This window comes from uncultured Luteimonas sp. (genome assembly GCF_947492465.1).
Classification (GTDB): Bacteria; Pseudomonadota; Gammaproteobacteria; order Xanthomonadales; family Xanthomonadaceae; genus Luteimonas.
Genome location: NZ_CANLNF010000003.1, coordinates 169,217 through 396,746, shown reverse-complemented (window position 1 = coordinate 396,746; position 227,530 = coordinate 169,217). Strand labels below are relative to the sequence as shown.

At 71.3% G+C, this 227,530-nt stretch carries 195 protein-coding genes and 3 pseudogenes (2 of these 198 cut by a window edge); 93 read left to right on the top strand and 105 right to left on the bottom strand.

The annotated features are described in order from the left end of the window. From argS to Q0863_RS09755, 6 genes are all read left to right on the top strand, one after another. On the top strand, window positions 1-1,122 hold the 3' portion of the coding sequence (gene argS / locus Q0863_RS09780; RefSeq protein WP_298577659.1) for an arginine--tRNA ligase. The gene continues 579 nt to the left of window position 1, outside the view; 1,122 of the gene's 1,701 nt are visible here — the last part of the coding sequence; its start codon lies off the left edge, out of view; it ends in the stop codon at window positions 1,120-1,122. Between the two features lie 12 nt (window positions 1,123-1,134). Beyond that, entirely contained in the window at window positions 1,135-1,875 is a 741-nt protein-coding gene (locus Q0863_RS09775) for an SPOR domain-containing protein (protein ID WP_298577657.1), read from the top strand. A 75-nt stretch (window positions 1,876-1,950) separates the two neighbouring features. After that, on the top strand, window positions 1,951-2,328 hold the full coding sequence (locus Q0863_RS09770; RefSeq protein ID WP_298577656.1) for a hypothetical protein: 378 nt from the start codon (window positions 1,951-1,953) through the stop codon (window positions 2,326-2,328). Window positions 2,329-2,579: 251 nt separating this feature from the next. Then, window positions 2,580-3,329 carry an SDR family NAD(P)-dependent oxidoreductase gene (locus Q0863_RS09765; RefSeq protein ID WP_298577655.1) on the top strand — a complete coding sequence of 250 codons (750 nt, stop codon included), beginning with the start codon at window positions 2,580-2,582 and terminating at the stop codon, window positions 3,327-3,329. Window positions 3,330-3,399: 70 nt separating this feature from the next. Further along, window positions 3,400-3,954: a sigma-70 family RNA polymerase sigma factor gene (locus Q0863_RS09760; RefSeq protein WP_298577653.1), complete on the top strand. Its 555-nt coding sequence runs from the start codon at window positions 3,400-3,402 to the stop codon at window positions 3,952-3,954. Next, window positions 3,951-4,343 (top strand): DUF6768 family protein, encoded by a 393-nt coding sequence (locus Q0863_RS09755; RefSeq protein WP_298577651.1) that lies wholly within the window; start codon window positions 3,951-3,953, stop codon window positions 4,341-4,343. Before Q0863_RS09760 ends, Q0863_RS09755 begins: the two co-directional genes overlap by 4 nt. A gap of 10 nt (window positions 4,344-4,353) precedes the next feature. Here Q0863_RS09755 and speA read toward each other — a convergent pair whose 3' ends face one another. Beyond that, on the bottom strand, window positions 4,354-6,243 hold the full coding sequence (speA, locus tag Q0863_RS09750; RefSeq protein WP_298577649.1) for an arginine decarboxylase: 1,890 nt from the start codon (window positions 6,241-6,243) through the stop codon (window positions 4,354-4,356). 215 nt (window positions 6,244-6,458) lie between these two features. On the opposite strand from speA, the gene speE reads away from it, so the two are divergent. Then, the gene (speE, locus tag Q0863_RS09745; protein ID WP_298577647.1) at window positions 6,459-7,310 is read left to right on the top strand and encodes a polyamine aminopropyltransferase; all 852 of its coding nucleotides are present in this window, start codon (window positions 6,459-6,461) and stop codon (window positions 7,308-7,310) included. 68 nt (window positions 7,311-7,378) lie between these two features. On the opposite strand, the gene Q0863_RS09740 is transcribed toward speE, so the two are convergent. Continuing rightward, on the bottom strand, window positions 7,379-7,873 hold the full coding sequence (locus Q0863_RS09740) for a hypothetical protein (RefSeq protein WP_298577645.1): 495 nt from the start codon (window positions 7,871-7,873) through the stop codon (window positions 7,379-7,381). A gap of 83 nt (window positions 7,874-7,956) precedes the next feature. Then, complete coding sequence (locus tag Q0863_RS09735; protein ID WP_298577643.1) at window positions 7,957-8,295, bottom strand: P-II family nitrogen regulator; 339 nt, start codon at window positions 8,293-8,295, stop codon at window positions 7,957-7,959. Between the two features lie 165 nt (window positions 8,296-8,460). On the opposite strand from Q0863_RS09735, the gene Q0863_RS09730 reads away from it, so the two are divergent. The 3 genes from Q0863_RS09730 (at window position 8,461) to Q0863_RS09720 (ending at window position 12,424) form a co-directional block, all read left to right on the top strand. Continuing rightward, a complete protein-coding gene (locus tag Q0863_RS09730) occupies window positions 8,461-8,742 on the top strand; it encodes an accessory factor UbiK family protein (RefSeq protein WP_298577641.1) in 282 nt (93 codons plus the stop codon). A gap of 10 nt (window positions 8,743-8,752) precedes the next feature. Further along, window positions 8,753-10,267 carry a YifB family Mg chelatase-like AAA ATPase gene (locus tag Q0863_RS09725; RefSeq protein WP_298577639.1) on the top strand — a complete coding sequence of 505 codons (1,515 nt, stop codon included), beginning with the start codon at window positions 8,753-8,755 and terminating at the stop codon, window positions 10,265-10,267. A gap of 72 nt (window positions 10,268-10,339) precedes the next feature. After that, a complete protein-coding gene (locus Q0863_RS09720; RefSeq protein ID WP_298577637.1) occupies window positions 10,340-12,424 on the top strand; it encodes a S9 family peptidase in 2,085 nt (694 codons plus the stop codon). A gap of 247 nt (window positions 12,425-12,671) precedes the next feature. On the opposite strand, the gene Q0863_RS09715 is transcribed toward Q0863_RS09720, so the two are convergent. Continuing rightward, window positions 12,672-14,510, bottom strand: a complete 1,839-nt coding sequence (locus Q0863_RS09715; protein WP_298577636.1) for a sensor domain-containing phosphodiesterase — start codon at window positions 14,508-14,510, stop codon at window positions 12,672-12,674. 188 nt (window positions 14,511-14,698) lie between these two features. On the opposite strand from Q0863_RS09715, the gene Q0863_RS09710 reads away from it, so the two are divergent. Continuing rightward, complete coding sequence (locus tag Q0863_RS09710; RefSeq protein ID WP_298577635.1) at window positions 14,699-18,406, top strand: indolepyruvate ferredoxin oxidoreductase family protein; 3,708 nt, start codon at window positions 14,699-14,701, stop codon at window positions 18,404-18,406. Window positions 18,407-18,425: 19 nt separating this feature from the next. Continuing rightward, window positions 18,426-19,061 (top strand): hypothetical protein, encoded by a 636-nt coding sequence (locus Q0863_RS09705; RefSeq protein ID WP_298577634.1) that lies wholly within the window; start codon window positions 18,426-18,428, stop codon window positions 19,059-19,061. Window positions 19,062-19,073: 12 nt separating this feature from the next. Here the strand turns inward: Q0863_RS09705 and Q0863_RS09700 are convergent, their stop codons facing one another. Both Q0863_RS09700 and Q0863_RS09695 read right to left on the bottom strand, forming a co-directional pair. Next, entirely contained in the window at window positions 19,074-20,747 is a 1,674-nt protein-coding gene (locus Q0863_RS09700; RefSeq protein ID WP_298577632.1) for a serine hydrolase, read from the bottom strand. An 80-nt stretch (window positions 20,748-20,827) separates the two neighbouring features. After that, window positions 20,828-24,697, bottom strand: coding sequence for a hypothetical protein (locus Q0863_RS09695; protein ID WP_298577631.1), 3,870 nt, complete (start codon window positions 24,695-24,697; stop codon window positions 20,828-20,830). Between the two features lie 199 nt (window positions 24,698-24,896). Between Q0863_RS09695 and Q0863_RS09690 the strand changes: the two genes are divergently transcribed. Both Q0863_RS09690 and Q0863_RS09685 read left to right on the top strand, forming a co-directional pair. Continuing rightward, on the top strand, window positions 24,897-25,778 hold the full coding sequence (locus Q0863_RS09690; RefSeq protein WP_298577630.1) for a hypothetical protein: 882 nt from the start codon (window positions 24,897-24,899) through the stop codon (window positions 25,776-25,778). 76 nt (window positions 25,779-25,854) lie between these two features. Next, window positions 25,855-26,262 carry an I78 family peptidase inhibitor gene (locus Q0863_RS09685; protein ID WP_298577629.1) on the top strand — a complete coding sequence of 136 codons (408 nt, stop codon included), beginning with the start codon at window positions 25,855-25,857 and terminating at the stop codon, window positions 26,260-26,262. Window positions 26,263-26,306: 44 nt separating this feature from the next. On the opposite strand, the gene Q0863_RS09680 is transcribed toward Q0863_RS09685, so the two are convergent. From Q0863_RS09680 to Q0863_RS09620, 13 genes and pseudogenes are all read right to left on the bottom strand, one after another. Continuing rightward, on the bottom strand, window positions 26,307-26,540 hold the full coding sequence (locus tag Q0863_RS09680) for a hypothetical protein (protein ID WP_298577627.1): 234 nt from the start codon (window positions 26,538-26,540) through the stop codon (window positions 26,307-26,309). Window positions 26,541-26,626: 86 nt separating this feature from the next. Then, window positions 26,627-27,868, bottom strand: coding sequence for a TCR/Tet family MFS transporter (locus Q0863_RS09675; RefSeq protein ID WP_298577625.1), 1,242 nt, complete (start codon window positions 27,866-27,868; stop codon window positions 26,627-26,629). 87 nt (window positions 27,869-27,955) lie between these two features. Next, window positions 27,956-29,242 carry a lytic murein transglycosylase gene (locus tag Q0863_RS09670; RefSeq protein ID WP_298577624.1) on the bottom strand — a complete coding sequence of 429 codons (1,287 nt, stop codon included), beginning with the start codon at window positions 29,240-29,242 and terminating at the stop codon, window positions 27,956-27,958. Between the two features lie 243 nt (window positions 29,243-29,485). Then, window positions 29,486-29,848 (bottom strand): annotated as a pseudogene (locus tag Q0863_RS09665) (YchJ family metal-binding protein); the annotation flags it as partial. Then, window positions 29,848-30,453: a GTP cyclohydrolase I FolE gene (gene folE, locus Q0863_RS09660; RefSeq protein ID WP_298577623.1), complete on the bottom strand. Its 606-nt coding sequence runs from the start codon at window positions 30,451-30,453 to the stop codon at window positions 29,848-29,850. The pseudogene Q0863_RS09665 and the gene folE, both read right to left, overlap by 1 nt. Before the next feature lie 63 nt (window positions 30,454-30,516). Continuing rightward, window positions 30,517-30,987, bottom strand: a complete 471-nt coding sequence (locus Q0863_RS09655; RefSeq protein ID WP_298577621.1) for a hypothetical protein — start codon at window positions 30,985-30,987, stop codon at window positions 30,517-30,519. A gap of 25 nt (window positions 30,988-31,012) precedes the next feature. Further along, window positions 31,013-32,677 carry a LysM peptidoglycan-binding domain-containing protein gene (locus Q0863_RS09650; protein WP_298577619.1) on the bottom strand — a complete coding sequence of 555 codons (1,665 nt, stop codon included), beginning with the start codon at window positions 32,675-32,677 and terminating at the stop codon, window positions 31,013-31,015. 157 nt (window positions 32,678-32,834) lie between these two features. After that, window positions 32,835-34,307 (bottom strand): TolC family protein, encoded by a 1,473-nt coding sequence (locus Q0863_RS09645; protein ID WP_298577617.1) that lies wholly within the window; start codon window positions 34,305-34,307, stop codon window positions 32,835-32,837. Further along, a complete protein-coding gene (locus Q0863_RS09640) occupies window positions 34,301-35,047 on the bottom strand; it encodes an SDR family oxidoreductase (RefSeq protein WP_298577615.1) in 747 nt (248 codons plus the stop codon). The genes Q0863_RS09645 and Q0863_RS09640 overlap by 7 nt, the downstream gene beginning before the upstream one ends. 108 nt (window positions 35,048-35,155) lie before the next feature. Then, a complete protein-coding gene (locus Q0863_RS09635) occupies window positions 35,156-38,332 on the bottom strand; it encodes a multidrug efflux RND transporter permease subunit (RefSeq protein WP_298577614.1) in 3,177 nt (1,058 codons plus the stop codon). A gap of 234 nt (window positions 38,333-38,566) precedes the next feature. Beyond that, entirely contained in the window at window positions 38,567-39,754 is a 1,188-nt protein-coding gene (locus Q0863_RS09630) for an efflux RND transporter periplasmic adaptor subunit (protein ID WP_298577806.1), read from the bottom strand. 7 nt (window positions 39,755-39,761) lie between these two features. Then, window positions 39,762-40,598: an SDR family oxidoreductase gene (locus Q0863_RS09625; protein WP_298577612.1), complete on the bottom strand. Its 837-nt coding sequence runs from the start codon at window positions 40,596-40,598 to the stop codon at window positions 39,762-39,764. A 23-nt stretch (window positions 40,599-40,621) separates the two neighbouring features. Further along, complete coding sequence (locus tag Q0863_RS09620) at window positions 40,622-40,867, bottom strand: hypothetical protein (RefSeq protein WP_298577611.1); 246 nt, start codon at window positions 40,865-40,867, stop codon at window positions 40,622-40,624. Between the two features lie 124 nt (window positions 40,868-40,991). On the opposite strand from Q0863_RS09620, the gene Q0863_RS09615 reads away from it, so the two are divergent. Beyond that, a complete protein-coding gene (locus Q0863_RS09615; protein WP_298577609.1) occupies window positions 40,992-42,026 on the top strand; it encodes a LysR family transcriptional regulator in 1,035 nt (344 codons plus the stop codon). A 44-nt stretch (window positions 42,027-42,070) separates the two neighbouring features. On the opposite strand, the gene Q0863_RS09610 is transcribed toward Q0863_RS09615, so the two are convergent. Then, window positions 42,071-43,048, bottom strand: a complete 978-nt coding sequence (locus tag Q0863_RS09610; RefSeq protein ID WP_298577607.1) for a zinc-binding dehydrogenase — start codon at window positions 43,046-43,048, stop codon at window positions 42,071-42,073. Window positions 43,049-43,181: 133 nt separating this feature from the next. Here Q0863_RS09610 and Q0863_RS09605 point away from each other — a divergent pair, with 133 nt between their 5' ends. The 4 genes from Q0863_RS09605 to Q0863_RS09590 all read left to right on the top strand — a co-directional run bounded on the left by Q0863_RS09605 (window position 43,182) and on the right by Q0863_RS09590 (window position 48,493). Beyond that, on the top strand, window positions 43,182-44,564 hold the full coding sequence (locus Q0863_RS09605) for a hypothetical protein (protein WP_298577605.1): 1,383 nt from the start codon (window positions 43,182-43,184) through the stop codon (window positions 44,562-44,564). Between the two features lie 139 nt (window positions 44,565-44,703). Next, a complete protein-coding gene (locus Q0863_RS09600; RefSeq protein WP_298577603.1) occupies window positions 44,704-45,870 on the top strand; it encodes a mechanosensitive ion channel domain-containing protein in 1,167 nt (388 codons plus the stop codon). A gap of 73 nt (window positions 45,871-45,943) precedes the next feature. Further along, a complete protein-coding gene (locus Q0863_RS09595) occupies window positions 45,944-47,914 on the top strand; it encodes an SLC13 family permease (RefSeq protein WP_298577601.1) in 1,971 nt (656 codons plus the stop codon). Window positions 47,915-47,998: 84 nt separating this feature from the next. Continuing rightward, entirely contained in the window at window positions 47,999-48,493 is a 495-nt protein-coding gene (locus Q0863_RS09590) for a lipocalin family protein (RefSeq protein WP_298577599.1), read from the top strand. 122 nt (window positions 48,494-48,615) lie between these two features. Here the strand turns inward: Q0863_RS09590 and Q0863_RS09585 are convergent, their stop codons facing one another. Together Q0863_RS09585 and Q0863_RS09580 are read right to left on the bottom strand one after the other, a co-directional pair. Beyond that, complete coding sequence (locus tag Q0863_RS09585) at window positions 48,616-49,197, bottom strand: TlpA disulfide reductase family protein (RefSeq protein WP_298577597.1); 582 nt, start codon at window positions 49,195-49,197, stop codon at window positions 48,616-48,618. A gap of 91 nt (window positions 49,198-49,288) precedes the next feature. Continuing rightward, window positions 49,289-49,843 carry a YdeI/OmpD-associated family protein gene (locus Q0863_RS09580; protein WP_298577595.1) on the bottom strand — a complete coding sequence of 185 codons (555 nt, stop codon included), beginning with the start codon at window positions 49,841-49,843 and terminating at the stop codon, window positions 49,289-49,291. Between the two features lie 112 nt (window positions 49,844-49,955). Here Q0863_RS09580 and htpG point away from each other — a divergent pair, with 112 nt between their 5' ends. After that, window positions 49,956-51,851, top strand: a complete 1,896-nt coding sequence (gene htpG / locus Q0863_RS09575) for a molecular chaperone HtpG (protein ID WP_298577593.1) — start codon at window positions 49,956-49,958, stop codon at window positions 51,849-51,851. A gap of 531 nt (window positions 51,852-52,382) precedes the next feature. Next, complete coding sequence (locus Q0863_RS09570) at window positions 52,383-53,474, top strand: alpha/beta hydrolase (RefSeq protein ID WP_298577591.1); 1,092 nt, start codon at window positions 52,383-52,385, stop codon at window positions 53,472-53,474. A gap of 57 nt (window positions 53,475-53,531) precedes the next feature. Here the strand turns inward: Q0863_RS09570 and Q0863_RS09565 are convergent, their stop codons facing one another. From Q0863_RS09565 to Q0863_RS09555, 3 genes are all read right to left on the bottom strand, one after another. Continuing rightward, window positions 53,532-53,741 (bottom strand): hypothetical protein, encoded by a 210-nt coding sequence (locus Q0863_RS09565; protein ID WP_298577590.1) that lies wholly within the window; start codon window positions 53,739-53,741, stop codon window positions 53,532-53,534. Between the two features lie 59 nt (window positions 53,742-53,800). Then, window positions 53,801-54,901, bottom strand: a complete 1,101-nt coding sequence (locus Q0863_RS09560; protein WP_298577589.1) for an anhydro-N-acetylmuramic acid kinase — start codon at window positions 54,899-54,901, stop codon at window positions 53,801-53,803. A gap of 172 nt (window positions 54,902-55,073) precedes the next feature. Then, the gene (locus Q0863_RS09555; RefSeq protein ID WP_298577588.1) at window positions 55,074-56,558 is read right to left on the bottom strand and encodes a peptidoglycan DD-metalloendopeptidase family protein; all 1,485 of its coding nucleotides are present in this window, start codon (window positions 56,556-56,558) and stop codon (window positions 55,074-55,076) included. 176 nt (window positions 56,559-56,734) lie between these two features. On the opposite strand from Q0863_RS09555, the gene tyrS reads away from it, so the two are divergent. Continuing rightward, window positions 56,735-57,952, top strand: coding sequence for a tyrosine--tRNA ligase (tyrS, locus tag Q0863_RS09550; protein WP_298577587.1), 1,218 nt, complete (start codon window positions 56,735-56,737; stop codon window positions 57,950-57,952). 20 nt (window positions 57,953-57,972) lie between these two features. Here tyrS and Q0863_RS09545 read toward each other — a convergent pair whose 3' ends face one another. The 3 genes from Q0863_RS09545 to Q0863_RS09535 all read right to left on the bottom strand — a co-directional run bounded on the left by Q0863_RS09545 (window position 57,973) and on the right by Q0863_RS09535 (window position 61,152). Beyond that, on the bottom strand, window positions 57,973-58,371 hold the full coding sequence (locus tag Q0863_RS09545) for an MAPEG family protein (protein WP_298577585.1): 399 nt from the start codon (window positions 58,369-58,371) through the stop codon (window positions 57,973-57,975). A gap of 254 nt (window positions 58,372-58,625) precedes the next feature. Beyond that, window positions 58,626-60,323 carry a M28 family metallopeptidase gene (locus Q0863_RS09540; protein ID WP_298577584.1) on the bottom strand — a complete coding sequence of 566 codons (1,698 nt, stop codon included), beginning with the start codon at window positions 60,321-60,323 and terminating at the stop codon, window positions 58,626-58,628. A gap of 154 nt (window positions 60,324-60,477) precedes the next feature. Then, on the bottom strand, window positions 60,478-61,152 hold the full coding sequence (locus Q0863_RS09535; protein WP_298577582.1) for a hypothetical protein: 675 nt from the start codon (window positions 61,150-61,152) through the stop codon (window positions 60,478-60,480). A gap of 122 nt (window positions 61,153-61,274) precedes the next feature. Here Q0863_RS09535 and gpmI point away from each other — a divergent pair, with 122 nt between their 5' ends. The 3 genes from gpmI (at window position 61,275) to Q0863_RS09520 (ending at window position 66,151) form a co-directional block, all read left to right on the top strand. Beyond that, on the top strand, window positions 61,275-62,831 hold the full coding sequence (gene gpmI, locus Q0863_RS09530) for a 2,3-bisphosphoglycerate-independent phosphoglycerate mutase (protein WP_298577580.1): 1,557 nt from the start codon (window positions 61,275-61,277) through the stop codon (window positions 62,829-62,831). Beyond that, on the top strand, window positions 62,828-64,069 hold the full coding sequence (locus tag Q0863_RS09525) for a peptidoglycan DD-metalloendopeptidase family protein (protein WP_298577578.1): 1,242 nt from the start codon (window positions 62,828-62,830) through the stop codon (window positions 64,067-64,069). Before gpmI ends, Q0863_RS09525 begins: the two co-directional genes overlap by 4 nt. A gap of 297 nt (window positions 64,070-64,366) precedes the next feature. Then, the gene (locus tag Q0863_RS09520; RefSeq protein ID WP_345780523.1) at window positions 64,367-66,151 is read left to right on the top strand and encodes a S41 family peptidase; all 1,785 of its coding nucleotides are present in this window, start codon (window positions 64,367-64,369) and stop codon (window positions 66,149-66,151) included. 129 nt (window positions 66,152-66,280) lie between these two features. On the opposite strand, the gene crcB is transcribed toward Q0863_RS09520, so the two are convergent. The 3 genes from crcB to Q0863_RS09505 form a co-directional block, all read right to left on the bottom strand. Then, entirely contained in the window at window positions 66,281-66,676 is a 396-nt protein-coding gene (gene crcB / locus Q0863_RS09515) for a fluoride efflux transporter CrcB (RefSeq protein WP_298577576.1), read from the bottom strand. Between the two features lie 145 nt (window positions 66,677-66,821). Beyond that, on the bottom strand, window positions 66,822-67,142 hold the full coding sequence (locus Q0863_RS09510) for a DUF1820 family protein (RefSeq protein WP_298577574.1): 321 nt from the start codon (window positions 67,140-67,142) through the stop codon (window positions 66,822-66,824). Window positions 67,143-67,231: 89 nt separating this feature from the next. Then, window positions 67,232-67,924: a rhomboid family intramembrane serine protease gene (locus Q0863_RS09505; RefSeq protein WP_298577572.1), complete on the bottom strand. Its 693-nt coding sequence runs from the start codon at window positions 67,922-67,924 to the stop codon at window positions 67,232-67,234. Window positions 67,925-68,129: 205 nt separating this feature from the next. On the opposite strand from Q0863_RS09505, the gene Q0863_RS09500 reads away from it, so the two are divergent. After that, complete coding sequence (locus Q0863_RS09500) at window positions 68,130-69,467, top strand: outer membrane protein transport protein (RefSeq protein ID WP_298577570.1); 1,338 nt, start codon at window positions 68,130-68,132, stop codon at window positions 69,465-69,467. 547 nt (window positions 69,468-70,014) lie between these two features. Here Q0863_RS09500 and putA read toward each other — a convergent pair. Further along, a complete protein-coding gene (putA, locus tag Q0863_RS09495; RefSeq protein WP_298577805.1) occupies window positions 70,015-73,308 on the bottom strand; it encodes a bifunctional proline dehydrogenase/L-glutamate gamma-semialdehyde dehydrogenase PutA in 3,294 nt (1,097 codons plus the stop codon). Between the two features lie 445 nt (window positions 73,309-73,753). Here putA and coxB point away from each other — a divergent pair, with 445 nt between their 5' ends. From coxB to Q0863_RS09470, 5 genes are read left to right on the top strand one after another with little or no spacing between them, the layout of a single operon-like run. Next, window positions 73,754-74,725 (top strand): cytochrome c oxidase subunit II, encoded by a 972-nt coding sequence (gene coxB, locus Q0863_RS09490; protein WP_298577568.1) that lies wholly within the window; start codon window positions 73,754-73,756, stop codon window positions 74,723-74,725. A gap of 26 nt (window positions 74,726-74,751) precedes the next feature. After that, on the top strand, window positions 74,752-76,386 hold the full coding sequence (gene ctaD / locus Q0863_RS09485; protein ID WP_298577566.1) for a cytochrome c oxidase subunit I: 1,635 nt from the start codon (window positions 74,752-74,754) through the stop codon (window positions 76,384-76,386). A gap of 11 nt (window positions 76,387-76,397) precedes the next feature. After that, window positions 76,398-76,532, top strand: a complete 135-nt coding sequence (locus Q0863_RS09480; RefSeq protein WP_298577564.1) for a hypothetical protein — start codon at window positions 76,398-76,400, stop codon at window positions 76,530-76,532. Continuing rightward, window positions 76,529-77,110 carry a cytochrome c oxidase assembly protein gene (locus tag Q0863_RS09475; RefSeq protein ID WP_298577562.1) on the top strand — a complete coding sequence of 194 codons (582 nt, stop codon included), beginning with the start codon at window positions 76,529-76,531 and terminating at the stop codon, window positions 77,108-77,110. Before Q0863_RS09480 ends, Q0863_RS09475 begins: the two co-directional genes overlap by 4 nt. A 27-nt stretch (window positions 77,111-77,137) precedes the next feature. Then, entirely contained in the window at window positions 77,138-78,037 is a 900-nt protein-coding gene (locus Q0863_RS09470) for a cytochrome c oxidase subunit 3 (RefSeq protein ID WP_298577559.1), read from the top strand. Window positions 78,038-78,216: 179 nt separating this feature from the next. Here Q0863_RS09470 and Q0863_RS09465 read toward each other — a convergent pair whose 3' ends face one another. Beyond that, window positions 78,217-78,447, bottom strand: coding sequence for a twin transmembrane helix small protein (locus Q0863_RS09465; RefSeq protein WP_298577558.1), 231 nt, complete (start codon window positions 78,445-78,447; stop codon window positions 78,217-78,219). Between the two features lie 65 nt (window positions 78,448-78,512). Here Q0863_RS09465 and Q0863_RS09460 point away from each other — a divergent pair, with 65 nt between their 5' ends. The 4 genes and pseudogenes from Q0863_RS09460 to cyoE all read left to right on the top strand — a co-directional run. Beyond that, window positions 78,513-79,226 (top strand): SURF1 family protein, encoded by a 714-nt coding sequence (locus Q0863_RS09460; protein ID WP_298577804.1) that lies wholly within the window; start codon window positions 78,513-78,515, stop codon window positions 79,224-79,226. After that, a complete protein-coding gene (locus Q0863_RS09455; RefSeq protein ID WP_298577557.1) occupies window positions 79,223-79,792 on the top strand; it encodes a hypothetical protein in 570 nt (189 codons plus the stop codon). Before Q0863_RS09460 ends, Q0863_RS09455 begins: the two co-directional genes overlap by 4 nt. Further along, window positions 79,789-80,979, top strand: a complete 1,191-nt coding sequence (locus tag Q0863_RS09450) for a COX15/CtaA family protein (protein ID WP_298577555.1) — start codon at window positions 79,789-79,791, stop codon at window positions 80,977-80,979. Before Q0863_RS09455 ends, Q0863_RS09450 begins: the two co-directional genes overlap by 4 nt. A 60-nt stretch (window positions 80,980-81,039) precedes the next feature. Continuing rightward, window positions 81,040-81,978 (top strand): annotated as a pseudogene (cyoE, locus tag Q0863_RS09445) (heme o synthase); the annotation flags it as partial. A 402-nt stretch (window positions 81,979-82,380) separates the two neighbouring features. On the opposite strand, the gene Q0863_RS09440 reads toward cyoE, so the two are convergent. The 14 genes from Q0863_RS09440 to Q0863_RS09375 all read right to left on the bottom strand — a co-directional run bounded on the left by Q0863_RS09440 (window position 82,381) and on the right by Q0863_RS09375 (window position 89,536). Next, entirely contained in the window at window positions 82,381-82,770 is a 390-nt protein-coding gene (locus Q0863_RS09440; protein WP_298577553.1) for a hypothetical protein, read from the bottom strand. Then, window positions 82,767-84,008 carry a DNA/RNA non-specific endonuclease gene (locus tag Q0863_RS09435; RefSeq protein ID WP_298577551.1) on the bottom strand — a complete coding sequence of 414 codons (1,242 nt, stop codon included), beginning with the start codon at window positions 84,006-84,008 and terminating at the stop codon, window positions 82,767-82,769. Before Q0863_RS09435 ends, Q0863_RS09440 begins: the two co-directional genes overlap by 4 nt. Before the next feature lie 133 nt (window positions 84,009-84,141). Further along, complete coding sequence (locus Q0863_RS09430; protein WP_298577548.1) at window positions 84,142-84,357, bottom strand: DUF4287 domain-containing protein; 216 nt, start codon at window positions 84,355-84,357, stop codon at window positions 84,142-84,144. A 191-nt stretch (window positions 84,358-84,548) separates the two neighbouring features. Next, on the bottom strand, window positions 84,549-84,893 hold the full coding sequence (locus tag Q0863_RS09425; protein WP_298577547.1) for a hypothetical protein: 345 nt from the start codon (window positions 84,891-84,893) through the stop codon (window positions 84,549-84,551). Between the two features lie 102 nt (window positions 84,894-84,995). Continuing rightward, window positions 84,996-85,346: a DUF2200 domain-containing protein gene (locus Q0863_RS09420; protein WP_298577545.1), complete on the bottom strand. Its 351-nt coding sequence runs from the start codon at window positions 85,344-85,346 to the stop codon at window positions 84,996-84,998. Between the two features lie 43 nt (window positions 85,347-85,389). Next, window positions 85,390-85,785: a GFA family protein gene (locus tag Q0863_RS09415; protein ID WP_298577543.1), complete on the bottom strand. Its 396-nt coding sequence runs from the start codon at window positions 85,783-85,785 to the stop codon at window positions 85,390-85,392. A gap of 103 nt (window positions 85,786-85,888) precedes the next feature. Beyond that, window positions 85,889-86,311, bottom strand: a complete 423-nt coding sequence (locus Q0863_RS09410) for an NIPSNAP family protein (protein WP_298577541.1) — start codon at window positions 86,309-86,311, stop codon at window positions 85,889-85,891. A 138-nt stretch (window positions 86,312-86,449) separates the two neighbouring features. Next, window positions 86,450-86,794 carry a low molecular weight protein tyrosine phosphatase family protein gene (locus Q0863_RS09405; protein WP_298577539.1) on the bottom strand — a complete coding sequence of 115 codons (345 nt, stop codon included), beginning with the start codon at window positions 86,792-86,794 and terminating at the stop codon, window positions 86,450-86,452. A 33-nt stretch (window positions 86,795-86,827) separates the two neighbouring features. Continuing rightward, window positions 86,828-87,277, bottom strand: coding sequence for an NAD(+)--rifampin ADP-ribosyltransferase (gene arr, locus Q0863_RS09400; protein WP_298577537.1), 450 nt, complete (start codon window positions 87,275-87,277; stop codon window positions 86,828-86,830). Beyond that, the gene (locus tag Q0863_RS09395; RefSeq protein ID WP_298577536.1) at window positions 87,274-87,750 is read right to left on the bottom strand and encodes a DUF1330 domain-containing protein; all 477 of its coding nucleotides are present in this window, start codon (window positions 87,748-87,750) and stop codon (window positions 87,274-87,276) included. The genes arr and Q0863_RS09395 overlap by 4 nt, the downstream gene beginning before the upstream one ends. 97 nt (window positions 87,751-87,847) lie before the next feature. Beyond that, window positions 87,848-88,228 (bottom strand): hypothetical protein, encoded by a 381-nt coding sequence (locus tag Q0863_RS09390; protein ID WP_298577534.1) that lies wholly within the window; start codon window positions 88,226-88,228, stop codon window positions 87,848-87,850. A 107-nt stretch (window positions 88,229-88,335) separates the two neighbouring features. Continuing rightward, a complete protein-coding gene (locus Q0863_RS09385) occupies window positions 88,336-88,734 on the bottom strand; it encodes a GFA family protein (protein ID WP_298577532.1) in 399 nt (132 codons plus the stop codon). A gap of 87 nt (window positions 88,735-88,821) precedes the next feature. After that, a complete protein-coding gene (locus tag Q0863_RS09380; RefSeq protein ID WP_298577530.1) occupies window positions 88,822-89,064 on the bottom strand; it encodes a hypothetical protein in 243 nt (80 codons plus the stop codon). Between the two features lie 73 nt (window positions 89,065-89,137). Then, entirely contained in the window at window positions 89,138-89,536 is a 399-nt protein-coding gene (locus Q0863_RS09375; RefSeq protein ID WP_298577528.1) for a VOC family protein, read from the bottom strand. Between the two features lie 1,741 nt (window positions 89,537-91,277). On the opposite strand from Q0863_RS09375, the pseudogene Q0863_RS09370 reads away from it, so the two are divergent. Then, window positions 91,278-91,409, top strand: a pseudogene (locus tag Q0863_RS09370) (helix-turn-helix domain-containing protein); the annotation flags it as partial. Window positions 91,410-91,539: 130 nt separating this feature from the next. On the opposite strand, the gene Q0863_RS09365 reads toward Q0863_RS09370, so the two are convergent. The 8 genes from Q0863_RS09365 to rpsU form a co-directional block, all read right to left on the bottom strand. Beyond that, window positions 91,540-93,573, bottom strand: coding sequence for a prolyl oligopeptidase family serine peptidase (locus Q0863_RS09365; protein WP_298577526.1), 2,034 nt, complete (start codon window positions 93,571-93,573; stop codon window positions 91,540-91,542). Window positions 93,574-93,849: 276 nt separating this feature from the next. Further along, the gene (locus Q0863_RS09360; RefSeq protein ID WP_298577524.1) at window positions 93,850-94,302 is read right to left on the bottom strand and encodes a hypothetical protein; all 453 of its coding nucleotides are present in this window, start codon (window positions 94,300-94,302) and stop codon (window positions 93,850-93,852) included. A gap of 76 nt (window positions 94,303-94,378) precedes the next feature. Next, the gene (locus tag Q0863_RS09355) at window positions 94,379-95,749 is read right to left on the bottom strand and encodes a hypothetical protein (protein ID WP_298577521.1); all 1,371 of its coding nucleotides are present in this window, start codon (window positions 95,747-95,749) and stop codon (window positions 94,379-94,381) included. Window positions 95,750-96,488: 739 nt separating this feature from the next. Further along, entirely contained in the window at window positions 96,489-98,225 is a 1,737-nt protein-coding gene (dnaG, locus tag Q0863_RS09350) for a DNA primase (protein WP_298577519.1), read from the bottom strand. A gap of 143 nt (window positions 98,226-98,368) precedes the next feature. Then, window positions 98,369-99,256 (bottom strand): YihY/virulence factor BrkB family protein, encoded by an 888-nt coding sequence (locus Q0863_RS09345; protein WP_298577517.1) that lies wholly within the window; start codon window positions 99,254-99,256, stop codon window positions 98,369-98,371. A 70-nt stretch (window positions 99,257-99,326) separates the two neighbouring features. Further along, entirely contained in the window at window positions 99,327-99,836 is a 510-nt protein-coding gene (locus Q0863_RS09340; protein WP_345780522.1) for a GNAT family N-acetyltransferase, read from the bottom strand. A gap of 177 nt (window positions 99,837-100,013) precedes the next feature. After that, the gene (locus tag Q0863_RS09335) at window positions 100,014-100,460 is read right to left on the bottom strand and encodes a GatB/YqeY domain-containing protein (RefSeq protein WP_298577513.1); all 447 of its coding nucleotides are present in this window, start codon (window positions 100,458-100,460) and stop codon (window positions 100,014-100,016) included. Window positions 100,461-100,614: 154 nt separating this feature from the next. Further along, window positions 100,615-100,830 (bottom strand): 30S ribosomal protein S21, encoded by a 216-nt coding sequence (rpsU, locus tag Q0863_RS09330; protein ID WP_047138278.1) that lies wholly within the window; start codon window positions 100,828-100,830, stop codon window positions 100,615-100,617. Between the two features lie 145 nt (window positions 100,831-100,975). Between rpsU and tsaD the strand changes: the two genes are divergently transcribed. The 5 genes from tsaD to Q0863_RS09305 all read left to right on the top strand — a co-directional run bounded on the left by tsaD (window position 100,976) and on the right by Q0863_RS09305 (window position 105,350). Continuing rightward, window positions 100,976-102,010: a tRNA (adenosine(37)-N6)-threonylcarbamoyltransferase complex transferase subunit TsaD gene (gene tsaD / locus Q0863_RS09325; protein WP_298577506.1), complete on the top strand. Its 1,035-nt coding sequence runs from the start codon at window positions 100,976-100,978 to the stop codon at window positions 102,008-102,010. An 86-nt stretch (window positions 102,011-102,096) separates the two neighbouring features. Continuing rightward, window positions 102,097-102,453: a dihydroneopterin aldolase gene (gene folB / locus Q0863_RS09320; RefSeq protein ID WP_298577504.1), complete on the top strand. Its 357-nt coding sequence runs from the start codon at window positions 102,097-102,099 to the stop codon at window positions 102,451-102,453. A gap of 14 nt (window positions 102,454-102,467) precedes the next feature. Further along, window positions 102,468-103,736, top strand: a complete 1,269-nt coding sequence (locus Q0863_RS09315; RefSeq protein ID WP_298577502.1) for a mechanosensitive ion channel family protein — start codon at window positions 102,468-102,470, stop codon at window positions 103,734-103,736. Window positions 103,737-103,810: 74 nt separating this feature from the next. Continuing rightward, window positions 103,811-104,323, top strand: a complete 513-nt coding sequence (gene folK / locus Q0863_RS09310) for a 2-amino-4-hydroxy-6-hydroxymethyldihydropteridine diphosphokinase (RefSeq protein WP_298577803.1) — start codon at window positions 103,811-103,813, stop codon at window positions 104,321-104,323. Between the two features lie 190 nt (window positions 104,324-104,513). Next, a complete protein-coding gene (locus tag Q0863_RS09305) occupies window positions 104,514-105,350 on the top strand; it encodes a DUF6159 family protein (RefSeq protein ID WP_298577500.1) in 837 nt (278 codons plus the stop codon). Between the two features lie 41 nt (window positions 105,351-105,391). On the opposite strand, the gene Q0863_RS09300 is transcribed toward Q0863_RS09305, so the two are convergent. After that, window positions 105,392-106,129 (bottom strand): pteridine reductase, encoded by a 738-nt coding sequence (locus tag Q0863_RS09300; protein ID WP_298577498.1) that lies wholly within the window; start codon window positions 106,127-106,129, stop codon window positions 105,392-105,394. Window positions 106,130-106,182: 53 nt separating this feature from the next. Between Q0863_RS09300 and Q0863_RS09295 the strand changes: the two genes are divergently transcribed. Together Q0863_RS09295 and Q0863_RS09290 are read left to right on the top strand one after the other, a co-directional pair. Beyond that, window positions 106,183-107,361, top strand: a complete 1,179-nt coding sequence (locus Q0863_RS09295; RefSeq protein ID WP_298577496.1) for an SAM-dependent methyltransferase — start codon at window positions 106,183-106,185, stop codon at window positions 107,359-107,361. Continuing rightward, a complete protein-coding gene (locus Q0863_RS09290; RefSeq protein ID WP_298577494.1) occupies window positions 107,358-107,792 on the top strand; it encodes a VanZ family protein in 435 nt (144 codons plus the stop codon). Before Q0863_RS09295 ends, Q0863_RS09290 begins: the two co-directional genes overlap by 4 nt. Before the next feature lie 145 nt (window positions 107,793-107,937). Here the strand turns inward: Q0863_RS09290 and Q0863_RS09285 are convergent, their stop codons facing one another. The 3 genes from Q0863_RS09285 to Q0863_RS09275 all read right to left on the bottom strand — a co-directional run bounded on the left by Q0863_RS09285 (window position 107,938) and on the right by Q0863_RS09275 (window position 114,387). Further along, on the bottom strand, window positions 107,938-110,259 hold the full coding sequence (locus tag Q0863_RS09285) for a family 20 glycosylhydrolase (protein WP_298577492.1): 2,322 nt from the start codon (window positions 110,257-110,259) through the stop codon (window positions 107,938-107,940). Between the two features lie 161 nt (window positions 110,260-110,420). Continuing rightward, complete coding sequence (locus tag Q0863_RS09280) at window positions 110,421-113,231, bottom strand: TonB-dependent receptor (protein WP_298577489.1); 2,811 nt, start codon at window positions 113,229-113,231, stop codon at window positions 110,421-110,423. A gap of 109 nt (window positions 113,232-113,340) precedes the next feature. Then, a complete protein-coding gene (locus Q0863_RS09275) occupies window positions 113,341-114,387 on the bottom strand; it encodes a glucokinase (RefSeq protein WP_298577487.1) in 1,047 nt (348 codons plus the stop codon). Between the two features lie 362 nt (window positions 114,388-114,749). On the opposite strand from Q0863_RS09275, the gene Q0863_RS09270 reads away from it, so the two are divergent. The 5 genes from Q0863_RS09270 (at window position 114,750) to Q0863_RS09250 (ending at window position 120,452) form a co-directional block, all read left to right on the top strand. Continuing rightward, on the top strand, window positions 114,750-115,835 hold the full coding sequence (locus Q0863_RS09270) for a LacI family DNA-binding transcriptional regulator (protein ID WP_298577485.1): 1,086 nt from the start codon (window positions 114,750-114,752) through the stop codon (window positions 115,833-115,835). Between the two features lie 5 nt (window positions 115,836-115,840). Further along, window positions 115,841-116,881, top strand: a complete 1,041-nt coding sequence (locus Q0863_RS09265; protein WP_298577483.1) for an SIS domain-containing protein — start codon at window positions 115,841-115,843, stop codon at window positions 116,879-116,881. 94 nt (window positions 116,882-116,975) lie between these two features. Continuing rightward, the gene (nagA, locus tag Q0863_RS09260; protein WP_298577481.1) at window positions 116,976-118,130 is read left to right on the top strand and encodes an N-acetylglucosamine-6-phosphate deacetylase; all 1,155 of its coding nucleotides are present in this window, start codon (window positions 116,976-116,978) and stop codon (window positions 118,128-118,130) included. Further along, window positions 118,127-119,197 (top strand): heparan-alpha-glucosaminide N-acetyltransferase domain-containing protein, encoded by a 1,071-nt coding sequence (locus tag Q0863_RS09255; RefSeq protein WP_298577479.1) that lies wholly within the window; start codon window positions 118,127-118,129, stop codon window positions 119,195-119,197. Before nagA ends, Q0863_RS09255 begins: the two co-directional genes overlap by 4 nt. 154 nt (window positions 119,198-119,351) lie before the next feature. Next, a complete protein-coding gene (locus tag Q0863_RS09250) occupies window positions 119,352-120,452 on the top strand; it encodes a DNA topoisomerase IB (protein ID WP_298577477.1) in 1,101 nt (366 codons plus the stop codon). Between the two features lie 133 nt (window positions 120,453-120,585). On the opposite strand, the gene Q0863_RS09245 is transcribed toward Q0863_RS09250, so the two are convergent. Continuing rightward, entirely contained in the window at window positions 120,586-121,833 is a 1,248-nt protein-coding gene (locus tag Q0863_RS09245; protein WP_298577475.1) for a multifunctional CCA addition/repair protein, read from the bottom strand. Window positions 121,834-122,003: 170 nt separating this feature from the next. Further along, complete coding sequence (locus Q0863_RS09240) at window positions 122,004-123,941, bottom strand: lytic transglycosylase domain-containing protein (RefSeq protein ID WP_298577473.1); 1,938 nt, start codon at window positions 123,939-123,941, stop codon at window positions 122,004-122,006. 61 nt (window positions 123,942-124,002) lie between these two features. Between Q0863_RS09240 and Q0863_RS09235 the strand changes: the two genes are divergently transcribed. Further along, a complete protein-coding gene (locus Q0863_RS09235; protein ID WP_298577470.1) occupies window positions 124,003-124,797 on the top strand; it encodes a sulfite exporter TauE/SafE family protein in 795 nt (264 codons plus the stop codon). A gap of 9 nt (window positions 124,798-124,806) precedes the next feature. Here the strand turns inward: Q0863_RS09235 and Q0863_RS09230 are convergent, their stop codons facing one another. The 3 genes from Q0863_RS09230 to Q0863_RS09220 form a co-directional block, all read right to left on the bottom strand. Then, window positions 124,807-125,664, bottom strand: coding sequence for a hypothetical protein (locus Q0863_RS09230; RefSeq protein WP_298577468.1), 858 nt, complete (start codon window positions 125,662-125,664; stop codon window positions 124,807-124,809). A 123-nt stretch (window positions 125,665-125,787) separates the two neighbouring features. Continuing rightward, window positions 125,788-126,468: a hypothetical protein gene (locus Q0863_RS09225; protein ID WP_298577466.1), complete on the bottom strand. Its 681-nt coding sequence runs from the start codon at window positions 126,466-126,468 to the stop codon at window positions 125,788-125,790. Window positions 126,469-126,510: 42 nt separating this feature from the next. Beyond that, complete coding sequence (locus Q0863_RS09220; RefSeq protein WP_298577464.1) at window positions 126,511-126,813, bottom strand: hypothetical protein; 303 nt, start codon at window positions 126,811-126,813, stop codon at window positions 126,511-126,513. A gap of 208 nt (window positions 126,814-127,021) precedes the next feature. Between Q0863_RS09220 and sctU the strand changes: the two genes are divergently transcribed. Next, window positions 127,022-128,125 (top strand): type III secretion system export apparatus subunit SctU, encoded by a 1,104-nt coding sequence (gene sctU, locus Q0863_RS09215; RefSeq protein ID WP_298577462.1) that lies wholly within the window; start codon window positions 127,022-127,024, stop codon window positions 128,123-128,125. Between the two features lie 21 nt (window positions 128,126-128,146). On the opposite strand, the gene Q0863_RS09210 is transcribed toward sctU, so the two are convergent. From Q0863_RS09210 to Q0863_RS09200, 3 genes are all read right to left on the bottom strand, one after another. Further along, window positions 128,147-128,686: a response regulator transcription factor gene (locus tag Q0863_RS09210; RefSeq protein WP_298577460.1), complete on the bottom strand. Its 540-nt coding sequence runs from the start codon at window positions 128,684-128,686 to the stop codon at window positions 128,147-128,149. After that, window positions 128,676-130,001 (bottom strand): ATP-binding protein, encoded by a 1,326-nt coding sequence (locus Q0863_RS09205; protein WP_298577458.1) that lies wholly within the window; start codon window positions 129,999-130,001, stop codon window positions 128,676-128,678. Before Q0863_RS09205 ends, Q0863_RS09210 begins: the two co-directional genes overlap by 11 nt. Before the next feature lie 439 nt (window positions 130,002-130,440). Then, window positions 130,441-132,117, bottom strand: a complete 1,677-nt coding sequence (locus tag Q0863_RS09200; protein WP_298577456.1) for an MFS transporter — start codon at window positions 132,115-132,117, stop codon at window positions 130,441-130,443. Between the two features lie 587 nt (window positions 132,118-132,704). Between Q0863_RS09200 and Q0863_RS09195 the strand changes: the two genes are divergently transcribed. Further along, complete coding sequence (locus tag Q0863_RS09195) at window positions 132,705-133,961, top strand: putative Na+/H+ antiporter (RefSeq protein WP_298577454.1); 1,257 nt, start codon at window positions 132,705-132,707, stop codon at window positions 133,959-133,961. Between the two features lie 15 nt (window positions 133,962-133,976). Here the strand turns inward: Q0863_RS09195 and Q0863_RS09190 are convergent, their stop codons facing one another. The 6 genes from Q0863_RS09190 to Q0863_RS09165 all read right to left on the bottom strand — a co-directional run bounded on the left by Q0863_RS09190 (window position 133,977) and on the right by Q0863_RS09165 (window position 140,678). Beyond that, the gene (locus Q0863_RS09190) at window positions 133,977-134,495 is read right to left on the bottom strand and encodes a hypothetical protein (RefSeq protein ID WP_298577452.1); all 519 of its coding nucleotides are present in this window, start codon (window positions 134,493-134,495) and stop codon (window positions 133,977-133,979) included. 137 nt (window positions 134,496-134,632) lie between these two features. Next, window positions 134,633-136,408 carry a sodium:solute symporter family protein gene (locus Q0863_RS09185; RefSeq protein WP_298577450.1) on the bottom strand — a complete coding sequence of 592 codons (1,776 nt, stop codon included), beginning with the start codon at window positions 136,406-136,408 and terminating at the stop codon, window positions 134,633-134,635. 10 nt (window positions 136,409-136,418) lie between these two features. Continuing rightward, window positions 136,419-136,676, bottom strand: a complete 258-nt coding sequence (locus tag Q0863_RS09180) for a DUF4212 domain-containing protein (RefSeq protein WP_298577448.1) — start codon at window positions 136,674-136,676, stop codon at window positions 136,419-136,421. A 69-nt stretch (window positions 136,677-136,745) separates the two neighbouring features. After that, the gene (locus Q0863_RS09175; protein WP_298577446.1) at window positions 136,746-138,116 is read right to left on the bottom strand and encodes a DcaP family trimeric outer membrane transporter; all 1,371 of its coding nucleotides are present in this window, start codon (window positions 138,114-138,116) and stop codon (window positions 136,746-136,748) included. Between the two features lie 68 nt (window positions 138,117-138,184). Beyond that, the gene (locus Q0863_RS09170) at window positions 138,185-138,859 is read right to left on the bottom strand and encodes a 3'-5' exonuclease (RefSeq protein ID WP_298577443.1); all 675 of its coding nucleotides are present in this window, start codon (window positions 138,857-138,859) and stop codon (window positions 138,185-138,187) included. Window position 138,860: 1 nt separating this feature from the next. Beyond that, window positions 138,861-140,678 (bottom strand): putative nucleotidyltransferase substrate binding domain-containing protein, encoded by a 1,818-nt coding sequence (locus Q0863_RS09165; RefSeq protein WP_298577441.1) that lies wholly within the window; start codon window positions 140,676-140,678, stop codon window positions 138,861-138,863. A gap of 110 nt (window positions 140,679-140,788) precedes the next feature. Here Q0863_RS09165 and acs point away from each other — a divergent pair, with 110 nt between their 5' ends. Continuing rightward, a complete protein-coding gene (acs, locus tag Q0863_RS09160; RefSeq protein WP_298577439.1) occupies window positions 140,789-142,732 on the top strand; it encodes an acetate--CoA ligase in 1,944 nt (647 codons plus the stop codon). An 86-nt stretch (window positions 142,733-142,818) separates the two neighbouring features. Next, complete coding sequence (locus Q0863_RS09155) at window positions 142,819-143,487, top strand: response regulator transcription factor (protein ID WP_298577437.1); 669 nt, start codon at window positions 142,819-142,821, stop codon at window positions 143,485-143,487. Between the two features lie 32 nt (window positions 143,488-143,519). Here Q0863_RS09155 and Q0863_RS09150 read toward each other — a convergent pair whose 3' ends face one another. The 9 genes from Q0863_RS09150 to Q0863_RS09110 all read right to left on the bottom strand — a co-directional run bounded on the left by Q0863_RS09150 (window position 143,520) and on the right by Q0863_RS09110 (window position 154,497). Continuing rightward, window positions 143,520-144,008: a hypothetical protein gene (locus tag Q0863_RS09150; RefSeq protein WP_298577435.1), complete on the bottom strand. Its 489-nt coding sequence runs from the start codon at window positions 144,006-144,008 to the stop codon at window positions 143,520-143,522. Between the two features lie 18 nt (window positions 144,009-144,026). Beyond that, on the bottom strand, window positions 144,027-147,476 hold the full coding sequence (locus Q0863_RS09145) for a PAS-domain containing protein (protein ID WP_298577433.1): 3,450 nt from the start codon (window positions 147,474-147,476) through the stop codon (window positions 144,027-144,029). Between the two features lie 211 nt (window positions 147,477-147,687). Then, the gene (gene rpmG, locus Q0863_RS09140) at window positions 147,688-147,852 is read right to left on the bottom strand and encodes a 50S ribosomal protein L33 (protein ID WP_133000225.1); all 165 of its coding nucleotides are present in this window, start codon (window positions 147,850-147,852) and stop codon (window positions 147,688-147,690) included. Window positions 147,853-147,865: 13 nt separating this feature from the next. Next, on the bottom strand, window positions 147,866-148,102 hold the full coding sequence (gene rpmB / locus Q0863_RS09135) for a 50S ribosomal protein L28 (RefSeq protein ID WP_146385816.1): 237 nt from the start codon (window positions 148,100-148,102) through the stop codon (window positions 147,866-147,868). Window positions 148,103-148,358: 256 nt separating this feature from the next. Next, on the bottom strand, window positions 148,359-151,076 hold the full coding sequence (locus tag Q0863_RS09130) for a bifunctional acetate--CoA ligase family protein/GNAT family N-acetyltransferase (protein ID WP_298577427.1): 2,718 nt from the start codon (window positions 151,074-151,076) through the stop codon (window positions 148,359-148,361). Between the two features lie 109 nt (window positions 151,077-151,185). Continuing rightward, window positions 151,186-152,106 (bottom strand): ParB/RepB/Spo0J family partition protein, encoded by a 921-nt coding sequence (locus Q0863_RS09125; RefSeq protein WP_298577425.1) that lies wholly within the window; start codon window positions 152,104-152,106, stop codon window positions 151,186-151,188. Further along, entirely contained in the window at window positions 152,103-152,927 is an 825-nt protein-coding gene (locus Q0863_RS09120) for an AAA family ATPase (protein ID WP_298577423.1), read from the bottom strand. Before Q0863_RS09120 ends, Q0863_RS09125 begins: the two co-directional genes overlap by 4 nt. A 183-nt stretch (window positions 152,928-153,110) precedes the next feature. After that, entirely contained in the window at window positions 153,111-153,752 is a 642-nt protein-coding gene (gene rsmG, locus Q0863_RS09115; RefSeq protein ID WP_298577422.1) for a 16S rRNA (guanine(527)-N(7))-methyltransferase RsmG, read from the bottom strand. A 130-nt stretch (window positions 153,753-153,882) separates the two neighbouring features. After that, entirely contained in the window at window positions 153,883-154,497 is a 615-nt protein-coding gene (locus Q0863_RS09110) for a 4'-phosphopantetheinyl transferase superfamily protein (RefSeq protein WP_298577419.1), read from the bottom strand. A gap of 86 nt (window positions 154,498-154,583) precedes the next feature. On the opposite strand from Q0863_RS09110, the gene Q0863_RS09105 reads away from it, so the two are divergent. The 5 genes from Q0863_RS09105 (at window position 154,584) to Q0863_RS09085 (ending at window position 158,383) form a co-directional block, all read left to right on the top strand. Then, on the top strand, window positions 154,584-155,972 hold the full coding sequence (locus tag Q0863_RS09105; RefSeq protein ID WP_298577417.1) for an AMP-binding protein: 1,389 nt from the start codon (window positions 154,584-154,586) through the stop codon (window positions 155,970-155,972). Window positions 155,973-156,172: 200 nt separating this feature from the next. Beyond that, a complete protein-coding gene (locus Q0863_RS09100) occupies window positions 156,173-156,439 on the top strand; it encodes a GlsB/YeaQ/YmgE family stress response membrane protein (protein ID WP_298577416.1) in 267 nt (88 codons plus the stop codon). A gap of 198 nt (window positions 156,440-156,637) precedes the next feature. Beyond that, window positions 156,638-157,087, top strand: a complete 450-nt coding sequence (locus Q0863_RS09095) for a PepSY domain-containing protein (protein WP_298577415.1) — start codon at window positions 156,638-156,640, stop codon at window positions 157,085-157,087. A 220-nt stretch (window positions 157,088-157,307) separates the two neighbouring features. Then, window positions 157,308-157,952: a DUF5671 domain-containing protein gene (locus Q0863_RS09090; RefSeq protein ID WP_298577414.1), complete on the top strand. Its 645-nt coding sequence runs from the start codon at window positions 157,308-157,310 to the stop codon at window positions 157,950-157,952. Next, window positions 157,949-158,383, top strand: coding sequence for a hypothetical protein (locus Q0863_RS09085; RefSeq protein ID WP_298577412.1), 435 nt, complete (start codon window positions 157,949-157,951; stop codon window positions 158,381-158,383). The genes Q0863_RS09090 and Q0863_RS09085 overlap by 4 nt, the downstream gene beginning before the upstream one ends. A 144-nt stretch (window positions 158,384-158,527) precedes the next feature. Here the strand turns inward: Q0863_RS09085 and xth are convergent, their stop codons facing one another. The 3 genes from xth to Q0863_RS09070 all read right to left on the bottom strand — a co-directional run bounded on the left by xth (window position 158,528) and on the right by Q0863_RS09070 (window position 163,211). Next, entirely contained in the window at window positions 158,528-159,301 is a 774-nt protein-coding gene (gene xth / locus Q0863_RS09080; RefSeq protein ID WP_298577410.1) for an exodeoxyribonuclease III, read from the bottom strand. A 49-nt stretch (window positions 159,302-159,350) separates the two neighbouring features. Next, window positions 159,351-161,519 (bottom strand): EAL domain-containing protein, encoded by a 2,169-nt coding sequence (locus Q0863_RS09075; RefSeq protein WP_298577408.1) that lies wholly within the window; start codon window positions 161,517-161,519, stop codon window positions 159,351-159,353. Window positions 161,520-161,792: 273 nt separating this feature from the next. Then, window positions 161,793-163,211, bottom strand: a complete 1,419-nt coding sequence (locus tag Q0863_RS09070) for a coniferyl aldehyde dehydrogenase (RefSeq protein WP_298577406.1) — start codon at window positions 163,209-163,211, stop codon at window positions 161,793-161,795. A 50-nt stretch (window positions 163,212-163,261) separates the two neighbouring features. Here Q0863_RS09070 and Q0863_RS09065 point away from each other — a divergent pair, with 50 nt between their 5' ends. The 7 genes from Q0863_RS09065 to Q0863_RS09035 all read left to right on the top strand — a co-directional run bounded on the left by Q0863_RS09065 (window position 163,262) and on the right by Q0863_RS09035 (window position 170,648). After that, the gene (locus Q0863_RS09065; RefSeq protein WP_298577404.1) at window positions 163,262-163,810 is read left to right on the top strand and encodes a gamma carbonic anhydrase family protein; all 549 of its coding nucleotides are present in this window, start codon (window positions 163,262-163,264) and stop codon (window positions 163,808-163,810) included. Window positions 163,811-163,931: 121 nt separating this feature from the next. Further along, window positions 163,932-164,615: an RDD family protein gene (locus Q0863_RS09060; protein WP_298577802.1), complete on the top strand. Its 684-nt coding sequence runs from the start codon at window positions 163,932-163,934 to the stop codon at window positions 164,613-164,615. Next, window positions 164,612-165,646, top strand: coding sequence for a stage II sporulation protein M (locus Q0863_RS09055; RefSeq protein ID WP_298577403.1), 1,035 nt, complete (start codon window positions 164,612-164,614; stop codon window positions 165,644-165,646). Before Q0863_RS09060 ends, Q0863_RS09055 begins: the two co-directional genes overlap by 4 nt. Continuing rightward, window positions 165,636-167,201, top strand: a complete 1,566-nt coding sequence (locus Q0863_RS09050) for a DUF4129 domain-containing protein (protein WP_298577401.1) — start codon at window positions 165,636-165,638, stop codon at window positions 167,199-167,201. Before Q0863_RS09055 ends, Q0863_RS09050 begins: the two co-directional genes overlap by 11 nt. Next, window positions 167,198-168,316: a DUF4350 domain-containing protein gene (locus Q0863_RS09045; protein ID WP_298577399.1), complete on the top strand. Its 1,119-nt coding sequence runs from the start codon at window positions 167,198-167,200 to the stop codon at window positions 168,314-168,316. The genes Q0863_RS09050 and Q0863_RS09045 overlap by 4 nt, the downstream gene beginning before the upstream one ends. Further along, a complete protein-coding gene (locus Q0863_RS09040) occupies window positions 168,313-169,302 on the top strand; it encodes a MoxR family ATPase (RefSeq protein ID WP_298577397.1) in 990 nt (329 codons plus the stop codon). Before Q0863_RS09045 ends, Q0863_RS09040 begins: the two co-directional genes overlap by 4 nt. Further along, on the top strand, window positions 169,299-170,648 hold the full coding sequence (locus Q0863_RS09035; RefSeq protein WP_298577396.1) for a DUF58 domain-containing protein: 1,350 nt from the start codon (window positions 169,299-169,301) through the stop codon (window positions 170,646-170,648). Before Q0863_RS09040 ends, Q0863_RS09035 begins: the two co-directional genes overlap by 4 nt. Before the next feature lie 130 nt (window positions 170,649-170,778). Here the strand turns inward: Q0863_RS09035 and aroE are convergent, their stop codons facing one another. The 5 genes from aroE to Q0863_RS09010 form a co-directional block, all read right to left on the bottom strand. Continuing rightward, window positions 170,779-171,618 (bottom strand): shikimate dehydrogenase, encoded by an 840-nt coding sequence (aroE, locus tag Q0863_RS09030; protein WP_298577394.1) that lies wholly within the window; start codon window positions 171,616-171,618, stop codon window positions 170,779-170,781. Window positions 171,619-171,763: 145 nt separating this feature from the next. Then, window positions 171,764-172,753, bottom strand: coding sequence for a porphobilinogen synthase (hemB, locus tag Q0863_RS09025; protein ID WP_298577392.1), 990 nt, complete (start codon window positions 172,751-172,753; stop codon window positions 171,764-171,766). 60 nt (window positions 172,754-172,813) lie between these two features. Beyond that, window positions 172,814-173,056 carry a hypothetical protein gene (locus Q0863_RS09020; protein WP_298577801.1) on the bottom strand — a complete coding sequence of 81 codons (243 nt, stop codon included), beginning with the start codon at window positions 173,054-173,056 and terminating at the stop codon, window positions 172,814-172,816. A 356-nt stretch (window positions 173,057-173,412) separates the two neighbouring features. Further along, window positions 173,413-174,444, bottom strand: a complete 1,032-nt coding sequence (locus tag Q0863_RS09015; protein WP_298577390.1) for a pteridine-dependent deoxygenase — start codon at window positions 174,442-174,444, stop codon at window positions 173,413-173,415. Then, window positions 174,441-175,814 carry an NAD(P)/FAD-dependent oxidoreductase gene (locus tag Q0863_RS09010; RefSeq protein WP_298577389.1) on the bottom strand — a complete coding sequence of 458 codons (1,374 nt, stop codon included), beginning with the start codon at window positions 175,812-175,814 and terminating at the stop codon, window positions 174,441-174,443. The genes Q0863_RS09015 and Q0863_RS09010 overlap by 4 nt, the downstream gene beginning before the upstream one ends. 170 nt (window positions 175,815-175,984) lie before the next feature. On the opposite strand from Q0863_RS09010, the gene Q0863_RS09005 reads away from it, so the two are divergent. Genes Q0863_RS09005 through Q0863_RS08970 form a run of 8 tightly spaced genes read left to right on the top strand, consistent with a single transcriptional unit; the run spans window position 175,985 to window position 182,480 of the window. After that, the gene (locus Q0863_RS09005; RefSeq protein WP_298577387.1) at window positions 175,985-176,254 is read left to right on the top strand and encodes a phosphopantetheine-binding protein; all 270 of its coding nucleotides are present in this window, start codon (window positions 175,985-175,987) and stop codon (window positions 176,252-176,254) included. Next, window positions 176,251-176,934 (top strand): ketosynthase, encoded by a 684-nt coding sequence (locus tag Q0863_RS09000; RefSeq protein ID WP_298577385.1) that lies wholly within the window; start codon window positions 176,251-176,253, stop codon window positions 176,932-176,934. The genes Q0863_RS09005 and Q0863_RS09000 overlap by 4 nt, the downstream gene beginning before the upstream one ends. A gap of 10 nt (window positions 176,935-176,944) precedes the next feature. Then, window positions 176,945-177,781, top strand: coding sequence for a lysophospholipid acyltransferase family protein (locus Q0863_RS08995; RefSeq protein WP_298577384.1), 837 nt, complete (start codon window positions 176,945-176,947; stop codon window positions 177,779-177,781). Window positions 177,782-177,787: 6 nt separating this feature from the next. Then, complete coding sequence (locus Q0863_RS08990; protein WP_298577800.1) at window positions 177,788-178,096, top strand: hypothetical protein; 309 nt, start codon at window positions 177,788-177,790, stop codon at window positions 178,094-178,096. Then, window positions 178,093-179,112: an acyltransferase gene (locus tag Q0863_RS08985; RefSeq protein WP_298577382.1), complete on the top strand. Its 1,020-nt coding sequence runs from the start codon at window positions 178,093-178,095 to the stop codon at window positions 179,110-179,112. The genes Q0863_RS08990 and Q0863_RS08985 overlap by 4 nt, the downstream gene beginning before the upstream one ends. A gap of 31 nt (window positions 179,113-179,143) precedes the next feature. After that, complete coding sequence (locus Q0863_RS08980; protein ID WP_345780521.1) at window positions 179,144-179,677, top strand: LolA-related protein; 534 nt, start codon at window positions 179,144-179,146, stop codon at window positions 179,675-179,677. Continuing rightward, on the top strand, window positions 179,674-182,037 hold the full coding sequence (locus Q0863_RS08975) for an MMPL family transporter (protein WP_298577380.1): 2,364 nt from the start codon (window positions 179,674-179,676) through the stop codon (window positions 182,035-182,037). Before Q0863_RS08980 ends, Q0863_RS08975 begins: the two co-directional genes overlap by 4 nt. Beyond that, a complete protein-coding gene (locus Q0863_RS08970; protein ID WP_298577378.1) occupies window positions 182,034-182,480 on the top strand; it encodes a phosphotransferase in 447 nt (148 codons plus the stop codon). Before Q0863_RS08975 ends, Q0863_RS08970 begins: the two co-directional genes overlap by 4 nt. Before the next feature lie 76 nt (window positions 182,481-182,556). Here Q0863_RS08970 and Q0863_RS08965 read toward each other — a convergent pair whose 3' ends face one another. Next, entirely contained in the window at window positions 182,557-182,850 is a 294-nt protein-coding gene (locus Q0863_RS08965) for a contact-dependent growth inhibition system immunity protein (RefSeq protein WP_298577377.1), read from the bottom strand. A 14-nt stretch (window positions 182,851-182,864) separates the two neighbouring features. Next, on the bottom strand, window positions 182,865-183,605 hold the full coding sequence (locus Q0863_RS08960; RefSeq protein ID WP_298577375.1) for an RNase A-like domain-containing protein: 741 nt from the start codon (window positions 183,603-183,605) through the stop codon (window positions 182,865-182,867). Between the two features lie 149 nt (window positions 183,606-183,754). On the opposite strand from Q0863_RS08960, the gene fabG reads away from it, so the two are divergent. The 3 genes from fabG (at window position 183,755) to Q0863_RS08945 (ending at window position 185,547) form a co-directional block, all read left to right on the top strand. Beyond that, window positions 183,755-184,474, top strand: a complete 720-nt coding sequence (gene fabG / locus Q0863_RS08955; protein ID WP_298577373.1) for a 3-oxoacyl-ACP reductase FabG — start codon at window positions 183,755-183,757, stop codon at window positions 184,472-184,474. A gap of 65 nt (window positions 184,475-184,539) precedes the next feature. After that, a complete protein-coding gene (locus tag Q0863_RS08950; protein ID WP_298577372.1) occupies window positions 184,540-185,022 on the top strand; it encodes a hypothetical protein in 483 nt (160 codons plus the stop codon). Between the two features lie 72 nt (window positions 185,023-185,094). Beyond that, window positions 185,095-185,547: a hypothetical protein gene (locus Q0863_RS08945; RefSeq protein WP_298577371.1), complete on the top strand. Its 453-nt coding sequence runs from the start codon at window positions 185,095-185,097 to the stop codon at window positions 185,545-185,547. Between the two features lie 16 nt (window positions 185,548-185,563). On the opposite strand, the gene Q0863_RS08940 is transcribed toward Q0863_RS08945, so the two are convergent. Genes Q0863_RS08940 through Q0863_RS08925 form a run of 4 tightly spaced genes read right to left on the bottom strand, consistent with a single transcriptional unit; the run spans window position 185,564 to window position 190,042 of the window. After that, a complete protein-coding gene (locus Q0863_RS08940; protein ID WP_298577370.1) occupies window positions 185,564-187,198 on the bottom strand; it encodes a tryptophan 7-halogenase in 1,635 nt (544 codons plus the stop codon). Window positions 187,199-187,258: 60 nt separating this feature from the next. After that, a complete protein-coding gene (locus Q0863_RS08935) occupies window positions 187,259-188,077 on the bottom strand; it encodes a glycosyltransferase family 2 protein (RefSeq protein ID WP_298577368.1) in 819 nt (272 codons plus the stop codon). Beyond that, on the bottom strand, window positions 188,070-188,849 hold the full coding sequence (locus Q0863_RS08930) for a beta-ketoacyl synthase chain length factor (RefSeq protein ID WP_298577366.1): 780 nt from the start codon (window positions 188,847-188,849) through the stop codon (window positions 188,070-188,072). The genes Q0863_RS08935 and Q0863_RS08930 overlap by 8 nt, the downstream gene beginning before the upstream one ends. Continuing rightward, window positions 188,846-190,042, bottom strand: coding sequence for a beta-ketoacyl-[acyl-carrier-protein] synthase family protein (locus tag Q0863_RS08925; RefSeq protein ID WP_298577365.1), 1,197 nt, complete (start codon window positions 190,040-190,042; stop codon window positions 188,846-188,848). The genes Q0863_RS08930 and Q0863_RS08925 overlap by 4 nt, the downstream gene beginning before the upstream one ends. A gap of 113 nt (window positions 190,043-190,155) precedes the next feature. Here Q0863_RS08925 and Q0863_RS08920 point away from each other — a divergent pair, with 113 nt between their 5' ends. After that, window positions 190,156-190,845, top strand: coding sequence for a YdcF family protein (locus tag Q0863_RS08920; protein ID WP_298577364.1), 690 nt, complete (start codon window positions 190,156-190,158; stop codon window positions 190,843-190,845). A gap of 7 nt (window positions 190,846-190,852) precedes the next feature. Here the strand turns inward: Q0863_RS08920 and Q0863_RS08915 are convergent, their stop codons facing one another. The 3 genes from Q0863_RS08915 to Q0863_RS08905 all read right to left on the bottom strand — a co-directional run bounded on the left by Q0863_RS08915 (window position 190,853) and on the right by Q0863_RS08905 (window position 196,808). Beyond that, window positions 190,853-193,129, bottom strand: a complete 2,277-nt coding sequence (locus Q0863_RS08915) for a S9 family peptidase (RefSeq protein ID WP_298577798.1) — start codon at window positions 193,127-193,129, stop codon at window positions 190,853-190,855. Window positions 193,130-193,324: 195 nt separating this feature from the next. Then, window positions 193,325-194,041 (bottom strand): glutathione binding-like protein, encoded by a 717-nt coding sequence (locus tag Q0863_RS08910; protein ID WP_298577362.1) that lies wholly within the window; start codon window positions 194,039-194,041, stop codon window positions 193,325-193,327. A gap of 169 nt (window positions 194,042-194,210) precedes the next feature. Then, window positions 194,211-196,808 (bottom strand): glycoside hydrolase family 3 protein, encoded by a 2,598-nt coding sequence (locus tag Q0863_RS08905; RefSeq protein ID WP_298577361.1) that lies wholly within the window; start codon window positions 196,806-196,808, stop codon window positions 194,211-194,213. Between the two features lie 273 nt (window positions 196,809-197,081). Here Q0863_RS08905 and Q0863_RS08900 point away from each other — a divergent pair, with 273 nt between their 5' ends. The 3 genes from Q0863_RS08900 to Q0863_RS08890 all read left to right on the top strand — a co-directional run bounded on the left by Q0863_RS08900 (window position 197,082) and on the right by Q0863_RS08890 (window position 202,589). Beyond that, window positions 197,082-198,092, top strand: a complete 1,011-nt coding sequence (locus Q0863_RS08900; RefSeq protein WP_298577359.1) for a LacI family DNA-binding transcriptional regulator — start codon at window positions 197,082-197,084, stop codon at window positions 198,090-198,092. Between the two features lie 323 nt (window positions 198,093-198,415). Continuing rightward, window positions 198,416-201,469, top strand: a complete 3,054-nt coding sequence (locus Q0863_RS08895; protein ID WP_298577358.1) for a TonB-dependent receptor — start codon at window positions 198,416-198,418, stop codon at window positions 201,467-201,469. Between the two features lie 103 nt (window positions 201,470-201,572). Next, entirely contained in the window at window positions 201,573-202,589 is a 1,017-nt protein-coding gene (locus Q0863_RS08890) for a cupin-like domain-containing protein (RefSeq protein WP_298577356.1), read from the top strand. A 21-nt stretch (window positions 202,590-202,610) separates the two neighbouring features. Here the strand turns inward: Q0863_RS08890 and Q0863_RS08885 are convergent, their stop codons facing one another. Then, a complete protein-coding gene (locus Q0863_RS08885) occupies window positions 202,611-203,849 on the bottom strand; it encodes a cation:proton antiporter (RefSeq protein WP_298577354.1) in 1,239 nt (412 codons plus the stop codon). Window positions 203,850-203,874: 25 nt separating this feature from the next. Then, window positions 203,875-205,323: an MFS transporter gene (locus Q0863_RS08880; RefSeq protein WP_298577352.1), complete on the bottom strand. Its 1,449-nt coding sequence runs from the start codon at window positions 205,321-205,323 to the stop codon at window positions 203,875-203,877. 350 nt (window positions 205,324-205,673) lie between these two features. On the opposite strand from Q0863_RS08880, the gene Q0863_RS08875 reads away from it, so the two are divergent. From Q0863_RS08875 to uvrD, 7 genes are all read left to right on the top strand, one after another. Further along, window positions 205,674-206,327 (top strand): TIGR00645 family protein, encoded by a 654-nt coding sequence (locus Q0863_RS08875; RefSeq protein WP_298577350.1) that lies wholly within the window; start codon window positions 205,674-205,676, stop codon window positions 206,325-206,327. Window positions 206,328-206,955: 628 nt separating this feature from the next. After that, entirely contained in the window at window positions 206,956-210,141 is a 3,186-nt protein-coding gene (locus Q0863_RS08870; protein WP_298577349.1) for a TonB-dependent receptor, read from the top strand. A gap of 192 nt (window positions 210,142-210,333) precedes the next feature. Then, window positions 210,334-211,086, top strand: coding sequence for a SapC family protein (locus tag Q0863_RS08865; RefSeq protein ID WP_298577347.1), 753 nt, complete (start codon window positions 210,334-210,336; stop codon window positions 211,084-211,086). A gap of 2 nt (window positions 211,087-211,088) precedes the next feature. Next, a complete protein-coding gene (locus Q0863_RS08860; protein ID WP_298577344.1) occupies window positions 211,089-212,111 on the top strand; it encodes a cupin-like domain-containing protein in 1,023 nt (340 codons plus the stop codon). 116 nt (window positions 212,112-212,227) lie between these two features. After that, a complete protein-coding gene (locus tag Q0863_RS08855; protein WP_298577342.1) occupies window positions 212,228-213,862 on the top strand; it encodes a tryptophan halogenase family protein in 1,635 nt (544 codons plus the stop codon). 7 nt (window positions 213,863-213,869) lie between these two features. Further along, complete coding sequence (locus tag Q0863_RS08850; RefSeq protein ID WP_298577339.1) at window positions 213,870-214,580, top strand: DUF6445 family protein; 711 nt, start codon at window positions 213,870-213,872, stop codon at window positions 214,578-214,580. 127 nt (window positions 214,581-214,707) lie between these two features. Further along, window positions 214,708-216,888 (top strand): DNA helicase II, encoded by a 2,181-nt coding sequence (uvrD, locus tag Q0863_RS08845; protein ID WP_298577338.1) that lies wholly within the window; start codon window positions 214,708-214,710, stop codon window positions 216,886-216,888. A gap of 25 nt (window positions 216,889-216,913) precedes the next feature. On the opposite strand, the gene Q0863_RS08840 is transcribed toward uvrD, so the two are convergent. Beyond that, window positions 216,914-217,159 (bottom strand): hypothetical protein, encoded by a 246-nt coding sequence (locus Q0863_RS08840; RefSeq protein ID WP_298577337.1) that lies wholly within the window; start codon window positions 217,157-217,159, stop codon window positions 216,914-216,916. A 137-nt stretch (window positions 217,160-217,296) separates the two neighbouring features. On the opposite strand from Q0863_RS08840, the gene gnd reads away from it, so the two are divergent. After that, window positions 217,297-218,202 (top strand): phosphogluconate dehydrogenase (NAD(+)-dependent, decarboxylating), encoded by a 906-nt coding sequence (gnd, locus tag Q0863_RS08835; protein WP_298577336.1) that lies wholly within the window; start codon window positions 217,297-217,299, stop codon window positions 218,200-218,202. A gap of 93 nt (window positions 218,203-218,295) precedes the next feature. Further along, entirely contained in the window at window positions 218,296-218,745 is a 450-nt protein-coding gene (locus Q0863_RS08830) for a universal stress protein (protein ID WP_298577334.1), read from the top strand. Here Q0863_RS08830 and Q0863_RS08825 read toward each other — a convergent pair. After that, complete coding sequence (locus tag Q0863_RS08825) at window positions 218,708-219,796, bottom strand: oxidoreductase (RefSeq protein ID WP_298577332.1); 1,089 nt, start codon at window positions 219,794-219,796, stop codon at window positions 218,708-218,710. The genes Q0863_RS08830 and Q0863_RS08825 overlap by 38 nt on opposite strands. Window positions 219,797-219,824: 28 nt before the next feature. Then, window positions 219,825-220,124 carry a DUF2782 domain-containing protein gene (locus Q0863_RS08820; protein ID WP_298577330.1) on the bottom strand — a complete coding sequence of 100 codons (300 nt, stop codon included), beginning with the start codon at window positions 220,122-220,124 and terminating at the stop codon, window positions 219,825-219,827. Between the two features lie 132 nt (window positions 220,125-220,256). On the opposite strand from Q0863_RS08820, the gene polA reads away from it, so the two are divergent. From polA to gph, 4 genes are all read left to right on the top strand, one after another. Further along, a complete protein-coding gene (gene polA / locus Q0863_RS08815; RefSeq protein ID WP_298577328.1) occupies window positions 220,257-223,034 on the top strand; it encodes a DNA polymerase I in 2,778 nt (925 codons plus the stop codon). Window positions 223,035-223,489: 455 nt separating this feature from the next. After that, entirely contained in the window at window positions 223,490-224,029 is a 540-nt protein-coding gene (locus Q0863_RS08810) for a YetF domain-containing protein (RefSeq protein WP_298577326.1), read from the top strand. A gap of 12 nt (window positions 224,030-224,041) precedes the next feature. Continuing rightward, a complete protein-coding gene (gene dinB / locus Q0863_RS08805; protein WP_298577324.1) occupies window positions 224,042-225,118 on the top strand; it encodes a DNA polymerase IV in 1,077 nt (358 codons plus the stop codon). A gap of 52 nt (window positions 225,119-225,170) precedes the next feature. Further along, window positions 225,171-225,872 (top strand): phosphoglycolate phosphatase, encoded by a 702-nt coding sequence (gene gph / locus Q0863_RS08800; RefSeq protein ID WP_298577322.1) that lies wholly within the window; start codon window positions 225,171-225,173, stop codon window positions 225,870-225,872. Window positions 225,873-226,004: 132 nt separating this feature from the next. Here gph and btuB read toward each other — a convergent pair whose 3' ends face one another. Next, window positions 226,005-227,530, bottom strand: partial view of a TonB-dependent vitamin B12 receptor gene (btuB, locus tag Q0863_RS08795; protein WP_298577319.1) — the 3' portion only. It continues 352 nt past the right edge of the window; the window shows 1,526 of its 1,878 coding nt (coding positions 353-1,878); its start codon lies off the right edge, out of view — the gene reads right to left on this strand; the stop codon is at window positions 226,005-226,007.

Sequence of the window (227,530 nt, the reverse complement as noted above, 5' to 3'; positions counted from 1 at the left end):
GGCGACGCCAACTGGCCGGCCGACGCATACAACGGCGACTACATCGCCGACGTCGCCGCCAGCTACCTGCGCGGCGACCGCATCGAGGTCGAGGACCACGTGGTGGCCGGCAAGGACGATGCCGACGACCTCGACGCGCTCCGACAGTTCGCCGTGGCCTACCTGCGCCGCGAGCAGAACGCCGACCTGGCCGCCTTCGGCGTGTCCTTCGACGTGTACTTCCTCGAGTCCTCGCTGTACACCGAAGGCAAGGTCGAGGAGACCGTGCGCGAACTCGTCGCCAACGGCCATACCTACGAGGACGGCGGCGCGCTGTGGCTGCGCACCACGGCGTTCGGTGACGACAAGGACCGCGTGATGCGCAAGTCCGACGGCACCTACACCTATTTCGTGCCGGACGTGGCCTACCACCTGTCCAAGTGGCAGCGCGGCTACGAGCGCGCGATCACCGAGCTGGGCGCCGACCACCACGGCTCGCTGGCGCGGGTGAAGGCCGGCCTGCAGGCGCTCGACAAGGGCATCCCGGCCGGCTATCCCGAATACGTGCTGCACCAGATGGTCACGGTGATGCGCGGTGGCGAGGAAGTGAAGCTGTCCAAGCGCGCCGGCAGCTACCTCACCCTGCGCGACCTGATCGACGAGGCCGGCGCCGATGCGGTGCGCTGGTTCCTGGTGGCGCGCAAGCCCGATTCGCAGCTGGTGTTCGACATCGACCTGGCGCGCAGCCAGTCGCTCGACAACCCGGTCTACTACGTGCAGCTCTCGCATGCGCGCATCTGCGGCCTGCTGCGCCAGCTCGACGAGCGCGGCCTGTCCTTCGACCTGCAGCATGGCCTGGCGCAGCCGCTGGACCTGGACGACGGTCCGCTGCGCGACCTGCTGATCGACCTGTCGCGCTGGCCGGAGATCGTGGCCGCGGCGGGCGAACAGCTTGAACCGCACCTGATCGCGGTCTACCTGCTCGAACTGGCGCAGGGGTTCCAGACGTATTACAACGACCACCAGTTCCTGGTCGACGAGGCCACGGTGCGCGACGCGCGCCTGGCATTGGCGCTGGCGGTGCGGCAGGTGCTGGCCAATGGCCTGGAACTGCTGGGCGTCAGCGCGCCCGAACGGATGTGAGGCAGTAGGCAGATGGCGGCAAGACGCGGCAAATCGCAGGCACGGCGCAACGACGGCAACGGGTTGCCGGGCTGGGCGTGGATGATCCTGGGCATCGTGATCGCGCTGGTCGCGGTGCTGGTGGTGCCCCGCTACCTCAAGCCCGACGGCAACGACGGCTTCTTCCGCCCGCAGCCCAATCCGGCCGCGCAGCCGCCGGTGAGCGCGATCGACGAGGGCGAGGCGCCGGTGGAGGACGTCCCGGCACCCCGGCCCCCGGCCACCGCGGCCACGCCGGCCCAGGAAGCGCCCGAATACGATTTCTATACCGTGCTGCCCGAGCAGGAAGTGGCGCTGACCGACGCCGAGCTGGCCGCCAGCGCGCGCGAGGAAGCCGAACGCCAGCGCCGCACCCTGGCTGCGCAGCGCCTGCGCGAGCAGGACGCGGCGGCGGCCGAACAGCCCGCTGCCGCGCCCGCGGCGCCGGTGGCGACCGCCACTCCGGCGGCCACCGCGGCCATGACGGCCCCGGCCTCAGACGGCGCCCGCTACATCCTCCAGGCCGGCTCGTTCAGCGCCTCGGGCGACGCCGAAGCGCTCAAGGCCCGGATCGCCCTGCTCGGGCTGAGCGCCCGGGTCGAGTCGGGTACCGCCAACGGCAAGACCGTGTACCGCGTGCGCATGGGCCCGTACGGCAGCGCCACCGCGCTCGCCGAGGCCAAGCAGAAGCTGGGCAACGGCGGCCTGCCGGCGCTGGCGATCAAGGCGAACTGAGCCGCCCGTCGCAGGGCGGTCGCAGCCCGCGCGATGCCGCGGGCGGACACTGGCGGTGTTCGAGGAGACACCGCCATGGCCATCGAAGCCGCCCTGATCAAACCCGTCGTCGATGCGCTGCTGGCGCTGTTCCGGGAAAGCAACGACCTGCAGCTCAAGCGCAGCGCGGACCGCGCGCTGCGTGAGGCGATCCGCGAGCTGCTGCAGGCCAATCCGGACGAGAACCGGGCGCAGGCGCGCATCGCCATCGCCAAGGCCGCGGGCATCCTGTCCGAGGACGTGGTGCTGGCCGAAGGCATGCTGGAAAAGCACCGGGCGACCAAGGCGAAGACCCGGGGGAAGACGGCGACTGGTCGAAAACGTGCGGCAAGGACGGCCGGGCAGGAGCAGGGGGAGCCGGGAAGGGTGGGGACGCCTGCATCCGGGACTTCGGACGGCCGCGCCGGGGCTTGAGGGTCGACGCTGCGCCAACCCCTCACCCCAACCCTCCCCCGCAGGCGGGGGAGGGAGCCTGTCGTCGCCGGCGGGAAACATGTTCGCTCCGGAAGAGGTCTGAGCACTGACCCGCGCCATGCCTGGCGAGGGCGAACATGACGGGCGAATGGCGTCTTGCGCGGCCCTGCTCCCTCCCCCGCTCGCGGGGGAGGGCTGGGGTGGGGGCCACCGGTCGCCATGCCCCCGGCCCCGCGGCATAGAATCCCCCCATGCCCAGGACCATCCTCATCACCGGCGCCACCGCCGGCTTCGGCGCCGCCGCGGTGCGGCGCTTCCTCGACGGCGGCTGGCGCGTGATCGCCACCGGGCGGCGCGCGGAGCGGCTGCAGGCGCTCGCCGAAGCCCATGCCAGCGACCGGCTGCACACTGCCGCCTTCGACATCCGCGACCCGGCCGCGATGGAGGCCGCGCTCGGCGCGCTGCCCGACGCGTTCCGCGGCATCGACGTGCTGGTCAACAACGCCGGCCTGGCGCTGGGCACCGCGGCGGCGCAGCAGGCCGACCTGGCGCAGTGGCGGCAGATGATCGACACCAACGTCACCGCCCTGGCCACGCTCACCCACCGCCTGCTGCCGACGCTGATCGAACGGCGCGGCGCGATCATCAACATCAGTTCGATCGCCGGCAGCTATCCCTATCCCGGCGGCAACGTCTATGGCGGCACCAAGGCCTTCGTCACCCAGTTCTCGCTGGGCCTGCGCTCGGACCTGCATGGCACCGGCGTGCGCGTGACCTCGATCGAGCCGGGCATGGCCGAGACCGAGTTCACCCTGGTGCGCACCGGCGGCGACCAGTCCGCCTCCGACCGGCTCTACGCCGGCGCGCAGCCGATGACGGCCGAGGACATCGCCGCGCAGATCCACTACGTCGCGACCCTGCCGCCGCACCTCAACATCAACCGGCTGGAAATCATGCCGGTGACGCAGTCCTTCGCCGGTTTCCAGGTCCATCGCGGATAGAGCGCCGGGGAGTGAACCGCGCGGCCGCTTTGCCCCACCTTCCTGCATCGGAACGTGAGGGGAGCGACCCGTGTCGCGCGATGCCGCCAGGATCTATGACGAGTACCTCGCCGCGTCGGCGCGGGCGGGCGACCGCGCCGCCTGGGAACGACTGGTCGCGCGCTGGCAGCCGCGGCTGGAACGCCACGCCTGGCGCCTGACCGGCGATCCCGAACATGCGCGGGACGCGGTCCAGGAGGCCTGGATCGAGATCATGCGCGGCATCCGCGGGCTGGCCGACGCCCGCGCCTTTCCCGCCTGGGCGCTGCGGATCGTGACGCGCCGCTGCCAGCGCGGTTTCGGCCACGCGCGGCGCGAGCGCGAAGGCCTGGCGACGCTGGCGGTCGAGCAGGCCGAAGCGGTGGCGGCCGACGGCGGCGAGCAGTCCGTGGCGGTGGCCGAGGTGCTGGCCGCCATGCGCGAGTTGCCGCCGGCGCAGCGCGCGGCGCTGGCGTTGTTCCACCTCGAACACCTGGGCGTGGCGGAGATCGCCGTCGCGCTCGACATCCCGCCGGGAACGGTCAAGACCCGGCTCATGCATGCGCGGCAACGCATCCGCGCCCGACTGGAAGGAGTGCCGACATGAACGACACCGATGAACTGATTTCCCGTGCCCTGACCGCCGAGGACCGCGAGCTGCTCGCGCGTCACGGCGAGCCGGGCTACGTCCACCAGGCGCTGGGACTGTTCCGCGGTCCGGAGGGCTGGGTAGGCGTGCTGGCCTACGTCACCGCGCTCGCCGCGTTCGCCGGTTTCGCATTCGCGTTCTGGCGGCTCTGGGCGGCGATCGACACCCTGTCCGCCGTGCGCTGGGGCGTGGTGGCGCTGCTCGCCTTCCAGTACTCGGCGATGATGAAGTCGGTGATGGGCACCCGGGTCGAGGCGAACCGCGTGCTGCGCGAACTCAAGCGGGTGGAACTGCGGGTGGCGCTGGTCCAGGAAGCCCGGACCCAGGGTGCGGGTCCGGCCGCCTGAGCGCCGCGCTTCAGCCCGGCGAGGCGTCGTCCAGGTAGGTGTAGCCGGTCAGTCCGGCCTCCAGCGCTTCGTTCAGGCGCGCCGCCTCGGCCTTGCCCAAGTCGACCGCGCCCACCCGGGCGCGGTAGATCCGGCGCAGGTCGTCGAGCTTGTAGCCGACGTAGTCGAGCATCACGTCGGTGGTGTCGCCGCGCCGCTGCTGGGTGATGGCGTAGCCGTCGCCGGAGAGCCGGACCTCGACCGCGTCGGTGTCGCCGAACAGGTTGTGGATATCGCCCAGGATCTCCTGGTAGGCGCCGACCAGGAAGAAGGCCAGGCGATAGCGCTCGCCCGGCGCCAGCGGGTGCAGCGGCAGCGAGCTGTCCAGGCCCTCGTTCTCGACATAGGTGTCGATCTTGCCGTCCGAGTCGCAGGTCATGTCGGCGATCACGCCGCGCCGCGACGGCATCTCGTCGAGGCGCTCGATCGGCACGATCGGGAAGACCTGGTCGATCGCCCACACGTCGGGCATCGACTCGAACACGCTGAAGTTCACGAAGTACTTGTCGACCAGGCGCTCGGCGAGTTCGTCGAGCACCGCGCGGTGGTTCTTCTCGTCGTAGCTCAGGCGCGCGCGCACGCCGTGCGCGATCGCGTAGAACAGGTCGTCGATGCGGGCGCGGTGGACCAGGTCGACCTGCCCGAGCGCGTAGGCCGACAGGCCTTCGGCGTGGAAGTGCTGCGCCTCGTGGTAAAGCTCCACCGGCGGGCGCTGGTCGAGTTCGGCGTGGATCCCGCGCAGGTGGCGGATCACCCCCGGCTCGTCATCGTGCGCTTCGGGCACGCGGCCTTCCGGCGCCTGTTCCACCTCGACCACGTTGGCCACCAGCATGGCGTGGTGCGCGGTCATGGCGCGGCCGCACTCGGTGACGATGCGCGGCGGCGGCAGGTCGTGCTCGGCGCAGGCATCGGCCAGCGGTTGCACGATGTTGCCCGCGTAGGTGTCGAGGCCATAGTTGATCGAGCAGAAGCTGCGCGAGCGCGTGCCCTCGTAGTCGATGCCCAGGCCACCGCCGACGTCGACGTGGCTGATCTTCGCGCCCAGCTTCGACAACTCGACGAAATAGCGCGTGGCCTCGCGCATGCCGTTGGCGATGTCGCGCACGTTGGAGATCTGCGAGCCCATGTGGAAGTGCAGCAGGCCCAGCCAGTCGCTCTTGCCGGCATCGCGCAGCGACTTCCACAGGTCCAGCACCTGGCGCGGCGACAGCCCGAACTTGGCCTTGTCGCCGCCGCTGTTCTGCCACTTGCCCGCGCCCAGCGAGGCCAGGCGCATGCGCACGCCGATGCCCGGCTCCACGCCCAGCGCCTGCGCTTCCTCCATGATCAGGCGAAGTTCCGACGGTTTTTCCACCACGATGAAGGTGGCCAGGCCCAGCTTGCGGCCGATCAGCGCCAGGCGGATGTATTCGCGGTCCTTGTAGCCGTTGCACACGATCAGCCCGCCCGGGCGCGAGAGCGCCAGCACCGCCATCAGCTCGGGCTTGCTGCCGGCTTCCAGGCCGAAGCCCTCGCCGTGGTGCGAGGCCAGGGTGCCGGCCACCGCCGCGTGCTGGTTGACCTTGATCGGATACACGGCCGTGTACCCGCCGGCATAGCCGCTGGCCGCCTGGGCCTGCTCGAAGGCGGCCTGCAGCCGCCGCAGGCGGTCGCCGAGGATGTCCGGGAAGCGCACCAGCAGCGGCAGCTTGGCGCCGCGCTCCATGGCCTTGTCGACGATCTCCGGCAGCGCGATGCCGGTGCCGCCCTCGCCGAGCGGTCGCACCAGCACGCGACCGGCGTCGTCGACATCGACATAGCCTTCCGCCCAGTGGGGGATCGAGTAGGTCTTGCGCGCTTGCTCGGTCGACCAGGCGGTCATCGCAGGCATCCGGGGGAATCGGGCCGCTCATTCTAGGGCCTGCGGGCGCCACGTCCCGTATGCGCGGCGCCACGGTGCGCCCGCCGCGGCCTCGGGCGCCGCCCGGAGGCGCCGTCGCGGGCGCGTTGCGCAGCGTCCGCTACAATGCGCGCCCGCCGCGGTGCGCGAATCCGAGCGCTGCGCGCGCTGGATCATCCGCACCCACAGGACGCCCCATGACCGCCAGCAACTGGCTGCACGAACAGTTCGAACCCACCGGCTCGGCCATCGGCTTCCGCATCGTGCGCAAGCTCGACGAGGTGCAGTCGCCGTTCCAGAAGATCGAGATCTACGAATCGACCGACTGGGGCAACGTGATGCTGATCGACGGCGCGATGATGGTGACCACGCGCGACAACTTCTTCTACCACGAGATGATGTCGCACCCGGCGCTGTTCACTCATCCCGATCCGAAGAACGTGGTGATCATCGGCGGCGGCGATTGCGGCACGCTGCGCGAGGTTCTGCGCCACCCGGGCGTGGAGACGGCGGTGCAGTGCGACATCGACGAGCAGGTCACGCGCATGGCGGAGAAGTACTTCCCCGAGCTGTGCGAGTCCAACGCCGACCCGCGCGCGCGGATCCTGTTCGACGACGGCATCGCGTACATGGCCAACTGCGCGCCGGCCAGCCTGGACGTGGTGATCGTGGATTCGACCGACCCGGTCGGCCCGGCCGAGGGCCTGTTCAACAAGGCATTCTTCGAAAGCTGCTTCCGTGCGCTGAAGGACGACGGCATCCTGGTGCAGCAGTCCGAATCGCCGCTGGCCCTGCTCGAGCTGATCGGCGAGATGCGCGCGGAGATGGGCAAGGCCGGCTTCACCAGCTTCCAGACCCTGCCGTTCCCGCAGCCCTGCTATCCCACCGGCTGGTGGTCTTGCACGCTCGCGCGCAAGTCCGGCGGCTTCGAGTTCCGCGAAGCCGACGCGGACGCGATGCCGTTCGCGACGAAGTACTACAGCGCCGGGATCCACAAGGGCGCGCAGGTGCTGCCGCCGTTCGTGGCGCAGGCGCTACGCGCCGGCTGAACTGCGCCCGCAGGGTCGAGGGACAACGCTTCGGACGCCATGCCGGTCCCAAGCGCGCTGGATGGTCGTCAGGGACAGAAGTTGCCGCAGGAAATCGCATGCCGAGAAGGAAGCGTTTCCCGCGCCTTTTCCTGTTCCTCGCGACGTTGCGCCACTGTCTTGCAGACCGTTTCGCTCATGTTGCTGCCTGTGCGCCTGGCGCGCCGGCAGACCATGCGTTCGTCTTCGTCCCGATTGACGATCGCGGATATCGCTTCAAGCGAATTGAACAGTTTCAGCTGGTCTCCAGGAGTCAATTCTTCCGACGAGGTCTTTCCTTCGAGCAGCGAGAACACGGTCTCCTGTTCCCGTTTCAGACGACCGAGGCTTCGGCTGTCGAGATCCCGATACCTTCCCTGCTTCGCAGTCGCTTCCTCGAGAATCCGTGTCTGCTGTTCGAGGATCTTCTCCGCCCTCGTCTCGACGACGACCTGGGTGGTCACGTCTGCCTGACCGGCACTGGCGCTGTTCAGGAGCATCGCCCCCGCAAGCAATGCAGCTGCTGCATGGCACAACACGCGCATGATGATCTCCCTGTTCCAGACCTGACTATAGCCCACCAGCCGACCAGGGCCGCAAGCCCCGAGCTGCGGCGGAGACTCACGCCTCAGATCGCGTCGCCGTCCAGCTCGCCGGTGCGGATCCGCACCGCGTGGTCGAGCTCGTAGACGAACACCTTGCCGTCGCCGATCTTGCCGGTGCCGGCGGCCTTGACGATCGCTTCGGTGACCGGCTCGACCTGGTCGTCGGTGACCGCGATCTCCAGCTTGACCTTGGGCAGGAAGTCGACCACGTACTCGGCGCCACGATAGAGCTCGGTGTGGCCCTTCTGGCGGCCGAAGCCCTTGACCTCGGTGACGGTGATGCCGGTCACGCCGACCTCGGCCAGCGCCTCGCGCACGTCGTCGAGTTTGAACGGCTTGATGATCGCCATCACCATCTTCATCTGCAGGGCTCCACGGTCCGGTCGGCCGCCGCGGGTTCGCGGCGCAGCGTTAGCATACCCCCGCCGGCGGTCGGAGTTTTCCTACAGCCGGCCGCGCCACGCCCCGACTGCGCCCTCACGCGGCACGGACGAAGCTGGACGCATTCCACGCACCGGAGCAGCGGCATGATCGACCTCAACCACATCGACGACCTCGCCCGTCGCCTCAGCGGCCTGGTTCCCCCCGGCCTGCGCGAGAGCCGCGAGGAACTGCAGGAGAACTTCAAGGCGGTGCTGCAGTCGGGCCTGGCCAAGCTCGACCTGGTCACCCGCGAGGAGTTCGAGGTGCAGCGCGCGGTGCTGCTGCGCACCCGCGAGAAGCTCGAACAGCTGCAGGCCGTGGTCGCCGACCTCGAGACGCGGCAGGCGTCCGCGGCCGGTCCGGCGCCCGGCACCCCGGCCCACTGAGCCGGCCACCATGGGACTCGCGCTCGTGCATGGACGCGCGCGCGCCGGGGTGCGTGCGCCCGCGGTCAAGGTGGAAGTCCACCTCGGCGGCGGATTGCCGTCGATGTCGATCGTCGGCTTGCCGGAAGCCGCAGTGCGCGAGGCCAAGGACCGGGTGCGCGCGGCGATCCAGTGCGCGCAGTTCGAGTTCCCGGCGCGCCGCATCACCGTCAACCTGGCCCCGGCCGACCTGCCCAAGTGCGGCGGCCGCTTCGACCTGCCGATCGCGCTGGGCATCCTCGCCGCCAGCGGGCAGATCCCGCGCGAGGCGCTGGCGGACTACGAATTCATCGGCGAACTCGGCCTGACCGGCGAACTGCGGCCGGTGGACGGGATCCTGCCGGCCGCGCTGGCCGTGGCCCAGACCGGGCGCAAGCTGGTGGTGGCCGAGGGCAACGGCCCGGAAGCCGCGCTGGCCTCGGGCGTGGAGACCTGCACCGCACGCACCCTGCTCGAGGCCTGCGCCCTGCTCGGCGGCCAGCGCGCGCTGCCGCCCGCGGTCGCGCCCCCGCAGCGGCGATCCGAACGTCCGGACATGCGCGACGTGCGCGGCCAGTCGCAGGCGCGGCGCGCGCTGGAGATCGCCGCGGCCGGCGGCCACCACCTGCTGCTGGTCGGCCCGCCGGGCTGCGGCAAGACCCTGCTGGCCTCGCGCCTGCCCGGGCTGCTGCCCGAGGCCTGCGAAGCGGAGGCGCTGGAAACGGCGGCCATCGCCTCGGTCAGCGGACGCGGGCTGGATCCGGCCTGCTGGCGCGAGCGGCCGTTCCGCGCGCCGCACCACACCGCCAGCGCGATCGCCCTGGTCGGCGGCGGCAGCGAGCCGCGGCCGGGCGAGATCTCGCTGGCGCACAACGGCGTGCTGTTCCTCGACGAGCTGCCCGAATGGCAGCGCCATGCGCTGGAAGTGCTGCGCGAGCCGCTGGAATCGGGCGTGGTCACGATTTCGCGCGCGGCGCGGCAAAGCGAGTTCCCGGCGCGCTTCCAGCTGGTGGCGGCGATGAATCCCTGCCCCTGCGGCTGGGCCGGCGACGCCTCCGGCCGCTGCCGCTGCCCCGGCGAGGCGATCGAACGCTATCGCGGCCGCATTTCCGGGCCGCTGCTCGACCGCATCGACCTGCATGTGGAGGTGCCGCGGCTGCCCCCGGCCGAACTGCGGCCCGACGCGCCCGAGGGCGAATCCAGCGCCGCGATCCGCGCCCGGGTCGAATCGGCGCGGGCCATCCAGCAGCAGCGCGCCGGCGGCCTCAACGCCCAGCTGTCGCAGGCCGCAACCATGGCCTGGTGCCGGCTGCAGGCGCACGACCAGGCGCTGCTGGAGCGCGCGATCGAGGCGCTGCACCTGTCGGCGCGCTCGATGCACCGGATCCTGCGCGTGGCCCGCACCATCGCCGACCTGGCCGGCAGCCCGGCCATCGCCACCGCGCACCTGACCGAGGCGCTGGGCTACCGGCCGGCCGAGCGCGGCAGCCGCCGGCAGGCGGCCTGACCGCGGCGGCGCCAGCGCAACCGCGGGCGCCTTGGCCGTATCCTCGCTGGCTCACCCAGCCTGGAACCGCCCATGCACCGCCTCCTGCTCGCGTCCGCCATCACCATCGCCCTGTCGGCCTGCAGCAGCGGCAAGGCCGACGAAGTGCCTGCCGATGCCAAGGCCGCCACTCCCACCTCCCTGGAGCAGGTCGAGCTGATCCCGCGCGAGGCGCTGTTCGGGAATCCCGAGCGCGCCAACGTCCAGCTCAGCCCCGACGGCAGGTACCTGAGCTGGGTCGCGCCGCTCGACGGCACGCTCAACGTCTGGATCGCCCCGGCCGACGACCCGTCCGCGGCGAAGGCCGTGACCCGCGACACCGCACGCGGCATCCGCAGCTACTTCTGGTCCTACCGGCCCGACACCCTGCTGTACCTGCGCGACAGCGGCGGCGACGAGGACTTCCACCTCCATGCGGTGGACCTGGCCTCCGGCGAGAGCCGCGACCTCACCCCGTTCGAGAAGACCACCGCGCAGGTGGTCGGGGTCAGCGACCGGCACCCGGACACGATCCTGGTGGGCATGAACGACCGCGATCCGAAATGGCACGACGTCTACCGCGTCGACCTCGGCAGTGGCGAGCGCACGCTCGTGGAGAAGAACGACCAGGAGATCTCGGGGTACATCGCCGATGCCGACTACGGCCTGCGCTTCGCCTCGCGCGCCCGCCCGGACGGCGGCGAGGACCTGCTGCGCCGCGCCGGCGAGACCTGGGAGAAGTACGACGAGATTCCGTTCGAGGACGGCATGACCACCGGCTACGCCGGCCTGACCAAGGACGGCGCCACGCTGTACATGCGCGATTCGCGCGAGCGCAACACCAACGCGCTGTTCGCGATCGACACCGCGACCGGCCAGAAGACCCTGGTACACGAGGACCCGCGCGCGGACATCGGCGGCGGCCTCGCCGATCCGGCCACGGGCAAGGTGCAGGCGGTCGCGGTGAACTACCTGCGCGAACAGTGGGCCGTGCTCGACGATGCGATCCGGGCCGACCTGGAACGGCTCGACGCGATCGGCCCGGGCGAGGCCTCGATCAATACCCGCACGCTCGACGACAGGACCTGGATCGTCGCCTATTCGGCGGCCGAGTCGCCGGTCGAGTACTACCGCTACGACCGCGACGGCAAGGGCGGTGGCGAACTCACCCGGATGTTCTCCGGCCGGCCCGCGCTCGAGGGCAAGCCGCTGGTGCCGATGTGGCCGCAGGAACTGACCTCGCGCGACGGCAAGACCCTGGTCAGCTACCTCACCCTGCCCGCGCACGCCGACGCCAACGGCGACGGCAAGGCCGACCGGCCGGTGCCGATGGTGCTGCTGGTGCACGGTGGCCCCTGGGCCCGCGACGCCTACGGCTACAGCAGCTACGACCAGTGGCTGGCCAACCGCGGCTACGCGGTGCTGAGCGTGAACTTCCGCGGCTCGACCGGCTTCGGCAAGGACTTCACCAACGCCGGCGACGGCGAGTGGGCCGGCAAGATGCACGACGACCTGATCGACGCGGTGCAATGGGCGGTCGACACGGGCGTGACCACGCAGGACAAGGTCGCGATCATGGGCGGCAGCTACGGCGGCTACGCCACCCTGGTCGGCCTGACCTTCACCCCCGACACCTTCGCCTGCGGCGTGGACATCGTCGGGCCGGCCAACCTCAACACCCTGCTCTCGACCGTGCCGCCGTACTGGGCCAGCTTCTACAAGCAGCTGGTGCGCCGCATGGGCGATCCGGAAACCGAGGAAGGCAAGGCCTGGCTGGCCGAGCGCTCGCCGCTCTCGCGCGTGGATGCGATCAGCAAGCCGCTGCTGATCGGCCAGGGCGCCAACGACCCGCGCGTGAAGCAGGACGAGAGCGACCAGATCGTCGATGCCATGACCGCCAAGAACATCCCGGTCACCTACGTGCTGTTCCCCGACGAAGGCCACGGCTTCGCCAGGCCGGAGAACAACAAGGCCTTCAACGCCGTCGCCGAAGGCTTCCTGTCGCAGTGCCTGGGCGGACGCTCGCAGCCGATCGGCGACGAGTTCAAGGGTTCGAGCATCACGGTGCCGACCGGCGCCGAGGGCGTGCCGGGCCTGGCCGAGGCGCTGCAGTCGCATACGCAGGAAGTGCGCAAGTAACGCGGGAGGCGACACGCCTCTTCGAGACGATGCCGCGTTGACCCGCATCAGACCCTCCCCCGCATGCGGGGAGGGAGCGGCGACGTCCACGCCTGGCCGCGCGCAGTAGAACTCCCGACTGCCGCCCCTGGGCGCCTTGGCGGTGGCTGCTTCGCCTGTTTCCTCACCGGCCTGCGGGAGTGGGCCGGGGAGGCGCAGGCCGCTACCGGAACCACGACGCCAACGCCCGCCCTCCGGCGCCGAGCCGTCAGTCCGCGAATCCCCGCACCAGCTCCTCGTTGTCCAGCGATGCCGAGAACAGGAACCCCTGCGCGCGCTGCACGCCGCATTCGCGCACGGTGCGGGCCTGGGCCTGCGTTTCCACGCCTTCGGCGACGATGCCGATGCCGGTGCGCTGCGCCAGGGTGGACATCGCCTGCACGATGGCCAGGTCGTAGGGGTCGTCGGGCAGGCCGCCGATGAAGCAGCGGTCGAGCTTGATCACGTCGATCGGCAGGCGCTTGAGATAGGCCAGCGACGAGTAGCCGGTGCCGAAGTCGTCCAGCGCGATCGACACCCCCAGCTCGCGCAGCCGGGTCAGCGTCTGCGCGGCGACGGCGATGTCGGGCAGCAGGATGCTTTCGGTCAGCTCCAGGCACAGTCGCCCGGGCTGCAGGCCGCTGCCGGCCAGCGCGGCGCTCACGTCGCCGACCAGGCTGGCCTGCTCGAACTGCCGCGCCGACAGGTTCACGCGCAGCTTCGGGCCGATGCCATTGGCGAGCGCCGGCCAGCCCTGCGCCAGCGAGCAGGCCTCGTGCAACATCCAGCGCCCGATCGGCACGATCAGGCCGCTGTTCTCGATCACGTCGATGAAGTCGCAGGCGGGCCGGCAGCGGCCCTGGTCGTCGCGCCAGCGCAGCAGCGCCTCGGCCGCGACCCAGCGCCCGGTCGAGAGCTCGACCTCGGGCTGGAACTGCACGCACATGCGGCCGGCCTCGTAGGCCTCGCGCACCTTGCGCTCCATGTGCAGCCGCTCGACCAGGCCGCGATGGTGCTCGGCATCGAAAATCTCGCAGCGCCCGTGGCGGTTGCGCCGCGCCTCGTGGCTGGCGGTCTCGGCGTTGCGCAGCAGGTTGTCGGCCGACGGCGCGGCGAGGTCGCGGGAGAAGGCGATGCCGGCGGTGACGATCACCGCGATGCCCTGTTCGTCCAGGCAGGACTGCACCGTATCCACGCAGCGCTCGGCCAGGACCAGGGCCTGGGTTTCGTGCAGGTGGCGGTGCGGCAGCACGGCGAAGGCATTGCCGCGCACCCGCGCCAGCGTCGCCTCGCCGTCGAGGTCGCGACGCAGGCGGGCGGCGGCCTCGACCAGCAGCTCGTGGCCGGCATCGCCGTCGTGCGGGGAGGCATCGAAGTTGAGATGGATCGCGGCCAGGCCGTTGTCCGCGCCATGCATCGGCCGCAGCGCCGCATGCACCACGCCCAGCAGGTGGTCGCGGTTGGGCAGGTCGGTGTGCGGATCGTGCAGCTCCAGGTAGCGCACGCGTCCTTCGAGGCGGCGACGGCGGTCGATCTCCAGCGCCATCGCCACGTAATCGCCGATGCTGCCGGCGAAGGCCTGGTCCTCGGGCGACCAGGTGCGCGGCCGGCCGACGTGCTCGTGGCAGATCACCCCCAGCAGTTCGCCGGCCGAGCGCACCGGCGCGTCCAGCAGCGAACCGATGCCGTGGCGCTGCAGGTAGTCGCCCAGCCCGCCGTCGCCCGCGGCCGCGGCGCTCCGGTTGATCACGCGCACCTCGTCGAGCGCGGCGGCGTAGTCGCGGCCCACGTCCAGAACCGCATCGGCGGACCCGGCGCGGCGATGGCCGCGGCTGCGTTCGAAGTGGTGCAGGCACTGCAGGCGGCCGCTGGCCGCATCCCAGCGCCAGATGTTGACCCGCTCCACCTCGAGCGTGCCGGCGGCGGTTTCGCAGATCAGCGCGAACGCGCGGTCGAGCGTGCAATCGTCCTGCCAGACGCGGCGGGCGAGCGACACCAGCGCGTGGTTGTGCAGCCTGGCCCAGGCACCGCGATCTTGCGGCGAGGCTGTCTGACTGTCGGGTGACATCGTGCCCCCTTGCCGGCGCACTGGCCTGCGCCGACGCCCCTGTCCGCCTTTGTATACCCGGCTGTGCGACCGCGCAAACGGGCCTGCGCGCCGTCGCCACTGTTACACTTGACACGTTTACCCGGACCCGCGGCGTCCGTGCTGCGTCCCAGCCTGCGGCCGTGCGCCGCCCGCCAGACCAAGACGCCATGACCAGCACCGCAGAACTCTCCTCGCCCGCTTCCGCGCACACCGGCCTGACCCGGGGCGTCACCGACCCCGACTACACGCTGGACCACAAGTACACCCGCACCGACGGACGCATCTACCTGTCCGGCGTGCAGGCGCTGGTGCGCCTGCCGCTGATGCAGCGCCTGCGCGACCAGGCCGCGGGCCTGAACACCGGCGGCTTCATTTCCGGCTACCGCGGCTCGCCGCTGGGCGGCTTCGACCTGGAGCTGTGGCGGGCGAAGCAGTACCTGGGCGAGGCCAACGTGAAGTTCCAGCCGGGCCTCAACGAGGATCTCGGCGCGACCATGGTCTGGGGCACCCAGCAGACCAACCTGTTCCCGGGCGCCACGGTCGATGGCGTGTACGCCATGTGGTACGGCAAGGGCCCGGGCGTGGACCGCTGCGGCGACGTGTTCAAGCACGGCAACGCCGCCGGCACCTCGCGCCACGGCGGCGTGCTGGCGCTGGCCGCCGACGACCACGCCTGCCGCTCCTCGACCCTGCCGCACGGCAGCGAGGGCGAGTTCACCAGCGCGATGATGCCGATCCTCAATCCGGCAGGCGTCCAGGACATCCTCGACATGGGCCTGGTCGGCTGGGCGATGAGCCGCTTCACCGGGCGCTGGGTGGGCTTCAAGACCATTGCCGAGACGGTGGAATCCTCGGCCTCGGTCGACGTCAACCCGCTCGCGCTGCAGATCCTCACTCCGGAGGACTTCGAGCTGCCGCCGGGGGGGCTCAACATCCGCTGGCCTGATCCGCCGCTGGACCAGGAGATGCGCCTGCACCGCTACGCGGTCAAGGCCGCGCAGGCCTTCGCCCGCGCCAACCGCATCGACCGCATGGTGCTGGACGCGCCAGACGCGCGCTTCGGCATCGTCACCACCGGCAAGAGCTACCTCGACGTGCTGCAGGCGCTGGAATACCTGGGCCTGGACGCGCAGCGCTGCCGCGAACTCGGCATCCGCGTCTACAAGATCGGCATGACCTGGCCGCTGGAGCCGCTAGGCATCCGCGCCTTCGCGCGCGGCCTGCGCGACATCCTGGTGGTCGAGGAGAAGCACGCCTTCATCGAGAGCCAGATGAAGGAGCTGTTCTACAACTTCGACGGCGACCGGCCGTCCATCGTCGGCAAGTACGACGAGGATGGGCAGTGGATCCTGCCGTCCACCGGCGAACTCACCCCGGCCACCATCGCCGGCGTGATCGCGCGGCGGCTGCAGCAGTTCATCCCGCAGGGCAGCCGCGACACCGAGCACATCCGCGACGTGCTGCGCTGGATGGAACAGAAGGAAGGCGAGCTGGCGCTGCCGCGCGCGCAGTTCCCGCGCGTGCCGCACTACTGCTCGGGCTGCCCGCACAACACCTCGACCGTGGTGCCGGAGGGTTCGCGCGCGCTGGGCGGCATCGGCTGCCACTACATGGTCACCTGGATGGACCGCAGCACCGACACCTTCACCCAGATGGGCGGCGAAGGCGTGACCTGGTGCGGCCAGGCCGGCTTCACCGATACGCCGCACGTGTTCCAGAACCTCGGCGACGGCACCTATTTCCACTCCGGTTCGCTGGCGATCCGCCAGTCGGTCGCGGCCGGCGTCAACATCACCTACAAGATCCTCTACAACGACGCGGTCGCCATGACCGGCGGACAGCCGGTCGACGGCATCCTGAGCGTGCCGCAGATCGCCCACCAGGTGCGCAGCGAGGGCGTGTACACCATCGTGCTGGTCAGCGACGACCTGTCGAAGTGGCGCGACCGCTCGCTGTTCCCGGCCGGCACCGAGTTCGAGGACCGTCGCGAGCTGGACGCGGTGCAGAAGCGCCTGCGCGAGGTGAAGGGCGTGAGCGTGCTGATCTTCGACCAGACCTGCGCCACCGAGAAGCGCCGCCGCCGCAAGCGCGGCAAGATGGTCGATCCGCAGAAGCGGGTATTCGTGAACACCCTGGTCTGCGAAGGCTGCGGCGACTGCGGCAAGAAGTCGTTCTGCGTCTCGGTGCTGCCCAAGGACACCGAGTTCGGGCGCAAGCGCGAGATCGACCAGAGCAACTGCAACAAGGACTATTCCTGCGTCGAGGGCTTCTGCCCCAGCTTCGTCACCGTGCACGGCGGCAAGCCACGCAAGGGCGACAAGGCCGCGACGGCGGGACGCCTGGCCAGCCTGCCGCCGCCGGCCTTCGCCACCGACCTGTCGCAGCCCTGGAACATCCTGATCACCGGCGTCGGCGGCACCGGCGTGGTTACCATCGGCGCGCTGCTGGGCATGGCCGGCCACCTTGAGGGCCGCGGCTCGACCGTGCTCGACCAGACCGGCCTGGCGCAGAAGGGCGGCGCCGTCACCACCCACATCCGCATCGCGAAGGCGCCCGACGACATCCACGCGGTGCGCATCGCCGCCGGCGAGGCCGACCTGGTGCTGGGCTGCGACATGGTGGTGGTCAACGACTACTGGGCGCTGTCGAAGGTACGCGCCGGACGCTCGCAGGTGGTGCTCAACACCTACGAGGCGATGCCCGGCACCTTCACCACGCGTCCGGACATGCAGTTCCCGGCCGCCGACATCGTGCAGGCGGTGACCCAGGCCATGGGCGGCCAGGCGCCGCTGCAGATCGATGCGACCGAGCTCGCCACCGCGCTGATGGGCGATGCGATCGCCTCCAACCTGTTCATGCTCGGCTACGCCTGGCAGCGCGGCCTCGTGCCGCTGTCGCTGGACTCGCTGATGCGGGCGGTCGAACTCAATGGCGCGGCCATCGAGATGAACAAGACCGCCTTCGCCTGGGGCAGGCTGGCCGCGATCGACCCCGAATCGGTGTACGAGGCCGCGGGCGTGGTGCGCAACGCGCCGACCACGGCCGAGGCCACGCCGCGCGCGCTGGCGTCGCTGCCGCCGGGCGAGTGGGAGAGCACCGAATGGGGCGCGACCTCGGCCCCGCCCCCGCTGCGCGCCGAGGACGAGCTGCGCCACGTGCCCGCCCATGCCGGCACCGATGCGGTCGCCTTCCTGCCGATGGACGACCTGCGCCTGTCGCGCTCGCTGGACGAGCTGATCGCGCGCCGCATCGAGTTCCTCACCGAATACCAGGACGCGAAGTACGCGCAGCGCTATTCGGATTTCGTCGCCCGCGTGCGCGAGGCCGAGCGGGTCAGGGCGCCGGGCTCGACCGACCTGTCCGAAGCGGTGGCGCGCTACTTCTTCAAGCTCATGGCCTACAAGGACGAGTACGAGGTCGCGCGCCTGTACACCAGTGGCGAGTTCCGCCGCCGGGTCGAACAGCAGTTCGACGGCGACTACCGCCTGCACTTCCACCTCGCCCCGCCGCTGCTGGCGAAGAAGAACGCCAAGGGCGAACTGGTCAAGCGCGAGTACGGGCCCTGGGTGTTCAAGGCCTTCGGCCTGCTGGCGAAGCTGCGCTTCCTGCGCGGTGGCACCTTCGACGTGTTCGGCCGCACCGAAGAGCGGCGCATGGAGCGCCAGCTGATCGAGGACTACGAACGCACCGTGGGCGGGCTGCTGGAGAAGCTGGACGCGGGCAACGTCGACCTCGCCGCGGAGATCGCCGGCATCCCCGAGCACATCCGCGGCTACGGCCACGTCAAGGAAGCGCACCTGCACGCGGCCAGGGCACGCGAGGCCGAGCTGCTGCGCGAGTGGGACAACCCGCTGCGGATCGTGCAGGCCGCCTGACAGGAGGAGGGGTCTGGCGATGACCACGGAACCCACCGCTCCGCCTCCTGCCACGGCACCTCCGGGCAACCCGCCCCCGGCGCCCGCGCGAGGCCGCTTCGAGCTGGTGGTCGGCGCCAGCGCCATCATGCTCTCGGTGGTGTCGCTGTTCGTGGCGATCAGCGCCAACCGCACCCAGGAGCGGATGCTGGCCGCGAGCGTATGGCCGTCGATGATCTTCGGCAGCAGCAACATCTCGCGCGACGACGGCAGCCCCGAGATCGCGCTGGACCTGCTCAACCGCGGCACCGGACCGGCGCGCATCCGCTGGGTCGAACTGGCCCATCGCGGCAAGCCCATGGCGACCGCGGGCGACCTGCTGCAGGCCTGCTGTGGCGGGATGCCGGAGTCGCGCGGCGACGTCCATCCGATCATCGGCAGCGGCATCCAGCGCCGCGTGTTCGGCGCCGAGGAATGGGTGTCGTTCCTGCGCATGCCGCTGGCGCGCGTGCCGCAGGAGACCTTCGACGCCTTCGACCGCGAGCGTCACCAGGTGCGCCTGCGCGCCTGCTACTGCTCGGTGCTCGACGACTGCTGGCTGCTCGACAGCGAACTCGAGGAGCCACGCGCCGTCAGCGCCTGCCCGGCCGCGCCCCGGGTGCTCTGGCGCGGCTGAGCGTACGCGCGCTCAGTCGCGGCGCGCGAACACCGTCTCGTGCCCGCCCTGCGACAGGGTCACCGTCGCCGGCGTGCCCGTCTCCGGCGCGAAACGAAGACTGGCGTCGACCACCTTGAGGAAGAACGCCGACGCCGACTCGGCGAAGATCTCGAACGCCGGCTGGCCGCTGAGCTGGGCCTTGGGCGTGTCGCCGTCGAGGAATACCTTCAGCACGGCGCCCTGGAACACGTATTCGCCGGCGATGCGCTCGAGCGCGGCGCGCGGCAGGTCGACTTCGGTGCGGGCCGTGGGCAACGGCTCGTCGCTGCGCGCGATGCGCTCTCCCTCACCCTCGTCTTCCGGGAAGAAGCGCATCGCCACCACCGCGCCATCGTCGCCGCGTTCGAACACCATCCGCGAGAAGCCCTCCTCGAACAGGAAGGTGTCTTCGCCCACGGGCACCAGCGGATAGGCCTGGCCGCCGCTGCGCTGCGAGGTCAGGCGCCCGCCGGCGACGCGCAGGGTGCGGGCGCTGTTCTCGTCGATGCGGTACACGCCCTCGTAGCCGCGCAGCGTGGCCTCGTCGACCTCGATCGCCTTCTTCTCCGGATAGGGCCTGCCGATGGCGTGGGCCGCCAGCAGCTGCGCGACGCGGCCGGTGCCGAGCATGTCCGGCCGCCCGGCGTCGGCGTTGTAGAGCACCGCGACGCTGACCTCGTCCCCGGGCAGGTAGAGCAGGTAGGCGCTGAAGCCGAAGATGCCGCCGCCGTGCTCCAGCTTGGGCTGTCCGCGCAGCGTGCCGGTGCTGATGCCGAAGCCGTAGGCGTTCTCCGCGGCCTTGCCGGCGGGCGTGGTCATGGCCGCGTGGCTGGACTGGCTGAGGATGCGGCCTTCGTGCAGCGCACGGTTCCACTTGAGCAGGTCGTCCACGGTCGACACCAGCGCGCCGGCCGCATGCGGCTGGGTCATGCTCAGGTAGCGGGCGCGCGCCCAGCGTTCGCCGTTGAGCGTGTAGCCGTTGACATGCCCTGGGATCACCGCCTCGGCCTCGCTGCCGTAGCCGGTGTGCTCCATGCCCAGTGGCCCGAAGAACGCTTCCTCCAGGTAGGCATGCCAGGACTTGCCGGTGGCCGCCTCGATCACGGCGCCGACCAGTACGTAGCCGGAGTTGTTGTACGCCCAGCCTTGGCCCGGCGCGAAGTCGGCCGCCTCGCCCTTGAAGCTGTCGATCAGCGCCGCGGTGGACAGGTCCTGCATGATCCCGCCGCCGGCCATGATGGCCTCGATGCTGGTATAGCTGCGGATGCCGGAGGTGTGGTCGAGCAGCATGCGCACCGTGATCGCGTCGCCGCCGGGGTAGCCAGGCACGAACCGGGTGAGCGGATCGTCGAGCGACAGCTTGCCGTCCTCGGCCAGCTTCAGCACCGCCGCGGCGGAGAACTGCTTGGTCACCGAACCGATGCGGAACACGTGGTCGGCCGACAGCGGCACGTCGAGCTCGAGGCTGGCGCGGCCGCAGGCGCCGCGGTAGAGCACGTCGTCGCCGCGCGCCAGCAGCACCGCCATCCCTGGCGCGGCGGGATCGCAGTTGCGCGCCAGCGCGTCGGCGGCGAAGCGGGCCACCTCGGCCCTGGACGGCGGCCTGTCGGCGGCGTCGGCCATCAGCGGCAGCAGCAGGATCGTCAGCGTGGCGAACAGGCGCATGGGCGTGGTCCGGCGGGGGAGGGTCCGCTCCGAGGGTAGCCGCGTGGCACGCGCGCGCAACCGTGCCACAGGTCCTGCGCTCATCCGGCCGGCGGCGCCCGGCGCCGCGCGCGACGGTCCTGGCGGGCGGCATGGACCGCATCGATGCGCGCGCGCTGGCGCCTGCGCGCCAGCGCCAGCGCGTCCTCCAGCCACAGCCGCACCCGCGTCGCGGTGCGGTTGCGGCACACGCCGCCCAGCCCGTACCAGCCGCCGCGGATATCGACCGCATCGACCACCTGCCGGTTGATCAGCAGGCGCAGGAACTCGGTGGCAAGCCCAAGGCGGCGCACGTGGTCCTGGATCCGCAGCAGGCGCAGCGTGCCCTCGGCCAGCGCGGCCACGCCGAGCGTGGTGTCGCCCAGGCGCTCGTCGTTGCCGACTAGCGCGGCCGACCAGCGCAGGCGCAGCAGGTACAGGTGGGTGGGCCGGACCGCATGCGCGCACAGCGGATCGGACAGCAGGATCGAGTGCTCGACGTGGTTGATCGTGCCGCGCGCCAGCAGCCGGTCGCACAGGCCGCGCCAGTCCTCGCCCGCGGCCGGCTCGAGTTTCTCCATGCGCAGCACGCGCTGGCGGTCGCCGGCATCGTTGTCCAGGCGCGGCAGGTCGAGCCGCTGCTGGCAGAACGCCACGAAGCGCGCGCCGATCATCGGCGCGCCGATGAGCCAGGCGATGCGGAACATCGGCGCCCAGCTCCAGTGGCGGAAGGCATTGAGCCAGCCGCGGTTGTCCGGATGGTCCCAGGCGTGTTCCAGGTCGAGGTCGTGGTAGACCGCCTCCATCAGCCGGATCAGCTCCTGGCAGAAGTAGAAGCAGGCGCGGAAGTCCTCCGGCGCCGGCAGCCGCGTGCGCCGTTCCAGCGGCGATGGCGGCGGCTGGCCTTCAGCCGGTGGCGCGCCCGCGACCAGGTCGGTCCAGGCCGGGTGGAACTGCGCATCGAGCACCGCCAGCGCCGGGTTGCCGCGCAGCTGCCGCAGCAGGTCGGCCAGCGCCTGGCCATGCAGCGCGAACCGGTCCGGCACGCCCGGCACCGGCGCCACCCAGCGCTGGCGCAGGGCGATCAGCAGCTTTTCCTTGAGCGCCGAGTCGTGCACGCCCAGCTCGTCGTGGCGTGGCGCGCCCGGCTCGGCGCCGCTGCGCTCGAGTACCGGCGCCAGCGCGCGCATGGCGATGTCCTGGCCGAGCCGGCGATAGCTTTCGAACTGCGCCTCGTCGAAGAACTGGTCGGACGTGGGCTCGTGCGGGAAGCAGGCGTGGCTGCGCGCGTAGTGGGCGATGTCGGCTGGCTCCTCGCCGGTGAGCGTGGGCTTGAGGTAGAGCACGGTGCCGCCGCTGCCGTCGGCATAGGTGATGCGTCCGACCGCGCAGCTGCGCTCGGACAGGCCGTCCTCGCCCGGTGCGAGCGCCGACACGTCGATGTCGATCTCGGCGCCGAAATCCACCCGGCACTTGTGCACCGCATTGCCCAGGTCGCCGAACGCGCGCGCCGGGTCGGCCGCCGCGTCCACGCACAGGATGAAGCGGCAGCGGCGCCGCACCAGCTCGTACAGGCCCAGGTTCTCGAAATGGCCGCCGTCGGACAGGTGCACGAACTTGCCGCCGGCGTGGGTCCGCCCGAGCAGTTCGGCCAGCAGCCAGCGGCCGAAGAACGGCGCGCTGTCGGCGGACGGGCGCTCGGGATGGCGGGGATTGGGCAGCCACCAGCCCAGCCGCGCATCGAACAGGGTCAGCAGGAAGGTCACCGCCGGCGAGCTGTGGTAGCCCATGTTGGGATTGACCGCCGCGCCGGAGATCGCCATCGCCGCGCCCAGGGTGAGCGAACCGGCCAGCGGATCGTTGCGGCCGGCCGTGGCGGCGGTCGCGGTGCCGGCGGTGGCCGCGGCACGGTCGCCGATCGGCGCTTCGCCGCTGCGCGAGTCCGGCGGCAGGTATCCGCACCAGCCCGGCGACAGGCAGAACGAGGCGGCCTTGCGGTCCTGCCAGTCCAGCTGCTTGGCGGCCACCAGGTTGAGCGCGGTGCCGACCAGCGGATACAGCGGGCGCGCGCCGTCCAGGCGCTGCACCTCGACCACGTCGGCCAGCACCAGGTCGTCCTGCAGGTCGAAGTTGGTGGTCGGCTCGGGATTGCGGTGCAGGTTGCTGGCGCCGAGGTAACAGCGCACCAGGCGGTTGCGGTAGAAGGCGTTGAGGCTGAACTCGTTGACGTTCACCGCCCAGCCCAGCAGCAGCCAGACCGCCAGGGCCGCCGCGACCAGCAGCGCCAGCGCGCGCGGATGGGCGGCCACCGCTGCGCCCAGGGCGAGGAGATGATCGGCCAGCCGCGCCGACCCGGCCGGCGCCGGCGTGGCGGGCAGGCCGCCGGCCAGCCGCTCCAGCGCCGGGCCGGCGGCCTGCAGCAGGACCTGCCCGGCCAGGCTCAGCGCCACCAGCAGCCCGAGCACGAACACCCACGGCGCCAGCCGCGCGACCAGGTCGAGCAGGCGCGAGCGCCGCGACCCGCCCTTGCCGGCGCGGGTGCCGTGCGCGGCCAGCAGGCCGATCCCGGTGGTCGACAGCCAGGCCAGCGCCCCGGCCCAGCCGGCGGTCGAGAGCGCCTGCACGCCCTGGCCGGCGCCCAGCCGCAACAGCCAGGGCCCGTAGATCACCAGCGACAGCGCCAGGGTCATGCCCAGCGCCACCAGCGCACAGGTCTTGCCGCCGACCCGCGCCCAGATCTCGCGCTGCAGGTCGCTCATCGCCGGTCCGGCCAGGCCCAGGTGCACGATCGCGGTCAGCGCCACCGCCACCACCACCAGCAGCGGGCCGACCACCAGCACGTGCCACAGCCCGCCGTCGGCCAGCGCCCAGGCGCGCAGCCAGCCGCGCAGCAGCACGATCGCCACGCCGGCGAACGCGGCCGCGCCCACCGTGCCGAGCACGAAGCGCCAGGGATGCCGCTGCAGCGGCGGCGGCGGTGCGTCGCCGAGCGCGACCCGGCGCGAATACCAGGGATCGAACACCAGCCAGGCGTGCCAGACCCCCAGGTACAGGGCCGCGGTGACGATGCCCAGGTCGGCGCCGCCCATGGTCCAGCGTCCGGGCAGCCAGCCGAGCGCTGCGCCGAACAGTCCCGGCAGTCGCTCGAAGCGGGCCAGCCCGAGCGCGCCGAGCATGGACGCCAGCGCCAGCGCCAGGATCGTCGCCAGCGCCGCCAGCACCACCCGCCGCGGCGGCTGCGGCGGTTCGCCCTCGGCCGGCAGCGGACGCCGGTTGGCCCAGGTGCTGACCCAGGCCAGCAGCGCCACCGCGAGCATGCCGGTCAGTCCCGCCAGCGACAGCGGCAAGGTCGGGTTGCGCAGGCTCAGCGCGTCGGCGCCCGCGTACAGCAGCAGCGGCAGCAGGCACAGCGCCAGGATCAGCGCGCACAGCTGCGCCTGCACCAGCAGCACGTTGCGCACGTAGGTGCCGGCCATGCCCAGCGTGTCGCCGGAGAACGGCGATTTGCGCGGCGCCAGGTAGTTGCTGTACTCGCGCAGGTGGCGGATCGGGCGCGCGCCCGGCCCTTCCCCGGTGGCCGTGCCGCTGCCGTCCAGGGTCGCGAACGCCTGGGCGAAACCATGGCGCCGGATCAGGGCCTGCACGAAGCCGCCGATGTAGCCGCCGCCCGAGACCGTGGACTGGTAGTGGAAGCAGCGCAGCAGGCCCAGCCGGGCCAGTCCCTGCAGCACGCCCAGGCCGAAGGTGGCACTGCGGATGCCGCCGCCCGACAGCGCCAGGCCCCAGGGCTCGACCGCGGCCGGATCCTGGCCGGCGCGCGCGCCGAGGATGACGCCCAGCTCGGCGGCGCGGACCGACGCGAGGTCGGGCGCGGGTGGAGCGGGGCTCCAGCGCGCCCGCAGGGCCGTCGGCAACAGGTTCGACAGGCGCACCGCATCCTCCATGTGCGTGTGGCGGATCCCCCGCCGGCCACTGTAGTGCAAACGCGCCGCAACGCGCTGGCGGGACGTGACCGCCGGCGCCGGCGTCGCGCGTTGGACCGGGGTACGACGCGGCGCGCGGCGGAGGCCCGCCACCGCGGCCGCGACAGCACGCGCCACATCGCGCAGACTCGCGGCAGGAGGTGCCGGCATGGCGCTCAAGCGCATCTACGACAACTGGCAGCAGCTGCGTGCGGCGAGCGGCACGCCGGGCTCGCGCCAGCGCCGCGAATGGCGCGCGTACCTGCAGGAGCGGCCGCTGATCGCCTACTGGGGCGATTCGTGGTTCAGCACGCCGCTGTACCGCAACCTGTGCTGGAACAGCTTCGCGCGCATCGACGGCATGTCGATCCGGCTCGGCGGCCCCGGGCTGACCGCGGCGCGGATGCTCACGCCGGCGGCCTGCCGCGACAACGCCGAACGCTTCGCCGCGCGCGGCTTCGACCTGCTGTGCCTGAGCATCGGCGGCAACGATTGCCTCGGCGAGCGGCTGGCCGCGGTCTTCGCCGGTGCGCCGCGCATGGACGCCGACGCCGCGTTCGAACGGGTCGTCACGCAGGGCGTGTTCGAGCGGCTGCGCGCGCGCTACGAGCTGCTGCTCTCGGCGATGGCACCGCTCGGCGGCCTGCGCGTGGTCGGCCATGGCTACGCGCCGCTGTCGCGCCATGCGATCGGCAAGGAGGGCGCGCTGACCGTGCGCAACCTCGGTCTGGCGGCGATGGTGATGGGCACGGTCGGGCCGTGGCTGTGGCCGGTGATGCAGCCGGTGCTGGGCAGCAAGGCCGAAGCCGAACGCTTCGCCTGGCGGCTGCTGGTGGACGGCTTCCGCGACCAGGTGCTGGCGCCGAGCCGCGCGGCCTGGCCGGGGCTGTTCTCCTACGCCGACTTCTCCGCGGTCGGCTCGCTCGACGACCGCGGCTTCTGGTACGACGAGATCCATCCGACCGAAGCCGGTTTCGCCCTGCTCGCCAGCGGCTACAACGCGATGCTGCGTGCCGCGCTCCCGGCCACCAAGCGCGCGGCGGTGCACTGAATGCCAGCTGGCCCGAGCGGCGAGCCTTCAGGCAGGCGACGCTATCGTCGCCGCTCCCACACAAGGAGATTGCGCCATGGCTGGTTCGACATCCCGCTTTCCGCTGCGCACGCCGCTGCTGTCGGCCGCGCTCATCGCGCTGCTCGGCGCCTGCTCGCCCGACCGCGACGCCGATGCTCCGCCTGCGACCGGCACCGCGCCCGCCGCCCAGGCCGATGCTGCGACGCCGGCGGGCGACGCCGGCGCCATATCGCCGCTCGATGGCGCCGTCGGCGAAGCGAAGCCGTGCAATGCCGACGCCATCCAGGCGCTGGTCGGCCAGGAAGCCAGCGAAACGGTCGTCGCCCAGGCCACCGCCGACAGCGGCGCCACCAGCGTGCGCGTACTGGGACCGGACGACGCTGCGACGATGGATTTCCGCATCGACCGGCTGACCATCACCACCGACGCCGCTGGCGCGATCCAGACCCTCAACTGCGGCTGATCCCGCGGTCCGGTCCGCGCCCTCGTGGCGCGGGACCGGACCGGTCAGTCGTCGCCGCGCTTGCGGCTGAAATCGATCGGCGTGCTCTCGCGCCGTTCGCTGCTCCAGCCCGCCTCGGTGGTGCGCTCGCACTCCCGGGGCAGCGGTTCGCCCGGACGGTCGGGGCGGCTGGCGCAGGCCGGATTGCGGTCCACGGCCGCATTGGTATCGCGCACCTCGTAGCCCGCGCAGCCGGCCACCAGGCCCGCCGCGAGCAGCATGATCATCGTGTTGCGCATCGGGATCCCTCCACGTCGAGCAGGCGATCCTCGCACCGGCGCGTGCGGCGCGGCAAGTCGCGCCGGACCCGCGTCGTTGCCCGCGTTCAGTCGTGCGCGGCGTGCTGCACGGGTCGCGGCGCATGCCGCCACGCGATCAGCGCGGCGACGGCCAGCAGCATCGATGCCAGCAGCCAGGGCGCGCCGGGAAACGCGACCGGCGCACGTTCGCCGATGAACAGCCCGAACACGCTGGCGAAGGCGATCGGTGCGACGATCCCCGCCACCGACACCAGGCTCATCAGCGCGCCCTGGATGCGGCCCTGCATGTCCACGTCGACCTGGCGGGTGATCAGCGCCTGGCTGGCCGGCGAGGCGATCGCCCACAGCGCGCTCACCGGCAGCCCCAGCAGGAAGATCCAGCCCTGTCCGGCGAAGGCGTACACCACGAAGCCCGCGGTGCCGCAGCACAGCCCGAGGATCAGCGCGCGCCGCTCGCCCAGCGCCCGCACCGCGCGCCCCACCACCGCGACGTTGACGATCACGCTGCACACGCCGACCAGGAACAGCACCCAGCCCACCTGCCACGGGCCCCAGCCATAGCGCACGTCGGCGAACAGCACGAACACGCTGGGATAGACGTAGTGCGCCAGGTTGGCGATGAACACCACCACGGCCAGTCCGACGATCGACGGATAGCGACCGATCAGCAGGATCGCCGCGTACGGGCGGATCGCGCGCCAGTCGAAGCGTGCCGCGCGCGATTGCGGCGGCAGCGACTCGGGCAGCACGAACAGGCCGTAGCAGAAGTTCAGCAGCGCCAGCCCGGCGGCGAACCAGAACGGCAGGCGCAGGTCGAGTTCGCCCAGCCAGCCGCCGAGTACCGGGCCGATGGTGAAGCCGACGCCGAACGCCGCGCCGATCATGCCGTAGCTCTTCGCCCGCGCGTCGGCCGGCACGATGTCGGCGACATAGGCGTTGGCGGTGCTGAAGCTGGCCGAGAACACGCCGGAGAACACGCGCGCGACCAGCAGCCACCACAGCGACGGCGCCAGCGCCATGATCACGAAATCCAGGCCCAGCCCCAGGCACGAGAGCAGGATCACCGGGCGACGTCCGTAGCGGTCCGACAGCGCGCCCTGGATCGGCGAGCACAGGAACTGGATCGCCGCGAACACCGTCCCGAACACGCCAATCCACAGCGCCGCGCGCGAGGTGCTGCCGGTGAACTCCTCGACCAGGTGCGGCAGCACCGGGATGATCAGCCCGAACGCCAGCACGTCGATCAGCACGACCAGGAAGATGAAGACCAGCGCGGCCTTGCGCCGGGCGGCTGTCGGTTCGCTCACGCAGGCGGGCCGGAAGATGCGGGCGCGCATTATCCGCGAATCGGCGCAGAGGGGCGCCGGTGGTGGAGGACAGGACGGCCCGCGCGGTCAGCGGCCCGCGCGCAGGGCCTCGAGGATCTTCGTGCCGGCACGGCCGTCCGCAGGCTGCACGCCCAGGCGCTGCTGTTCGTCGCGGATCGCGCGGCGCGTGGCGGTGCCGACCATGCCGTCGACCTCGCCGATGGCGTGGCCGCGCGCCAGCAGCAGGGTCTGCAGTTCGCGCCGCTGCGCGCGCGACAGGCCGGGGTCGTCGGTCGGCCAGGGCGTGGCCAGGCCGCTGCCGCTGCGCAGGCGGTCGGCCAGCGTGGCGATCGCGAGCGCATAGCTTTCGGCGGCGTTGTAGGAATAGATCGCGTCGTAGTTGCGGAACACCAGGAAGGCCGGGCCCTTGGCACCGGCCGGCAGCAGGATCGCGCTGCGCGTATCGGCTGGCGCGATGGGCGTCCCATCGACGCGGGTCACGCCGCGCGCGACCCAGTCCGACAGCGGGCGGCGGCTGGTGCGCCCGGCCAGGGCGGTGTCGAAGCCGGGCGGCAGCCTGACCTCGTATCCCCAGGGCCGGCCGGTCTGCCAGCCGCTGCGCTTGAGGTAGTTGGCGGTCGAGGCCAGCGCATCGGGGATGCTGGTGACCAGGTCGCGGCGGCCATCGCCATCGCCGTCGACCGCGATGCGCGCGTAGGTGCTGGGCATGAACTGGGTGTGCCCGAAGGCGCCGGCCCACGAGCCGGTGATCGCCGGATCGCGCAGGTCGCCGTCGTGCAGCAGCCTGAGCGTGGCCAGGAACTCGCCGCGGAAGAACGCCTGGCGGCGGCCGAAGCACGACAGCACCGACAGCGACTGCAGCAACGGACGCTTGCCCGACACGCGACCGTAGTCGCTTTCCACGCCCCACACCGCCACCACCATCTCCGGATCCACGCCGTACCGCGCCGACACCGTCGCCAGCAGCTCGCGGTGCGTCTGCAGCATCGCGCGGCCGTCGGTCACGCGCTCCTGGTCGACCAGACCGGCCAGGTAGTCCCAGATCGGGGTGGTGAACTCGGGCTGCGCGTCGAGCAGGCCGAGCACGCTGCGATCGGCCGTCACCCCGGTCATGTAGCGGTCGAAGGCCTCGCCGGGGATGCCGCTCGCCGCCGCCTGCGGGCGCAGGCGATTGGCGACGCAGGCGTCGTACTCGGGATCGGCCGGTGCCGGCGCCGCGACCGGCGGCGCTGACGGCACGCTGGACTGCGACGCGGAGGGCGGCTCGACGGGCGCCGGAGCAGTAGGGGATTGCGCCAGCGCCTGTGCAGCCGGCAACGCGCACAGCAGGGCAAGGACATGGAAACGGAGCATCGCGTCGGCCGGGTGCGGGGGAGGCCGGAGGATAGCCTCGCCGGCGTGGTCATCCCGCATGCCGGGGACTGCAGGGTTGCAGGGGATTCATTGAGCCGCCCATGCGTTGCCCCGGCCACGGGTGGACAGGCCGCGCCGTCCGGTGGATGCGGGGCCCGGATGCGGCGCATGCAGGCGCCGTGCCTGGCGCTGCGCATGGCGCTGCGTGCGCCCGCGTCCCTCCGCGCGGCCCCAGCCCTCCACCGCGTCCAGGTAATACCAGTGACCGTCCTCGCGCAGGAAACGGCTGTGTTCGCGCATGCGCACCACGCTGCCGCCACCGATGCGGTAGCGGGCCACGAACTCCACTTCGGCGCTGTCGCTGCCGGTCGCGAGGTGGCGCAATACCTCCAGCCTGAGCCAGGTGGGCCGTGGATCGTCGAAGGACAGTGCGTCGGGGCGCGTGGACGGATGCCAGCTGCGCAGGAGGTAGGCCGCGTCCTCGCGCACGTAGGCGCTGTAGCGCGAGCGCATCAGCGCCTGCGCGTCGGCCGCCGGCACGCCTGCGTGCAGCGGCCCGCAGCAGTCGTCGTAACCGCGCCCGCTGCCGCAGGGACAGGCCGCCATCAGCGTCGGCCGCCGCCCGCCTCGATGAAGCGCAGGAACTCCGCGCGCGTGCGCGCATCCTCGCGGAAGCTGCCGAGCATGGTCGAGGTGACCATGCTCACGCCGCGCTTGTGCACCCCGCGCGTGGTCATGCACTCGTGGCTGGCATCGACCACCACGCCCACGCCCAGGGGCGCCAGCACGCGGCGGATGCAGCCGGCGATCTGCGCGGTCATCTTCTCCTGCACCTGGAAGCGCTTGGCGTAGGCCTCCACCACGCGCGCCAGCTTGCTGATGCCCACCACCTTGCCGGCGGGCAGGTAGCCCACGTGCACGCGGCCGATGATCGGCGCCATGTGGTGTTCGCAATGGCTCTCGAACTCGATGTCGCGCAGCACGATCATCTCGTCGTAGCCGGCCACCTCCTCGAAGGTGCGCGCCAGGTACTCGTCCGGGTCCAGCGCGTAGCCGCTGAACCATTCGCCATAGGCCTTGACCACGCGCTTGGGCGTGTCGAGCAGGCCCTCGCGCTGCGGGTCCTCGCCTGCCCAGCGCAGCAGGGTGCGCACCGCCTCTTCGGCCTGCGTGCGCGATACGCCGTTGCGGGCGTCGTCGGATTCGGTCACGTGCAGGCTCCTGGGGCTCGATCGCGGGCCGCACATGGTAGCGCGGCCGCACGACGTCCCCACTCAGTAGCCGCCGTCGCGGTAGCGCAGGATGCGCTCGCCCTCCGTGTCCTCGACGCGCAGTTCGGCGTGGCCGCGGCTGCGCGCGGGCAGCACGTCCAGCGCGCGGGCGCCGCGCACGCGGCCCAGCAGGCGACGCCCGCCGGCCGTCTCGGCGTAGATCCACCAGTCGGCGGCGCCATCGCGGCGCAGGCAGGGGTGGACGCCCTCCAGCAGCCAGTCGGCGCGCCCGTCGTCGTCCAGGTCCACCCGCCGCGGCCGGACCCAGTCGGCCGCGAACGCGCTGTGTCCGTCGACCTGGCCCTGCGGGCAGTCGAGGACGCGCTCGTCGGTCTGCAGCGCGCGCTGGATGTCGGCTGGCAGGGTCTGCGCCTGCGCAGTGGCGGGAGGGGTCTGGCCGTCTTCGGGCGCCGGGCTGGCTGCGCCGCACGCGGCCAGCAGCAGGCCGCAGGCGAACAGCGCGACGCGGCTCATCGGCACCGGGCGCCGCCGGCCCGGATCAGCCCTTGCGGCCGTCGAAGCGGCCGTCGACCAGGTCGTTGACCCAGCGGTCGATCACCGCGGGCGCGGCCTCGATGTGCACGTGCGGCCCGGTGGAGTTGCCGGTGGAGCCCTGGTTGCCGAGGTCCTGCCCGTAGCCGACCTGCTGGCCCACGCGCACGTCGATGCTGGACATGTGGAAGACCCACGCCACCTTGCCGTCCGCGCCGCGGATGCCCACGGCATTGCCGGCGCCGCCCTTCGGCCCGGCGTGGATGACCTCGCCCTGCAGCGGCGCCGGGATGGCCTGGCTGGTCTGCGACTGGCCATTGCGGTGCAGGACGATGTCGCGCACCTCCAGCTGCTGGCCGTTGCGCGTGACTGTCTGGTAGTCGTGGTGCGGCTGCATCTGGCTGGCATCGCTGACCGCGAACGCGGCCTGGTGGCCGGTGCTGTAGACGGTGTAGGGCGCATAGGTCGGCGCCGTGCCGCTGACCGGGGGCGCATCGCCGCGCGGCCCGGTTTCGGGTGGCGTGCCGCCGGCCGGCGCATCGCCGCGTCCTGCGGCGCCGGGAAGGGCCAGGGTGTCGCCGGCATGGATCAGGTTGGAGTCGCGGATCCCCGGATTGGCCGCCATCAGCGCGCCGACGCTGGTGGAAAAGCGTGCCGCCAGCCCCGACAGGGTATCGCCGGGCTGGATGGTGTAGCTGGCGCTGGTCGCGGCGCCGGCGGGCAGCGAGAGGGTGTTGCCGGCGTGGATCAGGTCCGGATTGCGGATGCCGTTGGCCTGGGCCAGCGCCTGCACCGTCGTCCCCATCCGGCCCGCGATCTCCGAGAGCGTGTCGCCGGGCCGGATGGTGTAGCTCGTGGCGGGGGCAGGGGCGGCCTCGCCAGCGGGCACGCGCAGCGTGGTGCCGGCATGGATCAGGTCGGGATTGCGGATGCCGTTGGACTGGGCCAGCGCCTGCGCGGTGGTGCCGAACCGCGCGGCGATCGCCGAGAGCGTGTCGCCCGGGCGCACCGTGTAGCGGCTGCCCTCGGCCGGCGGCGCGTCGCCCGGATCGGGGCGCGGTGGGGCGCCTTCTATCGGCGCGGGCGCGTCGCCATCGATCTTGTTGCGCACGAAGCTCGTGGCCTCGCCGGCGGTGATGCGGCCGTCGCGGTTGAGGTCCAGCGGGGCATTCATGCGGTAGGCGGCACCGCCCTGCGAGAACAGGGTCGAGCCCGGGTCGGGCCTGGGGCTGCCGTAGAGCACCGTGGTATACACCCCTTCGAGCGTGTTGAGGTCGCCGGGATCGGAGCGCTGCGCGAAGTAGCGCTCGACGTACTCGAGCTGCTCCACCGCGCTCATGCGCGCCAGCGCATCGGTGCTGGTGCCCAGCTCGCGCGCGGTGGTGGGCATGAACTGGATCAGGCCGGTGGCCCCGCTGCCGACGCCGTTGCGCACGCCGGGGCTGAAGCTGCCGCCGGTCTCGAAGCTCATCACCGCCAGGATGTACTCCGGCCGGGTGCCCAGCCGCCCGGCCATCTCTTCCACCCCGCGCAGGAACGCTTCGGTGACGTTGGGATTGCCCTGCAGGCCCTGGATGCGGTTGTAGTCGAACCCGTCCGGGCTCAGGTGGTCTCCCGCCCGGTTGGTGCCGCTGTCGGCGTGGGAAGCGTGATCGACGGCGTTGACGGACATGGCGGCTCCCTGGTTCGCATCGGATGCACGACGCGTCCCCCGCCGCGCCACGCAGCGACGGTAGGGGAGGCCGGCGGGGCCGCGTCAGCCCGGTGGCGCCCTAGCTGGGGTCGACCCCAGCGTGCGGCCGTCCCACTTTCCGCACGGGCCGGGGGCCTCAGCGCCGCCCGGCGATGCGCTCACGCTCGGGCACCCGCTGCGGCCAGCCCCCGGCCAGCGCCTTGTACAGCCCCACCGCGCTGGCCACGCTGCGGGTGCGGCCTGCGGCGAAGGCGTCCTGCGCCTGCAGCTGCACGCGCTCGGCATCGAGCACTTCGAGCAGGCCCGATGCGCCTGCCTCGAAGCGCGCCCGCGCCAGCTGCGCGGCCCGGGCCGCGTCGATCGCCGCGCGCTCCAGGTGCGCGTCCTCGCTGCGCGCGCGGGCGTGGCGGACCAGCGCGTTCTCGGCATCCTCCAGCGCCAGCAGCACCGCCTGCTGGTAGCGGGCCAGCTCGCCTTCGGCTTCGGCGTTGGCCGCGGCGATGCGGGCGCGCACCCGGCCGATGTCGAGGAACGACCAGTCGATGCCGAGCGCGACGATGCGGGTCTCGCTGTCGCGTTCGAACAGCGCATCGGCATCGATGGCCTGGCTGCCGATCAGCCCGCCCAGGGTGAAGCGCGGGAACAGGTCGGCGGTGGCCACGCCGATGCGCGCCGTGGCCGCGTGCAGCCGCGCCTCCGCAGCCGCGACATCGGGACGCGCACGCAGCAGCTCGCCCGGCGCGCCGGCATCGATGCGCGGCGGCAGCGCCGGCAATGGATGCTGCGGCGCCAGTTGCGCGACCAGTGCGCCGGGATCGCGACCGGTCAGCACCGCCAGCCGGTGCATGGCCACACGCTCCTGCGCCTCCAGTGCGGGAATGCGCGCGGCGGTGGTTTCCAGCTGGGCGCGCGCGCGGGCGGTGTCGAACTCGGTGCCGGCGCCGGCATCCAGGCGCGCCTGCACCAGGTCGAGCGTGCGCTGCTGGTTGTCGCGGTTGGCCCGCGCCACGCGCAGCTGCTCCTGGGTGCCGCGCAACTCCACGAACGTACGCGCGACCTCCCCGGTCACCGCCACCTGCAGCGCGCGCAGATCGGCGGTGCTGGCATCGGCGCCCGCGCGCCCGGCTTCGATTGAACGGCGCACCCGGCCGAACAGGTCCAGCTCCCATGCCGCGGAGATGCCGGCGTTCCACTGCTCGCCATCGCGCTGCTCGCGCGACAGCCCCGGCGCCTGGTCGGCGCTGCTGCGTACGTCCGCGGCCTCGCCCTGCGCGGTGACCGTGGGCAGCATGTCCAGGCGCGCGTTGCGCAGCAGCGCATTGGCGCGGTCGATGCGCGAGAGCGCGATGCGCAGGTCGTGGTTGGCGTGCAGGGCCTCGTCCACCAGCTGCGCCAGCTGCGCATCGCCCAGGCCGTCGAGGAAGGCGTCGTCGAACGCCGCCGGCGTTTGGGCGCTGGCGGATGCGTCCGCCGGCGTATCGCCTGCCGGCGTGGCCGCCGCGCCAAAGCGCTCGGGCACGGCCATGTGCGGGCGCACGTGGTCGGGACCGACCGCGCATGCACCCAGCAGCGCCGCGGCCAGCGCGGTGATCGCGAGACGGCTCACCATGGCAGCGACTCCTCCAGGTAGAAGAAGCCGCCGTTCGGGCCGTCGTCGTCGATCAGCGCCAGGCGCACGCTGGTGCGGGCGCCGTCGGGCACGTCGAGCTCGCCGCGTTGTTCCCCGTCGACGTGGTTCATCTCGGTCCTCACGTACCCCGGATGGATGGTGTTGACCTTGATCGCGCTGTCCTTGAGTTCGTACGCCAGCTGCACGGTCCAGGCGTTCACCGCGCTCTTGGAGACGTTGTAGGCGGGGATCTTGAAGTCGTAGATGAAGGACGACGGATCGGCGTGCAGCGTCACCGAGCCCAGGGCGCTGGACACGTTGACGATGCGGCCCGAGCTCGACTTGTGCAGCAACGGCAGGAAGGCCTGCGTCACCGCGATCAGTCCGAACACGTTGGTGTCGAACGTGGCGCGCCAGGTCTCGAGCGACTGGCCGGACACGCCCTTGTCGGCGGCGTCGACCACGATGCCGGCGTTGTTGACCAGGATGTCGAGCCGGCCGTGGCGCCGTTCCACGTCGGCCACCGCCGCGGCGATGCTGGCCGCGTCGGTGACGTCGAGCGCGATCGCCTCGACCGGCAGGCCGCTCGCCTGCAGCTTCAACGCGGCCTCGACCGCGCGCTCGCGGTTGCGGCCCGCCAGCAGGGTGTGGACGCCGGCCTCGGCGAGCTGGCGCACGGTTTCCAGGCCGATGCCGCGGGTGGCGCCGGTGACCAGGGCGATGCGGGGGGATGCGTTCATTCGAATGGGATCCTGTACGGCGAAGGGAGGAAGCGCGGCGGCGGCCGCCGCGCGGGATCAGTGTGGGCACGGGCCGGCGCGACGGCTGGCCGGTTCCGGACGGCGCAGTCAGGCGTCGAGCTGGGCATGGGCGGTGGCGTGGGCAGGCCCGTGCGAGACCAGCGGCCTGTTGGCGAGCTTGCGCAGCGCCACGTAGAACACCGGGGTGAGGAACAGGCCGAAAGCGGTGACGCCAAGCATCCCGGCGAACACGGTGATGCCGGTGACCGAGCGTACCTCCGCCCCGGCACCACTGGAGAGCACCAGCGGCACGGTGCCGGCGATGAACGCCACCGAGGTCATGATGATCGGGCGCAGGCGCAGGCGGCAGGCTTCCAGCGCGGCCTCGACGATGCCCTTGCCGCGCAGTTCCAGCTCGCGCGCGAACTCCACGATCAGGATCGCGTTCTTGCACGCCAGGCCCATCAGCACCACCAGCCCGACCTGCACGAACACGTTGTTGTCGCCCCCGGTCAGCCAGACCCCGACCAGCGCCGAGAGCATGGTCATGGGCACGATCAGGATCACCGCCAGCGGCAGGGTCCAGCTTTCGTACAGTGCCGCCAGCACCAGGAAGGCCAGCAGCACCGCCAGCGGGAAGATCACCAGCGCCGCGTCGCCCTGGCTGGCCTGCTGGTAGCTCAGGTCGCTCCAGTCGATGTCCATGCCGGTGGGCAGCACCTGCTGCGCGAGCTGGGTGACCGTCGCCATCGCCTCGCCCGAGGACAGCACCCGCGGGTCGGCCTCGCCCAGCAGGTCGGCCGCGGGATAGCCGTTGAAGCGGATCACCGGGTCGGGGCCGTAGGTCTGGCGGATGTCCACCATCGCGCCGATCGGCACCATGTCGCCGGCCGCGTTGCGGGTGCGCAGGTTGGCGATGTCCTCGACCTGGTCGCGGAACCCGCCGTCGGCCTGCGCGATCACCTGCCAGGTACGACCGAACATGTTGAAGTCGTTGACGTAGGCCGAGCCCAGGTAGGTCTGCAGGGTCTCGAACAGTTCGGTCAGCGGCACGCCCTGGGCCTTGGCCTTGACCCGGTCGACCACCGCGTCGAGCTGCGGCACGTTGGCCTGGTAGCTGGTGATCGGGTAGCCCAGTCCCGGCGTCTGCGCCGCCGCGCCCTGGAAGGCCTGCACCGCATCCTGCAGCGCGCCGTAGCCCAGCCGGGTGCGGTCCTCGACGAACAGCGACCAGCCCGAACCGTTGCCCAGCCCCTGGATCGGCGGCGGCATGAAGGCGAAGGTGAAGCCTTCCTGGATCGTGCCCAGCTTCTGGTTGAGCTCGGCGGTGATTTCCTCGGCGCTGCGCGAGCGCTCCGAGAACGGATCGAGGGTGAAGAACACCACGCCGTTGTTGGGCGTGTTGGTGAACTGCAGCGGGTTCAGGCCGGGGAACGCGACCTCGTTGGCGATGCCGTCGATGTCCATCGCGATCGCGGCCATCTTCTTCATCACCGCGTCGGTGCGCTCGATCGACGCGCCCTCGGGCATCTTCACCCCGGCGATCAGGTACAGCTTGTCCTGCACCGGGATGAAGCCGGCCGGCACCGCCTTGAACATCACCGCCGCGCCCGCCAGCAGCACCAGGTAGACCACGAACACCGCGCCGCGGCGGCCCAGCGCGCGCGCCACCGAACCCTCGTAGCGCTGCGAGCTGCGGTGGAAGAAGCGGTTGAACGGACGGAAGATCCAGCCGAACAGGCGGTCGATGATGCGCGAGGGCGCGTCCTTGTCCGCGCCGTGCGGCCTGAGCAGCTTGGCCGCCAGCGCCGGCGACAGGGTCAGCGAGTTGATCGCCGAGATCACCGTGGAGATCGCGATGGTCACCGCGAACTGCTTGTAGAACTGCCCGGTCACGCCGTCGAGGAACGCCATCGGCACGAACACCGCGCACAGCACCAGTGCGATCGCGACGATCGGGCCGGATACTTCCTTCATCGCCAGGTGCGCCGCCTCGAGCGGCGTGGCGCCCTCCTCGATGTGGCGTTCGACGTTCTCCACCACCACGATCGCATCGTCGACCACGATGCCGATCGCCAGCACCAGCCCGAACAGGGTCAGCGTGTTGATCGAATAGCCCAGCAGGTACAGCACCGCGAACGTGCCGACCACCGACACCGGCACCGCCAGCAGCGGGATGATCGAGGCGCGCCAGGTCTGCAGGAACAGGATCACCACCAGCACCACCAGCAGCGTGGCCTCGAGCAGGGTGGTGATCACCGACTGGATCGAATCGCGCACGAAGACCGTGGTGTCGTAGATCGACTGGATCTCCACGCCCGGGGGCAGGGTCGGGCGCAGCTCGTCCATCTTGGCCACCACCGCGTCGCGGATCTGCAGCGCGTTCGCGCCCGGTGCCTGGAAGATGCCGATCGCGGCCGCGTTCTTGCCGTCCAGTCGCGCGCGCAGGGTGTAGTCGCCCGCGGCCAGCTCGATGCGGGCGACGTCGCGCAGGCGCACGATCTCGCCGCCGGTGCCGGCCTCGAGCACGATGTCGCCGAACTCCTCGACCGTCTCCAGGCGTCCGCGCGCATTGATCGGCAGCAGGAAGTCGCTGCCGTTGGCGATCGGTTCGGCGCCGAGCTGGCCGGCCGAGACCTGCACGTTCTGCTCGCGCACCGCGCGCAGCACGTCGCCCGCGGTGAGGCCGCGCGCGGCCACCTTGTCCGGGTCCAGCCACAGCCGCATCGCGTAGTCGCCGCCGCCGAACAGCTGCGCATCGCCCACGCCATCGATGCGCGAGAGCTCGTCCTTGACGTGCAGGCGCATGTAGTTGCGCAGGTACAGCGAGTCGTAGCGGCCGTCCTCCGAGGTCAGGTGCACCACCATCAGGAACACCGGCGACTGCTTCTGCGTGGTCACGCCCTGGCGGCGCACGTCCTCCGGCAGCCGCGCCAGCGCCTGCGAGACGCGGTTCTGCACCTTCACCGTGGCCTCGTCCGGATCGGTGCCCGGGCGGAAGGTTACGGTGAGCTGCAGCACGCCATCGGATCCGGCGACCGACTTGACGTACATCATGTCCTCGACGCCGGTGATCGCTTCCTCCAGCGGCGTGGCCACGGTTTCAGCGATGACCTTGGGGTTGGCGCCCGGATACACCGTGCGCACCACCACCGAAGGCGGGACCACCTCGGGGTATTCGCCGATCGGCAGCAGCGGGATCGAGATCAGGCCGGCGGCGAAGATCACGATCGACAGCACCGCGGCGAAGATCGGGCGGTCGATGAAGAAGCGGGAGAAGTCCATGGCGGTAGGTCCTTGCGGCAACGGCCGCGGCTGCCGCGCGAGCGCGGCCTGGAGACAGAATCCGGTCCGGCGGCCTTCCCGCGAGGGAGGGAATCGGGAAGACCGCCAGCCGGAGGGGCCGAGGGGAACGGCCCCGGGGGAACGGGTTGGCCGCGCGCGAGCGGGATGCGCGGCCGTTCGATCAACGCCGCTTCCCCGGGCGTGGCGCGCGCCGGGGAGCAGTGTCAGGTCGCGCTAGCGCACGCTGGCCACGGCCTCGCCCGCAGGCGCGTCCATCGCCACCGGCTTCGGCGCCACTGGCATGCCCGGCATGAACACCTTCTGCAGGCCGTTGACGATGACCTTGTCTTCCGGCGCCAGGCCCGACTGCACCACGCGCAGGCCGTCCACCACCCGGCCCAGCACCACGTCGCGACGCTGCGCGGTGTTGTCCTCGCCCAGCACGTAGACGTACTTGCGGTCCTGGTCGGTCAGCACCGCCTTGTCGTCGACCAGCAGCGCGTCGAACTCGGCGCTGCCCTCGAGCTGCACGCGCGCGAACAGGCCCGGGGTGAACAGTCCGTCGGGATTGCGCAGCACCGCGCGCGCGCGGATGGTGCCGGTGGCCGGATCGACGCGGTTGTCGACGAAATCCACCGTGCCGCGGTGCGGATGGCCGTCCTCGCCGGCCAGGCCGACGCGCACCGCGCTGTCGGTGCCGGCGCGCTCGCCGTCGCCGGCCGCGCGGCTGTAGCGCAGCCAGGTCTGCTCGTCGGCCTCGAAGTACACGTGCACCGGATCCTGCGAGACCACCGTGGTCAGCACGGTCGCGTCGGACTGGGCGAGGTTGCCGACGGTCACCATCGCGCGACCGGCGCGGCCGGCGATCGGCGAGCGCACCTGGGTGAACTGCAGGTCCAGGCGCGCCGCGGCGACCGCGGCCTCGGCCGCGCGCACCGCGGCATTGCCCTGCGCGGTGGCGGCGTTGCGGGTTTCGAACTCCTCGCGCGAGATCGCGCGCGCTTCGACCAGCGCCCTGGCGCGCACGTTCTGCGCGCTGGCGAGCTTGGCCTCGCTGCGCGCGCGTTCGAGGTCGGCCTGGGCGCGATCGAGCGCGGCGCGGTAGGGACGCGGGTCGATCTCGAACAGCAGGTCGCCCTTGCCCACCAGCTGGCCTTCCTCGTAGGCCACGCGCTGCACGTAGCCGCTCACGCGCGGACGCAGCTCGACCGTCTCGACCGCGCTCACGCGGCCGCTGAAGGCATCCCATTGCTGCACCGGGCGGGCGACGACCTGGGCGACGCTGACCTCGGGTGCCGGCGGCGCGGCGTCGCCGGGCGCGGCGTTGCTGTTGCAGGCGACCGCGAGCGCGGCCGCGAGCAGCACGGGAACCAGGCGCACGGCACGCAGGCCGTGGCGGAAGGGCATGCGGTGGAAAGACATGCTGCGATCAGCAGTGTTCATCGTGGTGGGTTCCTGGAGACATGGGGGAGACGATGGCGTCGAGCAGGGCGCGGGCTGCGCGCAGGTCGCGCGCGGGCAGCACCTCGGCGTGGCTGGCGCGGCGGCGGCCGCTCATGGCCGACGATGCGCCGGCGGCGGGAGTCGTGGCGATGACCCCGGAGGTCATGGGCGCGGCGTAATCGAGGATCGGTGCGGGACAGCGGCCGCGCGCGGCTTCGAGCATCGCCAGCGCGCGGCGGCCGAGCGCCAGCGCGTCGTCGGCGGCGTTGGCGCCGAGCGGTGCGTCCATCGACAGCAGCTGCACGCGCTGGCCCTGGCGGCCGGCTTCCTCGTGCAGCACCCGCGCCATCATCCGCAGCGCCGCGGCGGCGATCGAACAGTGGCCATAGCCGGCCCAGGGATAGCGCCCGCCCGGACCGCCGACCAGCACGTAGCCGGCGCCGTCGCCGGCCAGCAGCGGCAGCAGGTGGCGCGCGGCGAACAGGTGCGGCAGCAGGTCCTGGTCGAGGGTGCGCTGCAGCACCTCGGCCGGTTCGTCGATGAGCCGGCCGCAGGGATGCGCGCCGGCGAGGCTGGCCACCACGCCCTCGACGCGCACGCCCAGGCCGCGCAGGCTGGTGGCCAGCGCGGCCGCGTCGGCGTCGCTGGCGATGGGCGCGGCGAGGGCGGTCAGGTGCGCGTCCGGGCGCTGCACCAGCAGCTCCTGGCGCGCGGCCTCGTCCATGCCGACCGCGACCACCGACTGGCCGGCGTCCAGCGCCGCCGCGACCACGCCCGCGCCCACGGCGCCGCCGGCGCCCAGCACGACCAGGCTTCGGCGCATTGTCCCGGAATCGATTATCCCGCTCACGGGAATGTTCCTCCCGCGACCGGGATATTCCGGGCCTCGCGGGCCGCCGCGAACACCCGGTCCACCAGCCGCAGCAGGGCCGGCAGCAGTACCAGGGTGAGCCCTGCGCCGAGCAGCAAGCTCCAACCAGGACCGATGACAAGCCATTGATCTGCAACGAGAGCAATCAGGGCAAGCAGGTCCACCGCCAGCAGTATCGCGAGGCTGGCATGGGACAGGTGGCGGTGCGGCGCGGCACGCATGGCGGCGGTCCATCGGGGGGATGGCGCACATCCTGCGCTTCGAATCAGGACTTGATTAGTCCCCGATTGAGGGAATAATTGTCCAGCAGGCGGGCCAATCAGCGATCACACGCAGGAGGCGGCGATGACGCACGATCTCAACGACACCCTGATTTTCGTCAAGGTGGTCGAGCACGGCAGTTTCGTGGGCGCGGCGCGTTCGCTGCGCCTTCCCAAGACCACGGTCAGTCGCAAGGTGCAGGAACTCGAGTCGCGCCTGGGCGCGCAGCTGCTCCACCGCACCACGCGCAGGCTGGGCCTGACCGAGGCCGGCAACATCTACTTCGAACATTCCCAGCGCATCGCCCGCGACCTCAACGAGGCCGAGAGCGCGGTCAGCCAGCTGCAGGCCGGCCCGCGCGGATGGCTGCGCTTCACCGCGCCGTATTCGATCGGCATCGACAAGATCGCGCCGCTGCTGGGCGAGTTCCACATGCGCCATCCGGAAGTGCGTGTGGAGATGACGCTGTCCAACGAACCGGTCGACCTGATCGCCACCGAGATCGACGTCGCGCTGCGGCTGGGGCCGCTGCCCGATTCGAGCCTGGTCGCGCGCCGGCTCGGCACGATCCGCACCCAGATCTTCGCCGCCAACTCCTACATCGAGCGCCACGGCGAGCCGCTGCATCCGGACGAGCTGCAGTACCACCGCACCCTGGCCATGCACAAGCATCGCCACGGCAGCGGCTACGCCTGGCCGCTGGACGACGGCAGCGGCCTGCACCATTTCCCGGTCAACCCGATCCTGGTGGTCAACGATCCGGCCGCGCTCAAGGGCGCGCTGCTGTGCGGCGAGGGGCTGGTGATCGGCGCGGACGTGATGGTCAAGCCCGCGGTGGAAGTGGGCAAGGTGCGACGCGTGCTCGCCGGCTGGGCCGGACCCGAGTACGAGTTCAACGCGGTGTTCCCGCGCGGCCACGGACAATCGCCGAAGGTGCGCGCATTCGTGGATTTCCTGCTGGAACGGCTCAACCTGGAAATCGACTACATGTCCGAACACTGCCCGCTGATGGCGGGGCGCTGCAACGGTACCGGCGGCGAGGCCGAACCTGCGTCGGTGGAGGAAGCCGACGACATCGCCGCGGGCAAGCGCATCCTGGAGGCGGTGACCGCGGACTGATTCCTCGCGCGGGGCCGGACACGGCCGCGCGAGCGGCCGTGCCCTCAGGCGCGCAGCAGCACCTTGCCGCCGCGTCCCGGACGCTGGCTGGCGGCGGCTGCTTCGGCCGCCTGCGCAAGGTCGTAGACCGCATCCACCGGCAGGCGCAACTCGCCGCTGGCGGCGCGCTGCAGCAGCTCGCCGAACAGGCGCTGCCGGGTGCCTGGGGCCAGTTCGCGGCTGACCTTGCTGCCCCAGAAACCCTTCACCGTGAGGTGGCGGAAGATCACGTCGCCCGAGGGGATCACCATCGGTTCGCCGCTCATCGAGCCGAACGACACCAGCACGCCCTCGTCGCCGAGCAGCGCCACCAGTTCGCCGCTGTCGGTGCCGCCCACCGAGTCCACCGCCGCGCGCGCGCGCGCCTTGCCCAGCAGCGACCTGGCCGCGTCGCGCCAGTCCGCGTCGGCCGTGCACAGCACGTTCTCCACGCCCAGCGCCGCCATCTCCGCCACCCCGGCCTCGCGCCGCACCAGGCTCAGCACGTGCACCCCGCGGGCGGCGGCGAGCATGGCCAGGGTCTTGCCCACCGCGCCGTTGGCCGCGTTCTGCACGACCCATTGCCCGGGCGCCACGTCCAGCGTCTCCAGCAGCATCAGCGCGCTCAGCGGCATCGCCACCAGCTGCGCGGCCAGCTCGTCGCCGATCGCGTCGGGGACGGGGACCAGCATGTCCGCCGGCGCCACGAAGTATTCGGCCCAGGTGCCGCGGCCGGACGCGGCGGTGACCCGCTGTCCCGGCGCGAAGCCCTCGACCCCCGCACCCAGCGCATCGACCACGCCGAAGCCTTCGCTGCCGCCGATCGCCGGCAGCGAAGGTTTCCATCCGTACTGGCCGCGGACCGTCCACAGGTCGTGGTTGTGGATCGGCGCCAGGCGCAAGCGCACGCGCACCTCGCCCGGACCCGGTTCGGGCAGCGGGCTGTCGCCGGCAACCAGGACCTCGGCCGGATCGCCGAAACGGTGATGCATCGCGCTGCGCATGGGCATGGCCTCGGGCTGTCGGGGGCAGCACACGCTAGCGCATGCCGGTGCAGCGCGCATCGTCAACGAGCGTCCGCCGCCCGGATGCGCCCCGGCCGCGCGCTAGACTCCCCTGGAGAGGGGAGCTACGCCGATGACCCAGACCACCAGCACGCGCCCGGAGGCGGGCGCGGACGTCCAGCCGCCCGCGGGCCGGGTGGCCTTCGAACGCCTGCGCGAACGCACCGACGAGATCGAGCTGATCATCTCGGGGCTGCTCGCCTTCGCCCTGCTGACCGTGCCGGGCCGGGCGTTCGACGCCTGGGCCGCCAGCGAGGTGCACGTCGAGGGCGTGTTCATGCAGGCGGTGTGGTTCGGCTTCTTCGTCGTCACCGGCCTGGGATACACGCTGGGCACGGCGTTCGCCGTGCACCTGGCCATCCGCGGATACTGGGTCGGGCTGATCGGCCTGAAGTCGCATTTCCCGGACGGGATCCGCTGGGATCGCGTCCCCCTGATGGGCAGCGTCTCGCGCGAACACCACGAGCGCGTGGTCGGCGACCTGGGGAGCGCGATCGACCGGGCCGACCGGGCCGCCTCGATCCTGTTCGCGATGACCCTGCTGATCGCGCTGGCGATCGCCTGGGTGGGCGTGCTGGCGGTCGTGGCGATCCTCGCCGCCGGCCTGGTCGGCCGGCTGTTCGACGATCCCGCGCGCGCCACGACCGCGCTGCTGGCCGTGGCCTACGCCGTGTTCATCACGGTAGGGCTGGTGCCGGTCGTGCTGGAAAAGCGCATCGCGCGGCTGCGCCGGGCCGGACGCGATGCACCGCGGCTGGAGCGTACCGTGCGCCTGATGCTGCGGGTGCTGGGGGTGCTGATCCCGCAGCGCCTGATCGCACCGGTGCAGCTGACCCTGCACAGCAATCTGCGCGGCAATGCCTTCATGGCCGTCTACATGGTGGTGATCGCCGCCACCGGCATGCTGGGATCGCTGCAGATCGCCGCCTCCTCGCGCCTGGCGCTGGCGCACCATTACGAGGTGGTGACCACCGACGCGGTCGACCAGGGCCTGCGCAGCGCGCATTACGAGGCGCTGCGTTCCGGCGACGATGTCCTCAAGCGCCTGCCGATGATCCCGTCCGACCGCATCGCCGACAGCCACCTGCGGCTGTTCATTCCGCACCAGCCAGCGCTCGACAATCCGCTGGCGCGCGAGCGTTGCGCCGAGGGTGGGCGCAATCGCGATGGCGAGGGCGCCGGGGCGCGCGCGGTCGCCTGCATCGCCCGGTTGTGGTCGGTGACGCTGGACGGCGAACCCGTGTCGCTGGCCGGTTTCCTCCCGGCGGAGCGTCGCGACCTCGGCCTGCGCGGCATCGTCGGCTATCTCGACATGGCCGCGCTCGCGCACGGCCGCCATGACCTGCACCTGGTATGGAACGCCGATGGCGGCGATCGCGGCGTTCGCCGGCGGCGCGAGTACACCATCCCGTTCTGGCTGTCGCCCGGGCTGGAACAGGCGTCGGGCACACGCTGACGCGGATCGCGGCCACGCGTGCCGGGATCGGGACACCGGCGCAGGCGCGTCCTGCAGGCGGCGGGCATTCCCGCGCTCTACGCTTCGTCCACGCTGCGGCTGCCATCCTCCCGCGTTTGCACGAAGGGAGACGCAACGCATGCAGCGCGTGGACTGGCCGCAACTGACTGCCATCGCGTGGCCGATCGTGGCCGCGCTCCTGCTCGGACTGGTGGTGCGCCAGGTGCTGCTGTACGTCGCGGCGCGCGCGCGGGCCAGTTCCCGCGATTCGCTGCCGGCACGCGTCGTCCAGGTGATCGCGGTGCCCGCCGCGCTGGCGCTGCCGCTGCTGTTCCTGATGCTGGCGGTCGATGCGACGCCGCTCTCCGCCCACGCCACGGCGCAGGCCAAGCACTGGCTCGGGATCGGCGTGCTGCTGTGCGCGACCTGGCTGACGGTGCGCGCGGTGGGCGCGGTGGAAGCGCGGATCCTGCGCGAGCACCCGGTCGACATCGAGGACAACCTCACCGCGCGGCGGGTGCAGACGCAGACACGGGTGATCGCGCGCGTGATCCAGGGAGCGATCATCCTGGTCGGCGTGGCCCTGGCGCTGATGACCTTCCCCGCCATCCGCCAGATCGGCGCCACCCTGCTGGCCTCGGCCGGCATCATCGGCCTGGTCGCGGGCATCGCCGCCAAGCCGGTGTTCGGCAACCTGATCGCCGGCCTGCAGATCGCGCTGGCGCAGCCGATCCGGCTCGACGACGTGGTCATCGTCGAAGGCGAGTGGGGCCGTATCGAGGAGATCACCAGTACCTATGTCGTGGTGCGCATCTGGGACGAGCGGCGCATGGTGGTCCCGCTGCAGTGGTTCATCGAGAACCCGTTCCAGAACTGGACCCGCACCAGTGCGCAGCTGCTGGGCACGGCATTCCTGTGGCTGGACTACCGCACGCCGATGGCCGAGGTGCGCGCGCAGCTGCAGCGGATCTGCGAGCAAGACCCGCGCTGGGACGGACGGGTGTGCGTGGCCCAGGTCACCGAAACCTGCGAGCACACCATCCAGGTGCGCCTGCTGGTGAGCTCGGGCAATTCCGGCGACCTGTTCGACCTGCGCTGCGTGGTGCGCGAGCGCATGATCGACTACCTGACCCAGTGCCACCCCGAAGCGTTGCCCAGGCTGCGCGCCGACCTTGCGCGCGAAGGTCCCGGCGAGACCCTGCCCGCGCGGACGCCCACGCCGGTGCCGCGCAGGTCGGAAACCAGTTCGCCGGGAGCCGAGGACGGCCTGGACGAGGCCGGCACGGCCGGCGCACCGGTCGCGTAGCCATCGACCGGGGGCCACCACGCCCGCGCGCCCGGACGACTACCCTGTCGCCTGACCACGACCAGGCAACGGCATGCAGACCGACCAGTTCCTGATCCTCGCGATCCTCGCGGCGACCGTCGCCGCCTTCCTCTCGGGCCGCTGGCGCCACGACCTGGTCGCCGGGGGCGCGCTGATGGCATCCGTGCTGGCCGGGGTGGTGGCGCCGGAACAGGCGTTCGCCGGCTTCGGCCATCCCGCGGTGATCACCGTGGCTTGCGTGCTGGTGCTCAGCCGCGGTCTGCAGGCTTCGGGCGCGGTGGATGCGCTGGCGCGTGTGGCGCTGCCGGCAAAGGCCGGACCGATGCTGTCGATCGCAGCGCTTACCGCGCTGGCGGCGTTGCTCTCCGGCTTCATGAACAACGTCGGCGCGCTGGCGCTGCTGATGCCGGTGGCGCTGCAGATCGCGCGCAAGCGCAAGCTCGCGCCGGGCCAGGTGCTGATGCCGCTCGCCTTCGGTTCCATCCTCGGCGGGATGACCACGCTGATCGGCACGCCACCCAACCTGATCGTCTCCGGCTACCGCGCCTCCACCGGTGCGCCTGCGTTCTCGATGTTCGATTTCAGCCCGGTGGGCGTGGCGGTGGCGGGCGCGGGCGTGCTGCTGATCGCGCTCGGCGGCTGGAAGCTGGTGCCGGTCCGGCGCGAGGCGGCGGCCGCGGGCTTCGACCCCGGCGCCTATGTCACCGAGGTGCGCGTGCCCGAGGGCGCGCGCGCAGTGGGTGAGCGGCTGTCCGCGATCGAGAAGGCGATGGACCAGCACGGCGCGCAGGTCCTGGGCATCGTCCAGGGCGAGTTCCGGGTACACGCACCGCACCCCTCGCGCGTGGTGCGCGCCGGCGACGTGCTGGTGGTCGAGGCCGACGCGGACGCGCTGTCCAGCCTGCTGTCGAGCCTGGGACTGAAGCTGGAAGAGGACGTCCCGCCGCCGCGGGAAGACGACGATGGCGCGGGCCAGGACGGTGACCCCGGGCGCGGCCCGCCCGCCGGGCGGGCCCCGGTCCGCGCGCTGACCGATGGCGGACGCGCGCTGCGCGTCCGCGACTGGCGCGCCGGCCGCGACCCGGCAGCGGACGACGGGGACGGCGACGACCGGGCGGCGCCGGAAGGGGACGAGGCCGTGCGCGATGCCGCGCGGACCCCGCACGAGGAGATCGTGCTGCAGGAGATCGTGGTGCTGCCGGGTTCGGCGCTGTCGGGCCGCTCCGCGATCGATCTCGACCTGCGCACCCACCACGCGATCAACGTCCTGGCCATCTCGCGCGCCGGCCGGCTCTCGCGCACGCGGCTGCGCTCGCAACCCTTCCGCGAGGGCGACCTGCTGCTGGTCCAGGGCACGCTGGCGGCGATTTCCGGCTTCTCCGCGCAGTTCGGCGCGGTGCCCCTGGCCGAACGCGCGCTGCGCATCCCCAACCGGCGCAAGGCGATCACGGCCAGCCTGGTGCTGGCGCTGGCGATCGCGGCGACGGCGTTCGGCCTGCTGCCGGCCGCAGCGGCGTTCGCGCTGGGCGTGGTCGCCTCGATGGCGCTGCGCACGGTGCCGCCGCGCGAGGTCTACGAGGCCATCGACTGGCCTGTGGTGGTCCTGCTGGCGGCGCTGATCCCCGTGGCCGGGGCGATGGAGTCCACCGGCACCGCCGACCTGATCGCGCGCGCGCTGTTCGACTCGCTCGCGCAGGGCCACCCCGTGCTCGGCCTGGTGCTGGTGATGGTGGTCACCATGACCCTGTCGGACCTGATGAACAACGCCGCCACCGCAGCGGTGATGTGCCCGATCGCGGTGGGCGCGGCCACCACCTTCGGCGTCGATCCGGATCCCTACCTGATGGCGGTGGCCATCGGTGCCTCGTGCGCCTTCCTGACCCCGATCGGGCACCAGAACAACACCCTGATCCTGGGTCCGGGCGGCTTCCGCTTCGGCGACTACTGGCGGCTCGGGCTGCCGGTGCAGCTGCTGGTCCTGGCGGTGTCGATCCCGCTGCTGCTGCGGGTCTGGCCGCTGTAGCGCCGGGCCGGGCCTGCCCGCCGCCACGGCCGCTTCACTCTCCGCCGCCTATACCTGCCGCCCGACATCCTCCAAGGAGCTTCCGTGCCCGACCTGCCCGAGCTGCGCACCGTCCCCAGCGTCGACATCGCCCGTTACATGGGCACCTGGTACGAGATCGCGCGCCTGCCGATGCGCCACGAGCCCGAGGACGGCACCGACGTCTCGGCCACCTACACGCTCGAGGCCGACGGTTCGGTCGAGGTGCGCAACCGCATGCGCCGCAACGGCGAGGTGGAGGAAGCGGTGGGCCAGGCAACCGCGGTGGACGGGACCGGCAGCAAGCTGGAGGTGAGCTTCCTGCCCGAGGGCCTGCGCTGGATTCCCTTCACCAGGGGCGACTACTGGATCATCGCGCTCGACCCGGCCTACAGCATCGCCCTGGTCGGCAGCCCCGACCGCAAGTACCTGTGGCTGCTGGCGCGCGAGCCGGCGCTGGACGAGGTGACGCGCAACCACTACTGCGCGATCGCGCGCCAGCAGGGCTTCGACCTGGGTCCGCTGATCCACACGCCGCATACGGGCCAGCCCACCGCCTGAGCAGGGCGAGCCGCGACGCATGAGCCTGCCGCCTCGCGCGCGAAGTCGCGAAGCCCGGCGGGCGCTGACCGCGGCGGCCGACGCGACGAGGCTGCGCCAGTCGAGGCGCTGCGATTGGACCGTCAGGACGTGGCGATCGCAGCCGCTGCGGACGCCACCACCTCCGGCGCCGGAGGCGGCAACGGCGGCGGGGCTGGTGCCGACATCAGTTCGTTGAGAAGGTCGATCACCTGCGCCGCCGATTCCTCCGAATAGCCGCTGCGCACGGCAGCCAGCTCGCCGGCCTTGTCGAAGACGAGCATGTACGGCACGCCCTTGACGCCGAAGGCGTCGGACAGGCTGCCGTCGCGGTCGTGCGTCCAGGTCACCGACGACTTGCGCAGCGAGCGGCGGATCCGGACGTAGTCGCTCCTGGGCTCCTGGAAGTTCACCACCACCACGCGCAACTGCTCGCGGCCGGCCGAGGCCTGCACATGGTCCAGCAGCGGGAACTGCTTGCGGCAATAGCCGCACCACGAGGCCCAGAAGCTCACCACCAACACCTTGCCGCGATGCTCGCTGATGCGGATCTGTTCACCGTCGGGGGTCGTGCCCAGCAGATCGACTGGCGATGGTTCGCCGACAGTGGGCGCGGCCTGGACCAGGCCCGCGAAACACAGCACCAGCAAGGCCGCGGCCTCCCGGAACGTCCGGTGTGTGCCCATCTTCCCCTTTCCCCTGCGCATCCGGCGCCGGCACAACATCCGCCGCCCGCCGCCCGCCGCACGCCGTCAAGCGGCAGGCCGCGCTTGGCCGCTACTCCGCCGCGACCGGCGCCGACATCGACTTGCTGTACATGCCGGAGCGGTCGAAGCAGCAGGCGCGGCGCTGGCCGGAGGCGAGCTTGTCGCAGGCCACGCCGATGCGTTTGGCCCGGGTCCCGGCCTTCTTGCCCGAGGTGATCCAGGCGATCCAGTCGCGGCGCGCCACCGCGGTGATGTCGTCCCAGGTGGCGCGTGCGCCGGGATCCGCATCCAGCGCCTCGCGCAGGTCGGGCGGCAGCACCGGTTCGGGTTCCTGCGCCATCGGCGTGAGCACCAGTGCCACCGTGTCGCCTGCCGCGACCGCGGCCGCCTCGCGCAGCTCGCGCTCGACCCGCAGCCAGTGGCTGCCCTGTCCATCGGGCTCCAGGGTGGCCTGGAACGGCTGCCCGGCGAACTGGCCCTCGACGCTGACCATGCTGCGCGTGGGCAACTTCGCGCTGGCCGCCGCCGGCAGCACCAGGAAGGTCCAGCTGGCGTCGGCCGGCGCGGCCGGACGCAGCAGCCGCGCCTTGCAGCGCACGGTGCTCCTGGCGGTCGACGAGGGCATGGGCGGACGATAACGCCATCCCCGCGATGCGGCAAACGGCTGCTCCGCGCTTGAAATCGCCGCCGCGGCACGCATATCCGGCGCCTGCCATGGCCAAGCTAGGGAGTCCTCCATGACCACCGTCGCCGAGACGCGCAAGTTCGAAGCCGAAGTCGCCCAGGTCCTGCACCTGGTCACGCACTCGCTGTATTCGCACAAGGAAATCTTCCTGCGCGAGCTGATCTCCAACGCCTCCGATGCCTGCGACAAGCTGCGCTTCGAATCGATCGCCCACCCCGACCTGCTGGCCGGCGAGGCCGAGCTGCGCATCGACGTGAGCTGGGACAAGGACGCGCGCACCATCACCATTCGCGACACCGGCATCGGCATGACGCGCGACGAAGTGGTGGCCAACATCGGCAGCATCGCCAGCTCCGGCACGCGCCGCTTCCTGGAGGCGCTGGGCAGCGAGCAGAAGGCCGACGCACGCCTGATCGGCCAGTTCGGCGTCGGCTTCTACTCGGCCTTCGTGGTCGCCGACCGCGTCACCGTGCTCACCCGCCGCGCCGGCGAACCGGCGGAGTCCGGGGTGCGCTGGGAGAGCGACGGCCGCGGCGAGTACACGCTCGAGGCCGCCACGCTCGAAGAGCGCGGCACCACCGTGGTGCTGCACCTGAAGGACGGCGAGGACGAGTTCCTCGATGGCTGGAAGCTGCGTTCGCTGGTGCGCAAGTACTCCGACCACGTCGCCTTCCCGATCCGGATGCCGAAGGAAGCCGCGCCGGCCGGCGAGGACGGGGAGGCCAAGGCCGACGCCGCGCCGGAGTGGGAGACCGCCAACGACGCCTCCGCGCTGTGGACCCGGCCGAAGTCGGAGATCGGCGACGAGGAGTACCAGAACTTCTACAAGTCGCTGGGCCACGACTTCAACGACGCCGCGGCCTGGTCGCACAACCGCGTCGAGGGCAGCCAGAGCTTCACCACCCTGCTCTACATCCCCTCGCAGCCGCCGTTCGACCTGATGATGGGCGGACGCGACGAGCGCAAGGGACTCAAGCTCTACATCAAGCGCGTCTTCATCATGGACGCGGCCGAGGAGCTGCTGCCCAACTACCTGCGCTTCGTGCGTGGCGTGGTCGATGCCGACGACCTGCCGCTCAACGTCAGCCGCGAGATCCTGCAGCACAACCGCCAGCTCGAGCGGATCAGGGGCGCCTGCGTGAAGCGCGTGCTCGACCTGATCGAGAAGCTCTCGCGCGACGAGCCGGAGAAGTTCGCCGCCTTCCTCAAGGCCTTCGGCAACACGCTCAAGGAAGGCATCGTCGAGGACCACGGCAACCGCGAGCGCATCGCCAGGCTGCTGCGCTTCGCCTCGACCAAGGGCGATGGCGAGGCGCGCACGGTCTCGCTGGACGACTACGTCGCGCGCATGGGCGAAGGCCAGGACGCGATCTGGTACGTCACCGCCGACGGCTACCGCGCGGCGGTGGGCAGCCCGCAGCTGGAGGGCTTCCGCGCGCGCGACATCGAAGTGCTGCTGATGTCCGACCGCATCGACGAATGGATGCTCGGCCACCTGCGCGAGTACGACGGCAAGCCGCTCAAGCACATCGCCAAGGGCGAGCTGCCGCTGGACGAGGCGGAGAAGGCGAAGCAGGAGGAGGCTTCGCAGGCCGCCGCGCCGCTGCTGGAGCGGATCAAGGGCCTGCTCGGCGACCGCGTCGAGGACGTGCGCGTGTCGGCGCGGCTGACCGATTCGCCCTCGTGCCTGGCGCTGTCGGAATGGGAGATGGCGCCGCACCTGGCGCACCTGCTGCGCGAAGCCGGCCAGGACGTGCCCGACCAGAAGCCGACCCTGGAGATCAATCCGCAGCACGCGCTGGCGCGCAAGCTGCTGGGCGAGCACGACGACGCGCGCGCCGGCGACCTGGCCACGCTGCTGCTGGAGCAGGCGCAGCTGGCGGCGGGCGCGCCGCTGGAGGATCCGGCGGCGTTCGTGCAGCGGATGAACCGGCTGCTGGCGGGCTGAGGGGCGGCTCCGGGTGCGCCGGGCGCGCCTGGAGCGACGCTCCGGCGGGCCCCCACCCCGGCCCTCCCCCGCGGGCGGGGGAGGGAGCAAAGAGCGCAGGCGCGCGCTACGGGCTCCGCGCGCCATCGGTTCGAACCATTCTCGGCGTCCTCTACTCCGTCCCACCTTCAATTTCCCCGCCTCCAATTTCCTCCGCGCGCCTTTGCCCCCTCCCCCGCCTGCGGGGGAGGGCCGGGGTGGCGGCCAACGCCGCGACGACGCCGATCGCCAGCCGGTGCGGCGCGCCAACTGTGCTTGTCAGGCCAGGCTGGCTGCCGGGGCTCGCCATCCCCTCGGTGGGCATTGGACTGTCCAGGCGAGGAGCGCATGCGGGCGACCAGGGCCCCCTGGGCGCATCCGCCGCGGCTCCGGGCGCGGGTAGCGTTGCTTGAGGGCTCGATCGGCGCGGATTGCGCTTGACGTGGCCATGGCTGCAACCGTCGTGGCGCTGACCGTATCTGGGTGGGGACGTCCCACTCCACGGATCGCACCATGCTCCGATCGCTGACCGCCATTGCCCTGTGCTGCTGCGCGCTCGCCGCGCCCGCGCAGACGCCCCCCGTCGATGACGCCGCCCGCGCCCGCGCGGTGGTCGAGGACCTGCTGCGCATTCCCGGCCCCGACGGCGTGCAGGAGACCTACCGCCAGCGCATCAACGGCGTCGACCACTGGATCAGTATCCGCGGCCAGGACCGCGCCAACCCGGTGATCCTGTTCGTGCACGGCGGGCCGGCCTCGCCGACGATGCCGAGCCTGTGGCAGTTCCAGCGGCCGCTGGAGGAATACTTCACGATGGTCCACTACGACCAGCGTGGCGCCGGCAAGACCTGGCGCGAGGACCACTCCGACGCCGTCGCCGGCACGATCCGCATCCAGACCTACGTCGACGACCTGGTCGCAATGGCCGAACACGTGCGCAGCAGGCTCGGCAAGCAGCGGCTGGTGCTGATGGCGCACAGCTGGGGCACGATCCCGGCGATGCACGCCGCGCAGGCGCGGCCCGACCTGTTCCATGCCTACGTCGGCATCGGCCAGGTGATCGACGTGCGCGAGAACGAGCGCATCAGCATCGAATACGGGCTGGCCGAGGCGCGCCGCCACGGCAACGCGGACGCGGTGCGCGAGATCGAGGCGCTGCTGCCGTATCCCGGTACCGCGCCGCTCACCCGCGAGCGCATCGTGGCCGCGCGCAAGTGGCCGCAGCACTACGGCGGCATGGCCGCGCACCGCGATGCCACCAACCTGTGGTTCTACGGGGCCGCGCGCCTGTCCCCCGACTACGACGCCGAGGACCGCGCCGCGCTCAATGCCGGCAGCCTGTTCACGCTGGAGCGGCTGCTCGACGAATACGTCCAGGTGGATTTCAGCGGCGTGCGCGAGTTCCCGATCCCGGTGGTGATGTTCATGGGCCGCCACGACTACACCACGCCCTCGCAGCCCACCGCCGACTGGCTGGCGCGCGTGGACGCCCCGTTCACGCGCGGCGTCTGGTTCGAACGTTCGGCGCACATGGTGCCGTGGGAGGAGCCGGGCAGGACCCTGGTGAGCCTGCTCGAGGTGGTCCGGCCGCTGGTGCGCGAATAGCCGGCTGCGGTCCGTCGCCGTGGGCAGCCGTGCGATGGCCGCTCGAAAGCCCGGTCGTCAGCCCCGCACCAGCACCACCGTGGCCGCGGCCATCAGCAGCAGTCCGCCCGCGGCCAGGGCCACGCGCAGACGGTGCCCGCCTACCGACGCGGTGCCATCGCCGCGCAGCCAGCCGGGGGCCAGCAGGACCAGGCCCGCGCCGGCCAGCCCGTCGCAGGCGGCACCGTCGCGCGCCAGCCGCAGCAGCGACGCGAGGCCGAGCAGCACGAAGACCACCGGAAGCAGGCGCAGGCCGCGGCGTCCCGGGCGGGACGGGGTGGACCGGCTCAGGCCGGATAGATCCCGCCCAGCACGCGCGGCCCGGCCGCACCGGTCACGCTGGGCAGGTTGCCGGGCAGGCCAAGCAGGGTTTGCCGCGCCAGCCAGGCAAAGCCCATGGCCTCGACGTGGTCGGGATCGAGGCCGTGCGCGACGGTGGATTCGACCCGGGCGTCGGGCAGCGCGGCGGCCAGCGCCGCCATCAGCCGCGGGTTGTGCACGCCGCCGCCGCAGGCGATCACCCGGCGCGTGTCCGGCTGCGTGGCCATCAGCGCATTGGCGACGGTGCGCGCGGTCAGTGCATTGAGCGTGGCCTGCACGTCGGCCGGCGCCTCGTCGCCGCGCAGCCGCGCTTCGACCCAGCCGAGGTGGAAATGGTCGCGGCCGGTCGACTTCGGCGGCGGCTGGGTGAACCAGGGGTCGTCGAGCAGGCGCTCGAGCAGGGACGCGTCGACCTGGCCGCGGCTGGCGAAGGCGCCGCCGCGGTCGAAGTCCTCGGCCAGGTGGCGCAGGCACCAGGCGTCCATCAGCGCGTTGGCCGGGCCGGTGTCGAAGCCGCGCACCTGGCCGCGCGCGGGCAGCAGGGTCAGGTTGGCGATGCCGCCGAGGTTGAGCACCGCGCGGTCCTCGTCCGGGGCGCGCAGCAGCGCCGCGTGCAGCCCGGGCAGCAGCGGCGCGCCGTGGCCGCCGGCGGCGATGTCGCGGCGGCGCAGGTCGGCCACCACGGTGATCGACGTGCGTTCGGCCAGCGTGGACGGATCGCCCAGCTGCAGGGTGAACGGGTACGGCCCCCACGGGCGGTGGCGCAGGGTCTGCCCGTGCGAGCCGATCGCGCGTACCGCCGCGGCGGCGGTGCCGCTGTCGGCGAGCGCGAGGTTGGCGGCCTCGGCGAAGGCGCGGGCCACGCGCACGTCGAGTTCCGCGATGGCGTCGAGCGAGAGCGACGCGCCCTGCTGGCCGAGCGCGACCAGCTGCGCGCGCAGCGCCGGATCCCAGGGATAGGTGCGGCCGAACACCAGCCGCGCCTGGCCATCGGCGAAATCGACCAGCGCGGCATCGATGCCGTCGGCGCTGGTGCCCGAGATCAGGCCGAGGTAGAGATCTGACATGGCCCGATTCTACGGCCCGCGGCCTGCCGGGGTGGGCGGGGGCGCCGCCGCAGAATGTCGCGCCGGCCCGGAGGGCCTTTGCGGGTGCAGGCGTTCGCCGTCAGCGAGCGGCGCACCGGCCTTGGATTGGCTGGAAGCCCGGCCTCCCGATCAGGACCCCTACGGCGCGCGCTCAGCCCTTGCGGTTGCCGGGCAGCGTCGTCGCCGCGGCCACCTGCGGATCGTCCTGCGAGGGCCGTGCGGGCACCGTGGCGTAGAGAACTTCCTCGACGTCGCGGATGCGCTCCAGCGCCGGCGCCGTCTGCTGGCGGAACTGGGCCAGGGCGGTGCCGCTCAGCGGTTCCGGCGGCGGCATGGTGTGCTGCAGCGGATTGCGGTGCACGCCGTTGACGCGGAATTCGTAGTGCAGGTGCGGGCCGGTGGACAGGCCGGTCGAACCCACGTAGCCGATCACCTGGCCCTGCGAGACCCGCTCGCCGCGCTTGAGCCTGGCGGTGCGCGACATGTGCGCATAGAGGGTGGTGTGGCCCTTGCCGTGGTCGAGCACCACGGTGTTGCCGTAGCCGCCGTGCCAGCCCGACGAGACCACGCGCGCGTCGCCGGCCGCCATGATCGGGGTGCCGGAGCGCGCGGCGTAGTCCACGCCCTTGTGCATGCGCGAGGTGCCCAGCACCGGGTGGCGGCGGGTGCCGAAGCGCGAGCTCAGACGCGCGTACTGGATCGGGCTGCGGATGAAGCTCTTCTTCAGCGGCCGGCCCTCGGCGGTGAAATACTCGCCCTTGCCGTCGCGCTCGAAGCGCACCGCGGTAAACGGCTTGCCCTTGGCGGTGAACACCGCCGCGGTCACCGGACCGCTGCGGATCAGCTCGCCCTCGCGCCAGGTCTGCTCGACCACCACGCTGAAGCGGTCGCCGGAGGTGACGTCGCGGTCGAAGTCGATGTCGTACTTGAACACCTCGTCGGTGAGCGTGTTGATCACCGAGGCACTCAGCCCGAGCTTGCGCGCCGAATGGAACAGCGACTTGCCGACCTTGCCGCTGATCACCGCGGTGCGGACCTCGACCGGGCGCTCGATGACCTTTTCCACGACCTTGTCGCCGGCCAGCGAGAGTTCGACGCGCTGGGTGTCGTTGCGGTCGTAGCGCAGCGCGACCAGGCGGCCGTCGGCGGCGTGGTCGAAGCCCAGCTCGGCGCCGGGGCGCAGGCGGGTCAGCGCCTGGCGGTCGCTCGAAGCGTCCAGCAGGCGATGCAGGGTGGCGGCGGGAATGCTGCGCGCCTCGAAGATGGCGCCGAGCGTCTGGCCCCTCTCGACCTTGACCAGGTCCCAGGCGCGCTGCTGCGCCTGGGCGCGGGTGGCGACCGGCAGCGGCGGCAGGGGCAGCGACAGCGTGGTCAGTTCCGGCGCAAGGGCGTCGGTGCGCATGGCGTTGGAGAAGCCCGGCACCATGCCGATGACCAGTGCGCCGAGGGTGGCGAACAGACTGGCGTGGGCCCAGTCGCGGCGGGTCCAGCGGCCGTTGAACGGAAACCGCGCCGCGTCGCGCGGATCGGCAAAACGCGCCTCGTTGGCGGTGTTCTCGGCGGCGGCCCGCAGGTTCTGTTCGCGGATGTTCTGGCGTTGGACGTCATCCGGTGACATCTGGGGCGGCTGCGTCATGGTGGTGTCCAAAGGGCGTGACGGGCGCGTCAGCGCGGTACGATAAGCACATGAAATCAGAGCGTCAAACCCTTGTCGGCCAAGGCTTTTCGGATCTTTAGCCGACTTCACGGATATTTAATGGTTTCTTTTGACCGGGATCACATTCCGGCCCATCACCTGGACAAACCGCCCCGATGAGTTCCGCCCCAGCCGACCCGACCGCCTTCGACCTGCTCGCCCGGGGGGCCGATGAGATCCTCAAGCACGAGGACCTGGCCGCGCGCCTGGCCCTGGGGCGGCCACTGCGGGTCAAGGCCGGGTTCGACCCGACCGCCCCGGACCTGCACCTGGGCCACACGGTGCTGCTCAACAAGATGCGCCAGTTCCAGGACCTGGGCCACCAGGTGGTGTTCCTGATCGGCGACTTCACCGGAATGATCGGCGACCCCACCGGCAAGAACGCCACCCGCAAGCCGCTGACCCGCGAGGACGTGCTGGAGAACGCCCGCACCTACGAGTCGCAGGTGTTCAAGGTGCTCGACCGCGAGCGCACCGAGGTGCGCTTCAACAGCGAATGGTTCGGGGCGATGTCGGCAGCCGACATGATCCGCCTGGCCGGCCAGCACACCGTGGCGCGCATGCTCGAGCGCGACGATTTCGCCAAGCGCTACGCGGCGCAGCAGTCGATCGCCATCCACGAATTCCTGTATCCGCTGGTGCAGGGCTACGACTCGGTGGCGCTCAGGGCCGATATCGAGCTCGGCGGCACCGACCAGAAGTTCAACCTGCTGATGGGCCGCGGCCTGCAGGAGGCGCACGGCCAGGCGCCGCAGGTGGTGCTGACCATGCCGCTGCTCGAGGGCCTGGACGGCGTCAACAAGATGAGCAAGTCGCTGGGCAACTACATCGGCATCGCCGAGCCGGCGATCGACATCGTCAACAAGACCATGAAGATCGGCGATGCGCTGATGTGGAAGTGGATCGAGCTGCTGAGTTTCGACATTTCCATCGACGAGGCCGCCAGGCTTCGGGCCGAGGTCGCATCGGGACTCAATCCGCGCGAGGTCAAGCTGCGGCTGGCGCGCGAACTGGCCACCCGCTTCCACGATGCCGGCGCGGCCGAGACCGCGATCGCCGGCTGGCAGGCGGCGGTGACCGGGCAGGGCGACACCTCGCTGCTGCCGCTGACGGACGTGGCCGTGCCGGCCGAGGGCCTGCGCATCGCCGCCCTGCTGACCGCAGCCGGCATCACCCCCAGCAACTCGGAGGCCAACCGCAAGCTCAAGGAGCGTGCGGTGAAGGTCGACGGTGTGGTGGTGGAGGATGCGGGGATGGCCTTCGCGCCGGGCTTCGAGGGCGTGCTGCAGGTGGGCAAGCGCAACTTCGCCCGGGTGCGGCTGGTCGCCGGCTGACCAGCCGCGCCGGGCAGGGCTCAGGCGATGCGCATCGCCGCCAGGGCCAGCAGCGCCAGCACGCAGCCGTACCCCGCGACCCACGCCAGGCTGCGCGCGGTCGCGATGTCGGCGAGGTAGAACACGCCGTGCAGCACCCGCAGCACCACGAAGGCCACCGCGAGCATCGCGATGGTGGCGGGCTCCAGTCCCGCCAGCTGCGCCATGACCACGCCGGCGGCGAACGGGGCGAAGGCCTCGAAGGCATTGAGGTGCGCGGCATTGGCGCGCTGCACCCGGTAGTTGCCCTCCTGCTTGGACAGCCAGGCGCGCGGATTGCGGTTGTTGTAGCGGGGCGCGCCGGCCTTGGCGAAGCCGACCCACAGGTAGGGCAGCACGGCGGCGATCAGCACGCACCAGTAGGCGGTGGCGAGGGTCATGGCGGTCTCCGGGTCGGGTGGGACAGGGTAGGGCAGGGGGGGGGCGGGACGCGGCAGTCCCGTGCCTCCACCCTCGCGCGCTGCGCGCGCTATCCCTCCCCCGCGAGCGGGGACAGGAAAGCCTTCGCCGTCTGGTCGGTCTTGCTCCCCCGCTTGCGGGGGACGGTCGGGCCGGGGTGGGGGCGAGGGCGCGATGCGAACGAAAACGGCGCCTTGCGGCGCCGTTTCCGATCAAGCGCGTCGCCGCGCGGGCCTCACTGGCCCGCGCGCTGCGCGTCGCGCGCGGCCTTGAACGGGTTGCCTTCGTACCAGTTGGGCCACGTGCTGCCGGCCGCCAGTTCCTGGCCCACCGCGTGCAGCAGTTCCAGGTCCTCGGCGATGCCGTCAAAGCGCCAGCCCTCGTGGACCTCGTCGCTGGGCTGGTGGTAGCGGCGCGCGTACTCCTCGCCGACCCGCTTGCCGGCCTCGCTGCCGCCCTCGACCAGGTCGCTGCCGCCCTTGGCGTACAGCGCCGGCACGCCGGCCTTGGCGAAGTTGAAGTGGTCGGAACGGAAGTAGAAGCCGCCGGCCGGGTTGCCTTCCTCCACCAGCGTGCGCTGCTGGCCGCCGGCGTGGCCGAGCAGGATGTCCTCCAGCTCGGAATTGCCCTTGCCGGTCACCACCACGTCCCGCGCGCGGCCACCCACGCTCATCGCGTCGAGGTTGATCACGCCCACGGTCTTCTCGAGCGGGAACGAAGGCTGGGCCACGTAGTACTTGGATCCCAGCAGGCCCGACTCCTCCAGCGTCACCGCCAGGAACACCACCGAACGGCGCGGCGGCGCGGCCGCGAACTTCTCCGCGATCTCGATGATGCCGGCGACGCCGGTCGCGTTGTCGACCGCGCCGTTGTAGAGCATGTCGGTGCCGGCGTCGGGGTCGTGGCCCTCGTGCTTGCCCAGGTGGTCCCAGTGGGCGAGGTAGATCACCGTCTCGTCCGGCGCCTCGGTGCCCGGGAGATAGCCGATCACGTTCTGCGAGGACTTCTGCGCGACCGTGCTGCGCAGGTCGAACGACACCTTCGCCTTGAGCGGCACGGCCTTGAAGCCGCGACGGTTGGCGGATGCGTACATCTCCTGCAGTTCAAGCCCGGAGTCGGCGAACAGCTGGCGCGCCACGTCGCCGCTGATCCAGCCCTGGGCGGGCACGCGCGGTTCCGGATCGTCCTCGGCGCGCAGGTCGAACTGCGGCCCCGACCAGGAGTTCTTCACCACGTCCCAGCCGTAGGACGCGCCTTCGTCGTCGTGGATGATCAGGGCGGCGGCCGCGCCCTGGCGTGCGGCCTCCTCGAACTTGTAGGTCCAGCGGCCGTAGTAGGTCATGCGGTTGCCGTCGAACAGCGATTCGTCGTTGGCGTGGAAGCCCGGGTCGTTGACCAGGATCACCACCGTCTTGCCGTTGACGTCGAGGCCGGCGTAATCGTTCCAGTCCTGCTCGGGCGCGTTGACGCCATAGCCGACGAACACCAGTTCGCTGTCCTTGACCGAGACCTCGGCCTGGCCGGTGCGGGTGCCGATCACCATGTCCGGGCCGAACTTCAGCTCGCGCGTCGCGCCGTTGCTGTCCAGCCGCAGCACGGTGGACTCGTCGGCGCTGGTTTCCACCATCGGCACGGTCTGGAAGTAGCTGTCGTTGTCGCCGCCGGGCTTGAGGCCGATGCGCTCGTACTGGGCCTTGATGTACTCGACCGTCTTCTCCTCGCCCGCCGAACCCGGCGCGCGGCCCTCGAACTCGTCCGAGGCCAGGGTGGTCACCAGGGTGCGCAGGTCGTCGGCGTCGATCTCGGGCTTGAAGGCGTGTTCGGCTGCCGGCGCGGCATCGGGCGCGGCGACTTCGGCCGGCGCGGCCGGCTCGCGGCTGCATGCGGCCAGCAGCAGGCTGCCGGCGCAGGCAAGGATCAGGGGTGAACGCATTCGGTGGGCTCCAGGCAAAGCAGAACCGCCGATTCTACGCCGGCCCGCAGCCGCGGCCAGGGCCGGAAGCCCCGGCCACGCGTCGTCGCGGCGGCTCCGCCGGAAGACGGACCGGCGGCGCCGTCCGCTGCCGCGGAAGGCCGGCGGCAGGGCTTCAGTCCTGCGGCGCCCGCGGCGTGCTGTAGGCGGTGGCCGTCGCGCCGGTGACCTTGCCCACCCGCGCGGTGTCGTGCACGTACAGGTCGACCTCGCGCTCGAACACCAGTTCGCCCTCGACCACCGCGCCGGGGCCGATCACGATCCTGGGCTTGCGCTTGTTGATCTGTACCGGGAACCAGTTGGACGAGGGTTTCTCGACCCGGATTCCGCCGGTCACGTGCGAGCCGACGCCGACGGTGACGTCGCCGCTGACCGTCGCGATGCCGCCGGCCAGGTCCACGTCGACCAGGCCGATCGCGCCGTTCACCGTCGCGACGCCGCCGCCCACGCGCCCGCCCTCGCCGAGGAAGATGCTGCCGTTCACCGTCTCCACGTCGCCGCGCACGGTGGCGCGCTGGCCGGCGCGGATGGCGCCATTGACCGTCGACAGGCTGTCGGCGCCGATGTCGTCGGCGGCGCGGATGCTGCCGTTCACGGTCTCGGCGTCCTTCACGCTGGCGCCGCTTTCGATCGTGATGCTGCCGTTCACCGTCTCCACGTCGCCGTAGGGCCGGCCGGCCTGGGCCACGATGCTGCCGTTGACCTTGCTGATGTCCTGCTGCGCCAGCACCGGCGGCGCGCACAGCAGGGCGACCAGGGCCAGGGACAGCGAAAAGCGGATGGATGACATGGGATTCCTCCGTTGGGGCGCGCGGTTGCCGCTGCAACGGTCGCGGCGCCTGTTGCGTGTCCGACAGCTTGCGCCCGCTTGGCTACAATCGCACCGGTCGAAAGTCACCGGGACTCCCGTCCGTGCCAGCCGCCCCCGCTCCCCGTTCCGCGCGCCCCAGGCCCGTCGTCCTGCTGATCCTCGATGGCTGGGGACACCGCGACGACCCCCACGACAACGCCATCGCCCTGGCCGACGTGCCCAACTGGCGGCGGCTGCTGGCCGAACATCCGACCACCCTGGTGCACACCGAGGGCCGCCACGTCGGCCTGCCGGACGGGCAGATGGGCAATTCCGAAGTCGGACACATGAACATCGGCGCCGGACGCATCGTCTACCAGGACCTGACCCGCATCGACGCGGCGATCGAGGACGGCAGCTTCTTCGACAACGACGAGCTGCTGGCCGCCTGCGACGCGGCGATGGCCGGCGGCGGCACCCTGCACCTGATGGGCCTGCTCTCGCCCGGCGGCGTGCACAGCCACGAACAGCACCTGTTCGCGATGCTCGAGCTGGCGGCGCGCCGCGGCGTGTCGCGGGTCGCCGTGCATGCCTTCCTCGACGGCCGCGACATGCCGCCGCGTTCGGCCGAGCCCAGCGTGCGCGCGCTGCAGGACAAGTGCGACGCACTGGGCAACGCGCACATCGCCAGCGTGTCGGGCCGCTACTACGCCATGGATCGCGACAAGCGCTGGGAGCGCGTGCGCCTGGCCTGGGATGCGATCGTCGAGGCGCAGGGCGACGCGCCCGATGCGCTGTCCGCGCTGCAGGCGGCGTACGCGCGCGGCGAGAACGACGAGTTCGTCAGGCCGACCGCGCTGGCCGGCGCGCAGCCGATGCGCGACGGCGACGCGATCGTGTTCATGAACTTCCGCGCCGACCGCGCGCGCCAGCTCAGCGCGGCCTTCGTCGCGCCGGGCTTCGACGGCTTCGGCGAAGGCGTGCGCCGGCCGGCGCTGTCGCGCTACGTCTGCCTGACCGAGTACGACGCCAGCCTGCCGGCGCCGCTGGCCTTCGCCCCGGACAACCTCGCCAACACCCTGGGCGAGGTGCTGGGCGCGCAGGGCCTGGCCCAGCTGCGCATCGCCGAAACCGAGAAGTACGCGCACGTCACCTTCTTCCTCAGCGGCGGGCGCGAGGCGCCGTATCCGGGCGAGGAACGCATCCTGGTGCCCAGTCCCAAGGTCGCCACCTACGACCTGCAGCCGGAGATGAGCGCGCCGGAAGTGTGCGCGCGGCTGGTCGAGGCGATCGAGGCCGAGCGCTTCGACGCGATCATCTGCAACTTCGCCAATCCCGACATGGTCGGCCATACCGGCGTGCTGTCGGCGGCGATCACGGCGGTGGAGACGGTGGACCGCGCGGTCGGCGAGATCGTGGCCGCGGTGCGCGCCAAGGGCGGCGAACTGCTGGTCACCGCCGACCATGGCAACTGCGAGATGATGCGCGACCCGGTCACCGGCGAGCCGCACACCTCGCATACGGTCGGCCCGGTCGACCTGGTGTACGTCGGCAGCCGCCCGGCGCAGCTGCGCGCCGGTGGCGCGCTGCGCGACCTGGCGCCGACGATCCTCGACCTGCTCGGGCTGGACAAGCCCGCCGAGATGACCGGCGAGACCCTGCTGGTTCCGCGCGGATGACCGAGCCGGTGTGCGTGCGGCTGGCGTGGGCGGCGCTGGTGCTGCTCGCCGCCGGACTCCTCGCCCCGCCCGAAGCGCTGGCCCAGCGCGACAGCCGCGAGGCCGAGCGGCGCCTGGAGCGCGTGCGCAAGGAACTCGACGACGTCGCCAGCGAGCGGCGCAGGCTGGAGGGCGAGCGCGGCGACGCGGCCCGGCAGCTGCGCGCGGCCGACGAGCAGGTGGCGCGTTCGGCGCGCACGCTGCGCGAGACCGAGGCCGAACTGGCGCGGCAGCAGGCCGCGCTCGCCGAGCTGGCCACGCAGCGCGATGCGCTGCAGGCGCGCGTCGACGCCCAGCGCGGCGAACTGCATGCGCTGCTGCGTTCGGCCTACGCCAGCGGCGGCGCCGCACCGCTGAAGCTGCTGCTGGCCCAGGACCAGGTGGCCGAGGCCAGCCGCGCGCTGACCTACCACCGCTACCTGCAGCGCCAGCGCGCATCGCGCATCGAGGCGCTGCGTCAGGAGCTCGACGCGCTCGAGGCGCTCGAACGCGGCATCGGCGAGCGCCAGGCGGAGCTCGAGCAGGTCCGTGCGCAGCAGCGCGCGCAGGTGCAGGCGCTCGAGGGCGACCGCCGCACGCACGCGCAGGCCGTCGCCCGGATCGACCGCCGCTACCGCGACCGCAGCTCGCGCGAGCAGGCGCTGGGGCGCGATGCGAAATCGCTGGAACGCCTGCTGACGCGGCTGCGCGCGGCCGCCGCCAAGGCCGAAGCCGAGCGCCGCGCCGCCGCCGCACGCGCGGCGCGCGAGCCGGCCGGCAGCGCGCCGCGCGCGACGCGCACCCCGGCGCCGGCGGTGGCCCGCGCCGCACCCATCCAGGTCGGTGGCCTGGGCTGGCCGCTGTCGGGCGCTTTGCTGGCCGGCTACGGCGGACGCATGCCCGACGGTCGCAGCAGCAGCGGCGTGCTGATCGGCGCGCCGACCGGCACCCGCGTGCAGGCGGTGGCCGACGGCACCGTGGTGTTCGCCGAATGGATGACCGGCTACGGCATGATCCTGATCGTCGACCATGGCAATGGCGCGATGAGCCTGTACGCGCACTGCGAGACCCTGCTCAAGGAGGCGGGGACGCAGGTCAGGCGCGGCGATGCCGTCGCCACCGTCGGCAATTCCGGCGGCCAGGGCCAGCCTGCGCTGTACTTCGAACTGCGCCGCAACGGCCAGCCGGTGAACCCGACCAGCTTCCTGCAGCGGCGCTGAGGCTGCGGAGCGGACCGGCGGCGAAACGGCGGGCCGCACGAGCGGGCCCGCGTGCTGGCGTCACATGCGGAGGCGACCTCGGTCGCCAACTTCTTCTTCGCGCGCGAGCGCGCTCCCACGGGCGTTTCTCACTGTCGCTGTCGCGCGGGTGGCGGTCCGGCCTGCCGCGGCCGGTGCCGTCCGCGGCCGGCGCGACCCCATCCGGCTGCGCTTCACGAAACTTCCCGGCGCAGCCGCATAATCGGTCGCACCGCGCGCCAGAGCGCATCGGCGCCGTCCCGTTCCGGAGTCCCCTGCATGCCCGTTCGCACCCCGTCGCTGTTGCTTGCCCTGCTGCCGCTGGCGCTGGCCGCGTCTCCGATCCAGGCGCAGGATCCGGAGTTCCGGATCCAGGCGGGCCAGAGGCACGGCACACCGACAGCGCCGACGCCGGCGCGGGATTCCGGACAACAGGCGCAGGATGGCGAAGCCCCCGCCCCAGCGCGGCAGTCGCCGGAGGCGCAGGAACGCCAGGTCCAGTCCGAGCCCCGGCAGGATGCAGAGGCGGCGCAGGGCCTGGAAGAATCCCAGGACGCGCAGCAACCCCCCGAACCGGAACCGCAGCAACAGGACGCGCCGCAACGCGAATCGCAAGAGGCGCGGGAACCGCAGGAAGCAAAGGAACCGCAGGACCGGCAGGAACCACAGGAACCGCAGGAACCGCAGGAACCGCAGGAACCACAGGACCCGCAGGAACCACAGGAACCGCAGGAACCGCAGGAACCGCAGAACCGGCAGGAACCACAGGAACCACAGGAACCACAGGAACCACAGGAACCGCAGGAAGGCGTTACCGGCCCCAGCGACGATCCCGACGCCGTGGAGAGCGCCACCACCCGCGTGCCGCTGGAGGAAATCCGTCGCTACGTGGGCCTGTTCAACGCGATCCGGGGCGGCTATGTCGATCCGGTCGAGGACCGCAAGCTGATGGATTCGGCGATCCGCGGCCTGCTGCTCGACCTTGATCCGCACAGCGCCTACCTGGACAAGGACGCGGCCGAAGCCTTCAGCGAAGGCACCAGCGGCGCCTACGACGGGATCGGCGTGGAGGTCATGCAGCTGCCCGACGGCAAGGTGCGCGTGATCGCGCCGATCGACGACACGCCCGCGGCCAAGGCCGGCATCCGGTCCGGCGACGTCATCGTCTCGGTGGATGGTCGCGCGCTGACCCCGGCCGACGCCGAGGGCGCCGGTCCGCTGCGCGGCCCGCCGGGCAGCAGCCTGGTGCTGGGCGTGGTACGCGAGGGCGAGGCGCAGCCGCTGCAGATCACGGTGCGGCGCGAGACGATCCGCGTGGCCAGCGTGCGCGGCCGCATGCTCGAGCCGGGCTATGGCTACGTGCGCATCAGCGCCTTCCAGGTGGAGACCGGCGAGGACTTCTCGCGCACCGTCGCGCGCCTGCGTAGCGAGGCGGGCGGCCGCCTGCGCGGACTGGTGATCGACCTGCGCAGCAATCCCGGCGGCCTGCTGACTGCGGCGGTGCGCGTGGCCGACGACCTGCTCGACAAGGGCCGCATCGTCAGCACCCGCGGCCGCATCGACGCCAACGACACCGAGTTCAACGCGACCCCGGGCGACCTGCTCGACGGCGCGCCGGTGGTGGTGCTGATCGATGCCGGCTCGGCCAGTGCTTCGGAGGTGCTGGCCGGCGCCCTGCACGACCACGGCCGCGCCCGCATCGTCGGCAGCCGCAGCTTCGGCAAGGGGTCGGTGCAGACCCTGCTGCCGCTGGGCAACGGCGATGCGGTCAAGCTCACCACCGCCCGCTACTACACCCCCAGCGGGCGCTCGATCCAGGCGCGCGGGATCGACCCGGATGTCGTGCTCGAGCCGGAGGCCGGCGAGGACGAGGCCGCCACCACGCCGCGCCAGATCGAAGCCACCCTGCCCGGCCACCTGCGCGGCGACGACGAGGAAGGCACCACCGCGGGCGACGTGCTGCCGGGCGACGGTCCGATCCAGGCGGCGCTGGCCGAACTCAAGAAGCCGACGCCGGCCAGGGCCGCACCGCAGGCGACCGCGCCGGCGCCAGCACGCGACTAGCCGAACCGCGCCGCCGCCGCGCGGCCCGCGCCGCCCGGTCCCGCGTCCACCTGGTTGGCAACGGCCTGGCGCAGACTGCGTCGCGCGGTGCGTCCCGCCCGTCAGCCCGCCGGCGCGGCGGCGTGGCGATCAGCCGCCCGGACCCGCCAGGCGGATGCCCAGCAGCACCAGCGCCAGCCCCAGCAGCACGCTGGCGCCGACGTAGCCGCCGGCCACCAGCCACTCGCCGCGGCGCAGCAGCTGCACGGTCTCCAGGCCGAATGCCGAGAACGTGGTGAAGCCGCCCAGCACGCCCACGAACAGCAGCAGCCGCAGTTCTTCCGTTAGCCAGCCCGGGTATCGCTCTGCGAGGCCGGCGAGCAGGCCGGCGAGCAGGCAGCCGGCCAGGTTCACCAGCAGGGTGCCGACCGGAAACTTCTGCGGCGCGGCCGCCTGCAGGGTCCAGGTCGCCAGCAGGTAGCGCGCCAGCGAGCCGGCGGCGCCGCCGGCGGCCACGAGGGCGAGGGCAGTGGGGGTCGATGCCATGGGTCTGCGCGCGACGCCCCGCAGGGCCGTGCGCGCAGTATCGGCCAAGCCGGCCGTCATCGGCACGGGCCGCAAGAGGCCGGGCCCGTGCAGGCGAGGCCGTCGTATCGTTCTGCCGCGCGGACGCGGCGCGAACGCACCGTCGCTAGCGCGGCTTGGCCGGCAGCGGGAACGGGGTGACCACCTTCTCGCCCGATTCGGCGTCGCGGATCGCCGACTGGCCCTTCTTCTCCACCTCTTCCACCCGCAGGATCGACTGCATCGGCAGGTGCAGGGCGCGGGTATTGCCGAACTCGTCGCGCAGGCGCTCCTCGGTCGGATCGACCACCAGCCCTTCGTGCACGTCGAACACCAGCTCGGCGACTTCGACGAAGCCCCACAGCCGGCCGCTCTCCACGCGCCGCGCGTACAGCTCGTAGACCTTGCCGTGGTTGAGGAAACTGATCTTGTAGAGCGGCTTGGACATGGACGGTGGGGAGTCAGGAAGTCGGGGATGGATGGCGCTGCCGGAACGTGAGGGCGCGCGGCCCGGTTGGCAAGTGCCGTGCGGCCGGCTCAATACCCTTTCAGGCGCCGCAGCCGCCGCGCGATCGCGCCGCGCGAAGCGATCGCGAACACGATCCCGAAGGCGAAGCCGGCCGCGTGCGCGGCCCAGGCCACCGCGCCGAAGGCCGGGCCGATGTAGGCGAACACGACCTGCAGCACCGCCCATACCCCGATCAGCAGCGAGGCCGGCGCGCGCACGAATTCCAGGAACAGGCCCAGCGGCACCACCACCCCCAGCCGGGCCTGCGGGAACAGCGCCAGGTAGGCCCCGATCAGGGCCGACACCGCGCCGCTGGCCCCGATGATCAGGCGGTCGGGGGCGCCGATCACCAGCACCGCGAACAGGTTGGCCAGCGCCCCGCCGAGGAAGAACAGCGCCAGGAAGCGCCACGGCCCCATCACCCGCTCCGCGGGCAGGCCGAAGATCAGCAGGAACACCAGGTTGCCCAGCAGGTGCGCCCAGTCGGCGTGCAGGAACAGCGCGCTCAGCAGGCGCAGCCAGTGGCCGCCGTCCATCCACGGCTGCCAGGGGTCGGCGTTCGCCGGTCCGCCCGCCAGCGCGCCCCATTCGAGCATCAGCGCGCGCTGGCTGTCGTCCGAGCGCGAGATCGCCCAGACGAAGGCGGCCCACAGGGACGCGGCCAGCAGCGGGGTGGCCCAGCGCAGGGAGGTGCGGGTGCGGGTGGGAACGGACACGAACATGCCGCCAACCTTACCTGTTCGGGCCTCGGCGAGCGCAAAACCACGCGCCCCGTCGCGTGCCGGAACGCACGTTCACCACACGGCGCAGTACGGTATAGTTCGGCGCGCGTCGTGGGTCGGGAGGGAGAATTCCGGCGGCGAAGGCGGGCATGGCCCGCCAGCAACGCGGCGCGGCACATCCCGTCACCGGAGAGAGACCCACGCAATGCGCAAGATTCCCCACGTTACCGTCCTGGCCCTCGGCATCGCCGGCGCCATGGCATTCGCGTCCAACGTCCAGGCCGCCGGCTTCCAGCTCAAGGAAAACAGCGTCAAGTCCCAGGGCAGCTCGTTTGCCGGGACCGCCGCCAAGACCGGCGACTCCTCGGTGGTGGTCAACAACCCCGCGGTCATGACCCAGTTCGAGGGCAGCACCTTCCAGATCGACGTCACCGCGATCGACCTCAACTACGAGTTCGAAGGCACCGCCACCGACGCCTTCGGCCGTCCGATGACGGGCAGCAACGGCGGCGACGCTGGCGGCGTGACCCCGGTCCCGGCGATGTCCTACATCCGCAAGCTCGACAACGGCGTCGCGCTGGGCGCGATGGTCAGCGCGCCGTTCGGCCTGAAGACCGAATACGAAGACAACTGGGTGGGCCGCTACTTCGCCCACACCTCCGACGTGCAGATCGTCGACCTGACCCTGTCGGGCGCGATCGACATCACCGACCGCTTCTCGGTCGGCATCGGCGCGATCATCTCGCGCGCGGACGTGACCCTGTCCAAGTCGGTCGACTTCGGCACCCTGCTGTACTCCAACCCGGCGACCCGTCCGCTGCCGTTCGCGCTGCCGCAGGCCGCCGACGGCTTCGTCGAGATCCAGGGCGACGACAACGGCTTCGGCTGGCTGGTCGGCGCGCACTTCCGCCCGACCGACAACTTCGCGCTGGGCGTGAGCTACCGTTCCGAGATCGACTACGAGCTGGCCGGCACCGCCGACTGGACCGTGCCGGGCAACGTCGCGGCCGTGTTCGGCGCCAGTCCGATGACGGCCCCGCTGTTCCTCGACGGCCCGGGCGGCGCCAAGCTGACCACGCCGTCGCTGCTGCAGATCGGTGCGCACTGGCAGATCAACGAGCGCTTCGCGATGTCGGCCAGCTTCGCCGAGACCGGCTGGTCGTCGCTGGAAGAGGTGCGCATCGAGTTCGGCAACCCCGATCCGGATGCGGTCGAGCCCTTCGAATGGAGCGATTCGACCTTCGCCTCGCTGGGCGCCGAGTACAAGCTCAACGACAGCTGGACCCTGCGCGGCGGCATCGCCGACGACCAGACCCCGACCAGCCTCGTGCACCGCACCCCGCGCCTGCCCGACGACGATCGCCGCTGGTACTCGATCGGCGCGACCTGGGCGGTCAGCGACGCGCTCGACGTCAACTTCGCCTTCAGCCACCTGAAGCCGGACGACCCGAAGGTGGACATCACCGCTGGCGGCAGCCGCATGGTCGGCCCGTTCGACGGCAGCGCCAACCTGTACGGCGTTTCGGCGCAGTACCGGTTCTGACCGGCGACATCGATGGAACGAAAAAGCCCCGCTTCGGCGGGGCTTTTTCTTTGGGTGCCTCCCGGGCTGGGGAGAAGCGGACATGACCACCGGACCCGTCCGCCTGCCTGTCTGTCTGTGTGGGAGCGCGCTCGCGCGCGAAGGCTTTCGCGACCGAGGGCGCTCCCACGGAAGCGGGTGGTTGCCCGCGCGCACTACACGCCTATTCGTCCGGCCCGCCGAAGCACGGCGGGCGCTCGCAGGCACGCGCGGCAGTGCCGCGCAAACGGCGGATCATCGTCCGGCCTGCCGAAGCACGGCGGGCGTTCGTTTGTGACGCGCCCGTACTCATTGATCGCGCCAAGCGTCCGGCCCGCTGCAGCGCAGCGGGCGCTCGCTCGTGCGCGGGCGTGCTCACTGATGGCGCCAAGCTTCCGGCCCGCCGCAGCGCGCCGGGCGCTCATAGCTGCGCGCGGCAGTGCCGCGCAAGCGGCAGCTATTCGTCCGGCCCGCTGCAGCGCAGCGGGCGCTCGCAGTCACGCGCGGCAGTGCCGCGCACAATACGTGCCTACTCGCCCAACGTCAGCAGGGAGGCGTTGCCGCCGGCGGCGGTGGTGTTGATGGTGACCGTCTTCTCGGTGGCGAAGCGCGGCAGGTAGTGCGGGCCGCCGGCCTTGGGGCCGGTGCCGGACTGGTTCTGGCCGCCGAAGGGCTGCACGCCGACCACGGCGCCGATCTGGTTGCGGTTGACGTAGACGTTGCCGACCTTCGCGCGCTGCACGATGCGCTCGACGGTCTGGTCGATGCGCGAGTGGATGCCCAGGGTCAGGCCGTAGCCGGTGGCGTTGATCGCATCGACCACCGCATCGAGCTCGCTGGCCTTCCAGCGGATCACGTGCAGGGCGGGGCCGAAGTTCTCGCGGGTCAGCTGCGAGAGCGAATCCAGTTCCCAGGCGCGTGGCGCGAAGAAGGTGCCGTGTCCGGTGTCCGCGCCCAGCGGCGCCTCGGCGATCAGGCGCGCCTGGCCCCGCATGCGCCCGGCATGGTCCTCGAGCTGGCACTTCGCATCGGTGTCGATCACCGGACCGACGTCGGTCGCCAGCAGCGCCGGGTCGCCCACGCTCAGCTCGGCCATCGCGCCGGCGATCATCCCGACCACCTTGTCGGCGATGTCGGCCTGCACGAACAGCACGCGCGCCGCCGAGCAGCGCTGCCCGGCCGAGGTGAAGGCCGAGGCCAGCGCGTCCTTGACCAGTTGCTCGGGCAGGGCCGAGGAGTCGGCGATCAGCGCGTTCTGGCCGCCGGTCTCGGCGATCAGCACGCCGATGGCGGCATCGCGCGCGGCCATGGCGCGGTTGATCGCGCGCGCGGTGTCGGTCGAGCCGGTGAAGGCCACGCCCGCCACGCGCGGGTCGGACGTCAGCGCCGCGCCGACGCTGGCGCCGTCGCCCGGCACGAACTGCAGCACATCGGCCGGGATGCCGGCTTCGTGCAGCAGCTTTACCGCGTGCCAGCCGACCAGGTTGGTCTGCTCGGCCGGTTTGGCGATCACGCTGTTGCCCGCGGCCAGCGCTGCGGCCACCTGGCCGATGAAGATCGCCAGCGGGAAGTTCCAGGGGCTGATGCACACGAACACGCCGCGCCCGCCCAGCTGCAGGGTGTTGGACTCGCCGGTCGGGCCGGGCAGCGCCTCGGGCGCGAACAGCTGGCGCGCCTGGCCGGCGTAGTAGCGCAGGAAATCCACCGCCTCGCGCACCTCGGCCACGCCATCGGGAATGGTCTTGCCCGCTTCCTTCGTGCACAGCGCGATGTACTGCGCCATGCGCTGCTCGAGCAGGTCGGCGGCGTGTTCCAGGATCGCTGCGCGCGAGGCCGCCGGCGTCGCGTCCCAGCCCGGCTGCGCGGCCACGGCGTTGGCCAGCGCACACTCGACGGTGGCGGCGTCGGCGGCCTGCCAGCGGCCCACGCGCTGGCGGCGGTCGGCCGGGTTGGTCACGTCGAGCATCGCGCCGGACGGCTGCGCCCCGGGCACCAGCGGCGCCGCCTGCCAGTCGGCGGTGTTGGCGTCGATCTGCGCGGCCAGGCGGCGCAGCTGGTCGTCGTCGGCGAGGTTCACGCCCATGGAGTTGCTCCTTTCAAGGCCGAAGCTGCGGTACAGGTCGACCGGCAGCGGAATGCGCGGATGGGGAATGCTGTCGAAGCCGGACACGACCTCGACCGGGTCGCGCACCAGGTCGTCGATCGACACGGCTTCGTCGCTGATGCGGTTGACGAAGCTGGAGTTGGCGCCGTTCTCGAGCAGGCGGCGCACCAGGTAGGGCAGCAGGTCCTCGTGCGAGCCGACCGGCGCATACACCCGGCAGGGCACGCCGAGCCTGTCGGCCGGGATCACCTCGGCGTAGAGGTCGTCGCCCATGCCGTGCAGCTTCTGGAACTCGTAGGGATGCATGGAGCCCCTCTCCCCCCGGGAGAGGAGTTGGGGTGAGGGTCGGGCGCGCGCATCACCATCCGCGTGCTGCGTACCCTCATCCGCCCTTCGGGCACCTTCTCCCGGAGGGAGAAGGAAATCGGCCATCCGGTGGATCGCGGCGATGGTCTGCGCGTTGTGGGTGGCGAACATCGGGTAGATCGCGTCGGTGTTCGACAGCAGCCGCACCGCGTTGGCCTGGTAGCTGACGTCGGTGTTGGGCTTGCGGGTGAACACCGGATAGGTGGCATGGCCCTCGACCTGCGCGCGCTTGACCTCCGAGTCCCAGTACGCGCCCTTGACCAGGCGCACCGGGATGCGGCGGCCGTGGTGGCGGGCCAGGGCGGCGATCCAGTCGATCACGAACGGGGCGCGCTTCTGGTAGGCCTGCACGACGATGCCGAAGCCCTCCCAGCCCGCGAGGGAGGCGTCCGTCCACGCCGCCGCGATCACGTCCAGCGACAGCTCCAGGCGGTCGGCTTCCTCGGCGTCCACGGTCAGGCCGATGTTGTAGCCCCTGGCCTGCCGCGCCAGCTGCAGCAGCCGCGGCGCCAGTTCGGCCAGCACGCGTTCGCGCTTGGCGTGCTCGTAGCGCGGATGCAGGGCCGAGAGCTTGACCGAGATCGAGGGCGCGGCGATCGCGTCGGCGAACGGGCCGGTGCGGCCGATCGCGTCGATCGCGTCGCCGTAGGCCTTGAGGTAGCGGTCGGCGTCGTGCGCCGTCAGCGCCGCCTCGCCGAGCATGTCGAACGAATAGCGGTAGGCGGCGTTGGCGCCCTTGCGGCTGCGCGTGAGCGCCTCGCCGATGGTCCGGCCCATCACGAACTGGTGGCCCATGATCCGCATCGCCTGGCGCACCGCCAGGCGGATCACCGGCTCGCCCACGCGCCCGACCAGGCGCTTGAACGCGCCGTGCGCGTCGCGCCTGGTCTCGTCGGCCAGGTCGACGAGGTGGCCGGTCAGCATCAGTCCCCAGGTCGAGGCGTTGACCAGCACCGAATCGGAGCGGCCCATGTGCCGTTTCCAGTCCGCCTCGCCGAGCTTGTCGCGGATCAGCCGGTCGGCGGTGTCCTCGTCGGGAATGCGCAGCAGCGCCTCGGCCACGCACATCAGCAGCACGCCTTCCTCGCTGCCCAGGTCGTACTGGCGCATGAAGGCCTCGATCGCGCCCTGGTCGGCGGCGCGGGCGCGCACCCGCCGCACCAGGTCGGTGGCGGTGGCGTGCACCGCGGCGCGTTCGGTCGCGCCCCAGCCGGGCAGGGGCTGGCGGGCGATGGCGAGCAGCGCCTGCACCTGCGCGCTTTCGTCCAGCGTCCAGGCAGCGGTGATCGCGGCGCGCAAGGCGTCGATGTGGACGGGGCGGGCGGGAGAGGCGGGATCGGGCGGTGTGTGCATGGCGGCCATGGCGGGCGTCGCGGTCGGGCCGCGGGCGGGGAATGCGCCATTCTCGCGCCAGCGGATCGGCGCGGATTGAACGTTTCCCGCGGTTCCGGTGCCTGCGCCGGCACAAATGCGACCCTGGACGGCCGGGGAGGGCCCTGGCATGGCGGCCGGCGCGCCGTCCGCTTCGCCAGCGCGTCGGCGGCGCGCGGCACCCCCTGCGCGGCCGTCCGGGCCCGCCCCGAGGCCGCTGCGCAGGCCCGCGCGGGTGCGCCGGCTTGCCCCTCGAGCGCCGCGGCCGCTACCATTCGGGAGTTTTCGCGCCTCCGCATCGCGGTTGCGCGTCGTTGTACGCGGTATCGCGTGGCCGGTTGCTCCGCACGGGAGGCCGGCCGCGGCGATTCATCACCAGTTCGCTGGCGGCCGGCAGGCCGCTAGCGAAGACATTTGGGGTCGAGGCATGAGGCAGGCGCGTTTCTCGCGGTGGGGTTTGGCGGTTCTGGCGGCGTTGCCGGCGGCGGCGGTGGCCGCGGCTCCGACGCGCTGGCAGCTCAACATGGGCCGCGGCGTGACCGAATCGGCGCGCCACGCCTACGAGGCGCACATGCTGGCGCTGTGGATCTGCGTGGCCATCGGCGCGGTGGTGTTCCTCGCCATGGGCTACGCGATGTTCAAGTTCCGCCACTCCAAGGGCGCGGTGCCGGACACCTCGTTCACCCACAGCACCAGGCTCGAGGTGCTGTGGACGGTCATCCCGGTGGTCCTGCTGGTGATCATGGCCGTGCCCGCCACCGCCAAGCTGATCGCGATGTACGACACCCGCGACTCGCAGATGACGGTCAAGGTCACCGGCATCCAGTGGATGTGGAAGTACGAGTACCTGGGCGAGAACGTCGAGATCACCAGCCGCCTGGACCGCGAGAGCGACCGGCTGCGCCAGAACGGCGACACCACGCGCGCCGAACTGGACGCGCACCCGGCCTACCTGCTCGACGTGGACAACCCGCTGGTGCTGCCGGTCAACACCAAGATCCGTTTCGTGATCACCGCCGACGACGTGATCCACTCCTGGTGGGTGCCGGCGCTGGGCTGGAAGCAGGACGCCATCCCCGGGATCATCAACGAGGCCTGGACCGACATCAAGGAACCGGGCCTCTATCGCGGCCAGTGCGCCGAGCTGTGCGGCAAGGACCACGGCTTCATGCCGATCGTGGTCAAGGCCGTGTCGCAGGAAGAGTTCGGCCAGTGGCTGGCCGCGCAGAAGGCCGCCGGCGAAGCCCCGGCCGAGCCCTCGCAGATCCCCGAACAGGGTGACGGCACCGCCCCGCGCTCGGTCGATCCCGACATGGTCGACGACGTGCAGCAGGGCGAAGAGCCCGCCGCCCCGCAGGCGCCCGCCGCCGCTCCCGCCGCCGCCACCAGCGCCGGCTGATCGAATACCGAAGGCTAGACCGCCCTATGTCCACGCAGACCATCCCCGCCGCCGCGCCCCACGGGCACGTCCATCACGACGACCACGGCCACAGGCAGTCGTTCATCGACCGCTGGTTCTTCTCCACGAACCACAAGGACATCGGCACGCTGTACCTGCTGTTCTCCTTCGTGATGTTCATCATCGGCGCGGCGATGAGCGTGATGATCCGCCTGGAGCTGATGGTGCCGGGCCTGCAGCACGTCAGCCCGCACTTCTTCAACCAGATGACCACGGTGCACGCGCTGGTCATGATCTTCGGCGGCGTCATGCCGGCCTTCGTCGGCCTGGCCAACTGGATGATCCCGCTGCAGATCGGCGCGCCCGACATGGCCCTGCCGCGCATGAACAACTGGTCCTTCTGGATCATGCCGTTCGCCTTCGCGCTGCTGCTGATGACCCTGTTCCTGCCCGGTGGCGGCCCCGCCGGCGGCTGGACCCTGTATCCGCCGCTGTCGCTGCAGGGCGGCTACGCCACCGCGTTCGCGATCTTCGCCATCCACATGATGGGCATCAGCTCGATCATGGGCGCGATCAACATCATCGCCACCGTGCTCAACATGCGTGCGCCCGGCATCGACCTGCTCAAGATGCCGATCTTCTGCTGGACCTGGCTGATCACCGCCTTCCTGCTGATCGCGGTGATGCCGGTGCTGGCCGGCGCGGTGACGATGCTGCTCACCGACAAGTTCTTCGCCACCTCGTTCTTCAACGCGGCCGGCGGCGGCGACCCGGTGATGTACCAGCACATCTTCTGGTTCTTCGGCCATCCCGAGGTCTACATCATGATCCTGCCCGCCTTCGGCGTGGTCAGCGAGATCATCCCGACCTTCAGCCGCAAGCCGCTGTTCGGCTACCAGGCCATGGTGTACGCCACCGCGGCGATCGCGTTCCTGTCGTTCATCGTGTGGGCGCACCACATGTTCACGGTAGGCATGCCGCTGGGCGGCGAGATCTACTTCATGTTCGCGACGATGCTGATCGCGATCCCGACCGGCGTGAAGGTGTTCAACTGGGTCACCACCATGTGGCGCGGCTCGATCAGCTTCGAAGCGCCGATGCTGTGGTCGATCGCGTTCGTGGTGCTGTTCTCGATCGGCGGCTTCTCCGGCCTGATGCTGGCGATCGTGCCCGCGGACTTCCAGTACCACGACACCTACTTCGTGGTGGCGCACTTCCACTACGTGCTGGTGACCGGCGCGCTGTTCGGCATCATCGCCGCGGTCTACTACTGGTGGCCGAAGTGGACCGGGCGCATGTACAACGAGACGCTGGCCAAGTTCCACTTCTGGTGGACCATGGTGTTCGTCAACCTGCTGTTCTTCCCGCAGCACTTCCTGGGCCTGGCCGGCATGCCGCGCCGCATCCCGGACTACAACGTGGTGTTCGCCGACTGGAACCTGGTCAGCTCGATCGGCGCGTTCGGCATGTTCGCCACGCCCTTCCTGATGTTCGGCATCCTGTTCCACTCGCTGAAGAAGGGCGCCATCGCCCCGGCGCGGGCCTGGGATTCGGCGCGCGGGCTGGAGTGGACCGTGCCGTCGCCGGCGCCGCACCACACCTTCGCCACGCCCCCGGTCATCCGCGACGGCGACCTGGCGCACGGCGACGTCAGCCACTGAGCATGCTGGTGATGAACCGCCCCGACCGCCCCGACGACGAGCTTGCGCAACGGCGCCGCCGCGCCGTGCGCACGGCGCTGCTGTTCGGCGGCATCGCGCTGGCGGTGTACGTGGCCTTCATCGCCTCGGGGGTGATCGGGCGATGAGCGCGGGCGTGTCCAACAAGGGCATCCTCAAGCTGGCCGCGATCTCGCTGGGCGCGTTCGCGTTCACGTTTTCGCTGGTGCCGCTGTACCGCATCGCCTGCGAGAAGGTGTTCGGCATCCGCCTGGACAACAGCGCCGCCGACGCCTCGGCCACCGCCGCGGCGGTGCCGGTCGAGCGCTGGGTGACGGTCGAGTTCGACGGCTCGGTGAACTCCAAGCTGCCCTGGGGCTTCCAGCCCAACGAGACGCGCATGCGCGTGCGCGTGGGCGAGCAGTACGAGGCGACCTACGCCGCGCACAACAACAGCCAGTCCGCGGTGGTGGGCAGCGCGACGCCATCGGTGGCGCCGGCGCGCGCCTCGGGCTACTTCAGCAAGACCGAGTGCTTCTGCTTCACCGCGCAGACCCTGCAGGCCGGCGAGACGCGCGACCTGCCGGTGCGTTTCATCGTCGATCCGGCCCTGCCGCCGGACGTGAAGACCATCACCCTGTCGTACACCTTCTTCAAGAACGACGTGCTCACCGACCGCCTCGCCGCGGCCGCGCCGTCGTCCACCGTGCCGCATTCGGCACCCTGACCCACCGCAGAACCGGACTTATTCGCCATGGCCCAGGCCCACGCCGACACCACAGCCCCTCACGGCAGCGACCCGAACGTGTATTTCGTGCCGCACCACAGCAAGTGGCCGCTGTTCGCCTCGGTGGCGCTGTTCGTCGCCATGCTCGGCCTGGCCACCTGGTTCAACGAGGTCAGCTGGGGCCGGTCGGTGTTCTTCGTCGGCGTGGTGGCGCTGGCCTTCATCCTGTTCAAGTGGTTCGCCGACGTGATCCTCGAGTCGGTGTCGGGCTACTACAACAAGCAGGTCGACGTGTCGTTCCGCATGGGGATGGTGTGGTTCATCTTCTCGGAAGTGATGTTCTTCGCCGCGTTCTTCGGCGCGCTGTTCTACGCCCGCCAGTTCGCGCTGCCGTGGCTGGGCGGCGCCGGCGACGGCGTGGCCACCAACTACCTGCTGTGGGAAGGCTTCAGCTCGGCCTGGCCGAGCAGCGGCCCGGGCACCGTGGGCGGGCAGTTCCAGACCATCCCGGCCTGGGGCCTGCCGCTGCTCAACACCCTGATCCTGCTCACCTCGGGCATCACCGTCACCATCGCCCACCACGCCCTCAAGGCCGGCGAGCGCACCAAGCTGCTGGTGTTCCTGGGCGCGACCGTGCTGCTGGGCTGCGTGTTCCTGTTCTTCCAGATCGAGGAATACGTCCACGCCTACCGCGACCTCAACCTGACGATGGGTTCGGGCATCTACGGCTCGACCTTCTTCATGCTCACCGGCTTCCACGGTGCGCACGTCACCCTGGGCACGATCATGCTGGCCATCATCTGGCTGCGCTGCGCCAAGGGCCATTTCACCAAGGAAAACCACTTCGCGTTCGAGGCGGTGGCCTGGTACTGGCACTTCGTGGACGTGGTGTGGCTGGGGCTGTTCCTGTTCGTCTACGTGCTTTGAAGCCGGGATACGGGATTCGGGAATCGGGAATCGGACAACCCGCCGACCGCCCGATCATCCTGCAGGAGAGCGCCGGGCCACCGGCGCTTTCGCGCTTTTGCGAATCCCGAACGCCTCACAACAGCCGCAGGCTGGTCATCCCGAACGCCTCACAACAGCCGCAGGCTGGTCATCCCGAATCACGAGTTCGGATTTCGACCCACGCCGTGGAACTCGATCCAGCCCATGTAGTTGGCCAGCACCACCAGCAGGATCAGCGCGATCGACAGGATGATGCGCTTGGTCAGCGCATTGACGGTGCGCTTGCTCTGGCCCTTGTCGGAGAGCATGTAGTACAGCCCCGCGCCGAGGTTCCACAGGATCAGCGCCAGGAAGCCGACCACCACCAGGATTTTCAGCGAATCGTTCATGACCTGATCCGGAAGCGCGGCGTGCGCCCGTCGCGGGCATTATCGCAGGCCATCGCATGGCAGGCGTGAGCCGGCGCGGCACATGGCTGCTGGGCTGGAGCCTGGCGCTGGTGCTGGCGGTGCTGTTCGCGGCGCTCGGCCGCTGGCAGCTCGGCCGCATGGACGAGAAGCAGGCGATGCTCGACCAGGTCGCCGCGACGCTGCAGCAACGCCAGCCGCTGTCGCTGGCCGCGGCCGCCGATCCGGCGCGCGCCCGCGATTTCGACTGGGCGCAGGGCGGCGGCCATTTCCTCGACGCGCCCGCGGTGCTGCTGGACAACCAGCAGCGCGGCGGCCGCCCCGGCGTGCGCGTGTACCGCGCCTTCGCGCCCGACGGCGCCGAACCGCTGCTGGTCGAACTGGGCTGGCTGCCGCTGCCCGGCGACCGCACCATGCCGCAGCCCGCCGCCATCCCCGGTCCGCAGCGCGTGCAGGGACTGCTGGCGCCGCCGCCGTCGGCCGGGCTGGCCGACGGCCTGTCCACCGCCACGCCGGGCGGCGACGTGCTGGCCGTACGCCTGGACGCGCCCGGCCTGCCCGCGCTGCTGGGCCTGGAGCGCCTGCCGGCGCGCGTGCTCAAGCTCGATCCGGCGCTGCCCCTCGGCCATGCGCGCGACCTCGACGTGCTGCCCAATACCCTGCCGCCGCAGAAACACCTGGGCTACGCGGTGCAGTGGTTCGGGCTGGCCGCGGCCGTGCTCGCCACCGCCCTTGTCCTGACTTTCCGGTTCCGCCGATGAATGCTCCCGTTTCCCCGCAGCAGCGCGGCCGCAACCGCGGCATGCTGATCCTGGTCGTCGTGCTGTTCCTCGGCAGCGCGATCGTCGCCGGTGCCCTGCGCTTCTCCGGCTGGCGCCCGGAGGGCATGAAGAACCACGGCGAGCTGCTCGACCCGCCGGGCGACCTGCGCCCGCTGGTGCCGCGGCTGCAGGCCGGCGGCGACTATCCCTGGAACCCGGCCGAGCGCACCTGGCGCATCGCGGTCGCGCCGCAGGCCGGCTGCACCAGCGAATGCGTGCAGCTCTCGCAGCAGCTCGACACGGTCTGGCAGCTGTTCACCCATCGCGCCGACCACGTGCACATCCTCTGGATCGGCGCGGCGCCGGACGGCGTGCAGCGCAACGCCGCCTGGCGCGAACTCGAACCCGATCCGGCCCTGCTCGCCGGGCTGCCGCGGCAGCGCGATCCGGCGGGCACGCCGGTCTACGTGATCGATCCCAACGGCTTCGTGATCCTGCGCTACGCTCCCGGGTTCGACCCGGGCCACCTGCGCACCGACATGGCCCGCCTGCTCAAGCTGCGATGACGTCTCCTTCCTCCACTCCCTCACGGCCGCAGGTGTACCGGCATTTCCACCGGATCGCCTGGCTCGCCGTCGCCCTGACCCTGGGCGTGATCGTGTTCGGCGCCTTCGTGCGCCTGTCCGATGCCGGCCTGAGCTGCCCGGACTGGCCGACCTGCTACGGCCGCGCCACCTGGCCGCAGGCCGCGCAGGAGGTGAGCGACCACGCCGCCAGCGCGATCCGTCCGTTCGAGACCGACAAGGCCTGGCGCGAGCAGGTGCACCGCCACCTGGCCGCGAGCCTGGGCGTGCTGGTGCTGGCGCTGGCGCTGCTGGCCGTGCGCCGCCGTCGCCACGGCCTGGCCCTGGTGCTGGGCGCATCGGCGCTGGTGGCCGCGGCGATCCCGCTGTACATGCAGGGCCACATCGTGCCGGCGCTGGCGGTGGCCGCGCTGGGCGAGGGCCTGCTGCTGGTCGCCGCGCTGCGCTGGTCGAACGTGGACCTGGCGCGCGCGGGCGCGCTGACCCTGGCGGTGGTGATCTTCCAGGCGCTGCTGGGCAAGTGGACGGTGACCCTGCTGCTCAAGCCGGTGATCGTGATGGGCCACCTGCTCGGCGGCATGCTCACCTTCTCGCTGCTGACCTGGATGGCCTGGCGCGCGACCCACCTGCCGGTGGTGCTGGCCGACGCCACCGTGCTGCGGCGCTGGCTGCTGGCGGCGATCGCGGTGCTGGGCGTGCAGATCGCCCTCGGCGGCTGGGTAAGCGCCAACTACGCCGCGCTGGCCTGCGGCGCCGGTGGCTGGACCACCGCGCAGCACCACTACATGGATTTCCCGCGCTGCGTCGGCCAGTGGTGGCCGCCGTCGGATTTCAGCGAAGGCTTCGTGCTGTGGCGCGGCGTCGGCGCGGACTACGAAGGCGGCGTGCTCGACGGCGCCTCGCGCATCGCGATCCAGATGGCGCACCGGCTGTTCGCGGTGGTCGCCGCGGCCATGCTGTGGCTGCTGTCCTGGCGCGCGATGCGCACCCCCGGCCTGCGCGCCTGGGCGGTGGTGCTGGCGCTGCTGACGCTCGCGCAGGTGCTGCTGGGCGTGCTCAACGTCAAGCTGTCACTGCCGCTGCCGGTGGCGGTGCTGCACAACGGCGGCGCGGCGCTGCTGCTGTTCACCCTGGTCTCGCTGCTGGCCCGCCTGCGGCGTCCGGACTGAGGCGGCCGACATGATGCAAGCACACGCCACCCGCGCCTTCGCCCGTCATCGGCCGACACCACGATGAGCCCCGCGCTTCCGACCTGGCGCCAGTACTGGACGCTGACCAAGCCGCGCGTGGTCGCGCTGATCGTGTTCACCGCGCTGGTGGGCATGTTCCTGGCCGTGCCCGGCCTGCCGCCGCTGCGCGAAACCGTGTTCGGCCTGTTCGGCATCTGGCTGGCCGCGGCCTCGGCCGCCGCCATCAACCACCTGATCGACCAGCGCATCGACAAGGTGATGGTGCGCACCGCCGACCGCCCACTCGCCACCGGCGCGCTCAAGCCCGGCCAGGTGCTGGCGTTCGCGGTGTTCCTGGGCGCGCTGTCGATGGCGATCCTGGTCGCGCTGGTCAATCCGCTCACCGCCGCGCTCACCTTCGCCTCGCTGATCGGCTACGCGGTCATCTACACCGGCTTCCTCAAGCGCGCCACGCCGCAGAACATCGTGATCGGCGGCATCGCCGGCGCCGCGCCGCCGCTGCTGGGCTGGGCCGCGGTGACCGGCATGCAGGGCCAGTGGGACTGGGCGCACGCGCTGCTGCTGGTGCTGATCATCTTCGTCTGGACGCCGCCGCACTTCTGGGCGCTGGCGATCTTCCGCCGCGATGACTACGCGCGCGCGCTGGTGCCGATGCTGCCGGTCACCCACGGCGTGGCCTACACGCGCTGGCAGATCCTGCTCTACACCGTGCTGCTGTGCGTGGTGACCGTGCTGCCGGTGGCCGTGGGCATGAGTGGGCTTTTCTACCTCGGCGGCGCGGTGGTGCTGGGCCTGGCCTTCCTCTGGTACGCCTGGCGCCTGCTCGATCCGCCGGACGAACTGTTCGCGATGAAGGTCTTCAACTATTCGGTGGTCTACCTGATGGCGCTGTTCGCCTTCCTGCTGGTCGACCACTGGCTGCTGCCGTGGCTGGATCCGTCGCCGCTGCAGGCGTTCGAGCTGGAGCGCGTGGACTGAGGTGAGTTGTCGAACGCCTTGCCGCGCAGCTGACGCCCAAGCCCGAGGCCGTCACGCTGAAGTCCGCCACCCAAGGGCCGTCCTTCCACGGCCGTAACTCCGAAGGCAGTCATCCCAAGGGCCGTCCTTCCAACGGCCGTCATCCCCGCGAACGCGGGGATCCATGTCGGTGGCGGCAGGAAAGATGGATTCCCGCGTCCGCGGGAATGACGCATTGTGGAAGCGACGTGGATGCCACACTGATGGCTGCATCCCTGTGGGAGCGACCTCGGTCGCGAACGCCTTCCTGTGGGAGCGACCTTGGTCGCGAACGCCTTCGCGCGCGAGCGCGCTCCCACATCGCGCACGGACGCGCCCTACATCGCGCGCGAGCGCGCCCTCACATCGCGCGGAGAGCCCGCGTCACCCAGGCCGCGCCCGCTCCGCCACCTCGTCCAGCGTCTCAGGCGTGATCCGCCAGCGCGCCGCATCCTCGTACACGAAGTCCGCATGCAGCCGCCCGCCGGCGCGCTGGAGCTGGATCACGCACACCGTCCACGGCGCCTGCCCGTCCACCTGCGTCGCGGCGCGCAGTTCGTCCAGGCGCGCGGCGATGGTGTCGGCCTCGGTCTTCGGCGTCGCCGCCACCGGCGCCTGCCCGTCGCGATAGCCGAAACCGCTGAGCCTGCGCGCGCCGTCGGCGTAGTCGGCGATCAGCGCATAGCCGTCGAGGTCGTGTCCGGCGGTGGCGATGTCGCGCAGCAGCAGCTCGCCGATGCCGCGTACCAGGGTGTCGCGATCGGGCGCGCTCAAGACGCCTTCCCGATCATCCCGTCCATCTCCTCGCGCGCAATCCGGTCGAACACCTGGCCAGCCTCGTTGTCGAACACGATCAGCCGGGGATCATAGACCGCCTCGCCCGTGGCCGGATCGATCACCGCGTAATCCACTCGCACCTGGTCCGGCCGCACGCTGCTGCCGGGCTCGAGCCGCATCTCCAGGTGGACTTCCATGCCGGTGGCCAGCCAGTCCGACCACTCCTGCTCCATGCCGGCGAACACGCGCTGGTTGAAGTGGCTCTGCTGCGGGAACATGTTCACCGGCCCGTGCCCGTTGACGAAGCGATAGGCCACCATGTGGCCCACGTCGTCGCCGCTGCCCTTCATGTCGTTGTCGCTGCGGAAGCGGCTCTGCGCATTGGCCTCGATGCGATCGGACTCGCGACCGCCGCTGCCCGGCTCCCAGGTCAGCACCGCATCGGCCGACACCGGGCGGCCGGCATCGTCAAGCGTCCACACCACTTCGTTGGATTCGCCGCTGCCGGTCTCGGTGACCACGCCGGTGATGCTGGCGCCCTCCACGTCCTCGCCGATGCGCACGGTCTGCGGCGGCGGCGTGCCGTCGAGCAGCATGCGGCTGTACGCGCCGCGATCGGCGCCGGCCGCGTCGTCCAGCAGCGCGGTGTGGCGGATGAAGTCCTCGCGCTCGGCCGGGGACGACGCCGGCCCGCCCTCGCGCGGCGCGTCGAACAGGCGGCTGGACCCGGTCATCACCCGCAGTTCGCCGTCGGCGGTCATCTCCAGCGACAGGCGCAGCTCGCCGATCGACGCCAGGCCGTTGGCCGCGGCAAGTCTGCGGAAGCTGGCCTCCATCGGCGTGCCCGCGTAGTCGCGGCCATGCACCTCGATGCGCGTGCGCGGCGGGATCGTGGCGGGGTCGAAGGGATTGAGCGCGCGCATCGCCGCCGGCGTGGCGTCGTCGTTGCGCATCGTCGCCTCGAAGCGCAGCGGCACCGCCTGCGCCTCCACGCCCGGTGCGGAGACGAACATCTCGCCCGTCGCCGACCAGGTCGTGTTCCACTGCGTCTCGCGCTCGCCCTGGATGCGCACCGAGCCGCGGTCGAGCGCGAACTCGACCTCGGCCGGGTCGGCGGACAGCAGCGCCTCGTCGAAGCCGGTGCCGCCGGGTTCGGCCGGACGCGGCGACAGGATCGGCCCCTGCAGTCCCGGAGGCGGCAGCGGCGGCGGAAACCGGAACGTCTCGAATGCCATGGCGGGCCGGATGCGTGCGGCGCCGTATGGCGCCTTCCGCGTGGAAGACTACGCGCCCCTCCCGCAACGCAACATTGGGGAAAACCCGGGGTCGCGCGCCCGCACCGATCCGGTGCGCGACGAGGGATTCGCGCTAGGCGCCGGCCTGCGCCTTGCGGTACGCCACCAGTGCGTTCGCATGGCCGTGGCCAAGCCCGTGCGCCTGCTTGAGGAAGGCGACCTGCTCCATGTGCGCGCGTCCGCCCACCGTCTCCAGCAGCCCCAGCCAGTGCGCGACCGGCTTGCCGTAGGTCTTCTCGATCGAGGGGAAGTAGGAGGCGGGTCCCTTGGTCTTGCTGCTGTCCGTCATGGCGTGGCTCCTTTGGAATGCGGATGGGATCGATGCGTCGTGGGGGATGTCCGCGACGCTGTCTCCCAAGGACGAACGGCCAGGCGCCGGATCGACATTCCCGCGGGCCTGCAATGGTCGCCTGCCCGGCAGGCCCGGCCAATCCGCTGCGGTCCTGCGTCGGCGCGCCGCAGCACCGCAGCGCCCCACCATCAGCGCACTGCAGCCGCGCACCTTGCGGTGAGTGCGTCGAGTTCCTCCAGCAGCGTCGCGTCCACCGCCGTGAAGTTGAAGCAAGACTTGCCCTGCATGCGCTTGCGCAGGCCCGGCGAGATGCCCTCCAGCAGTTCCGGATGCTCGTACACGGGCATGAGGTGGTAGCTCACACAGGATTTCCTGGCCTGCACCGCGCCGAAGAACCCCGGCTTCGCCCTGGGTGCGACCGGCGCGATCTCCACGTACAGGTGCCCGGGCTCGTCGGTGCGGATCGGCAGGCCCTGGGCATGCCTGCGCAGGAGGGACGCCAATGCAGCGAAGGTCTGGTCGGATTCGTTCATGGCTGCCTCGAAGCGCCGCCCGGGCGCACGGATCGGATGTTGTGCCGGTTCCCGCTGCCCGTCCCTCACCGGCGACACGGACTGGGCGGAACCCGGCGGGCGTTACGATCGCAGGATCTTCTCCATCGCCTTGCCTTTCGCCAGCTCGTCCACCAGCTTGTCGAGGATGCGGATCCGCCGCATCAGTGGATCGGCGACTTCTTCCACACGCACGCCGCAGACCAGGCCGGTCACGCGCGCGCTCGCCGGGTTCATCGCCGGCGCCTGCGCGAAGAAGGTCTCGACATCGTGCTCCCGGCTGATCTGCCGCTGCAGACCGGCCTGCGTGTAGCCGGTCAGCCAGCGGAGCACCTGGTCCACCTCCGCCTGCGTTCGGCCCTTGCGCTCGGCCTTCTGCACATACAGCGGATACACGCTGGAGAACTTCGTGGTGAAGATGCGATGCCCGGTCATGCGTCCTCCCGCAATGCGATGGCTGCCGCCTGCGACCGCAGGTTCAGGGGTGATGTTCGATGTCCGCCGGCAGGCCCACCCAAGGGTGCATGCGCTCCTCGTAGACGGACACGTGGCGCGGTGGAAACGACGGGTCCGCGAACGCCCCCACCGGGATCGCGACCGCGTCCGGCTGCGCCTCGGGCGTGTAGTACACCGTGTCGCCGCAGACCGGGCAGAAATGGAACCGGGCGCGGCCGCCTTCGTCGCCGACGCGGACATAGGCGGTGCTGCGGCCCTGGATCGTCACCGAGTCCGCCGGAAATCGCGCCTGCACCGCGAACACGCTGCCGGAGCGTCGCTGGCAGGCCAGGCAATGGCAGATGGAGATGCGACCAGGGTCCGCCTGCGCGACAGCGCTGAGCTGGCCGCAGCTGCAGGCGGCGTGGTGGACTGGCATTGCAGGGTCTCCCGGCATCGACTTCGCTCCACTTTGCCCGATCCTGCCGATCAGGCCCTGCAGCCGCGATCGTGCGCGGATCGCCCACGCCCGTCCTTGGCCGTCATCCGCAGGCCGGGCTGTATGCAACGCGGACCAGGGGCTGGCCCTGCGACTCATGCACTAGCTGCCCGCTTTCCCCGGCCGTCCGCCGCTTCACGTCGATCCATTCCTGGTCGGCCAGGAACGTCTTCCAGCTCGCCTCCATCGTGGCCTCGTCCGGCCAGGCAAGCACGTACACGAACTCGAGCTTCTCGCCGGTATCGCTTTCCCACATGTCGACGACCGTGAAACCATGCCGCTTCATGATCGGCAACGCATGATCCTGGAAGCGTGCATGGAAGGCGTCCCGATTGCCGCGATCGATCTCGTAGATCCGCAACTGGTGCAGGCCGTCGCGGTCTGCGCAGACGTAGCGATCCTGCGCGCTGGCGGCGGCAGACAGACCGACAAGGAAAAGCAGTGCGAGCGTTGGCGGAACGCGCATGGTGCGACTCCTGCGCTTGCGACAGGCCCGGAGTACGCCGGGCGCGCTCCGGGCCGGAGCGTCCGGCGCATGGTCGATCGTCCCACGTTAAGAAACCGGCATCGACCGGCATCGACCGGCTGCGACCGTGGCCCGCACCTAGGCCGTGCCCCCGCGTTCCGGCAGGTAGGGCGGCACCTTCTTCTCGAGCAGCCGCACGAGCTCCGGCGCCATGTACGCGTACTTGTCGGGGATCCCGAGTACCGCGATGCGCTTGCCGAGCAGCTGGCGCTGGAACCTGGCCGCGATCCTGGCCCGGTGCGCCGGTTCCATGACCAGCACCGTATCGGCCCAGTCGATCAGCTCCGCCGAGACGGGGCAGCCCGCGTCGTGCCCGGTTCCGGCCGATGCCGTTTCCACCCCCGGCCAGTGGGCAAACACCTGCTCGGCCGTGGGGCTGCGCAGGCGGTTCTTGCCACAGACGAACAGCACGTTGTGTTTCAAGGCATCACCTGCGGATCGCTGCGGGAATCATGGCTATTCCTCGACAAACGCCAAGCCGCGTTTCTTGAGGTCTGCGAGGGAGTCCAGCATGCCCTGCAGCACGTGCGCGGGGTGCCCCTGCCAGTCCTCGACGATCCCCACGATCCTGAGCGGGTCGCGCGTGCGATAGGACCGGGTGGGGTTTCCCGGGAACCGCCGGTTCGTCAGGTTGGGGTCGTCCTCGAACGGCCCGCTGGGCTGCACCAGATAGACGTGGCCACGACCCTCCAGCCCGGACAGCGACATGGCAAGCTCCGCGCCCCAGATGGCGGGCTCCAGCAGCGCGGAGAAGTAGACGTGCTTCAGGGCGCGACCCTCGAAGTGGGAGCGATGGCCCGTCGCGATCGTGTCCCCGACCGCAAGCCTGGCCTTCGTGCCGTGATAGAACGGCCCCGGCACCTGGTCGCAGTTGCCGTGCGAGACCGGAATCCATTGCGCAGTCATTCGTGATCTCCATTGTTCGCTGCCGCTCGCGCCCCGGCGGACTGTCGGGCAGGCAGCCCGAATCCGTCAGCCATGGCGGGCATGATCGGGATGAGCCGCGAATCCTCGATGGCCGCGGTGCGATGCCTGACCGCCGCCCGGTACCCGGGCATGGCGAGCATCGAGCGGAATGCGTCGACCGATGGATAGCGGACAAGGAAGACCGCATGCCAGATCTCGTCCTCCGGCCCGATCAGCGATGCACCGGGCCTGCCGCTGAAGATCACGCTGCCGCCGATCCGGGAAATGGCCTGCAGCGCGACCTGCGAGTAGCGCCGGTACGCTTCGCGTCCGCTGCAAACCGTTTCTTCCGGCGGATAGGCGGCCCGGTCGCGGAACCGCAGCTGGTTGAGCATCACCACAGGCACGTCCGCCGGCAGGGCGGCGAGCATGTCCAGCTGCCGGCGGCTGAGGGGTTCATGGGGGTCGGTCACGACAGCGATCGCTCCTTGGATCACGAAAGAGGAATGCGGCCTGGCGTGCGGCTCGACCGCCGCCCGGCGGGGATGTGCGCTTTCAGGCGCCCTTGGATCACCTGCGCGGAACCGGCGTCACCCTGCCGATCTCGCAGCCACGCCCGAATGCAGCAGTGGCCACGCCGCCCATCCGGGAAAGACCCAGCGACGCATGGTCCATCAGCATCACCTTGTCGCCCGGATGCCCGCACACTGCCGCGCCGCCGCTCCTGGACACCAGCCGGATCGAATGCGCGTTGGCGAGATCCGGGCACTTTTCGACAGTTTCCACACGATAGTAGCGGTGGCCCCCGTGCCGCCGTGGCGCGACCTCGACCACCAGCCCCGCGCCGTCCTCGCTCCATCCGCGCAGGAAGCGGGCGTCGACGCAGAATTCCGTCGTGCCGCGGATATCACGCCAGTGCCGGTCTCGTGCCTCGACCCGATCCAGCGTCACCGCCGGCTCCGCCTGCGCGTCGCCAGCAGGCGGTTCCCGTGCCGCGGAGGGATATGACAGCGCGCCGACACAGGCGCAGATGGCCGCGGCGAACGCGCGCCGAAGCCTCACGGGAACGCCACGTGCTCGACGAGCGGTGCCGCCAGCCTTGCCCACTCCGGGCGTTGGCCGGTGAACAACGCGTCCGTGGGTGAGAAGACTGTCGGGTCGTCCAGGCTGCCCGCGTAGATCGTCACCAGGTCCGGCTCCGACTCGGGCGTGCCGAACAGCAGGCAGCCGCACTCGGAGCAGAAGTTCCGGACCGCCGGCGAACCGCTGCCACCCTGCACGCGCGACTGCTTCACCGGCCCTGAGTGCGCGAACGACGCCCTGGCCACGCCCAGAACGGGAACGCCACCGCTACCGGACGCGCGCTGGCAATCACGGCAGTGACAGACGACCGAGAACAAGGCGGGACCGGATGCCCGGTACTGGACGGCACCACAGAGACAGCGGCCGGTGAGCATATGTGCTTCCACGGTAGTGGATGGAGTTGTGTGGCAGGTGACCAGGAATCGGGAGGATCCGCGCCCGCGTAGTGGCGTCGGCTTGAATCAGTGAGAGGCCCCGCCGCCATCGCCATCACCACCCCTGGGAGCACCCTGCCCAGACCCTTCCTTCCTGCTCGCCCGTGGGCTGGGCAGCGCAAGCGAAATCGCGATCCCGATAGCGATGCCAAATCCAATGCCCAAGGCGGGATTGTCCAGGGCGATGCCGAGCGCTGCACCGATGGCCACGCCGATCGCCACGCCGATGCCGAGCTTGGTGGACCTCTTGCCGCCGACGCTCCCGTGCATGCGATGCGCCTCCCAATGAACCGAACGCCTGAACCGGGCGGAGCCGCGAAGCGGCTTCGTCCTGAGTGAATTTCTAGCCCGCGAAATTCAGCTGCCAGGACACGCCGAACCGGTCGTTGATCCAGCCGAACCGCTCGCTGAAGCCGTAATTGTCCAACGGCATCAGGACTTCGCCGCCCTCGGACAGAACGCCGAACACGCGCTCCAGCTCCGGGATCGAATCGAACTCCACGAACGTCGAACTCGCGGGCGTGAACGTAAAACCATGCTTGACCGGACTGTCGGAACACATGAACTCGCGGCCACAGAGCGTGAACAGCGCAAGCTTGATGGAGCCCGCCGGACCGGGCTCGCCCTCGGCGTAGCGCGCGACGTTCACCATGCCCGAATCGGGAAACGTGGCGAAGTACAGATCCAGCGCGCGCTGCGCCATGCCGCCCTGGAACATGAGGAATGGTTTGGCTGTCGTCACCAGACACCTCCATGCGCGATTGCCGACTTGCACGGGAACCATGCCGGGCCGGGCGCCGCCTCGGCGTCAACGAACCTCGGACCGGGCGCCGGTGCGAACCGGGCAGGGCAAAGCATAGCCTGCTGGCGCGCGGAGGCCCGAACGCCAGGCAAAAAGACGCAAGCGCCGAGCCCGGAAGGCGGACGATGGACAAAATTTGTCCAACCGCCGAGCTCGGAGGCCGGAGCGCCGGGCAAATAGCCTGGCCAGCCAGGCAAAAAGAGCGGACGGCCGAGCAAATAATGCCGAGCGCGGGGCTGAAAGGCCGGACGGCCGAGCAGATCAGCCGGTGGACCGAGCAAACAGGGGCGCGGGTGGGGCTAGGAAGCCGGCGCGCCGTACGAATAGTGCCGGGCGCCGAGGTTGAAGCTTGGCGAGCGGCCTGGCACGTTCAACAGACGACCGAGGAAGCGACATCGGCTACAAGACACTGATCGAGACGCTCGCATGAATCTCAAGGGTGTTGCACTTGGGGCGCTAATTCCCCCTCTAATCTGCCAAGTAGAACTCAACCTTTCCGCAGATCTGGCATGCGTAAGTGTCAAAGTTCTCGCGATTGGTGAAGAGCCTTCCGACGTCTAGCAGAAGGCCAGGAAGCAGGCTCCCTTCATGAAGCTTCATCCGGCGAACGAAAGTCAACGGTGCTTCACAGCGAATACAAGACAGTTCCCGCTCCTCGGCCTGAGTGGCACCGACATCTGGAGCAAAGTTTTTGGCCGGAGGAGTCCCATCAAGGCTGGTTCCGCACTTCCAGCAGATTGCGTAGCCGTCTTCGATGGTCTCGCCACATCTCTTACATGTTTCGTTAGCCATGTACGCTCCGTGTAGGGCCCAACGCTTGAACTAAGCCGCGCCGAGAAGCGGCGTCGGTCTGAATGAACTCTTAGCTGCCATCGCTGGCCCCGCAGCTGTATGAGTCCATGGTGGTCGTGTAGTTGACCCGGCCGACTCTCTTGTCGAAGCGATACTTGGCTAAGGCTAGTCTTGTCGAGGCGTCACAAGGACGGTCACCGGACGACTCCAGAATATCGACGCGATCAACTGCGCCGCCACTTGCCACATGCAGTTTGGCCTTGACGGTGCATGTGAAGTTCTGCGGCTTGTTGTGGCAGGCATGCGGAGGCTGCAAGACAGGCTCAACGTGGACGGGGCGGACCACTCCGCTAGCAGTGGCTGCACAGGGAAGAAGTATCAAAAGGATCGCGGTGATGCTTCTCATGGTCCCTAACGCCAGAGTTAAGGCGAGCTGCGAAGCGGCTTCGCCTTTAACGAATTGCTAGGCGTCACTCCGTTGAAAGTCATAACAACCGATTCCAGCCGGAGGATCTGTCTATACGCTCCAAGGTCTCCTTGGCGGCGTAAAACTGGCCAAGACCACAATCCTTGCAAACAACCCAAGAGAACTTTGCGGCTTTTGTGAGCTCGCTCAGGCCAGGCAATAAATCCCCGCCTTCGCCTAAGAACGACCGTATTGGCGGGCTGCGAAACAGGTTGTCCGAGCCACAAGAGCACTTTCGAGACTGCATAGAACTTCCTTGTGATGCCTAACGCTTGAGTTAAGCCGTGCCGCGAAGCGGCGTCGGCTTGGACGAATTGTTAGCGCTCGCAGGTTAACAAAGTAAGTGCAACACCCGCGCCGCCCTGGAATGGAGAGGTGAGCTGGCAGACTGGGGAGGAGTTCTCCGGCAAGAGACCATCCTTCATGTACCACCAGCTCACCGAAGCCGAACGATACACCTTGTCTGCCCTGAAGCGACAAGGGTGGTCGATGCGCCGCATCGCCGAAGCTCTGCAACGTTCCCCAAGCACGATTAGCCGGGAAGTCAGGCGTAATGCAACCCTCGATCGGCACAGACCGCGGCCACTATATGTGCCGAGCAAAGCCCAGGAGCATGCCAATGGCCGACGCAGGCGCTCCTGCCAGGTCAAGCATCACCCGGCTTCCCGCAACGCTTCCCCGCAGCCTATTCGCCCAGCAGGTGCCGCTGCCAGAACAGGATGGATGCGGCGCCGAAGTAGTCGCTGTTGCTCTTCTTCCGGAAGCCGTGGCCCTCGTCGTTGAACATCAGGAACCACACCGGCTTGCCGTTGGCGCGCACGGCGGCGGCGATCTGTTCGGCTTCGGTGTAGGGCACGCGGGGATCGTTCCTGCCCTGTGCGACGAACAGCGGGGCGTCGATGCGGTGCGCGTTCTTCAATGGCGAGATGCGGTCGAACACGGCGCGCATGGCCGGGTCGCGCTCGTCGCCGTATTCGGCGCGGCGCAGGTCGCGGCGGTATTCCTCCGTGTTGGTGAGGAAGGTGCTGAAGTCGGAGATGCCGACGATGTCGATGCCGGCGCGGATGCGGTCGCTGTAGTGCATCAGCGAGGCCAGCACCATGTAGCCGCCGTAGCTGCCGCCGCTCACGCCCACGCGCGAGGCGTCGAGTTCGGGCTGCGTCGCGATCCAGTCGAGCAGGGCGCCGATGTCCTTGACCGAGTCCTCGCGCCGGTCGGCATTGTCGAGGGTGAGCCAGGTCTTGCCGTAGCCCGAGGAGCCGCGCACGTTGGGCACCAGCACCGCGACGCCCAGTTCGTCGAGCAGGAACTGGATGCTGGCATTGAAGCCGGGGCGCGCCTGCGATTCCGGGCCGCCGTGGATGCTGACCACCACCGGGTAGCCGCCCGCCGGTGCCGGCTTCGAGGGACGGTAGTAGAAGGCGGGAATGGTGCGCGGCTGGCCGTCCACGCTGTCGAAGGTGGAGTAGCGCACCAGGGTGGGCGCGACGAAGCGGCCGGTGTCCAGGCCGCCCACTTCGCTCTTCGTCCAGCGCGCCAGGGTGGCGGTGCGCAGGTCGATCACGTGGGCGTCGCTGGGCGAGGTGGACGTGTTGAGGGTCACCGCCAGGCGCTGGCCGTCGGGCGAGAATTCCAGGCCGCCGATCAGGCCCACCGGCAGTTCGGGCAGTGCCACCGGCGCATGCGACGGCAGGGGCAGCACGGTGAGCCGGTGGATGCCGTCCTCGTTGGTGACATAGGCCAGGTGGCGGCCGTCGCCGGAGAGTTCGAAGGCATCCACGCCCCACGGCGCGGTGCTCAGCTGCACCGGCGCGCCCTGGCCGGGGCGGTGGTGGCGCAGGGTGCGGAACTCGCTGGGCACGCCGGCCACCGGCTCGTCGGAGACGTAGTACACGCCCTCGCCGTCGGGCGCATAGCGGAAGCCGTCGAACGCGGCCTTGCCGCCGTCGATCGGGAACATGCGCACGCGACCGGTCGCGACGTCCACCTCGCCGGGGTACGACTCGTTGGCCGAGACGTACTTCGTCACCAGCAGGCGGCTGCCGTCGGGCGAGAAGTCCTGCGCGCTCCAGCTGCCGCCTTCCTGCAGCAGCAGGCGCGACTGGCCACTGCGCAGGTCGCGCAGCCAGATGTCGCGGTCGGTGCCGTTGCGCGAGGTGCTGCTCCAGGCCATGCGGCTGCCATCGCGGCTGAGCACGGTGCCGCCGTTCTGGCTGCGCTTGCCGTCGGTGAGCAGGGTGGCCTCGCGCGTGCGCGCATCGAACCAGTACAGCTGCGAGAACTCGTCACCGCCGCGGTCCTTGCCGAACACGAATCCGTCGCGCGGCGCGCCGGGCGGGGCGACGCGCACGCCGGCGACGGGCTCGCGATAGAACGTCAGCTGCTCGCGCATGGCCAGCGGTTCGCAGACGCGGTGCACCTGGCTGGTCTCGGCGAAGCGGGTGGAGACGAGCAGGCAGCCCTCGCCGGTCCAGCCATCGACCGAGGCGCCGCGCGTGTTCTGGTAGCGGTTGAGCCGTTCGACGAGTTCGGCGGGGATCTCCGGGATGTTCTCGGTGACGCGGTTGCCCTGCTCCTTGCGTTCGACGGCGGTGGGCGCGTCGATGGAGGCGGGCTGGCCGGCCTGGGCAGTCTGGGCAGTCTGGGCAGTCTGGGCCGAGACGGGCAGCGCCAGCGCCAGGCACAGGGCCAGGCTGGCGATCGGCGGGGTCAGGCGCATGGGTGGCTCCCGGGAAGAGGGTGGCCACAGGCTAGTCGAGATTGGCGCGTCGGGCAGCCGTTGCAGGCTGGGTGTGCTGCACGCTTGCTCCCTCCCCCGCCTGCGGGGGAGGGTTGGGGTGGGGGTGCATCAGGTCGCGTTGCGTGGAGGGTGGCGCGGCTTCGTTGCCCCCATCCCAACCTTCCCCCGCACGCGGGGGAAGGAGCAGAGCAGAGACTGATCTCGCGCACGCGGGGGAACGGGCGGATCGCGGCGGCGGGCTGCCGGCGCGGTCGCCTACTCCCGCGGCGTGAGCACCATCAGCACGGTCGCGCCGTCGCTGCCTTCCGGGGCTTCGACCAGGGCGGCGGCCACCCGCTGCTTGCCGTCGGTCCAGGCCGCGCGCGGATAGCCCGCGGTGCCGGTCGGGGTCAGCCCCGGCTCGGGTTGCCAGCCGGCGTCGCGGGCCTGGCGGTCGAGGTCGTCGCGCAGCGCGGTCCAGTCGCTGCCGTCGGACAGGCTGTAGTAGGTCGGCGTCCAGCGGCCGTCGCCGAGCGTGCGCAACGAGGCGTGCAGGTCGGCAAAAGCCAGCGACACGCGGTCGGTGCTGGCGTCGTCGACGGCGTAGCGGGTCGCGCCCGCCGGCGGGGTCAGTTGCGGAACGCTCATGTCGGCACGCGTGCCGCAGGCGGTGCCGGCCAGCGCGGCGCAGAACAGGGCCAGGACGAGTGGGCGGAAGGGCGCATGCATCGGCTGCGTGGACCGGGAGGGAAGCGGCAGCTTAGCGCCCCGCGCGTCCACGCGGCATCGCGGGACGCATGCAGGCTCAGCGGTTGGCCTCGGCCACGGCGGCGAAGGCGGCGTTGTAGCTGTCCACGCCGGGGCCGTCGTCGTTGATCGCGCCGCTGGCATCGCGCGGGATGCCCAGTTCGTACAGCGCCTGCTTGAGCTCCTTGTCGCCGTCGGCCACCGCATCGACGATCGAGTCGATCGCCTGCGCGGTGATGCCGTTGCCCACCGAGGCGATCACGCCCGCCGCGGGGTTGGCCGCGCCGGCGGCGCCGAAGCCCGCGCCGAAGATGTTCTTCAGCATGTCGGCCTGGGCTTCGCGGTCGCTGGTGATGTCGTTGATCGCGGCGGCGGTGGCGCCGGTGAAGTAGCCCAGGTTGCGCGAGACCACCGGATCCTTGAAGGCATCGTAGGCATTGCCGCTGCCGTCGTTGCCCTGCTGCAGGCGCACGATGGTGTCGCGCACGCGGTCTTCCTGGCCGCTGGCGAGCAGGCCGGCGGTGTAGGACACCATCGCCTGGCCGGACGGATCGTTGTTGGTGCGCAGCTGCGTCACGATGCCGTTGGGATCGCTGGCGAGCAGGTTGCCCATCGCATCGGCCACTGCCGACACGTCCGCGTCCTGGCCGACGTACGGGGTCATCATCCCGCCGGCATCCTGGATGTCCTGCAGCTGCCCGGCGGCGCCTTCGAACACGCGCGCCTTGGTGGCGACATCGTCGCTGCGCGCGGCGGCGTTGACGATGTCGGCGAGCAGGGCCGGGTCGTAGTCGACGCTGGTGGCGCTGGCGCCGTAGCCGCCGGTCACCGTGGTCATGCTGCTGCCGGCGGCGCTCTCGAGCACCGACTCGAGCTGCCCGTCGCTGAGCGCGGCCACGGCCTTGTCGAACGAAGCCGGATCGTCGGACAGGCTGGCCAGCACCTGGCCCACCGCGACCGCTTCCGGGTCGGCCTGGGTGGAACTGGCGTAGCCGAAGCCGGCGTCGATACCGGTCTTGTCGCCGCTGTCGGTCTGCGTGGCCATGCGCTCGACGTAGTCCACGCGCACGGTGGCCGGCGCACGTTCGCCGATGGCGCGGCCGAGTTCGGCGATGCTGCCGCCGTGGCCCTCGAACGCGGCGGTGACGCGCGCCAGCTGCTCGCCATCCAGGCCTTCGGCGAGGGAGTTGAACAGGTCCTGGCGCTCGCTGGCGCTCAGGTCGCCCATGGTGCCGTGGATCTCGTCGGCCCACTTGTCGAGGTCGCCATCGCCCAGCTGCTGGATGACCTCGTTGCGCTGCTCGGGGGTGAGCCCGGCCAAGACGCGGTTGTTCTCCGTGAGATCGCCATGGCTGACGTCCCAGTCGCTCCAGCCTTCCGACAGGTTGTCCTGGATGGTGTTGGTGGCATCGCCGACCGGATCGGACATGACGCATCTCCGTGGCGCACGCGCGCCGCATGATCGATGGCGTGATGATCGGCCGCGCCGGCGCGCCGAAACAGCTGGGGAGTGCCCTAGGGCTGCGCGGGTGGCCGGGATCGGGGCTTATCGCCACGGCCTGCCCCCATCCCGGCGGCAAGGCACTGCTCCCTCACCCGCAAGCGGGGGAGGGTTGGGGTGGGGGCGCATCAGGTCGCTGTGGGATTGGACTGCGTCGCGCCGGCCTGCCCCCATCCCAACCTTCCCACCCGTGAAGGGCGCAATGCCCGCCCGCGGGGGAAGGGGCAGTGCGTCGCGGCGACGGCAAGGCACTGCTCCCTCCCCCGCAAGCGGGGAGGGTTGGGGTGGGGGCGCATCAGGTCGCTGTCGGATTGGACTGCGTCGCGCCGGCCTGCCCCCATCCCAACCTTCCCACCCGTGAAGGACGCAATGCCCGCCCGCGGGGGAAGGGGCAGTGCGTCGCGGCGGTAGCCTGTCACTGCTCCCTCCCCCGCAAGCGGGGGAGGGCTGGGGTGCGGGCGCATCAGGTCGCTGCGGGAATGGACTGCGTCGCGCCCGCCTGCCCCCATCCCAGCCTTCCCAGCCGTGAAGGGCGCAATGCCCGGCCGCGGGGGAAGGGGCAGTGCGTCGCGGCGGTAGCCTGTCACTGCTCCCTCCCCCGCAAGCGGGGGAGGGTTGGGGTGGGGGAGAGTCAGGTCGCCGTGGGATTGGGCTGCGTCGCGCTCGCCTATCGCCGCGCCTGCAGCAGCTCCCGCAGTTCGGTCTTGTCCGCCTCGTCCAGGCCGGGGCCGCGCTGCTTTTCCTGCAGCTCGTCGACGCGCTGCTGCAGGGTCTGGCGGTCGAGCTGGGCGATCGCGTCCTGGAACTCCTCGCGCCAGTGCGCCACGTCGCCCGGCATGCTGTGGCTGGCCAGCTTCTGCAGCGCGGCGCCGTCCTCGCGGTCGGCGAAATGTTCGAGCAGCGCGCCGGTGGTGATGTCCGGGCGCATGCTGACCAGGGCGATCAGCTCGGTGAGCAGTTCGATGCCGGGCTGGCGCAGGGCGACGAAGCGGTAGGGCGGCGCCAGGTCCAGGGCCAGCGAGGGCTGCTGCAGCAGCAGCGAGATCGCACTGCGCACCAGGCTGCGCTTGGGCGGCGCCAGCGGCTGGCTGCCGCGGCCGCGGATCGGCGCGCGCGTTTCGGCGGGCGGCGGCCGCGCGCCCACGCCGGTGAGTTCGGTCAGGCGCTGCTGCATCAGGTCGCCGAAGGCGCCGTCCGGGATCTGCGCCAGCAGCGGCTTGGCGCGCTCGGCCAGCCGCGCCTTGCCGTCGAGCGTGGACAGCGAGACCCCGGCCGACACCGTGTCGAAAAAGAACCGCGACAGCGGCGTGGCGTCGCGCAGCCGCGCGTCGAAGCCCTGCGCGCCCTCGCTCCGCACGATGCTGTCCGGATCCTCGCCTTCGGGCAGGAACAGGAAGAAGGCCTGCCGGCCCTCGCGCATGCGCGGCAGCACCGATTCCACCGCCTTCCACGCCGCGCTGCGCCCGGCGCGGTCGCCGTCGAAGCAGAAGTAGACGTCCGGTGCGTTGCGGAACAGCAGCTCGGCGTGGTCGGGCGTGGTCGCGGTGCCGAGCGTGGCCACGGCCTGGCTGACGCCGTGCTCGAACAGCGCGATCACGTCCATGTAGCCTTCGACCACGATCAGGCGTTCGATCTTCGGGTTCGCCTGCCGCACCTGCCACAGCCCGTACAGCTCGCGCCCCTTGTGGAACAGCGGGGTCTCGGGCGAGTTGAGATACTTCGGACCTGCGTCCCTGCCGTCGGTTGGCGCGTCCAGCACGCGGCCGCCGAACGCGATCACCCGCCCGCGGCGGTCCAGGATCGGGAACATCACCCGGTCGCGGAACTTGTCGTAGACGTGGCCGCGGTCGTTCTTCGACAGCATGCCGCCGCGCTCGAGCAGCTGCAGGCGCCTGGGATCCGTGCCCAGCGCGTCCTTCAGCGCGGAGAAGCCGTCGGGCGCGTAGCCGATCGCGAACTGCGCACGCACCGCCTCGCCCACGCCGCGGGCGTCGAGGTAGGCGCGCGCCCTGTCGCTGCCGGCGAGGTGGCGCTGGAAGAAACGCGACGCCGCCTCCAGCGCGTTGAACAGGTCCTGGGTGTCGGGATTGGCGTTGCGCTGCTGGGTCTCGCGCGGCACTTCCATGCCCGCCTGGCGCGCCAGCTCGTCGACCGCGTCGAGGAACTCGAGCCGGTCGTACTGCATGAGGAACGAGATCGCGGTGCCGTGCGCGCCGCAGCCGAAACAGTGGTAGAACTGCTTGGTCGGCGAGACGGTGAACGAGGGCGAGCGCTCGTCGTGGAACGGGCAGCGCGCCGAGTATTCCTTGCCCTGCCGCTTGAGCGGCACGCGCGCATTGACCACCTCGACGATATCCGTCCTGGCGAGCAGGTCGTCGATGAATGCGTCGGGGATCCGGGCCATGCGGCTAGTGTATGCGCGCGCGGCGCCGGCGCCGCCCTGTCGTGGCGCGATCGCGCGGTGCCGCGCCGCGTCGCCGCCCGCAATCCGCCAGGCGTGCGCGCGACACGGGGACGACGGAATCGGCGGCAGCGGCCGCAGCGTCGCTACAGGGTGCCGGCGGGCGCCGGGCGTGGCCGGTGCGCTTCGGGCCGGGCGTTGGCGCGTTCGTCGATCACCGCGGTCAGCAGCGCGCCGACGAAGAACACCACGCTGCCGTAGTAGATCCACACCAGCAGCAGCACCAGCGCGCCCATCGAGCCGTAGGCGCTCCCCGGCGCGGCCTGGGCCAGGTACAGGCCGATCAGCCAGCGCCCGGTGGCGAACAGGGCGGCGGTGATCGCGCCGCCGAGGAAGGCCTGCGGCCAGGCGACCCGGCGATCGGGCAGGTAGTGGTAGAGGAAGGCGAAGGTGATCACGTACAGCACGAAGGTGGTGACGTAGCCCACCGCGGGCAGCAGCGAGGGCAGGCGCGCGAAGGCGACCTGCAGCGCCGTGGTCGCGACCATCGACAGCACCAACAGGAAGCCGATCGCCAGCACCACGCCCAGCGAGAACACGCGCTTGCGCAGCCAGGCCGGCAGGCCGGTGAAGCGCTGCGCCTCGCTGCGGAAGATCAGGTTGAGCGCGCCCTGCAGCTGCGCGAACACCACGGTCGCGCCGACGAACAGCAGCACCGTGCTCCAGGCGCCGGCCAGCGAGCCCATGTCGGGCTGCTCCGTGGCGTTGCGGATCACGGTGCTGGCCACGGTCGATGCGCCGGGACCGGCGAGATCGCCGATCTGGTCGATCAGCGACTGCTGCGCGGGTGGATACAGCGAGGCGGTGATCCACAGCAGCAGCACCAGCAGCGGCGCCAGCGACAGCAGCGCGTAGAACGCCAGCGAGGCGGCCTGGGTCATCAGACCGGCCTCGACGAAGCGCTGCACCAGCGCGCCGGGCAGGCTGGCCTGGAAGCGTTCGGTCAGGTGCTGGAGCTTCTGCTTGGCTTGCATGACCCGGATGATCGCGGAGGCGCCGTCGACCCGGCGTCAGCGTGCGGCCCGCCGGAGGGCGCGAGGGGCCTCAGTCCGTGGCGCCCGCCGTGCCGTCGGCCGCGAGGCTGCGCAGCGCCTCGCCGCTGAGGCGCTGGGTGGTCCAGCCTTCCATGCCCACCGCGCCGATCCGCCGGTAGAAGCCGATCGCCGGGGCGTTCCAGTCCAGCACCGACCACTCGAAACGTCCGCAGCCGCGCTCCACCGCCAGCCGCGCCAGCCGCGCCATCAGGCGCCGGCCGATGCCCATGCCGCGGTAGCGGGGCTGCACGAACAGGTCCTCCAGGTACAGGCCCGGCCTGGCGAGGAAGGTCGAATAGTTCTGGAAGAACAGCGCGAATCCGGCGGCCGCGCCATCGACTTCGGCCAGCACGACCTCGGCGCAGGGACGCGGGCCGAACAGCGTGGCCGCCAGCTGCGCCTCGTCGGCCTGCACCTCGTGCGCCAGTTGCTCGTATTCGGCCAGGCCGCGGATCAGGGCGAGGATCGCGCCCACGTCGTCGGGGCGCGCGGGACGGAGGACGATGTCGGCAGGCTGCATGCGGCCGATTGTGCGCCGATCGTGCGCGCGATGCGCCGGCGGCGCCATGCCGCGGCCGCCGCGCCAGGCCGGCACTGCGCGGCCGAGGCGGGCCGCGCGTCGAAGCCAGGCCGGCACTGCGCGGCCGAGGCGGGCCGCGCGTCGAAGGGGCGCGGGACGCGCCGGCGGGGTCGGGGCTCAGCCCGCCAGCTTCTGCTTCACCAGCTTCGACACCAGGCCCATGTCGGCCTGGCCAGCCAGCGCGGGCTTGAGCACGCCCATCAGCTTGCCCATGTCGGCCGGCGCGCTGGCGCCGGTCGTGGCGATCGCATCGTCGATGGCTGCCAGGATCTGCGCCTCGTCCAGCTGCGCGGGCAGGTAGGTCTGGATCACGGCGATCTCGGCGCGCTCGATGGCGGCCAGGTCCTCGCGGCCGGCGCCTTCGTACTGGCTCACCGAGTCCTTGCGCTGCTTGAGCATCTTCTCCAGCACGGCCAGCACCGCGGCGTCGTCGAGCTCGATGCGCTCGTCGACTTCGCGCTGCTTGATCGCGGCATTGACCAGCCGGATCACGCCCAGGCGATCCTTGTCGCCGGCCTTCATCGCGGCCTTCATGTCGTTGGTGAGCTGCTGTTTCAGGGTCATGGCTGCGGCCGGTTGGGGAGGAGGGAGGAAGCGGCGCCGATCGGGCCGTTGCGGGACGCCGGCGCTCCGGATCCGGTCGCCGATGGCGGCTGCGCCCAGAACACAAAAAGCCGGCCACGCTCGCGCGTGCCGGCTTCTGGCGAAGCGTCGCGGCTCAGTACAGGCGCTGGCGCTTGGTGACGTCGCGCGACACACGGCGCGCCTGGCGCTTCACCGCGGCGGCGGCCTTGCGCTTGCGCTCCTGGGTCGGCTTCTCGTAGAACTCGCGCTTGCGGGTCTCGGCGAGGACGCCGGCCTTCTCGCAGGTGCGCTTGAAGCGACGCAGGGCAAACTCGAAAGGCTCGTTTTCGCGGACTTTGACGCTGGGCATAGGAATCTCTGGCTCTTGGGAAGGCCGGCCGACGATGGGCCGGTCTCTGCGAAGGACTCGCACCTCCCGGCCCGGACGGCCAGGGGAGCCGCGTATGATAGCCGCTCGTCTTGCAACGGTGCAACCGGGCGCCCATCTCCCCCGCATGAAGGTCCTTGGCATCGAATCGAGCTGCGACGAGACCGGCGTGGCCGTCTACGACACCGCCCGCGCCGGCGGTGGCCTGCTCGCCCACGCCGTCTACAGCCAGATCGCCCTGCACGCCGAGTATGGCGGGGTGGTCCCCGAGCTGGCCAGCCGCGACCACGTACGCAAGCTGCTGCCGCTGGTCCGCCAGACCCTGGCCGAGGCCGGCCTGGCCGTCGGCGACATCGACGGCGTGGCCTACACCGCTGGGCCTGGCCTGGTCGGCGCCCTGCTGGTGGGCGCGGGCGTGGCCCGCTCGCTGGCCTGGGCGCTGGACGTGCCGGCCGTGGGCGTGCACCACATGGAAGGCCACCTGCTGGCGCCGCTGATGGAGGACGACCCGCCGCAGCCGCCGTTCGTGGCCCTGCTGGTGTCGGGCGGGCATACCCAACTGGTCGCGGTCGACGGCATCGGCCGCTACCGGCTGCTGGGCGAGACCCTGGACGATGCCGCGGGCGAGGCCTTCGACAAGACCGCCAAGCTCATGGGCCTGCCCTACCCGGGCGGGCCGCAGCTGGCCGCGCAGGCCGAACAGGGCACGCCCGGCAGGTTCCGCTTCGCCCGGCCGATGACCGACCGCCCCGGCCTGGACTTCAGCTTCAGCGGACTCAAGACCCAGGTGCTGCTGGCCTGGCAGCAGTCCGACCAGTCGCCGCAGACCCGGGCCGACATCGCACGCGGCTTCGAGGAGGCGGTGGTCGACACCCTGGCGATCAAGTGCCGGCGCGCGCTGGATGCGGCCGGCAGCGACGTGATCGTGGTGTCCGGCGGCGTCGGCGCCAACCGCCGCCTGCGCGCGAAGCTGCAGGACATGGCGCAGGCGCGTGGCGGCCGCGCCTGCTTCCCGCATCCGTCGCTGTGCACCGACAACGGCGCGATGATCGCCTTCGCCGGCGCGCTGCGGCTGCAGGCGGGCCAGCACGACGGCCCGGCCGTGCACGTCACGCCGCGCTGGGACATGGCATCGCTGCCACCGGTGGCGGCAGCGACGTGATTGGGGACTGGGGATTGGGGATTGGGAAGAGCGAGTGCCGCGTGCTTTCCGAATCCCCAATCCCGAATTCCGAATCCCGGCTCCCCATGGACAAAGTCTTCATCGAAGCGCTCGAGATCGATGCCCTGATCGGCATCTACGACTGGGAACGGCGGATCCGGCAGACGCTGGTGTTCGACCTGGAGATGGGCTTCGACAACCGCGTGCCGGCCGCGAGCGACGACATCGCCGACACGCTCAACTACAAGGCGGTGAGCAAGCGCCTGGTCGAGTACGTGTCGCAGTCCGATTTCGGGCTGGTGGAAACGCTGGCCGAGCGCTGCGCGGAGATCGTGATGGCCGAGTTCAACATCGGTTGGTTACGCTTGAAGCTGAGCAAGCCGGGCGCGGTGCGCGGCGCGCGCGCGGTCGGCGTCATCATCGAGCGCTCGCGCGCCACCTGAAGCAGGAGACCGATTTGCTGGACCAGCTGGAGACGTTGCAGGCGGCGCTCGCGCCCTACCCGTGGGCCTACCCGGCCGTGGTCCTCGTCGCCCTGCTGGCGGCCGCCTGGCTGGCCAACTGGCTGACCAAGCGGGTGCTGCTGCGCGGCATCCAGCGCGCCCTGCGCGCGACCACGGCGCGCGGCGAGGCGCATGGCAGCCACGTGCAGATGCGGGTGATCCCGCGCCTGGCCAACGTGGTGCCGGCGCTGGTGATCGCGGCCGGCATCTCGATGGTGCCGGACTTGCCCGCGCAGGTGGTGTCGGTGGTGCGCGCGCTGTGCCAGGCCTTCATCGTGCTGACCGTGGCGCTGTCGGTGTCGCGCGCGCTGGACTTGATCAACCAGGTCTACGAGCGGCGCCCGGACGCACGCAACAAGCCGATCAAGGGCTACCTGCAGGTGGCCAAGATCATCATGTTCGTGCTGGTCGCGATCTCGATCGTGGCCACCCTGATCGGCGCGCAGTTCCTGCACATCCTCACCGGCCTGGGCGCGGCGACGGCGGTGCTGATGCTGATCTTCCAGGACACGATCCTCTCGCTGGTGGCCAGCGTGCAGATCAGCAACGACGGCCGTGTGCGCATCGGCGACTGGATCGAGATGCCCAGCCAGAACGCCGACGGCGATGTGATCGACATCGCCCTGCACACGGTGACGGTGCAGAACTGGGACAAGACGATCACCACCGTCCCGACCAAGAAGCTGATCAGCGACTCGTTCAAGAACTGGCGCGGCATGAGCGAGTCGGGCGGCCGCCGGATCAAGCGCGCGCTGTACCTGGACCAGCGCTCGGTGCGGTTCCTGGACGAAGGCGAGGTGGCGCGGATGCACCGCTTCGTGCTGATCGACGGCTACCTCGAGCGCAAGGCGGCCGAGATCCGCGAGTGGAACGCGACCCTGGCCGAGCGCGGCGCCGAGCCGGTCAACCGTCGCCGGGTCACCAACCTGGGCACGTTCCGCGCGTACGTGGAGCAGTACCTGCGCCACCATCCCAGCATCAGCCAGGACATGACCCTGCTGGTGCGGCAGCTGCAGCCCACCGCCGAAGGCCTGCCGCTGGAGGTCTACTGCTTCAGCAACGACACCGCCTGGGCGGCCTACGAAGGCATCCAGGCCGACATCTTCGACCACCTGCTGGCGATCCTGCCCGAGTTCGGCCTGCGCGTGTACCAGGCGATGGGCGACGCCCCGCTGGACGTCAACCTGCACCGCGCCGGGTCTTCGTCCACCGCGGCGCGCTGAGGCCGCCGGCGCCGCACCACGCTCGCCGCCGGGCGGCCCGATGCGCGATCATGGACGCCCTTCCGGAGCGCGCCATGCATACCGCCTACCTGAGCCTCGGCAGCAACCTCGAACCCGGGCGGCACCTGCCCGCGGCGGTGCAGGCGTTACGCGCGCGCTTCGGCGAACTGCTGGTCTCGCCCTGCTACCGGTTCCCGGCGGTGGGCTACAACGGCCCGGACTTCCTCAACGCCGCCGCCGCGCTGCGCACCGACCTCGACGCGCACGCGCTCAACGCCTGGCTGCACGCGCTGGAGGACGCGCACGGCCGCGACCGCAGCGGCCCGCGCTACAGCGATCGCACCCTGGACATCGACATCGTGCTGTTCGGCGACCTGGTCGCCGAAGGGCCCGGACCCGCCACCGCGGCCGGCACCACGCCGGTGCTGCGCGTGCCGCGCGACGAGCTGCGCCACGCCTTCGTGCTCAAGCCGCTGGCCGACATCGCGCCGGACGCGCGCCATCCCGTCTCCCAAGACACCATCGCCGCGCTGTGGGCGGCGCATCCGGACCACGACGTGGCCTTCGAGCGGGTGGCGCTGGGCTGAGCGCCCTCGGTAGCGCGGCGGGTGCGCGCCTGCGGTGGTACCCGTCGCTGGCGTGTCCGCTCGCAGGGAAGGGGTCCCGGCGTCCTTGTCCGTCACATCGGCGCCGCCCGCCGCGTCTTCCACCTGCATCCCCGCATTGCGGGCGCTCCGTGCGCCGGGCAGGATGCGGACCATCCACCGGAGACATGCCATGTTCGAGAAGTTTTCCCGCAGTTGGGACCTGGTCAAGGCCAGCGCTTCGGTGCTGCGCTCGGACAAGGAGCTGATGCTGTTCCCGGTGATCTCCGGCATCGCCACCCTGGTGGTGCTGGCGACCTTCCTGCTGCCGATGTTCGCGCTGCGGATCTTCGCAGAGGGCATCGGCCTGGGCGGGGTGGTGTTCGGCTTCCTGTTCTACTTCGTCCAGTACAGCGTGATGATCTTCTTCAACTGCGCGCTGGTGGGCGCGGCGATGATCCGCCTGGACGGCGGCGATCCCACCCTGGCCGACGGCTTCAACGCGGCCAGGGCGAAGATTCCCTCGATCCTGGGCTACGCCGCCATCGCCGCCACCGTCGGCGTGCTGCTGCAGGCGCTCAAGAGCAAGGACAACAACTTCCTCGTGCGCCTGGCCGGCAGCGGCCTGGGCGCGGCGTGGACGCTGGCGACCTTCCTCGTGGTCCCGGTACTGGTCTCGCGCAACGTCGGCCCGGTCGATGCGCTCAAGGAGAGCGTGTCGCTGCTCAAGCGCACCTGGGGCGAGAACGCGGTCGGGCAGGTCGGCATCGGCGCGGCGTTCGGCCTGATCACCTTCGCCTTCGTGCTGGTCGGCGTGGCGCTGACCCTGCTCGCGGCGCAGGCCTCGTTCGCGCTGGCGGTCGTGGTGGGCGCGCTGTTCCTGCTGGCGGTGCTGCTGGTGGGCATCTACCAGGCGGCGCTGAGCGCCATCTATTCGGCCGCGCTGTACCGCTACGCCGTCTCGCACGAAACCCCGGCCGCGTTCCGCGACGCGGGGCTGGAGCAGGCCTTCCTGCCGAAGGCGGGCTGAGACGCGCGGGGCCGGCATCGGCCGGTCCCGCAGCCGGATGGCTACAGCGGCGCGCGGCCGCCGTCGACGGCGACCACCGAGCCGGTGGTGTACTGCGCATCGCGCAGCAGCCACAGCGCGGTCGCGGCGATCTCGTCCAGCCCGCCGGTCCGGCCCAGCGCGGTGCGGGCAAGGATCCGCGCCTGCAGCGCCGGGTCGGGCGCGTCCTCCGGCCACAGGATCGCGCCCGGCGCCAGCGCATTGACCCGCACCTCGGGCGCCAGGGCGGCGGCCAGCGCGCGGGTCATCGCTTCGAGCGCGCCCTTGCTGATCGCGTAGGCGGCCAGGTCGGCGCGCGGCTGGCGCGCGTACACGTCGCTGATGTTGAGGATCGCGCCACGCGCGGCCTTCAGGTGCGGGGCCGCGGCCTGGGCCAGGAAGAACGGCGCGCGCAGGTTGGTCGCCAGCAGCGTGTCCCACTGCGCGGGCGTCACCGTGCCCATCGGGGTGGGGAAGAACGCGGCCGCATTGTTGACCAGCGCATCGAGCCGGCCGAACTGCCCGACCGTGTGCGCCACCAGCTCGGGCAGCGCGTCGAAGCGGGCCAGGTCCGCCTCCAGCACCCGCGCGCTGCCGCGGCGCGCGGCCTCCAGGTCGGCGACCAGCGCCTGGGCCTCCGCGCCCGACTGGCGGCAATGCACGACGACGGCATACCCGGCCCGGTGCAGCCGGCGCACGATGGCCGCACCGAGGCGGCGCGCGCCGCCGGTGACCAGGGCGACGCGGGGCGGGGTCGACATGGCGGGCTCCGGATTGCCGTTATCCTGATGCATTGTCGCCGCAGACGTTGCCGATGTCCGATTCCACGCCCACGAGCGACGCGCTCGACCACAGCGCGCGCCTGCAGGCGCTGATCCGCGAGCAGATCGCCGCGGCCGGCGGCGCGATCCCGTTCTGGCGCTTCATGGAGCTGGCCCTGTACGCGCCGGGGCTGGGCTACTACAGCGCCGGCGCGACCAAGTTCGGCGCCGCCGGCGATTTCGTCACCGCGCCCGAACTGGGCCCGCTGTTCGCCGAGTGCGTGGCGGCCGCGCTGGCGCCGGCGCTGCGGCAGTGCGGTCCGCAGGCGCGCTTCCTCGAGGTCGGCGCGGGCAGCGGCCGCTTCGCCGGCGACGCCATCGCGCACCTGCTCGAACTCGACGCGATGCCGGCGCGCTACGCCATCCTCGAACCCAGCGCCGACCTGCGTGAGCGCCAGCACGCGCATCTGTCGCGCGCGCTGCCGGCGGCCGCGTTCGAGCGCGTCGAATGGCTGCAGGGACCGATGCCCGACGACTGGAACGGCGTGCTGTTCGCCAACGAGGTGCTGGACGCGCTGCCCACGCCGCGCTTCGCGATGCAGCGCGGGCAGGTGTTCGAGGAGCACGTCGTGCTCGATGGCGATGGCTTCGCGCGCATCGACCGTCCCGCCGACGCGCTGCTGTCGGCGGCCGTGCGCCACGTGGAGAGCCAGCTTGACGGGCCGTTCGCCGACGGCCACCGCGCCGAGCTGCTGCCGCAGCTGCCCTACTGGCTGCAGGCGGTGGCCGGCGGCATGCGTTCGGGTGCGCTGCTGTTCGTCGACTACGGCTACCCGCGCCGCGAGTACTACGATCCGCGCCGCCGCGACGGCACCCTGCGCGCCTTCCATCGCCATCGCCTGGTCGAGGACGTGCTGGCGCGCGTGGGCCTGCAGGACATCACCGCCTCGGTGGATTTCACCGCGCTCGCCGAAGCCGGCACCGGGGCCGGCTTCGAGCTGGCCGGCTACTGTTCGCAGGCGAGCTTCCTGATCGGCAATGGCCTGGAGCAACGCCTGGCCGCACACGAGGCCGACGCGCCGGACGAAGCCGCGCGCTACGCGCTGCGCCAGCAGGCCAAGGCGCTGACCGTGCCCGGCGGGATGGGCGAGCGCTTCCAGGTGATGGGCTTCGCGCGCGACGTGCCGCTGGATGCGGCCTTCCTGCTCGGCGACCTGTGCTTCCGCCTGTGAGCCGGCGGCCGCGACCGGCATACCGGCCGGGGCGTTCGCTCAAGCCACTGCGGCATCCGCGGTTCTGGGCCGCGCTGTGGTGCCTGGCGATCGCCGCCGTAGTGGTGTCGTCGCTGATGCCGCCACCGCCGATGCCGGAGTTCGATGGCAGCGACAAGTGGTCGCACTTCCTGGCCTACTTCGCGCTGGCCGCGAGCGCGGTGCAGCTGTTCCGCGGATGGCCGGCGCTGCTCGGCGCGGGCCTGGGCCTGGTGCTGCTGGGCATCGGCATCGAGTACGCCCAGGGCACGCTGACCGTCGACCGGATGGCCGAGACGAAGGACGCCCTGGCCAACACCCTGGGCGTGATCGCCGGACTGGGCACGCGCCTGACCCCGCTGCACGACCTGCTGCTGCGGATCGACCGGGGACGGAACAGCGGGAGCGACTAGCGACTGGAGTCGAACCCGCGCGCTTCGCCTGTTCCGGACCCGATGGGTGGCGAGGGTCCAGGGCGTTCCGCCGACTTCCTTCCCACTTTGCGGGGAGGAAGTCGATCGGTCATCGCAATCCCGAGGGCTTCGCCACGGAGGGGCTTCAGCGCGCGGTCTGCAGGCTGACCCGGTTCAGCACCCACATCTGCGGGCGGGTGTCGCCGCTGAAGGTCAGGCACAGGTCGGTGCGGCCGGGAGGGGCGGACTGCAATGGCGCTTGCAGTTCCACGAAGCCGTCCGGGCCGGGCCGGGCCGGGAGCGGGGCGGATGCCAGGACCGGGCCTTCGCATCCGGCACGCAGCTCGAACTCGCCGTGCGCGGCCACCGGTGCGCGGAAGCGACGTTGCGCTTCCTCCTCGCGGAGGAGGCCGAAGTTGTACGGAATCCGGCCTGCGCGCACTTTCACCGAGGCAATGCCTTCAAGCTGCGCGTCCGGCCATCGCCAGCACGGATGGAAGATGGAGACGTCGAAGTTCTCGCGCGGACCGTCGAGCGGATTGTCGTCTTCCAACCTCAGCACCAGCCGGCCGCCGTCGGGGCATTGCGCCAGCTGCTTGTCGGTACGGCTCAGCTGCGACGCGATGTCGAGGTTCCAGTGCGTGGCTGTATCGGCCAGTGGTCTGCCATCGACGAAGGTCATCGCCTTCAGTACCGTCGGTACCGGCACGGTCAGCGCCGCCTTGTACCCCGGCGACCGTGCAGTGGGCGTGCTGCCGTCGGTGGTGTAGCGGATATCGTCATACCCGAGCGGGTTGGACAGCTCCACGGTGACGGTGCCTTCGATCCTGTCATCCTCGCGCGTCATCGCAACCGACAGCGCGGTCTGGCCGTAGGCGATTCCCGAGGCGCGGTAGCGCTGCAGCTGCGCCGGCAGGCGCGAGAGGAAATCGCCGTAGTCCTTGCGCCCCGGCGGCGTCCACGCGATCTCCGCCAGTGCTGCCATGCGCGGGAACACATTGTGCTGCAGACGTGCGAATGTCCGGGTGTGTTCGGTCCACATGTTGGCCTGCACGCCCAGCACGTGCTTGCGCTGCGCCGGTTCGAGCCCGGCCGGGACCGGATCGAACGCGTAGATCTTCTGCATCGAGGTGAACTTCGGCCTGCCCGGCGGTTCCTCGGGAAGGTTGGTCTGCAGGAAATCCAGGTACAGCGTGTGGCCGGGGGCCATCACCACGTCATGGCCATGCGTGGCCGCCTCGATCCCGCCCTCGATCCCGCGCCACGACATCACCGTGGCGTGCGGGGGCAGGCCGCCTTCGATGATCTCGTCCCAGCCGATCAGCTTGCGGTCGTGCGAGGCCAGGAAGCGCTCCAGCCGCTTGAGCATGTGGGACTGCATGGCCTCCTCGTCACGCAGGCCGAGTTCACGCATGTAGGCCTGCACGTCGGAAGACTCCTGCCACTGGTACTTCACCGCCTCGTCGCCGCCGATATGGACGTAGGGGCCCGGGAAGAGTTCGATCACCTCGGCCAGGATGTTCTCCAGGAACTCCATCGTGGGCTCCCCCGGGTTGAACAGGTAGGGGTTGACGCCCCAATCGTGCGACGGCCGGGTGGGGCCATCGACGACGCCATGTTCCGGGTAGGCCGCCACCGCCGCCTGCGCATGGCCAGGCACGTCGATCTCCGGCACCACGGTGATGTGGCGCGCCGCGGCGTACTGGACCACGTCGCGGACCTGCTCCTGCGTGTAGTGGCCGCAATACAGGTGCGGGCTGCCGTCGGGTTTCCGACCGGCCTGGCCGGCCGCGGCGCGGCAACTGCCGACTTCCGTCAGCCTGGGATAGCGCCTGATCTCGATGCGCCAGCCCTGGTCGTCGGTCAGGTGCCAGTGGAAGGTGTTGAGCTTGTGCATCGCCATCGCGTCGAGCAGGGTCTTGATCTGCTCGACGCTCTGGAAGTGGCGCGCCGAATCGAGCATGAAGCCGCGCCAGGCAAAGCGGGGCGCGTCCTCGATACGCAGCGCCGGGATGCGCACCGTCCCGCCTTCGGCCGACGACAGCAGTTGCCAGAGCGTCACCGCGCCGTAGAACAGCCCGCGCTCGTCGCTGGCGGCCACGCGCACGCCCTCGGGCCCGACTTCGAGCAGGTAGCCTTCCGCTGCGCCGGGCGAAATCGCCGGATCGATCGCGAAGCGGATCCCGCCAGCCGTGCCGTCTGCTGCCAACACCGGCGCGAAGCCGTGGCTCGCCTCCACCATCGCGCCGAATCCGGCGGCGACGTTGCGCGCAACGCCGCCCTCGGCGTGTAGATGCGTCGTCCTGTCGAAGCGGAAGCTGCCTTCGTGAGGCACCAGCGAGGCGGGTGCGGGAATCAGCGCCGGCGTGGCGACGGCTTCAGCGTGGTTGCCGGCAAGGGGCGCGGCGCGACCGCTGCACGCGGCAAGCAGGCCGCAGCAGCACAGCGCGAACACGGACAGTCGCATAGCTGGAATCAGGTGCATCTCGTTCCTCGATCGGGCGCATGCCGTTGCGAAGCGCGGGACGGCGGGCGCACGGCCGGCCGGAATCGCCGCGTCCTGGAGAAGAAAAAAGGGCCCGGACACATCCGGGCCCACCGGGAGGACGGCTCGAGCGGGAGGGGCCGTCAGAACTGGACGCGCAGCGTGGTCAGGTAGCGACGCCCGGAGCGGTAGACGCCGCGGGTCAGGCGCTCGGTATCGGCATAGCTGTGGTAGGCCTCGTCGAGCAGGTTCATCGCATCGAAGTTCAGGCTGACGCTGTCGGTGAAGCGGTAGCCGAGCGACAGGTCCATCGACGTGTACGGACGCACCCAGAGGTTGTCGCCGCGGTCGACGTTGGTGAAGTATTCCGACCGCCAGGAGGCGCTAAGGCGCGCGCTGAAGCGCTCGTTCTCGAAGTACGGGCTGATGTTGAGCTGGTTCTTCGAGTTGTAGGGCATCGGATCGCCCGAACTCGATTCGGCATCGGCGTAGGTGTAGTTCGCGATCAGGCCGAAGCCGGCCGCGAGCTGCTGCTGCCAGGCGAGCGCGAAGCCCTGGATCTTGGCGGTGCCGGCGTTGTCGGGGCGCGCGACCTGGTACGTGGTCACGCGGTTCAACGCCTGGTTGAAGTGCTCTTCCGCACGCGTGGTGGTCAGGATGTAGTTGTCCACGTCCTTGTAGAACAGCGAGCCGGCCAGGATCGCGTCCTCGGCGAAGTACCACTCGGCCGAGACGTCGAAGTTGGTCGACTCGTATGGATCCAGTTCCGGGTTGCCGCCACCGCCGGTCAGGGTCTGGTCGCCCAGCCACAGGTAGCTGGACATGTCGCTGTAGTTCGGCCGCGCGATGACCTTCGCTCCGGAGAACCGCAGCACCACGTCGTCGGCCAGGTCGTAGGCCAGGTTCACGTTGGGCAGGACGTTGCTGTACTGCTTGCCGACCACGCTGGGCGCATAGCCGTCCGCCGGACAGGGCGGCGGTGCGTCGGTACGCACGCACTGCCAGCTGTGGCTCTCCGTATCGGTCCGCACGTAGCGCAGGCCGACATTGCCGCGAAGACCGTTCCAGCTGAAATCGGCCTGCACGTAGGCGGCGTTGATGTCCTCGACGATGCGCCAGGTGTTGGCCGCGAACGACGGGTCGTTGAACGTGCTGGGCTCGGGCATCGTCTGCCACGGCGCCAGCCAGTCGCCGCTGAGGATGTAGTCGGCCAGCGCCCAGCCGTCGATGTAGAAACGATCGCCCAGGTCGCCGTAGCCGGAAAAGCCGCCGAGGTAGTTGTCCGGCACCGGCTGCGGATTGAACATGTCCGCCGTGGCATCGCCGTAGCCGGCGACCGACGCCAGCGACACGCCGCCCATCTTCTGCTCGGTTTCGTGTTCGCGACGCTTGGCGCCGAAGCGCAGCATGTACACCGGCGAGTCGAGCCGGATCCCGAGGTCGACCTGGCCGTAGGTTTCCTCGTCGCGGGTCGGCTTGAACACGATGTTGCCGCCCCAGCCCGGATTCCAGGACGGGGGCGGCTGGGTCGGGTCTGCGCCCCAGCCGCCGTCCATCCGGAACGCGGACGGATCGGTGAACGGATTGCGTCCGTGGTAGGTCAGGGTGCCCGGCTGCGATGGCGCGCGGCTGATGTCGTAGCTGTAGTCGGCCCAGTTGAGGAATTCGCCGAACACCTGCTGGTCGGTGCCGCCGGTGGCCTCGGTGGTGCCGACGTGCGCCGAGACGAACCAGCGCTCGCTGTCCCACTTCGCCTTCAGGTCGTAGGACTCGGTCTCGACCGTGGACTTGCGGTTCTGCATGTCGTAGACCGACAGCGCGTTGCGGAAGGTGCCGCGGGTGATGATGCCGTCCTCCACCGTCACGTCGGTCAGCCGCATCAGGCTGTTCCAGGCATTGCCCATGAACGCGAACATCGACTGGTTGATGTTGTCGTAGCTGGCATCGATCTTGAGCGCGTTGAATTCGATGTCGAGCTCGTCGACCGGCTGGAACTGCAGGGCCAGCGAATAGCTGTTGCGTTCGCGCTGCTGCTCGAAGAACGAGGCGCTGAGCGAGTTGGGGCCGCGCGCGTCGAGGTTGGCCTCGAGTGTCTCCGCGCAGGCGCCCACGCAGGAGGCGGGCAAGGTCGGCTGGCCGCCCCCCGGGATCGGCGGCTGCGACCAGTCCGGTGGCAGGTTGTTGACCGAACCGCCGCCGCCCTGGCCGTCGCGGTAGTCGCGGGCCGAGACGCTGCCATAGGCCTCGATGCCATCGCGGCGGATGGTTTCGTCCAGGCGCTGCGCGGAGACGATCAGGCCGAAGGTCTCGGCCTGGTTCTTCCAGCCGAACATCAGCGAACCCTGCGGCTCGCCATCCTCGTCGCGGTCGTTGTAGAGGTAGCCCAGCTGCCCGCCGAACACGACGTTGTCGTCCAGGTCGAGCGGCCGGCGCGTGTCCACGATCACCGTGCCGCCGATCGAGCCTTCGTCGATATGGGCCTCGGGCGACTTGTAGACGGTCACCTTGCCGACGATCTGCGGCGCGAGCAGCGAATAGTTGAAGGTGCGGCTGGGGTGGTCGAGGATGAACCAGTCGGCCGAGGCGACGGACTGGCCGTTGAGCAGGGTGCGGTTGAGCGCCGGGTCGGTGCCGAGGATGCTGACGCGCTCGCCCTGTCCGAACAGGCGGTCGATGGTGACGCCCGGGATCATGGTGATCGCCTCGGCCACGTTGGTCGACGGGAACTTGCCCACGTCCTCGGCGGTGATCACGTCGACGATGGCGTCGGAGTTGCGCTTGGTGTCCAGCGCCTGCTGCAGGCTGGCGCGGATGCCGGTGACGACCACGCGGTCCAGTTCGCTCGCCTCCGCGGGCGCGGTGTCGGTGGTGGTGGCGTCCTGTGCCCGTGCCTGCGCGGAAACCCCGAGGCACACGGCGATCGCGGCCGACAGCATGGAAGTGCGGTACTTCATGGCGGTTCTCTCCCTTCGAAAATGGGTAGGGCTGTGGCCGCTGGCCGGGGGTTCCGGCGGCCCATGGCTGGTCAGTGCACCCGCGCAGCGGCGGACGCGCGGACCGGGGTCAGGTCGGGCGCGCGTCCGTTCGCGCCTGCTCGTGTGCGTCGTGGTCGCGACCGCGGGCGAGGTACCAGCTGGCGGCGCCGATCACGCCCAGCTGGCCGTGCTCGACCAGGGTCAGGGGAATCCGCAGCAGCGATTCGCGCATCGGCCCCTTGTCCAGGAACCGCGGCACGAAGCTGCTGCGGGCCAGGAAATCGCGGATCTGCGGCAGGATCCCGCCGGCCAGCTGTACGCCGCCGCGCGCGCCATACAGCAGCGCCATGTCGCCGACCGCGCCGCCGAGCAGGGCGCAGAACAGCTCCAGCGTGTCGTGCGCCAGGACGTCGCCAGCGCCAGCGCCTGCGGCGGCGCTGATCGCGTCGGGTGTTGCCTGCGTGGGCGCGATCCCCCGCACCCGGGCCAGCGCCAGGTGCAGGCGCAGCAGGCCGGGGCCGGACAGGGCATGTTCGATCGGGACGTGCCGGCGCTCGCGCAGGAACTCGCGCAGGACCGCCATCTCCAGGTCGGTGGTCGCGGTGAGCGAGGCCTGCCCGGCCTCGGTGGCCAGCACCTGGACCAGGCCATGCCTGCCCGGGATGCGGACCGCGGCGCCCAGCCCGGTGCCCGGCCCGACCACCAGGACCGGCCCGGCAGGGGCGACCTCCGGACCGGACAGGCGCAGCAGCACGTGCGCATCGGTGGCGGCGCCGGCATGGGCCAGCGCTTCGAAATCATTGACCAGGGCCAGCTCGTCGAAGCCCAGCGCGGTCCGGATGTGCATCGGGACGACCGGCCAGGGCAGGTTGACCGAGAGCACCGACCCGTCCTCGCGCGCGTGGCCGGCCGTGGCGAGCACGCCTCGCCGGACGGTCGCCGCCGCGGGGACGGCGACCACGTAGGCCTGCAGCACCTCGGCCAGGCCGGCGAAGTCGGCGCAGGCATACCGGCGGTAGTGCTGCAGCGTGTCGGGGGCGCAGGCATCCACCAGGCCCACCCGCACGTGGGTGCCACCGACATCCGCGGCAAGCAGTGGCGCGGCCCCGTGGTGCGGGCGGGGGCTGACGGACACGGGGCGGGTGCTTGCTCCCACGGGGACTCCTGGCGGGCACGTGGCGGACTGCCGGGTGCGGGGGTCAGTGTCGACGCCGTGACAACGATGTCAAGCGCGTCGTCAACACCATGCGCTGTTGCCGCGCGATTCGGCACACATGCAGAATGATGATGTAACGACGTGATGGATCATCATGCAGAACGGCGTAATCCGGTCGTGATGTCCGCGCTTGGCGTGTCCGTGTCGGCATGTCCCATGCTGCAGGACAGCAGCGCACTGCGCAGGGTGGACGCGGTGAAAGCCCGCTGTCGCTGGCATCCTGCCGCGAAGTATGACAACGTTAGTCACAGAGCATGGGGACAGGACACAGGAATCGCGCCATGGGTGTGAACGACGAGCAGGGCAGCCCGCGCAAGCCGACCATCCGCACCGTGGCCGAACGGGCCGGGGTATCGCTCAAGACGGTCTCGCGGGTGATCAACAACGAACCGGCCGTGCTGCCCGCGACCCGGGCGCGCGTGCTGCAGGCGATCGCCGAACTCGACTACGAACCCGATCCCTCGGCGCGCAACCTGCGCAGCGCCAGCGCCTACGTGATCGGCCTGGTCTACGACAACCCCAACCCGTACCACATCATCGGCCTGCAGAACGGCGTGCTCTCGGCCTGCCGCGAAACCGGGTTCGGCCTGCAGATCCATCCCTGCGATGCCAGTTCGCCGCTGCTGGCCGAGGAACTCGTGGAGCTGGTGCAGCGTTCGCGCCTGGCGGGCCTGGTGTTGACCGCGCCGATCTCCGAGCGGGTGGAACTGATCGAGGCGCTGGAGCGGGCCGGCGTGCGCGCCACGCGCATCATCGCGGGCGTCGAGGATCCGCGCGACGGCCACCCCTGCGTCTACGTCGACGACCGCGACGCCGCCTACGAGATCACCGAACACCTGATCCAGCTGGGCCACCAGCGCATCGGCTTCCTGTGGGGCGGACAGGAGCACCGCTCCAGTTCCGAGCGCTACCTGGGCTACGAGCAGGCGCTGAAGGACTACGGCATCGCGCTCGACAAGCACCTGGTGGTTCCCGGCGACTACACCTTCGACGACGGCTTCCGCGGCGCGCGCCGGCTGCTGGCGCTGCGCGAACCGCCGACCGCGATCTTCGGTTCCAACGACGAGATCGCCGCGGGCGTGCTGGCCGCGGCCAAGTCGGCCGGAATGAACGTGCCCTACGACCTGTCGATCGCCGGCTTCGAGGACAGCCCGTTCTCGCGCCAGTCGTGGCCGGCGCTGACCACGGCCAAGCAGGCCACCGAGGAGATCGCGCGCCACGCCGCGCGCATGCTCATCGCCAGCCTGCGCCAGGATGCCGCCGAGCCGGCCAACCAGGGTTTCGTGCCGCAGCTGGTGGTGCGCGGCTCGACCGCGCCGGTGCGTCCGCGCGCGCCGTCGGCGCCGGCCCCGGCAGGGGAGGCGTGACCGCCATGGGCGAGGCTTCCGCGCACGCTGCCGGGACCTGGATGTTCCGCGAAGCCGCGCAGGCGGCCGACGTGGTGGCAGCGCAGTTCGCCGCCAACCAGGACCCGCTCGCCGCGCTCGCCGAAGAGCTGCGACGCCGGCCGCCGGCGTTCGTCGCCACCTGCGCGCGCGGCAGTTCCGACCACGCGGCCACCTTCGGCAAGGCGCTGATCGAGACCCGGCTGGGGCTGGTCACCGCCTCGGTCTCGCCTTCGGTGGGCTCGGTGTACGGCGTGCGGCAGCGGCTGGGCGACGCCCTGTTCATCGCGATCTCGCAGTCCGGCCGCAGCCCGGACCTGCTGCGCAACACCCAGGCCGCACGCGAGGCCGGCGCGCGCGTGGTCGCGCTGGTGAATGCAGCCGATTCGCCGCTGGCGGCGCTGGCCGACGTGGTGGTGCCGCTGCATGCAGGGCCCGAGCGCAGCGTCGCGGCGACCAAGAGCTACCTCGCCTCGCTGTCGGCGCTGCTGCAGCTGGTGGCCGCCTGGGACGAGGATCCCGCGCTGGCGACCGCGCTGCCGGCCCTGCCCACCGGGCTGCGCGCGGCCTGGGACTGCGACTGGTCGCCGGCGCGCGAAGGCCTGCAGCAGGCGCGCAACCTGTTCGTGCTCGGGCGCGGTCCGGGCCTGGCCGCAGCCCAGGAGCTCGCGCTCAAGTTCAAGGAAACCTGCGGCCTGCATGCGGAAGCCTACAGTTCGGCGGAAGTGAAGCACGGGCCGATGGCGCTGGTCGGCGCGGGGTTTCCGGTGCTGATGCTCGCCCAGCCCGACGACACCGGCCCGGGCACGCGCGCGCTGGCCGGCGAACTGCGCGCGCGCGGCGCCAGCGTGTGGTTGGCCGACACCGGCGAGGGGGCCGACCTGCCCGTGCCCGTCGCACCGCACCCGGCCTGCGCGCCGCTGCTGCAGGTGCAGGCCTTCTACCGGATGGCCAACGCGCTGTCGCTGGCGCGTGGCTTCGATCCGGACACGCCGCCGCACCTCAACAAGATCACCGAGACGGTCTAGTGTCCGCGCCTGCGCATCACGCCTGCATCCGTTGCCGCCCGGCCGGCGCCGCACGGGCCAGACTCGTGGCGCCCGCCGTCGCAGGACCCGCGCGATGACCACGATCGCCCTGGTCAACGCGCGCGTGCTGCTCGACGCGGGATTCGCCGACGATGTGGCCGTCCTGCTGGAGGCCGGGCGCGTGCGGGCGGTGGTCGAGGCGGACGATCCGGTCCTGCGCGACGCGACGCGGCTCGACCTGGCGGGGGGGCTGCTGGTGCCGGGCTTCATCGACGCCCAGGTCAACGGCGGTGGCGGCGTGCTGTTCAACAACGCGCCCACGCTCGAAGGCGTCGCCGCCATCGCCCGCGCGCATCGCCGCTTCGGCACGACTGGCCTGCTCCCGACCCTGATCAGCGATCGCGTCGAGGTCATGCGCGAAGCGATCGCCGCCGTGCGCGACGCCATTGCGCAGCGGGTCCCCGGCGTGCTCGGCATCCACCTCGAAGGCCCCTACCTGGCGCCGGCGCGCAAGGGCACGCACGATGCGGGCATGTTCCGGGCGCCCGACGCGGACGAGATCGCGCTGGCGACCTCGCTCGACAACGGCGTGACCCTGCTCACCGTGGCGCCGGAACAGCTGCCGGCCGCGACGCTGGCGGCCCTGCTCGCGCGCGGCGCGATCGTCGCGGCCGGGCACACCGCCGCCAGCCATGCGCAGGTCCGCGCAGGCCTGGATGCGGGGATCCGTGGCTTCACCCATCTCTTCAACGCGATGAGCCCGCTGCAGGGACGCGAACCGGGCGCGGTGGGGGCGGCGCTGGAGGATCGCGACAGCTGGTGCGGGATCATCGTCGACGGCGTGCACGTGCACCCGGCCAGCCTGCGCGTCGCGCTGGCGGCCAAGCCGCGCGGCAAGCTGTTCCTGGTCACCGACGCCATGCCGATGGTCGGCGCCGACGATCCGGCCTTCGCGCTTTACGGCGAAACCATCACCGCGGTCGACGGCGTGGTGCGCAACGCCGCCGGGGCGCTCGCCGGCTCCGCGCTGGACATGGCCACGGCCGTGCGCAACAGCGTGCGCCTGCTCGGCCTGCCGCTGGAGGAGGCGGTGCGCATGGCGTCGCTGTACCCCGCGCAGTTCCTCGGCCTGGACGATCGCCATGGCCGCATCGCGCCGGGACTGGCCGCCGACCTGGTGTTGCTCGACGACGCGCTGCAGGTGCGTGCGACCTGGGTCGCCGGCGCCATGGAGCGCCACGACGCTTGAACGCGAAGGCGCCACGCCATGCCTCGGTCGACGCGCTGCGCGGACTGACGGTGGCGGCGATGCTGCTGGTCAACAATCCGGGCGACTGGGGTCATGTCTACGCGCCGCTGCGACACGCCGACTGGCATGGCTGCACGCCGACCGACCTGGTGTTCCCGTTCTTCCTGTTCGTGGTCGGCGTGTCGATCGCGCTGGGCCTGGTGCCGCGCATGGAGCGCGGCGACGACCTGCGCGCGCTGTGGCGTTCGATCCTCGCGCGCGGGCTGCGCATCGTCGGCCTCGGCCTGCTGCTGCACCTGGCGGCCTGGTGGGCGTTCGATGCCGCGCACTACCGCATTCCGGGCGTGCTGCAGCGCATCGGCCTGTGCTTCCTGGTCGCCGCGCCGCTGGCCCTGCACCTGCGCCCCCGCGCGCAGTGGATGCTGATCGCGGCGCTGCTGCTGGGCTGGTGGCTGCTGCTGGCCGCCGGCGGCAGCTACGAACGCTACCTCAACCTCGCCGACCGCATCGACACCGCGCTGCTCGCGCCGTGGCTCTACGACTTCGATGCCGCCGCTGGACGCGGCCATGATCCCGAGGGGCTGCCGGCGACGCTGCCTGCGATCGCGACTGTGCTGCTGGGCGTGCGCGCCGGCGACTGGCTGCGCAATGGCCGGCTGTATCGCCTTGCGGGCGCGGCCCTGGCCATGCTGGCGGCCGGCGCGCTGTGGTCGCTGGCGATGCCGGCCAACAAGGCGCTGTGGACCTCGTCGTTCGTGCTGTGGAGCGCCGGCTGGGCGGCGCTGGCGCTGGCGTTGGCGCAGCTGCTGGTCGACCGCCGTGGCTGGCCGGCGATCGGGCGCAGCTTCGGCATCAATGCCATCGCCGCCTACGCCGGCTCGGCGCTGATGGTCTACCTGCTGGCGGGCACCGGATTGTGGGACGCCGCCTACCGCCACGGCTTTGCCTGGATGACGCCTTACACCGGGCCCTGGCTGCCGTCGCTGGCGTTCGCGCTGGGCTTCGTCGCGCTGTGGTGGGGCATCGTGCGCGCGATGGCGGGTCGCGGCTGGATCCTGAAGATATGATCCGCGAAACCCCTGTCCGCGATGAGGCGGGCGAGGTCGCCACCCGACGACGACGGCCACGTCTTGCCGCACGAACTGCGTGAACACAGGCCGGGCAGTTCCGGGTGGCCTCGCGGTTCACTGCCCGATCACGGGCCGTGGCTACGCTCGCCGCATGCGCAGGAACGCTTCCGGCACGAGCCGCCGCAAACGCCGCCGGCCGCTCACGCCGGCCGAACGCGATGCCGTCGAAGCGGGCCTGCGTTATGTCAGCGATACCGCGCCAGGCATCCGCCGCATGCGCTGCGGGCGCGGCTTCCGCTACCTCGATCCCGACGGCGGCTGCGTGCGCGATGCGGACACGCTGGCGCGGATCCGCGCGCTGGCGATCCCGCCGGCCTATCGCGAGGTCTGGATCTGCACGTCGGCGCGTGGCCACCTGCAGGCCACCGGACGCGATGCGCGAGGCCGCAAGCAGTACCGCTACCACCCGGACTGGCGCCCGTTGCGCGACGCCAACAAGTTCGACCGCATCGTCGCCTTCGGACGCGCGTTGCCGAAGCTGCGCCGCCGGGTCCGTGCCGATCTCGCCCTGCCCGGCCTGCCGCGCGAGAAGGTGCTCGCAGGCGTGGTCGCGATCATGGCCAGCACCCTGATCCGGGTCGGCAACGACTGCTATGCGCGCGAGAACGGTTCGTTCGGCCTGACCACGCTGCGCACCCGGCACGCGCGCTTCCTCGGCCGGGAGCTGCGGCTGCAGTTCAACGGCAAGGGCGGGCGGGCGCACGAAGCCGGCATCCAGGATCCGCGCCTGCTGCGCCTGGTGCGCGCCATGCACGACCTGCCCGGCCAGCGCCTGTTCCAGTACCGCGACCAGGACGGCGAGCTGGTGCCGGTGGAATCGAGCGACGTCAACCAGTACCTGCGCGACTGCATGGGAGATGCGTTCACCGCCAAGGACTTCCGCACCTGGGGCGCGACCGAAGCGGCGTTCCGCCAGCTGGCCGGGATCCCGGCCGATGCGGCGACGTCCGACACCGCCGCGGCGGGCGTGTGCCGCGACGTGGTGGCGTCGGTGGCGGAGATGCTCGGCAACACGCCAACCGTGTGCCGCAAGAGCTATGTCGATCCGCGGGTGTTCGAGGGCTGGCGCGACGGCCGCCTGCATCGCGCGGCCGAAGGCGTGGCCGGGCGGCGCCGCTGGGAAACCGCGCTGCTGCGGTTCCTGGCGCGCCGCACGCGCGGCCGGGGCGCGCAGGTGGCGGCCACGGGCTGAGCGCATCGCATCACGTGTCGCGGCGCGGGTGCCGCTGTCTCGCCGCGGCCCGCGGACATGCGTTCGACGCCCGGTCGGCGGACGTCAGGCGCACGACGAAGACCACGGTGCGCGCGCACCGCGGGCGGGGATGCTAGCTCCCGTCCGCGTCGTCCGCAGCCTGCGCCCGGGCAGTGCCGATGGCGCGTATCCGCGCCTTGCGCAGGGCCGCGCCGATCTGCGGGCCGTCCATGCCCTCGCGCGCGATGTCGCGTGCGTTCACCGCCAGCGCGGCCGCGTGCAGGCGCTGCAGTTCGGCGCCGTGCGGATAGGGCTCGTGCTCTAGCCCCTGGCGGCCGCGCTTGTCGGCCTCGCAGACCCGCGCCAGGCCTGCGACGCGCGCGGGCTTGCGGAACGCGTCGCAGCGCTGCAGCAGGTCGTGGACCGTGGCATCGCGCAGCTCGTGCAGGCGGTGCACGTTGAGGTGCTCGCGACAGGCGACGACCGCGAGTTCCCGATGCCCGGTCGGCACCTTCAGCCGTTCGCACAGCGCGCGCAGCGGCTTGAGGCCGGCCTGCTCGTGGCCGATGTGGCGCGGGAGCACGTCGGCGGGCGTGAGCGCCTTGCCCAGGTCGTGGGTGAGCGCCGCGAAGCCGACCACCGGGTCGCCCGGCGCCAGCTGCGCGGCCATGTCGCTGACCAGTTCCTGGTGGCGGCCGGTATCGACTTCAGGATGGTATTCCGCGCGCTGCGGCACGCCGTACAGCGCGTCGACCTCGGGCAGCACCACCGCCAGCGCGCCCGCCGTGCGCAGCGTGCGCAGGAAGGCCGAAGGCTGCGCCGCGGCCAGCGCCTTGCACAGCTCCTGCCACACCCGCTCCGGCACGAGGCTGGCGAGTTCGCCGCCGGCGGCCATGCGCTGCATCAGCGCCAGGGTCTCGTCGGCGACGCGGAAGCCCAGCGGTGCGAGGCGCGCCATGAATCGCGCCGCGCGCAGCACCCGCAGCGGATCCTCGACGAAGGCCGGGCCGACGTGCCGCAGCACGCGCGCCTCGATGTCGCGCGCGCCGCCGAAGGGATCGACCAGGTGGCCGGCCTCGTCCCGGGCGATCGCATTGATGGTGAAGTCGCGCCGCTCCAGGTCCTGTTCCAGGGTCACCGACCGGTCGGCATGGACCACGAAGCCGCGATGTCCCGGCGCGCTCTTGCGCTCGGTGCGCGCCAGCGCATGTTCCTCGCCGGTGTCGGGATGCAGGAACACCGGGAAGTCGCGACCCACCGGCCGGAAGCCGGCGGCGAGCATCGATTCCGGCGTCTCGCCCACGACCACCCAGTCGCGGTCGCCCGGCGGCAGCCCGAGCAGCCGGTCGCGCACCGCACCGCCGACCAGGTAGGTCCGCATCGGACTCAGTCCAGGACCCGCGCGCTGAGCAGCCCCAGCAGCGCCTTCGCGTCGACCTTGCGGCCGAAGGTCTTGGTGACCGGCGCCTCGCTGGCGTTCCCGAGCAGTGCGTCCAACAGGCCCATGGCGTTTCCCGGAAGAAGGACAGGCGCCAGCTTAGCGGCTGGCGTTCAACCCGTCGCGGCAGGCGCCGGGCACGCGAACGCCTTGCGCGTGGCGGCGGATTCGCCGCGCATGCGCGCGGTCACCGGCGCGGCCTTGCCGAACATGCGCCAGTCGTAGAGCACGCTGAAGGCGAGGATGCGGGCCACGTACTCGCGCGTTTCGCGATAGCTGATGGTCTCGATCCACAGGTCCGGGTCCATCTGCGGACGCTGCGACAGCCAGCGCGAGGTCGGCGTCGGCCCGGCGTTGTAGGCGGCGATGGCGACGTAGGGCTTGCCGTACATCGCTTCCTTCTCGCGCAGGTAGGCGGTGCCGAGGGCGATGTTGGTTTCCGGATCGTAGAGGCTGGCGGCGCCGCCCCAGGGCAGGCCCAGCCGCCGCGCGACCGCCGCGCCGGTCGACGGCAGCACCTGCATCAGGCCGCGTGCATCGGCCGGCGAGCGTGCCTCGGGATTGAACACGCTTTCGGCGCGGATCTCGGCGGCGACCCAGGCCGGGTCGAGTCCATTCTTTCGCGCCTCGCGCTGGATGAGATCGGCATGGTGGATGGGAAAGCGCAGCGTGTAGAGCCGGTTCTCGCCCGGCGCCTTGCCCAGGTCGAACACGGCGCGGTCGAACCAGCCGTGTTCCTGCGCGACCTCGACGGCAATGCGCCGCTGCGCATCGTCGAAGCGCGAGAGCGCGTCGCGCCATTCGCGGATGGCCCAGCCGCTGCGGCCGGCGCGGTACAGCGCCATCGCGCGCACCAGCGCCGGATCCGCGGCGACCGCCGCCTTTTCCGCGGCGCCATGCTCCGGCATCCACGGGCACAGTGCGTAGGGCTGGTCGATGCGATCGGCGGCGAGGAAACCGTGGAATTCCGGCTGCCTGGCCGCCTGCGCGTACAGCGCCTGCGCTCCGCTGCGATCGCCGGTGAGCTCGCGCATGCGCGCCTCGAACCACTGCCAGCGCGAGTCGCCGCGCTGGCTCGCGCCCATCTTCTGCAGCGCCGCCAGCGCCGCCTTCCAGTCCGAGCGCGCCAGCGCCTCGCGCACGCGCCACTCGTGCAGGCGCTCGTCATAGGCGGAGTCGGGCACGAGGTCGAGCAGGCGCGCCGAATCGGGAAGATACGAAGCCACCGTCCACAGCGCGGCCTGGTACAGCACGCGGCCGCGCTCGGTTTCGCCGAACGACAGCGCGGTGGCAATGGCGGGCAGCCGCGCTTCGGCGGCCAGCGGGTCGTCCTTGGCGAACTTCGCCAGGCCGTGCGAGGCGACCAGGCGGCTGCGCGCGGTCTTCGGCCAGCCTGCGGCCCGCTCGTGCGGCGCCGTCATGAAGGCGGCGTAGTCGCTGGCCAGGGCCAGCTGGTCGGGCGGCAGGCCGCGCGCGGCCGAACGCATCACGCCCGGCTGCCACTCCGCGGCGGCCAGCTCGATGCGCTCCCAGCGCAGCGCGGCGTCGAGGCCGCCGCTGGCGGCCAGCGCGGCGAACACCGGATCACACTCGTCGGGCAGCGACTTGCCGCTGCTGCGCCACATCGCCTGCGCCTCGCGCGTCCACTGCGCGTCGACCGCGCCGGTGCGCTGGCGCGCCTCGAGTTCGGCGCAGCGCAGGGCGGCGCTGCGCACCGAGGGCGACCAGGCCGCGCGGAAACCCCGCCAGTCCTGGCGCTTGAGCAGGGCGCGCAGCCAGGCCTCGCGGAACACCTCGGCCACCGCCTCGCCGCGGTAGCGCGACAGGAACGCCTGCGCCTGCGCATCGGGCAGGGTGTCGATGTTCCGCCGCAGCGCGGCCATCTCCACCCAGCGCCTGGCCGGATGGGTGGACGCCAGCGCCGGCGCGGGCAGGCCGCGTTCGGCGGCTTCTAGTGCGACGCGCAGGGGCGCGGGATCGTCCTGCGCGCGCGCCGCGGGCAGCGCCAGCAGCGCCAGCGCGGCGAGTAGGATGGGCAGCCGTTTCGACATCCGCCGACTATAGCCAGACATCGATGAACATCTTTTCAGACCCGCGCGCCGGGGCCGGCGCATGATCGAGGGCTGGTGGGTCTTCCCGCTGCTGGGCGTGGCCGCCGGCGTGCTGGCCGGCCTGCTGGGCATCGGCGGCGGCCTGGTGCTGATCGGTGCGCTGTTCTGGCTGCTGCCGGCCTACGGCATCCCGCAGGACGCGGCGATGCACGCGGCACTGGCCAGCTCCCTGGCCAGCATCGTGCTCACCGCCTCGTCCTCGGCGCGCGCCCATCATCGCCGCGGCAGCGTGCTCTGGCCGACGGTGGCGTGGATGGTGCCGGGCCTGCTGCTCGGCGGCTGGCTGGGCAGCCTCGTCGCCGTCGCGCTGCAGGGCGATGTGCTGCGCTGGTGCGTGGCCGTGTACTGCTTCCTGGTCGCCGCGCAGATGGCGTTCGGCGGCCCGCGCGGCGGCGCGGCGCAGCCGGGCGTGGTCCCGTCCGGCTGGCCGATGAGCGTCGCCGGCGGCGGTATCGGCGCGGTCTCGGCGGTGGTCGGCATCGGCGGCGGCAGCATGACCGTGCCGCTGCTGGTCTGGCGTGGCGTGGTGCCGGTGCGCGCGGTCGGCACCTCCTCGGCCTGCGGCATCTTCATCGGACTGGCCAGCGCGGCCGGCTATGCGCTGCACGCGCCCGCCGGGGTGCTGCCGGCGCATGCGCTGGGCTACGTCTACCTGCCGGCGGCGATCGGCATCGCGCTGGCGTCGGTGCTCGCCGCACCGCTGGGCACGCGCCTGGCGCACGCGATCAGCGGCGCCGCGCTCAAGCGCGTGTTCGCCGGCTTCATGGTGCTGGTGGGGATCAGCGTGCTGCTGTAGCCGGACGCGTCAGTCCGCGCGGGCGACCGCGTCCTCGGCGTGGCGCAGGAAATCGCTGACGTACCACACGCCGTCGCGGCGCTCGAGGTTGACCACGGTGTCGATGGGGGTACCCGCCAGCGCGTACTGCATGCGTACGCGCGCCACGTCGCCGGTCTGCGACTGCAGCTGCACGTCCATCGCCGCGAGGTCGGCATCGAGGTCGAAGCCGTACGACGCCAGCACCTGCTTGCCGGTGGCGAGGACCCGCGACATGCGCTGCAGCGATGCTTCCATGCCGGCCTCGGCGAAGGCCTGGTCGCTGTCGAGCCGCGCCTCGCGCGCGGCTGCGGTCATCGTCGCGATGGCGGCGCGCGCGCGGTCGCGGTCGCCGATCGGCGCGCCCGCGGCCCAGGCGCCGAACGCCTGCACCAGCTGCGGATAGTGCTCGCGCTCGGACACGCTGAACTCGCCCTGCTGCAGGATGTACTGCACGGTGAACAGGGTCAGGAACTCGGCGGCCGCGCCCAGGCTGGCGTCGGCCAGCTGCCGCTCGAAGCCGCGCTGCAGGACCTGCTCGGCGTCGGGCGCGGACAGCGCGGCCATGCCGCGCGGGAGGTGGCGCGCGAACGGCAGCTGGTCGAGCGGCCAGCGGGTGCGGCCCTCGCGCCATGCGGTCTGCAGGCGCGCATGCACCGCCGGCGTCACCGCGTGCGTGGCGAACGCGTCCAGGTCGTTGGCGCGCAGGTCGGCGGTGAGCCGGCGCACCGCCTCGGCCGGCGTGGCGGCTTCGGCCGGCGCGGCCTGGTCGGGCGCGGGCCGGCTGCAGCCGGGCAGCATGGCCACGGCCAGCAGCACGCCCAGTGCGGCGCTTGTGCGGTTCCCCATTGCAGCCCCTTTCCCCTGGTTGCGCCGGCATCTTGGCCGCTGGGTCGCGTGCCGGCAATCGCGGTGGTGGCGAAACGAGGCGCGGTCGGCGCTTTCGAACGCCGCCTGGACGGCGGGGCGGGCCTAGAGGTCGCGCACGACCCAGCCCGGCGGCATGTCCACGTGGCCGGCGTCGATCGCCGCCTGCGCGACCTGCTGCGGCGTCTGCCCGGCCTGCCAGGCACGGGCGATGGCGGCCAACCGGTCGCGGGTGGCGCGGGTATAGGCGCCTTCCAGTTCGTTCTGCGCGTCGGCGGCCAGCTTCTGCGGATACAGCAGGGCCGCCTCGCTGCTGTGGTTGAGCAGGTCCACCAGCAGCGCCAGGTGATGGCGGAAGGCGTCGGCGCCCAGGGTGGTGCGCTGGGTGCGCTGCAGGTGCCAGACCACCAGGTACTCGACCGGCCCCAGCAGCCGGCGCGGCGAACTGCCGAAGAAGCCGCCCGACAGCGCGCCGGCGCTCATCCCGGTCACGTTGTCCGGCAGGCGCGTGGCGCCCCAGGAACTGAGCGCGCCGCCGGGCAGGTCCGAGCGACGCAGCGCCAGGGCGACGGTGTCGGCGAGCAGCCGCTTGGCGTCGCCATCGTCGCTCTCGGCCACCACGCCCAGCAGGCGCAGGAACATCGGGTAGTGGTCCTCGCCCAGCCGCCGCGACAGGCGCTTGAGCACGGCCAGGCGGTATTCCGGATCGTCGTGCGCGGCGAGCGCGGACACGAGGCGGGCGGCAGCGTCGCGCAGCTGCCCTGGCGAGGGGGCCTGGGTGTTCACCGGGCCATTATCGGCCAGCGCGCTGCCGCCTGCGTCGGCGCCCTACAGCGCTGAGAGGATGCCGTCGACGCCGGCATGGGCCGCGTCGGCCCGATCCATCGCCCCCAGCTGGCTGGCGAAGGCCGCATCGCGCGGCAGCATGCGGGGCGAGTCCGCACCGTCCCAGGCCGACAGCCCGAGTACCGCCTCGCCCGGATCGACCAGCGCCGTCGGCGTCGCCTCGTCCAGCGCCAGGTCGGCGCCGGTGCGCAGCAGGTCCTGCTGGCGGGCCTCGTCGAGCGAGACCTGCCCGGCCGGGAAGCCGGTCGTGCCGAAGCCTGGGGGCGTGGAGCCGATGCTGCTCATGGGAGGGGGCTGGTGACGGTCCGCTGGGGCCGCAATGGCGGCGACGGGCACACTGTAGCGAGGCTGTCATCTGCGCGCACCTCGGGCCGACCCTAGGCCGGAGCCCCGCATCCGGACGCCGTTCACACGCCGCCGCGGCCGCCTGCACGGCCGCCGCACGGCGCATGCTAGCCTCGGGCCGCGTTGACGACAGCCACGGGACCTTCGCATGGCCGACAAGGACCAGGGCGCCGACAAGACCGAGAAACCGACCCAGAAGAAGATCCGCGACGCGCGCAAGGAAGGCAATGTCGCGCGCAGCAAGGAGCTCACCGGCACCGTGCTGCTGCTGGGCTGGATCGCGCTTGGCGGGCTGATGGCCTCGTTCATCTACGGCCGCCTCGCCGGCCTGTTCGACCAGAGCCTGCAGGCGATCGGCCAGCCCTTCCACGAGGCGCTGCCGCGGCTTGGCCAGCTGGCGTTCGAGACCCTGCTCTGGGTCTGCCTGCCGCTGCTGGCGATGGTGCTGGCGCTGGGCGTGGTGATCGAGTTCCTGCAGGTCGGCCCGGTGCTGTCGATCAAGAAGGTCACCCCGAACATGGACAAGATGAATCCGGTCGAGGGCGTCAAGCGGATGTTCTCGATGGACAACCTGGTCGAGCTGGTGAAGTCGGTGCTCAAGTGCGTGGCGCTGATCGGCATCGGCTACATCGTGCTGCGCGGGATGATGGAGTGGCTGCTCAAGCTGCCCTACGCGCCGCCCTCGGCGATGGCGGCGGCGTTCTGGCACGGGGTGAAGTGGATCGCGGTGTGGACGATCGCGGTGTTCTTCTTCGTCTCGGCGCTGGACGTGTGGTACCAGAAGTTCTCCTACACCAAGAAGCTGCGCATGAGCCGGCGCGACATCCGCCAGGAGCTCAAGGAGAACGAGGGCGATCCCTACGTCAAGCAGCGCCGCCGGCAGTTGCACCAGGAGTGGTCGCAGCAGAACATGCTCACCTCGGTGCGCAAGTCCAACGTGGTCGTGACCAATCCCACCCACATCGCCGTCGCCCTGCAGTACGAACCCGGCGAGACCGAGCTGCCCGTGGTCGTGGCCAAGGGCGAGGGCGCCTTCGCCGAACTGATCAAGAAGACCGCGGAGGAGGAGGGCATCCCGATCCTGCAGAACGTGCCGCTGGCGCGCGGGCTCAACGAACAGGTCGAGCTGGACGACTACATCTCCGGCGAGTTCTTCGACGCCGTGGCCGAGGTGCTGCACTGGGCCGAGAACGTGCGCCGCGAGCGCGGCGACGAGATCGAGACGGTGTACCGCGAGCCGGAACCGGAGTGAGGCGGCGGCGGAGGCCCGCCCCTACTTCACCCGCCGCTTCTCCAGCTTCCGCGCCAGCGTGCGACGGTGCATGCCGAGCTGGCGCGCGGCTTCGGAGATGTTGAAGTCGGCCGCCGCCAGCGCCTCGTGGATGTGCTCCCATTCCAGGGTCTTGATCGAGGTCTGGCGCCGGGTCAGTTCGACCTCGGCGTTGCCGCCCTCGCGCGCGAACGCCGCTTCGATGTCGTCGGTGTTCGACGGCTTGGCCAGGTAGTGGTGCGCGCCGAGCTTGATCGCCTCCACCGCGGTGGCGATGCTGGCATAGCCGGTCAGGACCACGATCAGCATGTCCGGATCGTGCGCGTGCAGCGCCTTGACGCAGGCCAGTCCGGAACTGCCGCCGGCGAGCTTGAGGTCGACCACCGCGTGGGTGGGCGCGAATACCTGCAGCAGCGGCGCCAGGCCGTCGACGCTGGCCGCGCCGCGGACCTGGTAACCGCGGCGCTCGAACGAGCGCGCCAGGGTGCGCGCGAAGGCCGCGTCGTCCTCGACGATCAGCAGGCGGCGGGAATCATTGTTCATCATCATCCTGTTCCAGCGACAGCGCCGCCAGCGGCAGGGAGATCGTCACCGTGGCGCCGCCGGTAGGCGGGTTGCGTGCCTCAATGGTACCGCCGAGCGTGCGCGCCACGTTCAGCGCCAGGAACAGGCCCAGCCCGCGCCCGGGCGCATCCTTGCTCGAGTTGTAGGGCCTGCCGAGGCGGTCGAGGATCTCCGGGTCGAAGCCTGGGCCGTCGTCGGCCACGCGCAGCAGCAGCATCCCGCCCGCGGTCGAGGCCTGCAGCGACACCCGCGAGCGCGACGCCTCGAGCGCGTTGTCCAGCACGTTCCAGAGCATCTGCTGCAGGCCGGCGTCGGAGACGATCGCGTGTTCGCCCTCGATCCCGTCGCGGTACTCGAAGCCGCGCACCACCCGGCTGCGCTGCCACTCCTCGAGCAGCCCCCCGAGGAAGGCGCGCAGGGTGGTGCCGCGCGGCGCCTCGGCCCGGGTCTCGCCGGCCGAGGCCAGGATGCCCGAGACGATGGACTTGCAGCGCAGCACCTGCGCCTGCATCTCGGACACGTCCTGCAGCAGCTCCGGATCCGCCTGGAACTGCGGCAGGTGGCGCCAGTCGCCCAGGATCACCGCCATCGTCGCCAGCGGCGTGCCCAGCTCATGCGCGGCGCCAGAGGCCAGCAGGCCCATGCGCACGACGTGCTCCTCCTCGGCCGCGCGCTGGCGCAGCGTGGCCAGCCGTGCGTCGCGCGCCCGCACGATGCGGCCGATGCGGATGACGAAGGCCACCAGCAGGGTCGCGATCAGGGCGAAGCACAGCAGCAGACCCAGCACGTAGTAGTCGGGCATGCCGCGGCCGGGGTGTGCGGGCAGGTGGACCGGCCCCGGGAACAGCGCCAGGCCGATGATGCAGGCCGTGGTCAGGCCGGCGATCGCCCAGCTCGCCCAGGCCCGCAGCAGCACCGCGGCCACGCCGACCTGCAGCAGGTAGAGGAAGGCGAAGGGGTTGGTGATGCCGCCGCTGAGGTAGAGCTGCACGGTGAGCGCCGCGACGTCGACCACCAGGCCCAGGGTGAGCGCGGCATTGGTGACCCGCCCGCGGCCACGCCAGCGCAGCGTCATGGCGAGGTTGAACGCGGCCAGCACCGCCAGCACGCCGAACATCGGCAGCAGCGGCAGGGGGATGTCCAGACCCCAGTGCACCAGCGAGATGGTCAGCAGCTGGCCGGCGACCGCGATCCAGCGCAGCTGCACCAGCTGGCGCATGCTGTTGACGCCGGCGCTGTCGGCGCCGTCTTGCGCATGGCGGGCCGCGGCGATGGAGGACAGGGGCTGCGGCATGGCGGCAAACCCTAGCACGGCGATCGATCCGGGCGCATCGGCGGTACGTGGCGGCAGGCGACCGGGTACGCCCGTGGCGGTGCCGTGACCGATGGTCGGTGCGGAACGCGCCCTGTTCGCGGGGCGGTGCTGTCGGTGGCGAACGCAAGATGGGACGGGAGGCCCGGGCTGCGTGCTCTGGTCGTTGCGTTGCGACCTGACGGGCCTCGCCGTGACCGGCGGGCCTGCTTCGCGAATGTCCCCCGGCATGCGCCGGTCGGCGCATGCCTCCTCCTTGATTCCGCTGCGCAGGCCCACCGGTCACGGCGAGGCTTGCCCTTGGGAATGCTGGTGCGCGGGCGCAGGTTTCGCGGCCCTGTGCGCACGTTTTCGGGTGGCAGAACAAAAAGACGCCGGCCCTGCGGCCGGCGTCCCTGGTTGCAGATCACAGCCGGCGCGGCTACCTGCTGATGTCGACGTCCTTGGTTTCCTTCAGGAACAGGGTGCCGATGATGAAGGTCATCACCGCGATCACGATCGGATACCACAGGCCGGCGTAGATGTTGCCGGTCAGCAGCACCAGGGCGAAGGCCGTGGTCGGCAGGAAGCCGCCGAACCAGCCGTTGCCGATGTGGTAGGGCAGCGACATGGAGGTGTAGCGGATGCGGGTCGGGAACAGTTCCACCAGCCAGGCCGCGATCGGTCCGTACACCATGGTCACGTACAGCACCAGGATGGTCAGGATCAACAGCATCATCGGCTTGTTCATCTGGCTGTTGTCGGCCGCCTTCGGATAACCGGCGGCATCGATCGCCGCGGTCAGATCGGCCTGCAGCTTGGCCTGCGCGGCCGCGGCCTCGTCGCCGGTGAGCGTGGTCAGGTTGACACTCTCGATCATCGTGTCGCCGATGCGCACCGCCGCCAGGGTGCCGGCCGCCGCATCCTGGTTGGTGTAGGCCACGCTGCGTGCGTTGAGCAGGTTCTTGACGATGTCGCAGGAGTTGCTGAACTTGACGTGGCTCTTCAGCTCGCCGGGGACGAACTGGAACGAGCAGTCCTTCGGGTCCGCGATCACCACCGCCGGGTTGTCCTGCGAAGCGGCGTACAGGGCGGGGTTGCCGAAGTACATCAGGCCCTTGAACAGCGGGAAGTAGGTCAGCGCGGCCAGCAGGCAGCCGGCCATGATGATCGGCTTGCGGCCGATCCTGTCCGACAGCCAGCCGAAGAAGACGAAGCCACCGGTGGCGATCGCCAGCGCCGCGGCGATGAACAGGTTGGCGGTGATCGGATCGACCTTCAGCGTCTGGGTCATGAAGAACAGCGCGTAGAACTGGCCGGCGTACCACACCACGGCCTGGCCGGCGGTGGCGCCGAACAGCGCCAGCAGCACGATCTTGCCGTTGCTCCAGGTGCCGAAGCTCTCGGTCAGCGGCGCCTTCGAACGCGTGCCTTCCTCCTTCATCTTCTGGAACAGCGGCGACTCGTTGAGCTGCATGCGGATCCAGATCGAGATCACCAGCAGCGCGAACGAGATCAGGAAGGGAATGCGCCAGCCCCACTCGGCGAAGGCTTCGTTGCCCAGCGCCAGCCGGCAGCCCAGGATGACCATCAGCGACAGGAACAGGCCGACCGTGGCGGTGGTCTGGATGAAGCTGGTGTACAGGCCGCGCTTGCCCATCGGCGCATGCTCGGCGACGTAGGTCGCCGCGCCGCCATACTCGCCGCCCAGTGCCAGGCCCTGCAGGCAGCGCAGGACCACGAGCAGGATCGGTGCGGCGATGCCGATGGAGTCGTAGGTGGGCAACACGCCGACCAGGAAGGTCGAGATGCCCATGATCACGATGGTGATGAGGAAGGTGTACTTGCGGCCGATCAGGTCGCCGAGGCGACCGAACACGATCGCGCCGAACGGGCGCACCGCGAATCCCGCGGCGAAGGTCAGCAGCGCCATGATGAACGCCGGTCCCGGTGCCAGGGACGAGAAGAAATGCACCGCGATGACCGCGGCCAGCGAACCGTACAGGTAGAAGTCGTACCACTCGAACACGGTCCCCAGGCTCGAGGCGATGATGACCTTGCGGTGTTCCCTGGTCATGCCGCCCGTCCGGACGGCGGGATTGCTGGTTGCGGTTGACATCGGCACCTCCCCTTAGAAGCTTTGTTTGACGGTCGTATGGATACGCCCGGGATCGCCCTCGCGGCCGTCCTCAGGCGTGCGTTCGCTCCGGCCGGGTCCCACGCCGGGATCGAGCTTCCGGAGCGGCGTGGATCGGCTTGGCGTGGAGCGACAGGCCCGGCGCGGTCAGGGCGAAAACCAGTGCGGCCGCGCGCGGCCGCAGCGTCCTGCGTCGTGTCATCTCTATTCCCCCCGTAGGAACCCGTGCGCACACCGGTCGGTCGAGGCTGCGCGCGGCAACCGGCGCTGCCTATTCGTCTTTGGTAGGGGTGGCGAGGACATCGACCGGCGTCGAATCGAAGGCGCCACGCCGCCCACTGCGGCGATCGCCGCGATGGGCGGTGGCGCGGGTTCGCAGACGGGTCCGGATGCGGCAGCGTGCGGCCAGGCCTGCTGGCGGCATTGGTGCGACAGGACCAGAGGATGCGCTTGCATGGCAACGGCGGCAGACCGGAGCAGCGTGCTGCCGCCACGGCGTGCCGAGGCGGGGCACGAGCAGCCCCGTCCGGCTGCTAGTATCGGCCGCATCCGGGGATGGGGATGTCGCCATGAATCCGGCAACGATCGAAATCGTCGCCACCGTGCTGTTCGCGCTCGCGATCGTGCACACCTTCAGCACCAAGTTCTTCCAGCGCCTGGCGCACCGGCAGCCGGCGCACGCCGGCAGCTGGCACCTGCTGGGCGAGGTGGAAGTGGTGTTCGGCTTCTGGGCGCTGGTGCTGGTGCTGGCGATCGCGCTGGTCGACGGGGTGGGCGATGCCACCGCCTACGTGGACTCGCGCAACTACACCGAGCCCATGTTCGTGTTCGCGATCATGGTGATCGCCGGGACCCGGCCGATCCTGTGGGCGGCCACGCGTCTGGTGGACGGACTCGCCAGGCTGCTGCCGTGGCGCAACGGACTGGAGTTCTGTTTCAGCGTGCTGGCCCTGGTGCCGCTGCTGGGCTCGTTCATCACCGAGCCCGCGGCGATGACGCTGGCGGCGTTGATGCTGGCCCGTCGCGTCTATGCGGTGAACGTGTCCAACCGGGTCAAGTACGCGCTGCTCGGCACCCTGTTCGTCAACGTCTCGATCGGTGGCGTGCTGACGCCGTTCGCGGCGCCGCCGGTGCTGATGGTGGCGGCCAAGTGGAACTGGGACCTGGCCTTCATGATGGCGAACTTCGGCTGGAAGGCCGCGATCGCGGTGGTGGTCAACGCCGCGCTGGTGGTGTTCGTGTTCCGCAGGGAGCTGGGACAGCTGCCGTCGGCGGAGCAGGGCACTCGCACGCCGATGTCGATCCCGCTGGTGCTGGTGCACCTGCTGTTCCTGCTGGGGCTGGTGGTGTTCGCCCACCATCCGGCGGTGTTCATGGGGATCTTCCTGCTGTTCCTCGGCGTGGCCACCGCCTACGGCCAGTACCAGGATCGCCTGATCCTGCGCGAGGGCCTGCTGGTCGCCTTCTTCCTCGCCGGCCTGGTGGTGCTGGGCGGCAAGCAGCAGTGGTGGCTGGAGCCGCTGCTGATGAGCATGAGCAGCGACGCGGTGTTCTTCGGTGCGACCGCGCTGACCGCGATCACCGACAACGCCGCGCTGACCTATCTCGGATCGCTGGTGGAGGGACTGAGCGACGAGTTCAAGTACATGCTGGTGGCCGGCGCGGTAGCCGGCGGCGGCCTGACGGTGATCGCCAATGCGCCCAATCCCGCCGGCATGTCCATCGTGCGGCGCCACTTCAACGACCAGTCGGTGCACCCGCTGGGCCTGCTGCTCGCGGCCCTGCCGCCCACGCTGGTGGCGATCGCGGCGCTGCGCTGGCTGTAGGCCCGTCGCCTGCGGTCAGCGTGCGCAGGCCGTGCGCAGCACCGCGTCGTCTGCGGACAGTTGCACCCACTTCGCATTCCTCAGGTCCCCGCTGTCGTCCAGCTCGACCTGGTCGAGCAGGTCGGCGCGGCGGTGCGCGTTGCAGTCGTAGACCGCGCCGAACTGCCGCGTGGGTTCCCAGCGGCCGGCGAGGATGACCCGCGTCAGCACCTGGCCGGGCCGGTCGGGGTGGCGGCGGTCGAAGCGACGGTCGACGGCGATCAGGCGGTTGGTCAGCGGCACCACGTAGGTCCACGGGCGGTACCAGGAGCGCACCTGGTTGGTGGAGGCGACCTCCACGCCCTCCGGGAAGGTCCCGGTGGTCCGCTCGAGCCACGAGTACTCCAGCCAGATCGCCATCAGCAGCATGCCGGCGCCGGCCGCCGCCGGCACGATCCACTGCGGAAGCCGCCGTCGCAGCGCGATGTTGACCGAGAGCGCGATGCCGGCCAGGCCGAAGCCGGCGGCGATGATGGCGATGAACTCCAGCAGCATGGACGCTCCCCGATGCGTTGGCGGTTGGAATGAAGGCCGATTGTAGCCAGCCGTGGAATACCGAACCCGCATCCCGGAAGAAGAGCGGCCCGCCCCCGTCGCCGGGAGCGGGCCGCCGTGTCACGACCGCAGGTGGATCAGTGGTGCGCGGTGGCTGCGCCGGCGCCGCGCGGAACGCGGATGTCCTCGACCAGGTGCTGGATGTGCTCCGGCACCGGTGCGGTCATCTTCATCGTGATGTAGGCGGCGACGAAGTTGATGACCGCGCCGACCGCACCGAAGGCCAGTGGCGAGATGCCGAACAGCCAGTTCTCGGGCGTGTCGGCCAGCATGTTCGTGCCCGGGATGAAGAACCAGCCCTTGTAGGTGAACAGGTACACGCTGGTGGAGATCAGGCCGGCCAGCATGCCGACCACCGCGCCGGAGGAGTTCATCTTCCTGGAGAAGATGCCCATCATGATCGCCGGGAACAGCGAGCTGGCCGCCAGTCCGAAGGCGAAGGCCACGGTCTGCGCCGCGAACCCGGGTGGATTCATGCCCAGCCAGGTGGCCACCACGATCGCGAATGCCATCGACACGCGCGCCGCCAGCAGTTCCCCCTTCTCGCTGATGTCCGGCTTGAACGTGCTCTTGATCAGGTCATGGCTCACCGCGGACGAAATCGCCAGCAGCAGGCCCGCCGCCGTCGACAGCGCCGCAGCCAAACCGCCCGCCGCGATCAGTGCGATCACCCAGCCCGGCAGGCCGGCGATCTCCGGGTTGGCCAGCACCAGGATGTCCTGGTTGAAGGTGACCATCTCGTTGCCCTGCCAGCCGCGCTCGGTCGCGACCGTGGCGAACTCGGTGCTGGACTCGTTGTAGGACTGGATCATGCCGTCGCCGTTCTTGTCCTCGAACTTGAGCAGGCCGGTCTGTTCCCAGGTCCGCATCCAGTCCGGGCGCGCCTCGTAGGTGAGCGACGGAGCCTGCGTGCCCTCCGGATAGATCGTGGTCAGGATGTTCAACCGCGCCATCGCGCCCACGGCCGGGGCCACGGTGTAGAGCAGGGCGATGAACACCAGCGCCCAGCCCGCCGACCTGCGGGCATCGGACACCTTCGGCACGGTGAAGAAGCGGATGATCACGTGCGGCAGGCCCGCGGTGCCGACCATCAGCGACAGCGTGAAGAGGGTCATGTTCAACGTCGAATCGTGCAGGCCGGTGTAGTCGTTGAAGCCCAGGTCCACCAGGATCTGGTCGAGCCTGGCCAGCAGCGGCATGCCCGAATCGGTGTGGGTGGAGAACAGGCCCAGCTGCGGGATCGGGTTGTCGGTCAGCTGCAGCGAGATGAACACCGCCGGGATGGTGTAGGCGATGATCAGCACGATGTACTGCGCCACCTGGGTGTAGGTGATGCCCTTCATGCCGCCCAGCACCGCGTACACGAACACCACCGCCGAGGCGATCAGCAGTCCGGTGTTGGTGTCGACCTCGAGGAACCGCGAGAACGCGACGCCCGCGCCGGTCATCTGGCCGATGACGTAGGTGATCGAGATCATCAGCAGCGACGCCACCGCCACCAGGCGCGCGGTGCGGCTGTAGTAGCGGTCGCCGATGAAGTCGGGCACGGTGAAGCGGCCGAACTTGCGCAGGTACGGCGCCAGCAGCATGGCCAGCAGCACGTAGCCGCCGGTCCAGCCCATCAGGTAGGCCGAATTGCCGTAGCCGACGAAGGCGATCAGGCCGGCCATCGAGATGAACGAGGCTGCGGACATCCAGTCCGCGGCGATCGCCATGCCGTTCGTGACCGGATGGACGCTGCGGCCCGCCGCGTAGAACTCGGATGTCGATGCGGCGCGTGCCCAGATCGCGATGGCGATATAGAGCAGGAACGAGCCGCCGACGAAGATGAGGTTGAGAGTGAACTGATCCATGGTCGGCCCCTTAGTCTTCGTGCACGTCGTACTCGCGATCGAGCCGGTTCATGTACCAGGTGTAGAAAGCGATCAGCGCGATGAAGGTCAGGATCGAACCCTGCTGCGCGAACCAGAAGCCCAGGTCCGTGCCGCCGATGCGGATGCCCGCGAGCAGCGGACGCAGGATGATGCCGAACCCGTACGAGACCAGCGCCCAGATCCCCATGCAGATGAAGATGATCCGGAGATTGGCCTTCCAGTAGTTGCTTGGTGATTTCTCGGACATGTGTGCCTTACCCCCTCAGGTAGGTGTCTGTTGCGGGCGCCGGCCAGGCGGACGGCGCCGGGGTTCCGATCAGAAGGTGTACTTGACGGTGGTCTGGACGCGCGTGAGGTCGCCCTTGCGGTCGTCCTCGAGCTCACGCTGGCCCCAGCCGATCTCGGCACCGATGTCGAGTTTCGGGAATGGCGAATAGATCAGGTTGGCGTGGAACGACTGCGCGCGTTCCGTGGCGGCGAAGCTGGCCGGGCCCCAGCCCGCCAGGCTGCGGTCGTTGTCGAACTCGGCCACCGAATACATCAGGTTGGTGCGCAGCTTGCCGTTGAAGGCGTGGCGCCACGCGACGAAGCCGCCGGCGCCGTCCTGCGCATGCAGGTTGCCGTTGGCGTCGAGCACCGAGTCGGCGCCCAGGCCGAAGCCGAGGTAGCGGCCGATGCCGCTGCCGTAGTTCGCCATCCAGCGGATGTCGTCGCTGGCGCCGAGGTTGAAGCGGCCCGACAGGCTGACCGCGGCGCCGGTCTGGCTTTCGTCGCCGGACTTGAGCTGGCGCACAAGGCCTGCCGCGCTGAAGTGGCCCCAGTCGCCCTTCATGACGTAGCGCGCGGTCAGGTCGGGCAGCGAATCGCTGCCGGCGGCGTTGTTGCGCGCGGCCGTGGCGATGCTGCTGACCGTGGTGTGCGGATTTTCCAGGGCCACCGAGAACGGACCGCTGGTGTAGCGGATCTGCGCCTGGCGCACGAAGGTGGTGCCTTCGGTCACGCCGACGAAGTCGACCGCTTCGGGCAGCGCCGCCACGTCCTGGAAGTTGGACCAGGTCTGGCCGGCCAGCCAGTTGTTCCAGCTCACGAAGGCGTGGCGCAGCGTGATGCCGTGGGTATTGGTGGACACCTCGTTGCCGAGGTTCGACGAGCCGCCGCCGTACATGTCGGCCTCGATGTAGGCGCGGAACTTGTCGCCGCCCTCGGTGGTGTGGTCGGCGGCGAACCAGAACCGCGAGAACGCGGCGTGCATGTCGGTGTAGGGATCGGTGTCGGGCTCGGCGCCGTTGGCGGTCACCGGGATCGTGCTGGGCACGTAGAATATGCGCCCGGCCGAACCTTCCGCGATCGCGCCGTCGCTGGTGTCGGTGACCATGGCGTCGAACTTGATGAAGCCGCCATAGCTGAACACCGCGTCCGGGTTGGCCAGGATCGGCTTGGACTGGACCGGCTTGGACGCCGGCTGCGCGACCTGGACCTGGTCGAGCTGCGCCTGGGTCCGGGTGATGCTCTCCTGCTGCTGTTGCTGGCCCTGCAGCAGGGCCTGGATCTGTGCCTCGAGCTGGGCCACGCGGGCCTCGAGCTCCACTTCCTTCGCGCTCTGCGCGAAGGCCATGCCGGGGACTGCCAGCGCCACCAGCACCGCGCTGGCCAGCAACCGCCGTGAATTGCGTCGTTTCATCGTCATCGCTCCCTCCCACAGGACGTCCGCGCAGCGCGCGGTGTCCCGAGCCTGACCGCGGGTCGCGCCCCCGCCTATTCCCCTTTGGTCGAATACGCCGGCAACGGGTGTTCGCCCCGCTGCCGGCCGCGCCCGCCGGGGACCGGCTTGCGCGCGGCCTGCAATGCCAGCCAGCACAGGCCGACGGTGACCGCATCGCCGAGTGCGCTGTGGCGGCCGAGCACCGGCACGCCGAGGCTGTCGGCGATGTGCTGGAAGTCGAGGTTGGGTGGTGCGTCGGGCTGCGCGCGGCGCGCACGCGCGGCAAAGGCGTCGGCCAGATCCACGCGCGGATTGGGCAGGCCGAAGCCGGCGAGCGCGCGCACGTGCGGCGACAGCATCGCCAGGTCGAAACCCAGGTGGTAGCCGAGCAGGGTCCGTCCTCCCAGCCAGTGCAGGAACTCGCGCACCGCGGCGGTGACCGCGATCCCTTCGGCCGCTTCTTCGGGCGTGATGCGATGGTGCCGGATCGACTCGATGCCGAAGGCGCGGTCGGCGCGGATGCGTCGTTCGAAGCGCTCGGAGGTCAGCACGCGCCCGTCGCGCACGGGCACCGCGGCCAGGCTGAGGATGTGGTCCTGCTTCGGGTCCAGGCCGGTGGTTTCCAGATCCAGGCTGACCCACTCGCCGGGTGGCGCCGGGCGCAGCAGGCCGGCCCATTCGCCGTCGCCGACCTGCCGCCTCCGCCACCAGCGCCTCAGTGCGCGCATCCTAGTCGCGCAGGTGGAAGCTTTGGCGGACGTGGGCGCGGAAGTCCTTGACCACGTGCAGCGCGTCGCGCATCAGCTCGCGGTCCAGCCGCCGCAGCCGCGAGGGATCGATGTGGTTGCCGGCCGCGCGGCCCTCGTCCAGCGCGGTGAACTGGGCATCCAGGCGCATGTGCTGGAACACGTTGAGCGCCTGCGGCAGGTCGCGGCCCAGCCCGGGCGACAGTTCCCCGCACTCGACCAGCGCGGCGCAACGTTCGCGGCTGCCGGTGGCCCGGATCCCGTGGCGCAGCGCCAGGCAGCGCAGGCCGTGCACCACCGGGAAGATGCCGCCCTTCTTGATGTCCGTGCCCGCGCCGTCGCTCCTGACCCGGCCGAAGAAGGTCAGCGGGGTGTCGAACTCGAGGGTGGCCGCGGCGAGATGGTGCAGCAGGATCTCGTCGTGCCCCAGCGCCATCAGCGCGTCCTTGACCGGCGCGAACAGCGCCGTGTTGCCGGCGATCGGGCGCGCGTCCAGCGCGATCGACAGGTCCAGGGCGCCCTGGCCGCCATGCACGCTCTTCCACTGGCCGATGCGTTCGCGCCACTGCGCCGCGCGCATCCGCCAGTGCGGGTTGTCGACCATCACGCGTCCCGGGCAGGGCGGATAGCCGACCTTCGCCAGCGCGGCGCTGAAGCGGTCCATCGCATCGGCAAGCCCCGGCCACTCGAGTCCGTCGGCCAGTACCAGCGCATTGTCCTGGTCGGTCTTGAGCAGCTGCTCGCGGCGGCCCTCGCTGCCCATGACCAGCAGGCAGATGCCCTCGCGCAGCTCCGCCGGCACCATCAGCTCGAAGATGCGGCCCATGACCAGGCTGTTGAGCGCGCTGACCAGCTCCATCATGTAGGGGATGCGCGCGCCGTGCAGGTTGAGGCTGCGCACCAGCCGGGTCATGCCCGAGGCGGCGTCGGCGATCGCGTCGATGTCGCGCGCGCGCGCCAGCCGCAGGCTGATCAGGTGCGAATGGCTGGCGAAGTGCGCCAGCACCTCGGCCATGCCCAGCGTGCCCGCGACGCGGCTGCCCTCGGTGACCACCACGCGTTCGATCTGGCGCTCGGTCATGTCGATCAGCGCCTGGAACAGCACTTCGCCGGTGCCGATGGTGGCGAGCGGGCGGCTGGCCAGCGGGCCGATCGGCGCCTCCAGCGGCAGGCGCTGGCGGGTGAGTGCATCCAGCAGGTCGGTGCGGGTGACGATGCCGGGTTCTTCGTGCGCGGGGTCGTAGACCAGCAGGCAGTCCACGCGCCGCTCGCGCAGGCAGGCGCTGGCATCGGCGATGCTGGTCGCCGCATCCACGCGCTCGGCAGGCGCCAGGTCGGCCTCGCCGACCCGGATCACCATCAGTTCGGCGGTTTCGCGGCGCTCGCCACCGCCCGACAGGCGGCCCTTCGTCGCCAGCCCCTCATTGAAATAGGCGGCCACGCGCGGGTTGTCGGCGAGCAGCTGGCGGAACAGGTCGGCGGGGATGAGGTGGCTCAGGCAGTCGCCTTCGGTGCGGTAGCTCAGTCGCGCGCGCCCGGCCATCACCGCCCAGGCCCCGATGACGTCGCCCGGCCCGTAGTCGGCGAAGCGCTCCGCGCGCCCGCGGTCGTCCACCTGGAAGGCGTGGACCAGGCCCTTGAGGAGGACGAAGACGTGCGGCGAGGGCTTGCCGGCCTCGATCAGCGTCGTGCCGCCGGGATGGAAGCCGATGTCGACGCCCGCGTGCAGGCGCCGGCGCCCGGCCTCGTCGAGCAGGTCGAACGGCGGCAGGCTCAGGTCCAGGCCGGGCACGGGGTCCATGCCATGCATTGTGCGTGGCCCGCGGCGGCCGGGGAATAGACCAAGGTCTAAGCCGCGCTGCACTGCAATGCGGCACACTGGGGCGGCCACGTTCCAGAGGATGAGCCGCCATGTCCGATCTCTATCCCGTGCCCGACGCCTTCGCCGCGCAGGCCAACGTCACCAGGGCCGACTACGAGCGCGACTACGCCGAGTCCGTCCGCGACCCTGAAGCGTTCTGGGGCCGGATCGCGCAGCGGATGGAGTGGATGAAGCCACCCGCGCGCATCCGCGACGTCAGCTTCGACCGCCAGAACTTCCAGATCCGCTGGTTCGCCGACGGCGAACTCAACGCCAGCGTGAACTGCCTCGACCGCCACCTGGCCACGCGCGGCGACAAGACCGCGCTGATCTTCGAGCCGGACAATCCCGGCGACGCGCCACAGCACGTCAGCTACCGCGACCTGCACGCCCGCGTCTGCCGCCTCGGCAACGCCCTGCGCAACCTGGGCGTGGGCAAGGGCGACCGCGTCACCATCTACCTGCCGATGATCGTCGAGGCCGCGGTGGCGATGCTCGCCTGCGCCCGCATCGGCGCCATTCACACGGTGGTGTTCGGCGGTTTCTCCTCCAACTCCATCGCCGATCGCGTGCGCGACAGCGGGGCCAAGCTCATCATCACCGCCGACGAAGGCCTGCGCGGCGGCAAGCGGGTGCCGCTCAAGGCCAACGTCGACGCCGCGCTCAGGCTGCCTGGCACCACCACGGTGGAAACCGTCGTGGTCGTGCGCCACACCGGCGGCACGGTGGACATGCAGATGCCGCGCGACCGCTGGTACGACGCGATCGTCGAGGACCAGCCCGCCACCTGCGAACCCGAGCGCATGAACGCGGAAGACCCGCTGTTCATCCTCTACACCTCCGGCTCCACCGGCAAGCCCAAGGGCGTGCTGCACACCACCGGCGGCTACCTGCTGTTCGCGTCCTATACGCACGAGTGCGTGTTCGACCTCAAGGACGACGACATCTACTGGTGCACCGCCGACGTCGGCTGGGTCACCGGCCACAGCTACATCGTCTACGGGCCCCTGGCCAACGGCGCGACATCGCTGATCTTCGAGGGCGTGCCCAGCTATCCGGATGCTTCGCGTTTCTGGCAGGTGATCGACCGCCACCAGGTCACCATCTTCTACACCGCACCCACCGCGATCCGCGCGCTGATGCGCGAGGGCGAGGAACCGGTGAAGAAGGCCTCGCGCAAGTCGCTGCGGCTGCTGGGCAGCGTGGGCGAGCCGATCAATCCCGAAGCGTGGCGCTGGTACTACGACGTGGTTGGCGATGGCCGCTGCCCGATCGTCGACACCTGGTGGCAGACCGAAACCGGCGGCATCCTGATCTCGCCGCTGCCCGGCGCGGTCGACGCCAAGCCCGGTTCGGCGACGAAGCCGTTCTTCGGCGTGCAGCCGGCGATCGTCGACGCCGCCGGCAACATCCTCGAGGGCGCCTGCGAGGGCAACCTGGTCCTGCTCGATTCCTGGCCGGGCCAGATGCGCACCGTTTACGGCGACGACCAGCGTTTCTTCGACACCTACTTCTCCACCTATCCGGGCATGTACTTCACCGGCGACGGCGCGCGCCGCGACGCCGACGGCGACTACTGGATCACCGGGCGCGTGGACGACGTGATCAATGTCTCCGGCCACCGCATCGGCACCGCCGAGGTCGAGAGCGCGCTGGTGCTGCACCCGAAGGTGGCCGAGGCCGCGGTGGTGGGCTTCCCGCACGACGTCAAGGGCCAGGGCATCTACGCCTACGTGACCCTGGTGGCGGGCGAGGTGGAGAGCGACGAACTGCTCAAGGAGCTGGTGGCGCACGTGCGCAAGGAGATCGGACCGATCGCATCGCCCGACTTCCTGCAATGGGCGCCGGGCTTGCCGAAGACGCGCTCGGGCAAGATCATGCGCCGCATCCTGCGCAAGATCGCCGAGAATGCGCCCGACCAGCTCGGCGATACCAGTACCCTGGCCGACCCCTCGGTGGTGGACTCGCTGGTGAAGAACCGGCACGGCGCATAGGCGCCGCCCGCGGTACCAAAACGTCAGGCGCCGGCCGTCGTGCCGGCGCCACACAACCCGTTCCGCAGGAGGCGGAACTCCCCCGCATGACGACGATCCTGGTTGCCGACGACCACCCCCTGTTCCGCGAGGCCCTGCGCGGCGTGGTGGGGCGCAACGTCCCGGGCGCCGAACTGCACGAAGCCGACAATGCGGACGGCCTGTACGCGATGGCCGACGCCCATCCCGACGCCGACCTGCTGCTGCTCGACCTGAACATGCCGGGCGCGCAGGGCTTCAGCGCGCTGGTGCACCTGCGCGGCCTGCATCCGCAGCTGCCGGTGGTGATGGTCTCCGCGCGCGAGGAGCCGGCGGTGATCCGGCGCGCGCTCGACCACGGCGCGATGGGCTTCATCCCCAAGTCGTCCAACGCCGATGCGCTGGGCGCCGCGCTGCGCCGGGTGCTCGACGGCGACCGCGTCGTGCCCGACATCGCCGGCTCGGCGCCGGCGACGGCGCCCGACGAACACGATGTGGCCGCGCGCATCCGCGAGCTCACGCCGCAGCAGTTCCGCGTGCTGCAGATGCTCGGCTCGGGCAAGCTCAACAAGCAGATCGGCTACGAACTGGGCGTGTCGGAAGCCACGATCAAGGCGCACATGAGCGCGATCCTGCGCAAGCTCGGCGCGTCCAACCGCACCCAGGCCGTGCTGATGGCCGGCCGCCTGTCGGTCGATCCGGAGCAGGTGGTGCCACTGGATGACGAGGGCGAGTAGGGGCCGCGACCTGTCGCCTGGCCCGGCAGGCCTCAGTGCGCGTGCCGGTGCCTGCCGTAGCGCTCGAGGTAGTGGCGCGCGAACGGATCCAGCGGCATGTCGCCCAGGTCGGCGCGGTCGTAGGCGCGCAGCCCGGCAAGCGGGGTGAACGCATCGGCGTCCACGCGCTCCAGCGCGCGCAGGCGCAGGCGGTAGCCCCCATGGTGGTAGCGCGCCGGCAGGCCCACGCCATCCAGCCATTCCAGCACCACGCGCCCGCCGTCGGCGCCCGGACCCACATGCCGCGTCGCCTGCATGCCCAGGCGGCGTACGCGCCCGCTGACGGGGAGTTCCGCGCGCCGCGCGGGCGGCAGGATCCCCGTCAGCGCGTCCCATTCCGGCAGTTCATCCAGCGTACGCAGGTCCCCGGGCGAGGCCACCACCATCGCGCCATGCCCGGCGAACATCTCGATGCGTTCGATGCCGTCATCCAGCCGGCGCCAGAGCCTCGCCGGCGCGTCGTTGTCCTCGCGGTACTCCACCCGCGCCTCGGCGGCGGCTCAGGCCTCGGCGCCGCTCCGCCGCCGCTGGGCGGTCAGGAAGGCGCGCAGCGAGGCCGGCTTCACCGGCTTGGTCAGGACCCGGTAGCCGCGCGTGCGCGCGGCCTGCTTGAGCGCATCGCCGCCATCCGCGGTGAGCAGGGCGCCGGGAATCGCGCGTCCGGCCGCGGCGCGCAGCGCATCGAGCGTGTCCAGCCCGTCGAGCCGGTCGTGCAGGTGGTAATCCACCAGCAGCACGTCGGGCGCCTGCGCCACCTTCTCCAGCGCCTCGTCCACCGTGGTCGCCAGCATCGTGGTCACCTGCCAGCGCGAGAGCAGCGCTTCCATGCCGGCCAGGATGTCGCGATCGTTGTCCACGCACAGGACCGACAGCGCGTGCAGGTCCTGGTCGATGGGCCTGTGCGGCGTGCTGGCGGCCTGCACGGCCAGCGCGGCGCCGCGCGGCACCACGATCGAGAACATGCTGCCGCGGCCGACCACCGAGCGCGCGTCGAGCGCATGCCCGAGCAGGCGCGAGATGCGCTGGCAGATCGACAGCCCCAGGCCGAGGCCGCGGCCGTCCCAGTCGAAGGGCTGTTCGTAGCGGTGGAATTCCTCGTAGATCTGGCGCATGTGGTGTTCGGGAATGCCGGGCCCGGAATCCCAGACCTGCAGCGCGACCTGGTCGCCGCGCGGCCGCGCCGCCAGCACCACCCGCCCGCGCGGCGTGTAGCGCAGCGCGTTGGCGATGAAGTTCTGCAGCACGCGGCGCAGCAGCCGGCGGTCGCTGCGTACCGGCAGCACCGGCGCGTACACGCGGATGCCGATGCTGCGCGCGGCCGCCATCGGCGCGTACTGCGCGGCCAGCTCGCGCAGCAGCGCGCCGGCGTCGAAGTCGGTGATCTCGGGCTGCAGCTTGCCCGCGTCCAGGCGCGAGACGTTGAGCAGTCCGTCGAGCAACTCCTCGGCCGCACGCAGCGCGGTGTCCACGCGCTCGGCCAGGTGCGCCTGCTCCTGGGGCTGCGTGCTCTCGCGCAGCGCCGAGGTGAACAGGCGCGCGGCGTTGAGCGGCTGCAGTACGTCGTGGCTGACCGCGGTGAGGAAGCGCGAACGCGATTCCTGCGCGGTCTCGGCCTCGCGGGTGCGCTCGGCCACGCGCTGCTCGAGGTGTTCGTTGATCTCGCGCAGCTCGCGCTCCACGCGCTTGTAGTCGGTGACGTCGCTGTAGCTGGTGGCGTAGCCGCCGCCGGGCAGCGGCTGGCCGCGCAGCTCCAGCACCTGGCCGCTGGCGCGCACGCGCTCGCTCACGTGCGCCGAGCCGGCGCGCATGTAGCCGATGCGCTTGTCCACCTCGGCCTCGATCTCCTCCGGGCTGAGCCGGCCGAGCTCGCCGCGCTCGGCGTTGTAGCGGATCAGGTCGGCGACCGGGCGGCCGATGTAGAGCATGCCGTCGGGATAGTCGAACAGCTGCTGGTAGCGGCGGTTCCAGGCGACCAGGCACATGTCGCCGTCGACCACGCTCACGCCCTGGTCGATGTTCTCCAGGGTGTTGGACAGGATTTCGCGGTTGAAGCGCAGCTCCTGGCCGGCCTCGTCGAGCACCGCCACTACCTCTCCGACCTCCATGCCCGAGCCCTTGAGCACGCTGGTGACCACCAGCCGCGCCGAGGCCGCGCCGACCGCCGCGGCCAGCAGGCGCTCGGTGAACTGCACCCAGTTGCGGTCGGCGCGCGCCTGCGGCTGCAGCTCCTGCGACAGTTCGTGCGCGTGCTGCGCGAAGGCGCGCTGCGCGGTGCGCTCGCCGACGATGCGGCTGGCCAGCACCTGCAGGTCGCCGAGGGTCACGTTGCCCTTCCATTCGCCGGCCGCCAGCGCGCTGCGTTGGGCGTAGGGATCGAGGAAGGGTGCGGCGCGCAGGCGCTCGTCGAGGTTGGGGCGCCAGCGCGCCGAGACCAGCAGCAGCGCACCGATGTTGCACAGCAGCGACCAAAAGGTGCCGTGGGTGAGCGGATCCCAGCCCCACAGGCCGAACAGCTGCCGCGGGCGCAGCCAGTGGATGCCGAACGGGCCGTCGCGCAGCCAGGCCGGGTCGAACCAGCCGGCGTCGGTGAGCGTGGGCAGCAGCAGCGTGTACAGCCACACCGTGAAGCCCAGCAGCAGCCCGACCTCGGCGCCGCGGCGGCTGGCGCCGTGCCAGTACAGCCCGCCGATCAGGGCCGGCGCGAACTGCGCGACCGCCGCGAACGACATCAGGCCGAACGACGCCAGCGAGGCGTCGCTGCCGCTGGCGCGGTAGTAGCCCCAGGCCATGCCGGCGATGCCGACGATAGCGATGCGGCGGATCCAGAGCACGGTCGCGGCGACGTCGCCGCCATGGCGCTCGGCCCAGCCGCGGCGCAGCAGCAGCGGCATCACCAGGTCGTTGCTGACCATGGTCGCCAGCGCCACGCTGGCCACGATCACCATGCCGGTCGCCGCCGAAAAGCCGCCGACGTAGGCCAGCAGCGCCAGCGTGTCGCGCTGCTCGGCCAGCGGCAGCGCCAGCACGAAACTGTCCGGCGCGACGTCGCTGGCGTTGCCGAACAGCACCATGCCCGCGCTCGCGATCGGCACCACCATCAGGGTGACGATCACCAGGTAGGCGCCGAACATCCAGCGCGCGCGGCGGATGTCGGCGACGTTGCCGCATTCGACGATGGCCACGTGGAACTGGCGCGGCAGGCAGAAGATCGCCGCGAACGCGAGCAGGCACTGCGCGGCGAAACCGACCGGCGGCGCGACGTCGACCAGGGCGCGGGTGGCGGCCACGTAGTCGATGTCGCGCGCGCCCAGCCAGCTGCTGGCGAACAGCCCGACCGCGACCAGCGCCACCAGCTTGACCAGCGATTCGAGCGCGACCGCGAGCATCATGCCCGGACGGTGTTCGGTGGCATCGACCTGGCGGGTGCCGAACAGGATCGCGAACAGCGCCATCAGCGCCGCCACGTACAGTCCCGGGTCGCCCAGCGCCGGGCCGTTGGGATCCTGCCCGGCCAGCACCACGACGCTGATGGCGACCGCCTTGTACTGCAGTGCCAGGTACGGCACCGCGGCGATCAGCGCGATCGTGGCCACCAGCGCGGCCAGCGGCTGCGAGCGGCCGAAGCGCGAGGCGATGAAGTCGGCGATCGAGACCGTGTTCTGGCTCTGCGCGACCTTGGCCATGCGCTCGAGGATGCGCCAGCCGAACAGCAGCAACAGCAGCGGACCGAGGTAGATCGGCACGAAGCCGATGCCCGAGCGCACCGCGGTGCCGACCGCGCCGTAGAAGGTCCAGGACGAGCAGTACACCGCCAGCGCCAGGCTGTAGACCAGAGGCCGCAGCCACGGCCGCTGCGGATACAGCGGATAGCGGTCGCCGATCCACGCCACCGCGAACAGCAGCGCGGCGTAGCCGACCGACACCAGCAGCAGAACCCAGCCCGGCAGCATCCAACCCTCCCCCGATTGATGCGCGCTGGGAGTGTAGCGCGGGCGTCGGCGGGCTGCGGGCGCCGGCGGGGGGCAGGCGGGCGACGACGGTCCGGCGCCCGCGCCAATGATGCCGCCAGAAGCGGAAAACCCGCCTTGCGGCGGGTTTTTCCTGGACCCCGCCTTCGCGGGGGTAAGGCAATGTCAGCTGCGCTGCGCGCAGGTCATTGCGTCACTTGATCTTGCCTTCCTTGTAGACCACGTGCTTGCGGACGACGGGATCGTACTTCTTGATCTCCATCTTGCCGGGGGTGTTCTTCTTGTTCTTGTCCGTGGTGTAGAAGTGGCCGGTGTTGGCCGACGAAATCAGACGGATCTTGTCGCGCTTGCTTGCCATGACGTGGGACTCCTCAGACCTTCTCGCCGCGCTTGCGCAGGTCGGCGAGCACGGCGTCGATGCCGTTCTTGTCGATGGTGCGCAGGGCAGCCGTGGAAACGCGCAGCTTCACCCAGCGGTTCTCGCTGGCGACCCAGAACCGGCGCTCGTGCAGGTTGGGCATGAAGCGGCGGCGGGTTTTGTTCATCGCGTGCGACACGTTGTTGCCGGTCGTCGTACGCTTGCCGGTGACTTGGCAGACTCGGGACATTGCACACCTCGAAAGTGTCATGGTGCCCCCCTTGGCCAGGGAGGCGGCGGCCCCGGCGGGCGCGGCCGGAGCCGTGCCTGCCACGCGTTGCGGGTCAGGATCGCTGGGCGGGAGGCGGGCGGAAAGCGCGTGTCCGGCCGGTCCTTGCCCCGAACCTGGAAAGGTTCGGGGCGCAGCGAGCCGGGCATTATGCCTGCCGGCCGGCCCGTGGACAAGTCGGGTCCCGCCTCTTCCGCCCGGGCAGTGGCGGGCGGGCTCAGGCAGGCGGGTGCGGCCCGGGGCCGGCGCCGACCGGCAGGCGCACGATCATCAGCGCCGGATCGTCGGGATCGGGCTGCATGGCGAACCCCAACTGGGCGCACATCGCCAGCATGCCGCGGTTCTGCCGCAGCACCTGGCCCTCGACCTCCTGCAGGCCGAGCCAGCCGGCGACCTCGATCATGATCGTCATCAGCTGCCGCCCCAGTCCCTGGCCCTTGAGGTCGGAGCGCACCAGGATCCCGTACTCGCCGGCCTGGTAGTTGGCATCGGCGTGCAGGCGCACCGCGCCCAGCATGGCGCCGGACCCGTCCAGCGCCAGCAGCGCGATCGAGCGCGCGTAGTCCATCTGCGTGAGCCGCGCGATGAACTCGTGGCTGAAGTGCTTCACCGACTGGAAGAAGCGCAGCCGCAGGTCCTCGTCGGTGACGTGGGTGAAGAACTCGCGGAACAGTTCGTCGTCTTCCGGCCGCACCGGCCGCACGAACGCGGGCTGGCCGCTGTCCAGCGTGATCGTGCGCTCCCATTCGCTGGGATACGGGAAGATCGCGAAGCGCGGATGGCCGCGGCCCTTGTGCAGCGCGTCCACGGGGCCGACCAGGATGCGGGCGTCGACCGCGACCGCGCCGGCGGCGTCGGCCAGCAGCGGATTGAGGCTCATCTGCCGGATCTCGGGCACGTCGGCCGCCAGCTGCGCCAGCTTCACCAGCGCCAGCGCGATCGCGCGTTCGTCGGCGGCGGGCTGGTTGCGGTGCGCCTTGAGCCGGCGCGCCACGCGGGTGCGCCCGATCAGCTCGTGGGCCAGGCGCAGGTCCAGCGGCGGCAGCGCCAGCGCCAGGTCGTCGACCACGCGCACCGCGGTGCCGCCGCGGCCGAACACGATCACCGGCCCGAACACCGGGTCGTCGGCGATGGCCGCGATCAGCTCGCGCGCATGCGGGCGGTCGACCATGGCCTGCACGGTGACGCCGCGGATGCGCGCGTCGGGACGGCGCTCGCGCGCCAGCCGCGGCACGTCGGCGGCGGCGTCGCGCACCGCCCCGGCGCTGGCCAGGTTCAGGCGCACGCCGTCGACCACGCTCTTGTGCGCGATGTCGGGCGAATCGATCTTCACCGCCACCGTGCGCGTCGCCGCCAGAAGCGGCATCGCCGCCTCCACCGCGGCGTCAGGATCGGCGGCCGGCAGCGGCGCTTCGTACGGCAGCCCGTAGGCGGCCAGGATGCGCGCGGTGGCCTGCGGATCGAGCTGGACCTCGCCGCGCGCCACCGCCGCCTGCACCAGCGCGCGCGCGGCCGCGGCGTCGACGGTGAAGTCGGCCGGCAGGCTGGGCGGGGTCTCCATCAGCGCCTGCTGCGCCTCGCGGTAGCGCACCAGGTGCATGAAGCCGTGCACGGCCTCGGTTTCGGTGGTGTAGCTGGGCAGCTGCGCGCGGTGCAGGACCGCTTGCGCCTGCGGATCGCTCGACAGCCAGACCGCGAACACCGGCTTGCGCGCGGCCGCGCCCTTGCGCCGCGCCAGCGCGTCGACCAGCGCCTGCGCCGATTCGGTGGGCGGCGACAGCGCGGTCGGCACGTTGACCACCAGCAGCGCGTCGTTGCCCGGATCGTCGAGCAGCGCCTCGACCGCGGTCGCGTAGCGCGCGCCGTCGGCGTCGACCACGATGTCGACCGGGTTGTCGCGCGACCAGCCGCCCTGCAGCAGGCCGTCGAGGGCCTGCACCGTCCCGTCCGACAGCGGCGCCAGGGTGCCGCCCAGGCGCTGCAGCTGCTGCGCGGCCAGCACGCCCACGCCGCCGCCGTTGCCCAGGATCGCCAGGCGCCGGCCGGGGAAGGTGCGCAGCGTGCCCAGGGTTTCGGCGGCGGCGAACAGGTCGTCCAGGGCGTCGACCTGCAGCAGGCCGGCGCGGCGGAACGCCGCGGCGTGCACCGCCTCGGACGGCGCCAGCGCGCGCAGGCCGATCTCGGCGATGCTCTGCGGCGGCTGCGGCCGCGCCGACTTGACCACCACCACCGGCTTGGCGCGCGCCGCCGCACGCGCGGCCGACATGAACTTGCGCGCATCGCCGATGCGTTCGACGTAGAGCAGGATCGAGCGCGTGCGCGGATCGGTGGCGAGGTAGTCGAGCAGGTCGGCGAAATCCACGTCCAGCGCGTCGCCCAGCGACACCACTTTCGAAAACCCCACCGAACGCGAGGTGCCCCACTCGATCAGGGCCGCGGCGATCGCGCTCGATTCGGACACCAGCGCCAGTTCGCCCGGCTGCGGGGTGCCTGCGGCGATGCTGGCGTTGAGCCGGGCATGGGTGGAGACGATGCCCAGGCAGTGCGGCCCGAGGATGCGCATGCCGCGCGGGCGCGCGGCGCGCACGATGCGCGCGTGGAAGGCCTCGCGCGCGGCCGCGTCGGATTCGGCGGTGAGCAGGACCGCCGCGGCGACGCCGAGCGCGGCGGCTTCCTCGACCAGCGCGGGTACCACCGCCGGCGGCGCGGTGATGACCGCCAGGTCCGGGACCCAGCCCAGCTCGCGCAGCCGGCGCACGGTGGCGATGCCGTCGATCTCGCGGTAACGCGGGGTGACCCAGCCGATCCGGCCCGCAAAGCCGGATGCGTGCAGGTTGCGCATCACCGCGCGCCCGGCCGAGCGCTCGCGCGGGCTGCCGCCCACGACCGCGATCGACGCGGGGGAAAACACCGAATCCAGGCGCCAGGTGCTCATGGGCACACAGTATCGTGCGGGCCTGTCCCTGCCGCGTGGTCGGGGCGGGGAGCCGCGCCGCCCGTTCCGATCGGGCGTGGCCTGTCCGCCGGCCGGCCGGCGCCGGGCATCAGGCGCGCTGCCGGCTCCGCAGCCGCTCCAGCACGCCGTCGAGCGCGTCGAGGTTGGCGTAGTGGATCACCAGCTTGCCCTTGTTGGCGCGGCCGTTGTGGATGCTGACCTTGGCGCCGAGCGATTCGGACAGCTCGTTCTCCAGCGTGGCGATGTCCGGCGCCACCGCGGCCTTGCCGGCCGGCTTCTTCTTCGACGATCCGGGCAGCTTGCCGGCGGCGAACTGCGCGGCGCGGTGCTCCACCTCGCGCACCGACCAGCCGTGCTCGGCGGCGTCGTTGGCCAGCTTGACCGCCAGCTCCGGCGCCAGGGTCAGCAGCGCGCGCGCGTGCCCCATCTCCAGCCGCCGGGCTTCCACCAGGGCGCGGATCGGCGCGGGCAGCTCCAGCAGGCGCAGCAGGTTGGACACCGCCGCGCGCGAACGGCCGACGGCGCCGGCGGCGGCGGCATGGGTCAGGTCGAACTCGTCGATCAGCCGCTGCAGCGCCTGCGCCTCCTCCAGCGGGTTGAGGTCCTCGCGCTGGATGTTCTCGATCAGCGCCATCGCGATGACGGTGCGATCGTCGACCTCGCGCACCACCACCGGGATCTCGGTCAGGCCGGCCTCCTTCGAGGCGCGCCAGCGGCGCTCGCCGGCGATGATCTCGTAGGTGCGGTCGGGCAGGGCGCGCACCACGATCGGCTGGATCACGCCCTGGGCCTTGATCGACTCGGCCAGCTCGGTGAGCTTGCCGGCGTCCCACTGACGCCGCGGCTGGTACTTGCCAGCGCGCAGGGCGTCGACCGGCAGCGTGCGCAGGGTGTCCTCAGGCGCGGCTTCCAGGTTCGGCGCCTCGGCGGCGGCCTTGGGGCCGAGCAGGGCTTCCAGGCCGCGGCCGAGGCCGCGCTTCTTCGCCGGCGCGGACTTGGCGCTGCTCATGCCGGGATCTCCGTCACGTTCGCTTCCTTCTGCTGTGGGTCGCGCGCGGCCTGCTCGCGTTCGCGGCGCCGCCGCTCCACCTCGCCCGCCAGGCCGAGGTAGGCGATGCCGCCGCGCGAGCTGCGGTCGTAACCGATGATGCTCTGGCCGTGGCTGGGCGCCTCGGCGAGGCGGACGTTGCGCGGCACGATGGTGCGGAACACCTTGTCGCCGAAATGCTCGACCAGTTCGGCCGATACCGCGTTGGCGAGGTTGTTGCGCACGTCGAACATGGTACGCAGCACGCCCTCGATCTCCAGTGCGGGGTTCAGCCGCTGTTTGAGCGCATCGATCGTGTCCAGCAGCGCGCTCAGGCCCTCCAGTGCGTAGTACTCGCACTGCATCGGCACCAGCACCGAATCGGCCGCGGTCAGCGCGTTGAGGGTGAGCAGCGACAGCGCCGGCGGGCAGTCGATGATGATGTAGTCGTAGCGCGGCCGCAGCGGTTCGAGCGCGCGCTTGAGGCGCTGCTCGCGGCCGGCCTCGTCCATCAGCTCGATCTCGGCCGCGGTCAGGTCGGTATTGCCGGGCAGCAGGTCGAAGCCTTCCACCGTCTCCATGATCGCGTCCTCGGCGTGCAGCTCCTCGAGCAGCACGTCGCAGGTCGACGCCTGCAGGTCGCGCTTGTCGATGCCGCTGCCCATGGTCGCGTTGCCCTGGGCGTCGAGGTCGATCAGCAGCACCCGCTTCGGCGTGGCGGCGAGCGCGGCGGCCAGGTTGACCGCGGTGGTGGTCTTGCCGACGCCGCCCTTCTGGTTGGCGATGGCGATGATGCGGGCCATGGGTCCGGGTGCCTTTGGTAGCGGCGGGGGGTTGGCCGCAGGGCGCGGCCCGGACAGGGGATTATGCCGCGCATCGGCCCAACGCGGCGCGTCGATGCCAAACCCGCCGCCGCGGGCCCCGTCCCCGGACGCGCCGCGCGCTTTTTTTCGTCCAGGCCGCGGCCGCGCGGGCGGCCGCAGGCCTCAGTCCTGGCGTTCGACCACGACCAGGTGGCGTTCGGCCGCCAGTCCGGGCACCGTCAGCGGGTGCACCGCCTGCAGCTGCCAGCCCGGCGGCAGGGCGGCGATCTCCTCGTCCGGGCGCACGCCCTTCATCGCCAGCAGGCGCCCGCCGGGCGCCACCAGGTGGCCGCCCACGGCGAGGATGTCGGGCAGCGTGGCCAGCGCGCGCGCGGTGATCGCGGCATATCGCCCGGGTTCGTCCAGCGCCTCGGCGCGGCTTTCGGCCACCCGCGCATTGTCCAGCCGCAGCGCCCGCACCGCCTCGCGCAGGAACCGCGCCTTCTTGCCGTTGGACTCGACCAGCGTGACCCGCAGGTCCGGCAGCGCCAGCGCCAGCGGGATCCCCGGCAGGCCGGGGCCGGTGCCGAGGTCGGCCAGGGTGTCGATCCCGGCCAGGAACGGATGCATGGCCAGCGAGTCGAGCAGGTGCAGGGTGACCATCTGCCGCGGGTCGCGGATCGCGGTGAGGTTGTAGGTCGCGTTCCAGCGCTGCAGCAGGGCCAGGTAGTCCAGCAGCGGCGCGGCCAGCGTGCGCGCCAGCCCGAGCGCGTCGAGTCCGGATTCGAGTTCGGCGCGCAGGGCCGCGGCGTTGGGATCGGTCATGGCGACATTGTAGGAGGCGCGGCTGCGAGGCCGCCCGTCGTGCCGGTCGAGGCCCCACCCATGCGCCGCGTGCGGCGCCGCGGCAGTGCGCACCGCGTCGGCGCGACGGCGCGACGCGCCCGGATCGGCCTCAGGCGCGATCGTCCACCCGCGCCGGCGCCGGCGTGCGCCAGGCCAGCGTGGCCAGGTATTCCGGGGCGGGGCTGAACGCATGCAGGCGCCAGTCGCCGGGCGCACCCAGGGCAGGATCGCAGGCGCTCAGCCGCCAGCCCTCGCCGTCGCGGCTGAATTCCAGCCGCTCCAGGCCGAAAACGATGCCGCGCCCGTGCGCCTTGAGCACCGCTTCCTTGGCGCACCACAGGCGTACGAACCAGCGCTCGGCCTGGTCGTGCGGCAGCGCGGCCAGCGCGTCGGCCTCGCCGGCGGTGAAGAAGCGCCGGGCCAGCGTCATCGCATTCGGCCGCGGCCGCAGCCATTCGATGTCGGCGCCGATGCGCGCACCGTGCGCCAGCGCCACCAGCAGCCGTTCGCCGCTGTGGCTCCAGTTGGCGTCGTATCCGCCCTGGCCGGGATCGAGATGGGGCCGGCCGTGCGCATCGCGACGCAGCCCCAGCGCCGCTTCCGGCACCGCCAGCGCCTGCGCCAGCCAGCGCCGCGCCTGCGGTTCGGCGGGTTCGCCGCGGCGGTAGGGAAACCAGGCGCAGCGGACCGGACCGATCGCGAGGCTGTGTTCGGGGCTGGGCATCGGCAGGCGCGGGTTCTTCGTCGCAGCGGCGCGCCAGCGTAAGCTACCCGCCGTGGCGGCGTGAATGGATCCGCCGGTCGGGGCGCATGTCGGCAGTCATCCAGCACAGCACAGCACAGCCGGCGTCGGCCGGCGCCACGCTGCCGGCGGGCGCGGACACCGCGCGCTTCGCCTTCGACGGCGCCGGCGCCACGGCGTGCGCGCAGTTCGCCGCGCACGTGCGTGCGCTGGCCGCGCGCCTGCCCGCCGCGGCGTACGCGGTCAACCTGTGCGAGGACCGCTACCGGTTCCTGGTCGCGTTCTGCGCGGTGGCCGTGCGTGGCCAGGCCAACCTGCTGCCGCCCAGCCGTACCCGCGCGGCCATCGACGAGGTGCGCGCGCAGTATCCCGACAGCTATTGCATCGGCGACGGTGACGCCTGCGGTTGCGACGCACTGCGCCCCGACGGGCATTTCGTGGCGCTGCCGGCGACGCTGCCCGGACTCGACGGCGCGCCGCTGCACATCGACGACGCGGCCGTGGTCGCGATCGGCTTCACCTCCGGCAGCACCGGCACGCCGTCGGCGAACGCCAAGACGCTGGGGTCGTTCCGCACGAGCACCGCGCAGAACCTGGCCGCGCTGGCCAGCCTGTGGCCGGCGGGCACGGTGCCGGACGTGGTAGCCACGGTGCCGCCGCAGCATATGTACGGCGTGGAGCTGTCGGTGATGCTGCCGCTGCTCGGTGGCGCCGCGGTGCATCGGGGACGTCCGTTCTTTCCGCAGGACATCGCCCGCGCGCTGGAGGAGGCGACCGCGCCGCGGCTGCTGGTGAGCACGCCGGTGCACCTGCGCGCGCTGCTCGAGTCGGGCGTCGCGCTGCCGCCGCTGGCAGGCATCGTCACCGCCACCGCGCCGCTGCCGCCGGAACTCGCCGCCGAGGCCGAGTCGCGCTTCGGATGCGAGGTGCGCGAGACCTTCGGCTCCACCGAAACCTGCATCTTCGCCTTCCGCCGCACCGCGCGCGACGCGGCCTGGACGCCGTATCCGGGCGTGCGCCTGCAGCCGCGGCCGGACGGCACCCTGGTGTCGGCGCCGCACCTGCCGCAGCCGGTACTGCTGGCCGACCTGGTCGGGCTGCAGGACGATGGCCGCTTCGTGCTGCACGGCCGCCAGGCCGACCTGCTCGAGATCGCCGGCAAGCGCGCGTCGCTGGCCGACCTCACCCGCCGCCTGCTGGCGCTGCCGGGCGTGCGAGATGGCGCGATGTTCCAGCTCGATCCCGGGGCCGGCGGCGTGCGCCGAATCGCGGCGGTGTTCGCCAGCGACACGCTCGACGAAGCCGCGGTACGCGAGGCGCTGCGGCGCAGCGTCGATCCGGTGTTCCTGCCGCGGCCGCTGCGCCGCGTCGCCGCGCTGCCGCGCAACGAGACCGGCAAGCTGCCGCGCGAGGCGCTGCTGCGCCTGTTGCGTGGCGACGCCGCCGCCGGGTCCTGACGGATCCGGGCTGCGCGGCTCGCCCAGGCAGGCGACGCGCGGTGCCGATGACGTTGCGCGCCTGCCGGCGCAGGCGTTCCCGCATCCCCGCAACAGAGGCTATCGCGCCGGCCCACCTACTGACATCGCCGTCACGATCCCGCTGCCAGCATGGCCCCACTCCGAACGGAGTCTGACCACAACTCATCGGGAGACAGCGCATGGGCATCATCATCTGGCTGATCGTCGGCGGCATCGTCGGCTGGCTGGCGAGCATCATCATGAAGCGCGATGGACAGCAGGGCATCCTGCTCAACATCATCGTCGGCATCATCGGCGCGCTGATCGGCGGTTGGCTGATCGGCCCGCTGCTCGGAGCCGGTTCGATCAACGACGGCATCACGGTCATGAGCTTCATCGTCTCGCTGATCGGCGCGGTGATCCTGCTCGCGATCGTCAACCTGTTCCGCCGCGGAAGCGTCCGCTGACGCGACCACGTCATGCAGGGACGCAGGAAAGGCCCGGCCATGCCGGGCCTTTCCTTTTGGGCCGGGCCACGCGATCGGCATCCCGACCTTCTCGCCGTCCATGCATCGATGAACCGCGTCCGCCGTCCGCGTCCGGCTTCACCGTCGATTGAAGCGGCCGCGCCCAGCATGCGCACTCCCACGATCCAGGAGTCGAACATGTCCAGCCCGATGCCATTCCGTCGTACAACCCTCGCCGTGACCGCCACGCTGCTGCTGGCCGGCCTGCCGGCGATGGCCCAGGAAGCCCAGGAGGCGATGACCGCCGCCGAGGTCCGGGCCAGGCTCGAGGCGCAGGGCTACACCAAGATCAACGACGTCGAGTTCAAGGACGGCGTCTGGAGCGCGGACGCGCGCAGCGCCGACGGCAACCGCGTCGACCTGTCGATCGATCCGAAGACCGGCGAGATCTATCCCGACGAGCAGGTCGCCAACCTGGGCGAGGCCGACGTCGAGGCCAGGCTCACGGCCGCAGGCTACGCCAAGGTCCATGACATCGAATTCGAGGACGGCGTCTGGAAGGCCGAAGCCGAGGACCCACAGGGCAAGGACGTCGAGCTGCGCCTGGATCCGGCCACCGGCAAGGTGATCGGCAAGGCGCGCGACTGAAGTCCGCGGCGGCTGCGGTCGAAGGCGCCATCAGCGCGTCTTCGTCGCAGCCGCGCCTGCGCGTGGCGCGCGCCAGGCGTGTCCCCCGCCCGGCGGATGCGCAGGCGTCCGGTTTCATCCTCACCCGCGGGTCGCGCGATCGTCGACTCGACCGGCGCGGCTTGACCTCCGGCGTCTCCCGGCGCAGCGTCGGCGTCCACCGCGCGACCAGGACACCGCCATGGCATCGGCTGCACAGGAACTCGAACGCTTCGTCCAGGATGCACTTGCCGCCGGCGCTTCGCGTCAGGAGGTCGAGGCGGCGCTGGTGTCGGCCGGCTGGGCGCCGGACCAGGTCCGGCGGCCGCTCGCGGCCTGGGCGGACGTCCCGTTCCGCGTGCCGGTGCCCAGGCCGCGCCCCTACCTGTCCGCGCGCGATGCCTTCCAGTACCTGGTGCTGTTCACCACGCTGTACCTGTCGGCCTGGCACCTGGGCAGCCTGCTGTTCGACCTGATCGAGATCGCGCTGCCCGATGCGGCCGATCCGGACTATCGCGTGCAGGGCCTGGCGCGTTCGATGCGCTGGTCGGTGGCCACGCTGCTGGTCGCGTTCCCGGTGTTCGCGTTCATGGCGCAGCGGATCGGTCGCGAGGTCGCGCGCGATGCGTCGCGGCGACTGTCGGCGGTGCGACGCTGGCTGACCTACCTGACCCTGTTCATCGCCGCGGCGGTGCTGATCGGCGACCTCATCACCCTGGTCTACAACCTGCTCGGCGGCGAGCTGAGCCTGCGCTTCGTGCTCAAGGTGCTGGTGGCCGGGGTGATCTCCGGCGCGATCTTCGCCTGGTACCTGGCCGACCTGCGCAACGAGGAGCGCGAGGCATGAGCGGCCCGGGACGCGGGCGCATGCTGGTGATCGCCGCCGGCGTGGCGATCGCCGCGACGGTGGTGGCGGCGCTGCTGGTGACCGGCCTGCCGGATGCGCAGCGGCAGGCGCGGCTGGACGAGCGCCGGGTGCAGGACCTGCACCGGATCGATCTGGCGATCCGGGCCCACGCCCGCCAGCACGATGCATTGCCGGCGACGCTGGACGGCCTCGGCGAGGCGACCGGCCGCCGGCTGTCCTTGGCCGAGCCGGGCACGGGCGCGCGCTACGGGTTCAGCGTGCCCGCCCCCGACCGCTACCGGCTGTGCGCGGTATTCGCCACCGACAGCCGTGACCGCGCTGCCGGCGACGTGCCGGAGGGATGGGCACATCCCGCCGGCCCGCACTGCTTCGAGCGTCGCCTGGACGCGGACGGCGACGCGCGCCGCTGAGTCGCCATTGGCGGCCGCCACGAACGCGGTCGATGCGATGCCCGAAAGGCCGCTGTGTGCCCGCGCGTTCGCAGCGGTGCCGGCATCCGCAAGGACGGCGGCTGCGCGATGCGAACCGCTCCGGCGAAGCCACCTGAACAGGCTTCAGCCTGCCAGCCGCACCCAGGCCGGGGCGTGGTCGCTGGGGCGTTCCCAGGTGCGCGGCTCACGGTCGATGCCCGACTCGACCGCCTGCGCGCGCAGCGCGTCCGACACCAGGGTCAGGTCGATCCGCAGGCCCAGGTTGCGGCGGAACGCGGCCTGCCGGTAGTCCCACCAGCTGAAGATGCCGGCCTCCTCGCTGTGCAGGCGGAACGCATCGTGCAGGCCCAGCGCCTGCAGCCGCACCAGCGCCTCGCGCTCGGCGGCCGAAGTCAGGATGTGGCCCTCGTTCCACAGGGTCGGGTCGTGCACGTCGCGCGCGTCGGGTGCGATGTTGAAATCGCCCAGCACCACCATCCGCGGATGCCGCTGCAGTTCCTCCGCCAGCCAGGCGCGCACCGCCTCCAGCCAGCGCAGCTTGTAGGCGTACTTCTCGGTGCCCACGTCCTGGCCGTTGACCACGTACAGGTTGACGACGCGCACGTCGCCCACCGTGGCCGCGATCACCCGCTTCTGCTCGTCCTCGAAACCGGGGATGCCGTACTGCACCTCGCCGATCGGACGGTCGCGGGCGAGGATGGCCACGCCGTTGTAGGTCTTCTGCCCGCAGAACACGCTGCGGTAGCCCAGCGCGGCGAGCGCGTCGTCGGGAAAGCGCGGATCGTCGAGTTTGGTTTCCTGCAGCCCGACCACGTCGGGCGCGAATGACTGCAGCCACTGCACCAGGTGCGGCAGGCGCACGGTGAGGGAGTTGACGTTCCAGCTGGCGATGCGCATGGGTCGGGTCGTCGTGCTCGCGCGGCCCGGGCCGCGGGTCGGCCGCGCACTATGACACAGCCGGTCCGGCGTCCCCGCCGCGCAGCAGCCGCTCGGCCGCGTCCACCTCCAGCGGCCGGCCGAGCAGGAAGCCCTGGCCGTCGTCGCAGGCCAGTGCGCTCAGCTCGGCCAGCTGTTCGGCGTCCTCGATGCCGGCACCGACCACGCTCATGCCCAGGCCATGCGCGGCCGCGATCACGGCGGCCACGACGTCGCGCTGGCGCAGGCCGGCGAAGCGTCCGAGCTTGACCACGCCAACCGGGATCCGCGACAGCCGCGCCAGCGACGTCACCGAGGTTCCGAAATCGTCCACCGCCAGTTGCACGCCCACCTTGCCCAGCTCGCCCAGGGTGGCCTCGATGCGCGGACCCTCTTCGACGAGGTCGCGTTCGCTGATTTCGAGGCGCAGCTGCGCAGGCGCCAGGCCGTGCGCGGCCAGCGCCTCGCGGACCTGGTCGGCGAAGCCGATGGCCCGCAACTGGCTGCCCGACACGTTCACCGCCATCACCAGCGGCTCGCCCGCCGTATAGGTCGGGGTGGCGGACCACGCGGCAAGCCGGGCGCAGGCGGCATCGAGCACCCACGCACCGAGCAGCCCCATCAGGCCCAGTCGCTCGGCGGTGGCCAAGAAGTCGCCCGGCAGCAGGGTGCCGCGTGCCGGATGCTGCCAGCGCAGCAGGGCCTCGAAGCCCAGCAGGCGCCGGTCTTCGAGCGAGAGCATCGGCTGGTAGGCCAGGGCCAGCTGGCCGCGCGCGAGTGCGTGCTGCAGGTCGATCTCGAGCTGCAACGGTCCCTCGGCGCGGTCGTCCGCCGCCGCGTCGTAGACGTGGAAACCGTTGCGGCCCTGCTGCTTGACCCGGTACATCGCGGTATCGGCGCGGCGCAGCAGGTCGGTGGCGCTGACCGCCGCATCCCCCGCCACGGCGACGCCCACGCTGGCCGAAACGCGCAGCTGCACGCCGGCGCCGACGCGGAACGGCTCGGCCATCGCGCTCACCATCCGCGCGGCGATCTCGCGCACGCTGGCATCCGACTGGACGTTCTCGCAGAGCACCACGAACTCGTCGCCGCCCAGGCGCGCGACGGTGTCCTCGCGCCGCCGCATCGCCGCGAGGCGCCTGGCCAGCTGTACCAGCAGCTCGTCGCCCACCTCGTGGCCGTAGCTGTCGTTGACCGCCTTGAACTGGTCCAGGTCGACGAAGACCAGGACGACCCGGCCAGTCGAACGTCCCATCCGAAGCAGCGCCTGCCCGAGCCGGTCCATCAGCAGGTAACGGTTCGCCAGGCCGGTCACCGGGTCGTGCATCGCCTGGTGCGCGAGCGCCAGCTCGGCGCGCTTGCTGGCGGATACGTCGCGCGTGGACGTGAGCACGCCGATGACCGCGCCGTCCTCGCCGGTCTCGGGCGACAGCGTGGTGTGGAACCAGCCCTGGCTGCCGTCGGGGTGCTGCATGGAGAACTCGTGCTCGCCGCGTTCCCCGGTCGCCAGCACGCACCGCAGGGCCTCCTCCCACGAATCGGCCGACTCGTGCGCAGGGCCGACCTCACGGTCCGTCCGCCCCACCAGCTCCTGCAGCGACTTGCCGCGCAGGCGCTCGCCGGCCGGGTTGATGTAGCGGTAGGTCAGGTCCGGTGCGTACTGGGCGATGGCATCGGCCGAGCCATTGAGCACCGCGCGCAGCTGCGCCTCGACGCGGGCCAGGCTGGCGCTTGCCGCGGCGGAAGCCTCGGCCAGGCGCACCGTTTCCTGTTCGGCCAGCACCCGGCGGGTGATGTCGTGGGAGATCCCGAACGTGCCGACGATGTGGCCGCCCGGCGCGTACAGGGGAAACTTGCTGGTCGAGACCCAGCGCATGCTGCCGTCGGCGAAGCTCTCGCACTCTTCCTTGTTCACCATCGGGGTGCCGGTGCGCAGGATCTGCTGCTCGTCCGCCAGCGCGCTGGCCGCGTGTTCCTCCGCGAACAGGTCGAAATCGGTCAGCCCGCATACCTGCTCCCGGGTCAGCGCGTGGCGGTTGGCCATGCCCAGGCTGACGCGCAGGAAGCGGCTCTGCAGGTCCTTGAAATAGATCACCTCGTCCGACGCGTCGAGCAGGTTGCGGATCCAGATCCGGTCCATGGCCGCTTCATCGGGAAGACCGGTGGTGGTGGGCGGGGTGCCGGAGGTCCGGGAACTCATCGTGCGTCCTGGGGTTGTCGTGCCGGGCGCGCGGATCCGCCCCCGGGGCGGCAAGGGTAGGACGGGCGCGGTCGCGTTCGCGTGGACGCGGGCGCGGGTGGGCCGGCGCGTGGCGCCGGGTGTGCGGGCCGGGCCGGGAGCGCCCGCTGGCGGCAGAGCAGGGCAACGGGCATGGGCAGTCGGCAGAGGGTCTCGCCGTCGTTAACGGCGCGCCTGCCACCGGCTTGAATCGGCGCGGCCCAGCCGCCTTCGGCCGTTGCGCGGGCGCCGGGCTCAGCGCGCCAGCCAGTCGATCAGTCGCGCCACCTTCGCGTACGGCGGCCTGAGCAGGTCGCTGCCGGCGCGGCGCGGCTGCCACAGGACGGACAGCTGCTTGCTCATCGCATCGAAGCCGGCACGGCCGTGGTAGGCGCCCATGCCGCTGGCGCCGATGCCGCCGAAGGGCAGCGCATTGACGCCGAAATGCACCAGCGTGTCGTTGACGGTGACGCCGCCGGCCAGGGTGCCGCGCAGGATCCGCTCGACGCTGGCGCGATCGTCGCTGAACGGATACAGCGCCAGCGGCCGCTCGCGCGCATTGACGAAATCGATCGCCTGCCCCAGCGACTCCACGCGCAGCACCGGCAGGATCGGGCCGAAGATCTCCTCGCGCATCAGCGCGCTGTCCGGGTCCGGATCCAGCACCAGGGTCGGCGCGAACAGACGCGTCGCGGGATCGTGCGCCTCGGCCAGCGGCAGCACCGCGTGGCCGTGCGCGCGGGCCTCGTCCAGGTAGCCCTGCAGGCGCGCGAACTGGGCGTCGTTGATGATCCGGCTGTAGTCGCCGGACTCGCGCAGTCCGTCGTAGCGTGCGGCCACCTCGGCCCCCAGCGCCTGCGCCAGGGCGTCGCGGCGCGCGGCGTCGCCCACCAGCAGCACGTAGTCGGGCGCGATGCAGGTCTGGCCGGCGTTGAACCACTTGCCGGTCGCCAGCCGCGCGGCCACGCGTTCGACCGGGATGTCGGCGCAGACGATCGCCGGCGACTTGCCGCCCAGCTCCAGGGTGAGCGGGGTGAGGTTGGCCGCGGCGGCGGCCATCACCTTGCGCCCGACCGCGGTGGAGCCGGTGAACACCAGATGGTCGAACGGCAGCGCGGCGAACGCCGCGCCCACCTCGGCCTCGCCGGTGGCCACCGCGACGCGGTCGGCCGGGAACACCTGCGCCAGCAGCGAGCGCAGGAACGCGGCGCTGCGCGGGGTGTGCTCGGAGGGCTTGAGGAAGACGTGGTTGCCGGCTGCGATCGCGGTGGCCAGCGGCACCAGGGCCAGGTTGACCGGGTAGTTCCACGGCGAGATCACCCCGACCACGCCCACCGGCTCGCTGCGCAGCTGCGCGCGCGCCGGCCAGAAGCGCCAGCCCACGCCGACCCGGCGCGGCCGCATCCAGCCGCGCAGGTGGCGGCGCAGGTGGTCGATCTCGGCCAGCACGGTCGCGCCGTCGGCCACCAGCGACTCGTGTCGCGAGCGGTGGCCGAAATCGGCCGCGATCGCGTCGGCCATCTCCGGCAGGCGCGCCCGCAGCGCCTCGCGCAGGCGGCGCAGGTCGTCGCGGCGCTGGGCCAGGTCCGGCCGGGTCCGCTGCCAGGCCCCGCGCAGGCGGGCCAGGGTCGGGGCGAGGTCGGCGGCGGGCGTGGCGTCGGCAGGCGCAGGCATGGGGGCAGTGTAGACCGGGCCGTTCGCGCGCCAGGCCCTACAATGGCGCCATGACTTCCCGCCTGCGCCCCTTCCGCGGCCGCCTGCCCGAACTGGGCGAACGCGTGTTCATCGATCCCTCCGCCCAGGTCATCGGCGACGTGGTGCTGGGCGACGACGTCTCGATCTGGCCGATGACGGTGATCCGCGGCGACGTCAACTTCATCCGCATCGGCGCGCGCAGCAACCTGCAGGACAGCGTGGTGGTGCACGTGAGCCACGACGGCCCGCACCTGAAGGACGGCGGCTTCGCCACCGTGATCGGCGAGGACGTGACCATCGGCCACCGCGCGATCATCCACGCCTGCCGCATCGAGGACGCCTGCCTGATCGGCATGGGCGCGGTGGTGATGGACGGCGCGGTGGTGAAGAAGCACGGCTTCGTCGGCGCCGGCGCGCTGGTCCCGCCGGGCAAGGTGGTCGGCGAAGGCGAACTGTGGCTGGGCAACCCGGCGCGGCTGGTGCGCAAGCTCGACGATGCGCAGATCGAGGCGCTGTATTACAGCGCGCAGCACTACGTCCGGCTCAAGGACGACTACCTGCTCGACGCCTCCCGCTGAGCGGGGCGCTCGCGTACAGTAGCCCCGTGCACGGGGAGCAGCGCGGACAATGCGGGCGCAGGAAGCTGGACGCAGGGACGCGCGTGCCGGACGCGGCGACGTGCGCGGGCGTGGCCCGCTGATGCTCGATACCGTCCGCGAGATCCACACCCCCGAAGGCGTCGCGCTGCGGCTGCCCGCGGCCGGACCGGTGCCGCGCGCGCTGGCCTGGCTGATCGACCTGTCGATCCGGTCCGGCCTGCTGCTGCTGGCCGCGACCGTGTTCGCCCTGCTGGGGCGGGCAGGCATGGGCCTGTACCTGGTGCTGCTGTTCCTCGTGGTCTGGGCCTATCCGGTCGTGTTCGAGGCGACGTGGCACGGGCAGACGCCCGGCAAGCGCGCGATGGGCCTGCGCGTGGTGTCGGCCGATGGCGCGCCGGTGGGCTGGATGGCCTCGTTCCTGCGCAACCTGATGCGCACCGTCGACATGCTGCCGTTCGGCTACGCCTTCGGCCTGGCGTCGAGCCTGGCCGATCCCTGGAGCCGGCGCCTGGGCGACATCGTGGCGCGCACGATGGTGGTGCACGCACCGGGCCGCGGCCATGGCGCCGCGCTGCCGCCGGCGGCGGCCGTGGCGCCCGCGGTGCCGCTGCTGCCGGGCGAGCAGGCGGCGCTGATCGCGTTCGCCGAACGCGCGCACACGCTCACCCCGCAGCGGCAGGAAGAGCTCGCCGGCATCGCCGCGCCGCTCACCGGCATGTCGGGCGAGGCCGGCGTGTGGCGGCTGTCGGCCATCGCCCAGTGGCTGCTGGGGCGGCGCGCATGAGGCAGGAAGCGTTCGTCGCCCGCCACGAGACCGAGTGGCGCGGGTTCGAACGCTGGCTCGATGCGCGTGGCGCGGCGCGGCGCGGGGAAGGCGTGCCGCGCGACGAGGAGATTCCCACCCGCTACCGGCGCCTGTGCCAGCAGCTGGCCCTGGCGCGCCGGCGCGGCTACAGCCCGCAGGTGACCGAGCGGCTGCAGGCGCTGATGCAGCGTGGCCACGACGTGCTCTACCGCGCCCCGCCGCCGCCGTGGCGGCGCGCGTGGCGGTTCCTGGCAGCCGATTTCCCGCGCCTGGTGCGCGCCCAGCGCGGCTGCCTGTGGCTGGCGGCGGTGCTGTTCGTCGGGCCGACGCTGGCGCTGTTCCTGGCCGTCCAGCAGTGGCCCGAGCTGGTGCACAGCGTGTTCGAGCCGCAGCAGCTGGCGCAGTTCGAGGCCATGTACGACCCGGCCGACACGCGCCATCGGATCGGCCGCGAGAGCGGCAGCGACCTGGCGATGTTCGGCTACTACATCTACAACAACGTCAGCATCGGCTTCCGCACCTTCGCCTCGGGCCTGCTGGCCGGGGTGGGCACGGCCTTCGTGCTGGTGTTCAACGGCATCGTGTTCGGCGTGGTCGCCGGCCACCTGCAGGCGATCGGCCACGGCGATCCGTTCTGGCGCTTCGTGGCGGGGCACTCGGCGCCGGAGCTGAGCGCGATCGTGATCGCGGGCGCGGCCGGCTTGCGCCTGGGGCTGGCGCTGCTCGCGCCCGGGCGGCTGCGCCGGCTTGACGCGCTGGCCGAGGCCGGGCGCGTCGGCGCGCGGCTGTGCCTGGGGATCCTGGCGATGCTGGTGTTCGCCGCCTTCGTCGAGGCGTTCTGGTCTTCGACCGGCTCGATCCCGGCGCCGGTGAAGTTCGGCGTCGGCGCGCTGCTGTGGGCGCTGGTGCTGGGCTGGCTGGCGTTCGGCGGGCGGGGCGATCCGGAGATGCCGGTGTCCCGCCATGGCGGGCGGCGGGAGAGCAGGAAGGAACCAGCGCGTGCGCCTTGACCAGGTCCGCGTCGAACTGCGCCCGCGCTCGCCCTGGGAGGCGATGGAGCTGGGCAATGCGCTGGTGCGCCGCCATGCGCGCGCGATCTGGCGGCCATGGGCGCTGGCGACGCTGCCGGCGTTCGCCCTGCTCAACGCCGCGGCCTGGGCGATCGATGCGCTGTGGCTGGCGGCGCTGGCGATGTGGTGGCTGCTGCCGCTGTTCGACCGCATCGTGCTGTTCGTGCTGTCGCGCGCGGTGTTCGGCGATGCGCCGGACACGCGCCAGGCGCTGGCCGCGCTGTGGCGTGGCGGCTGGCGCGGCGCCGTCGCGCGGCTGGGCTGGCGCCGGCCCAGTCCGTGGCGTTCGATCGCGATGCCGGTGGAACTGCTCGAGGGCGTCGCCGGCGAGGCGCTGTCGCGCCGTCGCGCGGTGATCGTCGACGGCATCCAGGGCCACGCGCTGCTGCTGTCCGGCGTCTGCCTGCTGTTCGTGGTCGTGCTGCTGGTCTCGCTGCTGGCCCTGGTGCTGATGTTCGTGCCCGAACAGCTGCTGTCCGAGTCGGCGCGCGCGATGTGGACGCTGGTCACCGAGGATCCGCCGCGCATCGCGCAGTTCGCCTTCAACGTGGCGCTGTGGCTGGCGTTCTCGGCGGTCGAACCGTTCCATGTCGGCGCCGGCTTCGGCCTGTACCTCAACCGCCGGGTGCGGATCGAGGCCTGGGACATCGAGATCGTGCTGCGCCGCATGCAGGCGCGCCTGGCGCAGGCCGCGCTCGTGCTGCTGGCGGTGGCCGCGCTGCCGCTGCTGGCGCCCGTGGCCGGAGCCCAGGTCGGGCCGCGCCTGCAGGAGCCGCGCGGGCAGGCCACGCACCAGGCGGTGAAATCGCCCGAGCTGCAGGCGCGCACGCGGCCGACGCTGCCGCGCGTGTTCGGCGAGGAGGCGGTGGTCGACCACGCGCCGTTCCGCCAGGCGGTCAAGCGCGCCTACGAAGATCCGCTGCTCGCGCGCAGCCGCACCGAGATGACCTGGCAGCCGCGCAAGCAGCAGGAGCGCGCGCCAAGCGAGCCGCCGGGGTGGTTGCGCACGTTCGGGCAGCTGCTGGCGGTGGTGGGCGAGTTCGGCCTGTGGATCCTGCTCGGCCTGCTGCTGCTCGCCCTCGCGCTCACCGCGCGGTACTGGCTGCCGTGGATGCGCGGGGTCGCGCCACGGCGGGCGCCGGACAGCGAGGTGACCACGAGCGTCGCGCCCGAGCCCGATGCATTGCCCGAAGATCTGGTCGGCCAGGCGCGGCGGCTGTGGCGCGAGGGTCGCCCGCGACGCGCGCTGGCGCTGCTGTACCGCGGCAGCGTCGACGCCATGGCCGCGCGCATCGGCATCGCGCTGGTGCCGGGCGCCACCGAATCCGAATGCCTGCGCGTGTCGCGGCGCATGCCCGACCCGGCCGACCGCGACAGTTTCGCGCGCATGGTCCGGGTCTGGCAGCTGGCGGCCTACGCGCAGCGGCTGCCGCGCGACGAGGAGTTCGAATCGCTGCTGGGCGAGCTGTCGCTGCGCTTCGGGTGGACGCGGTGAACCGCCTGCGCACCGCCGGGTTGGTGGCGCTGGGACTGCTGTGCCTGGCGCTGGTGGCCGCCTGGTGGAACCACAACTACCAGCGCGTGCCGGAGACGCGCGCGCTGCCGCCCGCCGGCGAGGCCGCCTACAACCCGCTGTACGCGCTGAAGCTGGCGCTGCGCGCCGACGGCATCGATGCGCAGTCGCGGCAGCGGCTCGACTTCGCGACCGCGCAGCCGGGCCCCCGCGACACCGTGCTGCTGCTCGGCGATCCACGCACCCTGGCCGCGCGCGATGTCGATGCGCTGCTGGCGTGGGTGGACGCGGGCGGCCACCTGCTGGTCACCACCCCGCGCGTCCAGCGGCGGTCCGCGCCGCGCGCGGTCGACCTGCTGGAGCGGCTGGGCCTGGACCTGCGGACGGACGAGGGCGGCTGCGAGGAGCTGCACGTGCCGGGCCAGGAGCGGCACGTGGAGTTCTGTACCGGCACGCGCTTCGTCCCGCGCGTCGACCCGCTGCTGTCCTGGGGCGACTTCAGCGCCGGCTTCGTGTACGCGCGGATGGCCCGCGGCGACGGGCTGGTCGACGTGCTCGCCTCGGCCGACTTCATGGAAAACGGCGGCCTGCGCGAAGTCCCGCACCTGGCCCTGGCGCGCCAGCTGCTCGCGCCCAACTACGGCCACGGTCGCATGCACCTGGTCTACGCGGCCGACATGCCGCCGCTGTGGCGGCTGCTGCTCGAGCGCGCCTGGATGGCCTGGCTGCCGCTGCTGCTGGCGCTCTCGGCGTGGCTGTGGATGCGCCTGCAGCGGGTCGGCCCGGCGATGCCGCCGCCGCCGGAGGAGCGGCGCTCGCTGCTCGAACACGTGCAGGCCAGCGGCGAGCACCTGCGCCGGCATGGCCTGTCCGCGCTGCTGCACGCGGCCATGCGCGACGCCTTCCTGGCGCGGCTGCGGCGCCGCGACCCGATGGCCGCCGCGCTCACCGGCGTGGCCCAGGCCGAAGCCATCGCCGCGCGCACCGGGCTGCCCGCGCCCGCGATCGAACATGCCCTGCGTTCCCCGCGACCGCGCGATGCCGGCGATTTCCGGCTGCGTGTGGCCCGACTCGTCGAGATGAGAAAACGACTATGACCGAGATCCAAGCCCCTCCCGCGCCGATCACCGGCGATGCCCTGGCCGAACGCGTCGCGCGCGTGCGCGAGGAGGTGTCGAAGGCCTTCATCGGCCAGGCCGAGGTGCTCGACCAGATCCTGGTGGCGCTGCTGGCCGGCGGCCACGTGCTGATCGAGGGCGTTCCGGGGCTGGGCAAGACGCTGCTGGTGCGGGCGCTGGCGCGCGCGCTGGGCTGCGGCCATGCGCGCGTGCAGTTCACTCCCGACCTCATGCCCAGCGACGTCAGCGGGCACGCGGTGTGGGATGCGCGCAGCGAGACCTTCAGCATGCGTCGCGGCCCGATCTTCACCAACCTGCTGCTGGCCGACGAGATCAACCGCGCGCCGGCCAAGACCCAGTCCGCGCTGCTGGAGGCGATGCAGGAGCAGCAGGTCACCATCGAAGGCCAGAGCTTCGCCCTGCCGCCGCCGTTCATGACCCTGGCCACGCAGAATCCGGTCGAGCAGGAGGGCACCTATCCGCTGCCCGAGGCGCAGCTCGACCGCTTCCTGCTCAAGGTGCTGATCGACTATCCGGCGCACGCCGACGAGGTGTCGATGGTGACCGCGATCAGCAGCGGCAATATCGCCGCCGGCTTCGCCCTGGACGAGGTGGCGCAGGTGCTCGACGCCGACGGCATCGTCGCCGTGCAGCTGGGCACCGCCGCGACGCGGCTCGATCCGGCGGTGATCGACTATGCCGTGCGCATCGCCGCGGCCACCCGCGGTTGGCCCGGCATCGCGCTGGGCGCAGGCCCGCGCGGCAGCCTGGCGCTGGTGCGCACCGCGCGCGCGCAGGCGGTGCTGGGCGGACGCGACTTCGTCACCCCCGACGACGTGCGCGACGTGGCCCTGCCGGCGCTGCGCCATCGCATCGCACTGGCGCCGGAGCTGCAGATCGAGGGCCAGGATGCCGACCAGGTGCTGCGCGCGCTGCTGGCCAAGGTGGACGCGCCGCGCAAGTGAACGCCGCCCCCGCCAACGCGCGCCCGGTGCGCCGTCGCCACCTGCCGCGGCCCGCGCCGGCCCTGGTGGTGGCCGCCGTGGCCTGGGGCCTGCTGGGCGTGGCGACCAGCATCGGCTGGCTGCCGGCGCTCGCGTGGACGCTGGCCGGTGGCGCGCTGGCCGTCGTCGCCCTGCTCGACCTGGCGCTGCTGCTGCGCACGCCGCTGCCGGACGTGGCGCGCGGCGTGCCCGAGGCGCTGGCGCTGGGCGTGGAGCGCGAGGTGCGGCTGGAACTCGAAGCCGGCGCGCGCGGCGCGCGCGTGGACGTGCACGACCTGCACCCGGGCGGCTGGGAGGTCGACGGCCTGCCGCGGCGGCTGCAGCTGTCGCCGGGGACCGTGTCGGGCTTCGGCTACCGGCTGCGGCCCAACGCGCGCGGCAGCTTCGGCTTCGAGGGCGTGCACCTGCGCCTGCACGCGCCGCTGCGGCTGTGGCGGCAGCTGTGCCTGGCCGGCGCGACGCAGCGCGTGCGCGTATTCCCCAACTTCGCGCCGTTGACGAAGTTCGCCCTGGTCAGCGCCGAACAGGCGTCGCGGATGATGGGCGCGCACATCAAGCGCCGCCGCGGCGAGGGCACCGACTTCCACCAGATGCGCGAATACCGCGTCGGCGACAGCCTGCGCCAGATCGACTGGAAGGCGACCTCGCGCGCGCGCAAGCTCATCTCGCGCGAATACCAGGACGAGAAGAACCAGCAGCTGGTGGTGGTGCTCGACACCGGTCGCCGCATGCTCGCGCGCGACGGTGCGCTGGCGCACTTCGACCATGCCCTGGATGCCTCGCTGCTGGTCGCCTACCTGGCGCTGCGCCAGGGCGATGCGGTCGGCCTGCTGGCGATCGGCGGCGAGCGCCGCTGGGTGCCGCCGCGGCGCGGCATGGCGGCAATCGACACCCTGCTGCGCGCCAGCTACGACCTCGAACCCGAGCCGGTGGCCACCGACTACCTCGCCGCCGCCACCGAACTGTCGCTGCGCCAGCGTCGCCGCGGCCTGCTGATGCTGGTGACCAACCTGCGCGACGAGGACATCGAGGACGTGCTGGCCGCGGTGCGGATGCTGCAGAAGCGGCATCTGGTGGTGGTGGCCTCGCTGCGCGAACGCGCACTCGACGAGGTGCTCGAGCAGGACGTGCCTGACGTCGCGGCCGCGGTCCGCGCCGGCGCCACCGCCCGCTACCTGGCCCAGCGCGCCGCCGCCCACGACGCCCTGCGCCGCCACCGCGTGCAGGTGCTGGACGTGACTGCCGACCAGTTGCCGGCCGCGCTGGTGGAGCGCTACCTGGCGATCAAGCGGGAAGGACTGCTGTAGCCGTCGGCAGGGTGCCCCGTCGTTGCGCCGGTGCGATCGTGGCGTCCGCTGTCGCGGACCGGGTCCGGGCGGAGCCCCAGGATCGTCCGGCCGGCCTGCGCCGCCGCGAACGCGGCCGCGACGGGCCGCCTCAGTCGGCCGTGACCAGCGCCGCGTGCCGGGCGTCCAGCTGTGCGTGGATCTCGTCGGTGTACGGGCGCACGCCGTGCCACAGCGCGAAACTCTCGGCCGCCTGTTCGACCAGCATCCCGAGCCCGTCGATCGCGCGGTAGGCGCCATGGGCGCGCGCCCAGGCCAGGAAGGGGATGGACGCTTCGCCGTAGCTCAGGTCCACCGCCACGCTGCGCATGCCCAGCAGCGACCTGGGCAGGTCCGGCAGCGTGCCGCCGCGACCGGCGGAGGTGGCGTTGATCACCAGGTCGAACTCGCCCAGTTCGTGCAGGTCGCCGATGTGGCGCGGATGCACCCGCGCCGGGTCGCCCAGGGCATCGGCGAGCGCGTCGGCGCGCTGCGGGGTGCGGTTGACCAGGTGCAGCCCGGCGATGCCGGCGTCCAGCAGCGAAGGGGCGATGCCGCGCGCCGCGCCGCCGGCGCCGAGCAGCAGCGTGCGGCGGCCGCGCAGGTCCAGCTGGTGGCGGCCGGTGAGGTCGCGCACCAGGCCGGCGCCGTCGGTGTTGTCGCCATGCCACTGCCCGTCGAGCCGGGCCAGGGTGTTGACCGCGCCGGCCCGGCGGGCGCGCTCGGTGGTGGTGGCGCTCAGCGCGAAGGCCGATTCCTTCAGCGGCAGGGTGACGTTGGCGCCGGCGCCGCCGGATGCGGCGAACGATTCCAGCGCATCGAAGAACAGTTCCGGCGTGGCGTCGATCGCCTCGTACTGCAGCACGATGCCGAGCTGGCGGCCGAAGGCGAGGTGGATCTGCGGCGACAGGGAGTGCGCGACCGGGTGTCCGAACACGGCGAACTTGCTCATGCAGCCTCCTCGGGTGGCGGTCGCCTGTCCGGCCGGCCGGGACTTCGCGTGGTCCGCCTGCAGCATAGAACGCCTGCCGGCGCGAATGCACGGCGCGGCGGGCCGGGCAACCGTGGCGGAGGGGCCGGCGCGGGGCCGGCCGGACTCAGGACTCGCGCAGCCAGCGCGCCGCGTCGAGCGCGTGGTAGGTCAGCACGCCGTCGGCGCCGGCGCGGCGGATCGACAGCAGGGCCTCGAGCGCGCAGGCGCGCTCGTCGAGCCAGCCGTTGGCGGCGGCGGCCTTGAGCATCGCGTACTCGCCGCTGACCTGGTAGGCGAAGGTCGGCACGCCGAAGCTCTCCTTCACCCGGCGCACGATGTCCAGGTAGGGCAGGGCCGGCTTGACCATCACCATGTCGGCGCCCTCGTCCAGGTCGAGCGCGACTTCGCGCAGCGCCTCGTCGCTGTTGGCCGGGTCCATCTGGTAGGTGGACTTGTCGGCCTTGCCCAGCGCCGAGGCCGAGCCCACCGCGTCGCGGAACGGCCCGTAGAAGGCCGAGGCGTACTTGGCGGCATAGGCCAGGATCCGGGTGTGGATGAAGCCCGCCTCCTCCAGCGCCAGCCGGATCGCGCCGATGCGCCCGTCCATCATGTCGCTGGGCGCGACCACGTCGGCGCCGGCGCGCGCATGCGACAGCGCCTGCTGCACCAGCGCATCGACGGTGGCGTCGTTCATCACGTAGCCGTCCGCGTCGACCAGGCCGTCCTGGCCATGGGCGGTATAGGGATCGAGCGCCACGTCGGTGATCACGCCCAGCTGCGGGAACCGCGCCTTGAGCGCGCGCACCGCGCGCTGGCACAGGCCCTCGTCGTCCCAGGCCGCGGCGGCGTCGAGCGACTTGGCCTCCGGCGCGGTCACCGGGAACAGCGCCAGGGCGGGAATGCGCAGCTCGCTGGCGGTCTCGGCCACGCGCAGCAGTTCGTCGATCGACAGGCGCTCCACGCCCGGCATCGACGGCACCGGCGCGCGGCCGTCGGCCTCGTGCACGAAGACCGGATAGATCAGGTCGCTGGCGGTGAGCACCGTCTCGCGCATCAGACGGCGCGAGAAATCGTCGCGGCGCATGCGCCGCATGCGGGTATCGGGATAGGCCATGGGCGGCATTCTACGCGCCGCCCGCGACCCGGACCCCGGACCGGATGTCCGGGTGCGGCTTCAGATCAGGCCGCCGCCCAGCCCCAGCCGCCAGATCGCCACGAAGATCACGATGCCGTTGAGGATCAGGCCGGCCTTGGCCCGGCCGCGTCGCGCGCTGCTCGTGAACAGCAGGCCGACCGCGGCGATGATCGCGCCGACCGCGGCGAACGGAATCAGCAGCCAGTTGGTGATCCCGACGATCGGAAGCAGTGCCAGGACCATCCAGATCATGGCCAGGATGCCCCAGACCAGGCTGATCATTCCCATGGTGTTCTCCGTGGTTGCAGGTGTGATGCCCGTGGACGGGACGGCGGGCGTGGGCCGATTGTGACCCAGGCGGGGTCCGGGGGTGGGCGCCGGAGGGCTTTGCGCGGGATTCCCGTGGGAGCGACCCGGGTCGCGAACGACTTCGCGCGCAAGCGCGCTCCCACAACCTGGCTGGGCGCAGGACCTGGCGCCTGCCTTGCCGCGATTCCCGGCCGCCAGGACAAGCCTCGCCGCCCGTGGCGCCTCGATCCGTCCGGCGCATGCGTGCCCGGCACTCCGCGCAAAGCTGACGCGCGGATCGTCTCCTGCGGTCGCGTCCCGAGGCTGCGCGCCGGGCCGACGGTCGGCGCTCAGTCCGCGTCGTGCACGCCGTCGATCTCGACCGCCAGCTCGCGCCGGCAGATCGCGGCGTGCAGCAGGATCCGCGGTACCCGGTCGCCGAAGCGCTCGTCCAGCGCGCGCTCGACCAGCGGCAGGTCTTCGCGATCGCGCACGTAGACCTTGAGCCGGGTCCCGGCGCCGAATTGCGCCGGCAGGCCGGGGTCGCGCTCGCGGGCCGCGCCCAGCAGCGCGTCGAAGTTGGCGAAGGTCTCGTCGATCTGCGCCAGCAGTTCGTCGGCGGCGTGACGCGAGGCGTGGCCGACCACGGCCGCGGTGCCCGACAGCAGCAGCGGCATGGTCCCGCCCTGCGGCGGCAGCATGGCGCGGGCGAAGCTCGGCGGCTGCGGACCGTACTGGCGCGGGTAGCGGTAGGCGCTGACCTGGCGCGGATTCTCCACCGGCGCGCCGGGCGCGCGCGCGGCCAGCCAGTAGACCTGCACCGTGCGCGCGTCGTCGCAGCGGCCGATGGCGGTGGCGGCCGGCAGCGAGCTGGCGTCGAAATCGCCCAGCCCGCGCGCGCGCCCCACGCAGAACTGCCGGTAGCGCTCGGCGTCGCCCTCGCCCAGCGTGATCGCGTCCAGGTAGTTCCAGATCCGCAGCAGGTGCGGGTACTCGCTGCCTCCGACGAAGCGCGTCAACTGGCGGTAGGCGTGCTCGGCCGCGAGCAGGATGCCGCTGTTGTCACCCTGCCCGGTGTGCCCGGCCGGCTCCTCGACCTCGATCGCGCCGAACAGCAGCTGACCGTCGCAGGACCACGCGATCTCGCCCTCGCGGCCGCTGCGCACCGGCGTCTGCGCGTGCCAGACCTCCAGCGGGGCGCGGCCGTGCGGCTGCAGCGGCACGCGCAGGTAGCGCGGATCGTCCAGCCGTGGCGCGTCGTCGCCGAAGCCCAGCACCGCGAGCACGTCGTCGTGCGCCAGCAGCTGCGCCGGCTCGGCCGCGTCGACGTATTCCACGCGCAGCCGCGGCGCGGACGGGGCAAGCGGAACGGGACGGCTCACGGATTGCCCTCGTGCAGGGTGTCGCCGCGGAAGCTCGAGCGCGCCTGGCGGCGGCGCTGCATCCAGCCGCGCAGCGCGCGCGGCGCGATGGCCACCGCGTTGAGCGCATAGACCAGGCGGAAGGCGTACAGCCGCTTGCGCACCGCCGGGTTGTCGAACACGTCGCCGGCCAGCATCGAGATGATCGCCTGTTCGAGCTGCCAGTCGTTGCGCGGCGCCGAGAACAGCCGCCGCATCACCGGGCTGTTGAAGCGGTGGATGAACCAGGTGAAGTGGCGCAGCCCGCGCGCGAGGCGCGCCTGCATCGCCGCCTGCATCGGCGCCTCGCGCGCCGGATCGCGCAGCGCGGCGTCAACCACCGCGGTCGCCTCGCGCGCGCTGTCCATGGCCAGGAACACGCCGGAGGAGAAGATCGGGTCGACGAAGGCGTAGGCATCGCCGATCAGCATCCAGCCCGGGCCGGCCATGCGGGTCGAACCGTAGGAATAGTTGCCGGTGGCGTGCACCGGGGCCACCCGCTGCGCGCCCTGCATGCGCGCGCGCACCTCGGGATTGGCCTCGAGCGTGCGCAGCAGCAGGGTCTCGTTGTCGATGCGGCCGCCGTCGGCGCTGCGCTGCCGCAGGTAGTCGGGGAAGCACACCGCGCCCACGCTCATGATGTCGTCGGGCAGCGGGATCAGCCAGAACCAGCCCTGGTCGAAGCGCGCCACGGTGATGTTGCCCGCGTCCTCGCCTTCGTGGCGGGCGACGCCCCGGAAATGGCTGAACAGGGCCGCGGACTGGTGGCGCGGATCCTTGCGCTTGTACTTGCGGCGCGCGGCGAGGAAGGTGTCGCGGCCGCTGGCGTCGAGCACGTAGCGCGGCGCCCAGCGCAGCACGGCGCCGTTGCCATCGCGGGCCTCGACCACGGTCGGCCGCCCATCCGCGCCGAAGCCCACGTCGACCACGCGGGTGCGCTGGCGCGCGTCCGCGCCGCTGGCGCGGGCGTGTTCGAACAGCAGCTGGTCGAACTGGTCGCGGCGCACGTGCATGGCGTGGTCGTAGCGCGGGTCGAGGGCGCGGCTGAAGTGGAACACGTAGCGCTTGCCGGCCATCTCGGTGAGCGGGAAGTCGGCGCCGGGCTTGCGCACCCCGATCGCGCGCACCTGCTCCAGCACGCCCAGCTCGGCCAGGATCGGCATGTTCATCGGCAGCAGCGACTCGCCGATGTGGAAGCGCGGATGCGCGTCCTTCTCCAGCAGGACCACGCGGTGGCCACGGCGGGCCAGCAGGGCCGCCGCGGTGCTGCCGGCCGGCCCGCCGCCGATCACCAGGACGTCGCAGTCCATCGGGGCTGCGGGGGCTGCGGCGGGCGGTGCGGGGCTGGCCATCCTGGACGTGCGGGCGCGGGTTCGCTGAACGGGTGCGCATGATAGCGGACCGCCCGGCGGCTTCCTGAAGGGCGCGAAGGCCGCCACCGCGCCCGCCGCCGCGCGCGCGGCGCTTGCGCCGGGCGGCCCGATGCACGATTGTTGCGGCCCTGTCAGAGAACTCCCGTGCCATGCCCGTGCAAACCGATGCCGAACGCGAACTCGCCGAACTGCTGGTCGACAGCCTGAACCTGGACGGCGTGGCGGCGGACGCGATCGACCCGGAAGCGCCGCTGTTCAACGCCGGGCTGGGCCTGGATTCGATCGACGCGCTGGAGCTGGCGCTGGCCATCAGCAAGCGCTACGGCTTCCAGCTGCGCTCGGATGCCGACGAGAACCGTCGTATCTTCGCCTCGTTGCGCGCCCTGTCCGAACACGTCCAGCAGCACAGAACGACTTGATCCTCGCACTGCAGATCGTCCTGGCGGTGGCCTACGCGCTGCTGGCGCACGGCGCCAGCGCCGGCGGCGACGCGCGCCTGGCGCTGGCCGCGCTGCTGGTGCTGGTGGCGCTGCTGATGGCCGCGCCGCTGCTGCGGCTGCGGCCGTGGGCGTTTCCGGCGACCCTCGCCCTGGTGGCCGCGTGCTGGTGGCTGCATGGCGCGGGGCTGGCGACGCTGCCGCTGCTGGTGGCGCCGGTGGCCTTCGTCGCGCTGGTGGCCTGGATGTTCGGGCGCAGCCTGAAGGCGGGACGGGTGCCGCTGATCACCCGCATCGTGTCCGGGCTCGATGGGCTGCCGCCGGCGCAGCTGCGGCCGGACGTGGCCGCCTATGCGCGTTCGCTGACCGCGCTGTGGACGGGGGTGCTGGTGCTGCTGGGCCTGGCCAACCTGGTGCTGGCGCTGCTGGCCGAACCCGGCGGGCTGCTGGCGCAGGCGGGCATCGACTCGCCGTACCCGATCACCCACGAGCAGTGGTCGTGGTTCGCCAACCTGCTCAACTACGGCCTGGTCGGCGGTTTCTTCGCGCTCGAATTCCAGTGGCGGCGGCGCCGCTTCCCGGACCGCGAGCAGGGTTTCATCGGCTTCCTGCGCCGGCTGGGCGGGCTGGGCCCGGCCTTCTGGCGCGACTTCCTGCGCTGACATGGAAGGCATGACCGGCCCCGGGTTCCAGCAGGACGCGCGCGAGGCGTCGGTGTCCTGTGCCGCCATCGAGCCGGCCGCCGCTGCGCCCGCCTGCGATGCACGCGAGGTCGCGGGGGTGGCGTGGCGGGTCTGGAACGTCGTGCAGTTCGCCTTCACGCTGGCCTGGACGGCGGGCTGGATCACGCTCGCACTGCTGCTGCGGCCCGGATCGGGCGCGCGCGCGCGGCTGCCGCTGCGCATGGCCGCGCGCTGCTGGGCGCCCGGGCTGCTGTGGGGCGCGGGGGCGCGGCTGCGGATCGAAGGGCAGGAGCGGATCGACTTCTCGCGTCCCTGCCTGTTCGTGGCCAACCACCAGTCGGTGATCGACATCTGCGCGCTGTTCCGCGCGATCCCGGTGCCGCTGCGCTTCCTGCTCAAGGAGGAGATGCGGCGGGTGCCCTTCGTCGGCTGGTACGCCTGCGCCACCGGCATGCTGTTCATCGTGCGCGACAGCGCCCGCGCCGGCGCGCTGTTCCGGCGCCAGGCCGCGGCCCTGCTGGCCGGCGGGCAGAGCCTGTGCCTGTTTCCCGAAGGCACCCGCAGCCGCGACGGGGCGATGGCGCCGTTCAAGGCCGGTTCGCTGCAGTCGGCCATCGATGCCGGCGTGGACGTGGTCCCGGTGGCGCTGCAGGGCGCCGGCCGGGTGCTGCCGGTGGATGGCTTCTTCCGGGTGCGGCCGGGCACGATCCGGGTCGGTTTCGGCGCGCCGCTGCCGACCCGCGAGGACGGTCGCCCGGTGGCCCGCCAGGCGCTGGCCGAACGGGCCCAGGCGCGCGTCCAGGCGATCCTCGACGGCTGGGAGTAGGCGGTGCTGGAGTTCGTGATCGACCCCGGGCATCCGTGCCTGCCGGGCCATTTCCCCGGCCGGCCGGTGGTGCCGGGCGTGGTGGTGCTGGACCGGGTGGTGGCGGCGATCGAGCAGCAGCACGGGCCGCTGCCGGCGCTGCGGCTGCCGCGGGTGAAGTTCCTGCAGCCGCTGCTGCCGGGCGAGGTGGCGCGGATCGAGCTCGAGCCGCTGGCGCCGATGCCCGCTGCGCGGTGGCGGTTCCGCGTGCTGCGCGCGGAGGCGACAATTGCCAGCGGGGACATCGCCACGGGGGGAGCGGGGCCGCAGCCATGAGCGGGGACTGGAAACAGCGGCCGGAAGGCGGCGGCCGCGTGGCGGTGTGGCTGATGCGGGCCGTGGGCCGGCACGGCGGGCGGCCGCTGGCGCGGCTGCTGCTCTACCCGGTGAGCCTGTATTTCCTGCTGCGGCGCGGGCCGGAGCGGCGCGCCTCGATCGCCTTCCTGGGCCGCGCCCTGGGCCGGCCCGCGGGATGGATCGACGGCGCCCGCCACGTGCACGCCTTCGCCTCGATGACGCTGGATCGGCTGTTCCTGCTCGACGGCAAGGAAAGCCGCTTCCGCATCGAGGTGGACGGGGTGGAAACGCTTGCGGCCAAGGTCGACGAGGGCCGCGGCGTGCTGCTGTTCGGCTCCCACCTGGGCAGCTTCGAGGTGATGCGCGTGCTCTCGCGCCAGCGCCCGGGGCTCAAGCTGCGGGTGGTGCTGGACAAGGCGCACAGCCAGGCGATCACCCAGGTGCTCGATGCACTGGCGCCGGAAATCGCCGCCGGGGTGATCGACGCCGGCCAGGACGGCCCGGCGCTGATGCTGCAGATCCAGCAGGCGGCCAGCGAGGGCGCGCTGGTGGCGCTGCTGGTCGATCGCGCGCTGCCCGGGCAGCGCGCGGTGCAGGTGCCCTTCTTCGGCGCGCCGGCGCGGTTCCCGCTGGCGCCCTGGCAGATGGCGGCGGTGCTGCGGCTGCCGGTGATGCTCGGCTTTGGCCTGTATCGTGGCGGCAACCGCTACCAGCTGACCTTCGAGACCTTCAGCGACGGCATCGACCTGCCGCGCGGCCGCCGCGACGAAGCCCTGGCGGCACTCATCCGGGGTTATGCGGCCAGGCTGGAACATCACGCCCGGCGGGCCCCCTACAACTGGTTCAACTTCTACGATTTCTGGCATGTCGACGAACAAGAGCACACAGCGCCCGCCGTCGCGGCCGGCGCGGTCCCACCGGCGCCGCCTGCTGGCGGCCAGCCTGTGCCTGCTGGCGACCGCGGCGCCGGCGTGGGCGCAGACCGGCCCCGATAGCGCGGCGATCCTGCGCGGACTGGCGCGGCCGGTGCCGGCCGCCACGACCTTCGTCGAAGTGCGCGAATCGCCGATGCTCAAGGCGCCGCTGCGGCTGTCGGGCGAATACCGTCGCCCGGACGCGGACACGCTGGTGCGCGAGGTGCGCGCGCCCTATGCCGAGACCACCACCATCCGCGACGGCCACGCCACGCTGGCGCGCGCCGGCAAGCCCGATCGGCGCTTCGCGCTGACGCGCGCGCCGGAACTGGCGGCGCTGCAGACCAGCTTCGGCGCGCTGCTCTCGGGCGACGTCGGGGCGCTGCGCACGCACTACACGGTGGACGCGCAGGGCAGCGCCGCGCACTGGGCGCTGCGGCTGGTGCCGCGCGAGGCCGCGCTGGCCGCGCGCCTGCAGGGGATCGTCCTGCACGGCGACGGCGGCGAGCTGCGCTGCATCGAGACCGTGCCGGCCAAGGGGCCGGTGCAGCGCACGCTGATGGCGGCCGCCGCGCAGGCCGCGCTGGACGCCGGCGACGCCGCCGATATCGCGGCCCTGTGCCGCGGCGACCGCGACGCCGGATGAGCGCCCGCGCACGCCTGGCCTGGGCGCTGGGCTGGCTGGGACTGCTGCTCGCGGTGGGCGGCTGGCTGTCGCAGACGCTGTCGTTCAGCGGCGACCTGCGCCGCTTCCTGCCCGACCCGCGCACGCCCGAACAGCGGCTGCTGATCGACGAGCTGGGCGAAGGCCCGGGCTCGCGCCTGCTGCTGGTCGCGCTGGCCGGGGCGGACGTCGACACGCTGGCCGCGCAGTCGCACGCCATGGCCGCGACGCTGTCGGCCGACGCGCGCTTCGGCTTCGTCGCCAACGGCGCCGGCCGCGGACTCGAGGCGATCCCCGCGCACCTGCGGCCCTATCGCTACCTGCTCTCGCCCACGCTCGATGCGCAGCGGCTGGACGCGCAGTTCCTGCGCGCGGAGATCGCCCAGCGCGTGCAGGACCTGGGGTCGCCTGCCGGCGAACTGGTCGAACCGCTGCTGCCCTCCGATCCAACCCTGGAGACGCTGCGCCTGGCCGAAGCCTGGCTGCCGGCGCGCGCGCCGCAGACGCTGCACGAGGCCTGGTTCGACCGCAGCGGCACGCAGGCGCTGCTGCTGGTGGAAACGCGCGCCGCCGGTTTCGATCCGGACGGCCAGCGCGAGGCGGTGGAAGCGATCCAGGCCGCCCACGCCGGTGCCCGCGGCGACGATCCGGGCACCCTCGAACTCAGCGGCCCCGGCGCATTCGCCGACGAGATCGGCAGCCGCACCGCGCGCGAGGCCGGCTGGATCGGCGCGGTCGACAGCATCGGTCTGGTGCTGCTGCTGCTGGTCGCCTACCGCAGCTGGAAGATCCCGCTGCTGGGCGCGCTGCCGCTGGCCAGCGCCGGCATCGCCGGACTGGCGACGCTGGTGCTGCTGTTCGGCGACCGCGTGCATGGCATCACCATCGCCTTCGGCTTCACCCTGATCGGCGTGGTGCAGGACTATCCGATCCATTTCTTCAGCCAGCAGCGCGCCGGACTGTCGCCCTGGCGCAGCGTGCGCGCGCTGTGGCCGACCCTGGCCACCGGCGTGGCCGCGACCTGCATCGCCTATCTCACCTTCCTGTTCTCGGGCGTGGACGGGCTGCGCCAGCTGGCGGTGTTCACCATCGTCGCGCTCGCCACCGCGGCGCTGTGCACGCGCTTCGCGCTGCCGGCGCTGATCGACCCGGCCCGGCGCGACGTGGCCGATTCGCCGCGCCTGCGTGCGCTGTGGGAGCGGATCGAACGGCTGCCGCGGCCGCGCTGGTCGCTGCTGGTGCTGGCGCTGCTGGCGCTCGCGGTGATCGCATGGCGTCCCGGCGCGTTCTGGCAGAACGACCTGGCCAAGCTGACGCCGGTGCCGGCGCCGCTGCTCGAGCGCGACGCGCAGCTGCGCGACGAACTCGGCGCGCCCGACGTGCGCTACGTCCTGACCGTGGCGGCGGCGGACGCGGAGGCCGCGCTGCAGTCCAGCGAACGGCTGCGTCCCGCGCTCGATGCCCTGGTTGCGCGCGGCGCGCTGGACGGCTACGACATGGCCGCGCGCTACCTGCCCAGCGTCGCGCTGCAGCGCGCGCGCCAGCAGGCGCTGCCGCCGGCCGCAGCGCTGCGCGACGCGCTCGACGCGGCGCTGGTCGATTCGCCGTTCCGCGGCGATGCCTTCGAGCCGTTCCTGGCCGACATCGAGACCGCGCGCGCCGCGCCGCCGCTGGCGCCCGGCGACCTCGACGGGACGCCGCTGGCCTCGAGCGTGCAGGGCCTGCTGGTCGGCGGTGGCGAGGGCGCCACCGCGCTGGTGTCGCTGAGCGGGCTGCACGACGTGGACGCGGTCGCGCGGGTGGCCGCGCAGGGTGGCGCGCGCCTGCTCGACATGAAGCAGGCCTCCGAATCGCTGGTCGCCGACTACCGCGTGCGCATCCTCGGTGCGCTGGCGCTGGCGGCGCTGCTGCTGGTCGCCACGGTGTGGATCGCGCTGCGCAGTCCGCGCCGGACCTTGCGCGTGCTGCTGCCGATGGCGCTGACCACGCTGCTGGTGCTGGCGCTGCTGCGCGCGCTCGGCGTGGAGCTCACCCTGTTCCACCTCATCTCGCTGATCCTGGCCGCCGGGCTGGGGCTGGACTACGCGCTGTTCTTCGAGCACGCCGGCGATTCGCGCGACGACCAGCTGCGCACCCTGCACGCGGTGATCGTGTGCAGCCTGATGACCCTGCTGGTGTTCAGCCTGCTGGCGCTGTCGAGCATCCCGGTGCTGCGCGCGATCGGCAGCACCGTGGCGCTGGGGGTGCTGTCCAACTTCGTGCTGTCGCTGCTGGTCTCGCGCGCACCTGGCGGCACCGGGACCGCTGGACGGTCGGCGGCGGAACCGGAGCCTGCGCCATGACGCTCGGGCGCGCCGACATCGAAGCCCTGGTCCCGCACAAGCACGCGATGTGCCTGTGGGACGAGGTGCTGGACTGGGACGCGCAGCGCATCGTCCTGCGCACGGCCGGCCACCGCGACGCCGCGCACCCGCTGCGCAGCGACGGCCAGCTGCGCGCGCTGCACCTGTGCGAGTACGCCGCGCAGGCCATGGCGGTGCACGGCGGACTGCTGGCGATGGCACCGGGCGCCATGCCCCGGCCGGGCATACTGGTGGCGCTGCGCGACGTGGTGCTGCATGTCGAGCGGCTCGACGACCTGCCCGGCCTGCTGGAGTGCGAAGCCACGCAGCTGGCCGCAGGTGAGGACAGCCAGCTGTATGCCTTCCGCATCGTCCACCAGGGCGCGCTGGTCGGCAGCGGCCGGGCCACGGTGATGCTCGGCGGCGACGGTTCCGCCGGCTGAGCGGCGCGTTCGACGCGGCGCGCAGTCCGGTCGTGCCACCGGATCGGGCTCCGCCGGCCGCGGACGTCGCCCTTCGCTAGGCTCCGGGCTGGAGCCGCGCCTGCATGGCCGCCAGCCAGTCGCGCCAGCCCAGCCCCGCCCGCGTGGGATCGAACTCGCAGCCCAGCCCGCGCAGCCGGGCGCCCAGCGCGGCCTCGTCCAGCCCGAGCGCGATCAGATGCCCGATCTCGCGATGCGTCGCGGCGACCTGCTCCGGGGATTCTGAGCTGCGGTAGTACTCCACCACCGCTTCCGGCGTGGCGTGCTCGGCCTGCCAGTCCTGGTGGAAATAGGCGGCAAGGAAGTTTTCCAGCGCGGGATAGTCGCTCATCGTCCGGATACGGCTCACGGGGCGGTGGGGTAGCCGGTGACGATTCTATAGCCGATGTCCTCGAGCCGGCTGGACCGCTCCAGGACCAGCCTGACCGAGAAGACATCGCGCGCCGCGTCGTCTCCGCGCTCGACCGAGATGCCGGTGCTGGCATCGAAGCGCGCGTCCACCACCAGGCGGTTGCCGCCCTGGCCGCCGACCCAGGCGTCGATGCGATCCTGGTGCAGAGCGATGGTCTGCGCGACGACGTGCTCGGCCCCGGGGAGGTCGCGGAAGCTCGAGGCCGCGCTGATGTTCTCGCGGTCGACGCGGTCGAGCAGCCATTGCTCGCTCTTGCCGACGTGGCGCTCGATCAGGTGGCCGCCGGCGTCCTCGTGCGCCTCGAGCCCGCCGCCGGGCACCTCGATGGCCGGATCCGGCGCGTCCGTCGTGCCCAGGTGCTCGTCCAGCCGCGCCACCACCGCATCGACCGCGGCGCGCGTGCCGGCATCGAGCCGGTCGCCGTCCAGCCGCGACAGTGCGCCGCGGATGTCGCCCAGCAGCGGGTCGAGCTGGTCGGCGAAGACCGGGGACTGCCGTGCGAGTTCGAGCGCGTCCGTGGTCTGCGTGAGGAATCCGTCCAGCTCGCCGGCGTCGGCGAGTCCGGCCAGGTGGGCATCGAGATCGCTGCCGCCGCCCGCGGCCTGCAGCGCCGTCAACGGCGGCGTGGCGAGGCTTGCGGGCGGGAAGGGCGACGGGGTGATGGCGTCGAGCATGCGGGCGCATCCGTGGCATGGGTGCGCGCAGCTTAGGCAGCGCGCCGGCGCCGGCGTAGTTGGGGCCGACCCGAGGTCGGGTCCGGCCCATCGGGTGCGGCCCTGCGCGGCGGCCCGCATAATCGACGGTCCCCAGCACGGAAGATGCGATGAAACGGGCACTCGTTACCGGCGGCAGCGGCGACCTGGGCGGCGCGATCTGCGCGCGGCTGGCGACCGGCGGGATGCACGTGCTCGTGCACGCCAACGCGAACCTGGCCCGGGCGCAGGCAGTGGTCGACGATATCCTCGCGGCCGGCGGCAGCGCCGAGGCGATCGCCTTCGACGTGGCCGATGGCGACGCGACGCGCGCGGCGATGGAGGCCCTGCTCGAGGCCGGGCCGGTGCAGGTGGTAATCAACAACGCCGGCATCCACGACGACGCGCCGATGGCGGGCATGTCGGACCTGCAGTGGAAGCGCGTGATCGACGTGTCTCTGCACGGTTTCTTCCACGTCACCCAGCCACTGCTGCTGCCGATGGCGCGCACGCGCTGGGGCCGGATCGTCAGCGTGTCGAGCGTGGCGGCGGTGCTGGGCAACCGTGGCCAGACCAACTACGCGGCGGCCAAGGCCGCGCTGCATGGCGCGAGCAAGTCGCTGGCGCGCGAGATGGGCTCGCGCGGAATCACCGCCAACGTGGTGGCCCCCGGGGTCGTCGCCGGACGCATGGCCGAGGCGACGTTCGACCCGGCGACGATCCGGCAGATGGTGCCGGCCGCGCGCGCGGGGACTCCCGGGGAGATCGCGGCGCTGGTCGGCTTCCTGTGCTCGGAGGAGGCCGGCTACATCAACGGCCAGGTGATCGGCATCGACGGCGGCATGAGTTGACTCCCGGGCTTGCGCGCGGCTTCATGTCCGTCGCCGCATGTGCGTGGCGACCCATGGGGACACCGATGCGACTGGTTGCAGTCCTGCTGCTCGCCTGGCTGGCCGTGGCTCCGGCGGCGGCCGGGGACATGATCCGGCTGCAGGTGCCGGTGCCCGTGGTGGAGGGTGCCGACATCGACCCGGAAATCCTCGTGCACTGTGCGGTGCCGGAACACTTCACCCAGGCGCTGGTGCGCGAGCTGCGCAAGGTGGCGGTGCCCGCGCAGGCGCCGCTGGCCGACATGCGCGGGCGCGTGCTCAAGGTCGAGATCGTCGATGCGCTGTGGGGCGGCAACTGGTTCATCGAGCACACCCAGACCCTGCGCGTGCGCGGTGCGCTCTACCAGGATGGCGAGCGCCTGGCCGGCTTCAATGGCGTGATGCAGGGCAGGGGCGGCGGCCTGACCAGCGGCTGTTTCCAGATGAACGCCAATTTCCGCGCCCTGACCTGGCACATCAAGCGCTGGCTGGCGAATCCGGTGGACGGCGCGCGCATCGGCCAGAACTGAGGGGCGGTGGGGTCGCATCGCGTTCACGGGCAGCGGCGGACACTGGCGCAGATCCAACCGGGAAACGCCGCCATGGCCCGTCCATTCGCCTTCCTCCTGGCCTGCGCCGCGCTGTCGCTGCTGGCCGCCTGCGCCAGTTCGCACGTGCTGACCGGCACGCCGCGTCCGCCCATCGATCCTGCACAGGTGCGCATCTACTACGGGCCGCCGCCGGGGGGTTACGAGGAGATCGCGCGGCTGGACGTGGGCAGCGGAGCATTCACCTATGGCGCGCAGAACAAGTCCAACGCGGTGCTGCGCAACCTGCGCAAGGAAGCCGCAAGCCTGGGCGCGAACGGCGTGTTGCTGCAGGGCACCGGCCAGGGGCCCGACAACAGCGCGGTGAGCGTCGGTGGCGGCGTCGGCCGGTTCGGCGGGCGCAGCGCGTCGAGCGTGGGCGTCGGCGTCAACATCTCGCCGACCCAGACCTACGCCAGCGGCATCGCCGTGTGGGTGGAGAACCCGCCGCCGCCGGACGCGCCCTGAGCCTGGTCCCGGCCGGTCAGGCCGCGAGACCCTCTGCGGCGTACCACACCGGCAACAGCGAGGGCGCGGCATCCGCGTCCGCACCGATGCGCTCCTGCAGGCCGTGGGCGTCGATGTCGGGGTGGTCGTTCCGGGCGCGTTGCAGGATCTCCACCGCCAGCCAGCGCATGCGCGCCACGTTGCCGGTGATGCGCTGCACGAACGCGGGGGTGTCGAGCGTGTCGCCGAGCTGGCCGTTCATCTCCCGGAACCAGTCGATCCGGAACTGGTCGAGCAGGCGCGGTTCCGGCGCGGCGCGGCCCTGGTTGCGCTCGCCCCATTCGCGCAGCAGCGGCTGCATCGCCAGGTTGAGCGCGCTGGCCTCTTCGAACAGGGGCCGCAGCCGGCCCAGCGTCGGCAGGTCGGTCAGCCGCCCGCCGAAGAACAGCGGCGCCAGCAGCGCCCAGTAGTAGGTGTAGTCCCAGATCACCTTCACCGGCATCACCCGCTCGTCGCCGAACAGCGCGTACTGGTCCTGGTAGAGGGGCAGCGTGTTCTCGTAGAACGAGAAGTACAGCTGCTCGTACAGCGACACGTAGGGTTCGAACGCCTCGCCCGCGGCATCGCGCGCGAGCAGGTCGCAGATGTAGGTGTTGGCGATCGCGATGAAGTCGCTGCCCGGCGAATAGAACGGATCGAGGAATACGCCGGCCTCGCCGGTGATCGCCCAGCGCCGGGTCGAGAACAGCTGCGTTGCGCTGTAGGAGAAGTTGCGCAGGAACAGGAAGTCCTGCACCGCATGTCCGTCGCGCTCCAGGCACTGCGCCACCTGCGGCTGGTGACGGTGCAGCCAGTCCATGGCCTTGGCGTGCGTGTTCATGGTCTCGAGCGGGTGCATCTTCGCGTCGCAGACGATCCCCAGCGAATGCGCGCCCGAGGCCAGCGGGATCAGCCAGAACCAGTAGCCCGGGCCGCACATGTGGTTGGTCGAGCGCCAGCGGTCGGGCGGGTCGCAGCGCTGCAGCCAGGCCGCGTCCTGCGACCAGGCGTTGGGATCGATGATCCCCTCCACCCGCCACCAGACCGCGTTGACGTCGTGGTCGTTGGGCTTGGCCAGGTCGAGCTTGCGCTTGAGCAGGCCGGCGCGCCCGCTGGCGTCGAGCAGCCAGCGGCTGCGCAACTGCAGCGACTGGCCCTCGTGTTCGATGCCGACCACGTGGTCTTCGTCGCCCTCGGCCAGCGCCAGGCTGCGCACCGTCGTGGCGTCGCGGAACTCCACGCCCTGCGCGCGTGCGCGCTCGCCGAGGAAGTTCTCGAAACGGCCGCGGTCGATCTGCCACGACGGCGTCGGCAGCAGCTGGCTCACGCCCAGTTCGGTGCAGCCATCGATGGCCTGGCTGCCGTCGGAGAAGAAGAAGCGGAACCCGAACTTGCGGATCTGCTCGGCTTCCAGGTGCTCGCGCAGCCCGAGCACGTCGGCGAAGTAGTACGCGCCGATCTCGACCGTGGATTCGCCGACCTTGAACGCGCCTTCGCGCACCGGATGGGGGCGCCGTTCGACCACGGTGACCGACAGCGACGGCGCGCGCAGGCGCAGCTGCAGGGCCAGGGTCAGGCCGGCCAGGCCGCCGCCGAGGATGATGACGTCGGTCCGCTTGTCGGTCTGGGGCATGGGCGCGCTTTGGGGGAAAGACGGGACTGCGAGACTAGCGCAGCGGACGGGCGGCCGCGTTCACTGCCCGGCTCGCTGCCGCTGCTCGTCCGGCATGGCCGCATCGCGGTCGAAGATCACCGGCGCGCGGCCACGCTTGCGCCGGTAGGCGTCCAGCAGCCGGCCGTGGCCGAGCACCTGGCCGACCACGTGGGTGGTGATGCGCGACAGGTCGCGGAACAGGCGGAAGTGGCTCTTGCGGAACTGCAGTGGGCTGCCGGCCTCGGCATAGCGGGTCTCGACCGGCACCGACACCACCCCGAAACCGAGTTCGCGCGCGGCCGAGATCAGGATCTGCGCCTCGAACACGAAGCCTTCGCCCGGGACGTCGCGCAGCGCCAGCACCTGCGCCGGATACAGGCGCTGCCCGCTCTGGCTGTCGACCAGGCGGAAGCCGCAGCCCCAGGCGATGCCCCAGTCGCCGAAATCGTTGCCGATCCGCCGGTACCAGGGCTGGGTGCTGCGCTTGCGCAGGCGCGCGCCGTTGACGATGTTGCCCGGATGCGCGTTGGCCGCGGCGACCAGGCGCGGGATGTCGCGCGCATCGTGCTGGCCATCGCCGTCCATGGTCACCACCGCGGCCATGCCGCGGCGCAGGGCCTCGGCGAAGCCGTCGCGCAGCGCACGGCCCTTGCCCATGCGCTGCGGATGGCGCAGCAGCACGGCCGGCGTCGCGGCGACGATGCTGGCGGTCGCGTCGTCCGAACCATCGTCGACCACGATCACCAGGTCGCACTGCGCGAGCGCGCCGGCCACGACCTCGGCGATGCGCAGCTCCTCGTTGAGCGCGGGAATCACGGCCGCGACGTTGCCGCGATGCAGGATCGGCTGCTCAGCCATGGTCGATGTCCAGCAGCAGCCGGCGGCGGGGACCGGCATGCAGTCCGACCGCCGCGTCGCCCGCCGCCAGCGCGTCGAACAGCGGCAGCATCGGCGCCATCGCATTGGCCCGTGCACGCAGCGCGAGCGCGCCGGCGCCCGGCTCGGCCTCGCCATCGGCGAGTCGTGCAGAGAGCCGCGGGCCGCGCCCCTCGCGCACCAGCACCACGGCCGCGCCGAGCAGGCCCTCGCTGCGGGTCACCGTGCCGAGCAGGCCGCTGGCCGCGGTGTCGTAGCCGACCAGCAGCACCGCCTGCGCGTCGGTGGCCAGCTGCGTCATCGCCTCGACCAGGCCCTGCGCGAAGCTGGCGCGGTGCGCGCTGATGGCAGTGGTGGTTTTCATGCAGCCGGCGCCGATGGTCCAGTAGCCGGCGGCGGCGTTGTGCACCGAGTTGTTGAACTTCGTCGGCGAGAGTTCGCCCGGCGCGGTCGCCAGCGTGGCGCACATGTAGTCGGTGATGCCGAGGTCGCCGTGGGTGGAAGTGAAGACCGAGGGCAGCGTGTCGGCGGCGATGCCGGCGTCGCGGCAGGCGGCCAGCGCCACCTCGAGTGCGACCAGCACCGAGGGCGGCGCGCGGCGGCGTTCGTTGGGCGCCAGCAGCGCCGGCGCAGGCCGCGCCGGCGCCTCGGCCGGCAGCGCGCCCGACATCGCGTAGGCGCGCGCGGCGGTCCAGTCGGGCAGGCCGTCGCTCCAGAAGCCGATGCCGGCGATGCGGGCGGTGAGCGCGCTCATGCCGCCGCTCCGCGGCCGAATACCAGCGAGCAGTTGTTGCCGCCGAAGCCGAAGGAGTTGTTCATCGCGTAGTCGATCGCGCGCTGCGCGTTGTCGAAGCGCACCTGCGGGCCGCAGCCCGGATCGGGTGTGGCGCTGTTGAGGATGCCCGGCAGCACGCCGTCGCGCAGCGCGATCAGGGCGATCACCGATTCGACGATCCCGGCCGCGCCCAGGGTGTGCCCGGTCCAGCCCTTGGTGGAGCTGGCGTGCAGCGTGTCGGGGAACAGGTCGGCGACCGCGCGCGCCTCGATCGCGTCGTTGGCCGGCGTCGAGGTGCCGTGCAGGTTGAGATAGCCCACCTCGCCGGCGTCGATGCCCGCGCGTGCCAGTGCATCGCGCATGGCCAGGCTGGCGCCGAGGCCTTCTGGATGCGGCGCGGACATGTGGTGCGCGTCGCTGGATTCGCCGTAGCCGCGCAGCTGCAGGCCGCCCTCGCCAGGCGTCGCGCGTTCGAGCAGGGCGAAACCGCCCGCCTCGCCCAGCGACAGGCCGTCGCGCCCGGCGTCGAACGGCCGGCACGGCTCCGGCGATACCAGTCCCAGCGCGTTGAAGCCGAACAGCACGCTGCCGCACAGGGTGTCGACGCCGCCGACCAGGGCCGCATCGACCACGCCGGCGTGGATCAGCCGCGCCGCCTGCGCGAACACCTTGGCGCTGGACGAGCAGGCCGTGGCCACCGTCATGCAGGGGCCGCGCAGGCCGCTGGCGTGCTGCAGGAAATCGCCGAGCGAATGCGGGGTGTGGACGATCGGCCGGCGCAGGTCCTCGGGGAAGCAGGCGGCGCCGTCGGCCTGCGCACGCGCATAGCCTTCCTCGCTGGCGCCGATGCTCGAGGTGGAGGTGCCGACGACGAGCGCGACGCGGTCGGCACCGTGGCGCGCGACCAGCGCCGCCAGCGCCTCGGGCAATCCGTCCTGCTGCAGGGACAGCCAGGCAAGGCGGTTGTTGCGGCATTCCCAGCCGGCTAGATGCGCCGGCAGTGGCGCGTCCTCGAGCCCGTCCACGCGCCCGATCCACGTGGGCAGCGGCGCCGGTCCGAAATCGTTGCGGCGCAGGCCGCCGCGACGTGCCGCCAGTGCTTGCGCCTGCGCCGCCACGCCCGGACCCAGGGCCGTGGTCGCGCTCCAGGCGCGGATGGCGATGGGCGGCATGGGGCGGGGCAGGGACGGTGCTGGCACGGCGGCTCGGAGGCAAAAGGCGCCCGAGTATAGCGACCGCCCGGTGAGGATAGACTGCGCGTTCCCTGAGCGAGGAGGCCGCGCGGATGCCCCGGTCGCGCCTGGTCCACAAGCTGGCCCTGCTGGCCGATCGCGACGCGCTGCACTCGCTCGCGGTCGCCGGACTGGCCTGTGTCGCGAGCCTGGGCGTGGTCTACGTGGGCTACTTCGTGCACGTGGTCCGCATCGCCCGCAGCGCGCCCTGCGAGCCGGGCCGCGGCCAGACCGTGCTGCTGTTCGGCAAGCATGCGCCGCGCGGGCGTCCCGATCCGGATTTCCAGGCGCGCCTGCAGCGCGCGGCGACCCTGTGGCGGCAGCGCCCACCGCGCAGCATGCTGCTGCTGGGCGGTGGACCGGCCGGCGCGCCGACCGAGGCCGCGCTGGCGCAGGCGCATCTGCGCGAGCTCGGCATCCCGACCGACGCGCCGCTGGTGCTGGAGGACCGCTCGCGCGACACCCTGCAGAACCTGCGCAACGCGCGCGCGCTGTGGCAGCCCGACGCCGCGACGGACACGGTGACCCTGCTCAGCAGCCGCTACCACCTGGCGCGCTGCGCGCTGCTGGCCGGCCAGCTGGGCCTGCGTTGGGAACTGTGCGCGGCCGAACCGGTGCAGTCGTGGCGGCCGGCCGCGCTGTGGCGCCTGGCCGGCGAGGCGGCCTACGTGTGCTGGGCCGACGTGGGCGCGCGCTGGGCGCGCCTGATCGGTCACCAGCGCATGCTGGCCCGGCTGCGCTGAGCGCGGCTCAGCGGCGCAGGCAGCGGTCGAGGAAGGCTTCGGCCAGCCGGTAGCGGTGCAGCGCGTCCTTGCCGCGCAGGCCGTGCTTGGCGCCCGGATAGGTCATCAGCTCGAACGCCGTGCCGCGCGCCTGCAGGTCGCTCATCAGCGCGGTGGAATTGCTGAACAGCACGTTGTCGTCGGCCATGCCGTGCACCAGCTGCAGCGCGCCCGGGCGGATCGCGGCCGAATGCGCGAGCACGCGCGCGGCGGCGTAGCCCGCCGGATTGGCGTCGGGCAGGCCCATGTAGCGCTCGGTGTAGTGGGTGTCGTACAGGGCCCAGTCGGTGACCGGTGCGCCGGCCACGCCGCAGGCGTAGTCGCCGGGCGCGCGGCCGAGCAGCATCAGGGTCATGTAGCCGCCGTTGGACCAGCCGTGCACGCCGATGCGTTCTCCGTCCACCCAGGGCTGGGCGCGCAGCCATTCCACGCCCTTGCGCTGGTCGTCGACCTCCACCGTGCCCTGCACGCCGTACAGCGCGCCGCCAAACGCGCGTCCGCGCCGTGGGGTGCCGCGGTTGTCGAGCGAGAACACCACGTAGCCCTGCTGCGCCAGGTACTGGTTGAAGAACGCGTCGGCGCGGCCCGGCCAGCTGTCGAGCACCGTCTGCGCGGCCGGGCCGCCGTAGACGTACACCATCACCGGATAGCGCCTGCCGGGGTCGAAGTCCGGCGGCAGGATCAGGCTGTAGTGCAGCGGCGTGGTGCCGTCGGCGGCGGTCAGCGTGCCGAAGCGGGTGGGACGGTGCGCGTCGCGATAGGGCGCATACGGATGGCCTGGATCGTCCAGCGCATTGGGCAGCAGGTTGGCGATGCGCGTCCCGTCGGCGCGGAACAGCTCGATCTGCGGCGGCGTGTTGGTGTTGGACCAGCTGTCGACGTAGACGCTGGCATTGCGCGCGAAGCTTGCGTTGTGGGTGCCGGGTGGCTGCGAGAGCGTACGCACCTGCCCGCCGTCGAGCGACACCACGTGCACGTGGCGCTCGGTGGGCGCGGCGACCGGCGGCGCGGCCGCGTCGTTGGCCAGGCCCGGCCGCGAGGCGCGCATGCCGGCGCTGAAATAGACCAGGCCCGCGGCCTGGTCCACCGCCAGCAGCGCGTCGACCGGCCAGTCGCCGCGGGTGAGCGGGGTGAGCTGGCTCCCATCCTCGGACGCCAGGTACAGGTGCTCGTAGCCGTCGCGCTCGGAGGACCACAGGAAGCGGCCGTCGGACAGGAAGCGCAGGTTGTTGTGCAGCGGCACCCAGGTCTTCGAGGTTTCGGTCACCAGGGTGCGCTGTGCGCCCGTGGCCAGGGTGGTTTCAATGAGATCCAGCCGCTGCTGGTCGCGCGACTGGCGCTGGAAGGTCAGCCGCTGCGGATCGCGCCAGTCCACGCGCGCCAGGTAGATGTCGCGCTCGGCGCCCAGATCGATCCACTGCGGCCTGGCGCCCGCCTGCGGCGCGATCACGCCCAGCGTCACCAGCACGTTGCGCTCGCCGGCGGCCGGGTAGCGCTGCTCGACCACCTCGGTGCGGTCGGCGTACATCTCGTAGCGGCGCACCAGCGGCACCGGCGACTCGTCGATGCGGGCGAAGGCGATGGCCGAATCGTCGGGCGCCCACCAGTAGCCGGTGTGCCGGTCCATCTCCTCGTCGGCGACGAACTCGGCCACGCCGTTGCCGATGGTGTCGCTGCCGTCGGTGGTCAGGCGCAGTTCGCGGCCGTCGCGCAGGTCGATCACCCACAGGTCGCGTGCGCGCACGAAGCTCACGTAGCCACCGGCCGGCGAGATGCGCGGGTCGGTGGCGAAGCCCTCGCCGGCGGTCAGCTTGCGCACCGCGGCGCCGCCGTCGCGGTCCAGGTCGTACAGGTACAGTTCGCCGCCGAGCGGGAACAGCAGCCGCCGCGAATCGGGCGCCCACTGGTAATCGACGATGCCCGACAGCCCGGCGATGCGCTGGCGCTCGCGCCGCGCCTTCTCCTCGTCGCTCAGCGCTTCTTCGCCCGGCAGCACGACGCGCGAGTCGACCAGCATCCGCGTCTGCCCGCTGGCGACGTCGTATTCCCACAGGTCGAGCCGGTTGCGGTCGGCATCCTTGCCGCGCAGGAAGGTCACGCGCGAGCCGTCCGGCGCGACCTGCGGCTTCATCAGCGTCGGCCCGGACAGCGGCGCATCGCCGGTGATGGCTTCCAGGGTGAGCCGGCGCGGGCCGGAATCGGGCGCCGCGGGGGCGGCAGTGGCGGTGGCGGCAGCCAGGGTCATGGTGAGCAGGGCGGCAAGGCGCATGGGCAGGATCCCTCGGACATCGCGCCTATTGTAGGAGCGGCGTTGCGGCGACGGCCCCGCGGCGCGGACCGCCCCTGCCGCGGAGGCGCGCAAGGCCTCCCGGCTTCCCGCCGATGCCAGCCGCGCCCCGGTGCGCGGGCCTGCCGGGCGACGGGGGCGCGTCGACGCGGCTCAGGTCCGCCGCGGCGCGGTGCCGAACAGCACCCGCTTCTGTTCCTCGCCCATCGGCTTGCCGAGGTCGGGATTGACCTGGCGGGCAAGCGCATACGCGCGCTGCGTCGCCGGGCGGGCGGCGATCGCGGCCTGCCAGCGCCGCACTTCCGGATACGGCGACAGGTCGATCGGCGCACTGTCGTAGGCACCGACCCAGGGGTAGGCGGCCATGTCGGCGATGCTGTAGCCGTCGCCGGCGATGAAGGTGCGGCCCGCCAGGCGATGGTCCAGCACGCCGAGCAGGCGGTTGGCCTCGCCGGCATAGCGCTTCTTCGCGTAGTCGATCTGTTCCGGCGCGTAGACGTGGAAGTGGCCGTACTGCCCGGTCATCGGGCCCAGGCCGGCCACCTGCCAGAACAGCCATTCCAGCACGACGGTGCGCTCGCGCAGGCCGGTGGGCAGGAAGCGTCCTGTCTTCTCCGCCAGGTACAGCAGGATCGCGCCGGATTCGAACACGCTCAGCGGCGCGCCGCCGTCGGCCGGCGCATGGTCGACGATCGCCGGCATCTTGTTGTTGGGCGAGATCGTGAGGAACTCTGCGCGGAACTGGTCGCCCTGGCCGATGTTGACCGGGCGGACCGCGTATTCCAGCCCGGCGCCGGCCTCGGCCAGCTCCTCGAGCATCAGGGTGATCTTGTGGCCGTTCGGCGTCGGCCAGTAGTGCAGGTCGATCATGGGGCACGCTCGCGGAGGCGGGCAGACGAGTCTAGCCCCTTGCCGCCTGATCGCCCGTGGCCCCGTGCGCATCGCAGCGTTGCACAGGACCCGCACCCCCGGTTCCCCTCGCGGCAGAAAAAGACCGGGACGGCCGATCGGAGAGCGGCACGTCCCGGCGGAGGAAGAGCTATTCGGTGGCGCAGCCGGCCAGATGGTCGAACTCGGTGCTGACCGAGACGCCGCTCAGCGCCAGCGTCGTGCCGGCGGCGGCACGCAGTGCGAACGGCAGCACCAGCCGCGCGGTATCCGCACCGCCCGCGCGCAGGCACTTGAGCGGCACGCCCAGGCGCGTCCACTCGCCGCGCGGCAGCTTCGCCAGCGCCTCGCCGATCGCCGCCTCGCCGGCGCAACCCTCGCCGCAACCGGCCGACAGCGTCGCGTCCGGAGTGGCGGGCAACGCGTCCACGCGCAGTTCCAGCACCACCGGCACGTCGCCGTTGGTCTCGCGCGAGAGGTCGAGCGGCTGGTAGGACAGCAGCTGCACCGCGCCTGCGCCGGTCCAGTTGAACAGGCGCGCGCCTTCTTGCACCTCGGTGTTGATCGCGCTCATCTCCAGCGAACCGTCCGCGGTCTTCGCTGCCGGATGCACCACGTCCATCGCGACGCCGTCGGCGCCGACCAGGCGCAGGGTCAGTCCGGTGGTCGGCGCGCCGCGCACGAACCAGGTATTGGCCGAGCCGGCGTCCGGATCGATGCCCGGCTCCTCGGGCAGCGCGGCCAGGTCGCCCTTGTCGGCATAGGTCAGGCCGTGGCCGAACGGGAACAGCGGGTCGTAGCCTTCCTGGCCGACGTTGTTGGCGTACTGGTCGGCGCGACGCGGCCAGGAGAAGCTGAGCTTGCCCTTGAAGTCGTGCTGCGGCTTGCCGTCCGCGCCCTGCAGCAGCACGTCGGCCACGCCGGCGCCTTCCGAGCCGGGCAGCCAGGCGGCGACGAACGCGTCGGCGGCGTTGATCTCGCGGTTGAGCCACAGCGGCCGGCCGCTGAGGAACACCGCCACCACCGGGATGCCGTCGGCCTTGAGCTTCCGCATCAGCTCCAGGTCGCCGGACTTGCCGGACTTGAACATCAGGTTCGACAGGTCGCCCTGGAACTCGGCATACGGTTCCTCGCCGAACACCACCACCGCCACGTCGGGCTTGCGCGTGTAGGCACCGTCCTCGACGAACTCGGCATGGCCGCCGGCGGCATCGATCTGCGCCTTGAGCCCGTCCCAGATCGAATCGGCATTGGGAAAGTCCTTGCGCGAGGTGCCGTCGCCCTGCCAGGTCAGCGTCCAGCCGCCGGACTGCTTGGCCAGGTTGTCGGCGCCGTCGCCGGCGACCAGCACGCTGGCCTTGGGCGACAGCGGCAGGATGCCGTTCTGGTTCTTGAGCAGCACCAGCGACTCGCGCACGGCGCGCCGGGCGACCTCGCGATGCTCCGGCGAACCCAGCAGCTCGAACCTGCCGCCCAGCGCGCGCTCGGACGGCTTGGGCTTGGCGAACAGGTCGGCGCGGAACTTCACCCGCAGGATGCGGCGCACGGCATCGTCCAGCCGCGCCATCGGCAGCGTGCCGTCCTTGACGTGGCGCAGGGTCGATTCGTACATGCCCTTCCAGCTGTCGGACGCCATCGCCATGTCGAGGCCGGCGACGAAGGTCTGCGCGCAGTCGGTGTTGGTGCAGCCGCGCACCTGGCCGTGGCCGTTCCAGTCGCCGACGATGAAGCCGCCGAAGTTCATGCGCTGCTTGAGCACGTCGGTCAGCAGCGGCTTGTGGCCGTGCATCTTCTCGCCGTGGAAGCTGTTGAACGACGCCATCACCGCCTGTGCGCCTGCCGCGATCGACGGCACGTAGCCGGCGGCGTGGATGTCGCGCAGCTGCGCCTCGGTCACCACGGTGTCGCCCTGGTCCTTGCCGTTGGCGGTGCCGCCGTCGCCGAGGAAGTGCTTGACCGAACTCATCACGTGGTGGTCGTCGAGGAACTCGGCCGTGCCGGGCTTGCCCTGCAGGCCCTCGACGAACACGCCGGCGTAGCTGGCGACCAGTTCCGGGCTTTCGGAATAGCCTTCGTAGGCGCGGCCCCAGCGATCGTCCTGCGGCACCGCCACGGTCGGCGCGAAGGTCCACTCCATGCCGGTGGTGCGCGTCTCGATCGCGGTGATGCGCGCGATCTCGCGCAGCAGTTCGGGATTGCGCGTCGCGCCCAGGCCGATGTTGTGCGGGAACAGCGTCGCGCCGACGATGTTGCTCTGGCCGTGCATGGCGTCGATGCCCCAGATCACCGGGATCGGCTTGCCGCCGCCGCTGGTGTCCATCGACGCTTCCCAGAACGCGTCCGCCAGCGCCAGCCACTCCTCCGGCTTCGCGTTGTACTTGCCGCCGGGATCGGAACCGCCGCCGGCCAGGATCGAGCCCAGCCGGTACTTGCGCACGTCGTCCGGGGTGACGCTGGCGATGTCGCCCTGCACGATCTGGCCGACCTTCTCCTCGACCGTCATCGTTGCCAGCAGGTCATCGACCTTCTTCTCGAGCGCGGGGTCGTCGGCGAACGGCCACTGCGGCTGCGGCCAGTTGGCCGGATCGATCGCGCCGGCGTCGGAACCGGCCGCGGCGATGGTCTCTTCGGGCTGCGCGGTGGCGGCATTGGCTTCGCCGCTGCGCTCGCCGCAACCGGCCAGCAGCAGCGCCGCGGCCAGGCTTGCGCACAGTCGCGAGACGGCGAGTGAGGTGCGAGGTGTGCTCATGAAAGACGTCCCCTGGGGCTTTCGGACCGGTCGGATCCGGACTGGATGCAGGCCATTTGCCGCGCCCGATGCTGCGCCGCGACATGACAGCGTTGTCAGATCGCGCACCATACCCGCTCCGCGTCCACGATGCTTGCTGCACAGCACAAGCGGCGCCAGCCGGGGAAGGGAATGAACACGGGCGACAGGGACGGGCCTGCGCAGGACCGGCCGGGCCGCGACGGCGGCGGTCTGGCAGAATCCGCAGGCTTTGCGACGGGAACCGGCAGACCGATGGTGCGAGTCAGGATCGAGGATGTGGCTGCCGAGGCGGGCGTGTCGATGAAGACCGTCTCGCGCGTGCTCAACGAAGAGCCCAACGTGTCCGAACGCACCCGCGAGCGGGTGCGCGAGGTGGTCGAACGCCTGCAGTACCGCCCGCATCCGTCGGCCCGCGTGCTGGCCGGCCGCAAGTCCTACCTGGTGGCGATGCTGTACGACAATCCGTCGAGCAACTACCTGATGGAAGTCGAGCAGGGCGTGCTCGACGCCTGCCAGGCGCAGCACTACAACCTGATGCTGGCGCCGCTGGTGTACGACGCCAAGGACATCGTGTCCAAGGTCGAATCGCTGGTGCTGCAGTCGCGCCTGGACGGCGTGGTATTGACGCCGCCGATCACCGACGACGCGGCCTTGCTCGCGCGCCTGGATGAGCTCGACATTCCCTGGGCCAGCATCTCGCCGACCGAGCGCAACCGGCGCATCGGCGTGATCGTCGACGAGCCCAGCGCGGTGACCGAAATGATCGGACACCTCGCCTCGCTCGGACACCGCCGCATCGCCCACATCAAGGGCCACCCGGCGCATGGCGCGAGCAAGTGGCGCCTGGCGGGCTACCGCGAGGGCATGGCGCGCGCCGGCCTGGCGCTGGACGAGGCGCTGATCGCCGACGGCGAGTTCTCCTACGACTCCGGGTTCGCGGCCACCAACCGCCTGCTCGACCTGCCCGATCCGCCCACCGCGATCTTCGCGGCCAACGACGACATGGCCGCCGGTGCGATCGGCGCGATCTGCGAACGTGGCCTCTCGGTGCCGCGCGACATCTCGGTCTGCGGTTTCGACGACACGCCGATCGCGCGCCACATCTATCCCACCCTGACCACCGTGCGCCAACCCACGCGCGAGATGGGCCGGATTGCCGGCGCGGAACTGCTCAAGGCGATCCGCGACCGCGAACACGGCGGCATGGTCACCGTGCCGTACACGCTGCAGTTGCGTCGATCGACCGGCCCACGAAGGGTCTGAGCCGCCGCACCGCCCGGTCTGCGGCAATCGCCGCAGCCGCTTGCGCATGCCGGTGCTTCCAGTGCGCTCGGGCATGACCCGTCACGACATCTGCTGACTCGGGGCGCAGCGAACGCTGCCACTCCATGACGCGTCTACGACGCGCTCCGTGGCGCTCCAAGCTGCCGCAGACAAGCGCAAGAGAAAGATAGCGCTAACAGTCGCGGAGCCGTGAAAACAAGGGTTGACAACGCTGTCAGCGACCTTCCTAATCCAGCCCGCCGCCGGCACGCCGGTCTGGCTACTCAACCTGATTCGTGACGACCTTGGGAGAGGGAAGGTTCATGAAAACCATCAAAGCAGCGCCCCAGCGGCGCCTGTTGACGTCGGCGCTGCTCATCGCGCTGGCCCCGCCGCTCGCGGCGCAAACCGTTGCCCAGGACACCGCGCCCGCGGCGCCGCAGGTAACGAACCAGGAACCTGCCGAACTCGAGGCGATCGTCGTCACCGGCATCCGCGCGAGCCTGGAATCGTCGATGAACCTCAAGCGCGATGCCCAGGGCATCGTCGACGGGATCGTCGCCGAGGACATCGGCAAGTTCCCCGACACCAACCTGGCCGAATCGCTGCAGCGCATCAGCGGCGTGTCGATCGACCGCTCGATGGGCGAGGGCTCGCGCGTCACCGTTCGCGGCGTTGGTCCCGACTTCAACCTGGTGCTGCTCAACGGCCGGCAGATGCCCGCCTCGAGCATCGAGGCGACCAACGCATCGAACTCGCGCGCCTTCGACTTCGCCAACCTGGCCTCCGAGTCGATCTCGGGCGTGGAGGTCTACAAGACCAGCCGCGCGCAGACGCCGACCGGCGGCATCGGTGCGACGATCAACATCAAGACCGCGCGCCCGCTCGAAAGCGGCCCGCTCGCGAGCGTGGGGCTGAAGGCGGTGAACGACAGTTCGGTCGACAACCTGCCCGGGCCGATGCGCGGCGACAACTGGACCGGAGAACTGTCGGGCATCTTCAGCGACACCTTCGCCGATGGCCGGGTCGGCATCGCGCTGAGCGGCAGCTACCAGGATCGCGACTTCGGCTACAACGAGGCGGCGGTGGGTGGCGGCTGGTACGCCTTCCCCGGCGGCACCGGCCCGGTCGCCACGGCGGGCAACGCGACCAATCCGCCCGGCGAGGGCGACATCTACTCGATCCCGCAGAACCTGATCTATGCGGTCAACGGCGTGCAGCGCCAGCGCACCAACGCGCAGGCCACCCTGCAGTGGGCGCCGACCGACAGCGTCACCGCGACCCTCGACTACACCTATGCCGAGAACAGGATCCAGGCGCGCCGCCATGAGCTGTCGACCTGGTTCAACCAGGCCGCCTCGGAAACGGCGTGGACCGACGGCCCGGTCGCGGCACCGACCAGCTACACCGAGTACGCCGGCTGCTTCAACCCGGCCACCGAACAGTGGACTGCCAGCGACGGCGCCAACGTCTGTCCGGCGGGCTTCGAGCCGCGCTGGGGCGACCTGGCGATGGCCGGTTCGCTCAATGCGACGAAGAACGAGAACAAGTCGCTGGGCTTCAACGTGGCCTGGGACGTGTCCGACGCCTTCAGCCTCGAGTTCGACTACCACAGCTCAAGCGCCGAGTCCGGCGCCGACAGCCCGTTCGGCTCCAACAACGTGATCGGCACCGCCGCGTTCGCACGTGGCGTCACCAACGTGGACTTCAGCGGCGACTTCCCGGTGCTCTCGGTGCTGTTGCCGCCGGGCATGACGTCGGTCGGCGCCGACGGGATGATGGTGACCGGCTCGTCCTTCCGCAACAGCTACATGAAGTCGGAAGTCGACCAGGGCCAGGTGCGTGGCCGCTTCGATTTCGAGAACTATTCGCGGCTGGACTTCGGTGTGTCCTACACCGAGGTGCAGAACCGGACCGCCTACAACTTCACCCAGCGCGATGACTGGGGTGGTTTCGGCGGCGGAGCGGCGGACTATGCGGACGATCTGTGGATCGCCGACGACATCAGTCGCTACTTCGACCAGTTCCCGGGCAGCGGCGACGCCTTCGGCCAGTTCTACCTGTTCGACTTCGCGCGCCTGCGCGAGGCGGCGATCGCCGCGCGTGGCGGCGACGAGGCGGCCTACCTGCCGCCGCCGGATTTCACGACGGACCGTCGCACCACCGAGAAATCGCGCAGCGCCTTCGTGCAGTGGAGCAACACCTTCGACCTGGGCATGCCGCTCAACCTCGCCGTCGGCGTGCGCTACGAGGAAACCGAGGTGACCTCCAGCGCGCTGGTGCCGATCGCGACCGGGCTGCTGTGGACCGGCAACAACGAGTTCTCCGTCCAGTTCGGCGATCCCGATTTCACCACCCTGCGCGGCGAGTACGACTACTGGCTGCCCAGCGTGGACCTGGGCCTGGAGATCACCGACAGCATGATCCTGCGCGGCAGCTACGGCCACAGCATCGGCCGGCCGCAGTGGAACCACATCCAGGGTGGGCAGACGCTCGACTCGTTCGCCGCCTACGAAGGTGGTACCGGCTCGCAGGGCGACCCGGGCCTGAAGCCGCTGGAGTCGAAGAACTTCGACCTGTCCTTCGAGTGGTACTACGACGAGGGCAGCTACCTGTCCGTCGGCTACTTCCGCAAGGACATCGACAACTACATCGGCACGTCGGTCACCGAGATCTCGCCGTTCGACCTGCGCACGCCGGTGGGCGGCGCGTACTTCAACGAGGCCGTCGCCAGCGGATGCACCCAGGGTGCGATCGACTTCCGCGGCTGCGTGCGCAACTACATCTTCGAAAACTACGCCGGCACGCCGGGCGTCGTCCAGACCGGGGTAGGCACCGACGGGCAGCCGCTGGGCACCATCGCCGGCATGCCGGGCGATCCGCTGGCGGTGTTCCGCGTCACCGTGCCGGTGAACAAGGAGTCCTCGCAGCTCGACGGCTGGGAACTCAACGTCCAGCACATGTTCGGCGGCAGCGGCTTCGGCATGTCGGCCAACTACACCATCGTCGAATCCGACCTCACCTACGACAACCACAACCTGGGCGACCAGTTCGCGCTGGTGGGGCTGAGCGACTCGGCCAACCTGGTGGCGTTCTACGACCAGGGACCGTGGCAGCTGCGGGCGGCCTACAACTGGCGCGACGAGTTCCTCTCGAGCACCTTCGACAGCTGGCGCCCCAACCCGGTCTACGTCGAGGCCTACGGCCAGCTGGACGTCAACGTCAGCTACCAGGTCAACGAGAACCTCTCGCTGCACGCCGAGGCGATCAACCTGACCGACGAAACCATGCGGTCGCACGGCCGGCACGAGCGGCAGGTGTTCTACGCCACCCAGACCGGACCGCGCTACATGCTGGGACTGCGCTACCGGTTCTGAGTCGCCCACGCCGCGGCGGCGGGGCGCCGGCGCCGCGGCGAAGTCGATCCGCTACCCTGCCCGGGTGTCCCCCGGGCGGGGGCGAGGTGCGAAGGACAGGCCCATGCTGCAAGCCATCGATGCGCTCCCGCGCGTTCCCGAAGCGCCGGTCGCGGCGCTGGCGGACGTGCTGGACCTGCAGGAGCCACGGGTCATCCGCGGCCTGGTGGCCGGCTGGCCGCTGGTGCAGGCCGCCACTGGCTCCGACACTGCGGCGGTCGCCTATCTCAAGCGCTTCATCAACCCCGCGCTGCCCGCCGTCGCCACGGTCGCGCCGCCGCAGGCGGGTGGGCGCATCTTCTACGACGCCTCGATGCAGGGCTTCGGCTTCCGCCGCGAGCCGGTTGCGCTCGACGTGGCGCTCGACACCCTGCTCAGCCATCGCGACGACGCCGAGCCGCCGCTGATCTACCTCGGCGCGACCACGCTCGAGACCTGCCTGCCCGGCCTGGACGCGGCCAATGGCGTGGACCTCGGAGGACGCGAGGCGCTGGCCAGCATCTGGATCGGCAACCGCTCGCGCGTACCCACCCACCAGGACCTGCCGGACAACCTGGCCTGCGTGGCCGCGGGGCGGCGCCGCGTGCTGCTGTTTCCGCCGGCGCAGCTGGAGAACCTGTACATTGGCCCGCTCGACGTCACCCCGGCCGGCCAGCCGGTGAGCCTGGTCGATCCGCTGGCGCCGGACCTAGCGCGCTTCCCGCGCTTCGCCGAAGCCTGGCGCCATGCGCAGGTAGCCGAACTCGGTCCCGGCGACGCGATCTTCATGCCCGGCATGTGGTGGCACCACATCGAGGCGCTGGATCCGTTCAACGTGCTGGTCAACTACTGGTGGCGCCGCGTGCCGGCCTGGATGGACGCGCCGGTCAATGCGCTGATGGCCGCGATCCTGTGCATCCGCCAGCTGCCCGCGCACGAACGCGCGATCTGGCAGGAGGTGTTCCGCCACCACGTGTTCGAGTTCGACGAAGCGGGCGTGGCCGGGCACATTCCCGCACCGGCCCGCGGGGCGCTGGCGCCGCTGGACGAAGCCCGCGCCGCCAATCTCAGGCGCCACCTGGTGCAGCGCCTGCAGCGCTGACCGGCACGCGCAGGCCCGATCTCACACCGTCCGCGAACTTCCGTCGCGCAACGCGTCCGCCGCCGCCACGCCCTGCAGCGCGCGCAGCTTCGGCATCACCATCGGGATGGTCAGCATGGTGCTGGCGACGGCCAGCAGCAGCAGCGCGGTGAAGGTCGCGCTGGTGATGATGTGCTTGTCGGCCAGCACGTTGGCGAAGATGATGATGATCAGGCCCTTGGTCTGCAGCAGCCAGCCGATGATCGAGGCCTCGCCCGGCTTCCATCCGAGCAGGCGGCCGGCCAGGTGCACCGCGCCGATGCGTCCGGCCACCGAGGCGACCAGCAGCACGCCTGCGGCGACGAAGACCTGGACGCCGCCCACGTCCCACGAGGTGCGCAGGCCGGTGCTGAGGAAGAACACCGGCATCAGCACCAGCAGCACGTGGTGGCGCAGCAGGTCGAGCACCTCCTGCTCGAACCATTCCGCGTCGATGACCACGCCGGCCAGGAAGGCGCCGACCATGTAGTGCAGTCCGGCCCAGTCGGCGCCGAAGGCGCAGATGGCCAGCCAGATCAGCATCACGTACCAGCGGTCGCCGGCGGGAATCGCCCGCATCAGCCTGCGGAACACGACGCACGCCAGCGCGAACGTGGCCAGGAAGGCCAGCTGCCTGCCGATCCGCTCCCAGTCCATCAGCACCAGGGCGAGCACGCCCCAGATCGCGATGTCGTCGAGGCTGGCGTAGCGCAGGATGCGCTGGCCCAGGTGCGAGCGCAGCAGTTGCATCTTCTCCATCAACAGGATCAGGATCGGCAGCGCGGTCACCGCGCAGGCCATGCCGACGCCCACCACGAACTGCCAGGGGCGTCCCTGCGGTCCGAGCCAGCCGTCGAAGCCCAGCATGGCCAGCGCCACCGCCCCTCCCAGGACCAGCGGCACGCCCAGCGCGAGCCCGGCGGTGATCCCGGTCTCGCGGCGGTGCTCCCAGGCCTTGCGGATGTCCAGCTCGATGCCGGCGATCATCACGAACAGTATTACCGCCCACAGCGCCACGCCGTTGAGCGTATTGATGACGTCCGCGGTGAACAGCGTGGCGTGTAGCTCCGGCATCGCCTTGCCCAGCACGCCCGGGCCCAGCAGGATGCCGGCCACGATCTGCACCACCACCAGCGGCGCCCAGTAGTCGGTCCGGCACAGCCGCCAGACCAGGTAGGGCACGGCGAAAATGACCGCCATCGCGATCAGGAACAGCTCGGTGGTCGTGATCGCGTGGTTCATCCGTGACCGGGCGTGGCGCGGAGGCTCAGTGTCCCCCGCCCGCCGCGAGCTTGTCGAGATCGATGCCCTGGCGCCGCAGGATGCCCGGCGCGCGCGCCGCGTAGAAGGCCAGGTAGGCGAAGCAGGCCACGCCGACGACGAAGCTCATGTGGATGCTGGTCATGTCGGCCAGCCAGCCCTGGAACCAGCTCACCACGCCGCCGCCCATGATCATCATGATCAGCAGGCTGCTGCCCTGGTTGGTGTTGCGGCCCAGCCCGGTGATGGCCAGCGCGAAGATGCACGGCCACATGGTGCTGCAGAACAGGCCGACGCTGACGAAGGCCACGATGCTGGCCTTGCCGGTGGTGGCCATGCCCAGCAGCAGCGCGGCGATGCCGCACAGCGAGAACACCAGCAGCATGCGCGCCGGATTGCCGCGGCTGGCGAAGGTCGCGACGATCATCAGCACGATCACCGCCGCATAGCCGAAGAACTGGGTGACCTCGTGGCGGGCGATCGCGTTGACCGCCAGAAACACCGCGAAGGCGATGTAGGGCAGCAGCACCGTCAGCATGCGCCGCGCGGTGAGGCCGACCTCGAACGCGCCCGCCGCGCCGGCCCAGCGCCCGATCATCAGGCTGGCCCAGTACAGCGACACGTACGGCGCGAGCTGCGAGGTGGGGATGCCCAGATCCTCCTCCAGGTAGGCCGGCAGGTTGGCGATGGTCGACACCTCCACCCCGACGTAGACGAAGATCGCGACCATGCCCAGCACCAGCTGCGGATAGGCGAAGGCGGACTTCTTGTGGACCAGGCGGCTCGCGTCCTCGGCCTCGTCGCGGGCGACCCCTTCCAGGTCGATGCGGTTGGGCACCGAGGAGAACTTGAGGAATACCGCGACCAGCACGAAGGCCGCGCCCAGCACCAGGTAGGGGACCTTGACGCTTTCGATGCTGGCCTCGTTGCCGCCGCTGAGCACGCTGCCGAAGATGGCGAAGCTCACCAGCAGCGGGCCGATCGTGGTGCCGAAGTTGTTGACGCCGCCGGCCATGGTCAGGCGCTGCGCGCCGGTGGCCGGGTTGCCCATCACGATCGCCAGCGGATTGGCCGCGATCTGCTGCAGCGAGAAGCCCAGCCCGACGATGAACAGGCCCGAGAGCATCAGGCCGAACGACCCGGCGTTGGCGGCCGGGTAGAACAGCAGGGAGCCGGCCGCGGAAATGAGCAGGCCCAGGCAGATGCCGTTCTTGTAGCCGATGCGGTTGAGCACGTCGGCGCCGATCAGCCTCGAGGTGAGGAAATAGACCAGCGAGCCGACCGTGTAGGCCACGTAGAACGCCAGCGCGACGTACATGCTCTGCTGCTGCGACAGGTTGAACGCGTTCTTGAAGACCGGGATCAGGATGTCGTTGCTGGCGGCCACGAAGCCCCAGAAGAAGAACACGGTGACGAGCACGCCGAACTGCGACCAGCGGGTCTGTTGGGTGGCCATGGGTCCTGCCGTTTGCGAAGTGGAGGTTGGGGGGAATTCAAAGGGCGGCAGCCGGACTCCCCATCCGGCCACCGCCAGCCCCACGTACCGTCGCCGCAGCGCGCCTCTCCTCGCACTGCCGCGCCGGGTACGGCGACGCAACGCTTGTACGGGGTCGTGACAACGATGTCAAACGTTTCCCGGGCAAGCGCCGCTGCGCGCCGCAACTCTTTGAATCGCAATTGTCCGGCGACGCGTCACGACATGACATCGCCCGTGGCGACCCGGGCGCAGGGACGATCGGTGCCGCGGGCCTTGGCAGCCTGCCGGTGCGTCGTTACGCTCCGCGCTCCCTTTGCCCATGCCCAACCATGCAATCGCCCATCACGTCGACGCCGCGCCTTCCGCCCCTCGCCTGGGTGATCTTCGGTTCGCGCTGGCTGCAGCTGCCGCTCTACCTCGGCCTGATCGTGGCGCAGGGCGTCTACGTGTTCCTGTTCCTCAAGGAGCTGTGGCACCTGGTCCACGGCGCGAACGCGCTGACCGAACAGGGCATCATGCTGCTGGTGCTGGGCCTGATCGACGTGGTGATGATCTCCAACCTGCTGGTGATGGTGATCGTCGGCGGCTACGAAACCTTCGTCTCGCGCCTTGGCCTGCACAACCACCCGGACCAGCCGGAGTGGCTCAGCCACGTCAACGCCAGCGTGCTGAAGGTGAAGCTGGCGATGGCGATCATCGGCATCTCGTCCATCCACCTGCTCAAGACCTTCATTGCCGCGGGCGAGGTAGGCATCCCGCTGTGCGGCTCGGCCGAGTACATCTCCGCGCTGGCCGCGCATGCGCAGGCACTGGCCAATGGCATGACCCTTGCGCCGCTGGGTTGCACGAAGGTCACGCCGGCGGGCGTGATGTGGCAGTCCATCATCCATGGCGCCTTCATCATGTCGGCGATCGGCATCGCCTACACCGACAAGCTGATGACCGGCAGCACCGCCAAGCGCGAGCACGCGGCGGGCCACTGAGCGGGACGCACCGCCGTGGGTGGGCAGAAGCCCCCCAGCCAATTCCAGGCGCGCGCAATCTGTGTGCCCTACCGGGATGCGTCGGGGGGCGCGGAGGCGCCGCTTTGCCCGCGGCGCGGGGCGAAACCGCCGGTCGACCTGGTGAGCGTTGAAAACCCCACAGAACTGCCCGTTTTCCGCGCATCGGACGTTCCGCGACGATGGTTGCCCGGGCAACGACTGCGCTGTCATGCGGGTCGCAGCGGGCTTGCTGCACCGCAAAGTGACACCCCGCGTAACGACATGTTATCAAGTCGGCGCGCATATGTTAGCGCTAACAAGAATAACAACTGAAACGAATGCAGGGAAGCGGCAGTCCCGCGCAACAGGCGGGTTGGCCTTCGGGCAACCGGCAGGCGGGACCGGTAATCGAAATTGAAGTCTGTTGAGAAGCGCGCCGACAGAGAGGCGGCGCGCGGCCCGGAGGAAGGGCGCAACGCTGAAACACCTACTGAAGTCATGACCAACGGGGAGGGCAGTCGAATGAGGGTGAGCAGAATCCTGGAAGTTCGGCACTGGCGCGGCCAACAGGCCGCCGTGTGCAGCGACGCGCTTTTCTTCGCTCTAAACCAGTGCTGAGGACATATTCATGAGCAACAAGAAGTTGAAGGGGCTGAAGTCAAAGGCAATGTTCACCTTCGTCGGTGGCGTGCTGGTCATCAATCCCGTATTCGCACAGGACCCGGCGCAGACCGAGCCGGTGGCACAGCAGACCCAGGCCGCGACCCAGGACGCCTCCACGCTCGACACGATCGTGGTCACCGGCCTGCGCAACAGCCTCGAGAATTCGATGGGGATCAAGCGCGACACCTCCGGTGTCGTCGACGCGATCAGCGCCGAGGACATCGGCAAGTTCCCCGATACCAACCTGGCCGAATCCCTGCAGCGCATCACCGGCATCTCGATCGAGCGCCGCAACGGTGAAGGCGCGCAGATCACCGCGCGCGGCTTCGGCCCCGGCTACAACATGGTCACGCTCAACGGCCGCCAGATCCCGGGCGCGGACGCGTTCGGCAACGGCGACCAGGTCACGGGCGGTACCGGCGCCGGCACGCGCGGCTTCAACTTCGCCCAGCTTGCCTCCGAAGCGATCAGCGGTATCACGGTCTACAAGACCGGCCGCTCGGACGTGCCGAGCGGCGGCATCGGCGCCACGGTCGACATCCAGACCAACCGCCCGCTGAACCTTCCCGCAGGCCTGACCTTCAATGCCGGACTCAAGGCGGGCTCCGACCAGTCGCAGACGATCGGCAGCAGCATCACCCCCGAACTCTCGTCGATCATCAGCTTCGCCAGCGACGACAAGCGCTGGGGCGCCAGCCTGAGCACCAGCTTCCAGCAGCGCAAGGGCGGTGAGGTCCAGGCCACCGAGAACGAGTGGCGGGTGTCGCGCTGGACCGGTGCTCCCGAAGGGTGGGGCGACCGCGTCGAGGTGATCAACGCGCCGGCGGAGGGCTCGCTGTACTCGGTGCCCGCCGATCTGCGCTACGCGTTCTCCAACTTCGAGCGCCAGCGCATCAACGCCCAGGGCGTGCTGCAGTTCGCGCCGACCGACGCGATCACCCTGACCCTCGACTACACGCACTCGAGCAACGAGATCGCCGAGGATCGTGGCGAGATGACCCAGTGGCTCAACCAGGGCCCGTTCTCGCGCATCGAGTTCGACACCAGCGGTCCGCTGGCGGTTCCGACCTACATCCGCGAGATCGTGGGCACCAAGGACTTCGGCTACGAGCAGCAGCGCCAGGAGCAGAAGTACAAGCTGGACTCGATCGGCTTCAATGCCACCTGGCAGGCGACCGACCGGCTGAGCTTCGAGTTCGATGCCCATAGCACCGAGAACAAGAGCCTGCCCAACGATCCGATCACTGGCGCCAGCTCGACCGCGTTCTCGTTCGCCGGCACCAGCGCATGCCAATCGGCCGGCGGTCCCTACTGCGGCGGCAACTGGGCGCAGGAATACTGGTTCAATACCGGCCTGCCGATCATGTCGCGGACCTGGTACCCGACCTCGCCGAACGCAGACGACGCGTTCAACAACGTCAACGGCGTGGTCAACCCGGCGTTCCCGCCGGAGCAGGTCGGCACCCAGATCCAGCGCATCTGGTACTCGCGCCAGGACAGCAAGATCGAACAGGGCCGGATCGACGGTGCGTTCGACTTCGACAACGGCCGCCTGTCATTCGGTGTCGATTCGTCCAAGGTCTCGATGCGTCGCCTGACCTCGAACGACAACCAGCAGGTGCTCGGCAACTGGAGCGTGGACAATGTCGGCGAGGAGCCCGGGTTCCAGGACCTGATCCGTCCGATCAACATCGCGGGCCTGTTCGACGACTACAGCACCAACGGCGCCCCGCAGAACGCCTGGTGGGGCAATGCCAGCCAGCTGGCCCAGTGGGCGACCGGCTTCTATGGCACGCCGTCGAACTTCAACGGCCAGTACAACAACGACAACACGATCGAAGAGAAGACCAGCGCGGCGTACGTGCAGTACGAGTTCGACGGCGAACTGGGCACGATGCCGTTCAACCTCGTGCTGGGTGCGCGCTACGAGCAGACCGACCTGAGATCCGTCTCGTCGCTGCAGGTGCCGCAGTCGATCAACTGGAACGGCGACAACGACTTCGCGATCACCCCGTCCGCGGAACAGCAGCCCTTCTCGGAGGAGGCCGAGTACAGCTACTGGCTGCCGAACCTGGACTTCAGCATCGACTTCACCAGTTCGCTGAAGGGTCGCGTCTCGCTCAGCCAGACCATCGCGCGGGCGCCGTACGGCAACCTGTACGCAGGCCCCTCGGCGAATGCGCCCAACGGCTCGGTCCTGCTCGGATTCCGCGCCACCGGCAGCGCACAGAACCCTGCGCTGCTGCCGCTCGAGTCCGACAACGTGGACGTGGCCCTGGAGTGGTACTTCGCCCCGGCCAGCTACATCTCGCTCACGTACTTCGACAAGCGCGTGAACAACTTCATCGGCAACAGCCAGGTGACGGAGAACCTGTACGGCCTGCGCGACCCGACCGGTGGTCCCGACGCCCAGGCGGCGCTGGACTTCCTGAACAGCGCAGCGTGCGATGCCCAGGTCGGACCCGGTGCGGCGGTGCACGCGTGTGGCGCCAATGCGATCGCCCTGTTCACCGCCGCGGCGCTGCTTCGCAATGCGGACGTGACGGGGGGCTTGGCCGCCTACGAAGGTACCGACGCGCAGTGGAACGCCATGGAGGCCCTGGTGCGTCAGCCGGGGCGGGCGTTCGTCGGCGAGGCGGACGATCCGCTGTACATGTTCAACGTCAACCGTCCGCTCAACCAGCAGAAGGCCAACATCGACGGCTTCGAGCTGGGCAGCCAGTACTTCTTCGGCGACAGCGGCTTCGGCATCCAGGCGAACTACACCAAGGTCAGTGGTGACGTCGGGATCGACGACGGCGCGGCTCCGGGCGTGCAGCAGTTCGCCCTGACCGGCCTGAGCGACACGGCCAATGCCGTGTTCATGTACGAGAAGTACGGCTGGACTGCGCGACTGGCTTGGAACTGGCGTGACGAGTACCTGATGGCCGCCAACCAGAACGGGTCGAACACCAACCCGTTCTACGTCGAGGAATACCAGCAGTGGGACCTGAGCGTCACCAAGCAGCTGGACGACAACTGGGCGGTGGGCCTGGAGGCGATCAACCTGACGGGCGAGGACGTCCGCTGGCGCTCGCGCAACGAGCTGCAGATGGTGCGTCTGCTCGACCAGAGTCCGCGCTACATGGCGGCGATCCGCTACACCTTCTGACGCCGAACCTCTCCAAGGCCCAGTTGGTGTGAACGGTGGGGCCGTTGCCTGGTGCAACGGCCCCTTTTTCTTGCGCCGCGTCCGGCTCGATTTCCGATCGCTGCAGAGGCATCATGGGGCGAAGTCGCGTGTTGGCGCGGTTCGCATCCACCAAGCGGTGCGGCGCCTGCGCGCGGCGCTGCCGGAGCTGAAATGTCGCAGTACCAGTTGCTCGATAACCTGACCCACAAGGACCTGCGCGTCCTGACCCACTTCGGCACCGAACTTGGCGATCCCACCGGACTGGTGCCGGTATGGCCGACCGAGTTCGCCGAGGTGCAGCGCGAGTATCCGATCTTCTTCCGCAAGGACGAGGCTGGCGGCTTCCAGGCCGTCGCGCTGCTCGGTTTCGACGGCGGCGAGAACCTCTACATCGAGGGCGACCGCTGGAACGCCAGCTACCTGCCGGGCGCGATCGCGCGGGGCCCGTTCCTGATCGGCTTCCAGGAGCAGCGCATCGGTGGCGAGCTGCAGCGCGAACCGGTGATCCATGTCGACACGAGCCATCCGCGCGTTTCGCGCGACGGCAGCGGCGTGGCCGTCTTCCTCCCCAAGGGCGGACACAGTCCTTACCTGGAACACGTCAGCACGGTGCTGCGCGGGATCAACGACGGCGTCGCGGCGGCCACGGCGATGTACGCCGAACTCGATGCGCTGGGCCTGATCCAGCCGACCGACCTGGAACTGCGGTTCGACGAGGCCCACGGTGCCAGGCTGACGGGCCTGCATGCCATCGACCGCGAGCGACTCGCCGCGCTCGACGCGCAGCAGCTGCACGGGCTGCACCGCGCCGGAATGCTCGAAGGCGTCTACCTGGTGCTGTCCTCGCTGCACAACATGCGTCGCCTGATCGCGGAGAAGCAGCGCCGGCTGCGTGCCGCGGCGGCCGCCGGACAGACGGCCTGACGATGGCCGCCACCGCCGCCGGCGTGCGCACGATGGAGGGCGCCAGGCCCGGCGCGCTGCCGCTGCCGGAACTGCTCGAAGGCGGCGAGCCCGTCCTGCTCAAGGGCCTGGTCCGGGACTGGAGCCTGGTGGCAGCCGGGCGCGAATCGTCGCAGGCGGCCATCGCGCACCTGCTCGAACACTCCAACGGTCGCCCGCTGCCGTACTCCTGGGGCCCTGCGGACACCGCCGGGCGGCCGTTCTACGACGACAGCTACACGCGCCTGAACACCGAGGCGCGGCGTGGCACGCTGGAGCAGGTGCTGGGCGAGATCCAGGCGCACCTGGAGGACGCGCGTCCGCCGACCCACTACGTCGCCTCGGTGCCGGTCGACAGCGTGCTGCCTGGCCTGCGCGCGCGCAACGACCTGGACTTCACCGCGCACGGGGTCGAGGCGCCGCCCGCCATCTGGATCGGCAACCGCACCACCGCGTCCTGCCATTACGATGCGCCCGACAACATCGCGTGCTGCGCGGTGGGGCGCCGCCGCTTCACCCTGTTCCCGCCGGAACAGATCCACAACCTCTATCCCGGCCCGCTCGAACCGACGCCGGGCGGACAGGCGGTGAGCGTCGTCGATTTCGACGCGCCGGACCTCGCCCGCTTCCCGCGTTTCGCCCAGGCGCTTGCGCACGCGCGCAGCGTCGAACTCGATCCCGGCGATGCGCTGTTCATCCCTAGCATGTGGTGGCACCACGTGCAGGGGTTGTCGCCATTCAACGTGCTGGTCAACTACTGGTGGAACAGCGTGCCGGCCTGGGTGCCCACGCCGATGCATGCGCTGCACCACGCGCTGTGGGCGATCCGCGACCGGCCCGAACGCGAGAAGCAGGCCTGGTGCGAGGTGTTCGAATACTACGTGTTCGGTCCGGCCGAGCGCGCGGGCGAGCACCTGCCGGAGGAGGCCAGGGGCGTGCTGGGTCCGTTCGATGAAGCCGCCGCGCGGCGAATGCGGGCCTGGCTCATCGCCCGCCTGAACCGGTGAGCGCAGCCATGCCCTGAACGTCCACGCGCGCCCCTGCGGCGGCGCATCGCGGCGCGACCGCGCAACGGCCGCAGCCTATCTCACATCACAGCGAACTTCAGCGGGGAGCAGGACACATGGCACAAGGCAGCATCAGGCGCGTCGTCATCGCCGGCGGCGGCACCGCGGGCTGGGTCGCCGCGTGCGCACTCACCCACCAGTTCCGCGACATGCTCGAAGTCACCCTGGTCGAGTCGGAGCAGATCGGCACGGTGGGCGTGGGCGAGTCCACGATCCCGACCATCCGCACCTTCCACCGGCTGCTGGGAATCGACGAGCGCGAGTTCATGAGTTCGGTGGCCGCGAGCTTCAAGCTGTCGATCTCGTTCGAGAACTGGCTGCGGCCGGGCCACAACTATTTCCATCCCTTCGGCCTGACCGGACTGGGAACCTGGGCTGCGGAGTTCCACCACTTCTGGCTGGACAGCCGGCGTCGCGGCCTGACTTCCGAGCTGGGCGACTTCTGCCTGGAAACCGTGGCCTCGCGCGTCGACCGCTTCGCCCTGCCGAACCACCAGGGCGACGGGGCGCAGCAGTGGTCCACGCGCTGGGCGAACCAGGCGATGTCGCCCGACCGGCTGGAGGTGAACTATGCCTACCACTTCGACGCGGGCCTCTACGCCGCGTACATGCGCGAGCGTGCCGAGCGCCAGGGACTGACCCGCATCGAGGGCAGGATCCGGCAGGTGCGGCAGCATCCGGAGAGCGGCTTCGTCGAGGCGCTGGAGCTGGACAACGGCACCGTGGTGGAGGGCGACCTGTTCATCGACTGCACCGGCGCCCGCGCGGTGCTGAGCGAGCAGACGCTCGGCACCGGCTACGAGGACTGGAACCAGTGGTTGCCGAGCAACCGCGCGGTCGCGCTGCAGACCGAAGCCCAGGGCCCCGCCGTTCCCTACACGCGCGCAATCGCGCACGAGGCGGGCTGGCACTGGAAGATCGCGCTGCAGCATCGTATCGGCTGCGGCATCGTGTTCTCGGACGCGCACATGTCCGACGACGAGGCGACGGCCAGGCTGCTGGCGGAGAACCCCGCCAGGGCGTTGCGCGACCCCTGGATCATTCCGTTCCGGACGGGCCGCCGGCGCAAGGCCTGGAACAAGAACGTGATCGCCCTGGGCCTGGCGAGCGGCTTCATCGAGCCGCTGGAATCGACCAGCATCCACCTCACCCTGAGCGGCGTGGCGAGGTTGCTGAAGCTGTTCCCGGACGACGGCATCGACGAATCCATGGTGCAGCGCTACAACGACATCAGCCGCGCGGAGATGGAGCACGTCCGCGACTTCATCATCCTGCACTACCACCTCAACCAGCGCGACGAGCCGCTCTGGCAGCAAGTGCGGAACATGACCCTGCCGGCCGACCTCGCACACCGCATCCAGATGTTCCGCGACCGGGCGCACGCGTCGCAGGGCGAAGACGAACTGTTCCGGCTCGACTCCTGGACGCACTGCATGCTCGGCCAGGGCGTGGTGCCCAAGGCGCACCATCCGCTGGCGCGCACGCTCGCGGATGCCGACCTCAAACGCCTGTTCGACGGCATCCGCCAGCCCATCGATCGCGCCGTGGCGGCCATGCCGACGCACCAGCAGTTCCTCGACAGCTACTGCAAGGCGCCCCCGTCGGCCTGGGAACTGATGTACGAGCGGGCGCGCAAGCATGCGAGCGTGACCGGCAGGATCGCGGGAGTGGGCGGCGGGCTCGCGCGGTGATGGCCACGTGCTGATCCAGCCGGGTCCCGGCATCCGCGTCCAGGCGCGGACAATCGGCGAGGAAGGCGCGCCGCTGCTGGTCATCGACCAGGCCGTGGCCGATCCCGACCGGCTGGTTCGCAAGGCTGCGCGCGGACACTTCACGCCGCAGGGAGCGATGTTCCCCGGGCTGCGGCTGCGCGCGCCGCTGTCGTACGAGGCCTTCCTCGAGCGGCTGCTGCGGCCGCTGCTGGCGAGCCATTTCGGCCTGCCTGCGCAGGGCGGGCTGCGCTTCCCGATGTGCCACTACTCCCTGGTCAGCCAGCCGCCGGAGACCCTGGCGTTCCTGCAGCGGATCCCGCACATCGATTCGGCCGCGGCCAACGGACTGGCCACGGTGCACTACCTGTTCCGCGGCGACTGGGGCGGCACCGCGTTCTACCGGCACCGTGCCACCGGCTACGAATCGGTGGACCAGGCGCGGCATGCGGCCTATTTCGCCACCCTGCAGGACGAGAGCCGGCGTGAGGACGCGGCCGGCCCCGGCTACATCAGGGGCGACTCGCCGCTGTTCGAGCGCATCGACGGCGTCGAGGGGGCGTACAACCGGATGCTGGTCTACCGGCGCAATTCGCTGCATTCCGGCGACATCGACAGCGCCCGGGTGCCGCCGGCGGACGTGCAGGCCGGGCGGCTGTCGATCAACAGTTTCATCGACGTCCTTGAGCCCGCGGCCTGAGCCGCCCGCGTCCCGGGCGCGGTGCCAGGCCGTTCCCGGCGCCCCGCGCACGCTGAACGGCAGGGCCGGGGCACGCGCGGCAGGCCGCGTGTCCGGACCTGCGACAGCGGTCGCCTAGAATGGGCGCATGGATGTTTCCCACCTGCTCGATGGGCTGAACCCGGCCCAGCGCGAAGCCGTGTCCGCACCGCCTGGCCATTACCTGGTCCTGGCCGGCGCCGGCAGCGGCAAGACCCGCGTCCTCACCCATCGCATCGCCTGGCTGCACGAGGTGATGGGGGTGCCGCTGCACGGCATCTTCTCGGTCACCTTCACCAACAAGGCCGCGGCCGAGATGCGCCACCGCATCGACGCGCAGCTGCGCAACGGCGCGCGCGGGCTGTGGATCGGTACCTTCCACGGCCTGGCCCACCGCCTGCTGCGCCTGCACTGGCAGGACGCCAGGCTGCCCGAGGGCTTCCAGATCCTGGACTCGGACGACCAGCTGCGCCTGGTCAAGCGCGTCGTGCAGCAGCTCGAGTTCGACGAAGCGCGCTTCCCGCCGCGGCAGATCGCCTGGTGGATCAACGCGCAGAAGGACGAGGGCCGGCGGCCGCAGCACATCCAGTCCGGCGGGGATGAATGGTCGGAGGTGATGCTCAAGAGCTACGTGCTCTACCAGGAGCGCTGCGACCGCGCCGGGCTGGTCGACTTCGCCGAGATCCTGCTGCGCGCGCACGAGCTGCTGCGCGACAACGCGGCGCTGCTGGCGCACTACCGGCAGCGCTTCGGCCAGCTGCTGGTGGACGAATTCCAGGACACCAACGCCATCCAGTACGGCTTCGTGCGGCTGCTGGCCGGCGAACATGGCCAGGTGTTCGTGGTCGGCGACGACGACCAGTCGATCTACGGCTGGCGCGGCGCCAAGGTCGAGAACATGCAGCGCTTCCTGCGCGACTATCCCGGCGCGCAGACGATCCGGCTGGAGCAGAACTACCGTTCCAGCGCCAACATCCTGGGCGCGGCCAACGCGGTGATCGCGCACAACCCCGAGCGCCTGGGCAAGCAGCTGTGGACCGACAGCGGCGAAGGCGAGCCGATCGACCTGTACGCGGCCTACAACGAGATCGACGAGGCGCGCTTCGTGATCGAGCGCATCGCGCAGTGGGTGCAGGGCGGCGGCAGCCACGGCGATTGCGCCATCCTCTACCGCAGCAACGCCCAGTCGCGCGCGTTCGAGGAAGCGCTGCTGGCCGAGCAGGTGCCGTACCGCGTGTATGGAGGCGTGCGCTTCTTCGAGCGCGCCGAGGTCAAGGACACCCTGGCCTACCTGCGGCTGGTGGCCAACCGCGCCGACGACGCCGCCTTCGAGCGCGCGGTCAACACGCCCACGCGCGGCATCGGCGATCGCACCCTGGACGAGGTGCGCCGGCAGGCGCGCAGTGCCGGCGTGTCGCTGTGGGAAGCCTCGCTGCGGGTGCAGCAGGGTGGCGCGCTGCAGGCCCGCGCGCGCAATGCGCTGGCCGGCTTCCACGCCCTGGTCGACGCGATCGAGAGCGAGGTGGCCGAGCTGCCGCTCAAGGACAAGATCGACCACGTGCTGCTGCGCTCCGGCCTGCGCGCGCACTACACCAACGAGTCCAAGGGCGCGGCCGATTCGCGCGTGGACAACCTCGACGAACTGGTCTCGGTGGCCTCGCGCTTCGTCAAGGGCGACGAGGAGGACGCCGCGCAGCTCAGCGAACTGGTCGCGTTCCTGGCCTACGCCTCGCTCGAGGCCGGGGAAGGCCAGGCCCAGGCCGGCGAGGACGGGGTGCAGCTGATGACGCTGCACAGCGCCAAGGGACTGGAGTTTCCGCTGGTGTTCCTGGCGGGCATGGAGGAGGGCCTGTTCCCCAACGCGCGTTCGATCGAGGAGAGCGGGCGGCTGGAGGAGGAGCGGCGGCTGGCCTACGTCGGCATCACCCGCGCGCGGCAGAAGCTGGTGCTCAGCTATGCCGAATCGCGGCGGCTGCACGGCCAGGACATGTACGGCGTGCCCTCGCGCTTCCTGCGCGAGATCCCGTCCGCGCTGCTCAACGAAGTGCGTCCGCGCGTGCAGGTCTCGCGCCCTGCGTTCGCGCCGCAGCCGCGCCGCGACTGGGGCCATGCCTCGCTGGACCAGTCGCCGGGCCTGCGTCTGGGCCAGAACGTCACCCACGCCAAGTTCGGCAGCGGCGTGGTGACCGGGGTGGAAGGCAGCGGCGCGCACGCGCGCGTGCAGGTGAACTTCGACGAGGCGGGGTCGAAGTGGCTGGTACTCGCCTACGCCAACCTGTCGCCGGCCTAGCGCGGGGCCGGGAGCGGCCGCGCGTTCACTTGCGGATGGCGAAGCCCGGCGATTCGTCGAGGCTGCCGTCCGCAAGCAGCACCGCATGGCGTACGCCATCGCGGTCGATCACCACCGGGATCGGGTCCTGGAACATCGGCCGGCGCACGAACTTCAGCGTCCAGTTGAAGTATTCCAGGGTTTCCAGCGCCTGCAGCTGCGCAGGCGTCAACCCCTCGCGCAGCGCGCGCGGGTCGTCCTGCTGCCGGCGGCGTCGTTCACGTCCGTACATGCCGTGTTCCGCGTGGGGTGGCCAGTGTCGGTGCGCGGCGCTGGAGGTCACGTGAAAAGCCCGTCGGCCGCGCCGTGCCGCGCACACGACGCGGGCCGGGGCATGATGGGGATCCTGACCACGGCAAGGAGCACGCGATGCAGCTGGGCATGATCGGACTGGGCCGGATGGGCGCGAACATGGCGCGACGCCTGCATCGCGGCGGACATGCAGTGACCGGCTTCGATCCATCGCCGGCGGCGCGCGACGCGCTCGCGGCGGACGGTATCGCCGTGGCGGCGACGCCCGAGGGGCTGGCCACGGGCCGCGACCAGCCGCGCGTGCTGTGGATGATGGTGCCGGCCGGCGAGGTGGTCGACGCCAGCATCGAGACGCTGCGTCCGCTGCTCTCGCCGGGCGACGTGCTGGTGGACGGCGGGAACTCCTGGTACCGCGACAGCCAGCGGCGCGCGCAGGCGCTGCGCGAGGCGGGCATCGGCTACATCGACGTCGGCACCAGCGGCGGCGTGTGGGGACTGGAGGAGGGCTACAGCCTGATGGCCGGCGGCGACGAGGCGGTGGTCGCCCGCCTGGCGCCGCTGCTGCGCACGTTGGCGCCGGCGCCCGATCGCGGCTGGGCGCACGTCGGGCCGAGCGGCGCCGGGCATTACGCCAAGATGGTCCACAACGGTATCGAATACGGAATGATGCAGGCCTATGCCGAAGGCTTCGCGATCCTCGAGCGGCGGGCCGACCTGGTGCCCGATCTCGCGGGGCTGGCGGAGCTGTGGCGGCATGGTTCGGTGGTGCGCTCGTGGCTGCTCGACCTCACTGCCGAGGCGCTGAAGGACAACCCGGGCCTGGACGGGATCGCGCCCTTCGTTCCCGACTCCGGCGAGGGCCGCTGGACCGTGGCCGAGGCGATCGAGCTCGACGTGCCCGCGCCGGTGATCACCCAGTCGCTGATCGAACGGCTGCGCTCGCGCCAGGACAATGCCTTCGCCGACCGCATGCTGGCGGCGATGCGCGCGGCCTTCGGCGGCCACGGCACGAAACCGGGCTGAGCGGCGCCGCGCCGGTCGCGCTTGTCCAGGATCAATGCGCGCGGCCGCCGGACGTGGTTCCATGGGCCGGTCCCATGACAGCGGAGGTGTTCCATGTACAGGCACATCCTGATCGCCAGCGACGGTTCCAACCTGGCCGGCAAGGGGCTCGACGCCGGGCTGGCCCTGGCGGCCGCGCTGCAGGCGCGGGCCACGCTGGTGACGGTGTCGGACCCATGGCAGGACGTGATGGCGGCCGACCCGTCGGCGATGGCGCTGACCGGCGAACTGCGCGAGGAGCGCCGCCGGCAGAAGGAGGCGGAAGCCCAGGCCGTGTTCGAGGATGCGCGCAAGCGCGCGCAGGCCGCGGGCGTGGCACTGGAGACCGTCTACGTTCCCGAGCGCCTGCCGGACGAGGCGATCCTGGAAACCGCCGACCGCTGCGGCGCCGATCTGGTCGTGATGGCCTCGCATGGCCATCGCGGCCTGCGCAAGCTGCTGCTGGGCAGCCAGACCCAGGCCGTGGTCAGCCGTGGCCACCTGCCGGTGCTGGTGGTGCGCTGAGCGGATCGGGGCGCAGCGCGACCGCGCAGCCGCTGGCCGCGCTTTCGCGCCCGGCCTCGAGCACCTGCATCACCTGCAGCGCTTCGTCCAGGCGGACCGGCGGCGCGCCGTGGCCGAGGATCGCCTCGCGCATCGCCACGTAGCAGGCGCTGTAGTCGCCGGGCGGGCCGGGAAACTCGCGCTCCTCCAAACAGCCATCGGCGTCGACCCGGGCCACGCTGCCGGGCCGGGGATCGTGGCCCCAGTTCGCCCCGCCCGGCGCGATGCCGGCGCGCAGCGCCGCTTCCTGCGGGTCCAGCCCGTGCTTGACGAAGCTGCCGCGGCTGCCGTGCACGGCGAAGCGCAGGGTTCCGGCCGGCACCAGCGCGCCGGCATGCAGGACCGCGCGCAGGCGCGGATAGCGCAGCACCACGTGGAAGAAGTCGTCGACCAGCGCGCCCTCGCGCTGCGCCGCGATGTCGGCCTGCACCGACAGCGGCAGGCCGAACAGCTGCAGCACCTGGTCGACCAGGTGCGGGCCCAGGTCGAACCACAGCCCGGCGCCGGCGCCGGGCCGCTCGCGCCAGCGGTCGGGCACCTGCGGACGGAACCGGTCGAAGTGCGAATGCAGTTCGGCGACCTTGCCCAGTGCGCCGGACTGGACCAGCGCGCGCAGCGCGAGGAAGTCCGCGTCCCAGCGCCGGTTCTGGAACACGCTGGCGATGCGTCCGGCCGAGGCGGCCGCCGCGGCCACCTGGCGCGCCTCGTCCAGGGTGGTGGCGAAGGGCTTGTCGACCAGCACGTGGCATCCGGCCCGCAGCGCCGCGATCGCCAGCGGCGCGTGCACCGCATTGGGCGCGGCGATGACCACCAGGTCGATGCCCGGCATCGCGAAGGCCTGCGCCGGATCGGCGACCACCTCGGCCTGCGGGAAGTCGGCCTGCACGCGCGCGGCGTCGCGGGAGACCACTGCACGCAGCCGCAGGCCGGGCGTGTGCGCGACCAGCGGCGCGTGGAACACGCGGCCGGCGTAGCCGTAGCCGACCAGCGCGACCTCCAGCGGCCGGCTCATGCCCGAGTCGCCGGCAGGCCGCGGCGGGTCACCAGCCGAACAGCTTGAAATACGTCTGCGGCGGATCGTCGCCTTCGCGCGTGGACAGCACGCGGCCGTCGCGGACGTACAGCATGTAGGCCGGCCCGCGCGAAGGCTGCACCTGGACCACGCGCAGCTCGCCGTTGACCCGGTATTCGGTGATGACGTCGCCGTTGGCTTCGGTGCGGACGTTCTCCTCGGCGCCAGGCGGGATCTCCACGCTGGCCGGGGCGGTTGTGGCGCAGGCGCCCAGCGCCAGCAGCAGCGCGGACAGGAGCAGGGGCGTGAACGGGCGGCGGGCGTGCATGGCGGCGATCCGGCGTGGCGGGACGGTCATTATGCGCATGCCGGATCAAGCCGGGGCGAGGGTGAAGGCGGCGCACCCGGCGCGTCGCGCGGATCGGGCGGAGCCGTCGGGCCGGGCGCGTAGAATCAGCCGATGCCCAGACTCGTACTGATCGACGGTTCCTCCTACCTGTTCCGCGCCTTCCACGCGCTGCCGCCGCTGACCAATGGCGACGGCGAGCCGACCGGGGCGCTGTTCGGCGTGGTCAACATGCTGCGCGCCACGCTCAAGGAGAAGCCCGACTACGCCGCCTTCGTGGTCGACGCCAGCGGTCCGACCTTCCGCGAGGCGCTGTACCCGCAATACAAGGCCAACCGCCCGCCGATGCCCGACGACCTGCGCGCGCAGGTCGAGCCGATGTGCCGGATCGTCGAGGCGCTGGGCTTCACCATCCTGCGCGAACCGGGCGTGGAGGCCGACGACGTGATCGGCACGCTGGCGCTGCAGGGCGCGGCAGACGGCATCGACGTCACCATCTCCACCAGCGACAAGGATTTCGCCCAGTTGGTGCGCGAGCCGGCGCCCGGCCAGGGCCTGGTGGAGCTGGTCAACACGATGACCGGCAGCCGCCTGGACAGCGTCGAGGCGGTGATGGCGAAGTTCGGCGTGCGCCCGGACCAGATCGTCGACATGCTCGCGCTGATGGGCGACAGCGTCGACAACATCCCCGGCGTGCCCAAGTGCGGGCCCAAGACCGCCGCCAAGTGGCTGGCCGAGCACGGCACGCTGGATGCGGTGATCGCCGGTGCCGGCGCGGTGAAGGGCAAGATCGGCGAGAGCCTGCGCGAAGCGCTCGCGCAGCTGCCGCTGAGCCGCCAGCTGGCGACGATCAAGACCGATGTCGAGCTGGCCGCCGCGCCGCAGGCGCTGGCGCTGCGCGAGCGCGACCTGGACGTCCTGCGCGAGCTGTACGCGCGCTACGGCTTCAACCAGGCGCTCAAGGAGCTCGAAGGCGGCAGCGTGGCCGACGCGGCCGAAAAGGAGCCCGGTCGCGCCCGCGGCAGCGGCCGCTACGCCGCGCCGGCCGACGCCGACGCCCCGCCGCCCGATCCCGCCCTGGCCGCGCCCGGCAGCTACGAGACCCTGCTCGACGGCACCCGCCTGGCGGCCTGGATCGCCGACCTGCGCCAGGCCGGCTGCTTCGCGCTCGACACCGAAACCGACTCGCTCGATCCGCTGCGCGCCAACCTGGTCGGGATCAGCTTCGCCGCCGAATCCGGCCGTGCGGCCTACCTGCCGCTGGGCCACGACTATCCCGGCGTACCGGCTCAGGTCCCCCGCGAGGAAGCGCTGCAGGCGCTGCGTCCGCTGCTGGAGGATCCGGCCGTGCGCAAGATCGGCCAGCACGGCAAGTACGACCTGCACATCCTGCGCCGGCTCGGGATCGACCTGCGCGGCTATGCCGAGGACACGATGCTGGAGAGCTTCGTGCTCAATTCCAGCCAGCGCCACGACATGGACTCGCTGGCCCGGCGCCTGCTCGGCTACGAGACGGTGGTGTACGAGGCCGTCGCCGGCAAGGGTGCCAAACAGATCCCGTTCAACGCGGTGGCGATCGACGATGCGACGCGCTACGCCGCCGAGGATGCCGACATCACACTGCGCCTGCATGGGCAGCTGTCCGCGCAGCTGGCGCAGGTGCCGTCGCTGCAGGCGGTGTACCGCGAGATCGAGATGCCGCTGGTGCAGGTGCTGGCGCGGATCGAGGCCAATGGCGTGATGGTCGATGCCGAGGAACTGCGCCGGCAGACCGCCGATCTGTCGCGGCGCATGCTCGCCGCCCAGCAGAAGGCCACCGAACTGGCCGGGCGCAGCTTCAATCTCGACTCGCCCAAGCAGCTGCAGGCGCTGCTGTTCGACGAGCTGGGCCTGCCGGCGCTGGTGAAGACCCCCAAGGGCCAGCCCAGCACCAACGAGGAGGCGCTGGAGGCGATCGCCGACCAGCACGAGCTGCCGCGGGTGATCCTGGAGTACCGCGGCCTGGCGAAGCTGCGCAGCACCTACACCGAGAAGCTGCCGGAGATGATCAATCCCGGCACCGGTCGCGTGCACACCAGCTACCACCAGGCCGGCGCGGCCACCGGCCGCCTGGCCTCCAGCGATCCGAACCTGCAGAACATCCCGATCCGCACCGAGGACGGGCGCCGCATCCGCCGGGCCTTCGTCGCGCCGCCCGGACGGCGCCTGGTCGCCTGCGACTATTCGCAGATCGAGCTGCGGATCATGGCCCACCTGTCCGGCGACGCCGGCCTGCTGCAGGCCTTCGCCGCTGGCGCCGACATCCACCGCGCGACCGCGGCCGAGGTCTTCGGGCGCCGGCTCGAGGACGTCAGCAGCAGCGAACGGCGCGCGGCCAAGGCGATCAACTTCGGCCTGATGTACGGCATGGGCGCGTTCGGGCTGGCGCGCAACCTCGGCATCGGCCGCGGCGAGGCGCAGGAATACATCGCCACCTACTTCTCGCGCTACCCGGGCGTGCGCGATTTCATGGAGCGCACCCGCCAGCAGGCGCGCGAGCAGGGCTACGTGGAAACCGTGTTCGGCCGCCGCCTGTACCTGGAATACATCCAGCGCGGCAACCAGGCCCAGCGCGCCGGCGCCGAACGCGCCGCGATCAACGCGCCGATGCAGGGCACCGCGGCGGACATCATCAAGCGCGCGATGATCGACATCGACCGCTGGCTGGCCGGGCAGGGCGCGGCGGCGCAGATGATCCTGCAGGTGCACGACGAACTGGTGTTCGAGGTCGACGAAGGATTCGTCGACACCCTGCTGCGCGAAGCGCCGGCGCGGATGGCCGCAGCGGCGGAACTGCGTGTTCCGCTGGTGGTGGATTCCGGGGTCGGAATGGACTGGGATCAGGCCCACTGAGGCCTGCGGCAGCGTCCGCTGCCGGATTCCGTGACGGGCGCCGCGAAATGCGCTGGCGCCGCCCGAGGAAGCAGGTAAACGCGGGCTGAATTCTTCCGGTCCGCTAGCGTGATCTTCACGAACTCTCAATGTGCGTGGTGGTCATATAGCTCGCGACAGATGCAAGGTCTGTCGCTGATCTCCTCCCATCCCCTGGAGCAGATCCGGAACGTAAGACTTCTCCCCGAGTCCCGTTCCCCGAGCCCCGCCGGCCCCCCCTGCCTGCGGGGCTTTTTTGTGGGCGTCCGCTGGGGCCACCCGCGACGTGGCGCCAGGCAACCGGTGCCCGATGCCGGCGCACGCATCACCTGGGGAGCATGGCGTGAGCGGACGGACGGCCACGCAGGCCAACGCAGCCGGTGGCACCGCCTTCATCGGCGCGGTGCCCAAGTTCCGGTGGCCAGGGAGGTGGAGAGATGTCCGATCTGTTCGAGCTGTCCGTGCCGCGGTGGGAACTGGTGCCGCGCGGGTCGGGGGTCTGTTTCGTGCTGCCGGTGCTGGTACGCCTGTCGGGCAGGCGCACGGTCGGGGAATTCATGCCGTTCGACCTGATCGTGGTGGTGCTGCCGAGCGAGACGGTGAGCGACTCGCTGGTCGGCGAGGAAACCTCGCCGCCGGGCGGGTTGATCGTGGCCGCCGTGCCGATCGCGCTGGACTGGTTCATCGCCTTCGCCACGGCGCGCTGTCGCCGCCCGAACCGGATCGTCGAAGGCCATCCGGGACTGGTCGCGCGCGCCGGCCAGGTCTACGAGGACGTGCTGCGCTGCCATTCGATCAGCGTGCAGGAATTCGAGGCGGCGTTGCGGTTGTCCGGCAGCGCCAGCCGCGACGGGATTCGGCTGTCGGTGGTCGAACCCAACGGCCACATCAGCATCGTCAGACGCGGCGGGAGTAGTGGACGCTGGCCGTCGCCGGCGCGGGGCAGCGGCCGTGGGCGCGGCCTCGCCCGCCGCTAGAATGGCGCGAACGTGCGCAAGATCCTGCACATCGACATGGACGCGTTCTACGCGTCGGTGGAACAGCGTGACGACCCGTCGCTGCGCGGCCGGCCCGTGGTCGTGGCCTGGCGTGGCGCGCGCTCGGTGGTGTGCGCGGCGTCCTACGAGGCGCGCCGCTACGGCGTGCGTTCGGCGATGCCGGCCATGCGCGCCGAACGGCTCTGCCCGGACGCGGTGTTCGTCCCGCCGGATTTCGTCCGCTACAAGGCGGTCTCGCGGCAGGTGCGGGCGATCTTCCTCGAGCACACCGACCTGGTCGAACCGCTGTCGCTGGACGAGGCCTACCTCGACGTCACCGTGCCGAAGATCGATTCTCCCAGTGCCACCGCCACCGCCCAGGCGATCCGCGCGCGCATCCGCCAGGAGACGCAGCTGACCGCGTCGGCGGGCGTGGCGCCGAACAAGTTCATCGCCAAGATCGCCTCGGACTGGAACAAGCCCGACGGACTGTTCGTGGTCCGGCCCGACCGCATGGAAGCGTTCCTCACGCCGCTGCCGGTCGGCCGCATCCCCGGCGTGGGCAAGGTGATGCAGGGCAAGCTGGAGGAGCTGGGCGTGCGCACGGTGGGCGAACTGCGCACGCTGCCGCTGGAAGCCCTGCAGGCGCGCTTCGGCAGCTTCGGCGCCTCGCTGTACCGTCGCGCGCGCGGCATCGACGAGCGTCCGGTACAACCGGACCAGCCGGTCCAGTCGATCTCGGCGGAGGACACCTTCGCCCAAGACCTGCCGCTGCATGAACTGGCCCCGCACGTGCGCCGCATCGCCGAGAAGGCCTGGAACGCCACCCGCAAGACGCCGCGCATCGGCCGCACCGTGGTGCTCAAGCTCAAGACCGCGCAGTTCCGCATCCTCACCCGCAGCCTGACGCCCGAGGCGCCGCCCGCCTCGCTGGACGAGTTCATCGCGATCGCGCTTGCGCTGATGGCGCGGGTGACGCTGCCCGAGACCACCCGTTACCGGCTGGTCGGCGTGGGCCTGTCCAACTTCCACGACCCGGAAGAGCACGCCGTGCAGGCGCAGCTGTTCGCGGCCGCGTCCTGCGCCTGACCGGCCCGCGCCGGGCCGATACACTGGCCCGCCGGCTGACGATGGTGCCTGCATGACGTTTCCGTTCCGCGCCGCGCTGTTCGACCTCGACGGCACCCTGATCGACAGCGCAGGCGGCATCGCCGAAGCGGTCAACCGCACCCTTCTGGCGCTGGGCCATGCGGCGCAGGACGAGGCCACCGTGCGCGGCTGGATCGGCGACGGGGCGCGCCTGCTGCTGCGCCGCGCGCTCGACCACGCCGGCGCCAGCCTGCCCGCGGGCGAAGGATTCGAGGCCGCCTACGCGCTGCTGATGCGGCACTACGGCGAATCGCTGCCGCGGCAGGCGGTGGCCTATCCGGGTGCGGCCGAGGCCATGCGCGCGCTGCAGGCGGACGGCGTGCGCGTCGCCCTGTGCACCAACAAGCCCGCGCGCTTCATCGCGCCGCTGCTCGACGCACTCGACTGGCACGGCTGCTTCGAGGCCATCGTCGGAGGCGACACGCTGCCCGAGCGCAAGCCCGACGCGCGGCCGCTGCTGCACATCGCCGAAGGTTTCGACCTGGTGCCCGGGCACTGCCTGATGGTGGGCGATTCGCGCACCGATGCCGAGGCGGCGCGCGCGGCGGCGATGCCGCTGGCCCTGGTCGACTACGGCTACCGCCGCGATTTCGATCTCGACGCCGCCGGTGCCTGGCGCGTGATGGGCGACCTGCGCGAGCTGCTGCATGGTGGCGCCGCGTCCGCGCGGGTCAAGGCGCCGGCCGGCCGCTGACCGGGCCCGTCCCACCTGCCTGCGGGCGCGCTTCGGCGCCGGGATCGCGAGCCGCCAGCGCCACGCATGACGCCGGATCGTCCGCGGCCACCGCAGCTGGTTCGCATGCGGGGCCGCGGACGGGATGCCGGCTCAGCGCGGCAGCGGTCGCCAGCGCAGGGTCAGGTGGTACTCGCGTCCCGGCTGGTGGTACCAGGCGACCGTTTCGTACTCGCGGTCGAACAGGTTGCTGGCGCGCGCCGCCACGGTCCACTCGCGGCCCAGCGCGTACTCCAGGCGCAGGTCCGCGGTGGCATGGCCGCCCAGGCGCACGCGGTTGGCGGCGTCGTCATAGCGCGCACCCGTGCCCTGCACGCTGACGCCGGCACGCAGCGCACCGAACGCGCGGTCGATGTCGATGCGCCCGCTGGTGCGTGCGCGCCGCGGCAGCACGTTGTCGTGGTGGACGCCGGCGCTGCGGTCGCGCGGATCGGCATGGCTGAGCTGCGCGGACAGGTCGAAGCCGGCCAGGGTCGTGCCCACGGTGAGTTCCGCGCCGCGGATGCGCGCCTGGTCGATGTTGCTGCCCACGCCGAGGAAGTCCGGCGGCGGATACACGAACACGATCAGGTCGTCGATGCGGCTCTCGTACACGTCCAGCGACCAGCGGTGGCTCGCGGTGGTGCGCGACAGGCCCAGGTTGAGGCTGCGCGAGGTTTCCGGCTGCAGCCAGGGACTCTCGGAGCCGGGGTAGTAGAGGTCGTTGAAGGTCGGTGCCTTGAATCCGGTGCCTGCGCTGGCGGCCAGGCGCAGGCCGTCGCCCAGCGCCATGCCCCAGCCCAGGCTGCCGGTGACGTGGCTGCCGAACTGTTCGTTGTCGTCGTTGCGCAGGCTGGCCTGCAGGCGCTGCGCGCCGAAGCGGCCGTCGTAGGCGAGGAACACGCCGGTGTTGTCGCGGGCGTCCACCGTATAGGGCACGAGACTGTCGACGTGATCGCTCAGATGGTCGATGCCGGCGCTGAGCAGGTGGCCCGGGCGCAGTCGCAGGTCGGCCTGCACCGAGGCGCTGTCGCGGCGGGTGACGAAGGCGCTGCGCAGTGCGTCTCCCTGGTAGTCGTCGGACCGATCCTGGTTGCGTGCCAGCGCGGCATTGAGTTCGAGTCGCCCGTCCAGCGGGGCATGGCGAAGGCGCAGCCCGGCCACCTGCTGGCGGACTTCGGAGCGGTTGGTCCAGGAACCGTCGAACTCGGTGTCGCCGTCGGCCTGCAGGAAGTTGCCCTCCAGCTCCAGTCCGTCGCGCAGCTGGACTCCGCCGCGCAGGCCCAGCGAGACGTTGCGGTAGCCGTCGTCGTCCGGCTCGTCGGCGAAGCAGCCCTGGAACAGCGCGCCGGAGCCGCGGCAGGCGTTGAAGCCGTCGGTGGACTCGTAGCCGCCATGCACGGCGAGCCAGCCGCGCGTCCCGCGCAGGTCGAAGCCGGCGCTGATCTCGCGGCTGTCGTGGCTGCCTGCGCCCAAGGTGAGATGCGGCGACAGGCCGGGGGCATCGCTGCGGCGGGTGAAGATCTGGATCACCCCGCCGATCGCCTCGGAGCCGTACAGGCTCGAGCGCGGGCCGCGGATGATCTCGATCCGCTCGATCTGCGACAGCGGCAGGTCCTGGATCGCGGCCATGCCGGCGG

What these genes read in the sequence shown, in the direction of transcription:
- Q0863_RS09775 (WP_298577657.1), top strand. Translation starts at nt 1,135, where the DNA reads ATGGCGGCAAGACGCGGCAAATCGCAGGCACGGCGCAACGACGGCAAC.
- Q0863_RS09770 (WP_298577656.1), top strand. Translation starts at nt 1,951, where the DNA reads ATGGCCATCGAAGCCGCCCTGATCAAACCCGTCGTCGATGCGCTGCTG.
- Q0863_RS09765 (WP_298577655.1), top strand. Translation starts at nt 2,580, where the DNA reads ATGCCCAGGACCATCCTCATCACCGGCGCCACCGCCGGCTTCGGCGCC.
- Q0863_RS09755 (WP_298577651.1), top strand. Translation starts at nt 3,951, where the DNA reads ATGAACGACACCGATGAACTGATTTCCCGTGCCCTGACCGCCGAGGAC.
- speA (WP_298577649.1), bottom strand. Translation starts at nt 6,243, where the DNA reads ATGACCGCCTGGTCGACCGAGCAAGCGCGCAAGACCTACTCGATCCCC.
- speE (WP_298577647.1), top strand. Translation starts at nt 6,459, where the DNA reads ATGACCGCCAGCAACTGGCTGCACGAACAGTTCGAACCCACCGGCTCG.
- Q0863_RS09740 (WP_298577645.1), bottom strand. Translation starts at nt 7,873, where the DNA reads ATGCGCGTGTTGTGCCATGCAGCAGCTGCATTGCTTGCGGGGGCGATG.
- Q0863_RS09735 (WP_298577643.1), bottom strand. Translation starts at nt 8,295, where the DNA reads ATGAAGATGGTGATGGCGATCATCAAGCCGTTCAAACTCGACGACGTG.
- Q0863_RS09730 (WP_298577641.1), top strand. Translation starts at nt 8,461, where the DNA reads ATGATCGACCTCAACCACATCGACGACCTCGCCCGTCGCCTCAGCGGC.
- Q0863_RS09725 (WP_298577639.1), top strand. Translation starts at nt 8,753, where the DNA reads ATGGGACTCGCGCTCGTGCATGGACGCGCGCGCGCCGGGGTGCGTGCG.
- Q0863_RS09720 (WP_298577637.1), top strand. Translation starts at nt 10,340, where the DNA reads ATGCACCGCCTCCTGCTCGCGTCCGCCATCACCATCGCCCTGTCGGCC.
- Q0863_RS09715 (WP_298577636.1), bottom strand. Translation starts at nt 14,510, where the DNA reads ATGTCACCCGACAGTCAGACAGCCTCGCCGCAAGATCGCGGTGCCTGG.
- Q0863_RS09710 (WP_298577635.1), top strand. Translation starts at nt 14,699, where the DNA reads ATGACCAGCACCGCAGAACTCTCCTCGCCCGCTTCCGCGCACACCGGC.
- Q0863_RS09705 (WP_298577634.1), top strand. Translation starts at nt 18,426, where the DNA reads ATGACCACGGAACCCACCGCTCCGCCTCCTGCCACGGCACCTCCGGGC.
- Q0863_RS09700 (WP_298577632.1), bottom strand. Translation starts at nt 20,747, where the DNA reads ATGCGCCTGTTCGCCACGCTGACGATCCTGCTGCTGCCGCTGATGGCC.
- Q0863_RS09690 (WP_298577630.1), top strand. Translation starts at nt 24,897, where the DNA reads ATGGCGCTCAAGCGCATCTACGACAACTGGCAGCAGCTGCGTGCGGCG.
- Q0863_RS09685 (WP_298577629.1), top strand. Translation starts at nt 25,855, where the DNA reads ATGGCTGGTTCGACATCCCGCTTTCCGCTGCGCACGCCGCTGCTGTCG.
- Q0863_RS09680 (WP_298577627.1), bottom strand. Translation starts at nt 26,540, where the DNA reads ATGCGCAACACGATGATCATGCTGCTCGCGGCGGGCCTGGTGGCCGGC.
- Q0863_RS09670 (WP_298577624.1), bottom strand. Translation starts at nt 29,242, where the DNA reads ATGCTCCGTTTCCATGTCCTTGCCCTGCTGTGCGCGTTGCCGGCTGCA.
- Q0863_RS09655 (WP_298577621.1), bottom strand. Translation starts at nt 30,987, where the DNA reads ATGAGCCGCGTCGCGCTGTTCGCCTGCGGCCTGCTGCTGGCCGCGTGC.
- Q0863_RS09650 (WP_298577619.1), bottom strand. Translation starts at nt 32,677, where the DNA reads ATGTCCGTCAACGCCGTCGATCACGCTTCCCACGCCGACAGCGGCACC.
- Q0863_RS09645 (WP_298577617.1), bottom strand. Translation starts at nt 34,307, where the DNA reads ATGGTGAGCCGTCTCGCGATCACCGCGCTGGCCGCGGCGCTGCTGGGT.
- Q0863_RS09640 (WP_298577615.1), bottom strand. Translation starts at nt 35,047, where the DNA reads ATGAACGCATCCCCCCGCATCGCCCTGGTCACCGGCGCCACCCGCGGC.
- Q0863_RS09635 (WP_298577614.1), bottom strand. Translation starts at nt 38,332, where the DNA reads ATGGACTTCTCCCGCTTCTTCATCGACCGCCCGATCTTCGCCGCGGTG.
- Q0863_RS09630 (WP_298577806.1), bottom strand. Translation starts at nt 39,754, where the DNA reads ATGTCTTTCCACCGCATGCCCTTCCGCCACGGCCTGCGTGCCGTGCGC.
- Q0863_RS09625 (WP_298577612.1), bottom strand. Translation starts at nt 40,598, where the DNA reads ATGCGCCGAAGCCTGGTCGTGCTGGGCGCCGGCGGCGCCGTGGGCGCG.
- Q0863_RS09620 (WP_298577611.1), bottom strand. Translation starts at nt 40,867, where the DNA reads ATGCGTGCCGCGCCGCACCGCCACCTGTCCCATGCCAGCCTCGCGATA.
- Q0863_RS09615 (WP_298577609.1), top strand. Translation starts at nt 40,992, where the DNA reads ATGACGCACGATCTCAACGACACCCTGATTTTCGTCAAGGTGGTCGAG.
- Q0863_RS09610 (WP_298577607.1), bottom strand. Translation starts at nt 43,048, where the DNA reads ATGCGCAGCGCGATGCATCACCGTTTCGGCGATCCGGCCGAGGTCCTG.
- Q0863_RS09605 (WP_298577605.1), top strand. Translation starts at nt 43,182, where the DNA reads ATGACCCAGACCACCAGCACGCGCCCGGAGGCGGGCGCGGACGTCCAG.
- Q0863_RS09600 (WP_298577603.1), top strand. Translation starts at nt 44,704, where the DNA reads ATGCAGCGCGTGGACTGGCCGCAACTGACTGCCATCGCGTGGCCGATC.
- Q0863_RS09595 (WP_298577601.1), top strand. Translation starts at nt 45,944, where the DNA reads ATGCAGACCGACCAGTTCCTGATCCTCGCGATCCTCGCGGCGACCGTC.
- Q0863_RS09585 (WP_298577597.1), bottom strand. Translation starts at nt 49,197, where the DNA reads ATGGGCACACACCGGACGTTCCGGGAGGCCGCGGCCTTGCTGGTGCTG.
- Q0863_RS09580 (WP_298577595.1), bottom strand. Translation starts at nt 49,843, where the DNA reads ATGCCCTCGTCGACCGCCAGGAGCACCGTGCGCTGCAAGGCGCGGCTG.
- htpG (WP_298577593.1), top strand. Translation starts at nt 49,956, where the DNA reads ATGACCACCGTCGCCGAGACGCGCAAGTTCGAAGCCGAAGTCGCCCAG.
- Q0863_RS09570 (WP_298577591.1), top strand. Translation starts at nt 52,383, where the DNA reads ATGCTCCGATCGCTGACCGCCATTGCCCTGTGCTGCTGCGCGCTCGCC.
- Q0863_RS09560 (WP_298577589.1), bottom strand. Translation starts at nt 54,901, where the DNA reads ATGTCAGATCTCTACCTCGGCCTGATCTCGGGCACCAGCGCCGACGGC.
- Q0863_RS09555 (WP_298577588.1), bottom strand. Translation starts at nt 56,558, where the DNA reads ATGACGCAGCCGCCCCAGATGTCACCGGATGACGTCCAACGCCAGAAC.
- tyrS (WP_298577587.1), top strand. Translation starts at nt 56,735, where the DNA reads ATGAGTTCCGCCCCAGCCGACCCGACCGCCTTCGACCTGCTCGCCCGG.
- Q0863_RS09545 (WP_298577585.1), bottom strand. Translation starts at nt 58,371, where the DNA reads ATGACCCTCGCCACCGCCTACTGGTGCGTGCTGATCGCCGCCGTGCTG.
- Q0863_RS09540 (WP_298577584.1), bottom strand. Translation starts at nt 60,323, where the DNA reads ATGCGTTCACCCCTGATCCTTGCCTGCGCCGGCAGCCTGCTGCTGGCC.
- Q0863_RS09535 (WP_298577582.1), bottom strand. Translation starts at nt 61,152, where the DNA reads ATGTCATCCATCCGCTTTTCGCTGTCCCTGGCCCTGGTCGCCCTGCTG.
- Q0863_RS09525 (WP_298577578.1), top strand. Translation starts at nt 62,828, where the DNA reads ATGACCGAGCCGGTGTGCGTGCGGCTGGCGTGGGCGGCGCTGGTGCTG.
- Q0863_RS09520 (WP_345780523.1), top strand. Translation starts at nt 64,367, where the DNA reads ATGCCCGTTCGCACCCCGTCGCTGTTGCTTGCCCTGCTGCCGCTGGCG.
- crcB (WP_298577576.1), bottom strand. Translation starts at nt 66,676, where the DNA reads ATGGCATCGACCCCCACTGCCCTCGCCCTCGTGGCCGCCGGCGGCGCC.
- Q0863_RS09510 (WP_298577574.1), bottom strand. Translation starts at nt 67,142, where the DNA reads ATGTCCAAGCCGCTCTACAAGATCAGTTTCCTCAACCACGGCAAGGTC.
- Q0863_RS09505 (WP_298577572.1), bottom strand. Translation starts at nt 67,924, where the DNA reads ATGTTCGTGTCCGTTCCCACCCGCACCCGCACCTCCCTGCGCTGGGCC.
- Q0863_RS09500 (WP_298577570.1), top strand. Translation starts at nt 68,130, where the DNA reads ATGCGCAAGATTCCCCACGTTACCGTCCTGGCCCTCGGCATCGCCGGC.
- putA (WP_298577805.1), bottom strand. Translation starts at nt 73,308, where the DNA reads ATGCACACACCGCCCGATCCCGCCTCTCCCGCCCGCCCCGTCCACATC.
- coxB (WP_298577568.1), top strand. Translation starts at nt 73,754, where the DNA reads ATGAGGCAGGCGCGTTTCTCGCGGTGGGGTTTGGCGGTTCTGGCGGCG.
- ctaD (WP_298577566.1), top strand. Translation starts at nt 74,752, where the DNA reads ATGTCCACGCAGACCATCCCCGCCGCCGCGCCCCACGGGCACGTCCAT.
- Q0863_RS09480 (WP_298577564.1), top strand. Translation starts at nt 76,398, where the DNA reads ATGAACCGCCCCGACCGCCCCGACGACGAGCTTGCGCAACGGCGCCGC.
- Q0863_RS09475 (WP_298577562.1), top strand. Translation starts at nt 76,529, where the DNA reads ATGAGCGCGGGCGTGTCCAACAAGGGCATCCTCAAGCTGGCCGCGATC.
- Q0863_RS09470 (WP_298577559.1), top strand. Translation starts at nt 77,138, where the DNA reads ATGGCCCAGGCCCACGCCGACACCACAGCCCCTCACGGCAGCGACCCG.
- Q0863_RS09465 (WP_298577558.1), bottom strand. Translation starts at nt 78,447, where the DNA reads ATGAACGATTCGCTGAAAATCCTGGTGGTGGTCGGCTTCCTGGCGCTG.
- Q0863_RS09455 (WP_298577557.1), top strand. Translation starts at nt 79,223, where the DNA reads ATGAATGCTCCCGTTTCCCCGCAGCAGCGCGGCCGCAACCGCGGCATG.
- Q0863_RS09450 (WP_298577555.1), top strand. Translation starts at nt 79,789, where the DNA reads ATGACGTCTCCTTCCTCCACTCCCTCACGGCCGCAGGTGTACCGGCAT.
- Q0863_RS09435 (WP_298577551.1), bottom strand. Translation starts at nt 84,008, where the DNA reads ATGGCATTCGAGACGTTCCGGTTTCCGCCGCCGCTGCCGCCTCCGGGA.
- Q0863_RS09430 (WP_298577548.1), bottom strand. Translation starts at nt 84,357, where the DNA reads ATGACGGACAGCAGCAAGACCAAGGGACCCGCCTCCTACTTCCCCTCG.
- Q0863_RS09425 (WP_298577547.1), bottom strand. Translation starts at nt 84,893, where the DNA reads ATGAACGAATCCGACCAGACCTTCGCTGCATTGGCGTCCCTCCTGCGC.
- Q0863_RS09420 (WP_298577545.1), bottom strand. Translation starts at nt 85,346, where the DNA reads ATGACCGGGCATCGCATCTTCACCACGAAGTTCTCCAGCGTGTATCCG.
- Q0863_RS09415 (WP_298577543.1), bottom strand. Translation starts at nt 85,785, where the DNA reads ATGCCAGTCCACCACGCCGCCTGCAGCTGCGGCCAGCTCAGCGCTGTC.
- Q0863_RS09410 (WP_298577541.1), bottom strand. Translation starts at nt 86,311, where the DNA reads ATGCGCGTTCCGCCAACGCTCGCACTGCTTTTCCTTGTCGGTCTGTCT.
- arr (WP_298577537.1), bottom strand. Translation starts at nt 87,277, where the DNA reads ATGACTGCGCAATGGATTCCGGTCTCGCACGGCAACTGCGACCAGGTG.
- Q0863_RS09385 (WP_298577532.1), bottom strand. Translation starts at nt 88,734, where the DNA reads ATGCTCACCGGCCGCTGTCTCTGTGGTGCCGTCCAGTACCGGGCATCC.
- Q0863_RS09380 (WP_298577530.1), bottom strand. Translation starts at nt 89,064, where the DNA reads ATGCACGGGAGCGTCGGCGGCAAGAGGTCCACCAAGCTCGGCATCGGC.
- Q0863_RS09365 (WP_298577526.1), bottom strand. Translation starts at nt 93,573, where the DNA reads ATGCGCCTGACCCCGCCGATCGCCAGCCTGGCCCTGTGCCTGGCGCTG.
- Q0863_RS09360 (WP_298577524.1), bottom strand. Translation starts at nt 94,302, where the DNA reads ATGCATGCGCCCTTCCGCCCACTCGTCCTGGCCCTGTTCTGCGCCGCG.
- Q0863_RS09355 (WP_298577521.1), bottom strand. Translation starts at nt 95,749, where the DNA reads ATGTCCGATCCGGTCGGCGATGCCACCAACACCATCCAGGACAACCTG.
- dnaG (WP_298577519.1), bottom strand. Translation starts at nt 98,225, where the DNA reads ATGGCCCGGATCCCCGACGCATTCATCGACGACCTGCTCGCCAGGACG.
- Q0863_RS09345 (WP_298577517.1), bottom strand. Translation starts at nt 99,256, where the DNA reads ATGCAAGCCAAGCAGAAGCTCCAGCACCTGACCGAACGCTTCCAGGCC.
- Q0863_RS09340 (WP_345780522.1), bottom strand. Translation starts at nt 99,836, where the DNA reads ATGCAGCCTGCCGACATCGTCCTCCGTCCCGCGCGCCCCGACGACGTG.
- Q0863_RS09335 (WP_298577513.1), bottom strand. Translation starts at nt 100,460, where the DNA reads ATGACCCTGAAACAGCAGCTCACCAACGACATGAAGGCCGCGATGAAG.
- rpsU (WP_047138278.1), bottom strand. Translation starts at nt 100,830, where the DNA reads ATGCCCAGCGTCAAAGTCCGCGAAAACGAGCCTTTCGAGTTTGCCCTG.
- tsaD (WP_298577506.1), top strand. Translation starts at nt 100,976, where the DNA reads ATGAAGGTCCTTGGCATCGAATCGAGCTGCGACGAGACCGGCGTGGCC.
- folB (WP_298577504.1), top strand. Translation starts at nt 102,097, where the DNA reads ATGGACAAAGTCTTCATCGAAGCGCTCGAGATCGATGCCCTGATCGGC.
- folK (WP_298577803.1), top strand. Translation starts at nt 103,811, where the DNA reads ATGCATACCGCCTACCTGAGCCTCGGCAGCAACCTCGAACCCGGGCGG.
- Q0863_RS09305 (WP_298577500.1), top strand. Translation starts at nt 104,514, where the DNA reads ATGTTCGAGAAGTTTTCCCGCAGTTGGGACCTGGTCAAGGCCAGCGCT.
- Q0863_RS09300 (WP_298577498.1), bottom strand. Translation starts at nt 106,129, where the DNA reads ATGTCGACCCCGCCCCGCGTCGCCCTGGTCACCGGCGGCGCGCGCCGC.
- Q0863_RS09295 (WP_298577496.1), top strand. Translation starts at nt 106,183, where the DNA reads ATGTCCGATTCCACGCCCACGAGCGACGCGCTCGACCACAGCGCGCGC.
- Q0863_RS09285 (WP_298577492.1), bottom strand. Translation starts at nt 110,259, where the DNA reads ATGCGACTGTCCGTGTTCGCGCTGTGCTGCTGCGGCCTGCTTGCCGCG.
- Q0863_RS09280 (WP_298577489.1), bottom strand. Translation starts at nt 113,231, where the DNA reads ATGAAGTACCGCACTTCCATGCTGTCGGCCGCGATCGCCGTGTGCCTC.
- Q0863_RS09270 (WP_298577485.1), top strand. Translation starts at nt 114,750, where the DNA reads ATGGGTGTGAACGACGAGCAGGGCAGCCCGCGCAAGCCGACCATCCGC.
- Q0863_RS09265 (WP_298577483.1), top strand. Translation starts at nt 115,841, where the DNA reads ATGGGCGAGGCTTCCGCGCACGCTGCCGGGACCTGGATGTTCCGCGAA.
- nagA (WP_298577481.1), top strand. Translation starts at nt 116,976, where the DNA reads ATGACCACGATCGCCCTGGTCAACGCGCGCGTGCTGCTCGACGCGGGA.
- Q0863_RS09250 (WP_298577477.1), top strand. Translation starts at nt 119,352, where the DNA reads ATGCGCAGGAACGCTTCCGGCACGAGCCGCCGCAAACGCCGCCGGCCG.
- Q0863_RS09245 (WP_298577475.1), bottom strand. Translation starts at nt 121,833, where the DNA reads ATGCGGACCTACCTGGTCGGCGGTGCGGTGCGCGACCGGCTGCTCGGG.
- Q0863_RS09240 (WP_298577473.1), bottom strand. Translation starts at nt 123,941, where the DNA reads ATGTCGAAACGGCTGCCCATCCTACTCGCCGCGCTGGCGCTGCTGGCG.
- Q0863_RS09235 (WP_298577470.1), top strand. Translation starts at nt 124,003, where the DNA reads ATGATCGAGGGCTGGTGGGTCTTCCCGCTGCTGGGCGTGGCCGCCGGC.
- Q0863_RS09230 (WP_298577468.1), bottom strand. Translation starts at nt 125,664, where the DNA reads ATGGGGAACCGCACAAGCGCCGCACTGGGCGTGCTGCTGGCCGTGGCC.
- Q0863_RS09220 (WP_298577464.1), bottom strand. Translation starts at nt 126,813, where the DNA reads ATGAGCAGCATCGGCTCCACGCCCCCAGGCTTCGGCACGACCGGCTTC.
- sctU (WP_298577462.1), top strand. Translation starts at nt 127,022, where the DNA reads ATGGCCGACAAGGACCAGGGCGCCGACAAGACCGAGAAACCGACCCAG.
- Q0863_RS09210 (WP_298577460.1), bottom strand. Translation starts at nt 128,686, where the DNA reads ATGAACAATGATTCCCGCCGCCTGCTGATCGTCGAGGACGACGCGGCC.
- Q0863_RS09205 (WP_298577458.1), bottom strand. Translation starts at nt 130,001, where the DNA reads ATGCCGCAGCCCCTGTCCTCCATCGCCGCGGCCCGCCATGCGCAAGAC.
- Q0863_RS09200 (WP_298577456.1), bottom strand. Translation starts at nt 132,117, where the DNA reads ATGTCAACCGCAACCAGCAATCCCGCCGTCCGGACGGGCGGCATGACC.
- Q0863_RS09195 (WP_298577454.1), top strand. Translation starts at nt 132,705, where the DNA reads ATGAATCCGGCAACGATCGAAATCGTCGCCACCGTGCTGTTCGCGCTC.
- Q0863_RS09190 (WP_298577452.1), bottom strand. Translation starts at nt 134,495, where the DNA reads ATGCTGCTGGAGTTCATCGCCATCATCGCCGCCGGCTTCGGCCTGGCC.
- Q0863_RS09185 (WP_298577450.1), bottom strand. Translation starts at nt 136,408, where the DNA reads ATGGATCAGTTCACTCTCAACCTCATCTTCGTCGGCGGCTCGTTCCTG.
- Q0863_RS09180 (WP_298577448.1), bottom strand. Translation starts at nt 136,676, where the DNA reads ATGTCCGAGAAATCACCAAGCAACTACTGGAAGGCCAATCTCCGGATC.
- Q0863_RS09175 (WP_298577446.1), bottom strand. Translation starts at nt 138,116, where the DNA reads ATGACGATGAAACGACGCAATTCACGGCGGTTGCTGGCCAGCGCGGTG.
- Q0863_RS09170 (WP_298577443.1), bottom strand. Translation starts at nt 138,859, where the DNA reads ATGCGCGCACTGAGGCGCTGGTGGCGGAGGCGGCAGGTCGGCGACGGC.
- Q0863_RS09165 (WP_298577441.1), bottom strand. Translation starts at nt 140,678, where the DNA reads ATGGACCCCGTGCCCGGCCTGGACCTGAGCCTGCCGCCGTTCGACCTG.
- acs (WP_298577439.1), top strand. Translation starts at nt 140,789, where the DNA reads ATGTCCGATCTCTATCCCGTGCCCGACGCCTTCGCCGCGCAGGCCAAC.
- Q0863_RS09155 (WP_298577437.1), top strand. Translation starts at nt 142,819, where the DNA reads ATGACGACGATCCTGGTTGCCGACGACCACCCCCTGTTCCGCGAGGCC.
- Q0863_RS09145 (WP_298577433.1), bottom strand. Translation starts at nt 147,476, where the DNA reads ATGCTGCCGGGCTGGGTTCTGCTGCTGGTGTCGGTCGGCTACGCCGCG.
- rpmG (WP_133000225.1), bottom strand. Translation starts at nt 147,852, where the DNA reads ATGGCAAGCAAGCGCGACAAGATCCGTCTGATTTCGTCGGCCAACACC.
- rpmB (WP_146385816.1), bottom strand. Translation starts at nt 148,102, where the DNA reads ATGTCCCGAGTCTGCCAAGTCACCGGCAAGCGTACGACGACCGGCAAC.
- Q0863_RS09130 (WP_298577427.1), bottom strand. Translation starts at nt 151,076, where the DNA reads ATGAGCACCTGGCGCCTGGATTCGGTGTTTTCCCCCGCGTCGATCGCG.
- Q0863_RS09125 (WP_298577425.1), bottom strand. Translation starts at nt 152,106, where the DNA reads ATGAGCAGCGCCAAGTCCGCGCCGGCGAAGAAGCGCGGCCTCGGCCGC.
- Q0863_RS09120 (WP_298577423.1), bottom strand. Translation starts at nt 152,927, where the DNA reads ATGGCCCGCATCATCGCCATCGCCAACCAGAAGGGCGGCGTCGGCAAG.
- rsmG (WP_298577422.1), bottom strand. Translation starts at nt 153,752, where the DNA reads ATGACCGATCCCAACGCCGCGGCCCTGCGCGCCGAACTCGAATCCGGA.
- Q0863_RS09110 (WP_298577419.1), bottom strand. Translation starts at nt 154,497, where the DNA reads ATGCCCAGCCCCGAACACAGCCTCGCGATCGGTCCGGTCCGCTGCGCC.
- Q0863_RS09105 (WP_298577417.1), top strand. Translation starts at nt 154,584, where the DNA reads ATGTCGGCAGTCATCCAGCACAGCACAGCACAGCCGGCGTCGGCCGGC.
- Q0863_RS09100 (WP_298577416.1), top strand. Translation starts at nt 156,173, where the DNA reads ATGGGCATCATCATCTGGCTGATCGTCGGCGGCATCGTCGGCTGGCTG.
- Q0863_RS09095 (WP_298577415.1), top strand. Translation starts at nt 156,638, where the DNA reads ATGTCCAGCCCGATGCCATTCCGTCGTACAACCCTCGCCGTGACCGCC.
- Q0863_RS09090 (WP_298577414.1), top strand. Translation starts at nt 157,308, where the DNA reads ATGGCATCGGCTGCACAGGAACTCGAACGCTTCGTCCAGGATGCACTT.
- Q0863_RS09085 (WP_298577412.1), top strand. Translation starts at nt 157,949, where the DNA reads ATGAGCGGCCCGGGACGCGGGCGCATGCTGGTGATCGCCGCCGGCGTG.
- xth (WP_298577410.1), bottom strand. Translation starts at nt 159,301, where the DNA reads ATGCGCATCGCCAGCTGGAACGTCAACTCCCTCACCGTGCGCCTGCCG.
- Q0863_RS09075 (WP_298577408.1), bottom strand. Translation starts at nt 161,519, where the DNA reads ATGAGTTCCCGGACCTCCGGCACCCCGCCCACCACCACCGGTCTTCCC.
- Q0863_RS09070 (WP_298577406.1), bottom strand. Translation starts at nt 163,211, where the DNA reads ATGCCTGCGCCTGCCGACGCCACGCCCGCCGCCGACCTCGCCCCGACC.
- Q0863_RS09065 (WP_298577404.1), top strand. Translation starts at nt 163,262, where the DNA reads ATGACTTCCCGCCTGCGCCCCTTCCGCGGCCGCCTGCCCGAACTGGGC.
- Q0863_RS09060 (WP_298577802.1), top strand. Translation starts at nt 163,932, where the DNA reads ATGCTCGATACCGTCCGCGAGATCCACACCCCCGAAGGCGTCGCGCTG.
- Q0863_RS09055 (WP_298577403.1), top strand. Translation starts at nt 164,612, where the DNA reads ATGAGGCAGGAAGCGTTCGTCGCCCGCCACGAGACCGAGTGGCGCGGG.
- Q0863_RS09040 (WP_298577397.1), top strand. Translation starts at nt 168,313, where the DNA reads ATGACCGAGATCCAAGCCCCTCCCGCGCCGATCACCGGCGATGCCCTG.
- aroE (WP_298577394.1), bottom strand. Translation starts at nt 171,618, where the DNA reads ATGAGCAAGTTCGCCGTGTTCGGACACCCGGTCGCGCACTCCCTGTCG.
- hemB (WP_298577392.1), bottom strand. Translation starts at nt 172,753, where the DNA reads ATGGCCTATCCCGATACCCGCATGCGGCGCATGCGCCGCGACGATTTC.
- Q0863_RS09020 (WP_298577801.1), bottom strand. Translation starts at nt 173,056, where the DNA reads ATGATCAGCCTGGTCTGGGGCATCCTGGCCATGATCTGGATGGTCCTG.
- Q0863_RS09010 (WP_298577389.1), bottom strand. Translation starts at nt 175,814, where the DNA reads ATGGCCAGCCCCGCACCGCCCGCCGCAGCCCCCGCAGCCCCGATGGAC.
- Q0863_RS09005 (WP_298577387.1), top strand. Translation starts at nt 175,985, where the DNA reads ATGCCCGTGCAAACCGATGCCGAACGCGAACTCGCCGAACTGCTGGTC.
- Q0863_RS08995 (WP_298577384.1), top strand. Translation starts at nt 176,945, where the DNA reads ATGACCGGCCCCGGGTTCCAGCAGGACGCGCGCGAGGCGTCGGTGTCC.
- Q0863_RS08985 (WP_298577382.1), top strand. Translation starts at nt 178,093, where the DNA reads ATGAGCGGGGACTGGAAACAGCGGCCGGAAGGCGGCGGCCGCGTGGCG.
- Q0863_RS08975 (WP_298577380.1), top strand. Translation starts at nt 179,674, where the DNA reads ATGAGCGCCCGCGCACGCCTGGCCTGGGCGCTGGGCTGGCTGGGACTG.
- Q0863_RS08970 (WP_298577378.1), top strand. Translation starts at nt 182,034, where the DNA reads ATGACGCTCGGGCGCGCCGACATCGAAGCCCTGGTCCCGCACAAGCAC.
- Q0863_RS08965 (WP_298577377.1), bottom strand. Translation starts at nt 182,850, where the DNA reads ATGAGCGACTATCCCGCGCTGGAAAACTTCCTTGCCGCCTATTTCCAC.
- Q0863_RS08960 (WP_298577375.1), bottom strand. Translation starts at nt 183,605, where the DNA reads ATGCTCGACGCCATCACCCCGTCGCCCTTCCCGCCCGCAAGCCTCGCC.
- fabG (WP_298577373.1), top strand. Translation starts at nt 183,755, where the DNA reads ATGAAACGGGCACTCGTTACCGGCGGCAGCGGCGACCTGGGCGGCGCG.
- Q0863_RS08950 (WP_298577372.1), top strand. Translation starts at nt 184,540, where the DNA reads ATGCGACTGGTTGCAGTCCTGCTGCTCGCCTGGCTGGCCGTGGCTCCG.
- Q0863_RS08945 (WP_298577371.1), top strand. Translation starts at nt 185,095, where the DNA reads ATGGCCCGTCCATTCGCCTTCCTCCTGGCCTGCGCCGCGCTGTCGCTG.
- Q0863_RS08940 (WP_298577370.1), bottom strand. Translation starts at nt 187,198, where the DNA reads ATGCCCCAGACCGACAAGCGGACCGACGTCATCATCCTCGGCGGCGGC.
- Q0863_RS08935 (WP_298577368.1), bottom strand. Translation starts at nt 188,077, where the DNA reads ATGGCTGAGCAGCCGATCCTGCATCGCGGCAACGTCGCGGCCGTGATT.
- Q0863_RS08930 (WP_298577366.1), bottom strand. Translation starts at nt 188,849, where the DNA reads ATGAGCGCGCTCACCGCCCGCATCGCCGGCATCGGCTTCTGGAGCGAC.
- Q0863_RS08925 (WP_298577365.1), bottom strand. Translation starts at nt 190,042, where the DNA reads ATGCCGCCCATCGCCATCCGCGCCTGGAGCGCGACCACGGCCCTGGGT.
- Q0863_RS08920 (WP_298577364.1), top strand. Translation starts at nt 190,156, where the DNA reads ATGCCCCGGTCGCGCCTGGTCCACAAGCTGGCCCTGCTGGCCGATCGC.
- Q0863_RS08915 (WP_298577798.1), bottom strand. Translation starts at nt 193,129, where the DNA reads ATGACCCTGGCTGCCGCCACCGCCACTGCCGCCCCCGCGGCGCCCGAT.
- Q0863_RS08910 (WP_298577362.1), bottom strand. Translation starts at nt 194,041, where the DNA reads ATGATCGACCTGCACTACTGGCCGACGCCGAACGGCCACAAGATCACC.
- Q0863_RS08905 (WP_298577361.1), bottom strand. Translation starts at nt 196,808, where the DNA reads ATGAGCACACCTCGCACCTCACTCGCCGTCTCGCGACTGTGCGCAAGC.
- Q0863_RS08900 (WP_298577359.1), top strand. Translation starts at nt 197,082, where the DNA reads ATGGTGCGAGTCAGGATCGAGGATGTGGCTGCCGAGGCGGGCGTGTCG.
- Q0863_RS08895 (WP_298577358.1), top strand. Translation starts at nt 198,416, where the DNA reads ATGAAAACCATCAAAGCAGCGCCCCAGCGGCGCCTGTTGACGTCGGCG.
- Q0863_RS08890 (WP_298577356.1), top strand. Translation starts at nt 201,573, where the DNA reads ATGCTGCAAGCCATCGATGCGCTCCCGCGCGTTCCCGAAGCGCCGGTC.
- Q0863_RS08885 (WP_298577354.1), bottom strand. Translation starts at nt 203,849, where the DNA reads ATGAACCACGCGATCACGACCACCGAGCTGTTCCTGATCGCGATGGCG.
- Q0863_RS08880 (WP_298577352.1), bottom strand. Translation starts at nt 205,323, where the DNA reads ATGGCCACCCAACAGACCCGCTGGTCGCAGTTCGGCGTGCTCGTCACC.
- Q0863_RS08875 (WP_298577350.1), top strand. Translation starts at nt 205,674, where the DNA reads ATGCAATCGCCCATCACGTCGACGCCGCGCCTTCCGCCCCTCGCCTGG.
- Q0863_RS08870 (WP_298577349.1), top strand. Translation starts at nt 206,956, where the DNA reads ATGAGCAACAAGAAGTTGAAGGGGCTGAAGTCAAAGGCAATGTTCACC.
- Q0863_RS08865 (WP_298577347.1), top strand. Translation starts at nt 210,334, where the DNA reads ATGTCGCAGTACCAGTTGCTCGATAACCTGACCCACAAGGACCTGCGC.
- Q0863_RS08860 (WP_298577344.1), top strand. Translation starts at nt 211,089, where the DNA reads ATGGCCGCCACCGCCGCCGGCGTGCGCACGATGGAGGGCGCCAGGCCC.
- Q0863_RS08855 (WP_298577342.1), top strand. Translation starts at nt 212,228, where the DNA reads ATGGCACAAGGCAGCATCAGGCGCGTCGTCATCGCCGGCGGCGGCACC.
- uvrD (WP_298577338.1), top strand. Translation starts at nt 214,708, where the DNA reads ATGGATGTTTCCCACCTGCTCGATGGGCTGAACCCGGCCCAGCGCGAA.
- Q0863_RS08840 (WP_298577337.1), bottom strand. Translation starts at nt 217,159, where the DNA reads ATGTACGGACGTGAACGACGCCGCCGGCAGCAGGACGACCCGCGCGCG.
- gnd (WP_298577336.1), top strand. Translation starts at nt 217,297, where the DNA reads ATGCAGCTGGGCATGATCGGACTGGGCCGGATGGGCGCGAACATGGCG.
- Q0863_RS08830 (WP_298577334.1), top strand. Translation starts at nt 218,296, where the DNA reads ATGTACAGGCACATCCTGATCGCCAGCGACGGTTCCAACCTGGCCGGC.
- Q0863_RS08825 (WP_298577332.1), bottom strand. Translation starts at nt 219,796, where the DNA reads ATGAGCCGGCCGCTGGAGGTCGCGCTGGTCGGCTACGGCTACGCCGGC.
- Q0863_RS08820 (WP_298577330.1), bottom strand. Translation starts at nt 220,124, where the DNA reads ATGCACGCCCGCCGCCCGTTCACGCCCCTGCTCCTGTCCGCGCTGCTG.
- polA (WP_298577328.1), top strand. Translation starts at nt 220,257, where the DNA reads ATGCCCAGACTCGTACTGATCGACGGTTCCTCCTACCTGTTCCGCGCC.
- Q0863_RS08810 (WP_298577326.1), top strand. Translation starts at nt 223,490, where the DNA reads ATGTCCGATCTGTTCGAGCTGTCCGTGCCGCGGTGGGAACTGGTGCCG.
- gph (WP_298577322.1), top strand. Translation starts at nt 225,171, where the DNA reads ATGACGTTTCCGTTCCGCGCCGCGCTGTTCGACCTCGACGGCACCCTG.